Annotated in this window: 205 protein-coding genes, 1 tRNA gene, 3 rRNA genes and 3 pseudogenes; 134 read left to right on the top strand and 78 right to left on the bottom strand. The window is 71.0% G+C overall.

Annotated features, from left to right (window positions below; all coding sequences use genetic code 11):
• Positions 1 to 279 precede the first annotated feature (279 nt).
• The 3 genes from CP978_RS08725 (at position 280) to moaA (ending at position 3,904) form a co-directional block, all read left to right on the top strand.
• Complete coding sequence (locus tag CP978_RS08725; protein ID WP_043439117.1) at positions 280 to 636, top strand: DUF485 domain-containing protein; 357 nt, start codon at positions 280 to 282, stop codon at positions 634 to 636.
• Positions 633 to 2,252, top strand: a complete 1,620-nt coding sequence (locus tag CP978_RS08720) for a solute symporter family protein (RefSeq protein ID WP_043439115.1) — start codon at positions 633 to 635, stop codon at positions 2,250 to 2,252. Before CP978_RS08725 ends, CP978_RS08720 begins: the two co-directional genes overlap by 4 nt.
• A gap of 662 nt (positions 2,253 to 2,914) precedes the next feature.
• Positions 2,915 to 3,904, top strand: coding sequence for a GTP 3',8-cyclase MoaA (moaA, locus tag CP978_RS08715; RefSeq protein ID WP_043448294.1), 990 nt, complete (start codon positions 2,915 to 2,917; stop codon positions 3,902 to 3,904).
• 1 nt (position 3,905) lies between these two features.
• Here moaA and CP978_RS08710 read toward each other — a convergent pair whose 3' ends face one another.
• Together CP978_RS08710 and CP978_RS08705 are read right to left on the bottom strand one after the other, a co-directional pair.
• Positions 3,906 to 4,145, bottom strand: a complete 240-nt coding sequence (locus CP978_RS08710) for a hypothetical protein (protein ID WP_043439113.1) — start codon at positions 4,143 to 4,145, stop codon at positions 3,906 to 3,908.
• Between the two features lie 214 nt (positions 4,146 to 4,359).
• A complete protein-coding gene (locus CP978_RS08705) occupies positions 4,360 to 4,812 on the bottom strand; it encodes a DUF3099 domain-containing protein (protein ID WP_043439112.1) in 453 nt (150 codons plus the stop codon).
• Positions 4,813 to 5,061: 249 nt separating this feature from the next.
• On the opposite strand from CP978_RS08705, the gene CP978_RS08700 reads away from it, so the two are divergent.
• Positions 5,062 to 5,352, top strand: a complete 291-nt coding sequence (locus tag CP978_RS08700; RefSeq protein ID WP_043439109.1) for a GlsB/YeaQ/YmgE family stress response membrane protein — start codon at positions 5,062 to 5,064, stop codon at positions 5,350 to 5,352.
• A 91-nt stretch (positions 5,353 to 5,443) separates the two neighbouring features.
• On the opposite strand, the gene tyrS is transcribed toward CP978_RS08700, so the two are convergent.
• The 5 genes from tyrS to CP978_RS08675 all read right to left on the bottom strand — a co-directional run bounded on the left by tyrS (position 5,444) and on the right by CP978_RS08675 (position 10,867).
• Positions 5,444 to 6,712 (bottom strand): tyrosine--tRNA ligase, encoded by a 1,269-nt coding sequence (gene tyrS, locus CP978_RS08695; RefSeq protein ID WP_150478170.1) that lies wholly within the window; start codon positions 6,710 to 6,712, stop codon positions 5,444 to 5,446.
• A 55-nt stretch (positions 6,713 to 6,767) separates the two neighbouring features.
• On the bottom strand, positions 6,768 to 8,162 hold the full coding sequence (locus CP978_RS08690; RefSeq protein ID WP_043439107.1) for a metallopeptidase TldD-related protein: 1,395 nt from the start codon (positions 8,160 to 8,162) through the stop codon (positions 6,768 to 6,770).
• Positions 8,159 to 9,682 carry a TldD/PmbA family protein gene (locus tag CP978_RS08685; RefSeq protein ID WP_043439105.1) on the bottom strand — a complete coding sequence of 508 codons (1,524 nt, stop codon included), beginning with the start codon at positions 9,680 to 9,682 and terminating at the stop codon, positions 8,159 to 8,161. The genes CP978_RS08690 and CP978_RS08685 overlap by 4 nt, the downstream gene beginning before the upstream one ends.
• 142 nt (positions 9,683 to 9,824) lie before the next feature.
• Complete coding sequence (locus CP978_RS08680; RefSeq protein WP_043439103.1) at positions 9,825 to 10,019, bottom strand: DUF397 domain-containing protein; 195 nt, start codon at positions 10,017 to 10,019, stop codon at positions 9,825 to 9,827.
• Positions 10,016 to 10,867 (bottom strand): helix-turn-helix domain-containing protein, encoded by an 852-nt coding sequence (locus CP978_RS08675; protein WP_043439101.1) that lies wholly within the window; start codon positions 10,865 to 10,867, stop codon positions 10,016 to 10,018. Before CP978_RS08675 ends, CP978_RS08680 begins: the two co-directional genes overlap by 4 nt.
• Positions 10,868 to 11,074: 207 nt before the next feature.
• Between CP978_RS08675 and CP978_RS08670 the strand changes: the two genes are divergently transcribed.
• The 8 genes from CP978_RS08670 (at position 11,075) to CP978_RS08635 (ending at position 16,838) form a co-directional block, all read left to right on the top strand.
• A complete protein-coding gene (locus CP978_RS08670; protein WP_043439100.1) occupies positions 11,075 to 11,500 on the top strand; it encodes an ATP-binding protein in 426 nt (141 codons plus the stop codon).
• Positions 11,501 to 11,724: 224 nt separating this feature from the next.
• Entirely contained in the window at positions 11,725 to 12,651 is a 927-nt protein-coding gene (locus CP978_RS08665) for a helix-turn-helix transcriptional regulator (RefSeq protein ID WP_043439098.1), read from the top strand.
• Positions 12,652 to 12,731: 80 nt separating this feature from the next.
• Entirely contained in the window at positions 12,732 to 13,859 is a 1,128-nt protein-coding gene (locus CP978_RS08660) for an SEC-C domain-containing protein (RefSeq protein WP_052454061.1), read from the top strand.
• Between the two features lie 91 nt (positions 13,860 to 13,950).
• Positions 13,951 to 14,235: a type II toxin-antitoxin system Phd/YefM family antitoxin gene (locus CP978_RS08655; protein ID WP_043439095.1), complete on the top strand. Its 285-nt coding sequence runs from the start codon at positions 13,951 to 13,953 to the stop codon at positions 14,233 to 14,235.
• A complete protein-coding gene (locus CP978_RS08650; RefSeq protein WP_079162061.1) occupies positions 14,232 to 14,627 on the top strand; it encodes a type II toxin-antitoxin system VapC family toxin in 396 nt (131 codons plus the stop codon). Before CP978_RS08655 ends, CP978_RS08650 begins: the two co-directional genes overlap by 4 nt.
• A 150-nt stretch (positions 14,628 to 14,777) precedes the next feature.
• Entirely contained in the window at positions 14,778 to 15,497 is a 720-nt protein-coding gene (gene fabG, locus CP978_RS08645; RefSeq protein ID WP_043439092.1) for a 3-oxoacyl-[acyl-carrier-protein] reductase, read from the top strand.
• Between the two features lie 5 nt (positions 15,498 to 15,502).
• Entirely contained in the window at positions 15,503 to 16,270 is a 768-nt protein-coding gene (fabI, locus tag CP978_RS08640; protein WP_043439090.1) for an enoyl-ACP reductase FabI, read from the top strand.
• 199 nt (positions 16,271 to 16,469) lie between these two features.
• Complete coding sequence (locus CP978_RS08635; RefSeq protein WP_043439088.1) at positions 16,470 to 16,838, top strand: hypothetical protein; 369 nt, start codon at positions 16,470 to 16,472, stop codon at positions 16,836 to 16,838.
• A 7-nt stretch (positions 16,839 to 16,845) separates the two neighbouring features.
• On the opposite strand, the gene CP978_RS08630 is transcribed toward CP978_RS08635, so the two are convergent.
• The gene (locus CP978_RS08630) at positions 16,846 to 17,535 is read right to left on the bottom strand and encodes a FadR/GntR family transcriptional regulator (protein ID WP_043439086.1); all 690 of its coding nucleotides are present in this window, start codon (positions 17,533 to 17,535) and stop codon (positions 16,846 to 16,848) included.
• A 298-nt stretch (positions 17,536 to 17,833) separates the two neighbouring features.
• On the opposite strand from CP978_RS08630, the gene CP978_RS08625 reads away from it, so the two are divergent.
• The 4 genes from CP978_RS08625 (at position 17,834) to CP978_RS08610 (ending at position 20,305) form a co-directional block, all read left to right on the top strand.
• Positions 17,834 to 19,033 (top strand): CynX/NimT family MFS transporter, encoded by a 1,200-nt coding sequence (locus tag CP978_RS08625; protein ID WP_043439083.1) that lies wholly within the window; start codon positions 17,834 to 17,836, stop codon positions 19,031 to 19,033.
• Positions 19,034 to 19,105: 72 nt separating this feature from the next.
• Positions 19,106 to 19,222, top strand: a complete 117-nt coding sequence (locus CP978_RS36080; RefSeq protein ID WP_107070369.1) for an SGM_5486 family transporter-associated protein — start codon at positions 19,106 to 19,108, stop codon at positions 19,220 to 19,222.
• Between the two features lie 175 nt (positions 19,223 to 19,397).
• Positions 19,398 to 19,610 carry a hypothetical protein gene (locus tag CP978_RS08615; RefSeq protein ID WP_043439080.1) on the top strand — a complete coding sequence of 71 codons (213 nt, stop codon included), beginning with the start codon at positions 19,398 to 19,400 and terminating at the stop codon, positions 19,608 to 19,610.
• 176 nt (positions 19,611 to 19,786) lie between these two features.
• A complete protein-coding gene (locus CP978_RS08610; RefSeq protein ID WP_043439077.1) occupies positions 19,787 to 20,305 on the top strand; it encodes a SixA phosphatase family protein in 519 nt (172 codons plus the stop codon).
• A gap of 93 nt (positions 20,306 to 20,398) precedes the next feature.
• Here CP978_RS08610 and serB read toward each other — a convergent pair whose 3' ends face one another.
• The gene (serB, locus tag CP978_RS08605) at positions 20,399 to 21,610 is read right to left on the bottom strand and encodes a phosphoserine phosphatase SerB (RefSeq protein WP_043439076.1); all 1,212 of its coding nucleotides are present in this window, start codon (positions 21,608 to 21,610) and stop codon (positions 20,399 to 20,401) included.
• 471 nt (positions 21,611 to 22,081) lie between these two features.
• On the opposite strand from serB, the gene CP978_RS08600 reads away from it, so the two are divergent.
• A complete protein-coding gene (locus CP978_RS08600) occupies positions 22,082 to 24,598 on the top strand; it encodes an ABC transporter ATP-binding protein/permease (RefSeq protein WP_043439075.1) in 2,517 nt (838 codons plus the stop codon).
• Positions 24,599 to 24,730: 132 nt separating this feature from the next.
• Here CP978_RS08600 and CP978_RS08595 read toward each other — a convergent pair whose 3' ends face one another.
• Positions 24,731 to 25,420 carry a transglycosylase SLT domain-containing protein gene (locus CP978_RS08595; protein ID WP_043439074.1) on the bottom strand — a complete coding sequence of 230 codons (690 nt, stop codon included), beginning with the start codon at positions 25,418 to 25,420 and terminating at the stop codon, positions 24,731 to 24,733.
• Positions 25,421 to 25,868: 448 nt separating this feature from the next.
• Here CP978_RS08595 and CP978_RS08590 point away from each other — a divergent pair, with 448 nt between their 5' ends.
• Both CP978_RS08590 and CP978_RS08585 read left to right on the top strand, forming a co-directional pair.
• Entirely contained in the window at positions 25,869 to 27,014 is a 1,146-nt protein-coding gene (locus tag CP978_RS08590; RefSeq protein WP_043439071.1) for a GAF domain-containing sensor histidine kinase, read from the top strand.
• Entirely contained in the window at positions 27,007 to 27,648 is a 642-nt protein-coding gene (locus CP978_RS08585; protein WP_043439069.1) for a response regulator, read from the top strand. The genes CP978_RS08590 and CP978_RS08585 overlap by 8 nt, the downstream gene beginning before the upstream one ends.
• Positions 27,649 to 28,293: 645 nt before the next feature.
• Here the strand turns inward: CP978_RS08585 and CP978_RS08580 are convergent.
• Complete coding sequence (locus CP978_RS08580; protein ID WP_079162060.1) at positions 28,294 to 29,076, bottom strand: hypothetical protein; 783 nt, start codon at positions 29,074 to 29,076, stop codon at positions 28,294 to 28,296.
• Positions 29,077 to 29,227: 151 nt separating this feature from the next.
• On the opposite strand from CP978_RS08580, the gene CP978_RS08575 reads away from it, so the two are divergent.
• The 3 genes from CP978_RS08575 (at position 29,228) to CP978_RS08565 (ending at position 31,682) form a co-directional block, all read left to right on the top strand.
• Positions 29,228 to 30,025: an ABC transporter ATP-binding protein gene (locus CP978_RS08575; RefSeq protein ID WP_043439066.1), complete on the top strand. Its 798-nt coding sequence runs from the start codon at positions 29,228 to 29,230 to the stop codon at positions 30,023 to 30,025.
• Positions 30,026 to 30,133: 108 nt separating this feature from the next.
• Entirely contained in the window at positions 30,134 to 30,562 is a 429-nt protein-coding gene (locus tag CP978_RS08570; RefSeq protein ID WP_043439065.1) for an NfeD family protein, read from the top strand.
• A gap of 154 nt (positions 30,563 to 30,716) precedes the next feature.
• Entirely contained in the window at positions 30,717 to 31,682 is a 966-nt protein-coding gene (locus CP978_RS08565) for an SPFH domain-containing protein (RefSeq protein WP_043439063.1), read from the top strand.
• Between the two features lie 100 nt (positions 31,683 to 31,782).
• Here the strand turns inward: CP978_RS08565 and CP978_RS08560 are convergent, their stop codons facing one another.
• From CP978_RS08560 to CP978_RS08550, 3 genes are all read right to left on the bottom strand, one after another.
• A complete protein-coding gene (locus CP978_RS08560) occupies positions 31,783 to 32,289 on the bottom strand; it encodes an HNH endonuclease (RefSeq protein ID WP_043439062.1) in 507 nt (168 codons plus the stop codon).
• Between the two features lie 162 nt (positions 32,290 to 32,451).
• Positions 32,452 to 32,991: a YbhB/YbcL family Raf kinase inhibitor-like protein gene (locus CP978_RS08555; RefSeq protein ID WP_043439061.1), complete on the bottom strand. Its 540-nt coding sequence runs from the start codon at positions 32,989 to 32,991 to the stop codon at positions 32,452 to 32,454.
• Between the two features lie 43 nt (positions 32,992 to 33,034).
• A complete protein-coding gene (locus CP978_RS08550; protein ID WP_043439060.1) occupies positions 33,035 to 33,820 on the bottom strand; it encodes a sporulation protein in 786 nt (261 codons plus the stop codon).
• Between the two features lie 191 nt (positions 33,821 to 34,011).
• On the opposite strand from CP978_RS08550, the gene CP978_RS08545 reads away from it, so the two are divergent.
• From CP978_RS08545 to rrf, 4 genes are all read left to right on the top strand, one after another.
• Positions 34,012 to 34,653: a DNA-3-methyladenine glycosylase gene (locus CP978_RS08545; protein WP_043439059.1), complete on the top strand. Its 642-nt coding sequence runs from the start codon at positions 34,012 to 34,014 to the stop codon at positions 34,651 to 34,653.
• A 531-nt stretch (positions 34,654 to 35,184) separates the two neighbouring features.
• Positions 35,185 to 36,709 (top strand): 16S ribosomal RNA (locus CP978_RS08535).
• Positions 36,710 to 37,023: 314 nt separating this feature from the next.
• Positions 37,024 to 40,141, top strand: a 23S ribosomal RNA gene (locus CP978_RS08530).
• Positions 40,142 to 40,245: 104 nt separating this feature from the next.
• Positions 40,246 to 40,362 (top strand): 5S ribosomal RNA (gene rrf / locus CP978_RS08525).
• Together the 16S, 23S and 5S rRNA genes form the textbook arrangement of a ribosomal RNA operon.
• Before the next feature lie 118 nt (positions 40,363 to 40,480).
• Here the strand turns inward: rrf and CP978_RS36365 are convergent.
• A complete protein-coding gene (locus CP978_RS36365) occupies positions 40,481 to 40,972 on the bottom strand; it encodes a hypothetical protein (protein ID WP_158508324.1) in 492 nt (163 codons plus the stop codon).
• A 159-nt stretch (positions 40,973 to 41,131) separates the two neighbouring features.
• Here CP978_RS36365 and CP978_RS36360 point away from each other — a divergent pair.
• Both CP978_RS36360 and CP978_RS35205 read left to right on the top strand, forming a co-directional pair.
• Positions 41,132 to 41,722 (top strand): annotated as a pseudogene (locus tag CP978_RS36360) (hypothetical protein); the annotation flags it as partial.
• A 48-nt stretch (positions 41,723 to 41,770) separates the two neighbouring features.
• On the top strand, positions 41,771 to 42,619 hold the full coding sequence (locus CP978_RS35205; RefSeq protein WP_207312954.1) for a tetratricopeptide repeat protein: 849 nt from the start codon (positions 41,771 to 41,773) through the stop codon (positions 42,617 to 42,619).
• A 129-nt stretch (positions 42,620 to 42,748) separates the two neighbouring features.
• On the opposite strand, the gene CP978_RS08505 is transcribed toward CP978_RS35205, so the two are convergent.
• Positions 42,749 to 44,050 (bottom strand): DUF1015 domain-containing protein, encoded by a 1,302-nt coding sequence (locus CP978_RS08505; protein WP_043439056.1) that lies wholly within the window; start codon positions 44,048 to 44,050, stop codon positions 42,749 to 42,751.
• A gap of 71 nt (positions 44,051 to 44,121) precedes the next feature.
• Between CP978_RS08505 and CP978_RS08500 the strand changes: the two genes are divergently transcribed.
• From CP978_RS08500 to CP978_RS08485, 4 genes are read left to right on the top strand one after another with little or no spacing between them, the layout of a single operon-like run.
• Positions 44,122 to 45,147 carry an HAD-IIA family hydrolase gene (locus CP978_RS08500; RefSeq protein ID WP_043439053.1) on the top strand — a complete coding sequence of 342 codons (1,026 nt, stop codon included), beginning with the start codon at positions 44,122 to 44,124 and terminating at the stop codon, positions 45,145 to 45,147.
• A 55-nt stretch (positions 45,148 to 45,202) separates the two neighbouring features.
• Positions 45,203 to 46,246, top strand: coding sequence for a FecCD family ABC transporter permease (locus tag CP978_RS08495; protein WP_043439049.1), 1,044 nt, complete (start codon positions 45,203 to 45,205; stop codon positions 46,244 to 46,246).
• Complete coding sequence (locus tag CP978_RS08490) at positions 46,243 to 47,280, top strand: FecCD family ABC transporter permease (RefSeq protein ID WP_043439047.1); 1,038 nt, start codon at positions 46,243 to 46,245, stop codon at positions 47,278 to 47,280. The genes CP978_RS08495 and CP978_RS08490 overlap by 4 nt, the downstream gene beginning before the upstream one ends.
• A complete protein-coding gene (locus CP978_RS08485) occupies positions 47,277 to 48,203 on the top strand; it encodes an ABC transporter ATP-binding protein (RefSeq protein WP_079162058.1) in 927 nt (308 codons plus the stop codon). Before CP978_RS08490 ends, CP978_RS08485 begins: the two co-directional genes overlap by 4 nt.
• A 61-nt stretch (positions 48,204 to 48,264) precedes the next feature.
• Here the strand turns inward: CP978_RS08485 and CP978_RS08480 are convergent, their stop codons facing one another.
• Positions 48,265 to 48,612, bottom strand: a complete 348-nt coding sequence (locus tag CP978_RS08480) for an SCP2 sterol-binding domain-containing protein (RefSeq protein ID WP_043439043.1) — start codon at positions 48,610 to 48,612, stop codon at positions 48,265 to 48,267.
• A 42-nt stretch (positions 48,613 to 48,654) separates the two neighbouring features.
• Between CP978_RS08480 and CP978_RS08475 the strand changes: the two genes are divergently transcribed.
• From CP978_RS08475 to CP978_RS08450, 6 genes are all read left to right on the top strand, one after another.
• Complete coding sequence (locus CP978_RS08475) at positions 48,655 to 49,083, top strand: hypothetical protein (protein ID WP_221500873.1); 429 nt, start codon at positions 48,655 to 48,657, stop codon at positions 49,081 to 49,083.
• Positions 49,084 to 49,165: 82 nt separating this feature from the next.
• On the top strand, positions 49,166 to 49,981 hold the full coding sequence (locus tag CP978_RS08470; protein ID WP_043439040.1) for a TlyA family RNA methyltransferase: 816 nt from the start codon (positions 49,166 to 49,168) through the stop codon (positions 49,979 to 49,981).
• Positions 49,978 to 50,883, top strand: coding sequence for an NAD kinase (locus tag CP978_RS08465; RefSeq protein ID WP_043439038.1), 906 nt, complete (start codon positions 49,978 to 49,980; stop codon positions 50,881 to 50,883). Before CP978_RS08470 ends, CP978_RS08465 begins: the two co-directional genes overlap by 4 nt.
• A gap of 137 nt (positions 50,884 to 51,020) precedes the next feature.
• Positions 51,021 to 52,739: a DNA repair protein RecN gene (gene recN / locus CP978_RS08460; protein WP_043439036.1), complete on the top strand. Its 1,719-nt coding sequence runs from the start codon at positions 51,021 to 51,023 to the stop codon at positions 52,737 to 52,739.
• Positions 52,740 to 52,809: 70 nt separating this feature from the next.
• Complete coding sequence (locus CP978_RS08455) at positions 52,810 to 53,583, top strand: hypothetical protein (RefSeq protein WP_043439033.1); 774 nt, start codon at positions 52,810 to 52,812, stop codon at positions 53,581 to 53,583.
• Positions 53,584 to 53,875: 292 nt separating this feature from the next.
• Complete coding sequence (locus CP978_RS08450) at positions 53,876 to 55,012, top strand: glycosyltransferase family 4 protein (RefSeq protein WP_043439027.1); 1,137 nt, start codon at positions 53,876 to 53,878, stop codon at positions 55,010 to 55,012.
• Here CP978_RS08450 and CP978_RS08445 read toward each other — a convergent pair.
• A complete protein-coding gene (locus CP978_RS08445) occupies positions 55,009 to 56,667 on the bottom strand; it encodes a PucR family transcriptional regulator (protein ID WP_043439024.1) in 1,659 nt (552 codons plus the stop codon). The two genes, CP978_RS08450 and CP978_RS08445, sit on opposite strands and share 4 nt — an antisense overlap.
• A 370-nt stretch (positions 56,668 to 57,037) precedes the next feature.
• Complete coding sequence (locus CP978_RS08440; protein WP_043439020.1) at positions 57,038 to 58,840, bottom strand: glycoside hydrolase family 15 protein; 1,803 nt, start codon at positions 58,838 to 58,840, stop codon at positions 57,038 to 57,040.
• Positions 58,841 to 59,311: 471 nt separating this feature from the next.
• Here CP978_RS08440 and pyrG point away from each other — a divergent pair, with 471 nt between their 5' ends.
• From pyrG to der, 16 genes are all read left to right on the top strand, one after another.
• Positions 59,312 to 61,000, top strand: coding sequence for a CTP synthase (pyrG, locus tag CP978_RS08435; protein WP_043439018.1), 1,689 nt, complete (start codon positions 59,312 to 59,314; stop codon positions 60,998 to 61,000).
• 133 nt (positions 61,001 to 61,133) lie between these two features.
• A complete protein-coding gene (locus tag CP978_RS08430) occupies positions 61,134 to 61,760 on the top strand; it encodes an NUDIX domain-containing protein (RefSeq protein WP_043439015.1) in 627 nt (208 codons plus the stop codon).
• A gap of 160 nt (positions 61,761 to 61,920) precedes the next feature.
• A complete protein-coding gene (locus CP978_RS08425; RefSeq protein ID WP_043439013.1) occupies positions 61,921 to 64,011 on the top strand; it encodes a tetratricopeptide repeat protein in 2,091 nt (696 codons plus the stop codon).
• 133 nt (positions 64,012 to 64,144) lie between these two features.
• Positions 64,145 to 65,269, top strand: coding sequence for an alanine dehydrogenase (ald, locus tag CP978_RS08420; protein ID WP_043439011.1), 1,125 nt, complete (start codon positions 64,145 to 64,147; stop codon positions 65,267 to 65,269).
• Positions 65,270 to 65,677: 408 nt separating this feature from the next.
• Positions 65,678 to 66,811: a ParA family protein gene (locus CP978_RS08415; protein ID WP_079162057.1), complete on the top strand. Its 1,134-nt coding sequence runs from the start codon at positions 65,678 to 65,680 to the stop codon at positions 66,809 to 66,811.
• Positions 66,796 to 67,347 carry a hypothetical protein gene (locus tag CP978_RS08410; protein WP_079162056.1) on the top strand — a complete coding sequence of 184 codons (552 nt, stop codon included), beginning with the start codon at positions 66,796 to 66,798 and terminating at the stop codon, positions 67,345 to 67,347. The genes CP978_RS08415 and CP978_RS08410 overlap by 16 nt, the downstream gene beginning before the upstream one ends.
• Before the next feature lie 18 nt (positions 67,348 to 67,365).
• Entirely contained in the window at positions 67,366 to 68,625 is a 1,260-nt protein-coding gene (locus CP978_RS08405; protein ID WP_107070367.1) for a segregation and condensation protein A, read from the top strand.
• 60 nt (positions 68,626 to 68,685) lie between these two features.
• A complete protein-coding gene (gene scpB, locus CP978_RS08400) occupies positions 68,686 to 69,357 on the top strand; it encodes an SMC-Scp complex subunit ScpB (RefSeq protein ID WP_043439004.1) in 672 nt (223 codons plus the stop codon).
• Positions 69,357 to 70,424, top strand: coding sequence for a pseudouridine synthase (locus CP978_RS08395; protein ID WP_043439000.1), 1,068 nt, complete (start codon positions 69,357 to 69,359; stop codon positions 70,422 to 70,424). The genes scpB and CP978_RS08395 overlap by 1 nt, the downstream gene beginning before the upstream one ends.
• A gap of 108 nt (positions 70,425 to 70,532) precedes the next feature.
• Entirely contained in the window at positions 70,533 to 71,261 is a 729-nt protein-coding gene (locus tag CP978_RS08390; protein WP_043438997.1) for an NUDIX hydrolase, read from the top strand.
• Positions 71,258 to 72,277, top strand: a complete 1,020-nt coding sequence (locus CP978_RS08385) for an ADP-ribosylglycohydrolase family protein (RefSeq protein WP_043438994.1) — start codon at positions 71,258 to 71,260, stop codon at positions 72,275 to 72,277. Before CP978_RS08390 ends, CP978_RS08385 begins: the two co-directional genes overlap by 4 nt.
• A 138-nt stretch (positions 72,278 to 72,415) precedes the next feature.
• Positions 72,416 to 72,778, top strand: coding sequence for a chorismate mutase (gene aroH, locus CP978_RS08380; protein ID WP_043438991.1), 363 nt, complete (start codon positions 72,416 to 72,418; stop codon positions 72,776 to 72,778).
• Positions 72,775 to 73,860 (top strand): prephenate dehydrogenase, encoded by a 1,086-nt coding sequence (locus tag CP978_RS08375; protein WP_043438988.1) that lies wholly within the window; start codon positions 72,775 to 72,777, stop codon positions 73,858 to 73,860. The genes aroH and CP978_RS08375 overlap by 4 nt, the downstream gene beginning before the upstream one ends.
• Positions 73,861 to 73,980: 120 nt before the next feature.
• Positions 73,981 to 74,676, top strand: coding sequence for a (d)CMP kinase (gene cmk, locus CP978_RS08370; protein WP_043438985.1), 696 nt, complete (start codon positions 73,981 to 73,983; stop codon positions 74,674 to 74,676).
• Entirely contained in the window at positions 74,673 to 75,320 is a 648-nt protein-coding gene (locus CP978_RS08365; RefSeq protein WP_043438983.1) for a lysophospholipid acyltransferase family protein, read from the top strand. Before cmk ends, CP978_RS08365 begins: the two co-directional genes overlap by 4 nt.
• A gap of 135 nt (positions 75,321 to 75,455) precedes the next feature.
• On the top strand, positions 75,456 to 76,934 hold the full coding sequence (gene der / locus CP978_RS08360) for a ribosome biogenesis GTPase Der (protein WP_043438980.1): 1,479 nt from the start codon (positions 75,456 to 75,458) through the stop codon (positions 76,932 to 76,934).
• A 79-nt stretch (positions 76,935 to 77,013) separates the two neighbouring features.
• Here der and CP978_RS08355 read toward each other — a convergent pair whose 3' ends face one another.
• The 3 genes from CP978_RS08355 to ctaD all read right to left on the bottom strand — a co-directional run bounded on the left by CP978_RS08355 (position 77,014) and on the right by ctaD (position 80,354).
• On the bottom strand, positions 77,014 to 77,406 hold the full coding sequence (locus tag CP978_RS08355) for a hypothetical protein (protein ID WP_043448287.1): 393 nt from the start codon (positions 77,404 to 77,406) through the stop codon (positions 77,014 to 77,016).
• A 109-nt stretch (positions 77,407 to 77,515) separates the two neighbouring features.
• On the bottom strand, positions 77,516 to 78,298 hold the full coding sequence (locus tag CP978_RS08350) for a hypothetical protein (protein WP_043448285.1): 783 nt from the start codon (positions 78,296 to 78,298) through the stop codon (positions 77,516 to 77,518).
• A gap of 367 nt (positions 78,299 to 78,665) precedes the next feature.
• Complete coding sequence (gene ctaD / locus CP978_RS08345) at positions 78,666 to 80,354, bottom strand: aa3-type cytochrome oxidase subunit I (protein ID WP_043438978.1); 1,689 nt, start codon at positions 80,352 to 80,354, stop codon at positions 78,666 to 78,668.
• A 351-nt stretch (positions 80,355 to 80,705) separates the two neighbouring features.
• Here ctaD and CP978_RS08340 point away from each other — a divergent pair, with 351 nt between their 5' ends.
• On the top strand, positions 80,706 to 80,921 hold the full coding sequence (locus CP978_RS08340; RefSeq protein WP_043438976.1) for an I78 family peptidase inhibitor: 216 nt from the start codon (positions 80,706 to 80,708) through the stop codon (positions 80,919 to 80,921).
• Positions 80,922 to 81,071: 150 nt separating this feature from the next.
• On the opposite strand, the gene CP978_RS08335 is transcribed toward CP978_RS08340, so the two are convergent.
• Positions 81,072 to 82,097: a phosphatase PAP2 family protein gene (locus tag CP978_RS08335; protein ID WP_043438974.1), complete on the bottom strand. Its 1,026-nt coding sequence runs from the start codon at positions 82,095 to 82,097 to the stop codon at positions 81,072 to 81,074.
• A gap of 255 nt (positions 82,098 to 82,352) precedes the next feature.
• Positions 82,353 to 83,579: a membrane protein gene (locus CP978_RS08330; RefSeq protein WP_043438971.1), complete on the bottom strand. Its 1,227-nt coding sequence runs from the start codon at positions 83,577 to 83,579 to the stop codon at positions 82,353 to 82,355.
• A gap of 257 nt (positions 83,580 to 83,836) precedes the next feature.
• Here CP978_RS08330 and CP978_RS08325 point away from each other — a divergent pair, with 257 nt between their 5' ends.
• Entirely contained in the window at positions 83,837 to 85,450 is a 1,614-nt protein-coding gene (locus CP978_RS08325) for an MFS transporter (protein ID WP_043438969.1), read from the top strand.
• 101 nt (positions 85,451 to 85,551) lie between these two features.
• On the opposite strand, the gene CP978_RS08320 is transcribed toward CP978_RS08325, so the two are convergent.
• Positions 85,552 to 85,989: a cell division protein SepF gene (locus CP978_RS08320; protein ID WP_043438967.1), complete on the bottom strand. Its 438-nt coding sequence runs from the start codon at positions 85,987 to 85,989 to the stop codon at positions 85,552 to 85,554.
• A gap of 397 nt (positions 85,990 to 86,386) precedes the next feature.
• On the opposite strand from CP978_RS08320, the gene CP978_RS08315 reads away from it, so the two are divergent.
• The 6 genes from CP978_RS08315 to CP978_RS08290 all read left to right on the top strand — a co-directional run bounded on the left by CP978_RS08315 (position 86,387) and on the right by CP978_RS08290 (position 95,655).
• Positions 86,387 to 87,169 (top strand): DUF1684 domain-containing protein, encoded by a 783-nt coding sequence (locus CP978_RS08315; RefSeq protein ID WP_043438964.1) that lies wholly within the window; start codon positions 86,387 to 86,389, stop codon positions 87,167 to 87,169.
• Between the two features lie 236 nt (positions 87,170 to 87,405).
• A complete protein-coding gene (locus tag CP978_RS08310) occupies positions 87,406 to 88,311 on the top strand; it encodes a S1 family peptidase (RefSeq protein WP_043438962.1) in 906 nt (301 codons plus the stop codon).
• A 397-nt stretch (positions 88,312 to 88,708) separates the two neighbouring features.
• Complete coding sequence (locus tag CP978_RS08305) at positions 88,709 to 89,785, top strand: S1 family peptidase (RefSeq protein ID WP_079162055.1); 1,077 nt, start codon at positions 88,709 to 88,711, stop codon at positions 89,783 to 89,785.
• A gap of 226 nt (positions 89,786 to 90,011) precedes the next feature.
• On the top strand, positions 90,012 to 93,503 hold the full coding sequence (locus tag CP978_RS08300; protein WP_043438957.1) for a DNA polymerase III subunit alpha: 3,492 nt from the start codon (positions 90,012 to 90,014) through the stop codon (positions 93,501 to 93,503).
• Positions 93,500 to 94,474: a DNA polymerase Y family protein gene (locus CP978_RS08295; RefSeq protein WP_043438954.1), complete on the top strand. Its 975-nt coding sequence runs from the start codon at positions 93,500 to 93,502 to the stop codon at positions 94,472 to 94,474. The genes CP978_RS08300 and CP978_RS08295 overlap by 4 nt, the downstream gene beginning before the upstream one ends.
• A gap of 323 nt (positions 94,475 to 94,797) precedes the next feature.
• Positions 94,798 to 95,655 carry an esterase/lipase family protein gene (locus CP978_RS08290; protein WP_043438953.1) on the top strand — a complete coding sequence of 286 codons (858 nt, stop codon included), beginning with the start codon at positions 94,798 to 94,800 and terminating at the stop codon, positions 95,653 to 95,655.
• 345 nt (positions 95,656 to 96,000) lie between these two features.
• On the opposite strand, the gene CP978_RS34795 is transcribed toward CP978_RS08290, so the two are convergent.
• Positions 96,001 to 96,138: a hypothetical protein gene (locus CP978_RS34795; RefSeq protein ID WP_167748006.1), complete on the bottom strand. Its 138-nt coding sequence runs from the start codon at positions 96,136 to 96,138 to the stop codon at positions 96,001 to 96,003.
• Positions 96,139 to 96,310: 172 nt separating this feature from the next.
• Here CP978_RS34795 and CP978_RS08285 point away from each other — a divergent pair.
• Positions 96,311 to 96,938, top strand: a pseudogene (locus CP978_RS08285) (class I SAM-dependent methyltransferase).
• Between the two features lie 10 nt (positions 96,939 to 96,948).
• Here the strand turns inward: CP978_RS08285 and CP978_RS08280 are convergent.
• Both CP978_RS08280 and CP978_RS08275 read right to left on the bottom strand, forming a co-directional pair.
• A complete protein-coding gene (locus CP978_RS08280; RefSeq protein WP_043438952.1) occupies positions 96,949 to 97,449 on the bottom strand; it encodes a ribonuclease FAU-1 family protein in 501 nt (166 codons plus the stop codon).
• Positions 97,430 to 98,359, bottom strand: a complete 930-nt coding sequence (locus tag CP978_RS08275; RefSeq protein WP_043448284.1) for a GNAT family N-acetyltransferase — start codon at positions 98,357 to 98,359, stop codon at positions 97,430 to 97,432. The genes CP978_RS08280 and CP978_RS08275 overlap by 20 nt, the downstream gene beginning before the upstream one ends.
• Positions 98,360 to 98,430: 71 nt before the next feature.
• On the opposite strand from CP978_RS08275, the gene CP978_RS08270 reads away from it, so the two are divergent.
• On the top strand, positions 98,431 to 98,799 hold the full coding sequence (locus CP978_RS08270) for a GntR family transcriptional regulator (protein WP_043438951.1): 369 nt from the start codon (positions 98,431 to 98,433) through the stop codon (positions 98,797 to 98,799).
• Between the two features lie 21 nt (positions 98,800 to 98,820).
• Here CP978_RS08270 and CP978_RS08265 read toward each other — a convergent pair whose 3' ends face one another.
• The gene (locus CP978_RS08265; protein ID WP_043438949.1) at positions 98,821 to 99,612 is read right to left on the bottom strand and encodes a DUF72 domain-containing protein; all 792 of its coding nucleotides are present in this window, start codon (positions 99,610 to 99,612) and stop codon (positions 98,821 to 98,823) included.
• Between the two features lie 34 nt (positions 99,613 to 99,646).
• On the bottom strand, positions 99,647 to 100,741 hold the full coding sequence (locus CP978_RS08260; protein WP_043438948.1) for a DUF5925 domain-containing protein: 1,095 nt from the start codon (positions 100,739 to 100,741) through the stop codon (positions 99,647 to 99,649).
• Between the two features lie 166 nt (positions 100,742 to 100,907).
• Here CP978_RS08260 and CP978_RS08255 point away from each other — a divergent pair, with 166 nt between their 5' ends.
• Entirely contained in the window at positions 100,908 to 102,329 is a 1,422-nt protein-coding gene (locus tag CP978_RS08255; RefSeq protein WP_043448282.1) for a GH39 family glycosyl hydrolase, read from the top strand.
• A 42-nt stretch (positions 102,330 to 102,371) separates the two neighbouring features.
• Here CP978_RS08255 and CP978_RS08250 read toward each other — a convergent pair whose 3' ends face one another.
• From CP978_RS08250 to CP978_RS08225, 6 genes are all read right to left on the bottom strand, one after another.
• The gene (locus CP978_RS08250) at positions 102,372 to 105,992 is read right to left on the bottom strand and encodes a lipopolysaccharide biosynthesis protein (RefSeq protein ID WP_043438947.1); all 3,621 of its coding nucleotides are present in this window, start codon (positions 105,990 to 105,992) and stop codon (positions 102,372 to 102,374) included.
• Entirely contained in the window at positions 105,985 to 106,785 is an 801-nt protein-coding gene (locus CP978_RS08245; protein WP_043438944.1) for a polysaccharide deacetylase family protein, read from the bottom strand. The genes CP978_RS08250 and CP978_RS08245 overlap by 8 nt, the downstream gene beginning before the upstream one ends.
• Entirely contained in the window at positions 106,782 to 107,777 is a 996-nt protein-coding gene (locus tag CP978_RS08240; RefSeq protein ID WP_043438941.1) for a glycosyltransferase family 2 protein, read from the bottom strand. Before CP978_RS08240 ends, CP978_RS08245 begins: the two co-directional genes overlap by 4 nt.
• A complete protein-coding gene (locus CP978_RS08235; RefSeq protein ID WP_043438939.1) occupies positions 107,774 to 108,592 on the bottom strand; it encodes a glycosyltransferase family 2 protein in 819 nt (272 codons plus the stop codon). The genes CP978_RS08240 and CP978_RS08235 overlap by 4 nt, the downstream gene beginning before the upstream one ends.
• 366 nt (positions 108,593 to 108,958) lie before the next feature.
• Positions 108,959 to 110,053 (bottom strand): GNAT family N-acetyltransferase, encoded by a 1,095-nt coding sequence (locus CP978_RS08230; protein ID WP_043438937.1) that lies wholly within the window; start codon positions 110,051 to 110,053, stop codon positions 108,959 to 108,961.
• Positions 110,054 to 110,057: 4 nt separating this feature from the next.
• Entirely contained in the window at positions 110,058 to 110,477 is a 420-nt protein-coding gene (locus tag CP978_RS08225) for a hypothetical protein (RefSeq protein WP_043438934.1), read from the bottom strand.
• A gap of 295 nt (positions 110,478 to 110,772) precedes the next feature.
• Between CP978_RS08225 and CP978_RS08220 the strand changes: the two genes are divergently transcribed.
• Both CP978_RS08220 and CP978_RS08215 read left to right on the top strand, forming a co-directional pair.
• The gene (locus CP978_RS08220) at positions 110,773 to 111,579 is read left to right on the top strand and encodes an SGNH/GDSL hydrolase family protein (protein WP_043438932.1); all 807 of its coding nucleotides are present in this window, start codon (positions 110,773 to 110,775) and stop codon (positions 111,577 to 111,579) included.
• A gap of 449 nt (positions 111,580 to 112,028) precedes the next feature.
• The gene (locus CP978_RS08215; protein WP_043438929.1) at positions 112,029 to 112,298 is read left to right on the top strand and encodes a hypothetical protein; all 270 of its coding nucleotides are present in this window, start codon (positions 112,029 to 112,031) and stop codon (positions 112,296 to 112,298) included.
• Positions 112,299 to 112,560: 262 nt separating this feature from the next.
• Here the strand turns inward: CP978_RS08215 and CP978_RS08210 are convergent, their stop codons facing one another.
• Entirely contained in the window at positions 112,561 to 113,382 is an 822-nt protein-coding gene (locus tag CP978_RS08210) for an ABC transporter permease (RefSeq protein ID WP_043438926.1), read from the bottom strand.
• Entirely contained in the window at positions 113,379 to 114,335 is a 957-nt protein-coding gene (locus CP978_RS08205; RefSeq protein WP_043438925.1) for a daunorubicin resistance protein DrrA family ABC transporter ATP-binding protein, read from the bottom strand. Before CP978_RS08205 ends, CP978_RS08210 begins: the two co-directional genes overlap by 4 nt.
• A gap of 63 nt (positions 114,336 to 114,398) precedes the next feature.
• On the opposite strand from CP978_RS08205, the gene CP978_RS08200 reads away from it, so the two are divergent.
• Positions 114,399 to 115,187 (top strand): TetR/AcrR family transcriptional regulator, encoded by a 789-nt coding sequence (locus CP978_RS08200; RefSeq protein ID WP_079162054.1) that lies wholly within the window; start codon positions 114,399 to 114,401, stop codon positions 115,185 to 115,187.
• On the opposite strand, the gene CP978_RS08195 is transcribed toward CP978_RS08200, so the two are convergent.
• The 3 genes from CP978_RS08195 to hmgA are packed head-to-tail and all read right to left on the bottom strand — an operon-like array spanning position 115,184 to position 118,490.
• Entirely contained in the window at positions 115,184 to 116,359 is a 1,176-nt protein-coding gene (locus CP978_RS08195; protein ID WP_107070365.1) for a type ISP restriction/modification enzyme, read from the bottom strand. The two genes, CP978_RS08200 and CP978_RS08195, sit on opposite strands and share 4 nt — an antisense overlap.
• A gap of 13 nt (positions 116,360 to 116,372) precedes the next feature.
• Complete coding sequence (locus tag CP978_RS08190; RefSeq protein WP_043438924.1) at positions 116,373 to 117,122, bottom strand: GntR family transcriptional regulator; 750 nt, start codon at positions 117,120 to 117,122, stop codon at positions 116,373 to 116,375.
• 27 nt (positions 117,123 to 117,149) lie between these two features.
• Positions 117,150 to 118,490, bottom strand: coding sequence for a homogentisate 1,2-dioxygenase (gene hmgA / locus CP978_RS08185; RefSeq protein ID WP_043438923.1), 1,341 nt, complete (start codon positions 118,488 to 118,490; stop codon positions 117,150 to 117,152).
• A 195-nt stretch (positions 118,491 to 118,685) separates the two neighbouring features.
• Between hmgA and CP978_RS08180 the strand changes: the two genes are divergently transcribed.
• The 4 genes from CP978_RS08180 (at position 118,686) to CP978_RS08165 (ending at position 123,096) form a co-directional block, all read left to right on the top strand.
• Complete coding sequence (locus CP978_RS08180; RefSeq protein ID WP_043438922.1) at positions 118,686 to 119,213, top strand: hypothetical protein; 528 nt, start codon at positions 118,686 to 118,688, stop codon at positions 119,211 to 119,213.
• 148 nt (positions 119,214 to 119,361) lie between these two features.
• Entirely contained in the window at positions 119,362 to 119,982 is a 621-nt protein-coding gene (locus CP978_RS08175; RefSeq protein ID WP_043438920.1) for a TetR/AcrR family transcriptional regulator, read from the top strand.
• Positions 119,983 to 120,203: 221 nt separating this feature from the next.
• Positions 120,204 to 121,547: an ABC transporter ATP-binding protein gene (locus tag CP978_RS08170; protein ID WP_043438919.1), complete on the top strand. Its 1,344-nt coding sequence runs from the start codon at positions 120,204 to 120,206 to the stop codon at positions 121,545 to 121,547.
• Between the two features lie 151 nt (positions 121,548 to 121,698).
• Positions 121,699 to 123,096, top strand: coding sequence for an aldehyde dehydrogenase family protein (locus CP978_RS08165; RefSeq protein WP_043438917.1), 1,398 nt, complete (start codon positions 121,699 to 121,701; stop codon positions 123,094 to 123,096).
• A gap of 49 nt (positions 123,097 to 123,145) precedes the next feature.
• Here CP978_RS08165 and CP978_RS08160 read toward each other — a convergent pair whose 3' ends face one another.
• On the bottom strand, positions 123,146 to 124,105 hold the full coding sequence (locus CP978_RS08160) for a DMT family transporter (RefSeq protein ID WP_107070364.1): 960 nt from the start codon (positions 124,103 to 124,105) through the stop codon (positions 123,146 to 123,148).
• A 135-nt stretch (positions 124,106 to 124,240) separates the two neighbouring features.
• Between CP978_RS08160 and CP978_RS08155 the strand changes: the two genes are divergently transcribed.
• Both CP978_RS08155 and CP978_RS08150 read left to right on the top strand, forming a co-directional pair.
• Positions 124,241 to 124,528, top strand: coding sequence for a YiaA/YiaB family inner membrane protein (locus CP978_RS08155; RefSeq protein WP_043438913.1), 288 nt, complete (start codon positions 124,241 to 124,243; stop codon positions 124,526 to 124,528).
• 100 nt (positions 124,529 to 124,628) lie between these two features.
• Positions 124,629 to 125,276, top strand: a complete 648-nt coding sequence (locus CP978_RS08150) for a TetR/AcrR family transcriptional regulator (protein ID WP_043438910.1) — start codon at positions 124,629 to 124,631, stop codon at positions 125,274 to 125,276.
• A 26-nt stretch (positions 125,277 to 125,302) separates the two neighbouring features.
• On the opposite strand, the gene CP978_RS08145 is transcribed toward CP978_RS08150, so the two are convergent.
• Entirely contained in the window at positions 125,303 to 125,764 is a 462-nt protein-coding gene (locus CP978_RS08145) for a MaoC family dehydratase (RefSeq protein ID WP_043438907.1), read from the bottom strand.
• 113 nt (positions 125,765 to 125,877) lie between these two features.
• Between CP978_RS08145 and soxR the strand changes: the two genes are divergently transcribed.
• Positions 125,878 to 126,399 (top strand): redox-sensitive transcriptional activator SoxR, encoded by a 522-nt coding sequence (gene soxR, locus CP978_RS08140; RefSeq protein WP_043438904.1) that lies wholly within the window; start codon positions 125,878 to 125,880, stop codon positions 126,397 to 126,399.
• A 204-nt stretch (positions 126,400 to 126,603) separates the two neighbouring features.
• On the opposite strand, the gene CP978_RS08135 is transcribed toward soxR, so the two are convergent.
• The gene (locus CP978_RS08135; RefSeq protein WP_150478169.1) at positions 126,604 to 127,206 is read right to left on the bottom strand and encodes a hypothetical protein; all 603 of its coding nucleotides are present in this window, start codon (positions 127,204 to 127,206) and stop codon (positions 126,604 to 126,606) included.
• A gap of 315 nt (positions 127,207 to 127,521) precedes the next feature.
• Between CP978_RS08135 and CP978_RS08130 the strand changes: the two genes are divergently transcribed.
• Positions 127,522 to 130,302 carry a penicillin acylase family protein gene (locus CP978_RS08130; RefSeq protein ID WP_043438900.1) on the top strand — a complete coding sequence of 927 codons (2,781 nt, stop codon included), beginning with the start codon at positions 127,522 to 127,524 and terminating at the stop codon, positions 130,300 to 130,302.
• Here CP978_RS08130 and CP978_RS08125 read toward each other — a convergent pair whose 3' ends face one another.
• Complete coding sequence (locus tag CP978_RS08125; protein WP_043438898.1) at positions 130,303 to 131,667, bottom strand: serine/threonine protein kinase; 1,365 nt, start codon at positions 131,665 to 131,667, stop codon at positions 130,303 to 130,305. It lies immediately after the preceding gene.
• A 243-nt stretch (positions 131,668 to 131,910) separates the two neighbouring features.
• Between CP978_RS08125 and CP978_RS08120 the strand changes: the two genes are divergently transcribed.
• The gene (locus CP978_RS08120; RefSeq protein WP_150478168.1) at positions 131,911 to 132,675 is read left to right on the top strand and encodes an SDR family oxidoreductase; all 765 of its coding nucleotides are present in this window, start codon (positions 131,911 to 131,913) and stop codon (positions 132,673 to 132,675) included.
• 136 nt (positions 132,676 to 132,811) lie between these two features.
• On the top strand, positions 132,812 to 133,405 hold the full coding sequence (locus CP978_RS08115; protein WP_043448278.1) for a TetR/AcrR family transcriptional regulator: 594 nt from the start codon (positions 132,812 to 132,814) through the stop codon (positions 133,403 to 133,405).
• 96 nt (positions 133,406 to 133,501) lie between these two features.
• On the opposite strand, the gene CP978_RS08110 is transcribed toward CP978_RS08115, so the two are convergent.
• The 7 genes from CP978_RS08110 to CP978_RS08080 all read right to left on the bottom strand — a co-directional run bounded on the left by CP978_RS08110 (position 133,502) and on the right by CP978_RS08080 (position 138,701).
• Entirely contained in the window at positions 133,502 to 134,716 is a 1,215-nt protein-coding gene (locus CP978_RS08110; protein ID WP_043438895.1) for an acyl-CoA dehydrogenase family protein, read from the bottom strand.
• Between the two features lie 6 nt (positions 134,717 to 134,722).
• Positions 134,723 to 135,745, bottom strand: a complete 1,023-nt coding sequence (locus CP978_RS08105) for a phosphotransferase family protein (RefSeq protein ID WP_043438893.1) — start codon at positions 135,743 to 135,745, stop codon at positions 134,723 to 134,725.
• A gap of 191 nt (positions 135,746 to 135,936) precedes the next feature.
• A complete protein-coding gene (locus CP978_RS08100; protein ID WP_043438891.1) occupies positions 135,937 to 136,233 on the bottom strand; it encodes a hypothetical protein in 297 nt (98 codons plus the stop codon).
• Between the two features lie 185 nt (positions 136,234 to 136,418).
• Positions 136,419 to 136,742: a DUF202 domain-containing protein gene (locus CP978_RS08095; protein ID WP_043438889.1), complete on the bottom strand. Its 324-nt coding sequence runs from the start codon at positions 136,740 to 136,742 to the stop codon at positions 136,419 to 136,421.
• Entirely contained in the window at positions 136,739 to 137,131 is a 393-nt protein-coding gene (locus tag CP978_RS08090) for a YidH family protein (protein ID WP_043438888.1), read from the bottom strand. The genes CP978_RS08095 and CP978_RS08090 overlap by 4 nt, the downstream gene beginning before the upstream one ends.
• A gap of 68 nt (positions 137,132 to 137,199) precedes the next feature.
• Complete coding sequence (locus tag CP978_RS08085; RefSeq protein ID WP_043438887.1) at positions 137,200 to 137,718, bottom strand: NUDIX hydrolase; 519 nt, start codon at positions 137,716 to 137,718, stop codon at positions 137,200 to 137,202.
• Positions 137,719 to 137,807: 89 nt separating this feature from the next.
• Positions 137,808 to 138,701 (bottom strand): DMT family transporter, encoded by an 894-nt coding sequence (locus CP978_RS08080; protein WP_043438886.1) that lies wholly within the window; start codon positions 138,699 to 138,701, stop codon positions 137,808 to 137,810.
• A 246-nt stretch (positions 138,702 to 138,947) separates the two neighbouring features.
• On the opposite strand from CP978_RS08080, the gene CP978_RS08075 reads away from it, so the two are divergent.
• Positions 138,948 to 140,603 (top strand): FAD-binding dehydrogenase, encoded by a 1,656-nt coding sequence (locus CP978_RS08075; RefSeq protein WP_043438885.1) that lies wholly within the window; start codon positions 138,948 to 138,950, stop codon positions 140,601 to 140,603.
• A gap of 120 nt (positions 140,604 to 140,723) precedes the next feature.
• On the opposite strand, the gene CP978_RS08070 is transcribed toward CP978_RS08075, so the two are convergent.
• From CP978_RS08070 to CP978_RS08055, 4 genes are all read right to left on the bottom strand, one after another.
• Positions 140,724 to 141,749: an L-idonate 5-dehydrogenase gene (locus CP978_RS08070; RefSeq protein ID WP_043438882.1), complete on the bottom strand. Its 1,026-nt coding sequence runs from the start codon at positions 141,747 to 141,749 to the stop codon at positions 140,724 to 140,726.
• Between the two features lie 22 nt (positions 141,750 to 141,771).
• A complete protein-coding gene (locus tag CP978_RS08065) occupies positions 141,772 to 142,530 on the bottom strand; it encodes an SDR family oxidoreductase (protein WP_043438880.1) in 759 nt (252 codons plus the stop codon).
• 10 nt (positions 142,531 to 142,540) lie between these two features.
• The gene (locus CP978_RS08060; RefSeq protein WP_043438878.1) at positions 142,541 to 143,938 is read right to left on the bottom strand and encodes a GntT/GntP/DsdX family permease; all 1,398 of its coding nucleotides are present in this window, start codon (positions 143,936 to 143,938) and stop codon (positions 142,541 to 142,543) included.
• Positions 143,939 to 144,080: 142 nt separating this feature from the next.
• Positions 144,081 to 144,605, bottom strand: a complete 525-nt coding sequence (locus tag CP978_RS08055) for a gluconokinase (RefSeq protein ID WP_043438877.1) — start codon at positions 144,603 to 144,605, stop codon at positions 144,081 to 144,083.
• 127 nt (positions 144,606 to 144,732) lie between these two features.
• On the opposite strand from CP978_RS08055, the gene CP978_RS08050 reads away from it, so the two are divergent.
• Positions 144,733 to 145,434: a FadR/GntR family transcriptional regulator gene (locus CP978_RS08050; RefSeq protein WP_043438875.1), complete on the top strand. Its 702-nt coding sequence runs from the start codon at positions 144,733 to 144,735 to the stop codon at positions 145,432 to 145,434.
• A 52-nt stretch (positions 145,435 to 145,486) separates the two neighbouring features.
• Here CP978_RS08050 and CP978_RS08045 read toward each other — a convergent pair whose 3' ends face one another.
• Positions 145,487 to 145,858 (bottom strand): YchJ family protein, encoded by a 372-nt coding sequence (locus CP978_RS08045; RefSeq protein WP_107070363.1) that lies wholly within the window; start codon positions 145,856 to 145,858, stop codon positions 145,487 to 145,489.
• Positions 145,859 to 146,036: 178 nt separating this feature from the next.
• Between CP978_RS08045 and CP978_RS08040 the strand changes: the two genes are divergently transcribed.
• The 3 genes from CP978_RS08040 to CP978_RS08030 all read left to right on the top strand — a co-directional run bounded on the left by CP978_RS08040 (position 146,037) and on the right by CP978_RS08030 (position 148,861).
• Positions 146,037 to 146,348 (top strand): dsRBD fold-containing protein, encoded by a 312-nt coding sequence (locus CP978_RS08040; protein WP_043438871.1) that lies wholly within the window; start codon positions 146,037 to 146,039, stop codon positions 146,346 to 146,348.
• Positions 146,349 to 146,360: 12 nt separating this feature from the next.
• Positions 146,361 to 147,665 (top strand): phosphoribosyltransferase family protein, encoded by a 1,305-nt coding sequence (locus CP978_RS08035; RefSeq protein WP_043438860.1) that lies wholly within the window; start codon positions 146,361 to 146,363, stop codon positions 147,663 to 147,665.
• A 65-nt stretch (positions 147,666 to 147,730) separates the two neighbouring features.
• Positions 147,731 to 148,861 carry a CapA family protein gene (locus tag CP978_RS08030; protein ID WP_043438858.1) on the top strand — a complete coding sequence of 377 codons (1,131 nt, stop codon included), beginning with the start codon at positions 147,731 to 147,733 and terminating at the stop codon, positions 148,859 to 148,861.
• An 8-nt stretch (positions 148,862 to 148,869) separates the two neighbouring features.
• Here the strand turns inward: CP978_RS08030 and polX are convergent, their stop codons facing one another.
• Entirely contained in the window at positions 148,870 to 150,615 is a 1,746-nt protein-coding gene (gene polX, locus CP978_RS08025; protein ID WP_043438856.1) for a DNA polymerase/3'-5' exonuclease PolX, read from the bottom strand.
• 248 nt (positions 150,616 to 150,863) lie between these two features.
• Here polX and CP978_RS08020 point away from each other — a divergent pair, with 248 nt between their 5' ends.
• Together CP978_RS08020 and CP978_RS08015 are read left to right on the top strand one after the other, a co-directional pair.
• Positions 150,864 to 151,421 (top strand): aldehyde dehydrogenase family protein, encoded by a 558-nt coding sequence (locus tag CP978_RS08020; RefSeq protein WP_043438854.1) that lies wholly within the window; start codon positions 150,864 to 150,866, stop codon positions 151,419 to 151,421.
• A gap of 167 nt (positions 151,422 to 151,588) precedes the next feature.
• Positions 151,589 to 151,855 carry a Smr/MutS family protein gene (locus tag CP978_RS08015; RefSeq protein WP_043438851.1) on the top strand — a complete coding sequence of 89 codons (267 nt, stop codon included), beginning with the start codon at positions 151,589 to 151,591 and terminating at the stop codon, positions 151,853 to 151,855.
• A 297-nt stretch (positions 151,856 to 152,152) separates the two neighbouring features.
• Here CP978_RS08015 and CP978_RS08010 read toward each other — a convergent pair whose 3' ends face one another.
• Both CP978_RS08010 and CP978_RS08005 read right to left on the bottom strand, forming a co-directional pair.
• Entirely contained in the window at positions 152,153 to 152,512 is a 360-nt protein-coding gene (locus tag CP978_RS08010; RefSeq protein WP_043438848.1) for a zinc ribbon domain-containing protein YjdM, read from the bottom strand.
• A 224-nt stretch (positions 152,513 to 152,736) separates the two neighbouring features.
• Positions 152,737 to 152,821: transfer RNA gene (locus CP978_RS08005), tRNA-Leu, on the bottom strand.
• A gap of 185 nt (positions 152,822 to 153,006) precedes the next feature.
• Between CP978_RS08005 and CP978_RS08000 the strand changes: the two genes are divergently transcribed.
• The 3 genes from CP978_RS08000 (at position 153,007) to CP978_RS07990 (ending at position 155,844) form a co-directional block, all read left to right on the top strand.
• Positions 153,007 to 154,332, top strand: a complete 1,326-nt coding sequence (locus tag CP978_RS08000; protein WP_043438845.1) for a M20/M25/M40 family metallo-hydrolase — start codon at positions 153,007 to 153,009, stop codon at positions 154,330 to 154,332.
• A 187-nt stretch (positions 154,333 to 154,519) separates the two neighbouring features.
• Positions 154,520 to 154,753, top strand: coding sequence for a chaplin ChpH (chpH, locus tag CP978_RS07995; RefSeq protein WP_043438843.1), 234 nt, complete (start codon positions 154,520 to 154,522; stop codon positions 154,751 to 154,753).
• A gap of 152 nt (positions 154,754 to 154,905) precedes the next feature.
• Positions 154,906 to 155,844, top strand: coding sequence for a chaplin (locus CP978_RS07990; RefSeq protein WP_043438839.1), 939 nt, complete (start codon positions 154,906 to 154,908; stop codon positions 155,842 to 155,844).
• Between the two features lie 121 nt (positions 155,845 to 155,965).
• On the opposite strand, the gene CP978_RS07985 is transcribed toward CP978_RS07990, so the two are convergent.
• Positions 155,966 to 156,154, bottom strand: a complete 189-nt coding sequence (locus tag CP978_RS07985; RefSeq protein ID WP_005485166.1) for a DUF5703 family protein — start codon at positions 156,152 to 156,154, stop codon at positions 155,966 to 155,968.
• Between the two features lie 47 nt (positions 156,155 to 156,201).
• On the opposite strand from CP978_RS07985, the gene CP978_RS07980 reads away from it, so the two are divergent.
• Positions 156,202 to 156,894, top strand: coding sequence for a hypothetical protein (locus tag CP978_RS07980; RefSeq protein WP_043438835.1), 693 nt, complete (start codon positions 156,202 to 156,204; stop codon positions 156,892 to 156,894).
• Between the two features lie 640 nt (positions 156,895 to 157,534).
• Here the strand turns inward: CP978_RS07980 and CP978_RS07975 are convergent.
• Entirely contained in the window at positions 157,535 to 159,760 is a 2,226-nt protein-coding gene (locus tag CP978_RS07975; RefSeq protein ID WP_150478167.1) for an ATP-dependent DNA helicase, read from the bottom strand.
• On the bottom strand, positions 159,757 to 160,737 hold the full coding sequence (locus CP978_RS07970; protein ID WP_043438834.1) for an aldo/keto reductase: 981 nt from the start codon (positions 160,735 to 160,737) through the stop codon (positions 159,757 to 159,759). The genes CP978_RS07975 and CP978_RS07970 overlap by 4 nt, the downstream gene beginning before the upstream one ends.
• A 169-nt stretch (positions 160,738 to 160,906) precedes the next feature.
• Between CP978_RS07970 and CP978_RS07965 the strand changes: the two genes are divergently transcribed.
• The 7 genes from CP978_RS07965 (at position 160,907) to mshC (ending at position 167,861) form a co-directional block, all read left to right on the top strand.
• A complete protein-coding gene (locus CP978_RS07965) occupies positions 160,907 to 161,962 on the top strand; it encodes an LLM class F420-dependent oxidoreductase (RefSeq protein WP_043438832.1) in 1,056 nt (351 codons plus the stop codon).
• Between the two features lie 239 nt (positions 161,963 to 162,201).
• Positions 162,202 to 162,990 (top strand): ferritin family protein, encoded by a 789-nt coding sequence (locus tag CP978_RS07960; RefSeq protein ID WP_043438830.1) that lies wholly within the window; start codon positions 162,202 to 162,204, stop codon positions 162,988 to 162,990.
• Between the two features lie 148 nt (positions 162,991 to 163,138).
• Entirely contained in the window at positions 163,139 to 164,137 is a 999-nt protein-coding gene (gene corA, locus CP978_RS07955; RefSeq protein ID WP_043438828.1) for a magnesium/cobalt transporter CorA, read from the top strand.
• A gap of 188 nt (positions 164,138 to 164,325) precedes the next feature.
• Positions 164,326 to 165,012 carry a histidine phosphatase family protein gene (locus tag CP978_RS07950; protein ID WP_043438826.1) on the top strand — a complete coding sequence of 229 codons (687 nt, stop codon included), beginning with the start codon at positions 164,326 to 164,328 and terminating at the stop codon, positions 165,010 to 165,012.
• Between the two features lie 103 nt (positions 165,013 to 165,115).
• On the top strand, positions 165,116 to 165,706 hold the full coding sequence (locus CP978_RS07945; RefSeq protein ID WP_043438824.1) for a DUF3090 domain-containing protein: 591 nt from the start codon (positions 165,116 to 165,118) through the stop codon (positions 165,704 to 165,706).
• Positions 165,670 to 166,488, top strand: a complete 819-nt coding sequence (locus CP978_RS07940; protein ID WP_079162053.1) for an SCO1664 family protein — start codon at positions 165,670 to 165,672, stop codon at positions 166,486 to 166,488. The genes CP978_RS07945 and CP978_RS07940 overlap by 37 nt, the downstream gene beginning before the upstream one ends.
• A gap of 143 nt (positions 166,489 to 166,631) precedes the next feature.
• The gene (mshC, locus tag CP978_RS07935; protein ID WP_043438819.1) at positions 166,632 to 167,861 is read left to right on the top strand and encodes a cysteine--1-D-myo-inosityl 2-amino-2-deoxy-alpha-D-glucopyranoside ligase; all 1,230 of its coding nucleotides are present in this window, start codon (positions 166,632 to 166,634) and stop codon (positions 167,859 to 167,861) included.
• A 322-nt stretch (positions 167,862 to 168,183) separates the two neighbouring features.
• On the opposite strand, the gene CP978_RS07930 is transcribed toward mshC, so the two are convergent.
• From CP978_RS07930 to CP978_RS07910, 5 genes are all read right to left on the bottom strand, one after another.
• Positions 168,184 to 169,158, bottom strand: a complete 975-nt coding sequence (locus tag CP978_RS07930; RefSeq protein WP_043438815.1) for a PAC2 family protein — start codon at positions 169,156 to 169,158, stop codon at positions 168,184 to 168,186.
• Positions 169,159 to 169,399: 241 nt separating this feature from the next.
• Positions 169,400 to 171,007: a glycerol-3-phosphate dehydrogenase/oxidase gene (locus CP978_RS07925; protein WP_043438814.1), complete on the bottom strand. Its 1,608-nt coding sequence runs from the start codon at positions 171,005 to 171,007 to the stop codon at positions 169,400 to 169,402.
• A 7-nt stretch (positions 171,008 to 171,014) separates the two neighbouring features.
• Positions 171,015 to 172,553, bottom strand: coding sequence for a glycerol kinase GlpK (glpK, locus tag CP978_RS07920; RefSeq protein ID WP_043438812.1), 1,539 nt, complete (start codon positions 172,551 to 172,553; stop codon positions 171,015 to 171,017).
• A gap of 101 nt (positions 172,554 to 172,654) precedes the next feature.
• The gene (locus tag CP978_RS07915; RefSeq protein WP_043438810.1) at positions 172,655 to 173,443 is read right to left on the bottom strand and encodes an MIP/aquaporin family protein; all 789 of its coding nucleotides are present in this window, start codon (positions 173,441 to 173,443) and stop codon (positions 172,655 to 172,657) included.
• Positions 173,444 to 173,867: 424 nt separating this feature from the next.
• Entirely contained in the window at positions 173,868 to 174,632 is a 765-nt protein-coding gene (locus tag CP978_RS07910; protein WP_043438807.1) for an IclR family transcriptional regulator, read from the bottom strand.
• A gap of 272 nt (positions 174,633 to 174,904) precedes the next feature.
• On the opposite strand from CP978_RS07910, the gene metH reads away from it, so the two are divergent.
• The 3 genes from metH (at position 174,905) to CP978_RS07890 (ending at position 181,465) form a co-directional block, all read left to right on the top strand.
• Entirely contained in the window at positions 174,905 to 178,432 is a 3,528-nt protein-coding gene (metH, locus tag CP978_RS07905) for a methionine synthase (RefSeq protein WP_043438804.1), read from the top strand.
• A 303-nt stretch (positions 178,433 to 178,735) separates the two neighbouring features.
• On the top strand, positions 178,736 to 179,437 hold the full coding sequence (locus CP978_RS07900; RefSeq protein WP_043438803.1) for an HAD family hydrolase: 702 nt from the start codon (positions 178,736 to 178,738) through the stop codon (positions 179,435 to 179,437).
• Between the two features lie 423 nt (positions 179,438 to 179,860).
• Positions 179,861 to 181,465, top strand: a complete 1,605-nt coding sequence (locus CP978_RS07890; RefSeq protein ID WP_043438802.1) for an ABC transporter substrate-binding protein — start codon at positions 179,861 to 179,863, stop codon at positions 181,463 to 181,465.
• Positions 181,466 to 181,706: 241 nt separating this feature from the next.
• Here the strand turns inward: CP978_RS07890 and CP978_RS07885 are convergent, their stop codons facing one another.
• Both CP978_RS07885 and CP978_RS07880 read right to left on the bottom strand, forming a co-directional pair.
• Complete coding sequence (locus tag CP978_RS07885; RefSeq protein WP_150478166.1) at positions 181,707 to 182,378, bottom strand: response regulator; 672 nt, start codon at positions 182,376 to 182,378, stop codon at positions 181,707 to 181,709.
• A 14-nt stretch (positions 182,379 to 182,392) separates the two neighbouring features.
• Positions 182,393 to 183,286, bottom strand: a complete 894-nt coding sequence (locus CP978_RS07880) for a RecB family exonuclease (protein WP_043438801.1) — start codon at positions 183,284 to 183,286, stop codon at positions 182,393 to 182,395.
• A 247-nt stretch (positions 183,287 to 183,533) separates the two neighbouring features.
• Between CP978_RS07880 and CP978_RS07875 the strand changes: the two are divergent.
• From CP978_RS07875 to CP978_RS07860, 4 genes and pseudogenes are all read left to right on the top strand, one after another.
• Positions 183,534 to 184,565, top strand: a pseudogene (locus CP978_RS07875) (IS110 family RNA-guided transposase); the annotation flags it as partial.
• Positions 184,566 to 184,972: 407 nt separating this feature from the next.
• Positions 184,973 to 186,526, top strand: coding sequence for a site-2 protease family protein (locus CP978_RS07870; RefSeq protein WP_043438799.1), 1,554 nt, complete (start codon positions 184,973 to 184,975; stop codon positions 186,524 to 186,526).
• 55 nt (positions 186,527 to 186,581) lie between these two features.
• Entirely contained in the window at positions 186,582 to 187,484 is a 903-nt protein-coding gene (locus CP978_RS07865) for a tRNA (adenine-N1)-methyltransferase (RefSeq protein ID WP_043438797.1), read from the top strand.
• A gap of 206 nt (positions 187,485 to 187,690) precedes the next feature.
• Positions 187,691 to 188,263 (top strand): hypothetical protein, encoded by a 573-nt coding sequence (locus CP978_RS07860; protein ID WP_043438796.1) that lies wholly within the window; start codon positions 187,691 to 187,693, stop codon positions 188,261 to 188,263.
• 80 nt (positions 188,264 to 188,343) lie between these two features.
• Here CP978_RS07860 and CP978_RS07855 read toward each other — a convergent pair whose 3' ends face one another.
• Entirely contained in the window at positions 188,344 to 188,646 is a 303-nt protein-coding gene (locus CP978_RS07855) for a ferredoxin (RefSeq protein WP_043448277.1), read from the bottom strand.
• 247 nt (positions 188,647 to 188,893) lie between these two features.
• On the opposite strand from CP978_RS07855, the gene arc reads away from it, so the two are divergent.
• The 6 genes from arc to prcA all read left to right on the top strand — a co-directional run bounded on the left by arc (position 188,894) and on the right by prcA (position 195,061).
• Positions 188,894 to 190,660, top strand: coding sequence for a proteasome ATPase (gene arc / locus CP978_RS07845; protein ID WP_043438794.1), 1,767 nt, complete (start codon positions 188,894 to 188,896; stop codon positions 190,658 to 190,660).
• 234 nt (positions 190,661 to 190,894) lie between these two features.
• Positions 190,895 to 192,406 carry a depupylase/deamidase Dop gene (dop, locus tag CP978_RS07840; RefSeq protein ID WP_341275395.1) on the top strand — a complete coding sequence of 504 codons (1,512 nt, stop codon included), beginning with the start codon at positions 190,895 to 190,897 and terminating at the stop codon, positions 192,404 to 192,406.
• 178 nt (positions 192,407 to 192,584) lie between these two features.
• On the top strand, positions 192,585 to 192,803 hold the full coding sequence (locus CP978_RS07835; protein WP_043438789.1) for a ubiquitin-like protein Pup: 219 nt from the start codon (positions 192,585 to 192,587) through the stop codon (positions 192,801 to 192,803).
• 44 nt (positions 192,804 to 192,847) lie between these two features.
• Complete coding sequence (locus CP978_RS07830) at positions 192,848 to 193,441, top strand: endonuclease VII domain-containing protein (protein WP_107070361.1); 594 nt, start codon at positions 192,848 to 192,850, stop codon at positions 193,439 to 193,441.
• Positions 193,393 to 194,238 (top strand): proteasome subunit beta, encoded by an 846-nt coding sequence (gene prcB, locus CP978_RS07825; RefSeq protein ID WP_043438787.1) that lies wholly within the window; start codon positions 193,393 to 193,395, stop codon positions 194,236 to 194,238. The genes CP978_RS07830 and prcB overlap by 49 nt, the downstream gene beginning before the upstream one ends.
• 61 nt (positions 194,239 to 194,299) lie before the next feature.
• Positions 194,300 to 195,061 (top strand): proteasome subunit alpha, encoded by a 762-nt coding sequence (gene prcA / locus CP978_RS07820; RefSeq protein WP_043438785.1) that lies wholly within the window; start codon positions 194,300 to 194,302, stop codon positions 195,059 to 195,061.
• A 133-nt stretch (positions 195,062 to 195,194) separates the two neighbouring features.
• Here prcA and CP978_RS07815 read toward each other — a convergent pair whose 3' ends face one another.
• Complete coding sequence (locus CP978_RS07815) at positions 195,195 to 196,208, bottom strand: LacI family DNA-binding transcriptional regulator (protein ID WP_043438783.1); 1,014 nt, start codon at positions 196,206 to 196,208, stop codon at positions 195,195 to 195,197.
• Positions 196,209 to 196,314: 106 nt separating this feature from the next.
• On the opposite strand from CP978_RS07815, the gene CP978_RS07810 reads away from it, so the two are divergent.
• The 16 genes from CP978_RS07810 (at position 196,315) to CP978_RS07735 (ending at position 213,023) form a co-directional block, all read left to right on the top strand.
• On the top strand, positions 196,315 to 197,574 hold the full coding sequence (locus CP978_RS07810; RefSeq protein ID WP_043438780.1) for an MFS transporter: 1,260 nt from the start codon (positions 196,315 to 196,317) through the stop codon (positions 197,572 to 197,574).
• Positions 197,575 to 197,583: 9 nt separating this feature from the next.
• The gene (gene pafA, locus CP978_RS07805) at positions 197,584 to 198,945 is read left to right on the top strand and encodes a Pup--protein ligase (protein ID WP_043438777.1); all 1,362 of its coding nucleotides are present in this window, start codon (positions 197,584 to 197,586) and stop codon (positions 198,943 to 198,945) included.
• A 125-nt stretch (positions 198,946 to 199,070) separates the two neighbouring features.
• A complete protein-coding gene (locus CP978_RS07800; RefSeq protein WP_043448274.1) occupies positions 199,071 to 200,075 on the top strand; it encodes an FKBP-type peptidyl-prolyl cis-trans isomerase in 1,005 nt (334 codons plus the stop codon).
• Between the two features lie 71 nt (positions 200,076 to 200,146).
• The gene (locus tag CP978_RS07795) at positions 200,147 to 200,518 is read left to right on the top strand and encodes an FKBP-type peptidyl-prolyl cis-trans isomerase (RefSeq protein WP_043438775.1); all 372 of its coding nucleotides are present in this window, start codon (positions 200,147 to 200,149) and stop codon (positions 200,516 to 200,518) included.
• A 201-nt stretch (positions 200,519 to 200,719) separates the two neighbouring features.
• Positions 200,720 to 201,697 (top strand): helix-turn-helix transcriptional regulator, encoded by a 978-nt coding sequence (locus CP978_RS07790; protein WP_043438772.1) that lies wholly within the window; start codon positions 200,720 to 200,722, stop codon positions 201,695 to 201,697.
• 17 nt (positions 201,698 to 201,714) lie between these two features.
• A complete protein-coding gene (locus tag CP978_RS07785; protein ID WP_043438770.1) occupies positions 201,715 to 202,743 on the top strand; it encodes a helix-turn-helix transcriptional regulator in 1,029 nt (342 codons plus the stop codon).
• Between the two features lie 77 nt (positions 202,744 to 202,820).
• Positions 202,821 to 203,081 carry a CpXC domain-containing protein gene (locus tag CP978_RS07780; protein WP_043448273.1) on the top strand — a complete coding sequence of 87 codons (261 nt, stop codon included), beginning with the start codon at positions 202,821 to 202,823 and terminating at the stop codon, positions 203,079 to 203,081.
• A gap of 10 nt (positions 203,082 to 203,091) precedes the next feature.
• The gene (locus tag CP978_RS07775) at positions 203,092 to 203,304 is read left to right on the top strand and encodes a hypothetical protein (protein WP_043438767.1); all 213 of its coding nucleotides are present in this window, start codon (positions 203,092 to 203,094) and stop codon (positions 203,302 to 203,304) included.
• A gap of 237 nt (positions 203,305 to 203,541) precedes the next feature.
• On the top strand, positions 203,542 to 203,826 hold the full coding sequence (gene tatA, locus CP978_RS07770) for a Sec-independent protein translocase subunit TatA (protein WP_043438765.1): 285 nt from the start codon (positions 203,542 to 203,544) through the stop codon (positions 203,824 to 203,826).
• 49 nt (positions 203,827 to 203,875) lie between these two features.
• Complete coding sequence (gene tatC, locus CP978_RS07765) at positions 203,876 to 204,829, top strand: twin-arginine translocase subunit TatC (protein ID WP_150478165.1); 954 nt, start codon at positions 203,876 to 203,878, stop codon at positions 204,827 to 204,829.
• Positions 204,830 to 204,959: 130 nt separating this feature from the next.
• Positions 204,960 to 207,812, top strand: coding sequence for a DEAD/DEAH box helicase (locus CP978_RS07760; protein ID WP_043438763.1), 2,853 nt, complete (start codon positions 204,960 to 204,962; stop codon positions 207,810 to 207,812).
• A gap of 433 nt (positions 207,813 to 208,245) precedes the next feature.
• On the top strand, positions 208,246 to 209,865 hold the full coding sequence (locus CP978_RS07755; protein WP_043438760.1) for an ATP-binding protein: 1,620 nt from the start codon (positions 208,246 to 208,248) through the stop codon (positions 209,863 to 209,865).
• Complete coding sequence (locus CP978_RS07750; RefSeq protein WP_043438757.1) at positions 209,862 to 210,269, top strand: roadblock/LC7 domain-containing protein; 408 nt, start codon at positions 209,862 to 209,864, stop codon at positions 210,267 to 210,269. Before CP978_RS07755 ends, CP978_RS07750 begins: the two co-directional genes overlap by 4 nt.
• Entirely contained in the window at positions 210,266 to 210,673 is a 408-nt protein-coding gene (locus CP978_RS07745; protein ID WP_043438755.1) for a DUF742 domain-containing protein, read from the top strand. The genes CP978_RS07750 and CP978_RS07745 overlap by 4 nt, the downstream gene beginning before the upstream one ends.
• On the top strand, positions 210,654 to 211,274 hold the full coding sequence (locus CP978_RS07740; RefSeq protein ID WP_043438753.1) for a GTP-binding protein: 621 nt from the start codon (positions 210,654 to 210,656) through the stop codon (positions 211,272 to 211,274). The genes CP978_RS07745 and CP978_RS07740 overlap by 20 nt, the downstream gene beginning before the upstream one ends.
• 144 nt (positions 211,275 to 211,418) lie before the next feature.
• The gene (locus CP978_RS07735) at positions 211,419 to 213,023 is read left to right on the top strand and encodes a cytochrome P450 (RefSeq protein ID WP_242647122.1); all 1,605 of its coding nucleotides are present in this window, start codon (positions 211,419 to 211,421) and stop codon (positions 213,021 to 213,023) included.
• 3 nt (positions 213,024 to 213,026) lie between these two features.
• Here the strand turns inward: CP978_RS07735 and CP978_RS07730 are convergent, their stop codons facing one another.
• Entirely contained in the window at positions 213,027 to 213,968 is a 942-nt protein-coding gene (locus tag CP978_RS07730) for an RluA family pseudouridine synthase (protein ID WP_043438750.1), read from the bottom strand.
• A gap of 81 nt (positions 213,969 to 214,049) precedes the next feature.
• Between CP978_RS07730 and CP978_RS07725 the strand changes: the two genes are divergently transcribed.
• The 4 genes from CP978_RS07725 (at position 214,050) to CP978_RS07710 (ending at position 217,535) form a co-directional block, all read left to right on the top strand.
• Entirely contained in the window at positions 214,050 to 214,655 is a 606-nt protein-coding gene (locus tag CP978_RS07725; protein ID WP_043438749.1) for a GNAT family N-acetyltransferase, read from the top strand.
• A gap of 218 nt (positions 214,656 to 214,873) precedes the next feature.
• Positions 214,874 to 215,524 (top strand): PadR family transcriptional regulator, encoded by a 651-nt coding sequence (locus CP978_RS07720; RefSeq protein ID WP_043438746.1) that lies wholly within the window; start codon positions 214,874 to 214,876, stop codon positions 215,522 to 215,524.
• 224 nt (positions 215,525 to 215,748) lie between these two features.
• Complete coding sequence (locus CP978_RS07715; protein WP_043438744.1) at positions 215,749 to 216,762, top strand: daunorubicin resistance protein DrrA family ABC transporter ATP-binding protein; 1,014 nt, start codon at positions 215,749 to 215,751, stop codon at positions 216,760 to 216,762.
• Positions 216,759 to 217,535: an ABC transporter permease gene (locus CP978_RS07710; RefSeq protein WP_043438743.1), complete on the top strand. Its 777-nt coding sequence runs from the start codon at positions 216,759 to 216,761 to the stop codon at positions 217,533 to 217,535. The genes CP978_RS07715 and CP978_RS07710 overlap by 4 nt, the downstream gene beginning before the upstream one ends.
• 145 nt (positions 217,536 to 217,680) lie before the next feature.
• Here CP978_RS07710 and CP978_RS07705 read toward each other — a convergent pair whose 3' ends face one another.
• Together CP978_RS07705 and CP978_RS07700 are read right to left on the bottom strand one after the other, a co-directional pair.
• The gene (locus CP978_RS07705; RefSeq protein ID WP_043438741.1) at positions 217,681 to 218,523 is read right to left on the bottom strand and encodes a siderophore-interacting protein; all 843 of its coding nucleotides are present in this window, start codon (positions 218,521 to 218,523) and stop codon (positions 217,681 to 217,683) included.
• Between the two features lie 104 nt (positions 218,524 to 218,627).
• Complete coding sequence (locus CP978_RS07700; protein WP_227745614.1) at positions 218,628 to 219,557, bottom strand: 5'-3' exonuclease; 930 nt, start codon at positions 219,555 to 219,557, stop codon at positions 218,628 to 218,630.
• 193 nt (positions 219,558 to 219,750) lie between these two features.
• Between CP978_RS07700 and CP978_RS07695 the strand changes: the two genes are divergently transcribed.
• The 4 genes from CP978_RS07695 (at position 219,751) to CP978_RS07680 (ending at position 225,338) form a co-directional block, all read left to right on the top strand.
• Entirely contained in the window at positions 219,751 to 220,836 is a 1,086-nt protein-coding gene (locus tag CP978_RS07695; protein ID WP_043438737.1) for a quaternary amine ABC transporter ATP-binding protein, read from the top strand.
• A complete protein-coding gene (locus CP978_RS07690) occupies positions 220,829 to 223,447 on the top strand; it encodes an ABC transporter permease/substrate binding protein (RefSeq protein WP_043438734.1) in 2,619 nt (872 codons plus the stop codon). The genes CP978_RS07695 and CP978_RS07690 overlap by 8 nt, the downstream gene beginning before the upstream one ends.
• 361 nt (positions 223,448 to 223,808) lie before the next feature.
• Complete coding sequence (locus CP978_RS07685) at positions 223,809 to 224,393, top strand: helix-turn-helix domain-containing protein (protein WP_043438732.1); 585 nt, start codon at positions 223,809 to 223,811, stop codon at positions 224,391 to 224,393.
• Between the two features lie 222 nt (positions 224,394 to 224,615).
• Complete coding sequence (locus CP978_RS07680) at positions 224,616 to 225,338, top strand: helical backbone metal receptor (protein WP_043438730.1); 723 nt, start codon at positions 224,616 to 224,618, stop codon at positions 225,336 to 225,338.
• Here CP978_RS07680 and CP978_RS07675 read toward each other — a convergent pair.
• Positions 225,307 to 226,425 carry a TDT family transporter gene (locus tag CP978_RS07675; RefSeq protein WP_043438728.1) on the bottom strand — a complete coding sequence of 373 codons (1,119 nt, stop codon included), beginning with the start codon at positions 226,423 to 226,425 and terminating at the stop codon, positions 225,307 to 225,309. The genes CP978_RS07680 and CP978_RS07675 overlap by 32 nt on opposite strands.
• Before the next feature lie 71 nt (positions 226,426 to 226,496).
• Here CP978_RS07675 and CP978_RS07670 point away from each other — a divergent pair, with 71 nt between their 5' ends.
• Entirely contained in the window at positions 226,497 to 227,420 is a 924-nt protein-coding gene (locus CP978_RS07670; protein ID WP_043438726.1) for a LysR family transcriptional regulator, read from the top strand.
• Between the two features lie 60 nt (positions 227,421 to 227,480).
• On the opposite strand, the gene CP978_RS07665 is transcribed toward CP978_RS07670, so the two are convergent.
• Complete coding sequence (locus tag CP978_RS07665) at positions 227,481 to 228,683, bottom strand: acyltransferase family protein (RefSeq protein ID WP_144401438.1); 1,203 nt, start codon at positions 228,681 to 228,683, stop codon at positions 227,481 to 227,483.
• Positions 228,676 to 229,494: a DUF459 domain-containing protein gene (locus tag CP978_RS07660; protein ID WP_107070360.1), complete on the bottom strand. Its 819-nt coding sequence runs from the start codon at positions 229,492 to 229,494 to the stop codon at positions 228,676 to 228,678. Before CP978_RS07660 ends, CP978_RS07665 begins: the two co-directional genes overlap by 8 nt.
• Positions 229,495 to 229,529: the final 35 nt, after the last annotated feature.

Below are 229,529 nucleotides of genomic sequence, written 5' to 3'. Positions count from 1 at the left end.
GCAATGACTTGAGCAAGGACTTTCGCGCGAGACATACGAAAGAAATAAACGAGTTGAACCGGTCCGCGTGCGGCGCCGTGACCTTGTGCAGGAGCCACGAGGACGCTCGGGACCCTGCCGGATCACGCGGCGAAGCGATACCGTCGCGCTCGGTCGTGTGATCTACATCACTGTGCGGCACCGTCATGTCGGCGCCGCACGGTTCCGCCCTGCCCGAGGCGAACCCCCACACGCCGCCGACCGACGCCTTCACCGCAACCCGCAATGCGAGGAGACTCCGTGGCAACCGACGCACCGCCACCCTCGAAGACCGGCCAGAGCCTTCCGTCCACCGAGGAGTTCACCGCGGTCCAGCAGAGCGAGGAGTTCACCGAACTGCGCCGCTCCTACCGCTCGTTCGCCTTTCCGCTGACCGTGGCGTTCATCGCCTGGTACCTGGTCTACGTCCTGCTGTCGAACTACGCCGGCGAGTTCATGGGCACCAAGCTCTTCGGCAACATCAATGTCGCCCTGGTGCTCGGCCTCGCCCAGTTCCTCACCACGTTCCTGATCGCGTGGTGGTACTCGCGGCACGCCGCCACCACCCTCGACCCCAAGGCCGAGGCCATCAAGTCCCGCATGGAGGGCGACGCATGAGCCAGCCACTCGTCCTGGCCGCCGGTGAGGCGAGCGAGCACCGACCGCTGATCATCACCCTGTTCGCGGTGTTCGTCGTCGCGACCCTCGTGATCACCGTCTGGGCCGGCCGCCAGACCCGCAGCGCCGCCGACTTCTACGCCGGCGGCCGCCAGTTCACCGCCTTCCAGAACGGACTCGCGGTCTCCGGCGACTACATGTCCGCGGCGTCCTTCCTCGGCATCGCGGGCGCCATCGCCCTCTTCGGCTACGACGGTTTCCTGTACTCCATCGGCTTCCTGGTCGCCTGGCTGGTGGCCCTGCTCCTGGTCGCCGAGCCGCTGCGCAACTCCGGCCGCTACACCATGGGCGACGTGCTGGCCTACCGGATGCGCCAGCGTCCCGTCCGCACCGCGGCCGGAACCTCCACGATCGTCGTGTCGATCTTCTATCTGCTGGCCCAGATGGCGGGCGCGGGCGTCCTGGTGTCCCTGCTCCTCGGTATCACCAGCGACGGCGGCAAGATCGCCATCGTGGCCCTGGTCGGTGTGCTGATGATCGTGTACGTCACCATCGGCGGGATGAAGGGCACCACCTGGGTGCAGATGGTCAAGGCGGTCCTGCTGATGGCGGGCGCCCTGCTGCTGACCTTCCTGGTGCTGCTGAAGTTCAACTTCAACGTCTCGGACCTGCTCGGCAAGGCGGCCACCAACAGCGGCAAGGGCGCGGCCTTCCTGGAACCGGGCCTGAAGTACGGCGCCACCGGCACCACCAAGCTGGACTTCATCTCCCTGGGCATCGCCCTGGTCCTCGGCACCGCCGGTCTGCCGCACATCCTGATCCGCTTCTACACGGTGCCCACCGCCAAGGCCGCACGGAAGTCCGTGAACTGGGCGATCGGCCTGATCGGCGTCTTCTATCTGATGACCCTCGCCCTCGGCTTCGGCGCCGCCGCGCTGATCAAGCCGGACGAGATCATCGCCTCCAACAAGGCGGGCAACACGGCGGCACCCCTGCTCGCCCTGCACCTGGGCGGGGTCGACTCCAGCTGGGGCGCGATCCTGCTGGCCAGCATCTCGGCGGTCGCCTTCGCCACGATCCTCGCCGTGGTCGCGGGGCTCACCCTGGCCTCCTCCTCGTCGTTCGCGCACGACATCTATGCCAACGTCATCAAGCGGGGCCAGGCCGACGAGAAGCAGGAGGTGAGCGCGGCCCGCTGGGCGACCGTCGGCATCGGCGCCGTCTCCATCGCCCTGGGCGCCCTCGCCCGCGACCTCAATGTGGCGGGCCTGGTCGCCCTCGCCTTCGCGGTCGCCGCCTCCGCCAACCTGCCGACGATCCTCTACAGCCTGTTCTGGAAGCGGTTCACCACCCAGGGCGCACTGTGGTCGATCTACGGCGGCCTGGTCACCGCCGTCGGCCTGGTGCTGTTCTCACCGGTGGTCTCCGGCAAGCCGACGTCGATGTTCCCGGACGTCGACTTCCACTGGTTCCCGCTGGAGAACCCCGGCCTGATCTCCATCCCGGTCGGCTTCCTCCTCGGCTGGCTCGGCACCCTCCTCTCGAAGGAGCAACCGGACGCCGGCAAGTACGCAGAACTGGAGGTCCGCTCCCTGACCGGCACCGGCGCACACTGACCGACCGGTCCGGTACCGACGGTCGCCCCGTGGGTCCCCGCAGACCCGCGGGGACCCGCGCCGGCACGCGCCGGCCGGTCCGTCCACGTCGGCCGCGTCGCGATCCCCGCGACGCGGCGCGAACCGGCTCGTCCCCTACGGACCCTCACCGACGCGCACCGACCCGCGTCGGCGCGCGTCGGCCAGTCCGGCATTCGACGGTCGCCGTCCCGCGGCTCCCTGCGGACTCGCGGGGACCTGCGTCGGCGCGCGTTGGCCGGTCCGGCCGCGTCGGCCACGTCGCGGCGCGAACCGGCTCGTCCCCTGCGGACCCTCGCCGACGCGCGCCGAGCCGCGTCGGCGCGCGTCGGCCGGTCCGGCATTCGACGGTGGCGTCGCGATCCCCGCGACGCGACCGCGCCGGGCTCTTGGGGCGCGGGCCGTGCCGACCTGTTCGGTCCCGTGGGGCCCTGCCCGAAGCGTGCCGCCCCGCGTCGACCCGCGCGGGCCGGCGCCGGCGCGTGTCGGCCGGTCCGGTGGTGATGGTCGCGGCCCGGATACTCGTGCCGCGACCGCGCCGGGCTCGGCCCCGGGCGCGGGCGCGGCGGGGCCGATGTCGGTGGGGTCACGTAGGCTCGCAGGAGACGGTGAACGTCCGTCCGGGCGCCGGGGAGGGGGTCCATATGCTGATCGACACCTACGGCCGGGTGGCCACCGACCTCAGGGTCTCGCTGACCGACCGGTGCAATCTCCGTTGCACCTACTGCATGCCCGAGGAAGGGCTGCGCTGGCTGGCCAGACCCGATCTGCTGACGGACGACGAGATCGTCCGGCTGATCGGCGTCGCGGTCACCTCCCTCGGGATCGAGGAGGTCCGCTTCACCGGAGGCGAGCCCCTGCTGCGCCCTGGTCTCACCGGCATCGTGGAGCGCGTCGCCGCCCTGCGGCCCCGCCCCCGGATGTCCCTCACCACCAACGGCATCGGTCTCGGGCGTACGGCGGCGGCCCTGAAGGCGGCGGGCCTGGACCGGGTGAACGTCTCGCTGGACACCCTGCGCCCCGACGTCTTCAAGACCCTCACCCGCCGGGACCGTCACCGGGACGTCCTCGACGGGCTCCGGGCCGCCCGGGAGGCGGGACTCACCCCGGTCAAGGTCAACTCCGTGCTGATGCCCGGGCTGAACGACGACGAGGCCCCCGACCTGCTCGCCTGGGCCGTAGAGCACGACTACGAGTTGCGCTTCATCGAACAGATGCCCCTGGATGCCCAGCACGGCTGGCGGCGCGAGTCCATGGTCACCGCCGAGGACGTCCTGGAATCCCTGCGCACCCGCTTCGAACTGACCCCCGAGGCCGACGAGGAGCGCGGCTCCGCACCGGCCGAGCGCTGGATCGTCGACGGCGGCCCGCACCGGGTCGGGGTGATCGCCTCGGTCACCCGCCCGTTCTGCGCGGCCTGCGACCGCACCCGGCTCACGGCCGACGGTCAGATACGCACCTGCCTGTTCGCCACCGAGGAGACCGATCTGCGCGGAGCGCTGCGTTCCGGCGCCGCCGACGAGGAGATCGCCCGGATCTGGCGGCACGCCATGTGGGGCAAGAAGGCGGGCTCGGGCCTCGACGACCCCCGGTTCCTCCAGCCGGCGCGGCCCATGTCGGCGATCGGCGGATGAGTCAGCCGGCGGGGGCGCCCGCACCGCCGGGGGACTCCCAGTCCTCCAGCTTCACCACGTCCTTGAGGAAGCCGCGCACCCCCAGGAACGCCGACAGATGCTCACGGTGCTCCTCGCAGGTCAGCCATGTCTTGCGGCGCTCGGGCGTGTGCAGCTTCGGGTTGTTCCAGGCGAGCACCCATACGGCGTCCGCACGGCAGCCCTTGGCGGAACACAGGGGGGAATCGGGGTCAGGTCCCATCACAGGACGACCCTAGCGCGCCCGGCAAAGGCGACGCCGAGCAGCCACGGGGGGAGCTGCCCGGCGTCGGTCCGTCGCTCCGACGGGGGATGCGGAGCGCGTACGAAGTATGTCACGGGTAGCCCGCCGCCCGGCACCGGAACAACAGGATGGATCCCAGCTTTTCCTGGGCTTGGTACACGGCGCGACGGCCCCTTCGAGCCGTTCTCCGTGGTCAGGTTCTCTGGCGCGGCCGGGTCCCGGTGCCCGCCGCGGACGGGGGCGCATCCTCACGGCCGGATTCCGGAGCCGCTTCCGCGGCGGGTTCCGCGGAGTCCCGCTGTTCCTCGGTGCCGCCCGAGCGTGCGGCGGTGTCGTCCGCCGACGGGGCGATCATCGGCCGCGACGGGCTGGTGACAAAGGTGGACGGAAGCGACGGAGCGTTCTCCCGTCCCGCGTTGGCGATGACGACCGCGACATAGGGGAGGGCCGCTCCCAGCACCAGCGCGACGATGGCGACCGGCCGGGACACGTTCCACAGCGTGGCCGCGAGGATCATGGACAGGGTGCGCACACCCATGGAGATGACATAGCGGCGCTGCCGGCCCCGCACATCCTCCGCGAGGCCCTGCCGTGCGCCCGTGATCCGGAACACCTGGCCATGACCGCCACTGCTCAGCTTCCGCATCGCATTCCACCACCCGCCTGCCAGTCTCGGACTCTCCCCGGCCCGTACCCGGTCCGCACCCGGCCGTGGGCCGGGGCCCGGACAATCACCACGTTACGCCGCGCCTCCGGCGCCTTCGAGACCGGGGCGCCCGCCGCCTGGGGGAACGCCCTGCGCAGTACCACGTATGGGTGCACCCGCCATGCGGCGTACGGCGGACGATCGGAGACTGGGCGTACTGCTCACTCGGGCCGTAGGAGGAGGCACACCATGGGCTGGTTGTGGGCGATCATCGTCGGTTTCATCCTGGGTCTGCTGGCCAAGCTCATCCTGCCGGGCAAACAGCACAGTCCCCTCTGGCTGACCACCATCATGGGCATGATCGGCGGCATCATCGGCAACGCCATCGCCCGCTCCATCGGGATCGCGCAGACCCGGGGCATCGACTGGGGCCGTCATGGGCTCCAGCTCGCCGCCGCGGTCGTCCTCGTCTTCCTCGGCGAGATCATCTACAACGCGATGAAGGGCCATCGCAGAGAAGACCGCCGACAACGGGCCTGAGGGCGGGCGGGCGGACCTGACGGCAGGGCGGAGACGACGGAGCGGGAAGGGAGCGCCGCCCCCTTCCCGCTCCGGTGCGGTGCCCGGCTGATCAGGCGCCGGTGACCTCGACCGCGGCCAGGTTCTTCTTGCCGCGGCGCAGCACCAGCCAGCGGCCGTGCAGCAGATCCTCCCGGACGGGGACGGCGTCCTCGGCGGTGACCTTGACGTTGTTCACATAGGCACCGCCCTCCTTCACCGTGCGCCGGGCGGCGGACTTGCTGGCCACCAGGCCGACCTCCGCCAGCAGATCCACGACCTGGCCGAGCTCGGTGACCTCGATGTGCGGCACCTCGGAGAGGGCCGCGGTCAGCGTCCGCTCGTCCAGCTCCGCGAGCTCGCCCTGACCGAAGAGGGCCTTGGACGCGGCGATCACGGCGGCCGTCTGCTCCGCGCCGTGCACCAGCGTGGTCAGCTCCTCGGCCAGCGCGCGCTGGGCGGCGCGGGCCTGGGGGCGCTGCCGGGTCTGCTCCTCCAGCTCCTCCAGCTCCTCGCGGGACTTGAAGGACAGGATCCGCATGTAGGTGGAGATGTCCCGGTCGTCCACGTTCAGCCAGAACTGGTAGAACGCGTAGGGCGTCGTCATCTCCGGGTCCAGCCAGACGGCCCCGCCCTCGGTCTTGCCGAACTTGGTGCCGTCCGCCTTGGTCATCAGCGGGGTGGCGAGCGCATGCACCTCGGCGTGCGGCTCCAGCCGGTGGATCAGGTCGAGCCCGGCCGTGAGGTTGCCCCACTGGTCGCTGCCGCCCTGCTGGAGCGTGCAGCCGTGCCTGCGGTAGAGCTGGAGGAAGTCCATGCCCTGAAGCAGCTGGTAGCTGAACTCCGTGTAGCTGATGCCCTCGGCGGACTCCAGACGCCGGGACACGGAGTCCTTGGTCAGCATCTTGTTGACCCGGAAGTGCTTGCCGATGTCCCGGAGGAACTCGATGGCCGACAGGCCCTCGGTCCAGTCCAGGTTGTTGACCATCACGGCCGCGTTCTCACCCTCGAAGGAGAGGTACGGCTCGATCTGGCCGCGCAGCCGCTCGACCCAGCCGGCCACCGTCTCCGGGTCGTTCAGCGTGCGCTCCGCCGTGGGGCGGGGGTCGCCGATCAGACCCGTCGCGCCGCCCACCAGCGCCAGCGGCCGGTGCCCGGCCTGCTGGAGCCGGCGCACGGTGAGCACCTGCACCAGATGCCCCACATGCAGGGACGGCGCGGTCGGGTCGAAGCCGCAATAGAACGTGACGGGACCGTCCGCGAGCGCCTTGCGCAAGGCGTCCTCGTCGGTGGACAGGGCGAACAGCCCACGCCACTTCAGCTCGTCGACGATGTCCGTCACGGTCTTGATCTCCTTGGATGAACTTCGGGCGGTCGGGTGACCGCCGAGTACGAGGTTATACGCCCTGGCTGACGGAGCTCATATTGAAATCCGGCACCCGCAGCGCCGGCATCGCGGCCCGGGTGAACCAGTCGCCCCACTCCCGGGGCAGGGTCTTCTCCGAGCGTCCCGCCTCGGTGGCCCGGTCCAGCAGATCGACCGGGGACTCGTTGAAGCGGAAGTTGTTGACCTCGCCGATGACCTCGCCGTTCTCGACCAGATACACCCCGTCCCGGGTCAGCCCGGTGAGCAGCAGGGTCGCCGGGTCGACCTCGCGGATGTACCAGAGGCAGGTCAGCAGCAGCCCGCGCCCGGTGTCCGCGACCATCTCCTCCAGCGAGCGGTCCGTGCCGCCGTCCAGGATCAGATTCCCGATCGCCGGCGCGAGCGGAAGGCCGGTCAGGGCCGCGCTGTGCCGGGTCGTCGTCAGATGCCTGAGCTCGCCCCGGTCGATCCACTCGGTGGCGTTCAGCGGCAGCCCGTTGTCGAACACGGACGCGTCGTCGCCGGAGGAGTGCGCGATGGTGAAGGGCGCGCTCTCCAGACCCGGCTCCCGGGGATCGCTGCGCAGCGTCAGCGGCAGCTCGGAGAGCCTGTCGCCCACGCGCGTTCCGCCGCCGGGCCGACTGAAGACCGTACGGCCCTCGGCCGCGTTCCGGGCCGCCGCCGACCACATCTGGTAGATCAGCAGGTCCGCGACCGCGGTCGGCGGCAGCAGCGTCTCATAGCGTCCCGCGGGCAGCTCGATCCGGCGCTCCGCCCAGCCCAGCCGCCGCTCCAGCTCCGCGTCCAGCGCCGCCGGGTCGACGTCCTTGAAGTCCCGGGTGGAACGCCCCGCCCATGCCGAGCGCGTCCGGTCCGGGGACTTGGCGTTCAGCTCCAGCGTCCCGTTCGGCTGGTCGTGCCGCAGCCGCAGCCCCGTCGACGTGCCGAGATAGGTGGAGACCAGCTCATGGTTGGCGAAGCCGTACAGCTCCCGCCCGCCGGCTCGCGCCCGGGCGAACGACTCACCGAGCGCCGGGGCGAAGTCCGCGAACACCGCGGAGGAGGTCTCGGCGGGCGCCTCGGTGAAGTCCGGCGCCTCGCTCACCCCCGTCACCAGCGGCTGGGCGTCCTCGGCGGGCCCCGCGGCCCGTGCGGCGGCCTCCGCTGCCCGCACCAGCGGCTCCAACTCGTCGACGGTGACCGCCGAGCGGGACACCACCCCGGACGCCGTGCCCTCGCTGCCGTCCACGGTCGCGATGACGGTGAGCGTGCGCCCCCGGGTGACCCCGTTCGTCGTCAGCGCATTGCCCGCCCAGCGCAGATTGGCGGTGGAGTGCTCATCCGCGATCACCACACACCCGTCCGCCCGGGACAGTGCGAGGGCACGCTCGACGATCTCGTGCGGCTTGTTCGTACGGGTGCTCATCGGCCGGCCTCCTGGGTGGTGTTGAGGATGGTGACGCCCCGGAAGAGGGCCGAGGGGCAGCCGTGCGAGACGGCCGCGACCTGGCCCGGCTGGGCCTTGCCGCAGTTGAAGGCGCCCCCGAGGACATAGGTCCCCGGACCACCGACGGCCGTCATGGAGCCCCAGAAGTCGGTGGTCGTCGCCTGGTACGCGACATCCCGCAGCTGGCCCGCGATCCGCCCGTTCTCGATCTTGAAGAAGCGTTGCCCGGTGAACTGGAAGTTGTAGCGCTGCATGTCGATGGACCAGGAGCGGTCCCCGACCACATAGATGCCCCGGTCGACTCCCCCGATCAGGTCCTCCGTGGAGAGCCCCGCCGGATCGGGCCGCAGCGACACGTTCGCCATGCGCTGCACCGGCACATGACCGGGCGAGTCGGCGTACGCGCACCCGTTGGACCGCTCGAACCCGGTCAGTTTCGCGATCCGACGGTCCAGCTGATAGCCGACCAGGGTGCCGTCCTTGACCAGGTCCCAGGACTGGCCCGCCACGCCCTCGTCGTCGTACCCGATCGTCGCGAGGCCGTGTTCGGCGGTGCGGTCACCGGTGACGTTCATCAGCTCGGAGCCGTACTTCAGCTTGCCCAGCCGGTCGAAGGTGGCGAAGGAGGTGCCGGCGTAGGCGGCCTCGTAGCCGAGCGCCCGGTCCAGCTCGGTGGCGTGCCCGATGGACTCATGGATGGTCAGCCACAGATTGGACGGGTCGACCACCAGGTCGTACACCCCCGCCTCCACGCTCGGCGCGCGCATCTTCTCGGCCAGCAGCCCGGGGATCTGCTCCAGCTCGCTGTCCCAGTCCCAGCCGGTACCGGTCAGATACTCCCAGCCGCGTCCGACCGGAGGCGCCAGTGTGCGCATCGAGTCGAACTCACCGGTGGACTCGTCCACCGACACCGCGGTGAGCTGCGGATGCAGCCGGACGCGCTGCTGGGTGGTCACGGTCCCGGCGGTGTCGGCATAGAACTTGTTCTCATGGACGGTCAGCAGCGAGGCGTCCACATGGTTGACCCCGTCCGCCGCGAGCAGCCGCCCGCTCCAGTCCGCCAGCAGCCCCGTCTTCTCCTTGTCGGGCACCGTGAAGGGGTCGATCTCGTACGAGGACACCCAGGTCTTCTCGGAGTGCACCGGCTCGTCCGCCAGCTCCACCCGTTCGTCCGACCCTGCGGCCTTGATCACCTGCGCCGACAGCTTGGCCATCGCCACCGCCTGCGAGGCGACCTTGGCGGCGGCGTCCGGGGTCAGATCGACCCCGGAGGCGAACCCCCAGGTCCCGCCGTGCACGACCCGTACGGCATACCCCAGGTCGGTGGTGTCCGAGGACCCGGAGGGCTTGCCGTCACGCAACCGCCAGGCGGCACTGCGCACCCGCTCGAACCGGAAGTCCGCGTGCTCGGCCCCCAGCGACCGGGCACGGGCGAGCGCGGCGTCGGCCAGGGGGCGTAGGGGAAGGGCCAGGAACGACTGATCGATTTCATGGGGCACGGGTGGGATCCCTTCGAGGTTCTCTCCTGGTGGCCGTCCGGGGCAGTGAATCACGACTCGGCGGTCGACTCCGGCGCAGAACGAAGGGCGGGCCCGGGAGCTCGTCCCTTGCCCGCCCATGAACTCCGGGTACGACGCGTACTCAGCCGTCCAGCGACGATCCCGCAGCGAGCGCGGTGAACGCCGCCCAGGCGCCGGGGGTGACGACGAGGGGACGGATCCCCTTGTCCTTGGAATCCCGGATGTGAACGGCCTCGGGACACAGGGCGACCTCGACGCAGTTGTCGTTCTCGCTGCCGCTGTAACTGCTCTTGAACCAGGACAGTTCGGTGCTCATAGCGCTCCTCGCATCTGTTCCAGCAGCTTCACGGTAGCCCTGCAGTCCAGGGCCTGTGAACGCAGCCTGCCATAGCGCTGGAGCAGCGCGCTTACGTCTTTGGGAGCGGAGATCAGGTTGCTCGACCGCTGTCCCTCGGTGTAGCCGATCCACTGGTGGGAGGACGTCTCGGCCAGATACATGGGGCCGTCGATGCCACAGTGGTCCTCCTGGACCGTGGGCATGATCTGGACCTCGATATTTCGCCGTCTACCCACCTCAAGCAAGTGGTCGATGACCTGTCCGGTGACATCGCGCCCTCCCATGCGCCGCTCCAGGACGCTCTGCTCGACGACGAAGCTGAACGCGGTGTTCTGGTTGGTGGAGAGGATCTGTTGCCGGTCCAGCCGGGAAGCGACCTCGCGTTCGATCTGTTCCTCCGAGGCGGGCGGCAGCCGTAGGTCGAACACTGCCCGGACGTAACCCTCCGGCTGCAACAGCCCCGGAACCGCCCGGCATTCATACGCGTACAGCGAGATCGCCTCTTCCTCCACCCCTGCCCACTGCCGAAACCAAGATGCGAGCACTGCCCGCCTCGTCAGGCTCCGGGCCGCCGCCGCGAGGACCTTGAGGCCGACCGGCCCCAGCACCTCCTCCGCCCGTGCGGGCAGATCCCCCGGAGGGAACCGCTTCCCCTGCTCGATCTTCGCCACGTACGCGGCCGAGTACCGTACTCGCCGGGCGAACTCCTCCTGTGTCAGCCCGGATTCCTCCCGCAGCGCCTTCAGGACCGCGCCGAAGGTCTTGAGACTGTCCGAGAGTTCGGGTTCCGTGTGCGCGTTGCCGCCTCCGCCGTGGTCCGTCGTCATCGCCGTGCCCTCCCGTGCTCACGTACTCGCCGGTCTCCGCTCAACCCGCTCAATCCGTCCAGCGTCACGCGGAGTTACCCACCCAGTCCACAGTGTGCACCGATACAAACCGGTCTGTATCGGTGTCGTGCCTGTTGGTGGGGTCGGGGCGGCCAGAACGCTGGGCGCATGCCAGCACCGCATGCCCAAGAGGCCGTTACCGTAAGTGTGTTCGTCCAACGCCTGTCCGCCACCCGGCTCGGGGCCCGGCTCGCGCGCCGCCTGGCCGTGCACCAACTCGACCTGTGGGGCGTGCCGTACGGGAGCCCGGTCTCCGACACCGTCGCCCTGGTGGTCGCCGAACTCAGCGCCAACGCCGTGCTGCACGGGCGGGTTCCCGGACGGGACTTCGCGCTGCGGCTGCGCTGCGACCGCGCCGCCGGTGTCGTACGCGTCGAGGTGTCCGACACCCACCCGAGCCACCCCGAGCCCCCGGCGCCGGCTGCGGACCCCGCGGACCCGGACGGCGGCAGGGGCCTGCTCCTCGTGTCGGCCCTCGCCGAGCGCTGGGGCATCACCGACCGCACCGGACCGGGCAAGACCGTCTGGGCGGAGTGCGCACTCTCCGCCCCTCCATGTCCCCTTCGGGTGTAGTTGATGATCATCTTCCGTAACTGACCCACTGGTGCGGGTCAGTTGCGATTTCGGTGGTTGTCGGTGGTGACGGGTAGGCTTGTCGGCCACTTGGAGTTGACGGTCAACTCTTCGACGGGCGACGGCTTGTGGAGGCGCACGTGGTCGGACGTGAGATCGCTGCGGCGGACCATCCGAGCAAGGAGATCAGGGAGCTACAGGAACCAGGAGCGACAGGCACACGCATGGGGGGCTGGGGCGTCATGGAGTACGAGTTTCATTTCGTCGTGGACGGGATCGACGTGGGCGACGACGAGGCGGTCGGGATCGTCCACGACACCTTCGACGGGGTGCTGACACGCCATCGCGGTCGGCATTTCCTGGACGTCTCCGAAGGCGGGGCCAACGCGATCGACGCCGCCCACCGCATCGTCGTACGGCTGCGGAAATCCCTGCCGGGCCTGCGTCTGCTGCGTACCGACCCCGACCTTGTCGGTGTCTCCGACATCGCGGAGCGTGCCGAACGCACACGGCAGAACGTCCAGCAGTGGGCGAACGGCGAGCGGCGGCAGGACAAGCTGCCCTTCCCGGATCCGGAAGGGATCGCGGGACGATCACCGGTGTGGCGTTGGGGCGACGTCAACGCGTGGCTCGCCCAGTTCGGCGAGGGCGACGGTGTGCACACCCCCACCCGTGACGAGGCGCTGACCATCGATTTCATGCTGCCCAGGTGGCAGCGCACGCTGGACGACGGCCTTCCCCTGGTGCACTTCACCACGGCCGAGTCCGGGGACGACAGGGACCAGGAGCGTGAAACCGTCCAGCGGCTGTTGGAAGGCACTCTGGCCTTCCCCGGTGTGCTGGAGCGGATCGCGGCGATCCCGCGGACGGAGCAGCAGAGGCTCACTGTCGTGTGCGCGGTCCTGCCGGACCGGCTGAGCGGCGTCGTATCCCGGATCGGCCACGACGAGGTCTGGGCGGTGCTTGCCTTCCGGGGAGTGGACGGCGAACTACGCCTCCAGCCCGTCGGTACGGCCAAGGCCCCGGGTGCGGTCCTGGTGTCCAGCCTCGGTCTCGGACGTGACGCGACGGTCGGCGACCTACTGCTCGTCCAGACCAATGGCCCCGACGACACGCCCGTCACGCCGATCACCCCGGTCGGGCTGGACTGAGCCCGTTCATCCGGCGCCCGTACCGCTGATCCCGCGGGCTTGCCCGGCGGTGTCCCGGCGGGGCGCACTACCGTGGAGCCATGTCCAGCAAGCGGCGCGGCGGCCGGGCGGGGACGAGCCGGTCCCTCGGGGCCCCGCCTCCGGTCACCGGTGCGCAGGCGGCGCGGGAGTGTGAGCGGCTGGCGGAGCGGCACCCGGAGGACCGGGAGGAGCTGCTGCTCGAGGCGGCCGAGGCGTGGGGCGAGGCGGGGGAGCACGGCCGGGCGATGGCCGTCTACGAGCGGCTGCTGGACCCGGAGGGGCCGGGCTGTGCGGAGCCGGATCTGGTGGACTCCTTCCGGATCGGCGCGCTGTGGGACGCGGGCCGGGAGGCGGACGCCCGCACCGCGGCAGCCGCGTTCCGCGCCCGGCATCCCCGGCACCCGGCCGCCTGGAACGTCGTCGCCGAGGCATTCGAGGGCGCGGACGAGCCGGCGGTGGCCGCCGAGTGGTTCACGGCGGGCGTCACCCATGCGCTGGGCGCGGGCACCCCGTTGACGGCGGACACCGTGGAGGAGGCCCCGTACGGCTTTGACCTGGAGACCCTGGTCATCGGGCGCCATCGGGTGCGGCGCCTGCGGGGGTTCCCGCACGACGACTGGGACGACGTGGCCGACGAACTGCACGAGCGGCGTGAGTCGGCCTGGCTGGGCGCGGCGCGTCCGCTCGACGAGGTCCATGACCCCCTGCGCCTCAAGCGGCTCAAGGAGGGCGGCGCCGGGGCGCTGCACGCCGAGATCGCGGCGCTGACGGACACCTCGCCCGTGGACCGTACGGACCGGACCGCGCCCGTGGCCCCGCGCCGTGCCTGTGTCCTCTTCTGGCCGCCGGAGGAGTTGGCGCGGCTGCGCTCCCGCAGCCCGGAAGCCGCCGGGGAGTACGGCGCCGACCATGCCGATCACACCCGGAGGGTCGAGCGGACCCTCGGGGAGCTGTCCGAGCGCGGGGTCCCGCACCTGGCGGTCGGCCGTGCCACGGTGGCCGGGCTCCAGGCCCTCGCGGAGCGGATCGACGGGTCCGCCGACACCTCCGACACCCGCTCCGCGTACGCGGACGAACTCGCCCGCACCGGACACACCACCGACTGGCCGCCCCCGCGCAACGGCCCCTGCTGGTGCGGCTCGACGCGCAAGTACAAGAAGTGCTGCGGGAGCCCGTCATCGGCGTGACCGGGCCAGGCGCGACACGCCAACCACGGACCACTTGTGGGTACATTTCTTGCAGTGTAGGTACACGTCCGCCCGGCTGAAGGGGACCTCCATGAGCACCATCTCCGTGCGTGAGTTCTCGTACAACCCCAGCGCCGTCTTCGCCCGTGTGGAGAAGGGGGAGGCGATCCAGGTCACCCGGCATGGCAACGTGATCGCCATACTGTCGCCGGCCGGCGGTCCCATGGAGCGGTACGCGCACTTGGTGGCGCAAGGAAAGATCAAGCTGAAGTCGGCCACCGCTGCCGACCGACACGGCATGCCGCATTACGAGGTACCGGAGGGTGTCGACCCCCTGGCGGTGCTGTTGACGGAGCGCGAGGAAGACGACCGTTGATCTACCTGGACACATCGGCGTTGGTCACATGGATGACCCGCCGCAACCATTGGGCCGAGTTGGACGCCTTCCTCCAGGAGCGAGCCACGGCCCCGCTCGCCACCGGCACGCTCGGCTTCGTGGAGACCGTACGAACCCTGGAACTCGTGGGGCACTTTCCCGAAGCGATAGAGGAATTGGATGCCCGGATCACCGAGATCCTCCTCACCCGTGAGGTGCGTGATGCTGCGGCCGTGCTGGTCGGGCGCCTGCGCACGCTGGATGCGATCCATGTGGCCAGCGCTCTGTCGCTGCGGGACGACCTGACCGCGTTGGTGACGTACGACCGCAGGATGCTCGAGACGGCTCGTGGCGAAGGGTTGCTCGCTCATGCACCGGGCATGGCGGACTGACCGGGGCAGCGGACTGTAGGAACCCGACAGGACCCGGGATGAGCCACTGTCGGTGCCCGAATGCCCGCCGACCTGGTCGGACCGATAGGTTTTCGGTTGAAGGCGCCTGCCTCGGCAGGGGTTCCAGACCGCTATCGAAAGGGTGATCCGTTGAGCCGCTCGGTTCTTGTCACTGGAGGCAACCGGGGCATCGGCCTCGCCATCGCCCGAGCGTTCGCCGAGGCCGGAGACAAGGTCGCGATCACATATCGCTCGGGTGAGCCGCCGGCCGCCCTCAAGGAATTGGGCTGCCTCGCGGTCAGGTGCGACATCACCGACACCGAGCAGGTGGAGCAGGCCTACAAGGAGATCGAGGCCGTGCACGGCCCGGTCGAGGTCCTCGTCGCCAACGCCGGTGTCACCAAGGACCAGCTCCTGATGCGGATGTCCGAGGAGGACTTCACCTCGGTCATCGACACCAACCTCACCGGCGCCTTCCGCGTCGTCAAGCGCGCCAACCGCGGCATGCTGCGCGCCAAGAAGGGCCGCGTGGTGCTGATCTCGTCGGTCGTGGGGCTGCTCGGCCAGGCGGGACAGGCCAACTACGCCGCCTCCAAGGCCGCCCTGGTGGGCTTCGCGCGCTCCCTGGCCCGTGAGCTTGGCTCGCGCAACATCACCTTCAACGTCGTCGCGCCCGGCTTCGTCGACACGGACATGACCAAGGTGCTCTCCGACGAGCAGCGGAAGAACATCGTGTCGCAGGTGCCGCTCGGCCGGTACGCGCAGCCGGAGGAGATCGCCGCCACGGTGCGGTTCCTCGCCTCCGACGACGCTTCGTACATCACTGGAGCCGTCATCCCCGTTGACGGCGGACTGGGAATGGGTCACTGATCACCATGAGCGGAATTCTCGAGGGCAAGCGCGTCCTGATCACCGGCGTGCTGACGGAGTCCTCCATCGCGTTCCACACCGCGAAGCTGGCCCAGGAGCAGGGCGCCGAGATCATCCTGACCGCGTTCCCGCGGCCGACGCTGACCGAGCGCATCGCCAAGAAGCTGCCCAAGCCCACCAAGGTCATCGAGCTGGACGTCACCAACGACGAGCACCTCGGACGCCTGGCCGACGTCGTCGGCGAGGAGCTGGGCGGCCTCGACGGCGTGGTGCACTCCATCGGCTTCGCCCCCCAGGACGCCCTGGGCGGCAACTTCCTCAACACGCCGTTCGAGTCCGTGGCCACCGCCATGCATGTCTCGGCGTTCTCCCTGAAGTCGCTCACCATGGCCTGCCTGCCGCTGATGCAGAACGGCGGCTCGGTGGTCGGCCTCACCTTCGACGCCCAGTACGCCTGGCCGCAGTACGACTGGATGGGCCCCGCCAAGGCGGCCCTGGAGGCCACCAGCCGCTACATGGCGCGCGACCTCGGCAAGCAGAACGTCCGCTGCAACCTCATCTCGGCCGGCCCCCTCGGCTCCATGGCCGCCAAGTCCATCCCGGGCTTCAGCGAGCTGGCCTCCGTGTGGGACCACCGCGCCCCGCTGGAGTGGGACCTCAAGGACCCCGAGCCGGCCGGCCGCGGTGTGGTCGCACTGCTCAGCGACTGGTTCCCGAAGACCACCGGCGAGATCGTCCACGTGGACGGCGGTCTGCACGCCATCGGCGCCTGAGGCAGCCGGAGGGTACGCCGGACACCGGCGCCCGAGAGCATCGGCGCCGAGACAGCCGAAAAGCAACGCCCCGTTCCCCGTACGCACGGGGGGCGGGGCGTCGCCCGTATGGAGCAGCTGACCGGGTCCCCCGGGCCGTGCAGCACGCACGCTGGGAGGGACGACCGCCCCCAAGCCGAACGGCCCAGGAGGTCAGCTTGTGCGCCTGTCCCGCCGGCTCGCCCCGGCCTTCGTCGTCCTCGCCCTGCTGACGGTCCTGCCGTACGAGGCCCTGCCGCACCGGTCCGGCAGGAGCGCGCCGCACGCGGGTGTGAAGACCGGCGGGAAGACCGCGCCGGGGCCCTTCGGGTCCGACTGCCGCGTCGGGGTCACCGGCTCGCACGTCGTCGCGTACTGCCACAACCCCTATCCCGACGCCGATCATGTGAGTCTGCACATCGAATGCGGCCACTGGTGGGACGTGGACACCGACACCGACCCGGTGGAGGCCGGGCCCGCGATGACCGTACGACTGTCCGGGCGGTGCTGGCAGGATGTGCGCGCGGCCTGGATCGGCCATGCCCGATGAGCCGGGATCAGCGCTCGCCGGACCGCGCGTGCCTCGGCCGGCACCCCAGCGGATAGCTCGCCGCCTCGGCGGCCGCGGAGGCCGCGTCACCCGAACGGATCGCGTCCACCAGCGGGGTGTGGTCCATATGCACCTCGGGCGTCAGTTCCTCCCCGACGTCCACCCGCAGCCAGTCCCGCAGCACCTCGCCCAGGTCCGCGTACATCGCCGTCATCGCCTCGTTGTGGGAGGCGGCCACCACCGCCAGATGGAAGGTCGCGTCGGCGGTCACGAACGCCTCCGCGTCCCCCGACGCCCAGGCCTCCTCCCGGCGCACCAGCAGCGCGTCCAGCTGCTTGAGGTCGCGCTCGGTGCGCCGCTCGGCGGCCAGCTGGGCGGCGCCCGACTCCAGGGTGGAGCGCAGTTCCGCGATGTGGTCCGGGTCGGCGTCGGCGAAGCGCCGCTGCATCACACCCGCCAGCTCGCTGGTCGCCGCCACATAGGTGCCCGACCCCTGGCGGATGTCCAGCAGGCCGTTGTGCGCCAGCGCCCGGACCGCCTCACGCACCGTGTTGCGGGCGACCCCGAGCATCTCGACCAGCTCGGGTTCGGTGGGGATACGGGAACCCACCGGCCATTCGCCCGACGTGATCTGGTTCCGCAGCTCGGCGATGATCTGCTCGGACAGCGCGGATCGACGGGGGTGGGTCAGCGACATGACGGTCCTTCGTGCGGGCCAGGGGGTGAGACCTGTGGTTCCGGAGCGTAACGCAGGGAGAGTGGACAGCCAATCATCCCATGATTCTATGATGTCCCTCATGGCATATGAAGAGACCGGTACGACGGCGTCCGCGTCGCCACGCCTGCCCGGCGGAACGGGAGCGGCGGCGGGGAAGGGGACGAAGACCGAGACAGGCATCGAAGCGGCACCCGGAGCGGGCGCGGGGCCCGGCGCGGAGGCGGGGACGGAGGCGCAGACACAGCCCCCGGCCGGAGGAACGCCCCTGCGGCCCTGGATGACGAGGCTGATGGTCGTCGGCATCGCCCTCAGCGCGCTGAATCTGCGGCCCGCCATCACCAGCCTCGGCGCCCTGCTGGAGGAGGTGCGCGACGGGCTCGGGATGAGCGGCAGCGTCGCGGGACTGCTCACCTCCGTACCGTCGCTCTGCTTCGCCGTCTTCGGCGTCATGGCCCCGCGGCTCGCCCGCCGCTTCGGACCGGGGGCGGTGATCTGCGCCGGGATGGTGGCGATCACCGCCGGACTGCTGATCCGCCCCTGGGTGGGAAACACCGCGGGCTTCCTCGCCGCCAGCGCGCTCGCCCTGATGGGCATCGCGGTCAGCAATGTGCTGATGCCGGTGATCGTCAAGCGCTGGTTCCCGGACCGGGTGGGCTCCATGACGGGCGTGTACTCGATGACGCTCGCCCTCGGCACCTCGCTGGCGGCGGCGGTCACCGTCCCCGTGACCGACGCCCTGGGCGGGAGCTGGCAGTCGGGACTGACCGTCTGGGCGGTGCTGCCCGCGGTCGCGATCCTGCCGTGGATCCCGTTCGTACGAGGCCGGACTGCCGGTGCCGGTGCCGCCGACGCGCAGGGCTCTACTGCTCACGACCGTGAGGAGCCCGACGGGCTGCGGATCACCCGGAGCCGTACCGCATGGGCGCTGGCCGTCTTCTTCGGGCTCCAGGCCACGGCCGCCTACGTCACCATGGGCTGGATGGCACAGATCTTCCGCGACGCCGGGGTGTCCGCCGGCACGGCCGGTCTGCTGCTGGCGCTCACCATGGTGATGGGGGTGCCGCTCGCCTTCGTCATCCCCCGGCTGGCCTCACGGCTGCCGCACCAGGGCCCGATGGTGGTCGTCCTCGGCGTGTGCGGTCTCCTCGGGTACGCCGGTCTCTACACCGCCCCGGTGAGCGGCGCCCTGGCCTGGGCACTGCTGCTGGGCATCTCCAACTGCGCCTTCCCGCTGGCGCTCACCATGGTGGGGATGCGGTCCCGGACGGGCGCGGGGGTGGCCAAGCTGTCGGCGTTCGCGCAGAGCGCCGGATATCTGCTGTCGATCCCGGGCCCGCTGCTGGTCGGCGTCCTCTACCAGCGGAGCGGTGGCTGGGGCCTGCCGCTCGCGCTGCTCGCCGGGCTCATGGTGCCGCAGGTGGTGGCGGGCATCCTGGCGGGCCGCGACCGGATCGTGGAGGACGAGGCGGCGCGCTGAGCGGAGCGACGGCCACCGCGTGTCCCCGACCCTGCCGGAACCGGGGCGGGGGAGAGGTGCGAAACTGGCCGTATGCCCGTGCTCGACCCGAACCCCCAGAACGGCCAGCGGAAGATGCTCCTGGTCTTCGGCACGTTCCTCGCCATCTTCGTGATCATCGCCATCGTCGCCACACTTGCCTCCCCCTGATGGCCCCTGGGGACCCCTAAGGGATGGTGGGGCCAGCCCCACCATCCCTTAGGGGGTCAGGGTCAGGGTGAAGTGGGTGGATCACCGGATGGGTCGAGGGCCGCCGGATCCGTACCTTCGAAGATGTGGCCGCGAGAGGCGGGGCCACGACCAACCGAAGACCCCGGAGGCAGTCATGTCGGCCCGCACCCCCACCCGGACCCACCCGGCGACCACGGGCGGCGTCGACATACGGCTTCCCTGGTGGGCCTTCGCCCTGCCGGCGCTGGCCTTCGTGGCCCTGCTGGCCCTGATCCTCAACCCGGCGGACGCGAGCGCCGGGGGCGACCCCGCCCTCAGCCACCTCGTCGGACGCATCCAGCAGACGATGACGCATCACGCACAGTGACACCACTCTTACCGCACGCCGCACGCCGCACACCGCCCCCGACCGGCCGACGGCAACGCCTCCTCACCCCCGGTGCGCACGGTCGAGGGGCCGGTTGAGCCACCCGCGCGCGGGCGCGCACCCGGCGTCGTCAACTCCCTGCGCCCGACGGCCTGTCTCATGCGAAGCTGGGACGCATGAGCTCCGCAGAACCCCGCAGGATCGTCCTCTTCCGGCACGCCAAGGCCGACTGGCCGCAGGTGGCCGACCACGAGCGTCCGCTCGCCGAGCGGGGCCGCATGGACGCGGCCGTCGCCGGACGTCGGCTGGCCGACACCGGTATCCCCTTCGACCTGGCTCTCTGCTCCACCGCGACGCGTACCCGTGAGACCTGGAAACTCGCGGTCCAGGAGCTGCCGCACCGGCCGAGAACCGTCTACGAGGAGCGGCTCTACGAGGCCTCGCCCGGCGAGCTGATCGCCGTGCTCAACGAGACCTCCGGCGAGGCACGGAATCTGATCCTGATCGGCCACAACCCGGGCGTCCAGGGCCTGGCCGAGGTCCTCACCGACGCGGCCGACGACGACGCCCGCGAGCGGATGAGCCGGCACGGCTTCCCGGCCGGGGCCTTCGCCGTCCTCACCTTCGAGGGCTCCTGGAAGTCGCTGGAGCCGGGCACGGCCACCCTGCACGACTACTGGGCGCCGACCGAGTAGCCCTCACGGCGAGCGAGCGGTCCCCGACCCGACGGGCCCGGCGCCGAGCCGGACCCCGTCGACGGGCTGTCCACGCCCTGTCCCGCCTCGGGGTCAGTGCGTGTCCTCCTGGGTGTCCGCCGCCTCGACCTCTTCCCGGGTGACGCCCAGCAGATACAGCACGGTGTCCAGGAAGGGGAAGTTCACCGCGGTGTGCGCGGCCTCCCGCACGACGGGCTTGGCGTTGAAGGCGACGCCAAGCCCGGCCGCGTTCAGCATGTCCAGATCGTTGGCCCCGTCACCGATCGCCACGGTCTGCGCCAGCGGCACCCCCGCCTCGGCGGCGAACCGGCGCAGCAGCCGCGCCTTGCCCGCCCGGTCCACGATCTCCCCGACCACCCGGCCGGTCAGCCGTCCGTCGACGATCTCCAGCGTGTTGGCCTGGGCGAAGTCCAGTCCGAGCCGCTCCTGCAGATCGTCCGTCACCTGGGTGAACCCGCCGGAGACCACCCCCACTTGGAAGCCGAGCCGCTTCAGTGTACGGATCAGGGTGCGGGCGCCCGGAGTGAGCCGGACCTCCGAGCGAACCTTGTCCACCACCGACGCGTCCAGCCCCTTGAGCAGCGCCACCCGCGCGTGCAGCGACTGCTCGAAGTCCAGTTCGCCGCGCATGGCCGCGGCCGTGACCTCGGCGACCTCCGCCTCGCACCCGGCGTGCGCCGCGAACAGTTCGATGACCTCGTCCTGGATGAGCGTGGAGTCCACGTCCATGACCACCAGACGCTGGGCCCGGCGGTGCAGACCGGCCGCGACGACGGCGATATCGACCCCGAGCGCCGAGGCGTCGGTGACCAGGGCGGTGCGCAGCGGCTCCGTCTCCACCCCGGACACGGCGAACTCCACGGCCGTCACCGGGTACTTGGCCAGCCGGAAGATTCGGTCGATGTTGCCGCCCGCATCGGTGATACGGGCGGCGATGGCGGCCGTCGACTCGGCGCTCAGCGGGCTGCCCAGCACGGTGACCAGCGAGCGGCCGAGGCCACGCGGGCGGTTGTCGCCGATGCCGGAGATGATCTCCGCCTGCATCTTCATGGACTCCGCCCAGCTGTGGACGGTGGCCCGCAGATCGCCCTCGATCCCGGACGGGGGCACGGTCACCAGGGCGCACAGCACCATCCGGCCCCGGGTGACGACCTGCTCGATGTCGACGACATCGACGTTGTAGGCGGCCAGAGTGTCGAACAGCCCGGCGGTCAGGCCGGGCCGGTCCTTGCCGAAGATCTTGACAAGGAGAGTGGGGGCGTCGGAGGTCTGCGAAGCGCTCATGGTGCTTCCACCGTATCCGGCACCCCCTGCCCGCGCGTGTCCGGTCCGACCAGCGGACGGGGAACAGTGGGTGACGGACCGATGACGTGCCTCTTGAGCAGCGGTGACGGCACGGATTACCCCTGATCGGCGGTGCGGGGGACGGAGTAAGGGTGTGGCGCGGCCCGGTCCGGCGCCGGCCGGCCGCGCCCCGCGGGACCGATCGGGCGGGGGAGACGATAGGGTCGGCCCTGATCCAAGGAGCCGGAGTCCGCGGGTTCCCCCGCGCGGGGACCGGGAGGGCGGTTCGGCCGACCGGGCCGACGTGGGGAACCCTGGAACACCCTCCGCGTCCGGTGCCTGTGCGCATTCCTCTCAAGGACCGGCTTCCGGTCGGAGGGCCGGTCCTGTCATAGTTCCCCACGATGTTCGACACATCCCTGGACTCCCCAAAACGGGGGCAACTCGGGGGACAGATCAGTGGGGCATGGAGTGCCTGAACTCGTACTCGAATTGAACGGACGCACCTGGACCCTCGACGGGTCCGGGCCATACACCCTCGGACGAGATCCGCAGGGGGACATCGTGCTCGAGGACGCCAGGGTTTCCTGGCGCCACGCCACGATCAGCTGGAACGGCGGCAGTTGGGTGGTCGAGGACCTCGGCAGCACCAACGGCACCTTTGTGCACGGCCGACGGGTCCAGCAGCTGGACATCGGTCCGAGCACGGCCGTCTATCTGGGCAACCCGACCGACGGGCCGCGCCTGAACCTGTCCGGTTCCGCGGCCGCCGTGCCCGCCGGGCAGGTCCAGCCGCAGCAGCCGTACGCGGCCCAGGGCGCCGACGCCGGCTGGGGCGGGCAGGTGCCGCACCAGCCGGCCGTCGCACAGGACCCGCAGCAGCAGGCCCCGCAGCAGGCCGCCGTGGAGATCCCGCAGCAGCAGGGCCCCGGTGGTGGCGCGGGGGCGCCATCGGTCCACAGCGACCGCAGCCCGACCTCCTTCCACGAGTTCTCCCTGGGCCGGGTGATGCGCATCGGCCGTGCACTGGAGAACGACCTGGTCGTCTCCGACCTCCAGGTCTCGCGCCACCACGCGGAGTTCCACGCCACACCCGACGGCCGCTTCGAGATCCGCGACCTGGGCTCGCACAACGGCACGTTCATCAACGGCATGCCGATCGGCAAGGGCGGCACCGCGCTGCTCGACCCGCACGACATCGTCGGCGTCGGCCACTCGACGTTCCGTCTGGTCGGCGACCGCCTCGAGGAGTTCGTCGACACCGGCGAGGTCTCCTTCTCCGCACGCCACCTCACCGTCACGGTCGACAGCGGCAAGCAGATCCTCCGGGACGTCTCCTTCGGAGTCCCGGAGAAGTCGCTGGTCGGCGTGATCGGCCCGTCCGGTTCCGGCAAGTCGACCCTGCTGAAGGCGCTCACCGGCTACCGCCCCGCCGACCAGGGCGACGTCCTCTACGACAACCGGAACCTGTACAAGCAGTTCGCCCAGCTGCGGCAGCGCATCGGCCTGGTCCCGCAGGACGACATCCTGCACAAGGAACTGACGGTCAAGAAGGCCCTCAAGTACGCGGCCAAGCTGCGTTTCCCCGCCGACACCACGGCCGGCGAGCGCGACAAGCGCATCGACGAGGTGCTGCGCGAGCTGAAGCTGGACATCCACCGGGACAAGAAGGTCACCTCGCTCTCCGGCGGTCAGCGCAAGCGCGTCTCGGTGGCCCTCGAACTGCTCACCAAGCCGTCGCTGATCTTCCTGGACGAGCCCACCTCCGGTCTGGACCCGGGCATGGACCGCGATGTGATGCAGCTGCTGCGCGGCCTCGCCGACGACGGCCGTACGGTCCTCGTCGTCACCCACTCGGTGGCCGAGCTGGCCCTGTGCGACAAGCTGCTGGTGATGGCGCCCGGCGGTGCCGTCGCCTACTACGGCCCGCCCGAGGAGGCGCTGAACTTCTTCGGCTACGAGACCTGGGCCGATGTCTTCTCCGCCTTCGAGAACTACCGCGACTACGACTGGGCGGGCCGCTGGAAGGGCTCGCAGCACTACCAGATCTACGCCGCGGACATCGACGCCGTCGAGCCGCAGTCGGCCCCGGTGCCGGCGGCGCAGGCGATGAAGCCGCCCAAGCCGCAGGGCTGGTTCTCCCAGCTCGGCACCCTGATCCGGCGGTATGTCTCGGTCATCGCCTCCGACAAGGGTTTCCTGCTGCTGAGCGTGATCCTGCCGGCGGTGATCGGCGCGGTGAGCCTGCTCATCAACCATGAGCGGGGCCTGCTGGCCAACCCGGTCAACCCGAAGACCGGGATACCCGTCCCCAACGGCACCGCCACCACGGTCCTGCTGATCCTCGCGGTCGGCGCCTGTTTCGCGGGCGCCGCCAACTCCGTCCGCGAGCTGATCAAGGAACGGGTCATCTACGAACGGGAGCGCGCCACGGGCCTGTCCCGCTCCGCGTATCTGATGTCGAAGGTGATCGTCCTCGGCGTCGTCACCATGCTCCAGGGCCTCATGGTCGGCATGATCGGCTTCGCCAGCCGGGAGGTCCCCGAGACGGGCCTCGTGCTGGGCCACGCCACCCTGATCGAGCTGTGCCTGCCGATCATGGCACTGGGCTTCACCTCGATGATGTTCGGCCTGGTCATCTCCGCCCTGGTGAAGACCTCCGAGAAGACCATGCCGCTGCTGGTCATGTTCGCGATCATCCAGGTCGTCTTCACCGGCTGTCTGTTCACGCTGCACGGCACGCTCGGCGTCAACGAGTTCTCGTATCTGATGCCGTCCCGCTGGGCGGTCGCCGCGGCCGGCACCACGCTGGACTTCAACAAGATCGCCCCCAATACGGACGACCCCACCAGCACGGACCCCTTGTGGGACCACACGGCGGGGGCCTGGACGCTGGACATGGTGGCGCTGATCGCCCTCGGCGCGCTCTGCGGCTTCCTGGTGGCCCGCTTCCTGCGCCGCCATGAGCCGGAGGTCATGCGCAAGTAACCGCCGTCGCACCACGCCGAAGGGCGGCACCCCGTATGGGTGCCGCCCTTCGGCGTGTGGGCCCGTGGCCGCTACGGCGTGGCACGCCTGCGGTCCGCACGGATGTCCGCGCCGGACACCCGGCGTCCGGCGTCAGTACGCGCTGTTGACGTTGTCGATCGAGCCGTACCGGTGCGCCGCGTAGTTGGCGGCGGCGGTGATGTTGGCGACCGGGTCGTAGATGTTCGCCGAGGTGCCGTGCACGTGGTAGGTGCTGAAGGTCGGCGGGATGACCTGGAGCAGACCCTTGGACGGGATGCCGTTACGGGCGTTGATGTCCCAGTTGTTGATGGCCATCGGGTTGCCCGAGGACTCCCGCATGATGTTGCGGTGCAGGCCGTTGTACGAGCCCGGGATGCCCTTCTTCGCCATGATGTCGAGGGACTGGCGGATCCAGCCGTCGAGGTTGTTGGCGTAGCTCTTGGCCTTGGGCGCGGCCGGCTTGACCGCGGGGCGCTGGGCGGACCGGTCGGCGGCCTGCTGGGTCGCGTGCTGCTGCGCCGCCTTCTTCAGGGAGGCCGCCTTCGCCTTGGTGGCGATGGCCTCGGCCTTCAGCAGGGAGGGCGCCATCTGGTCGGTGACGCTGGCCTTGATTCCCTTGGGCGCCTGGTTGCCGAGGGCCACCGGGGCGGAGGCCACCGAGGTCTGAGCGGTGGGTGCGGCCTCGCTCGGAGCGGCGGTGAAGGCGAGGGTGGCGGCACCGAGGGTGGCCACACAGGCGGCGGAAATCTTGTGGGTCTTGGTCAGCGCGTTGGCACGACGTATGACGGTGTTCTTGAGCATGCGGGGGACCTCTCGTATAGCGGGAGGTCGCTCCGGGTGCCGGGGACGTCAGGTGTTTCCAGCACAAGCGCCGCGGGTACAACCCCGCAGCGCCGAGCGACTGGAGCAATTCTTAGCGGCCGCAAAAACTCCAGGCAAAGGTGTGACGTACTATCCCGGATAGGGGACACAGGCACGGCGAAACGGGACAAAATGCCTAATCCATCCCGTTCGTGAGGGGCCTGTCCGTCTCCTATGTCCCCTAGTACGTGATCTGGGTCCTATGCGCGGCCTCACATCCGGCACCCCTCGATCTCACAGGGAGTTGCTGGAGCAATCCGTTGCGTCGCTGGATTTCCGGAGCCCGGCCGCCGGGAACGGGGCCGCCCTCGGGACTAGGTCTTTCGGCCCGGGTGCGGCCGTCCGGCGTCGGATACGCACCGTCACACCCCACCGGTACGGTGAGGCCATGAGCCATCTACCCAGGTCGGGCCTGTACGCGGTCAGCTCCGCGCTGCTGGCCATGAGCAGGCATCTGGAGGTGCGCGACGTCCTCAAGACGATCGTGGCCTCCGCCCGTGAGCTGCTCGACGCGGAGTACGCGGCCCTGGGCGTCCCGGACGACCACGGGGGCTTCGCCCAGTTCGTGGTGGACGGCGTCAGCGACGAACAGTGGAAGGCCATCGGCCCGCTCCCGCGCCAGCACGGCATCCTGGCCTCGATGCTGCACGGCGCGAAGCCCGAGCGGATCGCCGACGTCCGCGAGGACCCCCGCTTCGAGGGCTGGCCGGAAGCCCACCCCGATATGTCCGACTTCCTGGGCCTGCCCGTCCGCGACGGCGACGAGACCATCGCGGCGCTGTTCCTCGCCAACAAGAGGTGCCCCAGGCCGCAGGGCGGCTGCGGCTTCACCGAGGAGGACGAGGAACTGCTCTCGATCCTCGCCCAGCACGCCGCGATCGCCCTCACCAACGCCCGCCTCTATGAGCGCAGCCGGGAGCTGACCATCGCCGAGGAGCGCTCCCGGCTTGCCCATGAGCTGCATGACGCGGTCAGCCAGAAGCTCTTCTCCCTCCGGCTCACCGCCCAGGCGGCGGCCGCCCTGATCGACCGCGCTCCGGGGCGGGCCAAGGAGGAGCTCCAGCAGGTGGCCGCGCTCGCCGCGGAGGCCACCGACGAGCTGCGGGCCGCCGTGGTCGAGCTGCGGCCCGCCGCCCTCGACGAGGACGGCCTGGTCGCCACCCTGCGCACCCAGATCCAGGTCCTCGACCGTGCCCACAGCGCGCGGGTGGCCTTCAGCAGCTTCGGGGTCCGCGCGCTGCCGGCCGCCCAGGAGGAGGCGCTGCTGCGCGTCGCCCAGGAGGCCCTGCACAACGCCCTGCGGCACTCCGGTGCCCGGCGCGTCGAGGTGACGCTGCACCGGCGCGGCCCGCGCGCCGTGCTGCGGGTCGCGGACGACGGCAGCGGATTCGACCCCGGGGAGACCCGCCGTGCGGGCCGCCACCTCGGCCTGGTCTCGATGCGTGACCGGGCGAGCGGGGTCGGCGGCTCGCTGACCGTGGAGTCGGCGCCCGGCAAGGGCACCACGATCGAGATGGAGGTACCCGGTGGCTGACCCGATCAAGGTGCTGCTTGTCGACGACCACCAGGTGGTCCGCCGTGGTCTGCGGACCTTCCTGGAGGTGCAGGACGACATCGAGGTCGTCGGAGAGGCGTCCGACGGCGCCGAGGGGGTGGCCCGCGCGGAGGAGCTGAGACCCGATGTCGTCCTCATGGACGTCAAGATGCCGGGCATGGACGGCATCGAGGCGCTGCGCAGGCTCCGCGAGCTGGACAACCCCGCGCGTGTGCTGATCGTGACCAGCTTCACCGAACAGCGCACGGTGGTCCCCGCCCTGCGCGCCGGCGCCGCCGGATATGTGTACAAGGACGTGGACCCCGACGCGCTCGCCGGCGCCATCCGCTCGGTGCACGCGGGCCATGTCCTGCTCCAGCCGGAGGTCGCGGAGGCGCTGCTGTCCCAGGAGGAGGCCCCGTCGGGCCAGGGCAGGGCCGGCTCGCTCACCGAACGGGAGCAGGAGGTGCTGGGGCTGATCGCGGACGGTCGCTCCAACCGGGAGATCGCCCGGGCGCTGGTGCTGTCGGAGAAGACGGTGAAGACCCATGTCTCCAACATCCTGATGAAGCTCGACCTGGCGGACCGCACCCAGGCCGCCCTCTGGGCCGTACGCCACGGCGTCGACCGCTGACCACCCCTGCCGGCCGCCGGGCACGACGCCTCTCCGCCGTACGACGTGAGCCCCGGGCCCGGCACTCCGGATACGGAGAGCGGCGTCCCCGTCGCCGTCGCGTTCTGCCGGGGGTCCACTGAGCCCCTTCGGGGCGCCCCTCGGCAGTCACCGCCTCTCCTTCCGGGGGCAGGACTGGGCGGAGCCCGGGTTCCGGAGTACACGCTCCGTGTACAGAGGACGGCGCCCCGCTTACCGTGGCGCGCCGCCGGCGGTCAGCGCTGACGCCCCTCGGGGCGCCCCCGACGCCTCGGCGGTCACCGCCTCCTTCTCCGGACGGCAGGGACGGGGCGAGGCCCGGCGCCCGGAGCACAGGCCTCGGATATGGAGGACGGCGTCCCCGCCGCCGTGGCATCCCGCCGGAGGTCTGCGCACTTCGGGGCGCCCCTCGGCAGTCACCGCCCCTCCGGGACCCGAGACCCGGGGCCCGGGCCCCGGAGCACACGCTCCGTGTACGGAGGACGGTTTTCCGGTCGCCCTGGCGCGCCGCCGGGGTCAGCACTGACGGCCCCTCGGGGCGCGCCCCCGGCGGTCGCCGCCTCTTCCTCCGCGAGGCAGGGGCGGGGCGGGGCCCGGTCCTCCCGGTGACCGGGGTCACGCACCCGGTCAGCGGATCTCGCGCTGCTCCACGACGGAGTTGTACGCCGCGACCTGCGCGCGGCGGGAGGTTCGTTCCACCGGGCGCAGGGCCTGGGCCCGGGCCGCCATCTCGGAGGCGCTGACCGCACCCCCGTGCCCGTTCTCGTACGCCACCGAGATCAGCAGCCCCACCCGCTGGGCCAGCTCCAGCACCCGTACCGCCCGCGGCGGATATCCCGGTGCCAGTACCTCCCGACCCCGCTCGGCCCGCGCCCGGTACGCGCCGATCGCCGCCTCCGCCACCGGCCCCGAGCCCGCCACATCCAGCCGCGACAGCACCTCCGTCGCCTCGCGCAGCGCCTCCGCCAGCTCCCGCTCGGCCTCCCCGAGCGAGGGCACATCGGCGGGCGGAGCCTCCCGCACCGGAAGACAGTGCCAGACGACCTCGGCATGCACATCGCCCTCCGGACCCGCCTCGTACAGCTCGGGCACCAGACCGAACGCGGCCCCGTGACAGACCACCGCCTCCTCGGCCTCCAGGGCCCGCGCGTTGAACTCCGGCGGACCGCTCAGCCCCAGCGGATGCCCCGGTGCGGGCAGCGCGATCCGCAGACCGGTCACCCCGAGCGTCCGCAGCCGGCCCAGCGCGAACGTGAGACCGACCGGCGCGGACTCGCCCGGCAGACCCCGGACGCGGTGCACCGCATCCTCACCGACGATGGCGGACGCGGCGTCGTCCGGAGGGACAAGTCCGGCCAAAAGAGCATTTCCCCATGCGGCCAGGCGTCCTGAGCGTGGTTCCGAGAGCATGCCCCCACCCTAAGGACCTGACCTATGGAATAGGCGGGGCGACCAGTGGCGTAGATTTCATGGGGGCTGCGCCCATCGGCGTGGCGGACCGCGCCCACAGGCGTACGCGAGAGCCGACACAGGCCACACTGCAAGGGGAGACTACGCGCTCATGAGCGATGTTCTGGAGCTTGAGGACGTATCTGTGGTCCGCGAGGGCCGGGCGCTGGTGGACCAGGTCTCCTGGTCGGTCAAGGAGGGCGAGCGCTGGGTCATCGTCGGTCCCAACGGCGCCGGCAAGACGACCCTCCTCAACGTCGCCTCGAGCTACCTCTACCCCTCCTCCGGCACCGCCACCATCCTCGGTGAGACCCTCGGCAAGCCCGGCACCGACGTCTTCGAGCTGCGCCCGCGCATCGGCATGGCCAGCATCGCCATGGCCGAGAAGCTGCCCAAGAGCCAGACGGTCCTCGGGACCGTGCTGACCGCGGCCTACGGCATGACGGCCGGCTGGCACGAGGAGTACGAGGACGTCGACGAACAGCGCGCCCGTGCCTTCCTCGACCGCCTCGGCATGAGCGACTTCCTCGACCGGAAGTTCGGCACCCTCTCCGAGGGCGAGCGCAAGCGCACCCTCATCGCCCGCGCCCTGATGACCGACCCCGAGCTGCTGCTCCTGGACGAGCCCGCCGCCGGACTCGACCTCGGCGGCCGCGAGGACCTCGTACGCCGTCTCGGCCGTCTCGCCCGGGACCCGATCGCCCCCTCGATGATCATGGTCACCCACCATGTCGAGGAGATCGCCCCCGGCTTCACCCACGTCCTGATGATCCGTCAGGGCAAGGTGCTCACCGCGGGCCCGTTGGAGCTCGAACTCACCTCCCGCAACCTCTCCCTCTGCTTCGGACTCCCGCTCCTCGTGGAGCAGGTCGGCGACCGCTGGACGGCTCGGGGCCTGCCCCTGTCCTGACCCGCCCCGTCCCGATATCACCGAAACCTCGCGAAACGCCCTGAGGGGGTTGGCTCAACCTGCTCTGTGCCCTGTCGGCGAAGGGGCCCTCGGCCCTACCATGACCATGTGAACATCGACACATGGGTGTGGTGGCTGGTCGGTGCGGCGGCGCTCGGCATCGGACTGGTGATCACCACGTTGCCGGAGCTCGGCATGCTCGCGGTGGGCGCTCTCGCGGCCGCCGCGGTCTCCGGGCTCGGAGGCGACGCCGTCATCCAGGTCGTCGTCTTCGCCGTGGTCTCGGTGGCGCTCATCGCCGTGGTCCGGCCCATCGCCGCCCGGCATCGCTCCCAGAACCCCGAACTCGCCACGGGCATCGAGGCGTTGAAGGGGAAGCGGGCCACCGTCCTGGAACGCGTCGACGGCTCCGGCGGCCGGGTCAAACTCGCCGGGGAAGTCTGGTCGGCGCGCGCCCTCGACTCCGAACTCATCTATGAGGTGGGCCAGGAGGTGGACATCGTGGACATCGAGGGAGCCACCGCCGTCGTCATGTGATCCGGCGGGCGCAACCGGGGCGAACTCCCCACACGGCGCACGCGGTTCTGTCAGACTCAAGCCGCAAGATCTTCAACAAGCATAAAATCTGCCACAAAGGGTTCCGAACGTCGCCGAAGGCGCCGAAGCGGAGAAGGGGAACGGGGAATTCACGATGGAACCGATCATCATCGTCCTGATCATTCTGGTGGTGTTGGTCTTCATCGCCCTGATCAAGACGATCCAGGTCATCCCACAGGCGAGCGCCGCCATCGTCGAGCGCTTCGGCCGTTACACCCGGACACTGAACGCGGGCCTGAACATCGTGGTCCCGTTCATCGACACCATCCGCAACCGCATCGACCTGCGTGAACAGGTCGTTCCCTTCCCGCCCCAGCCGGTGATCACCCAGGACAACCTGGTCGTCAACATCGACACGGTCATCTACTACCAGGTGACCGACGCCCGGGCCGCCACCTACGAGGTCGCCAGCTACATCCAGGCCATCGAGCAGCTCACCGTCACCACCCTCCGCAACATCATCGGTGGCATGGACCTGGAGCGCACCCTGACCTCCCGCGAGGAGATCAACGCGGCACTGCGCGGCGTCCTCGACGAGGCCACCGGCAAGTGGGGCATCCGCGTCAACCGCGTCGAGCTGAAGGCCATCGAGCCCCCGACCTCCATCCAGGACTCGATGGAGAAGCAGATGCGCGCCGACCGTGACAAGCGCGCCCAGATCCTCACCGCGGAAGGTACGCGTCAGGCGGCCATCCTCACCGCGGAGGGCGAGAAGCAGTCCCAGATCCTGCGTGCCGAGGGTGACGCCAAGGCCTCCGCCCTGCGCGCCGAGGGTGAGGCCCAGGCCATCCGTACGGTCTTCGAGTCCATCCACGCCGGTGACCCGGACCAGAAGCTGCTCTCCTACCAGTACCTCCAGATGCTCCCGAAGATCGCCGAGGGCGACGCCAACAAGCTCTGGATCGTGCCCAGCGAGATCGGCGACGCCCTGAAGGGCCTCTCCGGTGCGATCGGCAACTTCGGCCCGATGGGCGGGGGTTCGGGCAACAGCGACTCCGGGAAGTCCATCGGCAAGGGCGACGGGGGCGGGGAGCGCCGCGAGCGGCCGTCCATCGACTGACCGACCCTGCACACGACAGCGGGCCCGCCTCCCCACGGAGGCGGGCCCGCTGTCGTACGCGGTCCCCGTGCGGCCCCGGGCACGGATGCCGTCCCCTGGATCAGGCCGCCGACCGCGTCAGCCAGTCCGGCAGCGCCCCCAGATCGTCCCGCCCGAGCGTCAGCAGCATCGCGTCGGCCGGCGTCGGCTCGAACGGCTGTCGCAGCAGCGGCATACCGGCCTGCTCCGGGGTGCGGTCCGCCTTGCGGTGGTTGTCCTCGGCGCACGAGGCGACCGTATTGAGCCAGGTGTCACCACCGCCGTGGGACCGCGGCACCACATGGTCCACGGTCGTCGCCCGCCTCCCGCAGTACGCGCACCGGTGCCCGTCCCGCACCAGCACACCCCGCCTCGACCACGGGGCTTGTCTTCGGAAGGGCACCCGTACATAGCGTCGGAGCCTGATGACCCGGGGCGCCGGTATGTCCACAGCGGCCCCCCGCATACGGAGTTCGGGGTGGGCCTGTTCGACGACGGCCTTGGACTGCAGCACCAGAACGACGGCTCGGTTCAGCGTCACCGTCGACAGCGGCTCGAAGCTCGCGTTCAGCACCAGCGTGTCACGCATCCGGCCCACCTCCTGTGTGCACCTGCCCACCCCCTGGCGGGCTGGATCAACTCTGGCCGGGCACGCCGAGATGGACAACGCAATAAAAAATGCCCGCCTCCGGCCGCTTCGGGACCAGAGACGGGCAAACGTTCGGTGAACGTCAGTCAGCGGGGCACGGTGTCAGCCCGCTGCCGGGTTCTCGTACTCCCCGATGAGCTGGGCGCGCGCCAGCGTGTGGAACCGCAGATTGAAGCCGACCACCGCGGGGGAGGCGTCCGCGTCCGGACCGAGCTTCTCCTGATCGACGGCGTACACCGTGAACACATACCGGTGCGGTCCGTCCCCGGGCGGCGGGGCGGCGCCCCCGAAGTCCTTCGTCCCGTAGTCGTTGCGCGCGTGCACCACACCGGAGGGCAGCCCCTCGAACTTCCCGCCGCCCGCACCGGCCGGGAGCTCGGTCACCGAGGCCGGGATGTCGAACAGCACCCAGTGCCAGAACCCGCTCCCCGTGGGGGCGTCCGGGTCGTAGCAGGTCACGGCGAAGCTCTTGGTCTCGGGCGGGAAGCCCTCCCAGCGCAGTTGCGGCGAGGTGTTCCCGGCCGCGTACACCTGGGCGTCCTTGAGCCCGGCACCCGGCTCGACGTCCTCACTCGTCACCGTGAACGCCGGCACGGGCGGATGGAAGTCATGCGGCAGCGGACGCCTCTTGGACTCGGTCACCTCGGCACCTCCAGGTCAGTGGATCAATGGTTCGGTTCAGAGCCTAGAACCAGCTGCGCCTGCTGCCGACCTCCGACAGCCACTGGTGAAGGTAGGCGGCCCAGTCCGTGTCCTGGAAGTCGTACAGCCCGACCTGGAAGCAGTGGTAGCTGTCGCTGCCCTCGTCGAACAGACCGGGCTTCTTGTCCATCTCCAGGACGACGTCCATCGCCTGCCCGTCCGCCACAAAGCTCAACTCGACCTGGTTCAGGCCGCGATACTGCGGCGGCGGGTAGAACTCGATCTCCTGGTAGAAGGGGAGCTGCTGCCGAGTGCCCCCGATGCGGCCGCTCTCCATGTCCGCGCTCTTGAAATGGAAACCCAGCTGGACGAAGGCGTCCAGAATCGCCTTCTGCGCAGGCATCGGGTGCACCTGGATGGGATCCAGATCACCGGAGTCCACGGCATGCGCGATGTCCAGCTCCGTCGTCACCCCGATGTACATCCCCCGCAACGGCTGCCCGTCGATCATGGTGACGGGCGTCTCCCAGGGAATGTCGAACCCGAACGGCACGATGTGCACGGCCTCCGCCTGGAGCTCGAAGGCGCCCCCGAGCTGAACCCTGGTGAACTCGATGTCCCGCCGGTACTCCGCGTCGTCGTGCCCCTCCACCTCGACCTTGGCCTGCAGACCGAGGCTCAGGCCCTGGATCGACTGGCTGACCGTTCCGCCCTGGATCCGCACCTCGCCCTGGACGACACCGCCCGGTACGACATTGATCTCGGCCAGCTCCGTCTCGACCGACGCCCCGCCGGCACCCAGGCTCGCCAGCAGCCGCTTGAACCCCATGAGTGTTCCCTCCCAGGCGACACCTGTTCCACGGCCCCGCCTCTTGTACGCGTTCTCGACCCTTGATCCCTGGAAACGCGATCCCGCCCGGGGCCGGTTCCGCGCCCTCATGGCTCCGGGGCCTCACCTCTCCCCAGGAGAAGTACCGACCACCCCGGGACACGCACCCGTCTGGACTACGCTCATAAACCATGATCGCGTCCCCCGACCGTACGCCGCTCCCCAGGGACTTCTTCGACCGACCCGTACTGGAGGTCGCCCCCGATCTCCTGGGCCGCCTGATCGTGCGCGCCACCCCGGACGGCCCGATCGAACTGCGTCTGACGGAGGTCGAGGCGTACGACGGTCCGAACGACCCCGGCTCCCACGCCTACCGCGGCCGCACGACCCGCAACGAGGTGATGTTCGGCCCGCCCGGACATGTGTACGTTTACTTCACCTATGGCATGTGGCACTGCATGAATCTGGTGTGCGGGCCGGAGGGCCGGGCCAGTGGCGTACTGCTCCGGGCCGGCGAGATCACCGAGGGGGCCGAGCTAGCCCGCACCCGGCGGCTTTCGGCCCGGAACGACAAGGAACTGGCCAAAGGCCCCGCACGGCTGGCGACCGCCCTGGGTGTGGACCGGGCCCTGGACGGCACGGACGCCTGTGCCCAGGACGAGACCCCCTTGCGCATCCTGACCGGCACCCCGATCCCCTCCGACCAGGTGCGCAACGGTCCCCGCACCGGAGTGGCCGGCGACGGTGGCGTCCACCCATGGCGCTACTGGATCGCCAACGACCCGACGGTCAGTCCCTATCGCGCTCACACACCCCGTCGACGCCGAAGTTGACGCGTCCTTTCGGGGTGCGTAAGGTAGCGCGAGCCGCTTGACACGGGTACGGCAGTCAGCCGACAGCCCGAAGCGGCCAACCCACTACTTCTGTCGCCCCTCATTGAGGGTGAATTCGGCGTGCCTGCACGTCCGAATTCGGACTCGCAGGAACTCGATTATGAGTTGCAGCGGGAATCGGTTAACGTAGTGAATGTCGAAAGGCGAGAGGCGAAAGCCCCGAACCCAAGGCAAATCCCGCCGACAGGGAATCGGATCGAGAAAAGATCTGATAGAGTCGGAAACACCGAAGGGAAGCGCCCGGAGGAAAGCCGAGAGAGAATCTCGGTGAGTACGAAGGAAGCGTCCGTTCCTTGAGAACTCAACAGCGTGCCAAAAGTCAACGCCAGATATGTTGATACCCCGTCTCCGGCCGGTTCGGTCGGGACGAGGTTCCTTTGAAATAACACAGCGAGGACGCTGTGAACCGAGGGGATTATTCCTCCCCTCTGGTTCCGCTCTCGTGGTGTTTACCCCGATCACGGGGAAGCATTCACGGAGAGTTTGATCCTGGCTCAGGACGAACGCTGGCGGCGTGCTTAACACATGCAAGTCGAACGATGAAGCCCTTCGGGGTGGATTAGTGGCGAACGGGTGAGTAACACGTGGGCAATCTGCCCTGCACTCTGGGACAAGCCCTGGAAACGGGGTCTAATACCGGATACGAGCCGGGGAGGCATCTCCCTGGTTGGAAAGCTCCGGCGGTGCAGGATGAGCCCGCGGCCTATCAGCTTGTTGGTGAGGTAACGGCTCACCAAGGCGACGACGGGTAGCCGGCCTGAGAGGGCGACCGGCCACACTGGGACTGAGACACGGCCCAGACTCCTACGGGAGGCAGCAGTGGGGAATATTGCACAATGGGCGAAAGCCTGATGCAGCGACGCCGCGTGAGGGATGACGGCCTTCGGGTTGTAAACCTCTTTCAGCAGGGAAGAAGCGAGAGTGACGGTACCTGCAGAAGAAGCGCCGGCTAACTACGTGCCAGCAGCCGCGGTAATACGTAGGGCGCGAGCGTTGTCCGGAATTATTGGGCGTAAAGAGCTCGTAGGCGGCTTGTCGCGTCGGTTGTGAAAGCCCGGGGCTTAACCCCGGGTCTGCAGTCGATACGGGCAGGCTAGAGTTCGGTAGGGGAGATCGGAATTCCTGGTGTAGCGGTGAAATGCGCAGATATCAGGAGGAACACCGGTGGCGAAGGCGGATCTCTGGGCCGATACTGACGCTGAGGAGCGAAAGCGTGGGGAGCGAACAGGATTAGATACCCTGGTAGTCCACGCCGTAAACGGTGGGCACTAGGTGTGGGCAACATTCCACGTTGTCCGTGCCGCAGCTAACGCATTAAGTGCCCCGCCTGGGGAGTACGGCCGCAAGGCTAAAACTCAAAGGAATTGACGGGGGCCCGCACAAGCGGCGGAGCATGTGGCTTAATTCGACGCAACGCGAAGAACCTTACCAAGGCTTGACATACACCGGAAAGCATTAGAGATAGTGCCCCCCTTGTGGTCGGTGTACAGGTGGTGCATGGCTGTCGTCAGCTCGTGTCGTGAGATGTTGGGTTAAGTCCCGCAACGAGCGCAACCCTTGTCCCGTGTTGCCAGCAGGCCCTTGTGGTGCTGGGGACTCACGGGAGACCGCCGGGGTCAACTCGGAGGAAGGTGGGGACGACGTCAAGTCATCATGCCCCTTATGTCTTGGGCTGCACACGTGCTACAATGGCCGGTACAATGAGCTGCGATACCGTGAGGTGGAGCGAATCTCAAAAAGCCGGTCTCAGTTCGGATTGGGGTCTGCAACTCGACCCCATGAAGTCGGAGTCGCTAGTAATCGCAGATCAGCATTGCTGCGGTGAATACGTTCCCGGGCCTTGTACACACCGCCCGTCACGTCACGAAAGTCGGTAACACCCGAAGCCGGTGGCCCAACCCCTTGTGGGAGGGAGCTGTCGAAGGTGGGACTGGCGATTGGGACGAAGTCGTAACAAGGTAGCCGTACCGGAAGGTGCGGCTGGATCACCTCCTTTCTAAGGAGCACTTCTAGGCCGCCTCGGCGGTCCAGAGGCCAGTACATCGGCGAACGTCCGGTGCTGGTTGCTCATGGGTGGAACGTTGACTACTCGGTCAGGACCTCGGGTCGAAGGCTGCTAGTACTGCTCGTGAGAGCGTGGAACGCATGATCTTCGGACGGGACTTGGCCGGGCACGCTGTTGGGTGTCTGAGGGCGCGGCCGTATGGCTGGGTCTTCGGTGCCGGCCCCAGTAAACTCACTGGATTTTCTGGTGGGGTGATGGGTGGTTGGTCGTTGTTTGAGAACTGCACAGTGAACGCGAGCATCTGTGGCCAAGTTTTTAAGGGCGCACGGTGGATGCCTTGGCACCAGGAACCGATGAAGGACGTGGGAGGCCACGATAGTCCCCGGGGAGTCGTCAACCAGGCTTTGATCCGGGGGTTTCCGAATGGGGAAACCCGGCAGTCGTCATGGGCTGTCACCCGCTGCTGAACACATAGGCAGTGTGGAGGGAACGCGGGGAAGTGAAACATCTCAGTACCCGCAGGAAGAGAAAACAACCGTGATTCCGGGAGTAGTGGCGAGCGAAACCGGATGAGGCTAAACCTATGGCGTGTGAGACCCGGCAGGGGTTGCGTTGTGGGGGTTGTGGGATCTCTCTTCTGTCGTCTGCCGGCGACAGGACGAGTCAGAAACCGTTGATGTAGACGAAGGACATGCGAAAGGTCCGGCGTAGAGGGTAAGACCCCCGTAGTCGAAACGTCAGCGGCTCGTTGGAGAGACACCCAAGTAGCACGGGGCCCGAGAAATCCCGTGTGAATCTGGCGGGACCACCCGCTAAGCCTAAATATTCCCTGGTGACCGATAGCGGATAGTACCGTGAGGGAATGGTGAAAAGTACCCCGGGAGGGGAGTGAAATAGTACCTGAAACCGTGTGCCTACAAGCCGTGGGAGCGTCGGAATGTGCTTGCACATTCTCGTGACTGCGTGCCTTTTGAAGAATGAGCCTGCGAGTTTGCGGTGTGTTGCGAGGTTAACCCGGGTGGGGTAGCCGTAGCGAAAGCGAGTCCGAACAGGGCGTTTGAGTAGCATGCCCAAGACCCGAAGCGGAGTGATCTAGCCATGGGCAGGTTGAAGCGGAGGTAAGACTTCGTGGAGGACCGAACCCACCAGGGTTGAAAACCTGGGGGATGACCTGTGGTTAGGGGTGAAAGGCCAATCAAACTCCGTGATAGCTGGTTCTCCCCGAAATGCATTTAGGTGCAGCGTCGTGTGTTTCTTGCCGGAGGTAGAGCACTGGATAGGCGATGGGCCCTACCGGGTTACTGACCTTAGCCAAACTCCGAATGCCGGTAAGTGAGAGCGCGGCAGTGAGACTGTGGGGGATAAGCTCCATGGTCGAGAGGGAAACAGCCCAGAGCATCGACTAAGGCCCCTAAGCGTACGCTAAGTGGGAAAGGATGTGGAGTCGCACAGACAACCAGGAGGTTGGCTTAGAAGCAGCCACCCTTGAAAGAGTGCGTAATAGCTCACTGGTCTAGTGATTCCGCGCCGACAATGTAGCGGGGCTCAAGCGTACCGCCGAAGTCGTGTCATTGCAGCATGAGGGCCAACGCCTGCTGTGATGGGTAGGGGAGCGTCGTCTGCCGGGTGAAGCAGCACCGGAAGGTAGTTGTGGACGGTTGACGAGTGAGAATGCAGGCATGAGTAGCGATTCACACGTGGGAAACGTGTGCGCCGATTGACTAAGGGTTCCTGGGTCAAGCTGATCTGCCCAGGGTAAGTCGGGACCTAAGGCGAGGCCGACAGGCGTAGTCGATGGATAACCGGTTGATATTCCGGTACCCGCTGTGGAGCGTCAAACATTGAATCCAGTGATGCTAAGGCCGTGAAGCCGTTCCGGACCCTTCGGGGAAAGGAAAGTGGTGGAGCCGCTGAACCAAGTTGGTAGTAGGTGAGTGATGGGGTGACGCAGGAAGGTAGTCCATCCCGGGCGGTGGTTGTCCCGGGGTAAGGGTGTAGCCCGGTGTGTAGGTAAATCCGCACACCTTGTGGGTGAGACCTGATGCCGAGCCGATTGTGGTGAAGTGGATGATCCTATGCTGTCGAGAAAAGCCTCTAGCGAGTTTCATGGCGGCCCGTACCCTAAACCGACTCAGGTAGTCAGGTAGAGAATACCGAGGCGTTCGGGTGAACTATGGTTAAGGAATTCGGCAAAATGCCCCCGTAACTTCGGGAGAAGGGGGGCCACTTCTGGTGATGATCTATACGGTCTGAGCTGGGGGTGGCCGCAGAGACCAGCGAGAAGCGACTGTTTACTAAAAACACAGGTCCGTGCGAAGCCGTAAGGCGATGTATACGGACTGACGCCTGCCCGGTGCTGGAACGTTAAGGGGACCGGTTAGCTCACTTTCGGGTGGGCGAAGCTGAGAACTTAAGCGCCAGTAAACGGCGGTGGTAACTATAACCATCCTAAGGTAGCGAAATTCCTTGTCGGGTAAGTTCCGACCTGCACGAATGGCGTAACGACTTCTCGACTGTCTCAACCATAGGCCCGGTGAAATTGCACTACGAGTAAAGATGCTCGTTTCGCGCAGCAGGACGGAAAGACCCCGGGACCTTTACTACAGTTTGATATTGGTGTTCGGTTCGGCTTGTGTAGGATAGCTGGGAGACTTTGAAGCGGCCACGCCAGTGGTTGTGGAGTCGTCGTTGAAATACCAGTCTGGTCGTGCTGGATGTCTAACCCGGGTCCGTGATCCGGATCGGGGACAGTGTCTGATGGGTAGTTTAACTGGGGCGGTTGCCTCCTAAAGGGTAACGGAGGCGCCCAAAGGTTCCCTCAGCCTGGTTGGCAATCAGGTGTTGAGTGTAAGTGCACAAGGGAGCTTGACTGTGAGACCGACGGGTCGAGCAGGGACGAAAGTCGGGACTAGTGATCCGGCGGTGGCTTGTGGAAGCGCCGTCGCTCAACGGATAAAAGGTACCCCGGGGATAACAGGCTGATCTTCCCCAAGAGTCCATATCGACGGGATGGTTTGGCACCTCGATGTCGGCTCGTCGCATCCTGGGGCTGGAGTCGGTCCCAAGGGTTGGGCTGTTCGCCCATTAAAGCGGTACGCGAGCTGGGTTTAGAACGTCGTGAGACAGTTCGGTCCCTATCCGCTGTGCGCGTAGGAGTCTTGAGAAGGGCTGTCCCTAGTACGAGAGGACCGGGACGGACGAACCTCTGGTGTGCCAGTTGTTCTGCCAAGGGCATGGCTGGTTGGCTACGTTCGGGAGGGATAACCGCTGAAAGCATCTAAGCGGGAAGCCTGCTTCGAGATGAGGACTCCCACCCACTTGATGGGGTAAGGCTCCCAGTAGACGACTGGGTTGATAGGCCAGATCTGGAAGCATCGTGAGGTGTGGAGGTGACTGGTACTAATAGGCCGAGGGCTTGTCCTCAGTTGCTCGCGTTCACTGTGTTGGTTCTGAGACAACGATCCGTTGTCGGTTCAGAGCAGAACATCAACTGAAGAGTGTGCTTGTTCGCTCGAAACCATTAGGGTTTCGGTGGTCATAGCATGAGGGAAACGCCCGGTTACATTCCGAACCCGGAAGCTAAGCCTCATAGCGCCGATGGTACTGCAGGGGGGACCCTGTGGGAGAGTAGGACGCCGCCGAACAATCTTTGGAGGACCCTTGGTCCCAGCGACTTGCTGGGACCAAGGGTCCTTTTTTGTTTTTCCGGAGCGCGGCGGATACTCGGCTGCGTGAGCATACTTGCGGTAACGAAGACAGGAGTCACCCATGTCCACCAACTCTCCCGACGAGCGTCCTGAGCGCGACCAGCGCCGCCGGGACAGTGGTGACCGTGGCGGCTACCGCGGAGCAGCGGGCCGGAGTGACGACCGCGGCGGTTACGGAGACCGTGGTGGGTTCGGCCGGCGTGACGACCGCCGAGGCGATGACCGTGGCGACCGCGGTGGCTTCCGCCGCGACGAGCGTCGCGACGACCGCCGTGACGAACGTCGCGATGACCGTGGCGGTTACGGGGACCGTGGTGGCTACGGCCGACGCGAGGAGCGTCGTGACGACCACCGTGGCGACCGCGGGGGCTTCCGTGGACGCGACGACCGTGGTGGCCAGGGAGACCGCGGCGCACGTCCGTCCTTCCGCCGTGACGATCGCCCGGGCGCCCCGCGCCGTGACGACCGCGACCGCGGCTTCCGCCGGGACGGCGACCGCCCCGCCCACGGGCGCGACGACGACCGTGGGGGCTACGGCCGCCGTCACGACGACCGCGGTGGCTCCGTGCGCCGCGAGGACGGCCGCGGTGAACGCCGTGACGACCGCCGTGACGACCGCGACCGGGGCTTCCGTCGCGACGACCGCGGCGGCTATGGGGACCGTGGTGGGTTCGGCCGGCGTGACGACCGCCGGAGCGATGACCGTGGCGACCGCGGTGGTTTCCGCCGTGACGACCGCCGTGACGACCGCCGTGATGAGCGTCGTGACGACCACCGTGGAGACCGCGCCGGCTACGGCCGCCGTGACGACCGTGGTGGCTTCCGCCGTGACGACCGTCGCGACGACCGCCGTGATGACCAGCGTCGTGACGACCACCGCGGTGACCGTGGCGGTTTCCGCCGTGAGGATCACCGCGATGACCGCGGTGGCTTCCGTCGTGACGACCACCGTGGTGACCGGGGTGGCTTCCGTCGCGATGACCACCGCGATGACCGCGGTGGCTTCCGTGGACGTGAGGATCACCGCGATGACCGTGGTGGTTTCCGCCGTGACGACCGTCGCGACGACCACCGTGGCGACCGGGGTGGCTTCCGTCGCGACGAGCGCCGTGATGACCGTCGCGACGACCGCCGAGGCGACGAGCGCGGTGACCGTGGTGGCTTCCGCGGACGTGACGACCGTGGTGCCCGTGGTCCGCGCCGCGACGACCGTGGGGACCGCGGCGGTCGCCCCGGCGGCTTCCGTGGACGCGACGACCGGCGTGACGACCGGCGTGACGACCGCCGCGGCGGCGGTGGCCGGTTCCGTGACGAGCGGGACCGCGACCGCGAGCCCATCAAGCGGCTGCCGATCCCCGAGGACGTCACCGGCGAGGAGATCGACAAGGACGTACGTCAGGAGCTGCAGAGCCTGCCGAAGACGCTCGCCGAGGATGTCGCCAAGAACCTGGTGATGGTCGCCCGGCTCATCGACGAGGACCCCGAGGGCGCCTACGGGTACTCCAAGGTGGCCCAGCGTCTGGCCTCCCGAGTCGCCGCCGTCCGTGAGGCGGCCGGCTTCGCCGCGTATGCGAACCAGAAGTACGGGGAGGCGCTCGCCGAGTTCCGGGCGGCCCGGCGGATGACCGGGAACCTCGAGCTGTGGCCCCTCATGGCCGACTGCGAGCGTGGTCTCGGCCGTCCCGAGAAGGCGCTGGACATGGCGGGCGCACCCGAGGTGCACAAGCTCGACAAGGCCGGTCAGGTCGAGATGCGGCTCGTCGCGGCCGGTGCGCGGCGTGACATGGGGCAGCTCGACGCCGCCATCGTGACGCTGCAGAGTCCGGAGCTGGCCTCCCACTCGGTGCAGCCGTGGACCGCGCGCCTGCGGTACGCGTATGCCGACGCCCTCCTCGCCGCCGGGCGGGAGAGCGAGGCGCGGGAGTGGTTCGCCAAGGCCGTCGAGGCCGACAAGGACGGCAGCACCGATGCCTCCGACCGGCTCGCCGAGCTGGACGGGGTGGAGTTCGTCGACGTGCTCGACGACGAGGCGGCCGACGAGGGAGAGAAGGGCGAGTCCGCCCCGGCCGAGGACGTGACCGAGGACGGCGAGAACGCCCGGGTTGTCGAGGACACCAGGGTCGTCGACGAAGCCCAGGACACCCAGGGCGACGAAGGCACGCAGAACGGCGGCACCGAGCCCCGCGAGCACTGACAGCCGTTCCACCACGACAGGGGGCGGGATCCCAAGGCCTCGGCCGGGATCCCGCCCCCTGTCATGTCCCGCGGACGGCGACCGGTGTCATGCCGTGGGACGGCGACCGGACGGACCGGTTCTCGGTTCTCAGAACTCCTCGGGAGACGTCAGCGCCCGCAGCACCAGCCCCGACGCCGGCTTGGGCCCGAACGACGTCGACTTGCGCGGCATGGTGACGCCCTGCCGGGCAAGTTCCCGTACGACCTCCTCGCGCACCGGGTGCATCAGCACGGCCGTACCCCCGTCGCGCTCGGCCTTCTCGACCGTCGCGGCGGTGTCGTGGATATAGCCGATGTGCTCCGGGGAATCCTCGGGGATGCGCCAGACGGCGTCGAGGAGCGTGGCGTGCAGAACCGTCGCGTCCAGGGTGCGCCAGGCCTCCGGGTGGTCCGAAGGCACCGTACGGGCCAGCAGTTCGGGCGACGGCCGGTCGACCAGGTGGAAGGCGCCGTCACCCGCCAGCAGAAAGGCGTTACCGGCGCCGGCCGCCTCCGCCAGTGACTCCAGGCCCTCGGACAGCGGGACACGCAGGGTGCGGACCCGGAAGAGGCCCGTGAGCGCGGACAGTGCCTCGGCCACCGGGAGGCGGTGCAGCAGCCGGTGGATCGCGCGCACCCGGAGCGGATGGCGGGCGGTGTCCACCAGCAGGACGAGGCCGAAGTCCCAGGGGCTCGGGGACGGGTGCTCCGCGCGCAGCCGCAGACAGGTCGCCCAGCGATGGTGGCCGTCGGCGATCAGGGCCTGGTGCCCGGCCAGGTCCGACTGGATCTCGGCGAGGTCGGCCGGGTCCGTGACCGCCCAGAGGCGATGACTGAACCCGTCCTCGGTGGTGGTGCACAGCAGCGGTCGGCGCTCGGCGGTGCGTTCGATGACGGCCGTGGCGCCCACCTCGGAGCCGGTGCCGCGGTAGGTGAGCAGCAGCGGTTCCAGGTTGGCGGAGGTCGCGCGCATCAGGGCCGCACGGTCCTCGACCACATGCGGCATCACGTCCTCATGGGGGAGCACCACACCCTCGGACGGCTCCGACAGGCGCAGGGCGCCGATGACACCGCGTTGCAGCAGACCGTCCCCGCGCTGCTCGTAGACATAGAGGCCCGGGTCGGCGTCGGCCCTGAGCACGCCCTCGGCCAGCCAGCGGCGCAGGGTGTCCGCGGCCTGCTTGTTGCGTGCCGCGGGGGTGGACGCCTGGGGCAGAATCAGACGGACGATGTTGTGCGGATCGGCCGATTCGAGGTGCAGCAGCCCGTCCGGCCGTACCACGACGTCGTACGGCGGTGAGGTGACCGCGGCGAGGCTGCCGACGTGGTCGGGGTCGTAGCGCACGCCCCTGAAGGGGGTCAGCTCGAGACCCGTGTGCGCCGGTACGTCCGCGGGACCTGCAGTGTTCATTAATGCATCGTAAGTGCGCCGGTGCGATGCGCGATGATCGGGGAATGCGAGCGAACGAGGAGCGATGTGCAATGAGCGGGACCGTCAGGACGCGGCCCGAGGGCAGTGCCCGGCCCCTGAGCGAGGCGTATGACACGGCGCTGCTCGACCTGGACGGGGTGGTGTACGCGGGCGGAGAGGCGATCGCGCACGCCGTGGAGTCGCTCGGCAGCGCCCGCGCGGGCGGCATGCACCTGGCGTATGTGACCAATAACGCCCTGCGTACGCCGGAGGCGGTGGCCGCGCACCTCACGGAGCTGGGGATACCGGCGGAGGCCGCGGATGTCATCACCTCGGCGCAGGCGGTGGCGCGGCTGATCGCCGAGCAGGTGCCCGCCGGGTCGCGGGTGCTGGTCGTCGGCGGGGAGGGGCTGCGGGTGGCGCTGCGGGAGCGCGGTCTGGTGCCCGTGGAGTCGGCCGACGACGACCCGGTGGCCGTGGTGCAGGGCTACGGCGGCCCTGAGCTGCCCTGGGCGCGTTTCGCGGAGGCCTCGTACGCCGTGGCGCGTGGGGTGCCGTGGTTCGCGTCCAACACGGATCTGACGATTCCGAGCGCCCGGGGCATCGCACCGGGGAACGGGGCGGCGGTGGAGGTCGTGCGGATCGCGACCGGTGCCGAGCCGCAGGTGGCGGGCAAGCCGCTGCCGCCGATGCACCGGGAGACGATCCTGCGGACGGGCGCCGAGCGGCCGCTGGTGGTCGGTGACCGGCTCGACACGGACATCGAGGGCGCCTTCAACGGCGGGGTCGACTCGCTGCTCGTCCTGACGGGCGTGACGGACGGCGCCCAGCTGCTGGCCGCGCCGCCGCACCACCGGCCGACCTATGTCGACGCGGACCTGCGGGGGTTGCTGGGCGGCCAGCCAGAGGTCGTCGCGACGGACGACGGCTATGGCTGCGGCGGCTGGACGGCCAGGGCGAAGGAGCGGCTGGAGCTGGAGGGCGAGGGGGAGACCCTGGACGGGCTGCGGGCGCTGTGCGCGGCGGCCTGGACGGCGGCCGGGGACGGCGTGTGCGCGCTGGACGCGGGGAAGGCTCTGGCACGGCTGGGGCTGTGAGAGCCGGAGGGGGCGGCCCCGCGGATGAGTAGCGAGGATAGGCTAACCTAACCTCGTGTTGGTCGACAGTCCTCCCGAACCGCGCGCGGAAACCGCCCCCGCGCCCCCGAGCCGCCGGGCGATACGGTCCCTCGGTCTCCTTCTCTCGCTCGTGGTGCTGGCGCTCGTCGCGCTGGCGAGCATCGCGATCGGTGCGAAGGGGCTGTCCCCGGCCCAGGTCTGGCACGGACTGTTCCATGACTCGGGGACCTACGCCGATGTCGTGGTCGGCGACCGGATCTCGCGCACCATTCTCGGGCTGCTCGCCGGTGCCGCGCTCGGACTGTCCGGCGCCGTCCTCCAGGCGCTCACCCGCAACCCCCTGGCCGACCCGGGACTGCTCGGCATCAACGCCGGTGCCTCCGCGGCGGTCGTCACCGCCATCACCTTCTTCGGCGTCACCGGCCTGAGCGGCTATGTGTGGTTCGCCTTCGTCGGCGCGGCCGGCGTCGGGGCCCTGGTGTGGTTCCTCGGCGGCAGCCGCAGCGCCACACCGGTGCGGCTGGTGCTCGCCGGCACCGCGATCAGCGCCGCGCTCTACGGCTATCTCCAGGCCGTGATGATCATGGACAATGCCGCGCTCGGCAAGATGCGCTTCTGGACGGTCGGCTCGCTGGCCTCGGCCACCGACGGGACGGTCGTCCAGGTGCTGCCGTTCTTCGCCGTCGGCACGGTGCTCGCCCTGGCCCTGGCCCGCCCGCTGAACGCGATGGCGATGGGCGACGACACCGCCCGCGCCCTCGGGGCGAACCTCAACCGCACCCGGGCCCTGTCGATGGTGGCCGCCACCGTGCTGTGCGGGGCCGCGACCGCCGCCTGCGGCCCGATCGTGTTCGTCGGGCTGATGGTCCCGCATGTCGTACGGTCCTTCACCGGCCCCGACCTGCGCTGGATCCTGCCGTACGCCACGGTCCTGTCGCCCGTGCTGCTGCTCGGCGCCGACGTCGTCGGCCGTATCGTCGCCCGGCCCGCCGAACTCCAGGTCGGCATCGTGACCGCGGTCCTCGGCGGCCCGGTCTTCATCTTCCTCGTACGACGGCGGAGGACGGCCCAGCTGTGAAGACCACCCGCACTCTCCGCGCTCCGGGCGGGCTCTCCGTGCGCTTCGACCTCCGGGCCTTCACCGTCGTCGTCCTGCTGCTGGCCGCCGCGCTCGCCGCGAGCGTCGTCCTGATCGGCACCGGCGACTTCCCGATCCCGGCCGGGGACGTGGTCAGGACCCTGCTCGGCAAGGGCGACCCCGGCCAGGAGTTCATCGTCACCGAGCTGCGGCTGCCGCGTGTGCTCGTGGGTCTGCTGGTCGGCGCCTCGCTCGGGCTGGGCGGCGCGCTGTTCCAGTCGGTCTCGCGCAACCCCCTGGGCAGCCCGGATGTGCTCGGCCTCGGGCAGGGCGCGACCGCCGGGGCGCTCGTGATGATCGTGCTGTTCTCCGGGAGCGCCGCCCAGGTCGCCCTCGGCGCGCTCGCCGGCGGCCTGGTGACCGGACTCGCCATCTATCTGCTCGCCTGGAAGCGGGGCGTGCACGGCTATCGGCTGGTGCTGGTCGGCATCGGAGTCTCCGCGGTCGTCACGGCGGTCAACGGCTATCTGCTCACCAAGGCCGACATCGTCGACGCGGCCCGCGCGGTGTTCTGGATGACCGGCTCCCTCAACGGCCGCGACTGGGAGCAGGTCCTGCCCCTGCTGGTGCTGTGTGCGGTGCTGGTACCGCTCGTCCTCTGCAACGCCCGGGGCCTGCGGATGATGGAGATGGGCGACGACGTCTCCTACGCCCTCGGGGTGCGCGCCGAGCGCGTACGGCTGCTGCTGATGGTGTCCGCGGTGCTGCTCACCGCCGGTGCCACCGCCGCCGCGGGCCCGGTCGGGTTCGTGGCGCTGACCGCACCGCAGCTCGCCCGCCGGCTGACCCGCTCGCCCGGTCCCAACCTGGTGGCCTCCATGGTCATGGGCGCGACCCTGCTGGTCGTCGCGGACTGGGCCTCACAGCGGCTCTTCGGCGCGGACCAGCTGCCCGTGGGCGTGGTGACCGGGGTCCTCGGCGGCGTCTATCTGCTGTGGCTGCTGGTGACCGAGCGCAGGGCGGGACGCATATGAGCGCCGGGAGCGGGCCGGGCACCAACGACCGGGACCAGCGGGACAGCAACCCCCACAGGAACCCCCACAGGGACCCGCACGACCAGAGGAGCACTGTGAACCGTCTCTCCGCCGACAAGGTCACCCTCGCCTATGACCGGCGGGTGATCGCCGAGCAGTTGTCCGTGGAGATTCCCGACCACTCCTTCACCGTGATCGTCGGCCCCAACGCCTGCGGCAAGTCGACCTTGCTGCGCGCCCTGTCCAGAATGCTCAGGCCCGCCCAGGGCCGGGTGCTGCTGGACGGGCAGGTCATCCAGTCGATGCCGGCGAGGAAGGTGGCGCGGACCCTCGGTCTGCTGCCCCAGTCCTCCGTCGCGCCCGACGGGATCACCGTGGGCGACCTGGTGGGCCGCGGCCGCTATCCGCATCAGGGGCTGCTGCGCCAGTGGTCGGACGACGACGAGCGGGTCGTCCGGGAGTCGATGGAGCGCACCGGCGTGGCGGAGCTCGCCGACCGCTATGTCGACGAACTCTCCGGCGGCCAGCGGCAGCGCGTGTGGATCGCCATGGCGCTGGCCCAGCAGACCCCGCTGCTGCTGCTCGACGAGCCGACCACCTATCTGGACATCCAGCACCAGATCGATGTGCTGGACCTCTGTGCCGAGCTGCACGAGGAGCAGGGGCGCACCCTGGTCGCTGTGCTGCACGACCTCAACCACGCCGCCCGGTACGCCACCCATCTCATCGCCCTGCGCGGCGGAAGGGTGATCGCCGAGGGCGCGCCGCACGAGATCGTCACGGCCGGGCTGGTCGAGGAGGTGTTCGGCCTGCGCTGCCAGGTCATCGACGACCCGGAGACGGGCACCCCGCTGGTGGTGCCGGCGGCACGCACGGCACGCACCCGGGTCGCGGCCGACGCGGCGGCCGGGAAGGCCTCCTGAGACGGGTGGCTCTTTCCGGGGCCGCCGGTCCGCCGGGGAACCTGCAGAAGCCGCCGGAGACCTACAGAAGCTTCCTGAGGCGGAAGAGGTCGAGCAGGGCCGCCTCCAGCCGTACCCGGCCCGAGCCCCAGGCCCTGCCGAAGTTCAGCCGGCCGTCGACCATCGCCACCAGGTCGTCCCCGGTCATGGTCAGCCGGATCTGGGCCTTCTCGGCCGGTGGTCCCTGGAGCGTGTCGAGCACCTTGATCCGGCCGTCCTCGAGGCGCCCGACGAAGGTGATGTCCAGGTCGGTGATGCGGCAGCTGAGCGAGCGGTCCATGCCCGCCGCAGCGCGCACGTCCCCGTCGGCGCCCGCCAGGTTGTCCGAGAGCTTGTCGAGTGCGCTGCGGCACTCATCGATCGTCGCCATCGTGAGCGACGGTACCCCAGTGCTTCGGGGTAGCGTCGGGGCATGACCCACTCTGTGTCCGGGGCCGAGGTGCCGGCGGAGCCGGCGGTACCGGAATCGGACCCTTCGGCCGAAAATGTGTTCGAGGTGAAATCCGGGCAGCGGCCCGGGCCGGACCAGGTGCCGGAGCGCGGGCCCGAGCATGATCCTCGGGAGGTCCCGGAGAGCGACGCGGAGTACGATCCCTCCGCCCCCGCCCCGCTGGAGGTGGCCCGCACCCCCACCGGCAACCCGGATGTCGACGCCCGGCTGGAACGGCTGGCCGACGCGGACCACCTCACCACGGACGGACATCCGGAGGTGTACGAGGATGTACACCAAGGGCTGCGCGACGCGCTCACCGCGCTCGACAGCCGCCCGGGACCCCCGGCACCCGCCTTCCCCCGGCCGCCGTCGGGCGGTGCCCCCGCCCCGGCCGGCACCCCCCGATGAGACCCCTCGGGTCGCATCCTCCGACGACGGACGACACAGACAGACGACATGACGACATACGGGAACAGGAGCTGAACCGAACGTGGCAGGAGTCGCACGCCGCCGACTGGACGCGGAGCTGGTCCGCCGCAAGCTGGCGCGCTCGCGCGAACACGCGGCCCAGCTGATCGCCGCGGGCCGGGTCTCCGTCGGCAAGACCGTCGCGACCAAGCCCGCCACCCAGGTGGAGACCGCGGCGGCCGTCGTCGTCGCACAGGACGGCAGCGACCCCGACTATGTGTCGCGCGGCGGCCACAAGCTCGCCGGTGCCCTCGAGGCCTTCGTTCCCCGGGGCCTGAAGGTCGAGGGGCGCCGGGCACTGGACGCGGGCGCGTCCACCGGGGGCTTCACCGACGTCCTGCTGCGCGCGGGCGCCGCCCATGTCGTCGCCGTCGACGTCGGATACGGACAACTCGCCTGGTCTCTCCAGAACGATGAACGCGTCACCGTCAAGGACCGTACGAACGTACGCGAGTTGACGCTTGAAGCGATCGATGGGGAACCTGTGGATCTTGTTGTGGGAGATCTGTCCTTCATCCCGCTCGGACTGGTGCTGCCCGCCCTGGTGCGGTGCGCGCGGCCGGACGCCGATCTGGTGATGATGGTCAAGCCGCAGTTCGAGGTGGGCAAGGAACGCCTCGGCAGCGGCGGAGTCGTCCGCAGCCCGGAGCTGCGCGCCGAGGCCGTGTGCCAGGTGGCCGGACGGGCCGCGGAACTGGGGCTCGGAGTGAACGGCGTGACGGCCAGTCCGCTGCCCGGACCGTCGGGCAATGTCGAGTACTTTCTGTGGCTGCGAGCCGGGGCTCCCGCACTGGACCCGGCCGACGTCGACCGTGCAGTGGCGGAGGGGCCGCGTTGACACAGAACCGAGCTCGTACAGTTTTCCTGCTGGCCCACACCGGACGGCCGGCCGCCATCCGCAGCGCCGAGCTGGTGGTCAAGGGCCTGCTGCTCAGCGGGATCGGGGTGCGCGTCCTGGCGGCCGAGGCGGCCGACCTGCCGCTGCCGGACGAGGTGGAACTCGTCAAGGAGGCCACCGCGCAGTGTCTCGACGGGTGCGAGCTGCTCATCGTGCTCGGCGGCGACGGCACCCTGCTGCGCGGCGCCGAGTTCGCCCGCGCCTCCGGGGTCCCCATGCTCGGCGTCAACCTCGGCCGGGTCGGCTTCCTCGCGGAGGCCGAGCGCGACGACCTCGACCGGGTCGTCCACCGGGTGGTGACGAGGGCGTACGAGGTCGAGGAGCGCATGACCGTCGATGTCGTGGTGCACAAGAACGGCGACATCGTGCACACCGACTGGGCGCTGAACGAGGCCGCGGTGCAGAAGGTCTCCGCCGAGAAGCTGCTCGAGGTCGTACTGGAGATCGACGGGCGGCCGGTGACCGGCTTCGGCTGCGACGGCATCGTGTGCGCCACCCCCACCGGCTCGACCGCCTACGCCTTCTCCGCGGGCGGACCCGTGGTGTGGCCGGAGGTGGAGGCGCTGCTCATGGTGCCGATCAGCGCGCACGCGCTGTTCGCCAAGCCGCTGGTGACCTCGCCTGACTCCGTACTGGCCGTGGAAGTGCAGCCGGACACACCGCACGGTGTGCTGTGGTGCGACGGGCGCCGGATGGTGGAACTGCCGCAGGGGGCGCGGGTGGAGGTGCGCCGGGGAGCGGTGCCGGTGCGACTGGCCCGGCTGCACCACGCGTCCTTCACGGACCGCCTGGTCGCCAAGTTCGCCCTGCCGGTCTCGGGGTGGCGAGGCGCTCCCCAGTAGGCCGGGCCACGGGGCGGGGACGGCGGGCAACGAGCGAGCCGACGGCAGGTAACGTCCCGGGGCCGTCCCCGGTCGGGTGGGGGTGGCGTCGCGCCGGGCGGGCAAAACCTCGTAAGGTCGGGGTCGTGTTGGAGGAGATGCGGATACGGGCACTGGGGGTCATCGACGACGCGGTCGTCGAGCTGTCGCCCGGTTTCACGGCCGTGACCGGTGAGACGGGCGCGGGCAAGACCATGGTCGTCACCAGCCTCGGCCTGCTGCTGGGCGGTCGCGCCGACCCCGCTCTGGTGCGGATCGGCGCGAAGAACGCGGTCGTGGAGGGACGGATCGCCCTGCCCGAGGGCGCCTCCGCCGCCGTACGGGCCGAGGAGGCCGGGGCCGAGCTCGACGACGGGGCGCTGCTGGTCAGCCGCACCGTCTCCGCCGAGGGACGCTCACGAGCCCATCTGGGCGGGCGCTCCGTGCCGGTCGGGATGCTCGCGGAACTGGCCGACGAACTGATCGCGGTGCACGGGCAGACCGACCAGCAGGGACTGCTCAAGCTGTCCCGGCAGCGACAGGCCCTGGACCGCTACGCCGGAGAGGCCGTCGCGGTGCCGCTCGCCGCGTACGGGGAGGCGTACCGGCGGCTGCGGGCCGTCACGGCCGATCTTGAGGAGATCACCACACGCGCTCGCGAGCGGGCCCAGGAAGCCGACCTGCTGCGCTTCGGGCTGGACGAGATCGCGGCCGTGGAGCCACGGGCGGGCGAGGACCTGGAGCTGGCCGAGGAGGCGGAGCGGCTCGGCCACGCGGAGGCGCTGGCCTCGGCGGCGACCGCCGCGCACGCGGCCCTTGCCGGCGACCCGGAGGACCCCGAGGGCGTCGACGCGGCCACCCTGGTCGCGGGAGCGCACCGGGTCCTGGAGGCGGTGCGGTCGCACGATCCGGTGCTGTCCGGGCTCGCCGACCGGATCGGCGAGATCGGGATCCTGCTCGGCGATGTGGCCGGTGAACTCGCCGGGTACGCCGACGACCTGGACGCGGACCCGCTGCGGCTGGCCGCCGTGGAGGAACGGCGGGCCGCCCTCACCGCGCTGACCCGGAAGTACGGCGAGGACATCGGCGCCGTCCTGGCCTGGGCCGAGCAGAGCGCCGCGCGGCTGGCCGAGCTCGACGGCGACGACGACCGCATCGGGGAACTGACCGAGGAGCGGGACGCGCTGCGGACCGAGCTGGGCGCGCTCGCCCAGGCGTTGACCGACGCGCGCACCGAGGCCGCCGAGCGGTTCGCCGCCGCGGTCACCGCCGAGCTGGCCTCGCTCGCCATGCCGCACGCGCGGGTCTCGTTCGCGATCCGGCAGACGGAGGACCCCGAGGGTGTCGAGGTCGGCGGACGCACCGTCGGCTACGGTCCGGCGGGCGTCGACGAGGTGGAGCTGCTGCTGGCACCCCACCCCGGTGCGCCGCCCCGGCCCATCGCCAAGGGCGCTTCGGGCGGTGAGCTCTCCCGGGTGATGCTCGCCGTGGAGGTCGTCTTCGCGGGCACGGACCCCGTGCCGACCTATCTCTTCGACGAGGTCGACGCGGGCGTCGGCGGAAAGGCCGCGGTCGAGATCGGCCGCCGGCTGGCCAAGCTGGCGAAGACCGCGCAGGTCGTGGTCGTCACCCATCTGCCCCAGGTGGCGGCGTTCGCCGACCGGCAGCTACTGGTGGAGAAGACCAACGACGGGTCGGTGACCCGCTCCGGGGTCAAGGTCCTGGAGGGCGAGGACCGCGTCCGCGAGCTGTCCCGGATGCTGGCCGGCCAGGAGGACTCGGAGACGGCCCGCGCCCACGCGGAGGAACTGCTCGCGACGGCGCGGGCGGACGCGTAGGCGGGGGTCGGGCGCATATGCGGGGGCGGGCACGGACGGCACCGTCCGGCGGCTCCCGTAGGGTGTCGGGATGATCGCACGGACCGCACGGATGCCCAGGACCGCCTCGTTCGGACTCGCCGCGGCCGTCACCCGCATCGCGACGACCCTCCTGCGCGTCGCGGCCCCGGGCGGCCGGGACCGCTGGGAACGGAAGAACCACGCCGGGCGCACCGTGGAGTGGTGCGCGGGACCTGCCTCGGCCGCGGCCGGCGCCCTCGCGGCCGGGCGGATCCGTCCCGCCGCCGGAGCGGCGGTGCTCGTCGCCGGTGCCTGCGGCGCCTACGACGACTTCGCCGGCGCCGGGGACCCCCGGCGCGGCTTCCGGGCGCATCTCGGCGCGCCGAGGGACGGCGAAGTCACCGGCGGCGCGGTGAAGTTGTCCGGGATCTCGGCCGCGGCGCCGGTCGCGGGGGCGATGTTCAAGGAACGGCCTTTGGACAAGGTGCCGGCCGGTGTCGTGATCGCGGGCACCGCGCACTTGGTCAACCTCGTGGACGTGCAGCCGGGGCGGGGCGCCGGAGCCGTCCTCGCGCCGGCCGCCCCGGGCCTGCTGCGGAAGGGGCCCGCCGGGGAGCCGGCCGCCGCCACGATGGGCGCTGCGGCCGCCGTCGTCCCCGATGACCTGGGCGAACGCGCGATGCTCCGGGACACGGGGGCGCACGCCCTCGGTGCCGCGCTCGGGGCGGCCGTGGCCGCGGGGAACGGCCGGGCCGGACTGGTCGCTCATGCGGCGGCGCCGGTGGCCGCAGCGGCCTGCGGGGAGAAGGTGAGCGCGGCGGTGGAGTCCTGGGGCGGAGGGTGACTCCGGGGCACCAGGCGACGCGTGATCCCCGAGCAGCGGGTGGCCGGTAACCCACGGTCACCGTGGAGGGGGCCACTCGAACTCGGTACGCTCCTCACCCGAGTGAGTGACCGTACCCCTTTCCTGTCGCCCCGTCCGCCGCCGTCGCGCGCGCCCGATGGTGCCGCAACGCCCCCGCGCCCTGGCATCCTTGAGCCATCCGCGGAGCCCGTCGCGCGGTCCGACCCGGCCACGCGATCCTTCTGTACGTTTCTTCGTGACCGCAGAACGCCGAATCAGGAGCCCCGGCCACGTGAGCCTTGTGAGCAGCCCTGCACCGCACGGCCGGTCGCCGCTGCACACCGTGCAGGTGCTCGGTGGAGGCAGCGCGGGCAGCAGCGCGCATGTACGCACGCTGACCTCGGGCCTGGCCGCCCGGGGCGTGCGAGTGAGCGTGTGCGCCCCCGTCGAGGCCGAACGCACCTATGACTTCGCCGGCGCCGGAGGGCTTCATGTGCCGGTGCCCCGCAGCGCGGAACCGGCCGCGCTGGCCGCGCTCCGCCTCGCCTGTGCCGACGCCGATCTGGTGCATGCCCACGGGCTGCACGCGGGCCTGCGCGCCGCGCTGGCGCTCAGCGGTCACCGCGTCCCGCTCGTCGTCACCTGGCACACCCGGGCGCACGTCGAGGGGGTGCGCGCCCCTCTGCTGCGCCTCATCGAACGGCGCGTGGTCAGGGCCGCCTCCGTGGTGCTGGGCACCTCGACCGACCTCGTCGACCGGGCCCGCACCCGGGGTGCCCGGGACGCCCGGCTCGCCGCCGTCGCCCTGCCGGGGCGGCGGAAGCCGGCCGGGCACGACGACCCCGACCGGCTGCTGCCCAAGGTCCGTGCCGAACTCGGCGCCACCGGCCGGCCGTTGCTGATGGCCGTCGGCGCCCTCGAGCGGCACCGCGGCTATGACGTGCTGCTCGACGCCGCACGCGTCTGGCGCCGCCTCGACCCGGCGCCCCTGGTCGTGATCGCGGGGGAGGGTCCGCTGCGGGCCGAGCTCCAGCGGCGTATCGAGGACGAGCACCTGCCGGTGCGGCTGCTCGGGCGGCGCGAGGACATCGGTGAACTGCTCGGCGCCGCCGACCTCGCACTGCTGCCGAGCAGTTGGGAGTCCCGCTCCGTCCTCGCCCAGGAGGCCCTGTACGCCGGGGTGCCGCTGGTCGCCACCGATGCCGGCGGCACCCGCGAACTCGTCGGCGAGGCGGCCCGGCTCGTCCCGTACGGGGATGCCGAGGCGCTCGCCGACGTGGTCGTGGAGCTGCTGGAACACCCCGAACACCGCGAGCTGCTGCGCGGGAAGGGCACCCGGCAGACCGCCGGCTGGCCGACCGAGGACGAGACCGTGGCCCAGGTCCTCAGCATCTACGACGAGTTGACGCAGTCTCCGCTGTACATCTAGCGCGCGGGCCTCGGCCAGGACACATGCCGGCGTGCCCGCAGGGCCAGGCTCAACGCCAGGACCGTCTGCGGGTCGTCGAGGTCCGTGCCCAGCAACTCCCCGATGCGGGCCAGCCGGTTGTAGAGCGTCTGCCGGTTCAGATGCAGTTCGCGCGCCGTCTCCGCCTTGCGGCCCGCATGCGCCAGATAGGTCTCCAGCGTGGGCAGCAGCGGCGGCTTGGAGCGGAGGTCGTGATCGCGCAGCGGACCGACCGCGCGGTCCACGAAGGACGCCAGGTCCGGATGGTCGCGCAGCCGCCACAGCAGCAGATCGATGTCGAGGCGGCGGGCGTCGTACCAGGGGCGTTCCGGCAGCCCCTGAGCGGCCGCAGCCGTCTCCGCCGCGTGCCGCAGCCCGGCCGACACCGCCGCCCAGCCGCCCGGGACCCCGACCACCACCACCGGCGGACGGCCGCCCGGCCGCTGCATCCCGGCCCGTTCCACCCCCGCCCGCAGGGCCGCGGCCACCCGGCCGGCGACCGCCGAGCGCTCCGAGTCCGTGCGCAGTCCGAGCAGCAACGGCACCCGGCCCTCCACCGGTCGCACCCCCAGCAGCACCGGTACGCCCACCGAGGCGAGCTCCTCGGCGACCGCGCGCGCCAGCACCGCCCAGCCCCCGCCGCCCGGCGAGAGACCGTCGGCGAGCCGCATCACCACGGGCAGCAGCGGTCCCCCGCCCGGTTTGAAGCCCAGCACCCGGGCCTGCGCGGGGGCGTCCTCGGCGGTGATCCGGCCCTCGGCGAGATCGGTGAGGAAGTCGCCGCGCCCGCGCGCCGCCAGCTCCTCCTCCTGCCGGGCCTGCATCAGGACCACGGCGAGGATCCCGGCGGCCCGTTCGGCGGCCATACGGTGCACCGGGGCCGGCGGAGCGCTCACCGGCAGCAGCACCAGCCGGGCCCGTACGTGCCCGGTGCCGGGACCGCCGCCGGGCACGTCCACCAGGGTCGTCCCGGCCGGGGGCGCGTCCTTGTGCTGCCCGCGCAGGCCCTCCCACACCTGGAGCGGGTCCGTGTCCGCGGGCCCGGTCCCGGCCGCGTAGAGCAGCTGTCCGTCGGCGGTCTCCAGGAACACCGGGTTGCCGCTGAAGTCGGCCAGCACGGACAGCACCTGGGGCACTCCGCCCCCGCCGAGCAGCGCCTCGGTGCAGCGGCGGTGCACCTCCTCGGCCCGCTGGAGCAGCGTGTAGTGACCGTTGACGATCTCGGTGTGGATCTCCTCGGTGACCGACACGAAGGGCACCTCGCGGTGCAGCTGGACGAGCGGCAGCCCGGCCGCGCGGGCCGTCTCGACCATGGTGGCTGGCAGCCTGGTGAAGCGCGGACCCAGCTCCACCACCAGGGCCGCGATGCCCCGCTCGGCCAGCGTGCGGACGAAGGCGCGCTGCTCGGCGGGGCGGGTGCCGAACCCGTAGCCCGTCGTCAGCAGCAGTTCGCCGCCCTTGAGCAGCGAGGCGATGTTCGGGACCTCGCCCGCGTGCACCCAGCGCACCGTGCGGTGCAGCCGGTCCGCGCCGGCCAGCACCTCCGGCAGCCCACTGCGCAGTCCGGGCAGCTCCAGTGCGCGCTGCACGGTGATTCCGGTGTCCTGCGGGCCCTGGGGGTCGAAACGGCTGTCCATGCGGCGACGCTACCTGCGCCGATGCCCCGAGCGCACCGCCCGGCCCCTGCCCTCGTCCCCGATGAGGCGCACAGGGAGCGGTCCGCGTGCGTCAGACCGGACCTCGGCGCACCGGGCCGCAGCCCACGCCAGGACCCGGGCCCGCCCAGGCGCCGCAGGGGAGCGCGGCCCAGGGCGCGTCCCGGCAGGCGACGGGGCGGTCGGCGGGCCCGGAGACGACCGCGCCGCCCCGGGGAACCGGCACCTGCCGACAGGACGTGGCCGGCGGCAGCGAGGCGGCACGGCCCGGGCGGACGACATCGGCCTCGGCCCCGCACCGGGAGATCACGGCGGGGGCCGGCCGTCGGACTGCCCGCCCCCGGGCGACCCCTCAGCCGCCGTACGCGCCGGACGCCGTCAGCCGCAGTGCGGTGTCGATCAGCGGGACATGGCTGAAGGCCTGCGGGAAGTTCCCGACCTGGCGCTTGAGGCGCGGGTCCCATTCCTCGGCGAGCAGGCCCAGGTCGTTGCGCAGGGCGAGCAGCTTCTCGAAGAGCTTGCGGGCCTCGTCCACCCGGCCGATCATCGCCAGGTCGTCGGCCAGCCAGAACGAGCAGGCGAGGAACGCGCCCTCGTCGCCCGGCAGGCCGTCCACGCCCTCCTCGTCGCCGGAGGTCGGGTAGCGCAGGATGAAGCCGTCGGGCGTGGACAGCTCCCGCTGGATCGCCTCGATCGTGCCGATCACCCGCTTGTCGTCCGGCGGCAGGAAGCCCATCTGCGGGATCAGCAGCAGCGAGGCGTCCAGCTCCTTGGAGCCGTACGACTGGGTGAAGGTGTTGCGCTCCTTGTCGTAACCCTTCTCACACACATCCCGGTGGATGTCGTCGCGCAGCTCACGCAGCCGCTCCAGCGGGCCGTCGGCGTCGCCGGACTCGATCAGCTTGATGGTGCGGTCCACCGCGACCCAGGCCATGACCTTGGAGTGCACGAAGTGACGGCGCGGGCCGCGCACCTCCCAGATGCCCTCGTCCGGCTCGTCCCAGTGCTGCTCCAGATAGCGGATCAGCTTCAGCTGGAGCAGGGAGGCGTAGTCGTTGCGCGCCAGGCCCGTCATATGGGCCAGATGCAGGGCCTCGGTGACCTCGCCGTAGACGTCCAGCTGCAACTGGTGCGCGGCGCCGTTGCCCACCCGCACCGGAGCCGAGTTCTCGTAGCCGGGCAGCCAGTCCAGCTCGGCCTCGCCCAGTTCCCGCTCGCCCGCGATGCCGTACATGATCTGCAGGTTCTCGGGGTCGCCCGCCACGGCCCGCAGCAGCCACTCGCGCCAGGCGCGGGCCTCCTCGCGGTAGCCGGTGCGCAGCAGCGAGGACAGGGTGATCGCCGCGTCCCGCAGCCAGGTGTAGCGGTAGTCCCAGTTGCGCACGCCGCCGATCTCCTCCGGCAGGGAGGTCGTGGGCGCGGCCACGATGCCGCCGGTCGGCGCGTAGGTCAGGGCCTTGAGCGTGATCAGGGATCGGACCACGGCCTCGCGGTACGGACCGTGGTACGTACAGTGCTCCACCCATTCGCGCCAGAAGTCCTCGGTCGCCTCCAGCGACTGCTCGGGTTCCGGCAGCGGCGGCGGCTCCTTGTGGGACGGCTGCCAGGAGATGGTGAAGGCGATCCGGTCACCGGGAGCGACCGTGAAGTCCGCATAGGTGGTGAGACCTTCGCCATAGGTGTCGGCCTGTGTGTCGAACCACACGGAGTCCGGGCCGGCGACGGCCACCGTACGGCCCTCGTGCTTGTGCACCCAGGGCACCACTCGTCCGTACGAGAACCGCATGCGCAGCGCGGACCGCATCGGCACCCGGCCGCTGACGCCCTCCACGATCCGGATCAGCTGGGGGGCGCCGTCACGGGGCGGCATGAAGTCGATGACCCGGACCGTGCCGCGCGGGGTGTCCCACTCGGACTCGAGGATCAGCGACTCGCCCCGGTAGGAGCGCCGGGTCGCGGCGGGCGGCTCGGCATCGGCCGGATGGGCGGGGCCCAGGCGCCAGAAGCCGTGTTCCTCCGTGCCGAGCAGCCCAGCGAAGACGGCATGGGAGTCGAAGCGGGGCAGGCACGCCCAGTCCACGGTGCCGTCCCGGCAGACCAGCGCCGCGGTCTGCATGTCTCCGATGAGTGCGTAGTCTTCGATGCGCCCGGCCAATGCAACTCCAGTCGAACGGCCACGTCGCCCTTGAGGGGCGTTCGCTCTTGCGGTCATGGGATCAATGAGAAAAAAGACGTCGTTCACCGACTCATTCGGAAAAGAAGCAGTCGATGTTCAACGAACCGACGAGCCCTTGTGGTTCCGGTGACGGCCGGGGGTGGTGCCGCTTTCCGGGAGCGCTCGGCAGCGAGTGTCCGAGCAGGATACGACGCAGTTTCATGATCCGCTTGCCGCTCCCGGCAACGCGAGTGCGCCGATCGGGTGGGCGAGCGGTGAAGATCGCGCGTCCGTGGTGACACGTGTGCGGAGCGTGGCCGGGAGCAGCCCCGTCCGGGCGCTGTTACGCTGGTAGCCCGTGGACCGGTGGGCACGAAACCCCCGAACCGCAGCGACGGTACCCCCGGAAATCCTTCGGAGGATCTGCCGTACCGCACCCCAGACCGCGACCACGGGAGCCCCCTCTTGGCCATGCCGCACGCTGCTTTTCGCAACAGCACAGCCACGACGACCAAGCACATCTTTGTGACCGGGGGTGTCGCCTCCTCGCTGGGCAAGGGGCTCACCGCCTCCAGCCTCGGCATGCTTCTCAAAGCGCGGGGCCTGCGCGTCGTCATGCAGAAGCTCGACCCGTATCTGAACGTGGATCCGGGCACGATGAACCCCTTCCAGCACGGTGAGGTGTTCGTCACCAACGACGGCGCCGAGACCGACCTGGACATCGGCCACTACGAGCGTTTCCTCGACCGTGACCTGGACGGCTCCGCCAATGTCACGACCGGCCAGGTCTATTCGACGGTGATCGCCAAGGAGCGGCGCGGCGAGTACCTGGGTGACACGGTCCAGGTCATCCCGCACATCACCAATGAGATCAAGCATCGCATCCGGCGCATGGCCACCGACGAGGTGGACGTCGTGATCACGGAGGTCGGCGGCACGGTCGGCGACATCGAGTCGCTGCCGTTCCTGGAGACCGTCCGCCAGGTCCGCCACGAGGTCGGCCGGGACAACGTGTTCGTGGTGCACATCTCACTCTTGCCGTACATCGGCCCTTCCGGCGAGCTGAAGACCAAGCCGACCCAGCACTCGGTCGCCGCCCTGCGCAACATCGGCATCCAGCCGGACGCCATCGTGCTGCGCTGCGACCGCGAGGTCCCCACCGCGATCAAGCGCAAGATCTCCCTGATGTGCGACGTGGACGAGGCGGCCGTGGTGGCCTGCCCCGACGCCCGCTCGATCTACGACATCCCGAAGGTCGTGCACACCGAGGGCCTGGACGCCTATGTCGTCCGCAAGCTGGATCTGCCCTTCCGTGACGTGGACTGGACGACCTGGGACGATCTGCTCGACCGCGTCCACAACCCCCACCACGAGATCACTCTCGCCCTGGTCGGCAAGTACATCGACCTGCCTGACGCCTATCTGTCGGTGACCGAGGCGCTGCGCGCCGGCGGCTTCGCCAACAAGGCCCGGGTGAAGATCAAGTGGGTCGCGTCCGACGACTGCAAGACCCCGGCGGGCGCCGAGCGGCAGCTGTCCGACGTGGACGGGATCTGTGTGCCCGGCGGATTCGGCGACCGCGGTGTCTCCGGAAAGGTCGGCGCCATCCAGTACGCGCGGGAGAACAAGGTCCCGCTGCTCGGCCTCTGCCTGGGCCTGCAGTGCATCGTGATCGAGGCCGCGCGCAACCTCGCCGGCATCGCCGACGCCAACTCCACCGAGTTCGACGCGGCCACCGCCCACCCCGTGATCTCCACCATGGCGGAGCAGCTGGACATCGTGGCGGGCGAGGGCGACCTGGGCGGCACCATGCGGCTGGGCATGTACCCGGCCAAGCTGGCCGAGGGCTCCATCGTGCGTGAGGTGTACGACGGCAAGGAGTACGTCGAGGAGCGCCACCGCCACCGCTACGAGGTGAACAACGCCTACCGCGCGGAGCTGGAGAAGAAGGCGGGCATCGTCTTCTCCGGCACCTCTCCGGACGGCAAGCTCGTGGAGTACGTGGAATACCCGCGCGACGCGCACCCCTACCTGGTGGCGACGCAGGCGCACCCCGAGCTGCGCTCCCGTCCGACCCGGCCGCACCCGCTGTTCGCGGGCCTGGTGAAGGCCGCCGTGCAGCGGCAGCAGCAGCCGGCGGCACGGAAGAACAAGAACTAGCCCCGCACCAGGCCGTTCGCCCGTCGCCACGGGGCGAACGGCGCCGGAACGGGAGCTGTACGGTGGCCGGGGCGCGTCTTCGCACGGGGACGCACCCCGGTCTGGCACGAGGGCGCGGAGGGAACAGGGCGATATGACGATCAAGGACACCCCCGAGGAGTGGGAGGTCAGGGCGAGCGAGACCCCGTTCGTCGGCAACAAGACCTCCGTCCGCGCTGAGGACGTGGTCATGCCCGGCGGCTCGGTCGCCCGCCGCGACTACCAGGTCCACCCCGGTTCCGTGGCCGTCCTCGCCCTCGACGACGAGGACCGGGTGCTGGTCATCCGCCAGTACCGGCACCCCGTGCGCCACAAGCTGTGGGAGATCCCGGCCGGCCTCCTCGACGTCCCCGGCGAGAACCCGCTGCATGCCGCCCAGCGCGAGCTGTACGAGGAGGCGCACGTCAAGGCCGAGGACTGGCGGGTGCTGACCGATGTCTACACCACCCCCGGCGGCTGCGACGAGGCGGTGCGCGTCTTCCTCGCCCGGGGGCTGTCCGAGGCCGACGGCCGGCGCTTCGAGGTGGAGGACGAGGAGGCCGATCTGGAGCTGGCCCGGGTGCCGGTGGCGGACCTCGTACGGGGCGTGCTGGCGGGCGAACTCCACAACAACTGCCTGGTCGTGGGCGTCCTCTCGCTGGTCGCCGCGCGGAACGGCGCCGGGCTGGACGCCCTGCGCCCGGCCGAGGCGCCGTGGCCGGCCCGGCCGTTCGAGGTCTGACCGCCGGTCCGGACCTGCCGGTCCTACCATCGGCTGATCCGATCGAGGGATGCACCCGTGATGCTCCGCAGCGATCGTCGCAGAGCGTGAACTAGGCTCTGACCACGACCCGCCCAAGGCCCGGCGGGCCCGTGTGCGCAGTGGGACGGGAGCGTGGCCCGTGACGGATCAGGCGGTGGACACAGTCGGTGTCGAGGCGGCGGGGGACGACCGCGCTCCCGCCGCCAAGGACCATCAGTTCCTCGGGCGCACACGGGAGTTGAAGGAACTCCGGCTGGACATCGAACGCGCGGGCCTGGACACCCTGGCCGGCCGCAAGGTGCCCCGCGCCCGGGTGCTGCTCATCGCCGGGCGGCCCGGGTTCGGCCGTACCGCACTCGCCGAGGAACTGGTGCGCCAGATCGCGCACCGCTACCGGGACGGGGTGCTGCGCGCCCGCCTCAGCGAACCCGACGGCACCCCCGTACCCACCGAGCGCACCGCCCGCGCGCTGCTGACCGCCCTCGACCTGCCCGCCCCGGCCGGTGCGGACGAGGACGAGCTGGGGCAGACGGTGCGCGAGGGTCTGACGGGACGTCGCTCGCTGCTGCTGCTCGACGATGTGGTGGCCGCCGAACAGGTCGACGCGCTGCTGCCGGACACCGCGGACTGTCTCGTCGTCGCCGTCTCCCAGGGACCGCTGACCGGTATCGCGGACGTACGCCCCTGCACCCTCGGCGGCCTCGACACCACCTCCGCCCTGGAACTGATCACCCGCTACGCGGGATCCGTGCGGATCACCGTGGACCCGCGCGCCGCCGAGGCGCTCGTCATGGAGTGCGCCGGTCACCCCGGGGGCCTCGTCCTGGCCGGCGGCTGGCTGGCCTCCCGCCCCAAGGCCGCTGTCGCCGACCTCGCCAAACAGCTGCGTGCCGGGGGCGAGGACGGACCGGCCCTGGCCCGGGTCTTCCGGCTCGCCTACACGGGGGTGCCGGACGCCCCCCGGCGGATGCTGCGGCTGCTCTCGCTCGCCCCGGCCGGCCTCGTCGACCCGCATATCGCCTCCGCGCTGGCCGGCTGCTCGGTGGAGGACGCCCGCCGTGCCCTCGACGACTTCGTCGCCCTCGGATTCCTGCGGCGCGTCCCCTCACCCCTGCCGCAGTACGAGGTCCCCGGCTGTCTGCTGCCCCTGCTGCGCGCCCGCACCGAGAGCGAGGACCGCCCGGCCGAGCTGCAACTGGCCCGCGCCCGGATGCTGGAGCGGACCGTACGGCTGCTCCAGTCCTGCCGGGCGATCACCGAGACCGACAGTCTCCAGTCCCGCGAGAAGCTCGCCGCACTGCCCGGTACCCTGCGCTTCCCCAGCCCCCGGGCCGCCGAGGACTGGCTGCGCATCCGGCAGCCCGCCCTGCTGGCCGCGGCCCGGCTCGCGGCCGCCGACGGCGAGCTGGACACCCTGGCCCGTCGGCTGATGGCCGCGCTGGTGAGGGCCCTGGTCGCACACTTCGGCACCCGGGCCGCGGCGCCCGAGCTCTACGGCATCCACCAGTTGGTCCTCGCGGTCGCCGAGCGCCGCGACCTGCCCAGGGAGGAGGCGGCGGCCCTGCTGAACCTCGCCGACCTGGACGCCGGGACCGGCCGTATCACGGAGGCGCTGGTGCGCTACCGGGCCGCACTGGACGCCGGGCGACGGGGAAACGACGCGTTCGCGACGGGGCGCGCGACGGAATCCGTAGGAGGCGCGCACCAGGAGCTGGGCGACCACGACCGGGCCGCGGACTGGTACGGGCGGGCGCTCGCCCAGCGGCTCGCCCGCGACGAGCACGCGGACGCCGCCCGTCTCTACGGCCGCATCGCCTCGGCGCACACCGGCGCCGGCCGCTACGGCGAGGCGCAGCGCAACTGGCGGGCGGCCGTCGCGGGCCACCGCAGGACGGGCGATGTCGCCGCCCACGCACGCGCGTTGAGCGAACTGGCCCGTGTCCAGGAGTACGCCGGGCGGCCCGAGGAGGCGCTGCGCACCTGCGAGGAAGCGGTCGAGTGGGCGCGACGCGCACAGGACACCAGGCTGCGGGCCGAGTTGCAGCTCAGGCTGGCCGACACCCTGGAGCACCTCGGGGACCCGGCCGCGGCCCGACTGCACCGCGCGGCGGCCGAGCGGATGCCCGGTGAGGAGTACGAGGAGTACGCGGAGGACGCCGGAGAGAACACAGTGGAGGCGAAATCGGACGGTGATCCCTACGAAATCCGCAGTGCGCTCATCGCAGATTGATGTAATGGAAGGCTAGACAGCGGGAACACCTTCATTAGAATGGCTCTGCCGCACGTTCTCCTGCGGTTCTCCTGATGTATCCCGCTGTGCGGGTATGTCATTTCCATGCCCCACATTCTCTGAGCCAAGGACCGTGATCGACGTGAAGGTCGGCATCCCCCGCGAAGTCAAGAACAACGAGTTCCGGGTGGCCATCACCCCCGCCGGCGTGCATGAGCTGGTGCGCCACGGCCACCAGGTCGTCGTCGAGCGGAACGCCGGCGCCGGCTCCTCGATCCCGGACGAGGAGTACATCGCCGCCGGAGCGGAGATCCTGGACACCGCGGACGAGGTCTGGGCCGCCGCCGACCTGCTGCTGAAGGTCAAGGAGCCCATCGCCGAGGAGTACCACCGCCTCCGCAAGGACCAGATCCTCTTCACCTATCTGCACCTGGCCGCCTCCAAGGAGTGCACGGACGCCCTGCTGGAGTCCGGCACCACGGCGATCGCCTATGAGACGGTCGAGCTGCCCAGCCGCGCGCTCCCGCTGCTCGCCCCGATGTCCGAGGTCGCCGGCCGGCTGGCCCCGCAGGTCGGCGCCTACCACCTGATGCGCGCGGCCGGCGGCCGTGGTGTGCTGCCCGGTGGTGTCCCCGGTGTGCTGGCCGCCAAGGCCGTGGTCATCGGCGCCGGTGTGTCCGGCTGGAACGCGGCGCAGATCGCGATGGGCATGGGCTTCCACGTCACCCTGCTCGACAAGGACATCAACAAGCTGAAGGAGGCGGACAAGATCTTCGGCACGAAGATCCAGACCGTCGTCTCCAACTCCTTCGAGCTGGAGAAGGCCTGCCTCGACGCCGACCTCGTCGTCGGTGCGGTCCTCGTCCCGGGCGCCAAGGCCCCGAAGCTGGTCTCCAACGAGCTGGTCTCCCGGATGAAGGCGGGAAGTGTCCTTGTCGACATCGCGATCGACCAGGGCGGCTGCTTCGAGGACTCCCACCCCACCACGCACGCCGAGCCGACCTTCCCGGTGCACGACGCGGTCTTCTACTGCGTCGCCAACATGCCCGGCGCCGTCCCCAACACCTCCACCTACGCCCTGACGAACGCCACGCTGCCCTACATCGTGGAGCTCGCCAACCGCGGCTGGGTCGAGGCGCTGCGCCGCGACCCCGCGCTGGCCAAGGGCCTCAACACCCATGACGGCAAGGTGGTGTACAAGGAGGTCGCCGAGGCGCACGGCCTGGAGCACGTCGAGCTGAACTCGCTGCTCGGCTAGTCGCTCCACGACCGGCCCCGAACTCCCGGAGCCGGCAGACGACAAGTCAACTTGTCTCGTCAACACCCGGCATCCGGCCGGACCTTGTCCGACAAGGTCCGGCCGGATGTGTGTATGGTCACTTTGCGACACTCGTTCAACTCGCGTCGAACGCAACCCTTCCACCGTTTCGTGCATCGGTGAAACCCGGCGAACGGTGTCCGGACGCTCTTGACAGCGGGATGTTTCATTGCCGACACATCGGGCCGGGTCCGGCGGATTGTGTTGCTGCGGACCGCCGACACGCCATAGAGTCGCCAACCGTCGGCATGGTGCCACGCTGACCTATCTAGAAGTTTCCTGGTCACCAAGGAGGTAAGACGACTTGTGAATGAGTCGACATTTACTCCCGGGGGTGGTCAACCAGGGATGCCTGGGCGGGGCGCGGTCCCCACGGGGCTGGAGGCTGTCGGCTCCGTCGCTGTCCGTACCTTCGCAGTCCACCAGAGCCCGAGCCCCTTTCTGGCTCGGACAGCACACCAGAGCTTGGATGGCCTACACGTGAACGCCATGGCCGGCGACGGAAGTGGCGGGGTCCACAACCACCTCGCCGACTTCGACGAACTGCCCGACGGGCATTTCTACGACCCCGACGCCGAATACGAGCCCGATCCCGAGTACGCGGCCACTCTCGCACCCGACGCGGCACGCCAGCGCCGTGAACGCATCGGCCCCACCGGCCGTCCGCTGCCGTACTTCCCGATCCCGGGACCGCTGACCGACCACGGGCCCGCGAAGATCATCGCGATGTGCAACCAGAAAGGCGGCGTCGGCAAGACGACGTCGACCATCAACCTGGGCGCCGCACTGGCGGAGTACGGACGCCGGGTGCTGCTCGTCGACTTCGACCCCCAGGGCGCGCTGTCCGTGGGCCTCGGCGTCAACCCCATGGAGCTCGACCTCACCGTCTACAACCTGCTCATGGAACGGGGCATGTCCGCGGACGAGGTCCTGCTGAAGACCGCGGTCCCGAACATGGATCTGCTGCCGAGCAACATCGACCTGTCGGCGGCCGAGGTCCAGCTGGTCTCGGAGGTCGCGCGCGAGTCCACGCTCCAGCGGGCGCTTAAGCCGCTGATGCCCGACTACGACTACATCGTGATCGACTGTCAGCCCTCGCTCGGTCTGCTCACGGTGAACGCGCTCACCGCGGCGCACAAGGTGATCGTGCCGCTGGAGTGCGAGTTCTTCGCGCTGCGCGGGGTGGCGCTGCTCACCGAGACCATCGAGAAGGTGCAGGAGCGGCTCAACCCCGAGCTGGAGCTCGACGGCATCCTGGCCACGATGTACGACTCCAGAACCGTGCACAGCCGCGAGGTGCTGGCGCGGGTCGTCGAGGCGTTCGACGATCACGTCTACCACACGGTGATCGGCCGGACCGTGCGCTTCCCGGAGACCACGGTCGCCGGTGAGCCGATCACCACCTACGCCTCCAACTCCGTCGGCGCCGCCGCCTACCGTCAGCTCGCCAGGGAGGTGCTCGCCCGGTGTCACGCCGAGTGAGTCTGCCGGGGGCCGACGAACTGTTCCGTACCACCGGGGGAACGGCGCTCCAGGCGTCCACCCCCAGGCGCCAGGCCAACGGCGAGGCCCGGGTGCCGGCCCCCGCGGGGGAGAGCGACGCGACCGCGGCTCAGGACGCACCGCCGTCGGTGCCCGTGCAGGGCGGCGACGGGGAGGGCGACGAACATGTCGCGGCGGACACGGAGGCCGGAGAGTCCCGCACTCGTTCCGCCGGGGAGCGGTCCGCGCGACGCCCGACGGCGCAGGAGGACGCTGCCGCGGCGGAACCGCGCAAGCGGGGGCGCCCGGCCGGACGGCGGCCCAGCGGGCGGGAACGGCACGACGAGAAGATCACCGTGTATGTGTCCGCCGAGGAACTGATGGATCTGGAGCATGCGCGCCTGGTGCTCCGTGGTGAGCACGGGCTCGCGGTCGACCGCGGTCGGATCGTGCGGGAGGCCGTCGCGGTGGTGCTGGCAGATCTGGAGTCCCGCGGGGACGCGAGCATTCTGGTGCGCCGGCTCCGGGGACGGTAGGAGGTAGCCTGCGACGGCATGACGTCGCACGCACCCTCCGGCCCCGCCGGACGCCGCCGTGCGCTGGGACTCGGCCCCGGGGCCACGCCCCGGCGGGCCGCTCCCACGGAGGAGAGCACGCCCCCGGCCGCCCCCGGCGACCGCCCGCCGCCGCCCGCTTCCACCCCCGTCCCGCCTCCGGCCTCCCCACCTGAGGACGACGACTCCCCGGCCGAACGCGCGCCCGCACCGCCGACCGACCCGACCGCGATCTCGGGGGCTGAGGATCCGGCTTCCCCGCCGGGAGGCGCCGCTTCGCCCGGCGCGGCTCCCGGGGCCGAGGCCGTGGCTTCCCTGCCTGGTGGTGTGGGTTCGCGCGGTGGTTCCTCGGGGGAGAGCGTGCCCGGCCCGGTGGCCGGGGCGACGGGCGCTGCGGGTGGTGTCTTCACCGTTCGGCTGGAGAACTTCGAGGGGCCCTTCGATCTGCTGCTCCAGCTGATCTCGAAGCACAAGCTCGATGTCACCGAGGTCGCGCTGTCCAAGGTGACCGACGAGTTCATGGCGCACATCCGGGCCATGGGGCCGGACTGGGACCTGGACCGGACCACAGAGTTCCTGGTGGTCGCCGCGACCCTGCTCGACCTCAAGGCGGCACGGCTGCTGCCCGCCGCCGAGGTCGAGGACGAGGCCGACCTCGCGCTGCTCGAGGCCCGGGACCTGCTGTTCGCCCGGCTCCTCCAGTACCGCGCGTACAAGCAGATCGCCGAGATCTTCCACCGCCGCGGCGCGGACGAGGCCCGGCGTCACCCCCGTACCGTCGGCCTGGAACCCCAGCACGCCGAGCTGCTGCCCGAGGTCGTCATCAGCATCGGCCTCGAGGGGTTCGCCCGGCTCGCGGTCAAGGCGATGCAGCCCAGGCCCGAGCCCCAGGTGTACGTGGACCACATCCACGCCCCGCTGGTGTCCGTGCGGGAGCAGGCCCGGGTCCTGGTCGCCCGGCTGCGGGAGCTCGGCGAGGCCGGCTTCCGGGCGCTGGTGGCGGACACCGACGACACCCTCACGGTGGTCGCGCGCTTCCTCGCCCTGCTGGAGCTCTACCGGGAGAAGGCCGTGGCCCTGGAGCAGGAGACGGCCCTCGGTGAGCTGACGGTGCGCTGGACGGGCGGGGACGGGGACCTGGCCCCGACGGTCACGGACGAGTTCGACCGGCCGCACGAGGCGTCCGGGAACAATGGCACGAAGCCCGGCAAGGAGGGTACAAAGGCGGAGGCCCCCGGCAAGGCGGGCGCAAAGGGGTAGCCTCCCCGCCGAGGACCCCGCCGCGGCGGGGAAGCCGGGGAAGAGGACGGAGGAGAGCGCGTGAGCGAGGAGACCGCCGAGACCCCGCCCGGCCCGGACACCGTGGCCGGGCTCGACCTCAGGCCCGCCCTGGAGGCCGTCCTGATGGTCGTGGACGAACCCGCCACCGAGGAGCATCTCGCCAGGATCCTGGAGCGGCCCCGACGGCAGATCGCCGACGCCCTGCACGAGCTGGCCGACGAGTACACCGTCCAGGGACGCGGCTTCGAGCTGCGCTTCGTGGCGGGCGGCTGGCGCTTCTACACCCGGGCCGCCTACGCCCCCGCCGTGGAGCGCTTCGTCCTGGACGGGCAGCAGGCCCGGCTCACCCAGGCCGCCCTGGAGACCCTCGCGGTGGTCGCGTACCGCCAGCCGGTCAGCCGCAGCCGGGTCTCGGCGGTCCGCGGAGTGAACTGCGACGGGGTCATGCGCACCCTCCTCCAACGGGGGCTGGTCGACGAGGCGGGCACGGAACCCGAATCAGGTGCGATCCTGTACAGGACGACGAACTACTTCCTGGAGCGGATGGGCCTGCGCGGCCTGGACGAACTTCCGGAGCTCGCGCCCTTCCTCCCGGAGGCGGAGGCGATCGAGGCGGAGACCCAGGAGGGCGTACCGTCGTTCGACCCGGATGCTCCCGATGCTCCGGACGCAGACGACGATCACACGACGAAGACGACGACGGAACATTGATGCGAAGCAGCGGCAGCGACAGGAACGGCGGGCGCGGCAACTACCGCGGTGCCGGCAACAACAGGGACGACAGGCAGGGTCAGGGCCGTCCCCGCAAGCCCCGCCCCGAGGAGCGCCGCTACGACGTGGGCCCCGGCGCCACCCAGGACGGCCCCAAGTCCGGGCGCGGCTCGAGCGCCCGCGGCGGCGCCAAGGGCAGCCCCAAGCAGGCCCAGCAGCAGGGGCGCGGACGGACCGCCCCGGCGCGCTCCCGGGAGTACGAGGCGCGCGCCGAGGAGCGCAACCGCGAGCGGTACGCGGGCAAGAAGGACATCAAGCCGCCCAAGACCTTCCCGGGCGCCGAGCAGGAGGGCGAGCGGCTGCAGAAGGTGCTGGCACGCGCCGGCTACGGGTCCCGCCGGGCCTGCGAGGAGCTGATCGACGAGGCCCGGGTCGAGGTCAACGGGGAGATCGTCACCGAGCAGGGGCTGCGGGTCGACCCGGAGAAGGACGAGATCAAGGTCGACGGGCTGACCGTGGCCACGCAGTCGTACCAGTTCTTCTCGCTGAACAAGCCGGCCGGTGTCGTCGCCACCATGGAGGACCCGGAGGGGCGTCAGTGCCTCGGCGACTATGTCACCAACCGTGAGACCCGGCTGTTCCACGTGGGACGTCTGGACACCGAGACCGAGGGTGTCATCCTGCTCACCAACCACGGCGAGCTGGCGCACCGGCTGACGCATCCGAAGTACGGGGTGCGCAAGACCTATCTCGCGCACATCGTGGGCCCGATCCCGCGTGACCTGGGCAAGCGCCTGAAGGACGGCGTCCCGCTGGAGGACGGCTATGCGCGCGCGGACCACTTCCGGGTGGTCGAGCAGACCGGCAAGAACTATCTCGTCGAGGTGACGCTGCACGAGGGCCGCAAGCACATCGTGCGCCGCATGCTCGCCGAGGCGGGCTTCCCGGTCGACAAGCTGGTGCGCACCGCCTTCGGCCCGATCACGCTCGGCGACCAGAAGTCGGGCTGGCTGCGCCGTCTGTCGAACACCGAGGTCGGCATGCTGATGAAGGAGGTCGACCTCTAAGCGCGCCGGACGTGTGCGGAGCGGCCGGTTCCCGTCGGTACGGGAACCGGCCGCTCTCTTGTGCGCCCTTTGCGCCCTCGTTTATAGTCGTCGTGACCATTAAGGGGGGTGGGGGTCGTGCAGGGCTACGACAAGTACGCCTTCGAACCCTTCGCCGTCACCGTGGACCTCGCCGTCCTCACCGTCCGGTCCGGAGCCCTCCAGGTGCTGCTGGTCGAGCGCGGTCAGGAGCCCTATGCGGGACGCTGGGCGCTCCCCGGCGGCTTTGTGCGGCCCGACGAGTCCGCGGAGGACGCGGCCCTGCGGGAACTCGCCGAGGAGACCGGTCTGACGGATGTCTCCGGTCTCCATCTGGAACAGCTGGGCACCTACAGCGACCCCGGCCGCGACCCCCGGATGCGGGTCGTCTCCGTCGCCTTCGCCGCGCTGCTCCCCGACCCGCCCGAACCGCAGGGCGGCGGCGACGCGGCACAGGCGCGCTGGGTGCCGTACGACAGCGCCGGACCGCTCGCCTTCGACCACGACCGGATGCTCGCCGACGCCCATCGGCGCCTCGGCGCCGAGCTGGAACACACCTGTGTCGCCGCGGCCTTCTGCCCGCCCGAGTTCACCCTGGGCGAGTTGCAGCAGGTCTACGAGACCGTGTGGGGCACCACGCTCGACCGGCCCAACTTCCGGCGCAAGGTCCTCGCCACCCCTGACTTCGTCGCACCGGTCCCGGGCGCCGCCCGGCTCACCGGCGGCCGCGGCAAGCCCGCCGCGCTCTACCGCTCCGGCGGCGCCACCGCGCTGCACCCGCCCTTGCTCCGCCCTGCCACGGAAGGACGGTCCCGATGACCGCCAGGACCCCCGCCAAGAGCGCCGCCACCGGATCCCTGATCGGACTCGCCCTCGGCGACGCGCTCGGGTTCCCGACCGAGTTCAACGACGTGCCCTCGATCCTCGCCAAGTGCGGACCCTGGCGGGAGATGGAGCTGCCCAGGCCGGCGATCGTCACCGACGACACCCAGATGACGCTGGCGCTCGCCCGCGGCCTGCGGACCGCCATGGGCAGCGGGGTCCTCGCGCCGAAGCGGATGGAACGGCCGGTGCGCGAGGAGTTCGTCGACTGGTACCACTCCCCGGACAACAACCGGGCCCCCGGCCGCACCTGCCTCATCGCCTGCAACCTCCTGGACGGCGACCGTCCCTGGCAGGAGGCCAGCCAGACCGGCTCCAAGGGCTGCGGGGCCAACATGCGGGTGGCGCCGGTCGGCCTGGTACCGGGGCTGAGCGACGAACAGCGGGCCGGGGCCGCCCAGTTGCAGGCCGCGCTCACCCATGGCCACCCCACCGCGCTCGCCGCCTCCGACCTGACCGCCCGTGCCGTACGCCTGCTCGTCCAGGGAGCCGAGCCCGCCGGTCTGGTGGAGCTGCTGCGGTCGTACGCCCGGCAGAACCGCAGCCGCTACCACACGCAGTGGCTCGGCGACCTGTGGCAGCGTGCCGGGGCCGCCACGCCGGAGCAGTTCATCGCGCGCGGCTGGGACGAGTGCCTGGAGATCCTCGAACGCCTCGGGTCGGCCGCGCGGACCGTGTCACCGGAGAGCGACCCCTGTCTCGCGACCGGCGAGGGATGGATCGCGGAGGAGGCGCTCGCCACCGGGCTGCTCTGCTTCCTGCTCTTCCCCGACGAGCCCCTGACCGCCCTGCGCCGGGCCGCCTGCACCTCGGGCGACTCCGACTCGATCGCCTGTCTCACGGGAGCCTTCGCGGGCGCCCGTCTGGGCGCCGGGGTCTGGCCGCGGGAGTGGGCGGACCGGATCGAGCACGGGAGCGAGCTGGGGACCCTCGGGGCGCTCTGGGACGCCTGAGCGGCCCCTCGGCCGGGAGTGTTTCCCGGAGAGAAGCGGGACGGCGCCGTCTCGGCAGGCGGGCGACGCGGTGCCGACCGTCCCCGTCTGACTACGCTGGTGACCAGACGTATGCGCACATCAGCGAGGAGCATCACCGTGGCGGTACGAGCGGTCCGCGGCGCCGTCCAGCTCGAACGGGACGAGGCCGGACATATGGACGAGCAGGTCAGCGCCCTGCTCACCGCCGTCCTGGAACGGAACGGCCTGAGCACCGACGATCTGATCAGCATCTGGTTCACCGCCACGCCCGATCTGCACAGCGACTTCCCCGCGGCTGCCGCCCGCAAGCTCGGGATCGTCGACGTACCGCTGATCTGCGCCCAGGAGCTGGACGTCGAGGGCGCGATGCCCCGGGTCGTCCGGGTCCTGGCCCATATCGAGTCCGCCACGCCGCGCGCCGACCTGGTGCATGTCTACCTCGGTGCCGCGTCCGCCCTCCGCAAGGACATCGCCCAGTGAAGTCCGCACTTGTCATCGGCACCGGTCTGATCGGCACCTCGGCGGCCCTCGCGCTCGCCTCCCGAGGCGTCCTGGTGCACCTGGCCGACCAGGACCCCGACCAGGCCCGCACGGCGGCGGTGCTCGGCGCCGGCACCGAGGAGCCGCCCGAGGAGCCCGTCGACCTGGTGATCGTCGCGGCCCCGCCGGCGCATGTGGCCGCCGCCCTCGCCGACGCCATGCGGCGTGGCCTGGGACGCGGCTACCTCGATGTGGCCAGCGTCAAGGGCGGTCCGCGTCGCGAGCTGGAGGCGCTCGGTCTCGACCTGACCGCCTATATCGGCACCCATCCCATGTCGGGCCGTGAGAGGTCCGGGCCCCTGGCCGCCACCAGCGATCTCTTCGAGGGCCGTCCCTGGGTGCTCACCCCGGCCCGGGACACCGACACCGAGGTGCTGAACCTCGCCCTCGAGCTGGTCTCGCACTGCCGCGGAGTGCCGGTGGTGATGGACGCCGACGCCCACGACCGGGCCGTGGCGCTGGTCTCGCACATGCCCCATCTGGTCTCCAGCCTGGTGGCCGCGCGCCTGGAGCACGCCGAGGACACCGCGGTACGGCTGTGCGGGCAGGGCATCCGGGACGTGACCCGGATCGCGGCGTCCGACCCCCGGATGTGGATCGACATCCTGTCCGCCAACCCCGGTCCCGTCGCCGACCTGCTCTCCGAGGTCGCCGACGACCTCGACGAGACCGTGCGGGCCCTGCGCGCCCTCCAGTCCCCCGACGAGGCCAAGCGGCGCAAGGGCACCGACGGGATCCACGAGGTGCTGCGCCGCGGCAACGCCGGCCAGGTCCGGGTGCCCGGCAAGCACGGCAGCGCCCCGCGGGTGTACGAGACCGTGGCCCTCCTCATCGACGACCAGCCCGGCCAGCTGGCCCGCATCTTCGCGGACGCGGACATGGCGGGGGTCAACATCGAGGACGTCCGTATCGAGCATGCGACCGGTCAGCAGGCGGGCCTGGTCCAGTTGATGGTGGAGCAGAAGGCGGCCCCGGGGCTGAGCGCGGCGCTGCGCGAGCGGGGCTGGACGATCCGCCAGTAGGGCGACGGGACGGCCCCGCCGCCGCCCGTCATACCGGGCCCGGGCGAGCCAGTAACCTTGTGCGGGGCGCTCGTGCGTCCCGCACGATCCCGCCCCCTGCACCAGGAAGGTGTCCTCACCGTGGAAAACGGCGCCGCCCGGACCGTCCCGGCAGTGATTGTCGCCATCGACGGCCCCTCCGGCACGGGCAAGTCGAGCACCTCGAAGGCCGTGGCCGCACAGCTCGGACTGAGCTATCTGGACACCGGGGCGCAGTACCGGGCGATCACCTGGTGGATGGTGAGCAACGGGATCGACATCGGCGACCCGACGGCGGTCGCGGCGGTGGCGGGCAAGCCGGAGATCGTCTCCGGCACCGACCCGTCGGCGCCCACCATCACGGTGGACGGCACGGACGTCTCCGGTCCGATCCGCAGCCAGGAGGTCACCTCCAAGGTCAGCGCGGTCAGCGCGGTGCCCGAGGTGCGGACCCGGATCACCGAGCTGCAGCGCTCCTACGCCGCCGCCGCGGAGACCGGCATAGTCGTCGAAGGCCGCGACATCGGCACCACCGTGCTGCCCGACGCCGACCTGAAGATCTTCCTCACCGCCTCCCCGGAGGCCCGCGCCGCCCGCCGCAGCGGGGAACTCAAGGGCGCGGACGTCCAGGCCACCCGCGAGGCCCTGATCAAGCGGGACGCGGCCGACTCCGGCCGTAAGGCGTCCCCGCTGGCCAAGGCGGACGACGCGGTCGAGGTGGACACCACCGACCTCACCCTCCAGCAGGTCATCGAATGCGTGGTCACCCTCGTCGAGGAGAAGCGGGCCGCCGGATGAACGATGCGCCGTCCGCCAGGAGCGCCGAGGTGGGGCGGCGCATCGGCGTCCCCCTGATGTACGGGCTGTGGAGGCCGCGCGTCCTGGGCGCCTGGAAGGTCCCCGCGACCGGTCCGGCGATCCTCGCGGTCAACCACTCCCACAACGTCGACGGCCCCATGGTCATGGGGGTGGCGCCCCGGCCCACCCACTTCCTGATCAAGAAAGAGGCCTTCGTCGGCCCGCTCGACCCGTTTCTGCGGGGGATCGGCCAGCTGAAGGTGGACCGCACGACCGCCGACCGCACGGCCGTCACCCGGGCGCTGGGCGTGCTCGCGGACGGGGGAGTCCTGGGTATCTTTCCCGAGGGCACCCGGGGCGAGGGAGACTTCGCCGCGCTGCGCGCCGGGCTCGCCTACTTCGCGGTCCGCGGCCGGGCGCCGATCGTGCCGGTCGCGGTGCTGGGAAGTTCCGAGCGGCGCGGTCGGTTGATCAAAGGGCTGCCTCCGCTGCGCAGCCGTATCGACGTCGTCTTCGGCGACCCGTTCCAGGCGGACGACGGCAGCGGGCGGCGGACGCGGAAGGCGCTGGACGAGGCCACCGCACGCATCCAGAAGCAGCTCGCCGCGCATCTGGAGAACGCCAGGCGTCTCACCGGACGCTAGGCGCAGGGGCCCTTCTGCCCCGGTGGTCCGCCTCCCACGGCGATCCGCCGGAAGGACCCTGGGCGACACTTGAGTAGTGGAGCACCGTGGACGCGGTGCTCCACCGATCACCACGATGAACGAGGTACGGACTTCATGAACGACCAGATCCAGCCCGACGGCCCGGCCGAGCCCGGGCACGAGCACGGGGCGCTCGGCGACGCCGAGTACGCGGAGTTCATGGAGCTCGCCGCGGAGGAGGGTTTCGACCTCCAGGACGTCGAGGGCGCCATCGAGGAGGCCGGACACGGTCCGCTGCCCGTACTCGCCGTGGTCGGCCGCCCCAATGTCGGCAAGTCGACCCTGGTGAACCGGATCATCGGCCGCCGTGAGGCGGTCGTCGAGGACAAGCCCGGCGTCACCCGCGACCGTGTCACCTACGAGGCGGAGTGGGCTGGCCGCCGCTTCAAGGTCGTCGACACCGGCGGCTGGGAGCAGGACGTCCTCGGCATCGACGCCTCCGTGGCCTCCCAGGCCGAGTACGCGATCGAGGCGTCCGACGCGGTCGTCTTCGTCGTGGACGCCAAGGTCGGCGCGACCGACACCGACGAGGCCGTCGTCCGGCTGCTGCGCAAGGCCGGCAAGCCCGTGGTGCTGTGCGCCAACAAGGTCGACGGCCAGAGCGGCGAGGCCGACGCGGCGTATCTGTGGAACCTCGGTCTCGGCGAGCCCCATCCCGTCTCCGCCCTCCACGGCCGCGGCACCGGCGACATGCTGGACGCCGTCCTGGAGGCCCTGCCCGAGGCGCCCTCCCAGACCTTCGGCTCGGCGATCGGCGGGCCGCGCCGCATCGCCCTGATCGGCCGCCCGAACGTCGGCAAGTCCTCCCTGCTGAACAAGGTCGCGGGCGAGGAGCGCGTCGTCGTCAACGAACTCGCCGGCACCACCCGGGACCCCGTCGACGAGCTGATCGAACTCGGCGGCAAGACCTGGAAGTTCGTCGACACGGCCGGTATCCGCAAGCGGGTGCACCTCCAGCAGGGCGCGGACTACTACGCCTCGCTGCGCACCGCGGCCGCCGTGGAGAAGGCCGAGGTCGCGGTGGTGCTGATCGACGCCTCCGAGAACATCTCGGTCCAGGACCAGCGCATCGTCACCATGGCGGTGGAGGCGGGCCGGGCGCTCGTCCTCGCCTACAACAAGTGGGACACCCTCGACGAGGAGCGCCGCTACTACCTGGAGCGGGAGATCGAGACCGAGCTCGCCCAGGTCGCCTGGGCGCCGCGGGTGAACATCTCGGCGTCCACCGGGCGGCACACCGAGAAGCTGGTCCCGGCGATCGAGACCGCCCTCGCGGGCTGGGAGACCCGGGTGCCCACGGGCCGCCTGAACGCCTTCCTCGGCGAGCTGGTCGCCGCGCATCCGCACCCGGTCCGCGGCGGCAAGCAGCCGCGCATCCTCTTCGGCACCCAGGCGGGCACCAAGCCCCCGCGGTTCGTGCTCTTCGCCTCCGGTTTCATCGAGGCGGGCTACCGGCGCTTCATCGAGCGGCGGCTGCGCGAGGAGTTCGGCTTCGACGGGGCGCCCGTCCATATCTCCGTGCGGGTGCGCGAGAAGCGCGGCAAGAAGAAGTGAACTGAGCGACACCGTGTGAACGGTGTGAGGTGACAGGGAAGGGGCGGCCCCGGGTGGGGCCGCCCCTTCCCTGTCGTGCTCAGAGCCCCCTGCGGGGCGCGGGGGGCAGTGCCGCCACGGGGTGCATCCCCGTGGTGTGCTGTGCCACCAGCTGCCAGCCGTTGCCCGCCAAGTGCGTATGACCGTGCTGGGCCGTCAGATGCCCGGTGCCGTGCGGGGGAGCACCATGGCGAGTGCCATAGCCACCGACGCCGTACGAGCCCGTGTCGTGCGCGGTGAGGGCGAAGGCGGTGAAGCCCATGTCCTCCTCGCCGCTGCGGTCGCCCGGGCACGTCCGGAAGGCTTTGACGTACTCGGTGTAGAGCGCGTCGTAGATCGGCGTGGGAGAAGAGCCGCCCGAAGGGGCATGGCCCGCTCGCCCCGAGGGGATCGGCTGGTAGGACTGGCGGCGGGGTACGTCATATGCGTGCACGTAGGTGCCAACGACCCCGCCGCCCAAGGGATGCGGTCGGCCGGGGTCCTTCTCAGGGACCTTCCGCGGGGCGGAGGGCCGACCGCCGTACCCGGTGCGGAGCCGAGGCTCAGGTCCCCGCCAGCGGGAGGGCCGCGGCGACGAGCTGCCCGTTCGCCGCCGCCTTGTCCAGCGCGTCGCGCAGCAGATCCTCCCTGGGCTGCCGGCCGATGGAACCCACCGGCGCCGCGAACAGCAGGACCTGCTGGTGCTTGTTGGCAGCCGTCCGCCAGCCGTCGGTCACCTGGAGCGGCTGGTGCGCCTGCCACCAGGCGACCTGGGTGCCGTTGGCACCGGGCTGCAGCACGGCGTGCAGCTGGCCCATGGCGAGCAGGACCGACCAGCCGTGCAGTACGGGCGGCACCGACTCGATCATGGTCAGCGGCATGAAGCCCTGCTCGATCAGCAGGGGCAGGAAGTCGTCGCCGAAGCCGTACGAGCCAGGGCGCACGATGGGCGCCGTCGGCTCCACGACGAGCGCCGGGTGCAACTCGCCGGAGATCAGGACGAGTCCGCTGGTGACGCCCAGCACCGCCTGCTGGGGCGCGGCCTGGGCGGAGGCCTGGGCGAACTGCTCCTCGCCGGTGATGGAACGCACGGCGCCCTGCAACTGCTCCTCGGTGACCTGGACGACCTGGGAGGGCAGGCAGGTGGCATGGGCGAAGGCGAGGACGGCGGTCTCCTCTCCGACGAACAGCACGGTGCTGGTGCGCTCCTGCTCGGAGTCACCGGGGGTGCGGCAGGAGGTGCAGTCGTAACTGCCCGGGGCGTTGACTCCGGCGAGCAGCCGGTCGGCTTCTTCGTCGCCGATCTCGGCGCGTACGGCGTCGCTGACGTCGAGCATGCGCGGCACGGGTGGCTCCCTCGGGATGCGGTACGTGGCGGTGCCGGGTGGCTCCCGGCCCATGAGCCCGGGGGTTCCCGGCTCATGAAGAAGACAACGGGCGATCCGCGGCCGGAGTCACGCTCGGGAGCGCACCGAATCGAACCGTCCGGGGCACCGGGCGACCCTGCCCCCGGAGCGCGTCGTTCCGAGCCAACTTCCCTGGTGGAGAAGAAGGTTGGCGTGGCGAGACAGCTCCTGTGCAGCCCGGTTCACCGGCCGACAAATCCGGAAATCGGGGAATGAAGCGGGTGACCGAAAAGAGGGCGCGCCGGGCCTCTCCGGGCGCCTGCGTCACCGTCCCCGGGACCGCGCGAGCCGGCCAGGACGGAGGAGGTCAGGACGGCGCGGGACCGGCCGTCCCCGGCTCCGGGGCGGGGCGTTCCGTCGCGGCGTACGCCGGGTGGTGCAGATCGAACGCCGGGGACTCGGAGCGGACCCGGGGGAGCGTGACGAAGTTGTGCCGCGGCGGCGGGCAGGAGGTCGCCCACTCCAGGGAGCGCCCGTAGCCCCAGGGGTCGTCGACCTCGACCCTGGCCCCGTACCGGGCGGTCCTCCATACGTTGTGCAGGAAGGGCAGGGTGGAGACGCCGAGCAGGAACGCGCCGATCGTCGACACGGTGTTGAGGGCGGTGAAGCCGTCGGCGGCCAGATAGTCCGCGTAGCGGCGCGGCATGCCCTCGGCGCCCAGCCAGTGCTGCACCAGGAAGGTGGTGTGGAAGCCGACGAACAGCGTCCAGAAGTGGATCTTGCCCAGGCGCTCGTCGAGCATCTTCCCGGTGAACTTGGGCCACCAGAAGTAGAAGCCGCCGAAGGTCGCGAAGACGACGGTGCCGAAGACCACATAGTGGAAGTGGGCCACCACGAAGTACGAGTCGGTGACATGGAAGTCCAGCGGCGGCGAGGCCAGGATCACCCCGGTCAGCCCGCCGAACAGGAACGACACCAGGAAGCCGGTCGCCCACAGCATCGGGGTCTCGAAGGACAGCGCCCCCCTGAGCATCGTGCCGGACCAGTTGAAGAACTTCACCCCGGTCGGCACCGCGATCAGGAACGACGTGAAGGAGAAGAACGGCAGCAGCACCGCGCCCGTGGCGAACATGTGGTGCGCCCAGACGACCACCGACAGACCCGTGATCGCCATGGTCGCGCCGACCAGCGTCAGATAGCCGAAGATCGGCTTCCGGCTGAAGACCGGGATGATCTCCGTGATGATCCCGAAGAACGGCAGGGCGATGATGTACACCTCGGGATGGCCGAAGAACCAGAACAGGTGCTGCCACAGCAGCGCCCCGCCGTTGGCGGCCTCGAACACCTGCGAGCCGAACCGCCGGTCCGCCTCCAGGACCAGCAGCGCCGCCGCGAGCGGCGGGAAGGCCATCAGCACCAGGATCGAGGTGAACAGGATGTTCCAGGTGAAGATCGGCATCCGGAACATCGTCATCCCCGGCGCCCGCATCCCCAGGATCGTGGTCAGGAAGTTCACCGCCCCGAGGATCGTGCCGAAGCCGGCCAGGGCCAGTCCCATGATCCACAGGTCGGGGCCGAGGCCGGGCGAGTGCTGTCGGCTGTTGAGCGGGGCGTAGGCGAACCAGCCGTAGTCGGCCGCACCGCTCGGCACCGCGAGCGAGCCCAGCACGATCAGCCCGCCGAACAGGAACAGCCAGTAGGACAGCATGTTCAGCCGGGGGAACGCCACATCGGGGGAGCCGATCTGCAGCGGCATGATCTCGTTGGCGAAGCCCGCGAAGGTCGGCGTCGCGAACAGCAGCAGCATGATCGTGCCGTGCAGGGTGAACAGCTGGTTGTACTGGGTCTCGCTCATGAGCTGCAGCCCCGGCCGGGCCAGCTCGGCGCGCATCAGCAGGGCCATGACCCCGCCGGCCAGGAAGAACGCGAACGACGTGATCAGGTAGAGGTGCCCGATCTTCTTGTGGTCGGTGGTGGTCAGCCAGTCGACGACCAGCCGCCCCGGCGACCTCGTCTCCAGAGGCTCCCCGACCGCCCGTGCCGTGTCCGTCCCCATCGCCTGCCCCCCTCGCCCGTGGGTACGGGGATTCTGTGCCGAAGCCGTGTATTTCTTATGTGGAGTCAGGTGGCGGGATGCCACCGGAAAAAGGATCGCAAAGAGCCGCGCGCGAACTGCGCACGGCGCTTTCCTTCGGTTTATCGGGAGTCCGTTCCGACGATGATCGAAGCGGCTCCGAAATTCGTTCGGGGTGCTACGTGTCGCCTACGGAACCGCTCGTTCGTGTGACCCCGTTGGGGCGAAACGGGTGTCGTGATTCTGTGACAGAAGCGTGACCGGGGAGGGGTGTGAGACGCGAGTGGCCGTTGCGGACTTCCACGGCGGGGCGGCTCGGCCTAACGTGGCGGCATGGCACCCATTCCCTCTTCCGGCAAGGAACCCGACGACTCCCCGGACGGCTATGTAGGTCTGGAGGCGGGCCGTGCCGAGCGGCTCGCCCGGGAGCGCGGCTGGAGCCCGGTCCGCTCGCTGCCGCCGGGGGCGATCATCACCCTGGAGTACCGCGTCGGGCGGCTGAACTTCGAGGTCGCGGACGGCAGGGTCAGACGCTGCTGGAAGGGCTGACCGGCCAGGCTCCGCGGTGCGCCGGCCGACCGGGCCGGAGAGCGCGGCCCGGCGCCCTGTGGCGTCCATGACGAAGGCCCCGGCTCGCACCGAGCCGGGGCCTGCACCGTGCGGGGAGGTCGTGCGTACCGGTCCCCGCGAGCGTCGTCGTCAGCTGCCCGCGCCCGCCACCGGCCGGGCCGAGGGGGTGCCGCGCGCCACCCGGTCCGAGTGCGACGGGCGACGGCTGCCCACCGGGGTGACCGGGGAGCGTTCGGCACGGCTGGTGTGCGGGCCGGGCGCCATGTAGACCGGTGCGCGGGAGGTCCGGGTGACCCCCACCGGCTCGCGGGCCGGGGCCTCCTCCTTGGCCGTCGTACGCGGTGTGACGACCAGCGAGGGCGCGCCGACCGGGGCCGGAGCGGGCATCGGCAGGGCGCGGCGGCCGCGCAGGCGGTCCCGCAGCGCGAGGATGGCCGTCTCGGCGCGGGCGATCGGCGGCTCGACCCAGGGCAGGGCGAGCAGGATCAGCAGCCCCGCGGCCCAGCCGAGGAGCACATCGCTCAGCCAGTGCGTACCGAGGTAGACCGTGGTCAGGCCGACGCCCAGGGAGACCACCGCGGAGAGCGCGGACAGCCAGCGCCTGGCCCGCGGGGTGGAGGCCAGATAGGCCAGGATCCCCCAGGTGACCACGGCGTTCGCGGTGTGGCCCGAAGGGAATATATCGCCGCCGCGCCACATCTCGTTCGATCCGATGACGGTCGCGTAGTGCGGTCCCAGCCGGCCCATCCCGTACTTGGCCGCGCCCACCGTGATGTTGAGCAGCAGCAGCGCGGCGCCGAGCGTGAGCAGCGGGCGCAGGGTGTGCTGCCGCCAGGACCGCCAGCCCAGCCAGGCGGCGACCATCACCGCGGTGGGGCCGCGCTGGCCCAGCACCACGTAGTAGTCGAGGAACGCGTGGATCTGCGGCCACTGCTGGTACGGCCGGAAGAACATGACCTGCCAGTCGAGCCGGACCAGCCATGAGGAGACGACGACGGCCCACACGATCGCCGTGTAGAAGGCCAGAGTTGCCGAGAAGAGGACCACTCGGTGCCGGCTCATCCTGGGCACGTCGATGTGGGCCGGCCGTTCCGGCTCACGGTCCAACCGGGCGAAGACCCGGTCCAGACGACTCAGCTTTCGTTCGGTACGCACTCAATCGACGTTACAGCGAGTGAGGTCCGTACCCGCCCGAATCAACGGGTTTGTGATGACGATGTGATGTGGGATTGCTCTCAACAGGGCGTTTATTTCTGTGGATTACCTAATCCGGTCGCACGCGCCCGCAATTCCATTGATCAACGGCGGTCTTGTTTTATGGTCATTGCCTCTTTGTTCACCGAATGCTGGGGTGGAATTACCCGGCCGCTCACCGGCTGCCCGGGAAGTGATCACGCGCCGGGCAAGTGATCATGGCGGGCCGGAGCCGTTCAGCCAGAAGGCCCCATAGACGGCGGACGCCACCGCCACACCCCCGAGGACCGCCGCCGCCCTCGGCGGACGGGCCCGGGAGAGTGTCCGGGCGAGGGGCAGCAGCAAGGGGAAGGCGGGCAGCAGCAGCCGCGGTTTGGAGCCGAAGTAGCTCGATGCGCACAGGGCCAGTGCGGTGACGACCCCCGCGTACACCAGCAACGGCAGCGGCTGGCCCTGGCGCACGCACACCATGTACAGCCACAGGAGCAGCGCCACCCCGAGGATCAGCCCGACGCCGGCCGCGGCCGAGGGGGGCGAGGTGAACTTGTCGGCGATGAAGCGGGCGAAGGCGAGGCCCCCGTCGAAGCCGTTGCGCCAGCCCGCCTGGACGTCGAGATAACCGAGGGGACCCCCGCCGGTGCGACGGCCGACCCACAGCACATAGCCGGCCGCGCCGAGGGGGGCGAGGAGCATGCCGAGGGCCCGGCGCGGCCACGGGGCGCCCGCCGCCGGGAGCGCCCGCCGCTCCCGCACCCAGGAGACGAGGGCCGCCGCCCACACGGCCGCGACCACCGCAAGACCCACCGGCCGGGTCAGCCCCGCCAGCGAGGCCAGCACCCCCGCCGTCACCCAGCGGCGGGTCAGGACCGCGTACAGGGACCAGGCGGCCAGCGCCGTGAACAGGGACTCGCTGTACGCCATCGACTGCACGATCCCGACCGGCAGCGCCGCCCACAGCACCACCGCGTAGACGCCGGTCCGCCCGTGCCCCGCGCCCTCGCCCCGCAGGGCCTGCGGGCCTTCCTCCGTGCCGTACACATGGTCGACGACGGAGAAGATCCCCCAGGCCGCGGCGAGCGAGGCGAGCGCCGAGACCAGCAGACCCGTATCGGCGTACGACAGCGGGGTCAGTGTCGCGCCGAGCCGCTCGAGCCAGGGCAGCAGGGGGAAGAACGCCAGGTCGGAGTGGACGTCGCCGTTCGGGAGGCGGATCTCGTAGCCGTATCCCAGGGAGGCGACCCGGGTGTACCAGAGCGAGTCCCAGCGGGCCGAGAGCAGGGTGTGCGGGCTGCTGCCGCGCGCCGCGCTCCACAGGGAGAGCACGACCAGGCCCAGGGCGCGCACGGCCGCGTACGCCGCCAGAGCGGGGACGGCCCGGTGCAGGGCGCCGGTGTACCGGGAGCCGGGACGGGGCGGCGCCGTGCGTGTGTCGAGGTCGGTCACGCGCTCGATTATCGGCGCCGTGCGCCGCCGGGGGCGCACGGCCGCCCGCGCGGGACGATGCCGAGGTGGCGTACGCCACACCCGCTCCCGGGGAAACGTGGGAGGTCCACCACGCGACCGCCGAGGGAACTCGCGTACGCTGGCGACTCACTCGCTTTGTCGTGTGGCCCCCGGGAGTCCGCTCCTCCCGACCGCGGCCGCGGGGACGTCCCTACCCCGTGGCACCGCCGAAGCGAGACCACCTGGGAGGTACGTACATGTCCGGGACGACCACGGCGGCCTTCGGGCTGCGCCGTCGGGCGACCGGGTTCCGGGCCAACCGCTGGATCGTTCTCGTCGTCCTCTGTATGAGCCTGCTGCTGGTCGCCGTCGACGCCACCGTGCTTCATGTCGCGATGCCCGCCGTCACCGAGGACCTCAGACCCGGCGCCATCGAACTGCTCTGGATCGTCGACATCTATCCGCTGGTCTGCGCCTCGCTGCTGATCCTCTTCGGCACGCTGGGCGACCGGGTCGGGCGCAGACGGGTCCTGCTGCTGGGATACGGCCTCTTCGGTGTCGCCTCCGCGGTGGCGGCCCTGGCCCATGACGCACACCTGTTGATCGCCGCGCGGGCGCTGCTCGGCGTCGGCGGCGCGATGATCATGCCGGCGACCCTGTCCATCCTCCGCCAGGTCTTCCCCGACCGGCGCGAGCGGGCGCTGGCGATCGGCGTCTGGAGCGCGGTGGCCGCGGTGGGGGCGGCGGTCGGACCGCTGGTCGGGGGCTTTCTGCTGGAGCACTTCTGGTGGGGCTCGGTCTTTCTGATCAACATCCCGCTGATGGTGGTCAGCCTGCCGGTCGGACGGCTGCTGCTGCCGGAGTCCAAGGGGGACCGCGACGGCCCCTGGGACGTGGTCGGCGCGCTGATGGCGGCGGCCGGCCTGTTCGGGCTCGTCCTGGGCGTCAAGCGGCTCGGCGGCGGGGAACGGCTGCTGACCCCGTACACCCTGCTGCCGCTGCTCCTGGGGGCGGCCCTGGTGATCGGCTTCGTCCGCCGGCAGCGGCGCCGTGAGCATCCCCTCGTGGATCTGCGGCTTTTCGCGCGCCCGGCGTTCAGCACGTCCGTCGGCTGCATCGTGCTGGCGATGCTCGCGCTGGTCGGCCTCGAGCTGATCGCGGCCCAGTACCTCCAGCTGGTGCTGCATCTCTCGCCGCTGCGGACGGGGCTGCGGCTGCTTCCCCTGACGTTCGCGGCGATGGCGGCGGGTCTGGTCGGCTCGAACATGCTGCGCCGGCTCGGCCCCCGGCGCATGGTCGTCCTGGGCTTCTGTCTCACGGCGGCGGCGGTGATCGCGCTGACCGCGATGGGCGGACGGGACAACCCGGCGCTGCTGCTGTCCGGCTTCGTGCTGCTCGGCTTCGGCCTGGAGACGACGCTCTTCGGGGCGTACGAGTCGATGCTCAACGAGGCCCCGCAGGCGCAGTCCGGCGGTGCGGCGGCGATCGGCGAGACGTCGTACCAGCTGGGGGCGGGGATCGGGATAGCGCTGCTGGGCAGCGTGATGAACGCGGCGTATGCGCCGGGTCTGTCGTCGGTGCCGGGGGTTCCGGCCTCGGCCTCCGAGGCCGCCGGTCATTCGCTGGGAGAGGCCTATGAGGTGGCGGGCCGGCTGGGCGGCGCGCGGGGTGCGGCCCTGCGGGACGCGGCGCGCGATTCCTTCGTCCACGGCCTGCATATGACGCTGCTGGTCAGTGCGGGGCTGTTGCTGCTGGGCGCGGTGATGGCGCTGAGGCTGCCGCGGCTCATGAACTGCGAGGCGCCGCCCGCGGCGGGCTCGGCCGCGGTTCCCGCACCGCGGGGTGCCGCGGACTCCCGTATCTCGGCGTGACGGCTCGGGACGTGCCGACCGGTGCCGGCAGGGCGCTCACCGGACTCGATGTCTTCCGGTGACCCGGCCCGGGGCGGGCAGGGCCGGTGAGCGGCCCTGCCTCAGCTCTGGTTGAAGAAGCCGTCGGTGCTCCGGCTCGCGGCGTCACCGCTGACGATCTCCGTGTTGGCGGGGGTCAGCAGAAAGACACGGTTGGAGACCCGGTCGATGGAGCCGCGCAGGCCGAAGATCAGACCGGCCGCGAAGTCGACCACACGCTTGGCGTCGGAGGCGTCCATGCTCGTGAGGTTCATGATCACCGGGACGCCGTCCCGGAACAGCTCGCCGATGGCGCGGGCGTCCCGGAAGCTGTCCGGGGTGACCGTGCCGATCCGGCGGCCCTTCTGCTCCGCGGTGCCGGAGGCGACCTGTACCCGCGGGTCGGTCACCCAGGCATCGCGGGGCTCCTGGTTCTCGGCGTAGTCGTCGTCGTAGTAACGCTCGTCCTCGTTGTCGTCGACGAGGCCGAGCCAGGCACTCGCCTTGCGTACCGATCCCATGGACGCCTCCTCTCACAGCGGTCTTTCAAGCTTTCCGCGGTCCATGGTCGTCCATGATGCGGATGTAGCGCCAAGTGGACAGACGCCGCGCGGGGGTTTCGTGACGGTACTGGTGCACGGCGCGTACGTCGAGAGCCTTGGTATCCCAAGGGTCTTACCGCATACGACTGCTGACTGTGAGTGAAATATTATGTTCGGCGGCGTTCGAGTGGCGGGTCGTGCGTACGGGTGAACGAAGGGGCAGTTGTGACGCCGCAGCTCAACGCCGGCACCGGACGGACCATGGCCCGTAGTCCCGCCCTCTTTTGACAGGGGTTCAGGCCGGGTGGCGGAACACAGGAGAACCGCGGTGTCTCGGCGCATCGGGCCGGCGGATCCCTGTGGAAGGGTTGCGTCCATGACGACGGACGCATCCGACAAGTGGAAGCAGTGGCACGAGCACCGCACCGCACGGGTGTCGGAGCCCTATGGACCGCTCGCGCTCACCGGCACCTACTGGCTGGAGGATTATCCGGAGGGGCGAATTCCAGCCATCCCCGGGCGTTGGGTGGCCGAGGAGGACGCGGTGATGCTGACGGCCGGCCGGGACGACGGTCTGACCGTCGACGACAAGCCCTTCACCGGTGAGATCCGGCTGGGCGCCGACCCGGGACCGGTGGCCGAGGCCCGGGTCTCGGCCGGTGAGCGCCGCCTGGTCGTCCTGGTGCGCGAGGGCGTCTGGGGTGTACGCGACTACGATCCCGGGGCTCCGGCGCGCCGGGCCTTCCAGGGCATCGACGCCACGCCCCACGATCCGCGCTGGTCGGTCGAGGGGCACTTCACCCCGTACGGGGAGGGCCGCACCGTACGCGTCGAGAACGCCGACGGACGCCACCGCGGGCTGGGCCTCGGCGGGGTGCTCGCCTTCACGCTCGACGGGCAGGACCTCACGCTCCAGGTGTCGGTCGAGGGCGACGGCTCGCTGTGGGCCGTCTTCGCCGACGCCACCAGCGGGAACGGCAGTTATCGCTTCCGGTTCCTGAGGCCTCCGGCACCCGACGCGGAGGGGCGCACCACGGTGGACTTCAACCGGGCGCTGCTTCCCCCGTGCGCCTTCGCGGACCACTTCGTCTGCCCCCTCCCGCCGCCCGGCAACACCCTGGGTCCTGCGATCGAGGCGGGGGAGCGCGTCCTGCGGTAGGCGGTCGCCGTCCTCGCCGTGGTGAGGGCCCGTCAGGTCCACCGGGAGGGTCCGTGGGGTGAGAGTCGTCGCGCGGCTGAAAGACGCCCTTGTGTCGATCGGTCGTGCAGCCGAATACTCCCCCAGAGCGATTGTCAGGGACACGGCATATCCGAAAAACGGACAGCTCCCCCTGGCTGCGCCTCACGGGCCCCAACCCCACGCGGGCCCCCGACTTCCCTTGGAGGGAACGAAAAGTGAGGATCAAGCGCACCACCCCCACCGGCGGCATCGCGAAGCGCACCCGGCTGATCGCCGTGGTCACCGGATTCGTGGCCGCTGCTGCGTTCGCCGCCCCCACCGCGAGCGCGAGCGCGAGTGATGCACGGACCTTCAGCACCAACCAGCTCACCGGCGTCAGCACCTCGGTGCTCAAGTCGGATGTCGCGGGCACCGCCTGGGCCGTCGACCCCGAGACCAACCGTGTCGTCGTCACCGTCGACAGCACGGTCTCCGAGTCCGAGATCGCGAAGATCAAGCAGCAGGCCGGCGGCAACGCCGACGCCATCACCATCAAGCACACCCCGGGCACGTTCAACAAGCTGATCTCCGGCGGCGACGCCATCTACGGCGGCGGGTACCGCTGCTCGCTCGGCTTCAACGTGCACAGCGGGAGCACCTACTACTTCCTGACCGCCGGCCACTGCGCCGAGGTCGCCTCCACCTGGTACTCCGACTCCGGCCAGAGCACGGTGCTGGGCAAGAACGCCGGCTACACCTTCCCGGGCAACGACTACGCGCTGGTGCAGTACACCAACTCGTCGGTCGCGCACCCGAGCACGGTCGGCAGCCAGACCATCACCAGCGCGGCCACCCCGAGCGTCGGTACGACCGTCACCCGGCGCGGCTCCACCACCGGCACCCACAGCGGCAAGGTCACCGCGCTGAACGCCACCGTCAACTACGGCGGCGGTGACATCGTCTCCGGCCTCATCCAGACCACGGTCTGCGCCGAGGGCGGCGACAGCGGCGGTCCCCTCTACTCCGGAACCGTGGCCTACGGTCTGACCTCCGGCGGCAGCGGCAACTGCACCTCCGGCGGCACGACCTTCTTCCAGCCGGTGACCGCGGCCCTCAGCCGCTACGGCGTGAGCATCGGCTGACCCGACCGGGATCCGCAGTACGGCTCAACGGTGAACGGGCCCCCGCGCGAGATGACGCGCGGGGGCCCGCCCTTGTGCACGAACCCCGCCGCCGTCCCGCCCCACCCGGTCGAGCGGCTGCGGTTCCGGGGGTGAATTCCAGCCAGAGCCAGGGCTCGTGGGGCGGCGCCGGTCGCCCGCCCCTGGTGTTTGCATGTGAATGTTGCGTGAACGCTCCCCCGCCGATCTCCACGCGCAGGCCCATACGCAGGGAGAGTCCGCCGATTGACGTACGCACGTCCGGAGTTCGACCTTGTGTGCCCCCGGGGGCATCGGAATAGTGGGCGCCGTTCAACCGCCTTCCGGCTCGTCGGGCCCCCACTGCCTGCCGGGCCGATCCCCCACAGGAGGACGTCAGTTGAAGCATCGACGCATACCCGGACGCCGTGCGGCCGTGGCGGGAGCGGGCGTCGCCGCCCTGCTCGTCGCGGGATTCACCTTCCAGAATGCGAACGCCAGTGAACCCGCCAAGGCCCCCGAGGCCCGGACCCTTTCGTCCGCGGCGGCCGGAAAGCTCGCCTCGACGCTCATGCGGGACCTCGGCGCCGACGCCGCGGGCACGTACTACGACGCCACGACCAAGAACCTCGTGGTGAACGTGCTCGACCCGAGCGCCGCCGAAACCGTCGAGCGGGCGGGCGCCAAGGCGAGAGTCGTCCGGAACTCCCTCGCCGAACTGACCGGCGCCCGCACCACGCTGGAGAAGGACGCGGCCATCCCCGGCACCTCGTGGGCGACGGACCCCGTGACCAACAAGGTCGTCGTCACCGCCGACAGCACGGTCTCCGGAGCCGAGTGGAACAAGCTGAGCAAGGTCGTCGACGGGCTCGGCGAGAAGGCCGAACTCAAGCGGTCCGAGGGGGAGTTCAAGCCCTTCGTCGCGGGCGGTGACGCGATCACCGGCTCCGGCGGCCGCTGCTCGCTCGGCTTCAACGTGGTCAAGGGCGGCCAGCCGTACTTCCTCACCGCGGGCCACTGCACGGAGGCGATCTCCACCTGGTCGGCCGGTGGCACGGTGATCGGCCAGAACGAGCAGTCCAGCTTCCCGGGCAACGACTTCGGTCTGGTCCGGTACACCGCGAGCGTCGACCACCCGAGCGTGGTGAACCTCTACAACGGCTCGACGCAGACGATCACCCGGGCGGGCGACGCCACCGTCGGCGAGAGGGTGACCCGCAGCGGCTCGACGAGCCAGGTGCACAGCGGCACGGTCACCGGTCTGAACGCCACCGTGAACTACGCCGAGGGCACGGTCAGCGGTCTGATCCAGACCGATGTGTGCGCCGAGCCCGGTGACAGCGGCGGTTCCCTGTTCGACGGCGACACCGCGATCGGTCTCACCTCCGGTGGCAGCGGCGACTGCACCTCGGGCGGTGTGACCTTCTTCCAGCCGGTCACCGAGGCGCTCTCAGCGACCGGCACCCAGATCGGCTGATCCAGGCCCTTCTGCTCGCGGTCCGCGAAAGCCCCGACCTCACGAGGCCGGGGCTTTTCGCTGTGGCCGCCCCGGGCCCTCGCGCTCCGGGCGCCGGACGTTTGCGCAGGTGGGAACCGCTCGAACGGATCTCGCACAGACGTTCGGAAATTGGTTTATGGTGGGGGTGGGAGAGATGGGAACGGATGTTCGAGAGCGGTGATGCTCGCGAGTGCGGGAGGTGCGGATGCCGGACTTCACGCATCTGCATACCGCCTCCGGGTTCTCCCTGCGCTACGGCGCCTCGCACCCGGAGCGGCTGGCGGAGCGCGCCGGTGAGCAGGGCCTGGACGCCCTCGCGCTCACCGACCGGGACACCGTCGCGGGCGCGGTCCGGTTCACCAGGGCCTGCGCGGCGGCGGGCGTCCGGCCGCTGTTCGGGGCGGAGCTCGCGGTGGTGGGCGCCGAACCGGTACGGCGGGAGCGGCGCCGTACCCCCGTGCGCGGGGGTGCCTTCATCGACGAGTCGACTCCCCGGGTGACCTTCCTCGCCCGGGACGGCGCCCGCGGCTGGGCCGATCTGTGCCGGCTCGTCACCGCCGCCCACACGGCGGCGGGCGCCCCGCTGCTGTCCTGGGCCGACAACCACGCCGACGGGCTGACCGTCCTGCTCGGCCCCGACTCCGATGTGGGCCGGGCCCTCGCCGCGGGGCGGCCGGACCGTGCGGCGCGGCTGCTCGCCTCCTGGCGCGAGGTCTACGGTGACGCCCTGCGCCTGGAGACCGTCTGGCACGGCCGCACGGGCACCGGCCCCGGTTCGCTGCGGCTGGCCGCCCGCACCCTCGGCTTCGCCGCAGAGCAGGGCGTACGGCCGGTGCTCAGCAACGCCGTGCGCTACGCCGACCCGGGCCTCGGTCCGGTCGCCGACGTCCTGGACGCCGCCCGGCGCCTGGTGCCGATCGACCCCGCCAAGGAACTGGACTCCACCGAGGCCTGGCTCAAGGACGCGGACGCCATGCTCACGATCGCCGAGCGGGTCGTCGAGGCCGCGGGCTACCGCCGGGACACCGCCCACCGGCTGCTGGAGCAGACCCGGGACACCGCCGCCGAGTGCCTGGTCGACCCCGAGGACGACCTCGGCATCGGCACGGTCCACTTCCCCGAGCCGCATCTCGTCGGCGCCGGCCGCCGCACCGCCCTGCGCACGCTCGCCTCCCGGGCCGCGGCGGGCATGATGCTGCGCGGCTACGACACCCGGCGCGCCTACTGGGAGCGGATGCACGAGGAACTGGACATCATCGCCCACCACGGCTTCGCGTCCTACTTCCTCACGGTCGCCCAAGTGGTCGACGACATACGGGGGATGGGCATCCGGGTCGCCGCACGGGGCTCCGGTGCCGGCTCCCTCGTCAACCACCTCCTGGGCATCGCACACGCCGACCCGGTCGCCCACGGCCTGCTGATGGAGCGCTTTCTGTCCAAACGCCGCCTGGCCCTGCCCGACATCGACATCGATGTGGAGTCCGCGCGCCGGCTCGAGGTCTACCGGGCGATCATCGGCCGCTTCGGCACCGAACGGGTCGCGACGGTCGCGATGCCGGAGACCTACCGCGTCCGCCATGCGATCCGCGATGTGGGCGCGGCCCTGTCCATGGATCCGGCCGACATCGACCGGATCGCCAAGTCCTTCCCGCACATCCGGGCCCGCGACGCCCGTGCGGCCCTGGACGAGCTGCCCGAGCTCAGGCCCCTGGCCGGGGAACGGGAGAGATACGGGAACTTCTGGGAGCTGGTCGAGGCCCTCGACGCCCTCCCGCGCGGAGTCGCCATGCACCCGTGCGGGGTGCTGCTCTCCGACGCCTCCCTGCTCTCCCGTACACCGGTCGTGCCGACCAGCGGCGAGGGCTTCCCCATGGCGCAGTTCGACAAGGACGACGTCGAGGAGCTGGGGCTGCTCAAGCTCGATGTGCTCGGGGTGCGGATGCAGTCCGCGATGGCGCACGCGGTCGCGGAGGTGGCACGGACGGCGGGGGAGCGGATCGACCTGGACTCCCTGGCGCCGGGCGACCCGGCGACCTACCGCCTCATCCGCTCCGCCGAGACGCTGGGCTGCTTCCAGATCGAGTCGCCGGGCCAGCGGGACCTGGTCGGGCGGCTCCAGCCGGCCGGCTTCCACGATCTCGTCGTCGACATCTCGCTGTTCCGGCCCGGACCGGTCGCGGCCGACATGGTGCGGCCGTTCATCGAGGCACGGCACGGACGGGCGCCGGTCCGCTTTCCGCACCCCGATCTGGAGGGGCCGCTGAAGGAGACGTACGGCGTCGTCGTCTTCCACGAGCAGATCATCCACATCCTGGACATCATGACCGGCTGCGGGCGCGGCGAGGCGGACCGGGTGCGGCGCGGGCTGTCCGACCCGGAGTCGCAGGGGCGGATCCGGTTCTGGTTCGCGCAACAGGCGGCGGCGCGCGGCTACGATGCAGAAACGATTCAGCGCACCTGGGAGATCATCGAGGCCTTCGGCTCCTACGGCTTCTGCAAGGCGCACGCGGTCGCCTTCGCCGTGCCCACCTATCAGTCGGCGTGGCTGAAGGCCCATCATCCGGCCGCCTTCTACGCGGGGTTGCTCACCCATGACCCCGGGATGTACCCGAAGCGGCTGCTGCTGGCGGACGCGCGGCGCCGGGGGGTGCCGATCCTGCCGCTGGACGTGAACAAGTCGGGGGCCACCCATCGGATCGAACTGGTGTCTGAGTCGGCGGGTTCCGCCGGTCGCTGGGGGCTCCGGCTCGCCCTGTGCGATGTGTACGGCATCAGCGCGGCCGAGGCCGGCCGGATCGAGGCCGGGCAGCCGTACGCTTCGCTGCTCGACTTCTGGGAACGGGCACGGCCGAGCCGGCCCCTGGCCGGGCGGCTCGCCCAGGTCGGCGCGCTGGACGCGTTCGGCGCCAACCGCCGCGATCTCCAGCTGCATCTGACCGAACTGCACCGGGGGGCCCGGGGCGCGGCCGGGGGACAGCTCCCTCCTCCGCTGCTCGACCTGGGGGAGGTGCCCCGGGCCGGAGAACGCAGGACGGGCCCGGCCGGACTGCCCGACCTCACCGAGGCGGAGCGGCTCAGCGCCGAACTGGGTGTGCTCTCCATGGACGTCTCCCACAACCTGATGGACGACCACCGCGCCTTCCTCGACGAGCTGGGCGCGGTGCCGGCACGCCGGCTGCGCGAGGCGCGGCACGGTGAGACGGTGCTGGTCGCGGGCGCCAAGGTGGCCACCCAGACCCCACCGATCCGCTCCGGCAAGCGGGTCATCTTCACCACCCTCGACGACGGCACGGGCCTGGTCGACCTCGCCTTCTTCGACGACTCCCACGACGCCTGCGCCCACACCGTCTTCCACTCCTGGCTGCTGCTGGTGCGCGGGGTGGTGCAGCGGCGCGGCCCGCGCAGCCTCAGCGTGGTGGGTGCCGCCGCCTGGAACCTCGCCGAACTGGCCGGACTGCGCGCCGAGGGCGGCCTCGAGGAGGTGGCGGCACGGCTGGCGGAGCCCGGGACACGGCAGCCGGACGGCGAGAACGGCGACGGCGGCGACGACGGCGACGGCGGCGACGCGGCGAACGGCCGGCGCATCCGGATGCCCACGGGGTACGAGATGAACCCCTGGGCCGATCTGCGCCCCGCGGGCGACGGTCCGGCCGCTGGACGGAAGCTGTGGCACCAGAGCCCGGGGAGTGCGGGATGACCATCCTCTGCGTATGTTTCCAGCTGCCCGCGACGGACGAGGCGGCCCTGCCGGCACTGCTCGGGCTCCTGAAGGAGTTCACCCCCGTCGTCCAGGCGCTGCCGCCCGACGGGGCACTGGCCGATCTGCGGGGCGCCGTACGGTACTTCGGACGGGACGCCGTCGAACTGGCCGCACTGATCCGGGTACGGGCCCTGGCCCATCACGGGGTCGACTGCGCGATCGGCGCCGGGCCCGGACCGATGCTGGCCCGTATGGCGCTGCGGCAGGCGGCGCCCGGCGCGGTCCGGGTGGTGCCCGAGGACCCGGACGCCGTCCGGGAGTTCCTGTCCGGTCTGCCGGTCCGGGCGCTGCCCGGGGTCGGCGGGGTCACCGCCCGCACCCTGTGCGAGTACGGGCTCGACACCGTCGGCAAGGTCGCCGTCGCGCCCCCGTCGACGGTGCAGCGGCTGGTCGGGGCCCGGGCCGGCCGTGAACTGCGCGAGCGGGCGAACGGCATCGACCGCGGCCGGGTGGTGCCGAACGCCGCCTCGAACTCCCTGGCCGCCGAACGGTCCTTCCCCCGCGACGAGCTGGACCCCGGACGGCACCGGCGCGCCCTGCTGTCGGCCGCCGAGGAACTGGGCGTCCGGCTGCGCGCCCGGAACCAGGTGTGCCGCACGCTCACCCTCACCGTGCGCTACGCCGACCGCTCCTCGACGACCCGCAGCCGCACCCTCGCCGAGCCGACCGCGCACTCGGCGGCGCTCACCGCCGAGGCGTACCGCGGCTATGAGGCGCTCGGACTGCAGCGGGCCCGGGTGCGGGTGCTCGCCCTGCGCGCCGAGGGGCTGGGCTCCGCCGAGCACGCGGCCCATCAGCTCACCTTCGATCCGGTGGACGAGAAGATCCGCCGGATCGAGGAGGTCGCGGACCGCGCCCGGGCGAAGTTCGGACCGCGAGCGGTGATGCCGGGGTCGCTGGCCGCGTAGCCCCTTGCGGGTCGGCGCGCCCACGGGGGAGCGGTCCGGGTGCCGTCGGCCGGCTCCGCCTCCAGTCCGAGGGAGGCGGTTCAGTCGCTGTGGATCGCGCCTTATGGGCCGGTCCGCCCTTCCTGGTGACGGTACGTCACCTTCGGGTGGGGCTTTATCAGGGTTCCCGGTCGGCTTCGGCCGGCACGGGAATTTTTTACTGACGCGTAACTTCCCAGCGGGCCCTACTCGTCCGTAACTTGACGGTTGAACAGCATCCTCGTGATCCGGATCACAGAGGCGCAAGCCCTCACGCCTCCCTCGAGCCGCAAGGAGATCACCCGATGCTGCCCTGGAAACGCCTGCTCAGGCCGCTGGTCGCGGCACTGCTGACGGCCGCGGTCGTCCTCGTCCCCGCCGCCACCGCCGAGGCCGCCGCGCCGAGCTCGGGGTGGAACGACTACTCCTGCAAACCGTCCTCCGCCCACCCCCGTCCCGTCGTCCTGGTCCATGGCACCCTGGCCAACTCCGTCGACAACTGGCTGACCTTCGCGCCCTACCTCCAGAGCCGTGGCTACTGCGTCTTCTCGCTCGACTACGGCCAACTGCCGGGCGTCCCGGTGTTCTACGGGCTCGGCCCCATCGCCACGTCCGCGGAGCAGCTCGGGACCTTCGTCGACAAGGTGATCGCCGCGACCGGTGCCCCCGAGGTCGACCTCGTCGGCCACTCGCAGGGCGGCATGATGCCCCGCTACTACCTCAAGTTCCTCGGTGGCGCCGCCAAGGTGAACTCCCTCGTCGGCATCGCGCCCGACAACCACGGCACCACCCTGAGCGGTCTCACCAACCTGCTGCCCTACTTCCCCGGCGCCCAGGACCTGATCTCCCGATCCACACCGGGGCTCGCCGACCAGGTGGCCGGATCGGCCTTCCTGGCCAAGCTCAACGAGGGCGGCGACACCGTGCCCGGCGTCCACTACACGGTCATCGCCACCAAGTACGACGAGGTGGTCACGCCGTACACGTCGCAGTTCCTGAGCGGATCCGACGTCCGTAACGTCCTGCTGCAGAACCTGTGCGCCGTGGACCTCTCCGAGCATGTGGTGATCGGGCTGTTCGACCGGATCGCCTTCCATGAGGTGGCCAACGCCCTGGACCCGGCGCACGCCACCCCGACCACCTGTGCCTCCGCGTTCAGCTGACCCCGGATCACCGCCGGGGGCCTCCGCAGCCGACCCCAGCCGCTGCGTGGGACGCCGGGGCCTGTCCGGCCTGAGCCGCCGGACAGGCCCCGGGGGATCCCTCGGCACAGCGCGGGACGGGGTCCCGCGGGCGGATCCCGTGGGGGCGATCAGCAAGCTAGCCCCAAGCGGGAGTGAAATCCCCTGACTCGGGTGGGCGGGGCAGATTCTTATGGTGCCGTTAAGGGAGCGCTGAGGCTGCGCTCAGGCAATCACCGTGCGCCCATGGCGCAGGTCCCCGCGAACGCGGGTGCGAACCCGGGCATGAATCCAGGCGGATATGCGAAGTGCCGTCATCGCCCGGGCTCAGGCGTTCGGCCACCACAGGCGGGCGATGTCCTTGCGCACCTCGGGGCGATCGACGGGGCGCTCGTCGGACTCGTCCCGCGACCGGCGGGAGAGGGCGGCCTTCTTCAGGGGCTTGTGCACGGTCATTCGGCGCATGGCTGCCTCCTTGTGCCTACCGGGTTTCGCGTTTGCGCGGAGATAGGCCCTTTTGGTGAGGGTTCCTCATCGATCCCGGTCTGTCTGTGGCGGCTGTCACGAATCGGTTGTCAGTGGCGGCTGTCACCCTGGTGACATGACCAGGAATGTGACCAGGTACATGACCAGGAACATGGCCAGGAACCGGGCGGCCGAAACCTCGACGGGCGGGGGCGGGGGTGTCGACTGGGAGGCCGCGGCCGCCGCCTTCGACGACGAGCCGGACCACGGGCTGCGCGACCGGGGCAGTGCGTGCGGCCTGGGCCGGCCGGCTGGAGCGATGGCTGCCGCCGGAGCCCGGTGACGTCCTGGACCTGGGCTGCGGCACGGGCAGCCTGTCACTCCTCGCGTCCGAGCAGGGGCATCGGGTGACGGGCGTGGACCTGTCCCCCGCCATGCTCGACCGGGCCCGCGCCAAGCTCGCCGGCCGGGAGGCCGTGTTCCGGGTGGGTGACGCGGCGGCGCCGCCGGTCGGCGGGCAGCTCTTCGACGCCGTCCTCGTCCGCCATGTGCTGTGGACCCTGCCGGAGCCGGACCGGGTGCTGCGGCACTGGCGGGGGCTGCTGCGGCCGGAGGGGCGCCTGGTGCTGGTCGAGGGGGTGTGGGGGACGGCGAGCCCGATCGGCATCCCCGCCGACCGGCTGACCGCCCTGCTCGCCCCCCTCGCCCGGCAGGTCCACGTCGAACGTCTGTCGGACGACGCCCGGCTGTGGGGGAAGAAGGTCGACGACGAGCGGTATGCGGTGGTGGCCGTGCCCTGACCGGCCGGGATCAGTCCAGCAGCGCCCCGAAACCGCCCTCACGGGCGAGGAGTTCCAGGGAATCCAGGGCCCGTACGGCGGCCGTGGCGGCCTCGGGGTCACTCGCCCCGAGCCCGCTCGCCGCGAACTCGTCCTCGTCGAGGCGGAGCACGGTCGCGCCGTCCGCCGAACGCCACAGGTCCAGGTCGAGGTCCTCCACGACCAGTTCGCCGTCGGAGACCTCGGCCGGTCGGGTGATGTCGCAGTACCAGCCCTTCAGGACGCCCCGCCCGTCGCGGACCTCCTTGACCGCGTACCAGCGGTCGCGCCAGTAGTACTCGGTGAAGACATCACCGGGCTCGAACCGTACGAAGCCGAAGTCCCGGACGCCCTCGCCCGCCCAGAGCGCGCGTACGGCGATCCGGGTGCCGTCGTCATGGAGCAGTTCGGCGGGATAACGGATCTTCGTACGACCCGCCTTGACCAGGACGACCTCCCACCGGGCCGCGGTGTCAGCCGAGTTCGCGGACATACCGCACCTCCGTCTCGCAGACCTCGTAGCCGAACCACTTGTTGATCGCGATCATCGGGTCGTTGCCGGTGTCGTTGCCCGTGAACGCCTCCGTGCACCCGGCGGCGCGGGCCCGGTGCAGGGAGTCGTTCTTGGCCAGCTTGGCGAGACCGCGGCCCCGGTGGGCGCGGGCGGTCCCGGTCATCGCGGAGCCGTAGCGGGTGGCGCCGTCGGTGCGGGCCGCGCTGAAGGCGGCGGGGCGGCCGTCGACCAGCGCCACCGAGGTCAGCTCGGGGCTGAACAGCGGGTGCCGCCAGGTCTCTGCCAGCCAGGCCTCGTAGTCGGTGAGTTCGGCGCCGATGTCGCCCGGCTCGTCGGACGTGACCTCCGCGTCCAGTTCGAACAGGGGGCGCGGATCGTCGGCGAAGTCCGCGCCCGTGCACAGCCGGACGCCCGACGGCGGGTCCTGGAGCGGCGGCAGGGTGCCCCCGGCCAGGTCCAGCCGGAGGAAGTGGGCGGAGCGGCTCGCGCGATAGCCGTGCCGCTCGGCGAAGGCGCGGTTGCCGGGCTCGTCCAGGACCCAGGCGAAGAGCGCGGTCGCGCCCACGGACACCAGATGCTCCTCGGCGGCCCGGACGAGCAGCGACCCGGCGCCGCGGCGCGTCCGCCCGGGGTGCACATACACATTGAGGTACCCCCGGCCGGGCTCCGGGCTCTCATGGGCGAGGCCCACCGCGGCCGTGCCCACGATCTCGCCGTCCTCCTCCGCCAGCAGCACCCGGTAGCGGGCGTCGGGGTGGACATGGGCGACGTCGTGGGCGATGGACTCCGGGGTGTACAGGACGAAGGGCAGGGCGAGCCGCCGGACCCGGGCGAAGCCCTCGGTGTCGGCCGGGACGTCGGGGCGGAGTTCGCGCACGATCACGGTCATGAGGGCGCACGGTACGCGGGGCGGGTGCACGGTGCCTCTCATTTTCCGGCGGGTGCGGGACAATCGGCCCCGTGACCTTGAAGATCCATATCGATGAGGGCGCACCGCCCTATGAGCAGGTGCGGGCGCAGATCTCCGAACAGGCCCGCTCGGGGGTGCTGCCGGTGGGATACCGGCTGCCCACCGTGCGCGGGCTGGCCGAGTCCCTCGGCCTCGCGGCGAACACGGTCGCCAAGGCCTACCGGGCGCTGGAGACGGACGGGGTGATCGAGACGCGCGGGCGCAACGGCACCTTTGTGGCGGCCGCCGGCTCGGCCGCCGAGCGCGAGGCGGCGAGTGCCGCGCAGGCCTACGCGGACCGGGCACACCGCCTCGGCCTCGGCGAGGAGGAGGCGCTGGCGGCGGTCCGGGACGCCCTGCGGGCTGCCTACGGGGACTGAGACCGGCCCGGGTGCTGCTGCTCAGCGCCGTGCCGTGCCCGCAGTCGCGGTCGGTAGACGGTGCGGTGTGCGGGAGACCGCCAGGCCCGCCGACCTCGCCAGGCGGGCGAACGCCATGGCGTCCAGGACCGCCGCCGCCTGCGGGTCGTTGTTGAAGTAGGCGTGGACGTCCCGGTCGTCGGGCCAGGCCGCCGCCAGGCGCCGCACCCAGGAGGCCAGCGACCGGCGGCCGTAGTGCGGCCAGGGCCGGGCGCGCCCCGCGTGGAAGCGGACATAGCCCCAGTCGGCGGTCCGCCACAGCGGGGTGACCGGGCGGGACAGCACATCGGCCCAGCACAGCGCCGCGCCCCGCGCCTCCAGCACCCCGCGCACCCGGGGCGTCCACCAGGAGTCGTGGCGCGGTTCCACCGCGACCCGGGTGCCGGAGGGGAAGCAGGCCAGGCAGTCGTCGAGGAGCGCCGGGTCGCAGCGCAGGGTGGGCGGAAGTTGGAGCAGCACGGGGCCGAGCCGGTCGCCGAGGCCCGCCGCATGGCTCATCAGCCGGTGCACCGGCTCCTCGGGGTCCTTCAGGCGTTTGATGTGCGTCAGATAGCGGCTCGCCTTCACCGCGACCACGAAGTCCCCCGGCACCCGCTCGCGCCAGCTCTCGAAGCTCTCCCGGGACGGCAGCCGGTAGAACGCGTTGTTGATCTCGACGGTGGCGAACCGTGCCGCGTACTCCTCCAGCCACAGCCGCATGGGCACCTCGGCCGGGTACAGGACGTCCCGCCAGTCCTTGTACTGCCACCCCGAGGTGCCGACGTACAGGGTCATACCCCCATCAAAGCACCCGGCCGGCTCCGGGCGGCTACAGATACAGCCCCGAGTCCGCGCCCGCCCGCTGGTCCGGCACCGAGGCCGGTGAGGTGCCCCGCCGCAGCGCGTACAGCTCCGCCAGGGTCGCCCCGTCGCGGCCCACGCCCTCCTCCTGGCCCAGCCAGCTCACGGCCTCGGGGCGGGTCAGCGGGCCGACCTCGATACGGGCCAGACAGCGGCCGGGGCGGACCACGGCCGGATGGAGACGCTCCAGGTCCTCATTGGTGGTGATGCCCACCAGAACGTTCCTGCCCTGGCCCAGCAGCCCGTCCGTCAGATTCAGCAGCCGGGACAGCGCCTGGCCCGCCGTGTGCTTGGCCTCCCCGCGGATCAGTTCGTCGCAGTCCTCCAGGAGCAGCAGCCGCCAGCGGCCCTTGCCCGTGCCGTCCTCCTCGCCGATCGCGATGTCCATGAGATAACCGACGTCGGAGAACAGCCGCTCGGGGTCGAGGACGCAGTCCACCTGGCACCAGTCCCGCCACGAACGGGCCAGGGTGCGCAGCGCCGAGGTCTTGCCGGTGCCCGGCGGACCGTGGAGCAGCAGCAGACGGCCCGCGATGTCCTCCGGTGTCGTCTTCATCAGGTGGTCCATGGCGTCCGCGACCGGCGCCGTGTAGTTGGGGCGGACCTCCTCCCAGGTGCCCGCCGCGATCCGCCGCGTCGTGCGGTACGGGCCACGCCTCGGCGACACGTACCAGAACCCCATCGTCACGTTCTCCGGCTGCGGTTCCGGCTCGTCGGTCGCGCCGTCGACCGCCTGGTTCAGCACCCGTTCGGCCAGCTCGGCGGTGGTCGCGGTGACCGTGACGTCCGCGCCGCGGTTCCAGCGGGAGACCAGCAGCGTCCAGCCGTCGCCCTCCGCGAGCGTCGCGCTGCGGTCGTCGTCGCGGGCCAGCCGCAGCACCCGGGCGCCCGGCGGCAGCAGGGTGGCCCCGGACCGTACGCGGTCGATGTTCGCCGCGTGCGAGTACGGCTGCTCGCCCGCCGCGAAGCGGCCGAGGAACAACGCGTCGACGACATCGGACGGCGAGTCGCTGTCGTCGACGGTGAGCCGGATCGGCAGAGCGTCGTATGGGTTCGCGGACATGCCGACATGATCTGTCACGGGGCCGTCCCATGCACCCGGTTTCCCGTGGTGCGCCGGGTGTGTCGGCTGTGCCCCGCCCTCCCGGTCCATCCGGTACGTCCCGTCATCGGGCTGTCGTACGACGGAATCTGTCCCGGGACGTCCACGGCCGTTAGGGTTGCCCCTGATGCGACGTCATGGGTGGGATCCGGGGGCACGGCGGTGGCGCCTCACCGCACTGCTCGGCGTGGGCGCGGCCGCTCTGGCCCTGGTGGTGACCCTGATCCAGCTAGTGCCCGGCAGTCCACCGAGCACCAGGGGCACCTCGCCCGACGGCGACAAGGTGCACGGCACACCGGCCACCCCGCCCCGCACGACACGACCGGACGTCGGCTGGGGCTTCACCCATACGCAGTACAGCGCCGACGAGGGCCCCGGCAGCGCCACCGGGCGGGTGGAGCGGCTGCTGTCCGGGACCGGGCTGCCGCAGAACCAGCACATCATGGGCTGGGGCGCGGGCAATCCGGAGCCGGTCGAGGGGCGTTACGACTTCGAGGAGATGGACCGCCGCATCGACTTCGTCCGGGCGTCCGGCGGGACCCCGGTGGTCACCCTGTGCTGCGCCCCGGACTGGATGAAGGGCGGCAGGGCGGGCGCCGGCACCACCGACTGGAGCCAGTCCTTCCTGGAGACCGCCCCGACCCGCGCCCACTACAAGGACTTCGCGGCCCTCGCCGCGACCGTCGCCCGGCGCTATCCGGATGTGCGCCACTTCATCGTCTGGAACGAGTTCAAGGGCTTCTGGAACAACTCCGAGGGCCGCTGGGACTACGAGGGCTACACCGAGCTGTACAACCTGGTCCACCGGGCGCTCAAACAGGTCGACCCGCAGATCAAGGTGGGCGGCCCCTATCTCGTCATGGACAGCCTCGGCCCGCGGCGGAAGGAGAACGCCTCCACGGCGTTGCGCGGCAGTTGGGGCGCCATGGACCAGCGGGTCCTGGACGCCTTCGACTACTGGAACACCCACAAGGCGGGCGCCGACTTCGTCGTGGTGGACGGCTCCAGCTACACCAAGGACGACGAACTGCTGCCCGACGAGTTCGCCGCCACCGACAAGCTGACCGCGGTGGGCGAGTGGGTCCGCCGGCGGACCGGTGATCTTCCGCTGTGGTGGGCCGAGTACTACGTCGAGCCCGCCGACGGCAATGACGACCGCAAGGACTGGAGCGAGAAGCACCGCGTCGCCGTGCAGGCCGCCGGGATGATCGCCATGGCCAAGGGCGGCGCCTCCTCCGGTTTCTACTGGAACCCCGAGAACAAGACGGGACCGGACTGCCCGGGCTGCCTGTGGACGCCGACCGACACCTCCGGCGGCGGCCGGGCGCTTCCCCTGTACGACCTGGTGTCCCGCTTCGCCCGGGAGTTCCCGCCGGGCACGACGTATGCGACGGTGCGGGTCGCCGAGGACGACGTCCCCAACGTCCGTGTCCTCGCCACCGGCAGGACCGTCCTCGTGGTGAACACCCTCGACCGGCCGATCAGCGCCCTGGTCGACGGCAGACGGTTCACCATGAAGGGGTACGAGGTGAAGTGGCTGCGGCGCTGAGCCGCGCCGCCGCCGCACCCCACCTCCTGCCCCGGTGGGGACTCAGCCGTTGCCCAGCGTCAGGAACCGTTGCACCAGCGAGGCCAGCAGCACCGCCATCAGCGGCAGGGAGAACCAGAGGCCGGACTGAAGCAACCGCAGCTGACGCACGCTCGGCCGCATCGCGACCCGCACCACCTCACGCGCCGTGAGCAACAGCACCAGGGCCACCGCGGAGAGCCCGCCGACGACCGACCACGGCGTCCAGGTCACCCGGGGGCCGATCGGCCCCGGATCAGGTCCGGCCACCCGTCCGGTGGGCTGCGCGCGCAGCGCATACAGCGTCACATCGTCGTTGACCAGGACCTTCTCCAGCTCCTGATGTTCGTCCAGATGCCTGATCAGCCGTGACTCCCAGGTCGCCGAGTAGCCGACGTCCATCCGGAGATAGGTCACCTGACTCGCATTGATCATCAGATACGAGTTCGGGCCCGCGTCCTGGAGCGAGGTGACCAGCCCCGACACCAGCACCGGATCGACGGGGGCGAGCGTCGGTACGTACTGGACCTTCTCCATGTCCCTGGCGCCCCACGGCATCGCCGGAGTGACGTTCTCGACGGGGTCGCTGCTCAGCCACAGCAGCTGTACGGTCGGGTCGTCATGGGCGTACACGAAGTCCATGGCGGCCACCTCGCCGGGGCGGATCCGCTCGAAGGGCTCATTGCCCCAGCGGGCCACCAGAAAGCCGCCCATCAGCAGCAGGCCCGCCAGCAGCGCCGCGAGCGGGGCGAGGCTCGTCCGGTCCTTGCCGCGCTCCTCCTCCGTCACCCCGGTACGGGGGAAGAGAGCGAGTCCGGCCAGCAGCGCCGCGCCCGGCAGGGCGAACATGAAGACCCGCAGGGCCATCTCACCGCCGTACGACTGCATGCCGAAGCCCAGGAACGGCACGAAGGTGAGCACGAGCAGCGACCGCTCGCGGTATCCGTGCTCGCGCCGCCGCCACCAGCCCCAGCAGGCCAGGCCCAGCACCGTGCCGGCGAGCAGCACCCGTGCGTAGAGCACCAGCTGGTGCGTGGAGTCGCCGCCCTGGATGCGGCCGGAGACGGAGGTCGACACATTGCTGCCGACGCCGCCGACCCCGCCGAAGAGCTCGTCGAAGTGCCCGGACCAGTACGGCTCGGCCATGAAACCGACCCAGAACGCGACCAGCACCGCGAACAGCAGCGGCAGCCCGCGCAGTTCGGAGCGGCCCACCAGCACGAGCACCGCGAGCACACCCAGCATCACGAACGGGGTGAGCTGATGGGCGGGCACGCTCGCCGCATACAGGCCGATCAGCACCAGCAGCAGCACGGCCCGCTGACCGCGCCCGGCCGGCTCCACCTCGGCCTCGCCGGGGCGCGCCTTCGTCCAGATGACATGGGGCGCCCGGAACCAGACCAGCAGGATCGCCACGAACACCAGATAGAAGAGATAAGTGAAGCCCTGCGGGGAGAAGTAGTCCTGGCCGACCCAGCTCCCGAGGACGAAGATCCATAGCCCGGTCCACTTGGCGCGCCAGCTCGCCCGCAGCGATCGCAGCAGCAGGAACATCGGTGCCAGATAGAGGAGTTGGATGGTCAGCGGCCACCAGCGGATGACCTCGGTGAGATCGGTGACCCCACAGGCCTTCGCCATGAACGCGGCCGCCGCGAAGAAGCCCGGCCAGCTCCAGCGGGCGTCCAGGTCGGGTACGGCCGACCCGGTGCGGTCGATGTAGTCCAGGAAGCCGAGGTGCTGCCAGGCCGTGGGGAACCGCGGTTCGGTCTCGATCACCGCGGGCAGCGCATGCAGGGAGACGACGGTGGCCAGCAGGGTGACCAGCAGCAGCCCCCGGGACTCCCGGACCCGCCCCAGCAGCGTCGCGAAGACCACGACCAGCAGTGCCGCCCCCGCCAGGGTCGGCAGCGGAAGCACCGAGATCAGGCCCAGTCCGCCCATCCGGGTGAGGGAGCCGTCGTCGAGCCTCAGCGCGGGCACCCAGTACAACAGCAGCGCGGTGGCCAGCAGACCGCCGAGCAGCAGCCCGACGCGCGTGGGCCGCAGCCGCTCCCGCAGGGAGGGTGCGGCGGAACACACCGCCTCTGCCGCGCCCGCCCCGGCCTGCTCCTCCGTGACGCTCTCCGCCTCCGCGCCCTCCATGCCGACCGCTGCCGCCGGGTTTCCCGTGCTCGGGCGGGTGCCGAGCGCGAGTGTCTCGGCGTCGGGCTTCCTCGCCCAGGACGGGCCGCTCCTCGGCGCCGGCACCTCGGCCGGCCCCAGGTCGGCGAGGTCCCCGTCCGGTGCGGTGTCCTCGGGCACGGCGTCCGCCGGGGCGGCGCGCATCACGGTGTACAGCCGGGGAGCGGCGATCGCCACGATCACCGCGAGGCTGGAGATCTCCGCGACCCCCGCTCCGGTCAGCCCCATGCGGGGGAGCAGCAGCAGGGTGAGTCCGAGCACCAGAACGCAGAGCAGACCCTGGAGATAGGCGAGTCCCGAGGTGCGGCTCTGCGCCCGCAGCACCGCGAAGTAGGTCTCCATGACCACCCTCAGCAGCGCGCCGACCGCGAACCAGCGCAGCAGCGGGGTCGCCGCGTCGGCGTATCCCTGGCCGAACACCCTCAGGATGAAGGGCGCGCCGACGAACAGCAGCCCGCTCACCGGCAGCATGATCCGGGCCATGCGTCGGAGCGCGGCCCGGGTGTTGGCGGCGAGCCGCGCCGGATCGTGGGAGCCCTCGACGGTGAGCGAGGCGCCCATGTTGATGGCGAGCAGATTGGTCGTGCCGCCGATGGTGGTGGTGATGTAGAAGTACGCGTTGTCCGCGGAGCCCACCTGCGCGGCCACGATCACCGGGACGAGATAGACCACGGCGAGCGAGAACAGCGAGCCGGTGTAGTCGCCGGCCAGGAACCGCCCGATCTCCTTGGGCGACGGGGGTCTGGCGCGGTCCTCGGTCGCCTTGACGTGCCGGGGCACCAGGCGCCGGAACACCAGCCAGCCGAGCGGTATCACGGAGGTGGCGATGGCCGCGACCCAGGAGACGAAGACACCGGTCGTCGGGATGGCCACGGCGAGCCCGATGAGCAGTGCCAGCTTCACCGCCGAGAACACCGTGTTGCCCACCGGCACCCACAGTGCGCTGCGCAGCCCGGTCAGCACCCCGTCCTGGAGGGTGAGCAGACTCCAGGCGACGACGGCCACGACGAACCCGAGCCCGTTGAGGGGCCCGTGCAGAAAGCGGTACGAGGGCCCCCAGACGTCCAGGGTCAGCAGGAAGACGCCCGCCGCGAGCGCCACCACCACCGAACTGCCCGCGTACGTACGGAAGATCAGCCGGCCGGTGGCCCGGCCCGCGACCGGGATGAAGCGGGCCAGGGCGCCGGTCAGCGTCACCGCGGTGAGCCCGGCGAGGAGCTTCATCGCGGCGATCGCGGCCGAGCCCTGGCCGACCGCGGAGTCGGAGTAGTACCGGGCGGCCACCAGCCAGTAGCCGAGGCCGAGCACCGCGGAGACACCGGTGTTCAGCATCAGCGCATAGGCGTTGCGGAACAGCTGGTTGCCGCCGCCCCCGCCGGTGGGCAGGCGCAGACGGCGGCGGGACCGCTCTGGTACCTCGGGTGCGGCCTGGTCGTCCTGGGCTGTGGTCGTCGTGTCAGACACGGGAACGGATGGCCTTCCCCCGGACCTGTCGTGCTCTTCGGACCATGGCGTACCCCTTGGTCAGGGCGCGGTCCCCGGCGAAGCGGAGAGCGATACCCCGGCCCCGGAGCAGCCGCTCGAACTCCTCGGCCCCGGTGCTGCGGCGCACGGTGACCCGCCGCAGCGCATAGGGGCCTTGCCGGCGGCGGGCGAGACCGTTGCCGACGGCGAGGGACTGGCGGTAGCCCGTCTCGCGCACCATGCGCCGCACCCGGCGGCTGGAGTAGCCGTACGGGTAGGCGAACGAGACCGGGAAGCCGCCCAGTTCATCGGCGATGATCTCCCGGCAGTGCACCAGCTCGGACCGGAGCGTCTCGTCGTCGAGCTGGTCCAGCTGCGGATGGGTGTGGCTGTGCCCGCCGATCTCGGCCCCCGCCTCCGCGAGGGCGCGGATCTGGTCCCAGTCGAGCATGGTGTCCAGGCCGCCCCCGGTGTCGTGGGCGCCCCGGATCCACCCCGTCGAGACGAACAGCGTGGAGACGAAACCGTGCCGGGCGAGCACCGGCAGGGCGTGCCGGTGCACCCCCTCGTAGCCGTCGTCGAAGGTGATCAGGACGGGCCGTTCGGGCAGCGGTGCGCCCTCCCGCCAACTGCGCGCCAGCTCGGCGGTGGTGACAGGAGTGCGGCCCGTCTCCACGATCCGCTCCATCTGCCGGGCGAAGGCCTCCGGGGCCACCGACAGGGCGCGCGTCGCCCGGCTGGGCTCCGCCGCGACCGAGTGGTACATGAGAATCGGCACGCGCTGGTCGCTCATGCGGCGTCCCCCTCGCCGTCCGGGATCCGTACCACGGAGAACGCCGTGCCGCCCCTGCGGGCCCGCACACTCCCGAGCACATACCCCCCGGCGGCCGTGAGCACTCCGGTGACGATCGCGCCCGCCCGGCCCGCCCCGCCGGGACGGGCCAGCACGGCGTCCCGCAGCCCCCGGACCACCCCGGCGGGCAGCACCCGGGTGGTGTAGCGGCGCTCCGACTCCAGGCCCTTGCCGGCGCCGACGCTGCGCGCCACCAGCGCTTTGGAGAGGCCCTCGGCGTAGGTGCGGGTGCGGAAGTAGGCGAACTGCTCGCGGGGTGCCGGCACCCGGTGGTGGATCACGGCGCGGTCGTCGATCAGCAGGATCGCGTCGGGCCTGGCCCGGGCGAGACGGATGCACAGTTCGGTCTCCTCGCAGCCCAGCGGACGCCGGTCGCCGTCGCGCCCGATGCCCGTGGCGAAGCCGCCCGCGGCCTCGAACGCCGCGCGGCGGAAGGAGGCGTTGCCGCCGAGCACATTGCGCACCCGGACCCGGCCGGGCGGCAGCCCCCGGTAGGTGCAGCCCACCACCCAGTCGAACTCCTCCGGGAACCAGGCCGGCCGGCGTCCCGACGCCCAGATCGGCATGGTCCGGCCGCCGACGGCCATGACACGGGGATCCTCGTACCCCTCGGCGAAGTGCCTCAGCCAGTCGCGCTCGGCCACGGCGTCGTCGTCGAGGAAGGCGATGACCTCGCCGCGGGAGGCGGCGACCCCGGTGTTGCGGCCCGCGGACAGACCGCGGGGGCCCGCGTTGGCGAGCACCCGGACGTCCCCGGCCTCCTTGTACTCCCCGGCCAGCCGTTCCCGCAGGATGTCGTTGTGGTCGACGACCAGCAGCGTCTCGCGCGCCGGCCGGGACTGCGCCCGCACCGAGGCGACCGCCGCGAGGATGTCCTCCCAGCGGTCCTCGGTGTAGACGCAGATCACCACGGAGATGTCCGGGTCTCTCAAGACAGCTCTCCCCGGACCGTGTCGAGCGCCACCGCCCGCGGACGCCGGCGCAGCGCACGCCGGTTGGAGCGCTCCTGGAGGATCACTCTCAGCACCCGGAACCCGTCGCGCACCGCCCGCAGATTGCTGGCGCCGTGGATGCGCAGATACTCGTGGCTGGGGATCTCCTGGACCTTGAGCCCGGCCTTGACCACCCGGATGTTCATCAGGGTCTCGACCTCGAAGCCGGTGCAGTCCAGATCGATCTTGTCCAGGCAGTGCCGCCAGAACGCGTTGTACCCGTAGCACAGATCGGTGTAGCGGGCGCCGAACTTGGCGTTGACGATCGCGCAGAGCACCCGGTTGCCCAGCTTGCGGATCGGTGTCATGTCGGAGGTCCCGCCGCCGTTGGCGAACCGCGAGCCCTTGGCGAAGTCCGCGCCGGACACCAGCGCGGAGACATAGCTGACGATCTCCTGGCCGTCCGCGGAGCCGTCCGCGTCGACCATCACGATGATGTCGCCGGTGCAGGCCGCGAAGCCGGTGATCAGGGCGTCGCCCTTGCCCTTGCCGCGCTGCCCGACGACCTTCACCCCGGGCCACATCGCACGCGCGACCTCCACGGTGTCATCCGTGGAGTTGCCGTCGACCAGGACCACTTCATGGATCCAGTCGGGAAGGGTCTTGAAGACATAGGGGAGGTTCTCCGCCTCGTTCATGGCGGGGATCACCACGCTCACCGGCGGTGCGATCGCCATATGGGAGGAGACGGGCCGGTACTTCCCCTGGGCGGAAGGATCTCGGTCGGAAGCCGCAGGGCGCAGAACAGAACTCATGGTCGTGTCCCTCTCGTCCGGTGGACCGTCCGCCCCTGGACGGTCCGGTGTCGTGTCCGGTTCGAAAGGGGGGTTCTCACCCGTGGCATGCCGACATCGAACTCTGTGCAGGCCGGGTGAGCTGGCATTGCTGACCGGCTGCCGGAAAACGGCAGCCGGTTGCGCGGCACGGCTCGAACGACCGTGGTCGCCGAGCTCGGCACCCCCCTACCGCGCCCCGCGCCGGCACCATCGCGGACCCTGAGCCCTCCCCCTGGAATCGCGTGATGATGGACCGATGCGGGTTGATGTATGACGGTATTGACGATTGAGTCGTTATGGCAAGGCCTGGAACGTGTCTCGCGTTTTTGTTGGTATGGCCGTAACTCAACGCCTCGAGCGGATTTTTCCCATCCGCTTGAGGATCCGGTCGGCCGGTTCGAAGAGCTCCGGCCGGGACAGCACCGCATTGCGCAGCGCCCGGACCGGGGCGCGGCGCGCCCGGTGCCCCAGCGCGACCGGGTGACGCCGGGTCACCCACCCCTCGGACACGAAGAGTTCCCGTGTCTTCAGGGAGTCCTTGTACTCCTTCTGGCCCCGCCCCAGATCCAGATAGGCGATGCCGTCGGCGGCGGCCGCCTCGGCCATCCGCAGATGCAGGACCAGCCCGGGCGAATATCTGGCGAACGCCGGGTCGTACGCCGGGAACCAGCAGGCCAGCACCCTCTCGGTGCGCAGTCCGAAGTGTGCGGCGACCGGGCGTCCGTCGGCGTAGAGCATCGACAGGACCCCCGCGAACGGCTGGGAACGGGTGTGGTGGAGCTGGTGCACCAGCTGGTTGATCCAGGGGTGTGCGAAGCGGTCGCTGCGCCCGGTTCTGCGGTACTGGGCGGACTTCCATCTCATCAGCGTGTGCAGGGCGGCGGGATCGCGCTCGTCGTGGACATAGCGCACCTCCCCGGCGTCCCGCCCGAGCCTGCGCTCCTTGGCCAGCGTCGTACGGGTGAACTTCGGCGACTGCCCGCGCAGTTGCCGAAGATAGGTGTCGTACCCCTGGTCGACGTCCATGACCGGGGACGGGAAGGTGCCGGAGGCGCCCGCCTCGAACGGCGCCTGGCCCTCCACCAGATGGTCGAACTCCCAGACGGCGAGCCCGCAGGCCCGCAGCAGGTCCTGTGCGTCCCAGGCGAAGCCCGGCCGGTGCACCAGGCCCTGGCAGTCCGACACGCCGAGTCCCACGGCCCGTCCCACGCCGGCGGCCGTTCGCTGGAACGGGAAGAACGCGGCCGGCTCCCCCTCCTCGCGCACCACCGCGATCCGTACGCCGCGTCTGGTCCGGCCCACGGCGAGCGCGAACTCGGGCGACAGGAACGGGTTCGCCAGCTCGGGTGAGCCGTTCAGATGGGCCTTGGACTGCAAAGCCGTCCATGCCGCCCGGTCGGCGGAGCTGAGTTCGCCGGGACGGTACACGCTGATGTCCACGTCTTCAGGCCTGTCTTCTCGCCGTACGGCGCCGTCGCCGTACCGGAACCAGCAGGAGAACGAGGGAACTGAGCACGGCCACGGCGACGATCCCGCCGCCCACCGACCAACGGTGCACCGCCAACATGCCCTGGGCGACCAGAAGATCGGCCGCGATCGCTCCCGCGACGGAGACCACCGTGCGGGCGAAGGGGTCCAGGCCCCGCAGGGCGGCTCCGAGGGCCGTGGCCGGCGCGGCGAGCAGGAAGAACAGCGTGAACGGGCCGCGCAGCGGTGAGTCGGCGTCGCTGAGCGCGAGGATCGCACCGACCCCCGCGACGGCGACGGCCGCACCGGCGAACAGGGGAAACAGGTCCCTCCCCGGATCCTGTCCCGACCGCCCGTCACCGCCTGATGAAGGTGGCTTGATACGTATGGTCTGCATGGGCGACTTTGCCCCCTGAAGCGCCGGATGCCGGGCTTCAATGTCGCGCAGCGGGCGGGGGGCCGTCAAGACGCGGAAGCGGGACGTATCGGTTCCGGGGGCGCTTCAAACCTGCGTTCCGGCGTGGGCGTGCGCCGGTGCGAGCCGCCGTCGGGAGCCGTCGTCCGCATGTCGAGGGGCATAACGAGGCGTCAGTGATCGGTGAATATTGAAACAGATTTGGCATGGACACTTCCAGTCAACACGCGTAGCTGCTACCACAGTTGTCGCAGAGATCCTGCTCAAGGGAGGTTCCATGAGACGTAACCGACTCGCGGCGTACCTGACTTCGCTCTTCCTTGCCGTCGGCATGGCCCTCACCGGGGCTGCCGCGGCGCACGCGTCCTCCGCCGCGGTCACCGGCTATGTGGCGCTCGGTGACTCCTATTCCTCCGGCGTCGGCGCCGGCAGCTACATCAGCTCCAGCGGCTCCTGCAACCGCAGCACCAAGGCCTACCCGTATCTGTGGCAGGCCGCCAAGGCCCCCGCCTCGTTCAGCTTCATGGCCTGCTCGGGCGCGATCACCACCGACGTGATCAACAACCAGCTCGGTGCCCTCAACTCCTCCACGAGCCTCGTCTCCATCAGCGTCGGCGGCAACGACGCCGGCTTCTCCGACGTCATGACGTCCTGTGTGCTGGACTCCGACAGCACCTGTCTGTCGCGGATCGCGACGGCCAGGGCGTTCATCGACTCGACCCTGCCCGGCCGGCTCGACGCCGTCTACTCGGCGATCAGGTCCAAGGCTCCCTCGGCCCGTGTGGTCGTCCTCGGCTACCCCCGCTTCTACAAGCTCGGCACCACGCTCTGCCTCGGCCTGTCCGAGACCAAGCGGTCGGCCATCAACGGCGCCGCCGACTACATGGACGCCGCCATCGCCAAGCGCGCCGCCGACCACGGCTTCACCTTCGGTGACGTGCGCACCACCTTCACCGGCCATGAGCTGTGCTCCGGGGACGCCTGGCTGCACAGTGTCAACCTGCTGAACATCACCGAGTCCTACCACCCGACCGCGGCCGGCCAGTCCGGCGGCTATCTGCCGGTCCTGACCAACGCGGCCTGACGGCCGCCGGTGCGCGAGGAGGCCCCGTCGCCGGGGCCTCCGTCCTTCCCGGTGGCGGAGAAGTCCCGTCCGGACCGGCGGGGTGCGCCGTCGACACCGCCGGTGGACCGGTGCACGGCCCGGCGGGCGCGTGCACCGGCTCCGGCTCATGCGCCCCCCTGTGCCCCCGTGCTCCCGTGGAACCCTCTCCGGGAGAACGGCCCTGGTCGCGAACGATCCGCACATCTGCGTGACATCACGCGCCGTAACCGTCGAGCGCGGCGTCGGCCCGGTGCACCCCGCCGACCAGCCGGTTGTCCAACTCGCCCTGCAATCCGACGGTTTCGGACCGTAGTCGTCAACCCCCTTATGGGGCAGGTGAATCCTGTCGCTGCGATACACGACTGCCATGAGGGGGCGATAGGGTTACTCTGCCCGGGCTGGGTGGACTCGTACGGGTGGGGAGTGACATGGAACAGATAACGGTGCACAGCAGGGCCAGGGTCCCTGCGATCATCTGTGGGAGCAGTGCGACCAGCAGGCGTCTGGACCGCCATCTCTCGGTGCTGGCGGGACCTGCCGTCCCGCAGCGTGAGGCGGCGGAGGCGACCTCGCTGATGCGCGAACTGATCGCACGCGACACCGCGCACGACGCCACCGGCAGGGGTGCCCGTATGCGCAAGGTCTCGCTCTTCGCGCCGCTGCGGCGGCTGCGCCGCTCGCTGTTCGGCGGGCGCTGAGCACCGGCGTTCCCCACGGCGCCCGCGACGCGGGCGTTCGGTCAGGACCCCGCGCTCTGACGCCACACCGCCCCGACGCGGCGCTGCGACCTCCTCACCCGTCACCCCCCTGGCACGCAGCACACACCGCAGCACTCCGGTGCGGCCCCCGAGCGCGGGCACATCCCCATCCCTGCCCCGTCCCCGTTCGGGGGCAAGGGGGCACCCTCCACCACCGATGCCCGGTCCCGCGCCGCTCGACGAGCGTGGTGCGGTGCCGCGTTCAGCGTCCGTCATGGGCGTACCGGCGCACGGCGAGCGGCAGGAACACCGCGAGCAGTGCCACGCTCCACAGCAGCGACCCGGCGACCGGATGGGCCACCGGCCAGGCGGCTCCCTCCGGCACTCCGGTGACGGGTGCGTCCCCCCGCGCGAGCGACGGCGAAGGCCCGGCGGCGAACAGCTCCCGCAGAGCCGTGGTCACCGCGCTGATCGGATTCCACTCGGCGACCGTGCGCAGCCACCCCGGCAGATTCTCCGTGGGGATGTAGGCATTGGACAGCAGCGGCAGGACGAAGGTCGCGCCGCCCAGCTGTCCTGCGGCCTCCTCACTGCGGGTGAGCAGCCCGAGGAAGATCCCGATCCAGGTGCAGGCGAACCGGAACAGCAGCAGCAGACCCACCGCGCCCAGCGCCCGGGGCACCGTCCCCTCGACCCGCCAGCCCATCGCGAGCCCCACCAGCAGCAAGGGGACCGTGCCCGCGGCCGTGACGACGAGATCGGCCACCGCCTGCCCCAGCGGTACGGCCGCCCGGCTCATCGGAAGCGTACGGAAGCGGTCCGTCACGCCCCGGTGGGAGTCCTGGGCCGACTGGAACATCCCGGTCATGATCCCGCCCGCGGCCGTCGCCGCCAGCAGCCCCGGCACCAGGAAGCTCCGGTACTCCTCGCCGGGCATGGCGACCGCGCTGCCGAAGACATAGCCGAAGAACAGCAGCATCGTCACCGGCATGGTCTGGCTGAGGACGGCGAGCCCGGGATTGTTGAGGATCCGGCGGAGATGGCGGCCGAACATCGCCGTGCCGTCGTACACCCATGCGCTCATGCCGCCGCCTCCCTGCTGTCGGTGAGGTCGCCCGTCAGTCTCAGGAACACCTCGTCGAGCGTGGCCGGCCGCAGGCTCGCGTCGAGCAACGGCACGCCCGCGGCGTCCAGTTCGCGGACCAGGCGCGGGAGGGTGAGGGTGGGGTCGGTGGTGACCGCGCCGACGGCGTTCCGCTCCCGGTCGAAGGACGGCTCGGTGCCGGTGAGCCGGTCCAGGACCGCCGCCGCGGCCATCATCGCGTCCGGGTGGGCGACGACGGCCTCGGCATGCCGGCCGATGAGCGCCTTCAGCTCGGCCGGCGACCCGCTGTGGGCCACCCGCCCCCGGTCGACGAGGACGATGTCGTCGGCGAGCCGGTCGGCCTCCTCCAGATACTGCGTGGTGAGCAGCACGGTCGTGCCCTGCTCCCGGACGGCGCGCACGGTGTCCCAGATCCGGTTGCGGCTCGCCGGGTCGAGCCCGGTGGTGGGCTCGTCCAGGAACAGCACGGCGGGGCGGCGGATCAGGCTCGCCGCGAGGTCGAGCCGGCGCCGCATCCCGCCCGAGTAGGTGGACACGGGCCGGTCGGCGGCCTCGGCCAGGTCCAGGTGGTCCAGCAGCTCGCCGGCCCGTGCCGCCGTGTCCCGGACCCGGTGCAGCCGCGCGAACAGCCGCAGATTCTGACGTCCGGTGAGGTCGTCGTCGACCGAGGAGCTCTGCCCGGTGACGCCGATCCCGGCGCGTACGGCATGGGGCTCCCGCAGCAGATCGTGCCCCGCGATCCGCGCCGAGCCCGCGTCCGGCCGCAGCAGCGTCGTCAGCAACCGCACCGCGGTGGTCTTGCCCGCGCCGTTCGGCCCGAGCACCCCGCAGACCGTGCCCTCGGCCACCGCGAGATCCAGCCCCCGGACGGCATGCACCGCGCCGAAACGCTTCTCCAGTCCCTCACTGAGTACAGCGTACGTAGAAGTCATGGGGTGACCATAGCGCACTGCGTACGGCGTACGTAACTACGATGGTGATCGAGGTGATGACCGATGGCGGGCCGGGCGACCGAACCCGAAGTGATCTGGAGCCGGCCCGAGCGCGCGGGCCGGGGGCCGAGACCGGCGTACAGCCGTGCCGACATCGCCGCCGCCGCGGTGCGGATCGCCGACGCGGAGGGGCTCGACGCGGTCTCGATGCGGCGGGTGGCGGCCGAGCTGGGCTGCGGCACCATGTCGCTCTACAACTACGTCCCCCGCAAGGAGGACCTGCTGGAGCTGATGGTGGACGCCGTCGGCGGGGAGCACGAGCTGTGGGAGCCCTCCGGCGACTGGCGTGCCGACATGGTCCGGGTCGCCCACCAGACCAGGGATCTGATGCGCCGCCACCCCTGGCTGCCGCGTCTGATGTCCGGGCTGCACGGCTTCAGCCCCCGTGCGCTCCGCTATCTGGAGCACTGTCTGGTCTGCCTCGACCCGCTCGACGCGGCCCCCGGTACCAAGCTGGAGCTGGTGGCGATGCTCAACGGCGTGGTCACCATGTATGTGGCCAACGAGCTGGCCGTCGCGGAGCGTGTCCGGTCGCTGCCCTGGTCGGAGGAGCAGGAGAACGCCGTCCGGTTCGCCTATCTGGCGGGCCGGATCGCCACGGGCGCATACCCCCGGATGGCGGCGGCCCTCGCGCAGGACTCGGGACCGGTCGATCTCGAAGCGGCGTTCGGGCGGACGCTGGGGCGGTTGCTGGACGGGTTCGAACCCCGGGGCCGCAACGACGCGGCGAACGGCGGCGCCGGGCCGGTAGGTCGGGATCGGCCCCACCCCGACCCGGACGAAGGAGCCTAGAGCAGCGCGAACTGGCCCTCGGGGCCCTCCTCATGGTGGTCGAGGACCGAGGCCGGGCGGCGCATCGCCGCAGGCGGGGGAAGGATCCCCGCGGTGTGCAGCTCGGCGGCCGTGACGGGGGCGGTCATCTCCAACGCCTCCTGCCGCGGGCGCACTTCCGCGAGCAGGGCGAGGACCGTGATCAGCTCCAGCAGCTCGGACGTCCAGGACTGCGGCCAGGCGGCCGGGCGGATCGCCTCCAGGGTGCCGGCGGCGGCCTCGGCGGTCCGGGCGGTGAACCACTCCTCGAGGACCCGGGCCCCGCTCACCTCGAAGTCCCAGGCCAGGGGCGGCACCGGGGAGATCCGGCCCTCGTCGAGGTGGAGGGTCTCCTCGGCACGGTCGTAGTGGAGGGCGCGGGGGCGTGCGGGCACCGGGGCGCGGACATAGGGGCGCCGTCCGCCGGGGAGCTTGGGGCGCTCGCCGTCGCGGCGCATCAGCCGGAGCAGCCGGCGGCCCATTTCGACTCCGTGCGCCCAGAGCCCGGCGTCCCCGGTGAGCGGGCCGGCGAGTCCGCCGGGCCCGGGGCGGGCCGCGGCCAGGCTCCAGGCGAGGACGTCCAAGGGTGTGACGGCCAGGCCCAGCCGGGCGCCCAGATGCTCCGGCAGGCCCGGTGCCAGATTGGGTTCGGCGCCGCCGGGGCGGCGGTACAGCGGGCGGATCCGGCCGGTCCTCAGCAGGGGCGGCAGCGACGACACCAGCAGCGGCGGGCCCGAGGAGCCGGGTGCGGCGGCCGTCTCCACCACGAAGACCTGCTGCCCGTCCGCCACCCGCCACAACTCCGGTCGGGCCACATCGATCAGCCGGTGATCGGGGATCAGCCACCGCTCGTCGAACGGCGCGTACAGCACCCGTACCGGCTCCGCGCAGGGGCCCGGGGCGCGGACCAGCTTCCCGGTGCCGCCGGACCGGCCGGGCAGCTGCCCGACTGCCGAGTGCAGGGTGCGGGAGCGCGTCGGCTCGAACAGCGCCTCCCGCTCCGGCCCCTCCGCCGTCACTAGGGCGTCCCAGCGTGCCCTGAGCGAGGCCGCGTCGGGCGCCGACGGCCAGGCCCGGCCCGGCCGCAGGGGTGCGACGGACCACGGCATGAGGTCCGCGAGCAGCGGAGCGTCGTCCTGCGTCACGCCGGGCATCGTACTGACGCGGTCAGGTGGCTTCGAGGGTGACGGTGAAGGAGAACCGGTCCCCGCGATAGTGGATCACCGCCACGTCGAGCGGCCGCCCCTCGGTGTCATAGGTGATGCCCGTGTAGTGCAGGATCGGGCTGAGCAGCGGGACTTCGAGCAGCCGCGCCGTCTCCGGGTCCGCGAGCCGTGCCTGCACCGTGTCGGTGATACGACTGATCTCCACCCCCACCACGTCCCGCAGCACCTTGGTCATCGGCCACCGCACCAGATCCTCCTGGTCGAAGCGCTCGGCCAGCTCCGGACGGACGTAGTTGCGGGCGTGGTTGGTCGGCTCGCCGGTCTTCTCGTCGCTGCGCAGCCGGTGGTACGCCGCGACCTCGGCGAGATCCGGGAAGTACTCGGCGAGATCGGACGGCACCGGCACCCTGCCGTGGTCCAGCAGCTCGGTCGTCATCCCGGACTGCTGGGCCACGATGGCGTCCACCGAGCCCAGCAGCCGTACCGGGGCACCCCTGCGCACCCCCGGCTCGATGAAGGTGCCGCGCCGGCGGTGGCGTGAGATGAGCCCCTCGCCCTCCAGCTCCTTCAGCGCCTGCCGCATGGTCAGCACGCTCACCCCGTAGTGCCCCGCCAGCTGCTCCTCGGTGGGCAGACGCAGCGGATCCCGCGGCGAGCGGCCCAGTATCGAGGCGCGCAGAGACTGGGACACCTGGTACCAGAGCGGCAGCTTGCGGTTCAGGACGATCGAGTCGGGGGCAAAGGAGGTCACGGGGCTATCCGTACCGGTCGGGACGGCTCAACGCAACGGGCGGAAGTGACGTTCCAGGCCCTGCCACACCCCGTCGTACCCGCGTTGCAGATGTTCCGCGCCCGCCGCGTGCGGTGTCAGGGTCACCGGCCAGCGGGTCTCGAACATGAACGCGAGCCCGTCGTCCACCTTCTGCGGCGCGAGCTCCGCGGCGCTCGCCCGGTCGAAGGTCTCCCGGTCCGGGCCGTGCGCCGACATCATGTTGTGCAGCGAACCCCCGCCCGGCACGAAGCCCTCCGCCTTGGCGTCGTAGGCGCCCTCGACGAGACCCATGTACTCGCTCATCACATTGCGGTGGAAGTACGGCGGCCGGAAGGTGTCCTCGCCCACCAGCCAGCGCGGCGCGAACACCACGAAGTCGATGCCCGCCAGTCCGGGGGTGTCGCTCGGCGAGGTCAGCACCGTGAAGATCGACGGGTCCGGGTGGTCGTAGCTGATGGTGCCGATCACATTGAAGCGCCGGAGGTCATAGACATAGGGCACATGGTTGCCGTGCCAGGCGACCACATCCAGCGGGGAGTGGTCGTAGGTCGCCGTCCAGAGGTTGCCGCAGAACTTGTTGACCACCTCGACGGGGCCCTCGACGTCCTGGTACGCGGCGACCGGCGCCCGGAAGTCACGGGCGTGGGCCAGCCCGTTGGCGCCGATCGGGCCGAGGTCGGGCAGCCGGAAGGGGGCGCCGTAGTTCTCGCAGACATAACCGCGGGCGGCCGGCGCCCGGCCGCCGTCGTCGGCGGAGTCCAGGAGCTCGACGCGGAAGCGGACCCCGCGCGGGATCAGCGCCACCTCCGAGGGCGCCACGCGCAGCAGCCCGAACTCGGTGTGCAGCAGCAGCGCGCCGCGCTCGGGCACGATCAGCAGTTCGCCGTCGGCATTGCTGAAGACCCGCTCCATGGAGGTGTCGGCGTGGTACAGATGCACCGCCATACCGGTGCGCTGGGCCGCGTCGCCGTTGCCGCCGAGGGTCCACAGGCCCCCGAGGAAGTCCGTCCCGGCCGGGGGCTCGGGCAGCGGGTTCCAGCGCAGCCGGTTGGGGTCGGGCACCGTCTCCGTGAACGGCGCCGTGCGGATCGCGCCGTTGTCCGTACGGGTGAACGCCGGGTGGGCGGCCGAGGGGCGGATGCGGTAGAGCCAGGAGCGCCGGTTGTGGGCCCTCGGCTCGGTGAACGCCGTACCGCTCAGCTGCTCCGCGTACAGCCCGAGCGGCGCGCGCTGCGGTGAGTTCCGGCCCTCGGGCAGCGCGCCCGGCACCGCTTCCGAGCTGTGCTCGTTGCCGAAACCGGAGAGATACGACAACCCCTCCGCTGTCTTCCTCGCGTCCCCGCTCATCACCGCTCCCTGGTCGCCGATTCCTATGGGTCACCGTAGGATTCGGGGATCGGCTGCGCAAGGGGGAGATCAGCCAGGAAGGGGGCGCGGGGGAGCGGACACCTCCACGCGTAGGCGGCAAGGGGGACGGACGGACGGCGAGAACCAGCCTTGAGGGGGATTCGGCCGACGCAAGGGTGCCCTACGCTCCCAGGCATGTCGTGGATGCGCGGACTGCTCGCCGTGCTCGTGGCGGGCGCCCTGCTCGGCGGCTCGACGGGCTGCGGCTCCGGCGGTGGGCACGAGCAGCGGGGCGGGGTGACGGCCTCGCCGGTGGGCAAGGTGCTGGCCGGCACGGACGAGGAGGGGCGGCACTACCGTGAGGTGGACAGGAAGGACGCGCCCGAGGTGGCGGTGGAGGTCCAGCCGGGCGCCCGGGACGACTGGCAGGTGCGGCTGACCGTCCGCAACTTCCGCCTCTCGCCCGCCGGTACACCCCCGGCGGCCGTGACCGGCCACGGCGTCGTACGGCTCTTCCTCGACGGCCGCCCCCTCATCTGGCTGCGGACCACCGAGTACCGGCTTCCCGGGGAGCTGATCCCGCGGGGCACCCACCAGCTGACGGCCCGGCTCCATGCGGACGACCGGACGGTGTGGGCGGTACAGGGCAAGCCGGTCGAGAGCACCGCGGACATCACGGCCTCGGCGGCGGAGGGCACGGCGAACCCGGGCGGGACGGGCTGAGCCGGGGGCCGACACGGGCCGGCGACCGGGCTCGGAGGCGCTGGCCCGCCTGAGGGCGGGCCGGTCCCGTCGGCCGGGCGATGAGTGCTGGGGCCTCCGGCTTCCGTATAGGTGAGGGAAGTTCACCGTCCCCCCGGCGGAAGGCGTCATGAAACCCGTGCACCACGCGACAACGCTGCGCCGCGCGCCCGTCCAGCGCCGCAGCGCCGAACGACTGACCAGGATCCTGGACGCCTGCGCCGACCTGCTCGACGAGATCGGCTACGACGCCCTGAGCACCCGGGACGTGGCCCAGCGCGCCGGAGTGCCCATCGGCTCCGTGTACCGCTTCTTCGGCAACAAGAGGGCGATGGCCGACGCCCTCGCCGAACGCAATCTGGAGCGCTATCTCGAGCGCGTCGGCCGCCGGCTTGCGGACACCGGGCGCGAGGGCGGCTGGCGCGCGGCCACCGACGCGATGCTCGACGAGTACCTGGACATGAAGCGCACGGCACCCGGCTTCTCCCTCATCGACTTCGGCAACCAGATCCCGGTCGGCGCCCGCCGCGCCGAACCCAACCACCGGGTCGCCGCCCGTCTGACGGACCTGCTGTCCGGGTATCTCGACCGGGAGCCGGACGACGATCTGCGCCGCCGGTTCCTGATCGCGGTGGAAACCGCCGACACCCTGGTCCACCTGGCCTTCCGGATGGACCCGGCCGGGGACGAGAAGATCGTCGGGGAGACGCGGGGCCTGCTGCGGACCTATCTGGAGAGCGCCCTCGACTGAGGACGACCGGAGCTCCCCGGCGCCCGCGCGGGACACCGGACCGGTGCAGAATCGGAGCGTCCGTTTTCTCATCGGTCGAGACCGGACGTCCGATCCCGTCACTTCTCTTCCCCCAAGGGTGTGACGTCCGTTAACTTCCGTGACTCAGCGTCCCGTACGACCCGCACGGGACCAGTCGACCACGGGGCACCGGTGGGTCCCGTGCGTCCCCGGGGGCAGTCATGACGCGCACCATCTCGCTGAATCAGGTCAGCAAGTCGTACACCCGCGGTGTGCGCGTGGTGGAGCGGCTTTCACTGGACATCCGGCCCGGCGAGTTCCTCGTCCTCCTCGGCCCCTCGGGCTGCGGAAAGTCGACCGTCCTCAGGATGATCGCCGGGCTCGAGGACGTGACCGAGGGAGAGATCCGCCTCGACGGGGAGTACGCCAACGATCTGCCGCCCTCCGCCCGGGACATGGCCATGGTCTTCCAGAACTTCGCCCTGTACCCGAACATGACCAGCCGCGACAACATCGGCTTCCCCCTGCGCATCGAGAACCCCGGCGGGGACCCCCGCCCCCGGGTGGACGCGACGGCCCGCAGACTCGGCATCGAGGACCTGCTGGGCCGCTTCCCCGCCCAGCTCTCCGGCGGCGAACGGCAGCGCGTCGCCATGGGACGCGCGATCGCCCGCCACCCCTCGGCCTTTCTGATGGACGAGCCGTTGTCCAACCTCGACGCCAAGCTCCGCAACCATCTGCGGGCGGAGATCTCCAGCCTCACCCGGGACCTCGGCGTCACCACCGTGTATGTCACCCACGACCAGTCCGAGGCCATGTCGCTCGGCGACCGGGTCGCCGTGCTGCGCGGCGGGGTGCTCCAGCAGCTCGCCGGTCCCCGCGCGGTCTACCGGCTGCCGGAGAACGTCTTCGTCGCCGCCTTCATCGGCACCCCGCGCATCAATCTGCTGCGCGGGACGGTCCGCGCCCCGCTCGACGGAGCGATGTCGATCAGCCTGGGCCGCCAGTATCTGCGACTGCCCGAACCCCTTTCCTCGGACCACCAGTTGCTCCGCGTGCAGCAGGGCCGCGAAGTGATCGTCGGGCTGCGCTCGGAGGCGGTGCGCATCGCCTCGCCCGCCGCGGCACGGCCCCGGGAGGTGGCGATCAGCGGCCTGGTCGCGCATGTGGAGTTCCAGGGGCACGAGGTCCTGGTCCACTTCAACACGGGCTCGCGGCCCGCGGTCGTACCGGAGCTGGAGGCGCCGCGCCCGGCCAGGCCCGTCCGTCGCCGCCGCCGCGACGGCGGCGTCCTGGACCGGCTGCGGGAGCGCACCGGCACCCTGCGGGCCGGGCCGGTCGTGGTCCTGGAGCATCCCACGGACGAGGGCCCCGACCCTGAAGAACCCAGGTCCGAGGCGCCCCGGCTTCCCGGTGATCTCGTCGTCCGTACGACCCCGGACATGGCGCTGCGCCCGGGCATGCATGTCCCGCTCCTGGTCGACCTCGCCCATCTCTTCGTCTTCGACCGGAGCGGTCAGCGCGTCTGCCCGGCGCCGCAGTATCTGCCCGGACTGGACGAATGAGCGGGAGCAGGGCGTTCCCGGTCCTCTGGCGCCCCACAACCGACCTCGCTAGTTTGGGAAGTGATCGCCGGGAATCACGTGATCACCAGAAATCAGGGGGGGTGACCGCCTGACGGGCGCGCACCACGCCGCCCGGGCTCGGAGGACGACCATGAAGGCACATGACGGCATGTACATCGACGGCGCCTGGCGCCCCGCGGCCGGGCCGGACACCATCGAGGTGGTGAACCCCGCCGACGAAGAGGTCGTCGGCCGGGTCCCGGCGGGCACCGCCGAGGACGTCGACGCCGCCGTCCGCGCCGCTCGGGCCGCCCTCCCGGGCTGGGCCGCCACCCCGCCCGCGGAACGGGCCGTCCGGCTCACCGCCCTGCGGGACGTGCTGGTCGCCCGCAAGGACGAGATCGCCGAGATCATCACGGCCGAGCTGGGTGCCCCGCCGGCGTTCTCCCAGGCGGTCCAGGTGGGCATGCCGATCCTGGTGGCGGGCTCGTACGCCCGGCTGGCCGAGACGCACCCCTTCCAGGAGCGGGTCGGCAACTCCACCGTCTACCAGGAGCCCGTCGGAGTGGTGGGCGCGATCACCCCCTGGAACTATCCGCTCCACCAGATCGTCGCCAAGGTCGCCCCGGCCCTGGCGGCGGGCTGCACCGTCGTCCTCAAGCCCGCCGAGGACACCCCGCTGACCGCCCAGCTCTTCGCGGAGGCCGTCGACGAGGCGGGCGTACCGGCCGGGGTGTTCAACCTCGTCACCGGACTCGGCCCGGTGGCGGGCCAGGCGCTCGCCGAACACCACGGGGTCGACCTGGTCTCCTTCACCGGCTCCACGGCGGTGGGCCGGCAGATCGGCGCCACGGCGGGCGCGGCCGTGAAGCGGGTCGCCCTGGAGCTGGGGGGCAAGTCCGCCAATGTCATCCTGCCCGGCGCCGACCTGGCCGAGGCGGTCAAGGTGGGCGTCGCCAACGTGATGGCCAACTCCGGCCAGACGTGCAGCGCATGGACGCGGATGCTGGTGCACCGGGACCACTACGAGGAGGCGGTCGGCCTCGCCGCCGAGGCCGCGGCCGCATACGGCGACCGCATCGGCCCGCTGGTGAACGCCAAGCAGCGGACCCGGGTGAAGGGCTATATCGACAAGGGCCTGGCGGAGGGCGCGCGCCTGGTCGAGGGCGGCCCCGAAGCACCCCGCGAGAAGGGCTACTTCGTGCGGCCCACCGTCTTCGCCGAGGTGACCCCGGAGATGACGATCGCCCAGGAGGAGATCTTCGGCCCGGTGCTCTCCGTCCTGCGGTACGAGGACGAGGAGGACGCCCTGCGCATCGCCAACGGCACAGTGTACGGACTGGCCGGCGCCGTCTGGGCGGCCGACGACGCGGAGGCCGTCGCGTTCGCGCGGAGACTGGACACCGGACAGGTCGACATCAACGGCGGACGCTTCAACCCGTTCGCCCCGTTCGGCGGTTACAAGCAGTCCGGGGTGGGCCGCGAGCTCGGGGCGCACGGGCTGGCCGAGTATCTGCAGACCAAGTCCCTCCAGTTCCAGGAGAGCTGAGCGCGCGGTCGTCGTACCCCCCTCCGCCGGAGACCACCGGCAACGGTCTTCAGTCCGAGGCCGGCTCGGGCTCCGGCTCGGGGCGCACGACGGCCGCCCCGCGCGGCGGCGAGAGACGCGGCCGGGACCGCGAGACCGCCACACCCGCCAGGCACAGCACGCCGCCCCCGAGCGTCACCAGGCCCGGTACCTCGCCGAGGAACAGCCATGACATCAGGACGACCAGCGCGGGCACGGCGTAGGTCGTGGCGCCCATCCGGCTCGCGGTCGTACGGGCCAGCGCGTACGCCCAGGTCGTGAAGGCCAGCGCGGTCGGGAAGACCCCCAGATAGACCATGTTGAGCGTCGCGGTCACCGGGGCGTCGGCCGCGTCCTGGACCAGCCGTCCGGCGAACGGCAGACAGGCGACCGCCCCGATCAGACAGCCGAACGTCGTTACCTGGAGCGCGCTCGCGGTGGCCAGCGCGGGCTTCTGCGCGACGACCCCGCCCGCGTACGCACCCGCGGCCAGCAGACAGAGCACCACCCCGAGCACGGACGAGCCGCCCCCGCCCGACATCGACAGCCCGACCGCCACCGCCCCCGCGAAGGACACCGCCATTCCCGCGAGCAGCCGCGGCGGCATGGCGTCGCCGAGCAGCCGGGAACCCAGCAGCGCGATCAGGATCGGTCCTATGTTGACGACCAGCGCCGCGGTCCCGGCGTCCACCTGCTGCTCGCCCCAGTTGAGGACCACCATGTACACCCCGAACCACAGCACCCCGGACACCGCGATCCCGCGCCAGGCGGCACGCGGCGGAAGCCCCTCCCGCCGCACGGCCCACAGGACCCCGAGCGCCAGCGCCCCCGTGAGCAGCCGTCCGAGCGCCAGCGCACCCGGCGAGTAAGCGGCCCCCGCGCTGCGGATCGAGACAAAGGCGGAGGCCCACAGCACCACGGTGACCGTGACCGCGCCCGCGGCCTGCCAGGGGGCGCGGTGACCCGGACGGGACGGCGAGTCGTTCATCATGCTCCAGAGGTCGGAAGTGCCTCCAGGATGCGGCATGAAGGTTTCGGCGCCCGCCCGGGGCGGTGCGCGTCTGAGTACCCGGCTGAGTAGCGCGACGGATGCGGCCCGCGCCCCCCGACCCGGACCCTGGACCCCATGAACGAGACTCCGGTCAGACAGCAGAACACGGCCGCCTACTACGGCCAGGCCGTCGCGTCCTTCGCCGTCGCCCTGGTGGCCACCGCCGTCGGGATCCTCCGGCTGGAGGCCGACACCTGGGTGCGGGCCTTCCTGGGGATCGCCGTCCTCTACCTGGTGACCTCCGCCTTCACCCTGGCCAAGGTGGTCCGGGACCGGCAGGAGGCCGGTCAGCTGGTCAGCCGCGTCGACCAGGCGCGGCTGGAGAAGCTGCTCGCCGAACACGACCCCTTCGAGAAGCTCTGATTCGAGAGGCTCTGAAGGGAAGCGGGCACTCCAAGCCGCTCTAAGCGCTCGCTCACCGTCGGAGGTATGGTGTGCGTCCTGGCGGTGGAAGGGGCGAGCGATGAGTACGGCGGAGGAGACGGCCGACGGCGGAACGCAGCCGTGGGCGGAGGTCACCCCCGAGGCGGCCCGGCGGCTGTTGCTCGCCGCCGTGGAGGCCTTCGCCGAACGCGGCTACCACGCCACGACGACGCGCGACATCGCGGGCCGCGCCGGTATGAGCCCGGCCGCGCTCTACATCCACTACAAGACCAAGGAAGAGCTGCTCCACCGCATCAGCAGGATCGGGCACGAGAAGGCGCTCGACGTCCTGCGCACGGCGGCCCGGGGCGAGGGCACCGCCGCCGAGCGGCTCGCCGACGCGGTGTCCTCCTTCGTCCGCTGGCACGCCGGGCAGCACACCGTGGCGCGGGTCGTGCAGTACGAGCTGGACGCGCTCGGTCCCGAGTCGCGCGCTGAGATCGTCGCACTGCGCCGGCAGGTCGACGCCGAGGTGCGCGGGATCATCGAGGACGGGGTGGCGGCGGGCGAGTTCGATGTGCCCGATGTGCGCGGGACCACCCTCGCCGTGCTCTCCCTGTGCATCGATGTGGCCCGCTGGTTCAGGGCCGAAGGCCCCCGTACGCCGGACGAGGTGGGCGCGCTCTACGCCGGCCTCGTGCTGCGGATGGTGGAGGCCCGTACCGAGGCCCCGGGTGCTGTCGGCTGACCCGACTCCCGAGGGCGCCCCGGCGCTCAGAGGTAGTAGCGCGCCACCGACTCGGCCACACACACCGGCTTGTCGCCGCCCTCGCGCTCCACGGTGAAGGCGACCGCCAGCTGCACCCCGCCCGGCACGTCCTCGACGCCGGTGATCACCGCGGTGGCGCGCAGCCGGGAGCCCACCGGGACGGGCGCGGGGAAACGCACCTTGTTCGTCCCGTAGTTGAGGCCCATCCGCACGTTCTCGACCTTGATCAGCTGCGGCCCGAAGAGCGGCAGCAAGGACAGGGTGAGATAGCCGTGCGCGACGGTCCTGCCGAAGGGGCCCGAGGCCGCCTTCCCTGGGTCCACATGGATCCACTGGTGGTCGCCGGTGGCGTCCGCGAACAGATCGATCCGCTTCTGGTCGATCTCCACCCAGTCGGTGTACCCCAACTGCTCGCCCACCGCCGCCCTCAGCTCGTCGACGGAGGTGAAGATCCTCGGCTCTGCCATGGTCCCGGCCTTTCGCATCACGAAGCCAGCGTTCTAAGCGACTGCTTAGCATGGTCGGATCCGGGTCCCCTGTCAACGGACCCGGCCGGAACGCGGTGGGTAGGCTCTGAGGGGTGCCCCAGATCCCCGAGACGATCCATGAGCTCTCCGTCGGTCAGCTGTCCGCCCGCAGCGGAGCCGCCGTCTCCGCCCTGCACTTCTACGAGTCCAAGGGGCTGATCAGCAGCCGCCGCACCTCGGGCAACCAGCGCCGCTATCAGCGTGACGCACTGCGCCGGGTCGCCTTTGTGCGCGCCGCGCAGCGGGTCGGCATCCCACTGGCCGTGATCCGCGAGGCGCTCGCCGAACTCCCCGAGGAACGGACCCCGACCCGGGCGGACTGGGCCCGGCTCTCCGAGGCCTGGCGCTCCGAACTCGACGAGCGCATCACCCAGCTGAGCCGGCTCCGGGACCATCTCACGGACTGCATCGGCTGCGGCTGTCTCTCCCTGGAGACCTGTGTGCTCTCCAACCCCGACGACGTCTTCGGCGAACGCCACTCGGGTTCGCGCCTGATGGTGGAGCGGGGGAGCAACCGGACGGCGGACGGTTCCGGCGGCCGGACGCAGGAGCGGAAACCGGAGGGGTGCTGCTAGTGCTGTGGCAGGCGCGGCTGTCGTACGGCCCCGCGTAGCGCCGTGCGTCCGGCCGCGGGGTCGGCGGGTGACGGGCCCGCGGGCTCGGGCGTGCCGGGTCACCGCGCCCCGCCGCCGCTCCCGGCGGCCGTGGCGGGCACCGCCGCCGACGGGGGCGCGGCAGCCTCGGCGCACCCCCGGGCCCCGGGCCTCCGGGCCCGGTCGTCAGGCGGACACCAGCATCCGCGCCCGCCGGGCCCCGGCCAGGGCCGCGGGGGTCAGCGCCGGCGTCGGCACCACGATGCCGCAGCCCGTGCAGACCGGGCCCGAGGAGGGTGCGTGGGCCAGGTCGCACCGCCACACCAGGCGCTCGTCGGCGCACACCGGGCAGGCCGAGCCGGGCTCGCGCTCCAGCGCGGCGATGAGCCGGCGCAGCACCTCCGCCAGCGGCTGGTCGGGGTGGAGGCGCGGGTCGTCGCACCAGACCACCCCGAACCCGCCCCAGGTCAGCCGGCGCCAGTCGTCCACACTGCCCGGCCTGCGCAGCCCGTCGTGCTTCTCCCTCCTGCGGCGCTGAGTGAACACGGCCTCGTGCGCCAGCCAGACGGACCGGGCCTCCTCCAGTTCGTCCAGTGCGGCCACGAGCCGCGCCGGGTCGGGGGAGCGGTCCTCGGGACCGAAACCGGCCCGGGAGCACAGATGGTCCCAGGTCGCCCGGTGCCCATAAGGGGCGAACTTTTCCAGACACTTGCGCAGTGAATAGCGGCGCAGCGCCAGATCGCACCTGGGATCGCGCACCTGTCTCGCCAGACTCCGGAAACCGGCCATCGCCCTGCACCTCCGTCACACCTGCACCTGTACTGCGGTCACTTCGGCGTCGTCGTAGGGACCTCGCCGAATAGACGTATCGACAAGCGATTCGGCTCCATCCGTTGTCCGATGACCTCCATTTGTCACCTCCGAACGGTTCTTTGCCGTCTCCTTCATGCCGTCGGTCGCCCGTCGAGAGCCCCACGTCGGCGCAGTGGCCCCGCCTGCCCCTCGGGAATCCCCGGCGGCCCCCCGGAAGTTGACTCACGCTTATGTTCAATCCGGGGAATACCGGCGGTAACATCCCGCCCATCATCGTCCGGAGGAGCAGCCATGCCACGGCGCACCCCACGCAGCACCCTCGACAGACTGAGAACTCCCGGCAGATTCCCCAAGTTCCTCAAGACCGCGGCGATATGCGCGCTCGTCGCCGGTCTGCTGTCCCCGACGGCCGCGGGCACCGCCCAGGCGGCCACGCCCGACGACCACTGCGGCGGCCGGTGTTCGGACATCCTCCCGCCCGGCGAGAACGGCAACGCCACCCTCGCCGAGATCCTCCTCAACCAGCTCTTCGGCACCCAGCCCGCCCACGCCGAGGATCAGCTCGGCCCCTACGCCGACCTCGCCGGCGGGTACTCCGCGCTCACCGACGCGAAGATCAACAACTTCTTCGACGACGCGTCGTTCGGGGTCCCTTCCGGCCAGGTGGCCTCCACCGAGAAACCCGCGGGCCGGGGCGATGTGACCATCGTCCGGGACAAGAAGAGGGGGGTGCCGCACATCACCGGCACCACCCGCTACGGAACCGAGTTCGGAGCCGGTTACGCCGCCGCCGAGGACCGGCTGTGGCTGATGGACGTCTTCCGGCACGTAGGACGCGGCGGGCTCACCCCCTTCGCGGGCGGAGCCGCCGCCAACCAGGGCCTGGAGCAGGAGTTCTGGCGCAACGCGCCCTACACCGAGGCCGATCTCCAGGCCCAGATCGACCATGTCGCGGCCGGCGCGGGTGACCGGGGCCGGCAGGCCCTGGACGATGTGAACGCCTATCTGGACGGCATCAACGCCTATATCGACGCCTCCGACCGCGGCCGCTACTTCCCCGGCGAGTACGTCCTGACCGGCCACAAGGACTCCATCACCAACGCCGGCACCATCGACCACTTCAAGGTCACCGACCTGGTGGCGCTCGCCTCGGTCGTCGGCTCCCTCTTCGGCTCGGGCGGCGGCGGAGAGGTCGAGAACGCGGTCTCCCTGCTCGCCGCCCAGTCGAAGTACGGAGTGGCGGAGGGCACCGAGGTCTGGGAGTCCTTCCGGGAGCGCAACGACCCGGAGGCGGTGCTCACCGTCCACGACGGCGAGAGCTTCCCCTACGCGTCCAGGCCCGACGACCCGAAGGGCGCCGCGCTGCCCGACGCCGGTTCGGTCACCCGGGAACCACTGGTGTACGACCGCACCGGCAGCGCCACCGCCTCCGCCGCCACCGCCGCCTCCGCCACGGCCGCGACGACGGCCCTCGGCTCGGCCCGGCGGGGCATGTCCAACGCCCTGGTGGTCAGCGGGAAGCACACCGCGAGCGGCCATCCGATCGCCGTCTTCGGGCCGCAGACCGGCTACTTCGCGCCCCAGCTGCTGATGCTCCAGGAGATCCAGGGGCCCGGCATCAGCGCCCGTGGCGCCTCCTTCGCGGGCCTGAGCATGTATGTCGAACTGGGCCGCGGCCAGGACTACTCATGGAGCGCCACCACCTCCGGCCAGGACATCATCGACACCTATGCGGTCGAGCTGTGCCAGGACGACCACCACTACCTTCTCCACGGCACCTGCACCGCGATGGAGAAGGTCGAACAGAAGAACTCCTGGACGCCGAGCGTCGCCGACGGCACCGCGGCCGGCTCCTACACCATGCGGGCCTGGCGCACCGCGTACGGGCCGGTGGAGTACCGCGCCACGGTCGGCGGCACCAAGGTCGCCTACACCACCCTGCGCTCGTCCTATCTGCACGAGGCCGACTCGATCGTCGGCTTCCAGATGCTGAACGACCCCGACTACGTCAAGGGGCCCGAGGACTTCCAGAGCGCGGCCCAGCACATCAACTTCACCTTCAACTGGTTCTACGCCGACTCCCGGCACACCGCGTACTACAACAGCGGCGACAACCCGGTGCGCGCGAGCGGCGTCGACGCCGAGTTCCCGGTGTGGGCGCGGCCGGCGTACGAGTGGAGGAACTGGGACCCGGCGACCAATACCGCCGACTACACCCCGGCCTCCCAGCACCCGAACTCCCTCGACCAGGACTACTACATCTCCTGGAACAACAAGCAGGCCAAGGACTACACCACCGCGTCCTGGGGCGACGGTTCGGTCCATCGCGGCGATCTGCTGGAGGACCGGGTGAAGAGACTGGTGACGGCCGGCGGGGTGACCAGGTCGGCGCTGGTGAAGGCCATGGCGGACGCGGCCCTCGCCGATCTGCGGGCCGAGGACGTGCTGCCGAAGCTGCTGAAGGTCGTCACCAGCTCGCCGGTCACGGACTCCACGGCCGCGGCGGCGGTGAGCAAGCTGTCCGCCTGGGTGTCGGCGGGCGCCAGGCGCACCGAGACCTCGGCCGGTTCGAAGAAGTACGCCGACGCCGACGCGATCCGCATCCTGGACGCCTGGTGGCCGCTGCTGGTGAAGGCAGAGTTCCAACCCGGTCTGGGCGGCGACCTGTACACGGCGTTCACCGCGAACCTCCCGGTCGACGAATCCCCCTCGGCCGGACACGGGCCGACCGGATCGCACGCCGGAAGCTCCTTCCAGTACGGCTGGTGGAGCTATGTCGACAAGGACATCCGGGCGGTGCTGGGTGAGCCGGTGCAGGGCCCCCTGGCCCGGACCTACTGCGGCGGAGGGAACCTCGCCTCCTGCCGGGACATCCTGATCGGCACGCTGAAGCAGGCCGCCGGCGCCACCGCGTCCCAGGTCTACCCCGGCGACGACCAGTGCTCGGCGGGTGACCAGTGGTGCGCCGACTCGATCGTCCAGCGCACCCTGGGAGGCATCAAGCACGGCAAGATCGGCTGGCAGAACCGGCCGACGTACCAGCAGGTGGTGGAGTACACCTCACACCGGTAGTCAACCGCCCGCGGCGGCGGGCCGGTCCACCCGGCCCGCCGTCAGCACCAGCTGTGCCAGCTCCCGGTGGAGGATGTCGCTGTGGGCGCCGGCGGGCGGGCCGCCGCGGCGGACCACGGCGGAGGCGTCGACGTTCACACAGCCCGACGCCGGCAGCCCCGCGCTCAGCGCGTCGGCGAGGGTGACCTCCCGGGTGCCGTCCACCGCCTGCACCCCGTCGTGCCCCAGCGCGCCCCAGCGCGGCCCCAGGAGGAGGCCGACGCCCACGTCCTCCGCGCGGCCGGGAAGCTCCCCGGCCACCGACCGGTCGTCCCCCACCACCCTCGACGCCAGCGGATACAGCGTGCCGAGCGCCGAGTCGAAACGGGAGTGGCAGCACACCAGGGGGCCGTCGACGCGCCGCTGCCGCCCGGCGAGAACGCCGCCCGCACCCGGGTCCCGGGGCAGCCGGGCCGCGAACGCGTAGTGCGAGAAGGCACCCTGGAGCAGCGTCACGGACTTCACCGTGCGCACTCCGTCCGGCAGCCCGCGCAGCGCGAAGGACACCAGCCGCGCGCCGAAGCTGTGGCCCACCAGATGCACCCGCACCCCGGGAGCGGCCTGCGCCAGCCGACCGAGCACCGGCCCCAGCCCCCGCTCCCCGACGGCCCCCGCGCGCCGTTTCATGGCGTAGTACGTGGCCTGCCGCAGCAGTTCGCGTGCCCCGTCCCACAGTCCCTTCGGGGTGAGCGAGAACTCCTCCGTGCCCCTTCCCGCCACCTGCTCCAGGGCCCCCGCGAAGTCCCGGCACACCCGGGCCGTCTCCCCGCGGAGCATCTCGGGGCCGGTGGCCGCCGCACCCGGCACCCGGGTGTCCTCGGTGCACCGGGCCTGCGGCCCCCGCACGGGCACCTCCACCAACTCCCGCACCAGCCGCCCGAACTCCTCCAGCGAGGCGCCGTCGTCCGGCTGCCGTTCCAGCAGCCGGGCGATCCGGTCCAGCACGGTCGCGCGGTCCGGGAACACCCGGAGCAGGGCCTGCCGGCTGCTGTCGTCCAGCCGTGGGGACGCCGGGGCGCCGGCCGCGAGTGACGGGGGGAAGTCGGGGATCGGCTCGTCCGCGAACATCATCGACGGCCAGATCACGCCCGCGTAACCCAGTTGTGCCGCCGGGGCCAGCGAGGGGACCGGCGCGAAGAAGCGGTCGTAGAGCAGGGTCGCGCCGGAGCGGTCGTCGTTCCAGCCATGGGCGAAGAGCAGCAGGTCCCGTACCCCTCGTCGGCTCACCTCCGTGAGCAGCCGGTCCCGTTCGGGGCCGTCCACGTCCCCGTCCGCGTCGAAGGTCAGCTCCCAGTAGGGACTCACGCTGATCGCCGGTACCGCCATGACGGGCCCCCTTCGCCCGGGGAACGAGTGCGCCGTGGGCGTATCGTCCTGCTCATGGCGAAGGTTGGCCATACGTCATGACACGTCCGTCCGCAGAAGCGGGCGCGCGTGCTCCGCGAGCGGGGCGGTCGGGGCCGTGCGGGACGCCGGACAGATCCTTCCCCCGCCACATACCGACCGGTTAGTCTGCGGTGTCAGCGGAGCCGGGAAAGCGTCATGCCGACATCGAAGGGGACAGGGCCGATGGTGGAAGCCGTGCAGGGTGCCGGAGTGGTCGTCACCGGAGCGGGAGGCGGCATCGGGGCGGCGCTGGCCCGCCGCTTCGCCGCCGAGGGAGCCCGGGTCGTCGTCAACGACCTGGACGCCGGCCGGGCCCGGGCCGTGGCCGACGAGATCGGCGGCATCCCCGTCCCCGGCGACGCCTCCACGACCGTGACCGAGGCGCGGGACGCCCTCGGCGGCACGGTCGACATCTACTGCGCCAACGCGGGCATCGGCTCCGCCGGCACCGAGGCCGCCGACGAGGAGGTGTGGGAGCGGACCTGGGACGTGAATGTGATGGCGCATGTCCGCGCCGCCCGCGCCCTGCTGCCCGACTGGCTGGAACGCGGCGCGGGCCGTTTCGTCTCCACCGTCTCCGCCGCCGGACTGCTCACCATGATCGGCGCCGCCCCCTACAGCGTCACCAAGCACGGGGCCTACGCCTTCGCCGAATGGCTCTCCCTGACCTACCGGCACCGCGGGCTGAAGGTCCATGCGATCTGCCCCCAGGGCGTCCGCACCGATCTGCTGACCGCCTCCGGAAGCGCCGGCGAACTGGTGCTGGTACCGACCGCGATCGAGCCCGAGGACGTCGCCGACGCGCTCTTCAAGGGCATCGAGGAGGACCGGTTCCTGATCCTGCCGCACCCCGAGGTCGCCGCGTACTACCGGGCACGCGCCGGTGAGCCGGACCGCTGGCTGACGACCATGAACCAGATCCAGCGCAGCTGGGAGGCCGGCCGGTGACCCCTCCCACGGCGCCCGCCCGGTCCGCCGGGGACGGCGAGTGGGAGGATCCTGCGTCGGGGAACGCGTTCCCGGCCGGCGGACGAGCCGGTGGACCTCATCGCCGGCGGACCTCGAGGAAAGGCAGGTGGCGGCAGTGCCCAGAACGACGGACGGGGACGGTACGCCCGTCCCGCAGCGGCTGCTGGCCGCCGCCACCCGGCTCTTCGCCGACCGGGGGTACGACCGCACCTCCGTGCAGGAGATCGTGGAGGCGGCCGGCGTCACCAAGGGGGCGCTGTACCACTACTTCGGCTCCAAGGACGATCTGCTGCACGAGGTGTACGCGCGGGTGCTGCGCGTCCAGCAGGAACGTCTGGACGCCTTCGCGGACGCCGACGAGCCGGTGGAGAAGCGACTGCGGGACGCCGCCGCGGACGTCGTCGTCACCACGATCGAGAACCTCGACGATGCCATGATCTTCTTCCGGTCCATGCACCATCTCGGCCCGGAGAAGAGCAAGCAGGTACGCGCCGCCCGGCGGCACTACCACGAACGGTTCCGCGCCCTGATCGAGGAGGGCCAGGAGGCGGGGGTGTTCTCCACCGCCACCCCCGCCGACCTGGTCGTCGACTACCACTTCGGCTCGGTGCACCATCTGTCGACCTGGTACCGCCCCGACGGCACGCTCAGCCCCCAGCAGGTCGCCGACCATCTCGCGGACCTGCTGCTGAGGGCGCTGCGGCCCTAGCGCCCCCGACGGCCACCGGGGCAGGGCGGGACCGGCCGGGGGCGACCCCTCTCCGCGGTCGCCCCCCGGCCATGGCTCACCGGTATGGCCCCGGTGTCACCGGTACTTCCTCAGCTCCCGCCGCGCCAGCGACCGCTGGTGCACCTCGTCCGGACCGTCCGCGAGCCTCAACGTCCGGGCCGCCGCCCAGAGTTCGGCCAGCGGGAAGTCCTGGCCCACCCCGCCCGCGCCGTGCAACTGCACCGCCTTGTCGATGATGTCGACGACCGTGCGCGGAGTGGCGATCTTGATCGCCTGGATCTCGGTGTGCGCGCCCTTGTTCCCGACCGTGTCCATCAGCCACGCCGTCTTCAGCACCAGCAGCCGCAGCTGCTCCACGGCGACCCGCGCGTCCGCGATCCAGTTGTGCACGACGCCCTGCTGGGCCAGGGGCTTGCCGAACGCCGTCCGGGCCACCGCCCGCTCACACATCAGCTCGATCGCCCGCTCCGCCATACCGATCAGCCGCATGCAGTGATGGATACGGCCGGGACCCAGCCGGGCCTGGGCGATGGCGAAGCCGCCGCCCTCCTCGCCGATCAGATGGGACACCGGCACCCGCGCCCGGTCGAAGACCACCTCGGCGTGGCCGCCGTGCCAGTGGTCCTCGTAGCCGTAGACCTGCATGGCGCGGCGGACCCGGACGCCCGGGGTGTCACGCGGGACCAGCACCATGGACTGCTGACGGCGGATGTCGGGCCCGTCCGGGTCCGTCTTGCCCATCACGATGAAGATCCGGCAGTCCGGGTTCATCGCCCCGGAGATGTACCACTTGCGGCCGGTGACGACATAGTCGTCGCCGTCGCGCTCGATACGGGTGGTGATGTTGGTGGCGTCCGAGGAGGCCACCTCGGGCTCGGTCATCGCGAACGCCGAGCGGATCTCCCCGGCGAGCAGCGGTTCCAGCCACTGCTTCTGCTGCCGCTCGTCCCCGAACTGCGCCAGCACCTCCATGTTGCCCGTGTCGGGCGCCGCGCAGTTCAGCGCGGTCGGCGCCAGCTGCGGGGAGCGGCCGGTGATCTCGGCGAGCGGGGCGTACTGGAGGTTGGTGAGCCCGGCACCGTACACGGAGTCCGGCAGGAAGAGGTTCCACAGACCCTGCCGGCGTGCCTCGGCCTTCAGCTCCTCCACCACCGCGGGGGTGTCCCACGGCGAGGCCAGCCGTGCCCGCTGCTCCCGGGCGAGGGCCTCCGCCGGGTGGACGTAGTCGTCCATGAAGGCCAGCAGCCGGGCGCGCAGTTCCTCGGTGCGCGCGTCGAAAGCGAAGTCCATGGCGGATCAGCCCTCCTCGAGGGTGGTCAGTCCGTGCTCGATGAAGACCGGCACCAGATCGCCGATGCGGTCGAAACCGGCACCGACCGTCCGGCCGAGTGTGTAGCGGTAGTGGATGCCCTCGAGGATCACGGCGAGCTTGAACCAGGCGAAGGCCGTGTACCAGGAGACGGCGCTCAGATCGCGCCCCGAGCGGGCGGCGTACCGCTCCAGCAGCTCGGTGACGTCCGGGTGCCCCGGGGCCGAGGCCGTGGTGGAGACGGGGGAGTCCGGCAGGGCGAGCGGCACGCTGTACATCGCCAGCAGCCCCACATCGGTGAGCGGGTCGCCGAGCGTGGACATCTCCCAGTCCAGGACGGCGTTGATCCGGTCGTCGTCGCCGAGCAGCACATTGTCCAGGCGGTAGTCGCCGTGGACGACGGTCGGCTGCGGGGAGGCGGGGAGCATCCGGCCGAGCGCCGCGTGCAACTCGTCCACGCCGGGCAGTTCACGGCTGCGGGAGGCGTCCAGCTGTTTGCCCCAGCGGCGCAGCTGGCGGTCGAGGAAGCCCTCGGGGCGGCCGAAGCCGGCGAGGCCCAGCCCGGCGGGGTCGGCCGCGTGCAGCTCGACCAGGGTGTCCACCAGAGCGAGCACCGCCTCCCGGGTGCGCCCCGGGCCGAGCGCGGCCAGCTGCTCGGCGGTGCGGTAGGGGGTGCCCTCGACGAAGTCCATCACATAGAAGGGGGCGCCCAGGACCGACTCGTCCTCGCACAGCAGGATCGGGCGGGGCACCGGCACGGCCGTCGGGTGCAGCGCGCTGATCACCCGGTGTTCGCGCCTCATGTCGTGCGCGGTGGCCAGGACATGCCCGAGCGGGGGACGGCGCACGACCCACCGCGCGGTGCCGTCCGACACGGCGTAGGTGAGGTTGGACCTCCCGCCCTCGATCAGCCGGCCCGTCAGGGGACCGGTGACCAGTCCGGGCCGCTCGGCGTCCAGCAGGCCGTGCAGCCGGTCGAGGTCGAGACCCGGTGGGTGGTCTGGGCTCATCGTTTCTCCTCCACGCATGGACACCTGACCCGCGTCGGCGGGACGGACCCGCCTCATGATGCCGACCGGTCGGTATGTAGTCCAGTGCGGAGAGCGAACGGGAAGCGAACGTGATCGGTGCCACGGTGGCCGGGGCACGGCAGTGGGCCACCGGCCGGTGGCCCACGCACAGTTCTCGCCGGGGACGCCCGTCAGTGGTCGTCCCAGTGCCCCTCGTGCTCGGCGTGCCGGTGACCGTCGTGCAGATAGTCGACGTGGTCGCCGTGCCGGACCCCGCGGTGGCCGCAGCTCTCGCCGTGCCGGTGGTCATGGCCCGCATGGGTGACGTGCGCGCCGGGCTCGCACTCGTCCCAGTGGTCGGTGTGCTGGCGATGCAGATGGCCGTCGTGCGCGTAGTCGACATGGTCCCCGTGGGGCACCGCGTCATGGCCGCAGGCCGGGCCGTGGGTGTGGGAGTGCGCGGGATGTTCCTGGTGGACGGTGTTCATGGCGCTCACCTTCAAGGCGTCGTGAAGTGACGGCTCAGGCTAACGGGATGAAGTGGGGCATTCCGGTTCATCCGGCATGTGTGCCCTCAGGATGCCCCGAGTGCGACCGGAAAGCGCGGCGGGAAGGGCGGTCGGGCGACCGGGGTGGCGGGGTGGGTGTGGTGGAGCGGCGGGTGGGACGGGGGTCAGAGGACCAGCACCGCGGCACACACCGCGAGGGCCACCGTGCACAGGGCCGCGGCGGCGGCATGGCGGGGTGCCAGGCGCGGCGGAGGTCCGGCGTCCGCCGCCGTCAGCAGGCGGATGCGCAGATGGGCGAGGGCCAGGAAGCCGAGCCACAGCAGACAGCACAGGGAGACCACGGCGAGACCCGCCGCCGTCCCGGTGCGCAGCGCCGCCCGCGCCGCGAGCACGGCGGCCACGGTGTTCGACAGCGTGGTGCGCCGCCAGGCGAGCCGGGTGCGCTCCGGCTGGAGCCCCGGGTCGCGCGGCGGGACCGGGGTGCTCATCGCTCCCAGCCGATGAAGACCACCACGACCATGGCGACGGCCACCACGGCGACGACGATGCTCAGCAGCGCCGGGAACCGGGACGCGGGAAGGTCCTCGCCGCGGCGCATCGCCCGCTCGCAGCGCACCCAGTGGTTGACGGCGCGCAGCGAGCACAGCACGCCCGCGGCGAGCAGCCCCAGAGCGAGCCCGACACGCCAGGCCCAGGGCAGATCGGGCAGGAACTGGTCCACGGCGAAGCCGCCGCCGATGAGCGCCAGTGCGGTGCGCAGCCAGGCGAGAAAGGTGCGCTCATTGGCCAGCGAGAAGCGATAGTCGGGCGTACGGCCTTCTTCCCGGATCTCCTGGGGCGCGAACCACAGCCGGACGTTCCGTACGAATGCGATCACGTCACAGGACCCTACCGGGCCCCGGTGCGGAGCCCGTCCGGGGCACCGGGGCGGGGGCGGGCCGGCGGTCAGCGGGCGGCGCGGCGCTGCTCGGTGAGCCGCCGGTAGGCGGCGAGGCCGTCCGGGACCCACTCCCAGTCGGGCAGCCGGCGCTCCAGTTCGTCCTCCGGCAGGAAGTCGTGCCAGGCCACCTCCTCGGCCTGGGGGTCCACGGGCAGTTCGCAGCGCACCTGGTAGACCGAGGACCACCAGGACCGGCCGACGGCGTCGTCGTACCGGAACTTGAACAGCAGTTCGGGCCGGGGCAGTCCGCTGACGCCCAGTTCCTCCTCGGCCTCCCGCAGGGCCGCGTCGTCATAGGTCTCCCCGGCGCCGACGACCCCGCCGACGAACATGTCGTACATGGACGGGAAGACCAGCTTGGTCGGGGTGCGGCGATGGACGAAGATCCGGCCCTCGGGGTCCCGCGCCTCGATGAACACACATCGGTGGCGCAACCGGCGGGCATAGGCCTCACCACGGGGCGACTGCCCGATGACCTTGTCGTTCTCGTCCACGATGTCGAGGAGTTCGTCGGCGGCACTCATGGCCCCATCCAAGCAGCCCCCGGCCCCGCGGCCCACCGGCGGACGGTCCTCGGCTCCGCCGTACCCACGCCCGGGCCTCCCCATCTCGCTCATCTCGGCTGCAGATCCCTCTCCCGCTGCGGTTCCCCCAGGCCCCGGGGCATGGCCGGGTGCAGCCCCAGCAGCACGATGCCGCAGACGATCGCCGCCAGCCCCCAGGCCTCCCACGCCAGCGCGCCGGTGTCGGTGCGCAGCCGGTCACCCAGGAAGCCCACCCCGCAGAGGATCCCGGCCAGCGGCTGGGCCGCGGTGAGCGCGGGCAGGGACATCCGCAGCGGTGCCGTCTCGAAGGCGCTCTGCACCAGGACCAGGCCCGTCACCCCCAGCACCAGCACGGCGTACGGCTGCCAGCCGATGACGAACTCGCTCCACCCGCCCGCCGCGAAGCGCTGACCGCTGACCCGGGTGAGCGCGTCCTGCACCCCGTACAGCAGTCCCGCCGCCAGCCCGAGAAGTACCGGTCCGATGATCAGACGCGACTTCTTGGCGCAGGTCGTCAGCAGCAGCGCCAGACCCACCGTCAACCCGATGATCAGCCAGTGCCGGAGGGGATCGGTGACCGCATCGCCTCCCCGGGGCCGGCCCGCGACGATGAAGGCGGTGACCCCGCCGGCGAGCAGCGCCAGACCGGCCCAGCCCTGGCGGCCCACGGACTGTCTGGTCTGCCGGCGGGACTCGGCCAGCGCGAACAGCAGATTGGTGGCGACCAGCGGCTCGACCAGGGAGATCTCGCCGTGGGCCAGTGCGACGGCGCTGAGACCCATGCCGGCCACCATCAGAGCGAGGCCGCCGAGCCAGCGCGGCATCCGCATCAGGTCCAGCAGCAGCCGAAAGGAGAGGAAGTCGCTCAGCGGTGCCTGCTGGGCGGCGTTCTGCTGCAGCACGAATCCGGTGCCCAGACAGAAAGCCGCGCTCAAGGAGAGAGCCAGAACCAGTACGGACACGCTGTACCTCGATGATTCAGCGGAGTCACGGGATGCGTATCACGCCGACTGTAGCGCCCCCCGCCGGGCCCCGCCCCTGCTTGACGGCTTCTCCGCGAGCCCCGTCCCGGACGGGGCGGGGCCGGAAATCGCGGGCCGCCCGGGTGCACCGGGAGAGGGCGGTTGACGCGCTCACTCCCCGTGCCCAAGGATCTGACCCGTCGGTAACAACGGGAGGACCGGCAGCCACCGTGAGAGGACGGGCGCATGGCCTACGACGCTGATGTCATCGTGATCGGGGCGGGCCTGGCCGGGCTCACGGCGACCGCGGAACTGGTGGACGCCGGCCGCAAGGTGATCCTCCTGGACCAGGAACCCGAACAGTCGCTGGGCGGCCAGGCGTTCTGGTCCCTCGGCGGACTGTTCCTCGTCGACTCACCGGAACAGCGCCGGCTGCGGATCAGGGACAGCCATGCCCTCGCCCTCCAGGACTGGATGGGCACGGCCGCCTTCGACCGCCCCGAGGACCACTGGCCGCGCCGCTGGGCCGAGGCCTACGTCGACTTCGCGGCCGGCGAGAAGCGGGCCTGGCTGCACCGGCAGGGCATACGTTTCTTCCCGGTGGTCGGCTGGGCCGAGCGCGGCGGCTACGACGCCACCGGGCACGGCAACTCCGTCCCCCGCTTCCACATCACCTGGGGGACCGGCCCCGGGGTGCTCGCCCCGTTCCTGCGACGGGTACGGGCCGGGGTCGCGCGCGGACTCGTCCAGCTGAGGTTCCGTCACCGCGTCACGGGCCTTGCGCGCAGCGCGGGTGCCGTGGACACCGTCACCGGGGAGATCCTGGAGCCGTCCGCCGAGCCGCGCGGCCGGGCCGGCGGGCGCGCGGTCGTCGGCGCCTTCGAGCTCAGGGCGCAGGCGGTGATCGTCACCAGCGGCGGCATCGGCGGCAACCACAGGCTGGTGCGCGCCCACTGGCCCGAGCGCCTGGGCAGCCCGCCCGAGCGGATGGTCTCCGGCGTCCCCGCCCATGTCGACGGGAAGATGCTGGGGGTCGCCGAGGAGGCCGGCGCCCGTCTGATCAACCGCGACCGCATGTGGCACTACACCGAGGGCATCCACAACTGGAGCCCCATCTGGGAGAACCACGGCATCCGTATCCTGCCGGGCCCGTCCTCCCTCTGGCTGGACGCCCGCGGCCGGCGGCTGCCCGTCCCGCTCTTCCCGGGCTTCGACACCCTCGGCACCCTCGAACACATCATGAGGACCGGGTACCACTACACCTGGTTCGTGCTCGACCGGAAGATCATCGGCAAGGAGTTCGCGCTCTCCGGCTCCGAGCAGAACCCCGATCTGACCGGCAAGTCGGTGCGCGATGTGATCGGGCGGGCGCGCGCGGACGTACCGGCACCGGTCAAGGCGTTCATGGACCACGGTGTCGACTTCGTCGTCGAGAAGGACCTGGGTGCACTGGTGCGCGGCATGAACGCGCTCAGCGGGGAACCGCTCATCGACGAGGCCGAACTGCGCCGCGAGATCGTCGCCCGAGACCGGGAGATCCTCAACCCCTTCACCAAGGACCTCCAGGTGACGGCGATCCGCGGTGCCCGCAGATTCCTGGGCGACCGGCTGGTCCGCACCGCCGCCCCGCACCGCATCCTCGACCCCGCGGCGGGCCCGCTCATCGCGGTGCGCCTGAACATCCTCACCCGCAAGACGCTCGGCGGCCTGGAGACCGACCTGTCCTCGAGGGTGCTGACCGAGGGCGGCGATCCGCTGGCCGGGGTGTACGCGGCCGGGGAGGCGGCCGGCTTCGGCGGCGGCGGGGTCCATGGCTACCGCGCCCTGGAGGGCACCTTCCTCGGCGGCTGCCTCTTCTCGGGCCGCACCGCAGGACGCGCGGCGGCGAGGGCGGTGGGATAGCCCGGGCGGGCCGGGGCTTCGCCGGTGGGGTGCCAGCGGTACGGGTGCCAGCGGTACCGGAGTCCGCGACACGGGTGGTCGCGACACGGGTGGTCGCGACACCCCGCCGCGGCAAGGCCGTCAGGCCCCGAAGTCCAGCAGCACCTTGCAGGACCTGCTGCGGTCCGCGGCGAGGGCGAACGCCGACTCCGCCTCCCGGACCGGCACCACCGCGCTCACCAGCGCGTCGAAACCCGGCTCCGAGGCGAGCAGTTCCAGCGCCTCGTCGAACTCGGTGTCGAAGCGGAACGCCCCGCGCACCTCGATCTCCCGGCTCACCACCAGGTTCCCCGCGAAGGGGCTCTGCCCCGGCGGCAGCATGCCCAGCTGCACCACGGTCCCGCCCCGCCGCACCAGCCGTACACAGGTGTCGAGGCCCGCGGCGACCCCCGACGCCTCGATTGCCGTGTCGACCTCGGTGGGCCACCCCGGGTCGTCCGGCTCGTCCGCCCGTACGAGGGTGTCGGCGCCCGCCGCCGCGGCGAAGTCCAGTGCCCGGGGCAGCAGGTCCGTCACCGTGACCGATGCCGCGCCCGCCGCCTTCGCGGCCGCCACCACCAGACAGCCGATCGGCCCGGCGCCCGTCACCAGCAGATGCCGCCCCGCGACCGGTCCGGCCCGCCGCACCGCGTGCAGTGCCACCGCGAGCGGTTCGGCCAGCGCCGCCCGGCGCAGTGCGAGGCCCGCCGGGACGGCCCTGAGCTGGCCGGCGGGGACCGTCACCCGGGCCGCGAAACCGCCCTGGACATGCGGGAACCGGGCCGCGCTGCCGAGATAGCGGGTGTCCCGGCACACATTGCGCCGCCCCTTCGCGCACTCCGGGCAGACCCCGCAGGGCGTGGCCGGGTGCACGGCGACGGCCGTGCCGACGGCGGGACCCGACGCCCCCGCCCCGTACGAGACGACCGTGCCCACCACCTCGTGCCCGAGCACCATCGGCTCCCGGAGCCGGAAGTCCCCGACCCCGCCGTGCCGCCAGTAGTGCAGGTCAGAACCGCACACCCCGCCGTAGCGGACGGCGACCACCGCCTGTCCGGGCCCGGGCTCCGGGACCGGCAGCTCGTCGACCCGCAGGTCGCCCTGACCGTGGATCACACATCCCAGCATCGCCGGGCTCCCTTCCGCGTTCCTACAGCACGCTCGTCATGCCCCCGTCGACGTACAGCACCTGCCCGCCGACGAAGTCCGCCGCGGGGGAGGCGAGGAACAGCAGCCCGCCGACCAGGTCCTCGGTGCGCCCCCAGCGCCCGGCCGGAGTGCGCTGCCGTACCCAGGAGCTGAACTCCTCGTCCGCCACCAGCGGCCGGGTCAGTTCGGTCTCGATATAGCCGGGGCCGAGCGCGTTGACCTGCACGCCGTACGGCCCCCAGTCCGCGCACATGCCCTTGGTGAGCATCTTCAGCGCGCCCTTGGTCGCCGCATAGGGCGCGATACCGGGGCGGACGACCTCGCTCTGCAGCGAGCAGATGTTGATGATCTTCCCGTGGCCGCGTGCCGTCATCCGCCGGGCCGCCTCGCGGCCGACCAGGAAGGCGCTGGTGAGGTTGGTGTCCAGGATCCGGTGCCAGTCGGCGTCGGCGAACTCCAGGAGCGGGGCCCGCAGTTGCATCCCCGCGTTGTTGACCAGGATGTCGAGCGGGCCCACCCGCTCCTCGACGTCCGCGACACCGGCGGCGACCGCAGCCCCGTCGGTCACGTCGAAGACGGCCGTACGGACGTCCCCGGGCAGCTCCGTCGCGGCCTCCTTCAGCCGTCCGGCGTCCCGTCCGTTGAGGACCACCGTGCAGCCGGCCTCCAGCAGGCCCCGGGCCAGCGCGAGCCCGATGCCCCGGCTGGAACCGGTGACCAGTGCCCTGCGGCCGGCGATGTCGAAGAGCGGGTGACCCATGCCAGGACTCCTAGATGACGAGCGACAGCAGCAGGACCAGGCCCCCGGCGACCACGGAGATGATGCACTCCATGACGGACCAGGTCTTCAGGTTCTGGCCGACGCTGAGCCCGAAGTACTCCTTGACCAGCCAGAACCCCGCGTCGTTGACATGGCTCAGGAACAGCGAGCCGGCGCCGATGGCCAGCACCAGCAGGGCGGCGTGGGTGGTCGACATGTCGGCCGCGAGCGGTGCGACCAGACCGGCGGCGGAGACCGTCGCCACCGTCGCCGAACCGGTGGCCAGCCGGATCGCCACCGCGATCAGCCAGGCCAGCAGCAGCGCGGGTATCGACCAGCTCTTGGAGACGTCGAGGACCATCTGGCCCACACCGGCGTCGATCAGCGTCTGCTTGAAGCCGCCGCCGGCGCCGACGATCAGCAGGATGCCGGCGATCGGCATCAGGCTCTTCTCCACGATCCCGGAGAGCTGCTGCTTGCTGAAACCGGCCGGGCGGCCCAGCGTGAAGATGCCCACGATCACCGAGACGAGCAGGGCGATCATCGGAGAGCCGATCACATCGAAGACGCGCTGCACCGTGTGCGCGGGATCGTCCACCACGATGTCCACCAGGGCCTTGGACAGCATCAGGACGACCGGCAGCAGCACCGTGGCCAGCGTGACACCGAAGCCGGGGCGCTTCTCCAGATCCTCGGAAGGACGCGGCGGGACCATCCGCTCGGGGACCGGGACGTCCACCCAGCGGGCGGCGACCTTGGAGAACAGCGGACCGGCGATGATCACCGTGGGGACGGCGACCAGCACACCCAGCGCCAGCGTCACACCGAGGTTGGCCTGCACGGCGTCGATGGCGACCAGCGGACCGGGGTGCGGCGGGACCAGACCGTGCATCACGGACAGACCCGCGAGCGCCGGGATGCCGATGCGCATCAGCGAGTAGTTGCCGCGCTTGGCGACCATCAGCACCACCGGGATCAGCAGCACGATGCCGACCTCGAAGAACAGCGGAAGACCGATCAGCGAGGCGATCAGCACCATCGCCCAGGGCATCGCCCGTCCACCGGCCCTGGCCAGGATCGTGTCCACGATCCGGTCCGCGCCGCCGGAGTCGGAGAGCAGCTTGCCGAGGATCGAGCCGAGGGCGATCAGGACGCCCACGCCGGCGACGGTCGACCCGAGCCCGGCGGTGAAGCTGGCGATGGCCTTGTCCAGCGGCGCCCCGGCGAACGCGCCGAGTGCGAGCGAGCCGATGGTGAGGGCCAGGAAGGCGTGGAGCTTGAACTTGGTGATGAGCAGCACGATGAGGGCGATGCCCGCCAGTACCGCGATGCCCAGTTGAGCGTGGCCCGCCGAGGTGATCGGCTCGACGGTGTCCGCTGCCAGTATCTCGACGCTGAGTCTGGTCACGGGGGTTCCCTTGGGTGGAGGAGAGGAACTCTCGATTCGGATGGGGGAGATCCCGGCACGACGGTCCCGGGGAGGGGGCCCGCCACAAGGCCGGGGGATGCCGCGAAGGTGGGGGACTGCCGCGGAGGTGCGGTTGCGGGGACTACTGCGGGGCGGCGGACCGCTCCAGATCCCCCAGGGCGTTCAGGGCGCGGGCGGTGATCTCCTCGGGGCTGCCCGAGACATCCACCGCGACCCCCCGCTCGTCCGCCTCCAGCGGCTGGAGCGCGGCGAACTGGGAGTCCAGCAGGGTCGTGGGCATGAAGTGCCCCTGCCGATGCGCCAGTCGCTCCTCGATCAGCGAGCGGTCGCCCGTGAGATGCACGAAGACGACGCCGGGAGCCGCGGCCCGCAACCGGTCGCGGTACGCCCGCTTCAGCGCCGAACTGCTGACCACCCCACCGTGTCCGGCCCGCTCGTGCGCCCAGGCACCGATGGCATCCAGCCAGGGCCGCCGGTCCTCGTCGTCGAGCGGGACCCCGGCCGACATCTTGGCGATGTTGGCCGGGGGGTGGAAGTCGTCGCCCTCGGCGTACGGGACGCCGAGACGGGCCGCGAGCAGGGCACCGATGGTGGTCTTCCCCGTGCCCGAGACGCCCATGACCACGACGACGTGGGGGGTACTCATCGCTTCCTCGCTGTCTTCGTCGACTGCTGTCGAGGTCACTGAAACCCATTAGGTACGACTAATTCAAGCCCCTGTGACATATAAGTCTGACTTTTTTGGGGCGTGATCCGCCTCGTACTCTGAGTCCATGACCACACCGGGCCGGGGGTTGCACGGCCATGTACTGGACACCCTCGGGCCCGCGATCACCGCGGGGGAGTACCCGGCGGGCAGTGTGCTGCGCACCGACGAACTCGCCCAGCACTTCGAGGTGTCGCGCTCCGTGATGCGCGAGGCGGTGCGCGTCCTGGAGTCGATGCACCTGGTGGAGTCCCGCCGCCGGGTGGGGGTCACGGTCCGCCCCGACACCGAGTGGAACGTCTACGACCCCCAGGTCATCCGATGGCGTCTGGCCGGCGCCGACCGCCCGCGGCAGCTGCGCTCACTGACCGTGCTGCGCTCCGCGGTCGAACCGGTGGCCGCGCGACTGGCCGCGCGCCACGCCACGGCCGAGCAGTGCGCCCGGCTCACCGAATGCGCGCTGGGCATGGTCGCCAATGCGCGCGGCCATCAGCTGGAGGCCTATCTGATCCATGACGTGGCCTTCCACCGGGTCGTCCTGGACGCGTCCGGCAACGAGATGTTCGCCCGGCTGGGAGACGTGGTCGCCGAGGTCCTGTCCGGCCGCACCCACCACGACGTCATGTTCGAGGACCCCGACCCGGCCGCCGTCACCCTGCATGTGCGGGTCGCCGAGGCGGTACGGGAGGGTGACGCGGACCGCGCGGAGCGGCTCACCCGCGAGATCACGGTCGGCGCGCTGCACGAACTGGACATCCTGGCGCCGTAGCGACGCCCGCCCCGCCGCCCGACAGCCCCTCTAGGGGAAGGCCCCGGACGCCTCAGCCGAGGTCCCCGTCGACGTACACCCAGGCCCCGTCGACCCGTTCGAACCGGCTGTGCTCCCGCAGGACACCGCCCCGGTAGGAGGCCTGGAAGGTCACCGTCCCCGTGGTGTGGAAGGCGGAACCGTCCGTGCTGTCCAGGACCTCAAGCCCCGTCCAGCGCATCCCGGGATCGAGGTCGAGGCGCGCGGGGCGGGTGCCCGGATGCCAGGTCCGCAGCAGATAGCCCGCCTCCCCCTTCACGAACGCGCTGTACCGCGACCGCATCAGCGCCTCGGCGGTCGGCGCGGTGGCGGCACCCGTGTGGAAACGGCCGCAGCAGCTCTCGTACTCCCCGGGCAGCCCGCAGGGGCAGGAACGCGTGGTCATGGCCCCCATTCTGCCCGCCACGGCGACGCGTCCCCGCGGGCACCGTGCGCCGGGCGGCACGCACCATGCATCGCGCGCCCGACGGAGTCACAGTGGAAGAGGGCCGTACGCCCCGTGCCCGCGGTGCCCGTCGCCCCGCACCGGCGTGCGGGCCGTACGGATGTGAGGAGGACGGACGATGACCGGAGCCGACGGGAGCCCGCCTCCGTCCGCCAAGGAGTGGAGGCTCAACCTCTACCTGTCCGAACGCGACCCGGCCACCAAGGCCCGGATCGTCCTGGACACCGGTGACCATGTGCTGGAGAGCTGTGCGGAGGCCCACCGGAACCCCGACGACACGGCGGTGCCCGGGATCGGCGACGAACTCGCCGCCGGACGGGCACTGATCTCGCTGGGCCGGCAGCTGCTGCGCGCCGCCGCGGGCGACCTGTCGACGGCCGGGGTGCCCGAGGACACCCCTCCCGCTCCGCTCTGGGCTCCACGGGAGTGAGGAGGCCGCATCGTGGTCTTCATGGATCGTCTCGAAGCCGGCCGGCTGCTGGGCGAACGCCTGTGCCACCTCAGGGACGAGGACGTCGTGGTGCTGGGGCTGCCCAGGGGAGGAGTGCCGGTCGCCGCGGAGGTGGCCGAGGCGCTCGGCGCGCCTCTGGACGTATGCCTGGTCCGGAAGCTGGGGGTGCCCTACCAGCCGGAGCTGGGCATGGGAGCACTCGGCGAGGACGGCGTGCGGGTGATCAACGACGCGGTGGTGCGCGAGGCCCGCGTGACCCCGGAGGAGCTGGCCCGGGTCGAGCGGAACGAGCGCGAGGTGCTGGAACGACGGGGCAGGCGCTATCGGGGCGGACGTGCCCCGGTCCGCGTCGACGGGCGGACCGTGGTGGTGATCGACGACGGGGTGGCCACCGGCTCGACCGCGCGGGCGGCCTGCCGGATCGCCCGGGCCCGTGGCGCGGCGCGGATCGTGCTGGCGGTGCCCGTCGCACCGCACGACTGGACCGAACGGCTGGGCGGGGAGGCCGATGAACTGGTCGCCCTGGACACCCCGCTGGACTTCTACGCGGTCGGCCAGTTCTACATCGACTTCGCCCAGGTCGACGACCGGGAGGTCGCCGTCTGCCTGGAGCGCACCGCGGGCCGCCCGCACGGCTTTGCCGGGGCAGGGCCCCGGGACCAGGAGGTGGAGATGGCCGTCGGCGCCGTACGGCTGCGGGGCCGGCTGACCGTGCCCGAGGACGCGGCCGGGATCGTGGTCTTCGCCCACGGCAGCGGCAGCAGCCGGCACAGCCCCCGCAACCAGTTCGTGGCCGCAGAACTGAACCGGGCCGGGCTCGGCACCCTGCTCTTCGACCTGCTCACCGAGGAGGAGGAACGCGACCGGGCCCATGTGTTCGACACCGGTCTGCTGGCCGCACGGCTCACCGAGACCACCCGGTCACTGCTCGAACGGCCCGGCACCGAGGGGCTCGCCCTCGGCTACTTCGGCGCCAGCACCGGGGCGGCCGCCGCCCTGTGGGCCGCCGCGGAGCCGGAACCGCGTATCGCCGCGGTCGTCTCCCGGGGCGGCAGACCCGACCTCGCCGGGCCCCGGCTGCCCGAGGTGACCGCCCCCACCCTGCTCATCGTGGGCGGCGCCGACCCGGTCGTGCTCGACCTCAACCGGCAGGCACAGGCCCGGCTGCGCTGCGAGAGCCGGCTCGCGGTCGTCCCCGGCGCCACCCACCTGTTCGAGGAGCCCGGCGCGCTGCGGACGGTGGCCGAACTGGCCCGTGACTGGTTCACCGACCATATGGCCCCCGCGCATGTGTAGACCCTCGCACCCCCGCCCATGTGCAGACCCTCGCACCGCGTCCGCGACGGATTTAGCGTGGAAGGGTGCAGGACGGCCTGGTCACCCTGTTCCTCGGCGGTGACGTGATGCTCGGCCGGGGCGTCGACCAGATCCTTCCGCACCCCGGGAACCCGGCGCTGCGGGAGACCTACATCCATGACGCCCGGGCCTATGTCGGCCTGGCCGAGGCGGCGAACGGCCCGATACCCCGGCCGGTCCCCTTCGACTGGCCGTGGGGCGAGGCACCGGCGGTACTGGACGAGGCCGCCCCCGATGTACGGGTGATCAATCTGGAGACCTCCGTCACCGGGGACGGGGAGTTCGCCCCCGGCAAGGGCGTCCACTACCGGATGAGCCCGGCCAATCTGCCGTGCCTGGCCACGATCCGCCCGGACGTCAGCGTCCTGGCCAACAACCATGTCCTCGACTTCGGCCGGAACGGCCTGACGGAGACGCTCGCCGCCCTGGCGGAGGCGGGACTGCGGACCGCGGGGGCGGGCCGCGACGCCCTCGACGCGGGCCGGCCCGCGGCGGTCCCCCTGGACGGGGGCGGCCGGGTGCTGGTGTTCTCCTTCGGGATGCCGTCCAGCGGGATCCCGGAGGACTGGGCCGCCACCGGGGACCGGCCCGGTGTGGAACTCGTCGCGGGACCCTCGGAGGCGGCCGCGGCCGTGTGCGCCGAGCGACTGCGGCAGCTGAGGCGCCCGGGCGACATCGTGGTCGCCTCGGTCCACTGGGGCCCCAACTGGGGCTACGCCGTCTGCCGCGCCGAGGTCCGCTTCGCCCATGCGCTCGTCGACGCGGGCGTGGACATCGTGCACGGGCACTCCTCGCACCACCCGCGCCCGCTGGAGGCGTACCGGGGCCGACTCGTCCTCTACGGCTGCGGCGACCTGATCGACGACTACGAGGGCATCGGCGGCTACGAGCGGTACCGGGACGACCTGCGGCCGCTGTATCTGGTCTCGGTGGAACGGGACACCGGGCGGTTCGCCGGGGTGCGGATCGTTCCCCTCCAGGCACGCCGGATGCGCCTGGAACACGCCACGGCCGACGACACCCGCTGGCTGTGCGCCCAACTCGACCGGCACAGCCGGGACTTCGGCACCCGCGTGGAGCCCGGCCCCGACGGCACCCTCACCCTGCGCTCCCTGCGGTCGTGCCGGCACACCTAGGGCCTTGTTCATCCAGCCGCACCCTTCCTGCTCCTCCCGCCCTTCGACAGGAAGCGGCGCAGGCTGCGCAGCGGCCAGGTGTTGATCACGTCGTCCCGGGTGAGCCAGCCGCGTTGGGCGGTGCCGACGCCGTAGCGCAGATAGCCGAGGTGCAGCACCGAGTGGGCGTCGGTGTCCACGGCGAACTTCACGCCGTGCTCCTTGGCACGCAGGATCTCCTCGTCGCACAGATCGAGCCGGTCGGGCTGGGCGTTGATCTCCAGCGCGGTGCCGGCGCGCGCACAGACGGCGAACACCTCGTCCCAGTCGGCGTCGACCCCGGGCCGTCTGCCGATCAGCCGGGTCGTCGGATGGCCGAGGACATGGACGTACGGGTTCTCGCAGGCCCGCACCAGCCGCCGGGTCATCTCCTTGCGGCCCAGGTCGAAATGGGAGTGCAGGGAGGCCACACAGAGGTCGAAGCCGGCCAGGAACTCGTCGGGCCAGTCCACCTCCCCCTCGGGACCGATGTTGAGCTCGGTCCCGTGCAGCAGCCGCATCCCGTGATGGACGCCGTCCAGCTCCCGCACCCGCTCCCGCTGGGCGAGGATCTTCTCGTCGGTCATCCGCTGCATATACAGACGGGGCGCGTGATCGGTGACCGCGTAGTACGCCAGGCCCCGCTCGGCGGCTGCCGCCACCATCTCCTCCAGCGGGGCGAGCCCGTCGGTGAGATCCGTATGGGTATGGAGATCACCGCGGATGTCCCGCTCGGTCACGATCTCCGGCAGCTCACCGCGCAGCGCCGCCTGGATCTCCCCCCGGTCCTCCCGCAGCGTGGGCGGTATCCAGGGCAGCCCGAGCCGGGCGTACACCTCCTCCTCGCTGCGGGAGGCCAGCGACTGCCTGCTCTCCACCTCGAACAGACCGTACTCGGACAGCTTCAGCCCGTGCCGCACGGCGATGGTGCGGGTGCGGATGTTGTGCGCCTTGGACCCGGTGAAGTACTGGAGTCCGGCACCCCATGACTCCGGCGGCAGGACCCGCAGATCCACCTGGACACCCTTGCCCGTCCGGATCGACGTCTTCTTCGAACCGTGGGCGATCACCTCGGCGGTGGACGGCAGCGCGGCCAGCGCGTCCATGAAGGGGGCGGACCGCCGGGCGGCGACCAGCACATCGATGTCGCCGACGGTCTCCCGCATCCGGCGCAGCGAACCGGCGTAGGCGCAGCGCTTGCAGCCGGTCAACCCGGACAGCTCGGAGACGATCTCCTCCGCGGTCTCCAGGGCCAGATGCAGCGGGATACGGCCGCCCGCCTGCTGCATCAGCGTGATGCCGTGCAGGATGTTCTCCTGCGTCCTGGGGCCGAAACCCTTCAGATCGTGCAGGGCGTCCGCCTCGATGGCGGCGGCCAGCTCGTTCACCGAGGAGATGTGCAGGTCCTGATAGAGCCGCAGGGCCTTCTTGGGGCCGAGCGTGGGGATCGCGATCAGCTCCCGCACCCCGGCGGGGATGTTCGCCCGGCGCTCCTCGACCGCCGCGACGGTGCCGGTGTGCAGATATTCGAGCACCTTGTCGGCGATCGACCGGCCCACATTCGGGATGTCCCGCAGACCCTCGGCGTCCAGCCGGGAGACATCGGCGGGATGACCGCCGATCGCGCGCGCGGCCTTCTCATAGGCGCGCGCCTTGAAGGCGTCGCCTCCCGTGATGGCGATGAGGTCCGCGTACTCCTGGAGGAGCGCCTCGACCTCGTCGTTGGCCCGGGCCACACCCCAAGTCTAGAAACGGCCCCGCCGCCCAGGCCAACCGAGCGCCGTTCTGAGCGGACCGACGGCTGCTGCGTCCGTCAAATGACGCATGTGCGGCCTCCTCGTGGCGTGATCCCATGCAGCCATGAGTCAGCTGCGCCGAGGCGACAAGCTCGCCGGCGAGGTGATGCCGACCCCGCAGCGCGAGCTCGCGCTCGTCACACGGGAGCCGCTCGGAGTCCGGCGTATGCGTCCGGCGTCTCGCGCGGTTGCGCGAGACGCCGGACGTGCGGGTCGTCGGCGCCGGCTCTGCCGGTGCGCTGGATGCTCCCGCCCCGCAGGTGGTCGAAGCCTCCGGCGAGGTCTTCGACCGTCCGGGCTCGCCGCTGCGTGACGATGTCTTCGGCGCTGCCGGCGTGATCGTCCGCTACCGCTCGACCGACGAACTCCTGCCGCGCATCGAGCGGCTCGAGGGCCGGCTCACCGCCACCGTCCACGCGACCGACGCGGACCACGACGCGGCCCGCCGCCTGCTGCCCCTGCTGGAGACCAAGGCCGGCCGGGTCCTCTGCAACGGCTGGCCGACCGGCGTTGAGGTCGGCCATGCGATGGTGCACGGCGGATCCTTCCCCGCGACCAGCGACCCCCGCTCGACCTCGGTCGGCAGCCTCGCGATCGAACGCTTCCAGCGCCCGGTCTGCTACCAGGACGTCCCCGACGCCCTGCTGCCTCAGCCGGCGCAGCGGGCCAACCCGTGGGCGCTGCCGCGCCATGTCGACGGTGTACCGACAGTGCCGGGGGAGACGGCTTGTCGAGGTCCTCTGTAGCCTCCTCCGCATCACCGTCACGTACGACAAAACAACAAGGACCGCGACCGTCAGGTCGAGGCCGTTGTCTGCGTATCGTTATGAGCGAGCGTCCGAGGGGTGAGTTGACGGCTGACGATACGGTCGCCGTCGCGCAAGGAGGGCTCTGGTGAACGAGGAGTTGTTGCGTGCTCAGTCTGGATTTGCATCCGATCTTCCGGAACAACCGCGACATCGAACTCGCCCTGCGCCAGTTCCTCTTCGCGGCCGCCCACTCCGGGGATCCGGTCGCCGAAATCATCCCGGGGAAGGGGTCGGGACAACTGCACGGACGCGTCCTGGCGTTCCTCGACCAGAAGCACATCAGGAAGCTGTACGTGCGCCGGGAGACCGATCCGGGCAACACCGGCCGCGTGCTCGTGTACTTCGACGGAGGGCCGTCCCGCAACGGCTGATCTTGGTGTCATGATCTTGCCACGCCTGGTCCGATCACGTCGTCGGAACCATCCCGGGCAGCCCCGTTCATCGGCCTGAACCCACGGCACCGGATCCTGCTCGTAGCGGCTTACCACCCGTACGAACACCGTGCCGATCGTCGACGGTACCCCAGTGCCCATGCGGGACGGCGGCCACAGGAGCACCGGGAAGGCAGCTGTCTGCCTCCCCGGCTCGGAGAACGCTCAGTCGATACAGAATTCGTTGCCCTCGATGTCTGGCATCGGGATGCGCGAAATTTTGCACGGGTCGGTGGATCAGGCTTTCTTCACCACGCTCGACTTCAGCTGCATCGCCCCGAACCCGTCGACCTTGCAGTCGATGTCATGCCCGTCGATCCCGTCGACCAGCCGGATGCTGCGCACCTTGGTCCCGGCCTTGATCCCCGACGGGCTGCCCTTGACCTTCAGTGCCTTCACGACCACCACGGAGTCGCCGTCCTGCAGCACATTGCCGACGGAGTCCCTGACGACACGCGCTCCGGCGGGGTCGCCGCCTTCGGCACCGGTCTCGGCAGGCACCCATTCATGGCCGCACTCGGGACACACCACCAGGGCGTTCATCTCGTAGGTGTACTCACACGAGCACTTCGGGCAGGGAGGAAGATTCTCGATCACGCCGTCAGCGTATCCGGCCCCACGCCTCGGACCTTGTGGGGCTCGTGACGTTATCGCCGCAGGTCAGGTCCACTCCGTGGGCGTGCAGTTCCTCGGGCCACGCCGCCGCCCCAGACAAGAAGGGTCCGCTCCACGAAGCCCTGGGCATCACTATCAGTTACGAACACGCAACGAGGACCGCGACCGTAAGGTCGAGGTCCTCGTTGCCGTATCGTCATTCGTTGTGTCCGAGGGGGGACTTGAACCCCCACGCCCGATAAAGGGCACTAGCACCTCAAGCTAGCGCGTCTGCCATTCCGCCACCCGGACAGGGTGTCTGTCGTGCGGGTTCTCCCCGCCGCGACGAAGGAAACACTACCAGGCTTTCGGGGGCGTTCGATCACGCCCTGTTCCGGTGTGAACGGGGCGTGACGTGCTGTGCACCCCCTTGGGGAGCGGTGGGGGTCGGAGGGAGGATGAGGGGGACCACCAGCAGTGAACCGGGAGGAAGCAGCGTGACCGAGACGGGCACGACCAGGGGCGTCACCGGCGAGGACGAGGTCGTGGACCTCTGCCGTGAGCTGATCCGGATCGACACCAGCAACTACGGCGACCACTCCGGACCCGGTGAGCGGACGGCCGCCGAGTATGTCGCCGAGAAGCTCGCCGAAGTGGGGCTCGAGCCGCAGATCTTCGAGTCGCACCGGGGGCGGGCCTCCACCGTGGCCCGTATAGAGGGTGAGGACCCCTCGCGGCCGGCGCTGCTGATCCACGGCCACACCGATGTCGTCCCGGCCAACGCGGGGGACTGGACGCACCATCCGTTCTCCGGGGAGATCGCCGACGGATGCGTGTGGGGGCGCGGCGCGGTCGACATGAAGGACATGGACGCCATGACCCTGGCGGTCGTCCGTGACCGGCTGCGCAGCGGGCGCAGGCCGCCGCGCGACATCGTCCTCGCCTTCCTCGCGGACGAGGAGGCCGGCGGCACCTACGGCGCCCGCCACCTCGTCGACAAGCATCCCGAGCTCTTCGAGGGCGTCACCGAGGCGATCAGCGAGGTGGGCGGATTCTCGTTCACCGTGAACGAGCAGCGGCGGCTGTATCTGATCCAGACGGCCGAGAAGGGCATGCACTGGATGAAGCTGACCGTGGCCGGCACGGCGGGCCACGGGTCGATGATCCACCGGGACAACGCGATCACCGAGCTCTCCGAGGCCGTCGCGCGGCTCGGGCGGCACCGGTTCCCGGTGCGGGTCACCAAGACCACGCGCGCCTTCCTCGACGAGCTCGGCGACGCGCTCGGCACCGAGCTGGACCCGGAGGACATGGAGGCGACCCTGGCCACGCTCGGGGGCATCGCCAAACTCATCGGCGCGACCCTGAGCAACACCGCCAACCCCACGCAGCTGAACGCCGGTTACAAGGTGAACGTCATCCCCTCGGAGGCGACGGCCTATGTCGACGGGCGTTTCCTGCCCGGCTTCGAGGAGGAGTTCCTGGCCGACCTGGACCGGATCCTCGGCCCCCGGGTGCGGCGCGAGGACGTGCACGCGGACAAGGCCGTCGAGACGACCTTCGACGGGGCGCTGGTGGAGGCGATGCAGTCCGCGCTCCGGGCCGAGGACCCGGCCGCCAAGGCCATCCCCTACATGCTCTCCGGCGGGACGGACGCCAAGTCCTTCGACGACCTGGGGATCAGGGGCTTCGGCTTCGCGCCGCTGAAGCTTCCCCCGGAGCTGGACTTCGCGGGCATGTTCCACGGCGTCGACGAGCGGGTTCCGGTGGACGCGCTCCGGTTCGGGGTGCGGGTCCTGGACCGGTTCATCGACGCGTCCTGACCGGCCGCCCGACGCTCCGCGGTCCGTCCCGGTGCCCACGCCGAGACGAGCCCGCGCTATTCGCCTGTACGTACGGGAAACTGCTGGAAAGGGTGAAGGCGACCATAAGCTCGTAGCTCCATTACTCCCTCCTCGTTACACGGGGTGCGGTCCGAGGCTTGGACCGCATTGCCAACGAGGAGGAATGATGATCAAGAAGGTCGTCGCTGCTGCGGCTGCCACCGGTGGACTGGTTCTCGCGGGTGCGGGTCTGGCTGCCGCCGACTCGGGCGCCCAGGGTGCCGCCGTGCACTCCCCGGGAGTTCTGTCCGGCAATGTCGTCCAGGTCCCGGTGCACGTCCCGGTGAACGTCTGCGGCAACACGATCTCGGTGATCGGGCTGCTGAACCCCGCCTTCGGCAACACCTGCGTCAACAGCTGACGTTGTGCCTCATCCCATGAGGGTCTGAGTCCGCCGGCCTCGGAGTGCGTGACCTGCGCTCCGGGGCCGAGCGGTTGCTCCGCGTCCGTGACACATCGCGTGCGGACGCGTTCTAGAAGGTCCACAACAAGGTCGAAGACAGGGAAACAGCAATGCGACAGGCTACCCGCAAGGGCCTGATGACCGTGGCGGCCGCGACCGGTGTCCTCGCCGTCACCGGCGGCTATGCGCACGCCGACTCGAGCGCCCAGGGAGCGGCCAGCGGCTCGCCAGGCGTGCTGTCCGGCAACTCGGTGCAGGTGCCCGTACACATCCCGGTGAATGTGTGCGGCAACACCGTGAATGTGATCGGAGTGCTCAACCCGGCGGCAGGCAACGCCTGCGGCAACACGGGCGGTGACCACACCGGCGGCGGTTCGCACACCGGCAGGGGCGCGCACGCCGGCGGCCGCACCGGTGGCTCGCCCGGCGTCGGCTCCGGCAACCATGTGCAGGTGCCGGTGGACGTCCCGGTGAACCTCTGCGGCAACTCGGTGGATGTGATCGGTCTCGGCGACGGCGCGACCGGCAACGACTGCTCCGGCGCCCCGCACGGCGGCCACCGGGTGACCCCGCCGCACAGGGGCCACGGGGTGACCCCTCCGCACGGTGGACACCGCGTGACCCCGCCCCACTGCGACTGCGGTCACCACTCGACGCCTCCCGGTGGCTGGGACGACACCACCCCGCCCGGTGGCTGGCACCACACGACGCCCCCCGGCGGCTGGGACGACACGACCCCGCCCGGCGGCTGGGACGACACGACCCCGCCCGGCGGCGACACGACGCCTCCCGGTGGTGGCGGCAGTGAGACGCCCGCGAACCCGGGACAGCCTGCTCAGCCGAGCCACCCCGGCACGCCCCAGCAGCCGACGGCCGACACCCCCCGGCAGATCAGCCACTCCGGGACGCAGTCCGTCACCCCGACCGTGGACGCCCCGCAGCTCGCCCACACCGGCAGTGAGCTGCCGCTCGGCGTGCTGGCGTCGGTGAGCGCGGGCACGCTGCTCGGGGGCGCACTGCTCTACCGGCGGGCGCGCGTGAGCAGGTAACCACGGTCGGACACCCCATACGCCTCCCAGGGGCGGATGTGGCGCAAGTGTCCCGTGTGGTCGGTGAAACGGATCGGGCCCCCTTGCCGATGGGGGCCCGATCCGTTTCAGCCGTCTTCGCTTACCATGTGGCGCGCACCTGGCGGATGATCCGCCGACGCAACCGCACCCTGCGGCTGCCGTCACGCAGGAGACTCAGGCGGTCCAACTCCCAGTGTCCGTACTCGGCATGGTCCGTGAGCAGGCGTGTGGCGTCCTTGCGGGAGACCCCGCGAGGTACATACACATCGACAAATTCGTATTCCGGCATCGCATCTATTGTGCGGGCTGGTGCCCGGTACGGATAGCGTCTGCACTATGTCTGATGCTGCGCAGCCCACAGCTGCCGAGGTACGCGCCGCCGCCGAGGCGGTCAAGACCGCGCTCGACCGCCATCTGGCCGCGGTGGAGCGCAGGACGGGCGAGGACGACCCGGCCGTCTACGAGGCGTTCAACGAGCTGGCCGCGGCGGCCGAGGAGTACGACGAACTGCTGTATGACCGCTATGACGAGGTCACTCCCTTCGAGATCCCCGGTGCGGAGGAGTCGCTGCCGCCGTACCTGGGACCCGAGGAACCGAACGCCCTCAGCGTGCTGATCCGCCGGGACTACGCGGTGGCGGAGCCCCAGCGGCTGCTGGCGCAGGCACAGCGGGTGGAGGCCGCGGACGAGGAGCTCGCAGCCGGCTCCTCGGCCGACACCGTGCACGGGGCGCTGGGCGTGCTCTTCGGCGAGTTCGAACCGGACGAGATCGCCTCCAGGCACACGGAGTTCGGCCTGGAGGAGGGCGACTCCACACTGTGGGTGACGGCCGCGGACGAACCGGCGGAGCCGGGCGAATGGCTGGAGGCGCCCTTCGAGCAGGTCGATCCCCAGCGGGTCGTCTGCCGCTTCGACGTCAGCGCGGTCTTCGACGACGAGCCGGACGACGACGGCCTCGAGGACGACGACTTCGAGCCCGGCCCGGAGCTGGAGGACGACGACCTGGAACCACTGGACGCGGACCGCTAGCCCACGACCGTCCGCGCAAGGGCTGCCCCGCCCCGCCGGGGCACGTACGACCGGGACGCGGACCGATGGACGCCGGATCGGCGGGCGCCGCTGGATCGGCGGACACCGGACCGCCGACGACGACCGGTTCGAACCGCGCCGCGTCGCCCGCCTGGGGCTTGTCCCCGCTCGGGTCCTGTGCCCGCCGGGTTCGGTGTCCGGCGGGGCGTGTATGGCCGGGACGCGGATCGTTGGACGGCAGGCTGTCGACGGCTACCGGTCCGGACCGCGCCCGTCGCACGCCCCGGACCTGTCCCCGCCTGGGTCCTGTGTCCGCCGGGTTGGGTGTCCGGCAGGGCGCGTATGACCGGGACGCGGACCGTCGGACGCCGGATCGGTGGACGACGCTGGATCGGTGGACGCCGGACCGCCGACGGCGACCGCTCCGAACCGTGCCCGTCGCCCGCCCGGGTCCTGTCCCCGCCCGGAACCTGTGCCCGGCGGCTCCCGTGCCCGGCAGGCCCCGGGCTCGGCGAGGCGGCAAGGCCCCGTGCCCGATGTGGCGTCAGGGGCTGGGGCTGCCGCTTGCGGCTTCTGCTTCGAGGGCTCGTCGGAAAGGCGCCGCGCGGCCCTAGGGCGGGGCGGCGTCTCCCCCACGGGATCAAGAGCTCGCACCCCCTGGCGCCGGGAACTGCGTGCTCAGCAGGACGGGCAGACGGGTGGTCCGGGGCTTGGCCGGGATCTCGGCCACGGCCCGGGGCAACGCCTGCTCCACCCCGTGCACCACGGACAGATGGCGGTCCGCGAGCCCGAAGGCCGTGTACACCCAGGGGCGGGTGAGCGACTGCGCCGCGTCACCGGGCAGCACCACGACCACCGCGGGCCACCGCTGCCCCACCGCCTGGTGCGCGGTCAGCGCCCATCCGTGCCGTAGGGACCGCTCCACCTGCTCCTTCGGCACCACGAGGGGCTCTCCCGCGCAGTCCAGGTGCAGCCCCTCGGCGTCCGCCCGCACCACCTGCCCCGGCAGCGTACGGCCCGGGGCGGGGGAGTAGGCGATCCGGTCGCCGGGGTCGAAGCCCCCGAAGCGGCCGGGACCGGGATTGAGCCGCTCCTTGAGCGCCGCGTTCAGCGCGCGGGTCCCCGCCGCGCCACCGTGGCCCGGCGTGATCACCTGCGTCTGCTCGGGGGGCACCCCGATCGCCCGGGGCACCGAGTCCGCGACCAGCTGCACCGTGCGGTGCACCGCCTCCGCGGCCTCCCGTACCGGCACGATCACGACCTCCTTGCCGGGCGCCTCGACCTGGGGGAGCTCACCGACGCCGGTCGCGGAGACCAGCTCGCCGATCGGACCGGGGTCGGGGGTCCGCGAGGCGATCTGGGGGCAGACCCGGGCGGTGAGCAGATCGGCGAACACCCGCCCGGGACCCACCGACCACAGCACCCCCGGGTCGCCGCTCAGCACCAGCCGGGCACCGTCCGGCAGCGACTCGACCAGCAGCGCCGCAGTCTCCACGTCCAGCCGGGGCGCGTCCAGCACGATCAGCAGATCCAGGTCCAGGGTGCCGTCCGCGTCCCGGCCCGGGCCCTCGGCGCCGGACAGCAGGCCCGCCACCGTGGCCACCGACGGGGGCGCCCCCTGGGCGGAGGCGCCCGACGGGTCGAGGCGGCCGAGCAGCGCGGCGAACGCGTCCCGCCCGGCCGGGCTGTGCGGCGCGGCCCAGGCGCGCAGCCCGAGCCCGCGCGCCCCGGAGACCAGGGCCGCCGTCTCGGCGTGCGCGGCCTGCCCGCCGGTGTGCAGCACCAGACCGTGGGCCGCCACCGCACGGATCAGCTCCCCGCCCGAGCCGGGCAGCGACCGGGCCGCCCGCTCCCACTCCTCGGCCGGACCGCCCTCCTTCGGCACCGAGCCGATCAGCCGCGCCAGTCCGTCGGCGAGGCTCTCCTCCGCGAGCGCGTACCGCTCGAGGCCGATCAGCACACGGACCGGCCGGCTCTCCTCCTCGTCCTCCTCACCCCCCGGCGCGGAGGGCTCGAGGGCGTCCTGGAAGACCAGCACCTCGCCCTCGGCGATGGCGCTCCGCACGGCCGCGTCGGGATCCGGCACCGAGTGCTGGGCGAGCGCGGCCTCGACGGCCGGGACCTCCAGCGCGGTGTGCCCGGCCAGGGCCGCCTGCTCCAGCAGCCAGACGGTGGTCGCGCGGGCCCGCCGCTCGTCGTCCGGGCCGCACTGCGGTCCGAGCAGCGCCCGGGCGAAACCGTCCGCCTGATCGGGCCGCACCCCGGTGATCCGCAACAGCTGCCAGGGGTCGTCCCGCAGCCGTGCGTCCGCTCCCTCGCCGAGGGCCGCGGCGACCCGGGGCGCGAGGGAGCCGGGGGCGCCGCCCTCGGCCAGCACCGCACCCACCGCCTCGACCACCTCCGCGGCGGGGGCCGCCGGGGCCGCCATCGGCTCGGCGGGCCGGGCGGGCCGCACCGGCTCGGCGGCGGCGCGGCGCGGGGCGGGCGCCGGTTCGCTGAAGGCGCTCGGCACCGGCCGGTCGCCGCTCTCCACGGCCCGCACCGCGGCGAGCAGATCGGCGGCCGGTCCGCTGAGCCTCCCGCCGGCCTGGATCGGCCCCTTCCGCTCGGCCTTGCGCCGCTCGATCCGCTCCCGTTCGATCCGCTGGGCGGCCAGCTCCGCCTGGGCCTCGGTCTGCTGGGGATCGCCGCCGTCACCGGACCGCTCACCGCTGTCCCCGCCGGTGCCGGGGTGCGCCGCCGACTCCTCGCCCGAGTCGCCCTCGCCGCCCGGAACCACCGATTCCGCGGTTCCGTCCGTGCCGGTCCCGGCCTCCGGCTCCTCCGGCCGGCCGGCCGTCCCCGTGCTCTCCGGGTCCGTGGTCACAGCGTGCTCCAGTCATGATCGGGATAGCGGTGCACCGGGGCCGACACATCGTCCAGCGCCCGGCAGATCTCGTCAGGAAGACTAAGGGCCTCCACCGACAACGCCGCGGTGAGCTGCTGCACGGTGCGCGCGCCGACGATCGGGGCCACCACCCCCGGCCGGTCGCGGACCCAGGCCAGCGCCACCTGGAGCGGAGTGGTCGCGAGCCCGTCGGCGGCGGTCTGCACCGCGTCGACGATGCCGTTCGCGGTGTCGTCCAGATAGGGCGCGACGAACAGGGCCATGTGATCCGATCCCCCACGGGAGTCGGCCGGTGTCGCCTGGCGGTACTTGCCGGTGAGCACCCCGCGGCCCAGCGGCGAGGACGGCAGCAGACCGACCCCCAGGTCCAGCGCCGCGGGCAGCACCTCCCGCTCCACGCCCCGCTGCAACAGCGAGTACTCCATCTGGGTACTGGCGATTCGGGTCCGGATGCCCGGCGCCGCGAGCTGCCAGGTCGCCGCCTTCGCGAACTGCCAGCCGCAGAAGTTGGACACGCCCGCATACCGCGCGCGCCCGCTGGCGACCGCCAGGTCGAGTGCCTGAAGGGTCTCCTCCAGCGGGGTGTGGGGGTCGAAGGCATGGAGGTGCCACAGATCGACATAGTCCGTGCCGAGACGGGCGAGCGACCCGTCGAGCGCGGCGAGCAGATGACCGCGGGAACCGTCGAAGCGGCGGTCGGGGTCCGGCACGCTTCCCGCCTTCGTCGAGACGACCAGGTCACGGCGCGCGACCCGGTCCAGAAGCCGCCCGAGCACATGCTCGGCCTTCCCGTCCCCATAGACGTCCGCCGTGTCGACGAGGGTCCCGCCCGCTTCCCAGAACACCTTCAACTGCTCCGCGGCGTCGTGCTCGTCCGTGTCGCGCCCCCAGGTCAGGGTGCCGAGTCCGATCCGGGACACACGAAGGCCGGTACGGCCGAGATGCCTCTGCTCCATGAGCGCCGACATTACGGCCTGAGCAGGGCCCGTGGGGTGCCTGTGGACAACCGATTCCCCATGAGTCGCCCTCCCATGCACCGCCCGGTGAGCTGCCCTCCCGTCCCCGGCCGCCACCGCGCTATGGTCTGCGGAAAGAGACGTTACTGACGGGTAAGGGGAATGGGTCATGCAGCTCGGGATCAATCTCGGCTACTGGGGCGCCGGAATGGACGCGGACAACCTTGCCGTGGCCCAGGAGGCCGACCGGCTCGGGTACGCGGTGTGCTGGGCCGCCGAGGCATACGGCTCGGACGCGGCCACCGTGCTCTCCTGGGTCGCCTCCCGGACCGAACGCATCGACGTCGGCTCCGCCATCTTCCAGATCCCGGCCCGCCAGCCGGCGATGACCGCGATGACCGCCGCCACCCTCGACTCGCTCTCCGGCGGCCGCTTCCGCCTCGGCCTGGGCGTCTCCGGGCCGCAGGTCTCCGAGGGCTGGTACGGCGTCAAGTTCGACAAGCCGCTGGCCCGCACCCGGGAGTACGTGGAGATCGTACGGAAGGCGATGAGCCGTGAGCGGCTGTCGCACGAGGGCGAGCACTGGACCCTCCCGCTGCCCGGCGGCCCCGGCAAGCCGCTGCGGCTGACCGTGCACCCCGAGCGCGAGCACATCCCGCTGTACATCGCCGCGATCGGCCCCAAGAACCTGGAACAGACCGGTGAGATCGCCGACGGGGCCCTGCTCATCTTCCCCTCGGCCGAGCACCTCGAGGAGACCGCGGTCAGTCATCTGCGAGCGGGGCGGGAGAAGGCCGGCAAGACCCTCGACGGCTTCGACATCTGTCCCACGCTCCCGCTCGCGCTCGGCGAGGACAAGGACGTGGCCGCGCTGGCCGACACCTTCCGCCCCTACACCGCCCTGTACGTCGGCGGCATGGGCAGCCGGAAGCAGAACTTCTACAACCGGCTCGCCGGGCGCATGGGATACGAGAAGGAGGCCGCCGAGATCCAGGACAAGTATCTGTCCGGCGACAAGCAGGGCGCCGCGGCGGCCGTCCCGCACGAGCTGATCGACCGGACCACCCTGCTGGGCTCCGTGGACCGCATCGCCGACCGGATGAAGGCCTATGCCGCGGCCGGCGTCACCACCCTCACCCTCGCGCCAGCGGGCTTCACCTTGGAGGAGCGGATCGCCTCGCTCCGGGCCGGCTCGGAGGCCCTGGAGCGGGCCGGACTGGCCTGACCGGACAGGAGCGGCCCGCCCGGCGGGCGACGAAAGCTCACTACGGCCGTGGTGGGGGCTCGGGGGTCTTCCCCGCCACGGCCGTCACGGGGAACAACGCGCCGGGCCCCACAAGGGTTACGCGCCGGCCCGAACGGGGACGTCCTCCGTTCGGCGGAGCGGCCCGGCACAGCTGTTGCAGCACCCCGGGGGCGCCCTTTGACTCGTTCTCTGTGGAGTCCTGCAGAGAGGTGCCCACGATGCTGTCGGCCAGAGGCCTGTTCCAGGAGATCCTCGACAACGACGAGTCCTTCCGGCTGTTCTGCTCCATCGCGGCCAGCGGGGAAGCGCAGGGCGGCTGGGAGAACGGGCGGATCGCCGCGCTCGTCCCGGAGAGCGAGCGCGCCCTCGCCCCGAAGATCGCCCGCCATGGCGCGGACGAGGACAAGCACGGGCGGATCTTCGAGGCACTGATGCGGAAGCGTGGTCTGAAACCCGCCCCGGTCCCCGCCGAGACCGACTACACCATGCTCCTGGAACGCCGGGGCATCGGCCTGGCCCACGCGAAACTCAGGTCCGACCAGCCGCTCGCCGTACGGGACGTCGTGACCTATCTGGCACACAGCAGGGTCACCGAACAGCGCGCCGCCGAACAGATGCTGATGCTCCGCAGACGCTTCGCGGACCACCCGGAGATCGGCCGGGCGGTCCGTATGATCTCCGTCGACGAGGAGAACCACCTCGCCTACTGCCACGAGGAACTGCTGCGCTTCACGGCCTCGGGACACGGCCGGTTCATCCGGCGGACGCTGCGCGAGTGCGCGTTCGCCGAGATCCGCGTCCACCGTGACGTCAGCCTCGCGGTCATGGCCCGTATGGGGCGCATCCTCGGCTGGTCCGAGGCCAGGTCGAAGGCGCTCGCGGCGGGCATCCGCGCGGTGTACGCCTATGAGCGGCTGGCGGGCTGGCGGCGGATGACCACCCTGAGGATGCCGGAGCGGCGCGACGCACTCGGAGGTCCCCCCGCCCCGGCGGCCGAGTTCGCCTGAACCGGCCCCCGGCGGTGGTCACCGGCCATGCACTTCGGGCGGGCGCCGAAGGACCGGCGGGCGCCGAAGGACCGGCGGGCGACGAAGAACCGACGGCACGGAAGACCCGGGGTGACATGGAGGGCCTCCGGGCGGGAAAATACGCTGCGTGATCATCGACTGCGCCATTTACCGCGACGGGCGGCGCACGGCGGGTCCCGAGGACCTCTCCGACGCCCTGGCCGAGGCGCGCGCCTCGTCGGACGCGTTCCTGTGGATCGGTCTGCACGAGCCGACCAGGGACGAGTTCGGCCGGGTCACCGAGGAGTTCGGGCTCCATCCGCTGGCCGTCGAGGACGCCCTGAAGGCGCACCAGCGGCCCAAGCTGGAGGTGTACAACGACTCCCTGTTCGTGGTCCTCAAACCGGTGTCGTACGAGCCGCACAGCGACACCGTCTCCACCGGAGAACTGATGATATTCCTCGGTGACTCCTTCGTGGTCACCGTGCGCCATGGCTCGGATGTGCCGCTCGGGCCCGTCCGGAGCCACCTCGAGGAACAGCCGGAGACGCTGCGCCACGGCCCGACGGGGGTGCTCTACTCGGTCGCGGACTCGGTCGTCGACCACTACCTCGATGTCGCCACCGAACTCCAGACGGACCTGGAGGAGCTGGAGGCGGAGGTCTTCTCGCCCTCCGGCGGCGGGTCGCGGCACACGGCCTCCCGGATCTACAGCTTCAAGCGGCAGGTCCTGGAGTTCCGGCGGGCGACCGGCCCGCTGGCGGCGCCCCTGGCCCGGCTGGCGGGACAGGGGACGTACGGGGCGACGGTGCCGTTCGTCCAGGAGCGCTCGCGCCCCTTCTTCCGTGATGTCACCGACCATCTGGCCCGGGTGAACGAGTCCGTGGAGGCCCTGGACCGGCTGGTCTCGGACATCCTGTCCGCGCATCTGGCGCAGATGAGCGTGCGGCAGAACGACGACATGCGGAAGATCTCGGCCTGGGCGGCGATGGCCGCGGTCCCCACCATGATCGCGGGAATCTACGGGATGAACTTCGCCCACATGCCGGAGCTGCACTGGCTCTGGTCGTACCCCGTGGTGATCGTGGTGATGGCGATGCTGGAGGTCCTGCTGTACCGGCTGTTCAAGCGGCGGGGCTGGATGTAGGCCCCGGACCGGCCGCCGCCCCGGCCCACGCGCCGCCCCGGCCCACGCGCAGCCCCGGTCGGCGAGCGTCGTCCCGCATCGTCCGGGAGATCCGCGCACCGGCCCTGTGACCTGCCCCACCCCGGCCCCGGCCGGTGCGGTCCGTGAGGGCGGTCCGGTGTGCCGGGGCGCCCCGTAGGCTGGGCGTCATGCCCACGTTGATCCTCGTCCGGCACGGACGCTCCACCGCCAACACCGCGGGACTCCTCGCCGGCTGGACGCCCGGCGTCACCCTCGACGAGCGCGGCACCACGCAGGCCGCCGCCCTGCCCGGGCGGCTCGACGGGCTTCCGCTCGCCGAGGTCGTCACCAGCCCCCTCGAACGTTGCCAGGAGACCGTCCGGCCGCTGCTGGACTCCCGCCCCGGACTGCCCGTCCACACCGACGAGCGGATCGGCGAGTGCCACTACGGCGACTGGTCCGGCCGCAAGCTCGCCGAACTGAAGGACGAGCCGCTGATGGAGGTCGTCCAGGCCCACCCCTCGACGGCCGCGTTCCCCGGCGGTGAGTCGATGCGGGCCATGCAGACCCGCGCGGCGGAGGCGGTACGGGAGTGGAACGCGCGCGTGGAGCGCGACCACGGACCCGACGCGGTGTATCTGATGTGCTCGCACGGCGACATCATCAAGTCACTCGTCGCGGACGCGCTCGGACTCCATCTCGACCTGTTCCAGCGGATCTCCGTGGAGCCCTGCTCCGTCACCGTGATCCGCTACACCCGGCTGCGGCCGTTCCTCGTCCGCCTCGGGGACACCGGCGACTTCACCTCCCTCGTGCCCCGTGCGGAGCCCCCCGGTTCGGACGCCACGGTCGGGGGCGGTGCGGGCGCACCGTGATCGTCGGCCGCAGTAGGGTGAAGCGGTCGCACCAGCGCAGCAGTTGTCAGCAACCGGCGCGGACCGGCGCGGTCGGCCGGTCCCGATCCAATGGAGACAGGACGTGTCCCGTCAGGTGTTCCTCTACGACCCCCCGGACCGCTTCGTGGCCGGCACGGTCGGGCTGCCCGGGCGCCGTACCTTCTTCCTACAGGCCTCGGCCGGACACCGGGTGACCAGCGTGGCCCTGGAGAAGACCCAGGTCGCGGCGCTCGCCGAACGCATGGACGAGCTTCTCGACGAGGTCGTGCGCCGCAGTGGCGGCAGCGCGGCGGTGCCCGCCGTGGCCCCCACGGAGGTCGCGGACACGGCCCCGCTGGACGCCCCCATCGAGGAGGAGTTCCGCGTCGGCACCATGGCTCTGGCCTGGGACGGCGAGGAGCAGCGCATGATCGTCGAGGCTCAGGCCCTCGTCGAACTGGACGCCGAGTCCGAGGAGGACCTCGCCGAGGCCGAGGAGCGGCTGCTCCAGGACGAGGAGAACGGTCCGCCGATGCTCCGGGTCCGGCTCACCGGTGCCCAGGCCAGGGCCTTCGCCAAACGCGCCCTCGACGTCGTCAACGCCGGGCGGCCGCCGTGCCCCCTGTGCAGTCTCCCGCTCGACCCGGAAGGACACGTATGTCCGCGCCAGAACGGATACCGCCGCGGAGCGTGAGCACGGCCCAACTGCTCGCCACCGGCGAGCTGACCGTGGTCGGACGCATCCGTGAGGCGTCCAACGCGGCGCTGTACTGCACGATCTCCCTCGACGGCCGGGAGGCCGCCTGCATCTACAAGCCGATCGCCGGTGAGCGGCCCCTGTGGGACTTCCCGGACGGCACGCTGGCCGAGCGTGAGGTCGCCGCCTACGAGGTCTCCGAGGCGACCGGCTGGGGGCTGGTGCCGCCCACCGTGCTGCGGGACGGACCGTACGGCCGGGGCATGTGCCAGCTGTGGATCGAGGGGCAGCCGGGAGCCGAACTGCTCGCCCTGGTGGACGCCGAGGAACCGGAGGACGGCTGGCGCGCCGTCGCACCCGCCGACCTCGGCGACGGCAGGACGGCCCTGCTGGTGCACGCCGACGACGTCCGGCTGCGACGGCTCGCCGTGCTCGACGCGGTCATCAACAACGCCGACCGCAAGGGCGGCCATCTGCTGCCCTCCGACGACGGGCACCTCTACGGCATCGACCACGGGGTCACCTTCCACACCGAGAACAAGCTGCGCACCCTGCTGTGGGGCTGGGCGGGGGACGCCCTGACGGGGGAGGCGGTCGAGGTGCTCAAGGCCCTGAGGGACGCCCTCGCCGACGGCGGCGCCCTGGCCGCCCGGCTGGCACCGCTGATCACCCCCGTCGAACTCGACGCCACCCGCGGCCGGGTCGACGCCCTCCTGGAGTCGGGCACCCATCCGCAACCGACCGAGGAATGGCCGGCCATCCCCTGGCCCCCGGTATGACCCGCCCCGCCCACCGAGGCGGGCCCCGTTCGAGCGTGCTGCGTCCGGCAGGCATATCGGCAGCCATCTCTCAAGAGGGCCTTCCCGGCCATCCGGCCCGGTCCGGTTCGTATACGGAACTTCCGTCCGGTTAGGCTCAGGGCATGCATGCCTGGCCCGCTTCCGAGGTCCCCGCCCTGCCAGGTCAGGGCCGCGATCTGAGGATCCACGACACCGCGACCGGGGGTCTCGTCACCCTCGACCCCGGTCCCGTCGCCCGTATCTACGTCTGCGGCATCACCCCGTACGACGCGACCCACCTGGGGCACGCGGCGACCTACAACGCGTTCGACCTCGTCCAGCGCGTCTGGCTGGACACCAAGCGGCAGGTTCACTACGTCCAGAACGTGACCGACGTCGACGATCCGCTCCTGGAGCGGGCCGAGCGCGACGGCGTCGACTGGGTCGCCCTCGCCCAGCAGGAGACCACCCTCTTCCGCGAGGACATGACCGCCCTGCGGATGCTGCCACCGCAGCACTACATCGGCGCGGTGGAGGCGATACCCGGGATCGTCCCGCTGGTGGAGCGGCTCCGCGACCAGGGCGCCGCCTATGAACTCGACGGCGACATCTACTTCTCCGTCGAGTCCGACCCCGACTTCGGCAGGGTGTCGAACCTGGACGCCGCCGCCATGCGGCTGCTCTCCGCCGAGCGCGGCGGCGACCCGGACCGCCCCGGCAAGAAGAACCCCCTCGACCCGATGCTCTGGATGGCCGCCCGCGAGGGCGAACCCAGCTGGGACGGCGGCTCGCTGGGCCGCGGCCGGCCGGGCTGGCACATCGAGTGCGTGGCCATCGCCCTGGACCACCTGGGCATGGGCTTCGACGTGCAGGGCGGCGGCTCCGACCTCGCCTTCCCGCACCATGAGATGGGCGCCTCACACGCGCAGGTGCTGACCGGCGAGTACCCGATGGCCAAGGCGTACGTCCACGCCGGCATGGTGGCGCTGCACGGCGAGAAGATGTCCAAGTCCAAGGGCAATCTCGTCTTCGTCTCCCGGCTCCGGCACGACGGCGTCGATCCGGCCGCCATCCGGCTCGCGCTGCTCGCCCACCACTACCGCTCCGACTGGGAGTGGACCGATCAGGTCCTCCAGGACGCCGTGGCACGGCTGGGCCGCTGGCGCGCCGCCGTCTCCCGGCCGGACGGCCCGCCCGCCGAGGCCCTCGTCGAGGAGATCCGTGACGCCCTCGCGAACGACCTGGACGCACCGGCCGCGCTCGCCGCGGTCGACCGCTGGGTGACGCTCCAGGAGGAGAGCGGCGGTACGGACACGGGCGCACCCGGTGTGGTGTCGCGTGCCGTGGACGCGCTGCTCGGTGTGGCCCTCTGACCTCACCACTCGACACGGCACCAGCACGGCGGCGCCGGACGGTGACACCACCACCGTCCGGCGCCGCCGCGTCGTATGACAGCGGCTCAGGCACCACGACGGCCCCGCACGGGTGCCCGCCGCCGAGCACCGGCCCGTGACCCTCCGACAGAAACCGTCGGCCACAGGGCGCAAGAACCACAGAGCGCAAGAACCACAGAGCACGAGAACCACAGAGCACGAGAACCACACGACGCGAGCGAGGGCGGTGCGCCCGCGCGTACCGCCCTCGTCCGTCCGCACCGCGGCGCCATCGCGCCGGCGGTCCGGTCAGTCCTCCCGGTCAGTCCTCCGAGGAGTCCTCGTCCTCGCCGCCCGGCCGCGGCGGCTTCGGCGGGCGGGTACGGCCCCCGGGGCCCTCCCGCCGGTAGGAGCCGCCGTCACCGCCGTCCGCGGTGGCGTGACCGCCCGGCGGACCGACGTCCCGGCGCCGCAGATACCGTTCGAACTCGCGGGCGATCGCCTCGCCCGAGGCCTCCGGCAGCTCGGCGGTGTCCCGGGCCTCCTCCAGCGTCTGGACGTACTCCGCGACCTCGCTGTCCTCGGCGGCCAGCTGGTCCACACCGAGCTGCCAGGCGCGCGCGTCCTCCGGCAGCTCACCGAGCGGGACCCGCAGATCGAGGAGATCCTCCAGCCGGTTCAGCAGGGCCAGCGTGGCCTTGGGGTTCGGAGGCTGCGACACATAGTGCGGGACCGCCGCCCACAGCGAGACCGCCGGGACGCCCGCGTGCGTGCACGCCTCCTGGAGGACCCCCACGATGCCCGTGGGGCCCTCGTACTTGGTCTCCTCCAGATCCATCCGGCGGGCCAGGTCCGGATCGGACGTGGTCCCGCTGATGGGTACCGGACGTGTGTGCGGGGTGTCGCCGAGCAGAGCGCCGAGGATCACCACCAGTTCCACGCCCAGTTCATGGGCGAAGCCCAGCAACTCGTTGCAGAACGAGCGCCAGCGCATCGACGGTTCGATCCCGCGGACCAGCACCAGGTCGCGGGGCTTGTCCCCGCCGATGCGGACCACCGAGAGCCGGGTCGTGGGCCAGGTGATCCTGCGGACCCCGGCCTCCATGAACACGGTGGGGCGGTTGACCTGGAAGTCGTAGTAGTCCTCGGCGTCCAGCGCCGCGAACACCTCGCCCTTCCATTCCCTGTCCAGATGCGCGACCGCGGTGGAGGCGGCGTCGCCGGCATCGTTCCAGCCCTCGAACGCGGCCACCATGACCGGGTCGATCAGCTCGGGTACCCCCTCGAGCTCGATCACCCAGCGCCTCCTTCCGACGTGCCCTCGCGTACGTCCCAACCTTACGGCGTGCGACCGGGTCGCCCGCAGCCCCCTTGCACGGGGGAGTGAACGGATGACTGCCCCGTCCGACCCCCTCGAACACCCGAGGTCGCCGCCCCGGGCGCGCCGTCGGCGGGCGTCGGACACCTCCCGCCGGCGGCGCGCACGACGGGGGGCGGCTCCGCTCCTCGAAGCCGCCCCCTCGGTGCTTCCGCCGTCCCTACCGCCGGTCGAGCAGGTCCTGGACCGTGCCGCGCACCTCGCCCGTGGCCAGCCCCCGGACGGTCAGCGTGGTACGGCGCCGCAGCACGTCGTCCACGGTCTCGGCCCACTCGTGGTCCCGGGCATAGACCACCTGCGCCAGGATCTCCGGGGCGTCCGGGTGGATCCGCGCGGCCAGCTCCGGGTTCTCATTGGCCAGCCGTGCGATGTCGAAGGCCAGCGAACCGTAGTGGGTGGCCAGATGCCGCGCGGTGTCGGGCGCCATCCGCGGGCCGGGCGCCGGACCGTCGGCGACCAGCCGGTGGGCGACCGCGCGGGGATTGGCGATGCCCGGCAGCGGCAGCCGCTTCGGCAGCGCGGAGACCGGCTCGAAGTCCTGGCCCAGCGGGCGCCCCGGCAGAGACTCCAGCTTCTTCATCACCGTACGGCCGATGTGCCGGAAGGTGGTCCACTTGCCGCCCGCCACGGACAGCATCCCGCCCCTGCCCTCGGTCACCACCGTCTCCCGCTTGGCCTTCGCGGTGTCGCCGGGACCACCCGGCAGCACCCGCAGACCGGCGAAGGCATAGGTGATCAGATCCCGCTTCAGCTGCTGGTCGCGCACGGAGAAGGCGGCCTCGTCGAGGATCTGGGCGATGTCCTTCTCGGCCGGCGTGACCTCGGCCGGATCGCCCTCGTACACCTCGTCGGTGGTGCCGAGCAGCAGCATGTCCTCCCAGGGCAGGGCGAAGGTGATGCGGTACTTGTCGATCGGCGTCGCCAGCGCCGCCCGCCAGGGAGAGGTCCGCCTGAGGACCAGATGCACCCCCTTGGACAGCCGTATGGACGGCGCCGCGGCGGCATCCTCGAGGCGGCGCAGATGGTCGACCCAGGGGCCGGTCGCGTTCAGCACCAGCCGCGCGTCCACCCCGAACTCGTCACCGGTCAGCCCGTCCTCGACCTCGGCACCGGTGACCCGCCCCCGGGTGAACCGCAGCCCGGTGACCCGGGCGTGGTTGAGGACCACGGCCCCCGCGTCCACGGCCGCGCGGACCGTCATCAGCGCCATCCGCGCGTCGTTCATCTGGTCGTCGCCGTACACCGCGACGGCCTTCAGATTCTCGGTGCGCAGCTCCGGCACGTCCTGCCGCGCCCGGGCCGGCGAGAGCAGATGGCCGACCCCGTCACCGAACGCCGACAGCGCGGAGTAGGCGAGGACGCCCGCCCCGAGCTTCGCCGCGCCGTGCGGCCCGCCCTTGTACACGGGGAGGTAGAAGGTGAGCGGATGCGCCAGATGGGGAGCCACCTGGCGGGAGACCGCACGGCGTTCGAAGTGGTTCTCCGCGACCAGCTTCACCGCGCCGGTCTGCAGATAGCGCAGCCCGCCGTGCAGCAGCTTGGAGGAGGCGGAGGAGGTGGCGCCGGCGAAGTCGCCGGCGTCCACCAGGGCCACCCGCAGGCCCGACTGCGCGGCATGCCAGGCCGTGGAGATGCCCAGGATCCCGCCGCCGATCACCAGGAGGTCGTATGTCGCCTTGGACAGTTGCTCCCGGGTCTCGGCACGGCTCGGGCCGGCGCCGTACGCCGGGTGCGTCCCGAGAGCCGGGACATGCTGCAGGGTGGTCATCGCTGAATTACTCCTCGTGCTCGATCCAGCCCATGGTCCGCTCGACGGCCTTGAGCCAGCTCTTGTACTCACGGTCGCGGGTCTCCGCGTCCATGTGGGGGGTCCACTCGGCGGCCCGGCGCCAGTTGGCGCGCAGATCGTCGGTGCTGGTCCAGAAGCCGACGGCGAGACCGGCGGCGTAGGCGGCGCCGAGGCAGGTGGTCTCGGCGACCATCGGGCGCACCACCGGCGCGTCCAGGACGTCCGCGAGTGTCTGCATCAGCAGATTGTTGGAGGTCATACCGCCGTCCACCTTGAGCGTCGCCAGCTCCACGCCCGAGTCCTTGGTCATGGCGTCGGCGATCTCGCGGGTCTGCCAGGCGGTGGCCTCCAGCACGGCACGCGCGAGGTGCGCCTTGGTGACGTACCGGGTCAGTCCGGCGATCACGCCGCGGGCGTCGGAACGCCAGTAGGGGGCGAACAGACCGGAGAAGGCCGGCACGAAGTAGGCGCCGCCGTTGTCCTCGACCGTGAGCGCGAGGGTCTCGATCTCGGCGGCGGTCTTGATCAGGCCCATCTGGTCGCGCATCCACTGCACCAGGGACCCGGTGACGGCGATGGAGCCCTCCAGGGCGTAGACCGGCTTCTGCTCGCCGATCTGATAGCCGACCGTGGTCAGCAGGCCCGAGTAGGAGTTGATGATCTTGTCGCCGGTGTTCATCACCATGAAGGTGCCGGTGCCGTAGGTGGACTTGGTCTCGCCCTCGGAGAAACAGGTCTGGCCGAACAGGGCCGCCTGCTGGTCACCGAGCGCGGAGGCGACGGGGATGCCGCCGAGCAGTTCGCCGAGCCGGCCGCCGGTGATCTCGCCGTACACCTCGGCGGAGGAACGGATCTGAGGCAGCATCGACTTCGGGACGCCGACGGACTCGCAGATCCTGTCGTCCCACTCCATGGTGTGCAGGTTCATCAGCAGGGTGCGGGAGGCGTTGGTGACGTCGGTGACGTGCCGGCCGCCGTCGACACCGCCGGTCAGGTTCCAGATGACCCAGGTGTCCATGGTGCCGAAGAGGATGTCCCCGGCCTCGGCGCGCTCCCGCAGGCCCTCGACGTTGTCGAGCAGCCAGCGGGCCTTGGGACCGGCGAAGTAGGAGGCCAGCGGCAGCCCGGTCTCGCGGCGGAACCGGTCCTGGCCGACGTTGCGGCCGAGTTCCTTGCAGAGCGCGTCGGTACGGGTGTCCTGCCAGACGATGGCGTTGTGGACGGGCTCCCCGGTGTTCCTGTCCCACAGGACCGTGGTCTCACGCTGGTTGGTGATGCCGATGGCCTTGATGTCGTCCCGGGTGATGCCGGCCTTCTCGACGGCTCCGGCGACGACCTCCTGGACGTTGGTCCAGATCTCGGTGGCGTCGTGCTCGACCCAGCCCGGCTTCGGGAAGATCTGCTCGTGCTCCTTCTGGTCGACGGAGACGATACGGCCGTCTCGGTCGAAGACGATGCAGCGCGAGGACGTGGTGCCCTGGTCGATGGCGGCGATGAAGGGGCCGGCGGTGTGTGCGTCGGTCACGAGTACTCCTGGAGTTCCGTGGATACGAGGGGCGGGCGGTTGCGGCGCCGCGCGGTGCGGACGGGTGGTGCCGGGAAGGACGGGTCTCTCGACCCGTTCTCTCAGGCGAAGGCGACGTTGTATATGCCCGCGGCGACCGCCCCGCCGATCAGCGGACCGACGACCGGTATCCAGGCGTAGCTCCAGTCGGAGCCGCCCTTGTTGGGCAGCGGGAGCAGTGCGTGCACGATGCGCGGGCCGAGGTCGCGCGCGGGGTTGATCGCATAGCCGGTCGGGCCGCCGAGCGACAGACCGACGGCCACCACCACCAGCGCGGTGATCAGGGCGCCCAGGGTGCCGAGACCGTTGCCCTGGTCGTTCAGACCCTGGGTGAGCACGGCGAGGACCAGCACCACCGTGCCGATGACCTCCGTGGCGAGGTTCATCACCGCGTGACGGATCTCGGGACCGGTGGAGAAGATGCCGAGCACCGGCCCGGCCTGGGCCTCCCGGGCCTCGGCCGCCTTGGTGTCCTGTGCGCCGGGACCTCCGACGATCTCACTGTCGGTGAGATGGGCGTGGAACTGCCCGTAGTAGGCGACCCAGACCAGGGTCGCACCGATCATGGCGCCGAGCAGCTGTCCGCCCCAGTAGACCGGGACATCGCTCCAGCCGCCGTCCTTGAGGGCGAGCGCGAGCGTCACCGCCGGGTTGAGATGTGCACCCGAGAGCGGCGCCGAGGTGTAGACCGCCGTGAGGACGGCGAAGCCCCAACCGAACGCGATGGCGAGCCAACCGGCGTTACGGGCCTTGGATGCCTTCAGTGTCACCGCGGCGCAGACGCCGCCGCCGAGCAGGATGAGTATGGCGGTACCGATGGTCTCGCCGATGAAGATGTCGGAGCTGGACACCCGCGACTCCTTGTCCTTCGTCCAGGGGAAGGGGAACCTCCGGGTCCCACCGGTGGTCCGCGCCCTCGGGAGTGAGAGCAGTGCCGGCCCTTGGCGTTGCCACTCTAGCGCGCGTTTACCGATAGCTGTTCGACAATGCCGACCGATGGACGCGAGTCTCGCTCCGGGTTCGTCGGGTCGTCAAGAGTTTGACCACCGGGACGGCATCGAAAACGGGATCGTTATTGATCGTCCGGACTCATCGGCCCGCGGAGGATGTCCACCGTGCGCGATCGGGTGGGTGCTGTGCGCGAGAACGTCGCTGTTCGACAAACGCGACGGCCATGTCCATATGCATGCCAAGCGTCTGCGTCGCGATGCAGCAGGCGGGCCCCGGCTCCAGGGGGCGTCGTCCCGGTCGTCGCCCGGGTCGAAATCGCCCGGGTCAGAACCGCCCGGCGCCCAGGTCCCGCGACACCGCGCGGGCGCAGTCGCGGACCGCCGCGATCAGCTCGGGGCGCAGCTCCCCGTCCCGGCACACCCGCTCCACGGCGCCGGTGACGCCGACCGCGCCCACCGGCATCCGCCGCCGGTCGTGAATGGGCGCGGCCAGCGAGGCGACACCGGTCCAGGTCTCCTCGACGTCGGCCGCGTAGCCACGCGCCCGCGTCAGGTCGAGGACGTCCTCGAACTCTTCCTGCGCGCAGACGGTCCGGTCCGTGAACGCCTTCAGCTCCGTCTCCAGCACCTCGCTGTGCGCGACCGGGTCGTACGCCGTCAGCACCTTGCCCAGGGCCGTGGAGTGCAACGGCTGCATCGCCCCGATCTCCAGGACCTGCCGGCTGTCGTCGGGCCGGAACACATGGTGGACGATCAGCACGCCCCGCTGATGCAGCACCCCCAGATAGACGCTCTCCCCGCTGGAGCGGGCCAGGTCGTCCGTCCACACCAGGGCGCGCGCCCGCAGCTCGTGCACATCGAGATAGGTGGTGCCGAGGCGCAGCAGCTCGGCCCCCAGCTGATAGCGGCCCGAGGTCGCGTCCTGCTCGACGAAACCCTCGTGCTGGAGCGTGCGGAGTATGCCGTGGGCCGTGCCCTTGGCCAGGCCCAGCGACGAGGCGATGTCCGACAGGCCCAGCCGCCGCTCGCCGCCCGCGAGCAGCCGCAGCATCGCGGCCGCCCGTTCGAGCGACTGGATGTTCCGTGCCATGGCCGTCCTGCCTTCGTCCGCTCTCCATCGTCGGCCGCATGCGCGCCCCACCGACGTTCGGCAATGCCGAACACTACCGTTCATCGCCGACCTCCCGCCAACGGGACACCGTCGGCCGTTCGGCCCATCTGCCCCACGGGTCACATGCGGCCACGCCCGTCCGTCCCGTGGACGCCCCTGACCGTACGCCCTGCTCCGGGCTACCCTGGCCGCGTGCGTCCTCCGCAGGAGGCGCAAAGCCGACAGCCGTCGCACTCCAGGGAGCATCTTCCATGGCCTCGTCGCCACACCTGTCCGTTTCGTCCGCCTCCGTCGACAGCCGGACCCGCGTGTCCGCCCTCCGCGAGGCACTCGCCACCCGAGTAGTGGTCGCCGACGGGGCGATGGGCACCATGCTCCAGGCCCAGGAGCCCTCGCTGGAGGACTTCCAGCAGCTCGAAGGGTGCAACGAGGTCCTCAACGTCACCCGCCCCGACATCGTCGGCTCGGTTCACTCCGCCTACTTCGACGCCGGAGTGGACTGCGTGGAGACCAACACCTTCGGCGCCAACCTGACCGCCCTGGGCGAGTACGACATCGCCCACCGGATCACCGAACTCTCCGAGGCGGGCGCCCGGATCGCCCGCGAGACGGCGGACGCCTTCACCGCCCGGGACGGCCGGCTCCGCTGGGTCCTCGGCTCCATGGGTCCCGGCACCAAGCTGCCCACCCTCGGGCACACCACCTTCGCCGCCCTCCGCGACGCCTACCGGCTGAGTGCCGAGGGCCTGCTCGCCGGGGGCGCCGACGCGCTGCTGGTGGAGACCACCCAGGACCTGCTCCAGACCAAGGCGTCGGTCATCGCCGCCCGCCGGGCCATGGAGACCGCCGGATACCAAGTCCCGCTGATCGTGTCGGTGACGGTGGAGACCACCGGCACCATGCTGCTCGGCTCGGAGATCGGCGCCGCGCTCACCGCGCTGGAACCTCTCGGCGTCGACATGATCGGACTGAACTGCGCGACCGGCCCCGCCGAGATGAGCGAGCACCTGCGCCATCTGTCCCGGCACTCCCGCATTCCGCTGTCGTGCATGCCAAACGCGGGCCTGCCCGTGCTCACCAAGGACGGCGCGCACTATCCGCTGACCGCGCCGGAGCTGGCCGACGCCCAGGAGAACTTCGTCCGCGACTACGGCCTCTCCCTGATCGGCGGCTGCTGCGGCACCACCCCCGAGCATCTGCGCCAGGTCGTCGAACGCGTCCGCGAACTCACCCCGGCCGAACGCGACCCGCGGCCCGAGCCGGGTGCCGCCTCCCTCTACCAGAGCGTTCCGTTCCGTCAGGACACCGCGTACCTGGCGATCGGTGAACGGACGAACGCCAACGGGTCGAAGAAGTTCCGTGAGGCGATGCTGGAGGGCCGTTGGGACGACTGTGTGGAGACCGCCCGGGAGCAGATCCGGGAGGGCGCCCACATGCTCGACCTGTGCGTCGACTATGTGGGCCGCGACGGCGTCGCCGACATGAAGGAGCTGGCCGGCCGCTTCGCCACGGCCTCCACCCTGCCGATCGTCCTGGACTCCACCGAGGTCGACGTCATCGAGGCCGGACTGGAGAAGCTCGGTGGCCGGGCCGTCATCAACTCCGTCAACTACGAGGACGGTGACGGGCCCGAGTCCCGGTTCGGGAAGGTGACCCGGCTCGCGGGTGAACACGGCGCCGCGCTGATCGCGCTGACCATCGACGAGGAGGGCCAGGCCCGCACCCCCGAGAAGAAGGTCCAGATCGCCGAGCGGCTGATCGCCGACCTCACCGGGAACTGGGGCATCCGTGAGGAGGACATCCTCGTCGACTGTCTGACCTTCACCATCTGCACCGGACAGGAGGAGTCACGGGGGGACGGCGTCGCCACCATCGAGGCGATCCGCGAGCTGAAGCGCCGTCACCCGAAGGTGCAGACCACGCTGGGCCTGTCGAACATCTCCTTCGGCCTCAACCCGGCCGCCCGCATTCTGCTCAACTCCGTCTTCCTGGACGAGTGCGTCAAGGCGGGACTCGACTCCGCGATCGTCCACGCCAGCAAGATCCTGCCGATCGCGCGCTTCGACGAGGAACAGGTCACCACGGCCCTCGACCTGATCCACGACCGCCGCACCGAGGGCTACGACCCGCTGCAGAAGCTGATGGCGCTGTTCGAGGGCGCCACCGCCAAGTCGCTGAAGGCCGGCAAGGCCGAGGAACTGGCCGCGCTGCCGCTGGAGGAGCGCCTCAAGCGGCGGATCATCGACGGCGAGAAGAACGGTCTGGAGGCCGACCTCGACGAGGCCCTGACGACCCGCCCGGCCCTCGACATCGTCAACGACACCCTGCTGGACGGCATGAAGGTGGTCGGTGAACTGTTCGGATCCGGCCAGATGCAGCTGCCGTTCGTCCTGCAGTCCGCCGAGGTCATGAAGACCGCCGTCGCCCACCTCGAACCCCATATGGAGAGGTCCGACGAGGCCGGCAAGGGCACCATCGTGCTGGCCACCGTCCGCGGCGACGTCCATGACATCGGCAAGAACCTCGTGGACATCATCCTGTCCAACAACGGCTACAACGTCGTCAACCTCGGTATCAAGCAGCCGGTCTCCGCGATCCTGGAGGCCGCCGAGGAACACCGTGCCGATGTCATCGGCATGTCAGGACTGCTGGTCAAATCCACGGTGATCATGAAGGAGAACCTGGAGGAGCTCAACCAGCGGGGCCTGGCCGCCACCTACCCCGTCATCCTCGGCGGCGCCGCACTGACCCGGGCCTATGTCGAACAGGACCTGTACGAGCTGTACGGGGGCGAGGTCCGCTATGCCCGCGACGCGTTCGAGGGACTGCGCCTGATGGACGCGCTGATCGGCGTCAAGCGCGGCGTGCCGGGTGTGACCCTGCCCGAGCTCAGGCAGCGCCGGGTGCGGCCCGTCACCACCGTCGAGACCGAGGAGCGGCCCGAGGAGGGCCATGTCCGCTCCGACGTCGCCACCGACAACCCCGTGCCCGCCCCGCCCTTCTGGGGCACCCGCGTCAGCAAGGGCATCCCGCTCAAGGAGTACGCCTCCTGGCTCGACGAGGACGCCCTGTTCAAGGGCCAGTGGGGCCTGAAGCAGACACGCACCGGCGAGGGACCGGACTACCGGGAACTGGTCGAGAACGAGGGCCGGCCCCGGCTGCGCGGCCTGCTCGACCGGCTCCACACCGACAACCTCCTGGAAGCGGCCGTCGTGCACGGCTACTTCCCCTGTGTGTCCAAGGACGACGACCTGATCGTCCTGGACGAGGCGGGCCACGAGCGCACCCGGTTCACCTTCCCCCGTCAGCGCCGCGGCCGCCGGCTCTGCCTGGCCGACTTCTTCCGCCCCGAGGAGTCCGGCGAGGTGGACGTGGTCGGCTTCCAGGTCGTCACCGTCGGCCCCCGGATCGGCGAGGCCACCGCCGAACTGTTCGCCTCCAACGCCTACCGCGACTACCTCGAACTGCACGGACTCTCCGTCCAACTGGCCGAGGCCCTCGCCGAGTACTGGCACGCCAGGGTCCGCTCCGAACTGGGCTTCGCGGGCGAGGACCCTTCGGCGATGGAGGACATGTTCGCCCTGAAGTACCGGGGCGCCCGCTTCTCCCTCGGCTACGGCGCCTGCCCGAATCTGGAGGACCGCGCCAAGATCGCCGACCTGCTGGAGCCCGAGCGGATCGGCGTCCGTCTCTCCGAGGAGTTCCAGCTCCACCCCGAACAGTCCACGGACGCGATCGTCATCCACCACCCCGAGGCCAAGTACTTCAACGCCCGCTGAACCCCTCGCGGGGTCCGTCGGCCGGTCCATGGGCAGCCCGTCCATGGGCAGCCCCGGGCCCCGCGGGCGCGGCGACGGCCTGCGGGGCGACGCGACCACACGCGGGGCAGGGGCGCCTCCGGTGGGGCCCCTGCCGGTGCCCCTTCCCCACCCGGGCCGGAGCACCGCCCCCACACCCGTACGGCGCGGCACTCCCGCGTCGAGCGGCACGGCCGTTCCGTGCGACGTACACTGGCAGGTCCACCGCAGGCCGGTTCCCTCCGTGGGAACCGGCCTGGTCGTCCCTGCAAGGAGGTACGTCGGATGACCACCACGGTCCCCGCCCTCGGAACCCTTACGGCCGAAGGCTCCACACTGCAGGCCGTACTCCTCGACATGGACGGCACCCTGGTGGACACCGAGGGGTTCTGGTGGGACGTCGAGGTCGACGTCTTCGCCTCCCTCGGACACGCGCTCGACGAGTCCTGGCGTCATGTCGTCGTCGGCGGCCCCATGACCCGCAGCGCGGGCTTCCTGATCGAGGCCACCGGCGCCGACATCACCCTCGACGAGCTCGCCGTGCTGCTGAACGACCGGTTCGAGGACCGCATCGCCCACCGGCTCCCCCTGATGCCGGGCGCCGCCCGCCTGCTGGGCGAACTGGCGTCCCATGAGATCCCCACCGCCCTGGTCTCCGCCTCGCACCGGCGCATCATCGACCGCGTCCTGACCTCCATCGGCGCCCATCACTTCACGCTGACCGTCGCGGGCGACGAGGTCGAGCGCACCAAGCCGTTCCCCGACCCCTATCTGCTGGCGGCCACGAGCCTCCGGGTCGACCCCGCCCGGTGCGCCGTGGTCGAGGACACGGCCACCGGGGTCGCCGCCGCCGAGGCCGCCGGCTGCCGGGTGGTCGCGGTCCCGTCGGTCGCCCCCATCGCGCCCGCCGCCCGCCGCACCGTCGTGACCTCGCTCGAAGAGGTCGACCTGCCATTTCTGCGCGGTTTGATGACGGATAACCGCTGAACCCTTCACCCAGCGTGCATCTCAAATGGCGGGAATCCCGTCCACGGTACGAACCATGGAATTGGCGCCGACGCGGACAGCCGAATTCCACTCCTGACTCCCTCAGTTGAGGGTGTGATGTTCCTCACCTGCCGGGGGGTCGACAAGGGATCCCACGTGTGCTGTTCCGCCCGGTTCGCGCGCTCCTGGCGCGCCCTTGTGTCCCGATTGGTGAGACACTGCACGAATCCTTCCCCGAGTGGTTTTCCGGTGCGTCCACGGCCGGTTCCACTGCGTGATGGGAACTCAACTCCGGTAGTTGTGAGCCTTCCTGCGGGCGCGGACTAATCTCGTCGCGAGTACATCGCCACAACACCCGTGTTCCGTTGCGCCGCCCGATGCATGCCGGGTACACGGACTCGACAGCTCTGGAGAAACTCGAGCATGAACCGTAAGACTTTGGTGCTGCCGGCCGTCGCTGGTCTGCTCACCCCTGTTCTCGCTGCCTGCGGCGGGTCCGACAGTGGGAGCAAGAGCAGCGACGCCATCGTCGTCGGCACCACCGACCGGTTCACGGCCTCCAAGGAGATCCCGGCACCGATCGACCCGGCGTACGCGTACGACGTGGGCACCTGGAACATCCTCAGGCAGACGGTGCAGACCCTGATGGTCCAGCCCCGTGGAGACGGTGAGCCCGAGCCCGAGGCCGCGGAGAGCTGCGGCTTCACCGACACCGGCAACGAGCGCTACGCCTGCACGCTGCGCAGCGGCCTGAAGTTCGCCGACGGTGACCCGGTGACCGCGGCCGATGTGAAGTACTCCATCGACCGCGCCCGCGGAATCAAGGCCGACAGTTCCGTCTTCTCGCTGCTGTCCACCATCGACACCGTCGAGACGCGGGGTGACAGCGAGGTCATCTTCCACCTCAAGACCGCGGACGCCACCTTCCCGTTCAAGCTGTCCACTCCGGTCGCCGGCATCGTCAACCCCAAGAACTACGACAAGGACAAGCTGCGCGACGGCTTCGCCGTCGACGGCTCCGGCCCGTACACGATGCAGGCCCAGGTCCAGGGCGACCAGTTGATGAAGGCCACCTTCACCAAGAACCCCAACTACAAGGGCATGCTGACCCCGAAGAACGACAAGGTGGTCCTGCAGGCCTTCGACGACGCGGAGACCATGGGAGCCGCCCTGGAGAAGGGCGACATCGATGTGATGACCCGCTCCATGTCGCCGGATCAGATCCACAAGCTCCAGAACGAATCGGGCGGCAAGGTCCGGCTGGTCGAGATGCCGGGCCTGGAGATCCGCTACCTGGCCTTCAACACCGACGCCGCCTCCATGAAGAGCAAGGCCGTCCGTGAGGCCATGGCGCAGGTCATCGACCGCGGCGAACTGGTCTCCAAGGTGTACGGCACCCAGGCCCAGCCCCTTTTCTCGCTCGTCCCGGCCACCATCACCGGCCACTCCAACTCGTTCTTCAACAAGTACGGCGACCCCAGCGTCAGCAAGGCCCGCACGCAGCTCGAGAAGGCGGGCATCACCGCCCCGGTGCGGGTGACGCTGCACTACACGACCGACCACTACGGTTCGGCCACCGCCAAGGAGTTCGAGGTGCTGAAGAAGCAGCTCAACGACAGCGGGCTGTTCGACGTCAGCATCGAGGGTCACGCCTGGAAGGAGTTCGTCCCCGCCGAGCGCAAGGGCGACTACGACGTCTGGGGCATGGGCTGGTTCCCCGACTTCCCGGACGCCGACAACTATGTCTCGCCGTTCCTCGACAAGGACAACTTCCTCAAGTCGCCCTACTCCAACCCGGACATCATCAACAACCTCATCCCGCAGTCCCGGCGTGAGGCCGACCGGCTCACCGCGTCGAAGAACATCAACGACATCCAGGACATCGTCGCCGACGACGTACCGCTCCTCCCGATCTGGCAGGGCAAGCAGTACCTCGCCACCCGCGACGACATCACCGGCGGCGAGTACGCGATGAACTCCTCGTCCACCCTGCAGCTGTGGGAGCTCGGCCGCGGCATCAGCGGCTGACCCACCCCAGGCGAAAAGGTCCCCGGGCATCGAAGGATCCCGGGGACCTCTGCCTGTCCCGGCACGGCCCCGAGGACCTGACAGCGCAACACCCTCCGGCCGCCGAAGCGGTGAACCGGCCGGGACCGAGCGGACCCCACCACGACGACGGGGCGCCCCCTCCACCGGAGGGGGCGCCCCGTCGTCGTGGAGAGCCATGAAAAAGCCCGGGCGGTGCGGCACACCCCCGGGCCGGGGCGGCCTACTGCGCGCCGGGGCGCACCAGCCCGCTCTCGTACGCATACACCGCCGCCTGCACCCGGTCCCGCAGCCCCAGCTTGGTCAGCACATGACCCACATGCGTCTTGACCGTCGTCTCACTGACGAACAGATCGGCGGCGATCTCCGCATTGGACAAGCCGCGCGCCACCAGCTTCAACACCTCCACCTCACGCTCCGTGAGGGTGCCCAGGGTGTCCGGAACCGGCTCCTCCCCGGACGGCAGATGCCCCGCGTACTTGTCGAGCAGCCGGCGCGTGATGCTCGGAGCGAGCATCGCCTCGCCCGCCGCGACCACCCGTATCGCCTGCACCAGCTCATGAGCCGGAGCATCCTTCAGCAGAAAACCACTGGCCCCCGCACGCAGCGCCTCCACCACATACTCGTCCAGATCGAACGTGGTCAGCACCAGCACCTTCGCCGGGCCGTCCCGCCCCGGGCCGGTGATCTGCCGGGTCGCCTCCACCCCGTCCATCCGCGGCATACGGATGTCCATGAGCACCACATCGGGCTGCAGGGCACGCACCTGGTCGAGCGACTGAAGGCCGTCACCGGCCTCACCGACGACCGCGATGTCCTGCTCGGCCTCCAGAATCATCCGGAAGCCCGTACGCAGCAGCGGCTGGTCGTCGACCAGTAGGACGCGGATGGCCACGTGAGTCTCCTTCGCTAGTCCGCGCCCATTCTGCCCTGCTCGCCGACACTCGATTCCGGCGCCCCGACCGGCAGCGGATACGGCGGGGGAGTGCCACCGAATTCCGGACAGACCGCCTGGTGATCGCACCAGCCGCACAGCTTCGTCGGCCGCGGCCGCCAGTCCCCCGTCCGCGTCGCCAGCTCGATCGCCTCCCACAGCGCCAGCAGCTTGCGCTCCACCCGCTCCAGATCCGCGAGCACCGGGTCGTACGTCACCACATCACCGCTGCCGAGATACACCAGCTGCAGCCGCCGCGGCAGCACCCCCTTCAGCCGCCACACCACCAGGGCGTAGAACTTCATCTGGAACAGCGCGCCCTCCGCGTACTCGGGCCGGGGCGCCTTGCCCGTCTTGTAGTCGACGATCCGCACCTCACCCGTGGCCGCCACATCGACCCGGTCGATGATCCCGCGCAGCGTCAGCCCCGACTCCAGCCGCGCCTCCACGAACAGCTCACGCTCGGCCGGCTCCAGCCGCGCCGGATCCTCCAGCGTGAACCAGCGCTCCACCAGCAGCTCCGCCTCACCGAGCCAGCGCGCCAACCGCTCCCCGCCCGGGTCGTCCGCGAACAGCTCCCCGACCTCAGGACGGCTCTCCCGCAACCGGTCCCACTGCCCCGGCACCAACGACCTGGCCCGCGGCGCGGTCCGCTCCCCGGCAGGCGCGTCGAAGAGCCGCTCCAGCACCGCATGCACCAAGGTGCCCCTGGTCGCCGCCTCACTCGGCTTCTCGGGCAGCTTGTCGATCACTCGGAAGCGATAGAGCAGCGGACACTGCATGAAGTCACTGGCACGCGAGGGCGACAGCGACCCCGGAGGCACGGCGGGCACGGAGGACGGCCCGGCGCCGTCGGTGCTGGTTTCCATGACCACAGACCATACGGCCCACCACTGACATCGATGCTGATACTCAGGTTCCGGTGGTCGTGGCTCTGCCACTGACTGACGCCCTGCTGGGCTGTCTTCCCACTGTTCTGTCCGGCCGCCGGGACCTGTTCTCATGGCTCCGGCCGGGCGGAACATGACCTGATAGGAGCTTGGTCAGAAGCCCCCTCGATGTCCTGTCTGCGCCACCCGGCCGGCGCCCACCTTCGGCTGGGAAGGCATCATCAGCATGACATCAGCGGTCGTAGACGACACGGCGGACCAGGATGTGTTCGGCGGGGTCGACTCCCATGCCGACACCATCCACGTCGCGGTCATCAGCGACAACGGCGGTCACCTCGCCGACGCCGAGTTCACCACCACCGGCGCCGGATACGCCGCGGCCCTGGCCTTTGTGGCCGCCCACGGCCACGTGATCGCGATCGGGGTGGAAGGCACCGCCTCCTACGGCGCCGGCTTCACCCGCGCCGCGCGCTCGCACGGCCACCAGGTCGTCGAGGTCAACCGGCCCGACCGGGCCGAACGCCGCCGCATCGGCAAGTCCGATCCCATCGACGCCTACGCCGCGGCCCGCGCCGCCCTGTCCGGACGGGCCTCCAGCGCCCCCAAGGACGACACCGTCGCCGGCATACGCGCCCTGCACAACGCCGCCCGCTCCGCCGTCAAGGCCCGCACCGCAGCCCTGAACCAGATCGGCCACATCCTCATCACCGCCCCCGACACCGTCCGCGCCAAGTACGGGCAGCTCAAAGGAACGGACCGCACCGACGCCCTGGCCCGACTGCGGCCCTGCGGGGACGCCGTCCACACCGCGGTCCTCACCGCGCTCAGGAGCCTCGCCCGGCGCGTCAAAGAACTGACCGCCGAGCACGAAGCCCTGACCAAGGCCCTGGACAGCGAGGTCACCGTCCACAACCCCGGACTGCGGGCCTCCTACGGAGTCGGCCCCGACACCGCCGCCCAGCTCCTGCTCACGGCGGGAGGCAACCCCGAACGCATGCGGACCGAGGCGGCCTTCGCGGCCCTCTGCGGAGTCGCACCCGTCCCCGCCTCCAGCGGCCGGACGAACCGGCACCGCCTCTCACGAGGCGGCGACCGGGCCGCCAACGCGGCCCTCTACCGCATCGCTCTCGTCCGTATGTCCCACGACTTGCGCACCCGCGAGTACGTGACACGACAGACCACCGCCGGCCGGACGAAGAAGGAAATCATCCGGTTGCTGAAACGGGCCATCGCCCGGGAGATGTTCCGTTGCCTGACCACCACGGTCGCCGTCCCCGGCATCGCCGACCTGCGGCCTCTGCGGCAGTCCAGGAACATCACGCTCACCGCCGCAGCGAAGCACTTCGGCGTCTGGCCGGCCACCATCTCCACCCTCGAACGCGGAATCCGCCGAGACGACGACCTCGCCCACGCCTACCGCAACTGGCTCCAAGCCGCTTGACAGCAATAGGAGCATCAGTGACCCCGCCGCACCCGGTCGAAGCGGTCCGGACCCGGCCCGCGCACCGCACACACGCCACAGAACCACGGCGCACACCCGCGGCGAAGGGGACAACAGAAGGGGTGCCGGGGCGGAACACCGAGCGACGGCCGCATACCATCGACCCGGGACCCGCCCACCCGGCACGACCGGGAGCGGGAGGACGCTTCGATCAAGGGGACATCGTGGACGAGAGCGGCGGGAGCGGACAGCCGCGCCCCGGCAACGAGGGGGCCGGCCCCGAGGCACCCCCCACGGCACGCACCACCGACCCCGCACACCCCGAGCAGCAGCAGCGGGACCGCACCACCCGTGCGACGCCCCCCGAGGGCACCACGGACGCACCGGCACCCGGCGACCCGGACACCCCCCGCCAGGACCCGGCCTCACCCCCGCGGGAACCCGCCGCCCCCCATGAGACGCCGGGAGCCCCCACTCACGAGGACCACCCGGACACCGACACCTCCGCCTCCCCCCAGCACCTCACCCCCGCCCCGCCCCCGCCGCCCGGACCCCCCGCCGTCCCCGCCCGCAGCCACGCCCGATCCGGCCCCGACAGCCAGGGACGCTCCCCGCACCGCACCCAGGAACCCGGCGGCGGCATCCTCATGGGACGGCCCTTCGGCGTCCCCGTCTACGTCGCCCCCAGCTGGTTCCTCGTCGCCGCCCTGATCACCTGGGTCTTCGGCGGCCAGCTCGACCGCGTCCTGCCCGAACTCGGCGCCGCCCGCTACCTCGTCTCCCTCTTCTTCGCCGTCGCCTTCTACGCCTCCGTGCTCATCCACGAACTGGCCCACACCGTCGCGGCCCTCCGCTTCAAACTCCCGGTGCGCCGCATCCAGCTCCAGTTCTTCGGCGGCGTCTCCGAGATCGAAAAAGAAGCCGAGACCCCCGGCCGGGAATTCACCCTCGCCTTCGTCGGACCCCTGCTCTCCCTCGTCCTCGCCGGAATCTTCTACCTCGCCCTGCAGACCGTCCGCCCCGGCACCGTCCCCGGCGTCCTCCTCGCCGGCCTGATGATCTCCAACCTCATCGTGGCCGTCTTCAACCTGCTCCCCGGCCTCCCCCTCGACGGCGGCCGCATGCTCCGCGCCGTCGTCTGGAAGATCACCGGCAGACCCATGAGCGGCACCGTCGCCGCCGCCTGGGTCGGCCGCGCCCTCGCCGTCACCGTCCTCATCGGCCTGCCCCTGCTCACCCAGTCCGGTGCCCTCGGCTCCTCCGCCGAGGACAACGTCGGCATGGACACCGTCACCGACGCCCTGCTCGCCGCCATCCTCGCCGCGATCATCTGGACCGGCGCCGGCAACAGCCTCCGCATGGCACGCCTGCGCGAACACCTCCCCGAACTCCGCGCCCGCGCCCTCACCCGCCGAGCCGTCCCCGTCGAGAGCGACACCCCCCTGTCCGAAGCCCTGCGCCGCGCCAACAGCGTCGGAGCCCGCGCCCTCGTCGTCGTCGACGCCCACGGCGCGCCCCTCTCCCTCGTCCGCGAGGCCGCCATCGTCGGCGTACCCGAACACCGCCGCCCCTGGGTCGCCGTCAGCGGCCTCGCCCAGGAACTCACCGACGGCATGCGCATCTCCGCGGAACTCGCCGGCGAGGACCTCCTCGACGCCCTGCGCGCCGCCCCCGCCACCGAATACCTCGTCGTCGAGGAGACCGGCGAGATCTACGGCGTCCTCTCCGCCGCCGACGTCGAACGCGCCTTCGTCAAAGCCATGGCCCGCCCCAGCTGACCCCCGCCCCCCACAGCTGGTCGGCGACCCCCGCCACGACCGGTAGTCTGGTCACATGTCCGAACCGACCGGTGCCGCCCGCCGTCGCGGGCCCTTCAAGGTCGGGGACCAGGTACAGCTGACCGACCCCAAGGGCCGCCACTACACGTTCACGCTCGAAGCCGGGAAGAACTTCCACACCCACAAGGGTTCCTTCCCGCACGACGAACTGATCGGCGCACCCGAGGGCAGCGTTGTCCGCACCACCGGGAACGTCGCCTACCTCGCGCTGCGCCCCCTGCTCCCCGACTACGTCCTGTCCATGCCACGCGGCGCAGCCGTCGTCTACCCCAAGGACGCGGGGCAGATCCTCGCCTTCGCCGACATCTTCCCCGGCGCACGCGTCGTGGAAGCCGGCGTCGGCTCCGGCTCCCTCAGCAGCTTCCTGCTGCGCGCCATCGGCGACCAGGGCATGCTCCACAGCTACGAGCGCCGCGCCGACTTCGCAGAGATCGCCCAGGCCAACGTGGAACGCTACTTCGGCGGCCCCCACCCCGCCTGGCAGCTCACCGTCGGCGACCTCCAGGACAACCTGAGCGACACCGACGTCGACCGCGTCATCCTCGACATGCTCGCCCCCTGGGAATGCCTCGAAGCCGTCTCCAAGGCACTCGTCCCCGGCGGCATCCTCTGCTGCTACGTGGCCACCACCACCCAGCTCGCCCGGACCGTCGAATCCATCCGCGAGATCGGCTGCTTCAACGAGCCGACCGCCTGGGAGACGATGATCCGCAACTGGCACATCGAAGGCCTCGCCGTCCGCCCCGACCACCGGATGATCGGACACACCGGCTTCCTCCTCACCGCCCGCCGCCTCGCCGACGGCGTCGAACCCCCGATGCGCCGCCGCAGGCCCGCCAAGGGCGCCTACGGCGAGGACTACGCAGGCCCCAACGCCGACGCGGGCAACACCCGCTGACACCACCCCTGAACGGCCAACCCACGAGCGCCGTGGCCGAGTTCCCCGCAACACCGCGGAACTCCGCCACGGCGCTCGCCCGTTGAGCCACCCACCGAGAGCCGGCCGCCCACCCGAGCGCGCCCCCGCCGTTCCCCCACGCTGTGACGTGTGGCACGATGCGGGACACCCCCACCGGCACAGCTCTCACAGGAGACACTTCTCACGTGCAGCAATCCGTTGTCCCGGAACTCGCTCACACCGCCCCCCGACCCATCCACTGGGTCGGCACGGCCACCGCCATCGCCGGTGTGATCGCCCTGTCCTCCCTGCTGCAGCCCGGCCCCGCCACCGCGGCCCAGCACCACACCGAGGACCGTACGGCCCCCGCCGCCACACCCCCCGACCCCGCCCGAGCCCACTTCCCCCTCGACTGCGGCCCCGACGAACCCCTCGTCGAGAAGAAAGCCACCGGAGACCTCGACGGCGACCACCGCCCCGAGACCATCGCCCTGGTCCACTGCGACGCCGGCATGGGCACCCCGCCCGACGCCCTCTACGTCCTCGCCCAGGCCGCCGGAGCCGGCGAACCCCACGTGGTCGCCACCCTCGTCGACCCCGAGGACCGCCTCACCGTCACCGACTTCGCCGTCCAGGACGGCGCCGTCACCGCCACCCTCCTCGGCTACTCCTCACCCGACGTGCCCAGTTGCTGCCCCGACACCAGAACCCCCGCCGAATGGCGATGGAACGGCCATGCGTTCATCCGCTCCACCCCCGGCGGCACCCGGACCGTATGACCCCACCCCAGTCACCGGCGCACACGCCCCGCCGCCCGGCGTGAGCGAACCGACAGAAGCCACGCGGAGTGGTCGTACCATCACTCCGCGTCCGGCCCGTACACCTCCACCCCGTCCGAAAGTCGCCGTACATGGATGCACTCACCCGGACACTCCCGCGCCGAGTCCACCACATCCGTGAGAAGCGGCAGCGGAACGGGCGTTGCCGCCCCCCTGGCCTGCAAAAGCTCCTCCTCCGGGCCCTTCACATAAGCCAGACCGTCGATGTCCAGCTCGAAAACCTCCGGCGCGTACTGGGCACAGATGCCGTCACCGGTACAGAGATCCTGATCGATCCAGACCTCCAGCTCCTCGCCGCCCACTGCGGCCTGCTGCACGGTCATCTCCCCTGCCATTTCCTGCGTAAGGGCCGCCCCGGGAATCCGGCCAGCCCTGACGGGTGTTGAACAGTCCGACCCTACCTTCGGCCGCTTCCCAATCATGTTCGGTGGGTATTCCCCTGGCGTGAGGGAGAGCGCAAGGGTGAAGATCGGACACACCTCGACAGTCTTTGTGATCTAGGGGTTTCAATCGACACCCACCCAGGTAGGGTCTGGAAGCGTCCAGCTCCCCTTGGAGGAGGTGAGGACCGTGGCAGCCCACGACGACGACATGAACCGCGGCATCCGCCCGGGGCGAGGGTCCGACGACCCTGCCGGGCAGATCGCCTACCTTGAGCAGGAGATCGCCGTCCTGCGCCGCAAGCTCGCCGACTCTCCGCGACACACGAGGATTCTCGAAGAGCGGATCGTCGAGCTGCAGACCAACCTGGCCGGCGTCTCCGCACAGAACGAACGCCTCGCCAACACACTCCGTGAAGCCCGCGACCAGATCGTGGCCCTCAAGGAAGAGGTCGACCGGCTCGCCCAGCCGCCGGCCGGCTTCGGAGTCTTCCTGCAGGCGAACGAGGACGGCACCGCCGACATCTTCACCGGCGGCCGCAAACTCCGCGTGAACGTCAGCCCCGGCGTGGAACTCGACGAGCTCCGCCGCGGCCAGGAAGTCATGCTCAACGAAGCGCTCAACGTGGTCGAGGCCATGACATTCGAGCGCGTCGGGGACATCGTCACCCTCAAGGAGATCCTCGAGGACGGCGAGCGCGCCCTGGTGCTCGGGCACACCGACGAGGAACGGGTGGTACGGCTCGCCGAGCCGCTGCTGGACGTCACCATCCGCCCCGGCGACGCCCTCCTGCTCGAACCCCGCTCCGGCTACGTCTACGAAGTCGTACCGAAGAGCGAGGTCGAAGAACTCGTCCTCGAAGAAGTCCCCGACATCGGCTACGAGCAGATCGGCGGCCTCGCCGGCCAGATCGAAGCCATCCGCGACGCGGTCGAGCTCCCCTACCTCTACCCCGACCTGTTCAAGGAGCACGAACTGCGCCCGCCCAAGGGCGTCCTGCTCTACGGACCCCCCGGGTGCGGAAAGACCCTCATCGCCAAGGCCGTGGCCAACTCACTGGCCAAAAAGGTCGCCGAAGTCACCGGCCAGGCCGCGGGCAAGAGCTTCTTCCTCAACATCAAGGGCCCCGAGCTGCTGAACAAGTACGTCGGCGAGACCGAACGGCAGATCCGCCTCGTCTTCCAGCGCGCCCGGGAGAAGGCCAGCGAGGGCACCCCCGTCATCGTCTTCTTCGACGAGATGGAATCCCTCTTCCGCACCCGCGGCTCCGGCGTCAGCTCGGACGTGGAGAACACCATCGTCCCCCAGCTGCTCGCCGAGATCGACGGCGTGGAAGGCCTCCAGAACGTGGTCGTGATCGGCGCCTCCAACCGTGAGGACATGATCGACCCGGCCATCCTGCGCCCCGGCCGCCTCGATGTGAAGATCAAGATCGAGCGCCCCGACGCCGAAGCGGCCAAGGACATCTTCGGGAAGTACCTCACCCAGAGGCTCCCCCTGCACGCCGACGACGTCAGTGAACACGGCGGGGACAAGGGATCCACCGTCCACGGCATGATCCAGACCGCCGTGGAACAGATGTACGCCGAATCCGACGAGAACCGCTTCCTCGAGGTCACCTACGCCAACGGCGACAAGGAAGTCCTCTATTTCAAGGACTTCAATTCCGGCGCCATGATCGAGAACATCGTCGGCCGCGCCAAGAAAATGGCCATCAAGGACTTCCTCGAACACAACCAGAAGGGCCTCAGGGTCTCCCACCTCCTCCAGGCATGCGTGGACGAGTTCAAGGAGAACGAGGACCTTCCCAACACCACCAACCCGGACGACTGGGCCAGGATCTCCGGAAAGAAGGGCGAACGGATCGTATACATCCGCACCCTCATCACCGGAAAGCAAGGCGCGGACACCGGACGCTCCATCGACACGGTGGCAAACACCGGTCAGTACCTGTAAAACGCGGGGCGGCTGCGGGTGCCCTCACCGGGTATCCGCAGCCGACCGCGTTTTTGGCACAGCCGGAGCACAAGCAATGACTCAAATGATCTCCCCACCAGCGCAAAGGCGTTCTAGGCTCTTTCGTACCGCCGCGTCGCGCCGTGCGGGGACGGGCACCGCACGCGCACCGGAGCACCAGCGGTACTTGAGCGCCGCCCCCGACCGAGGGCGCCGCCGGGCAAGGAGGGCCGCATGACCGTACGGCGAGTAATGGGCATCGAGACGGAGTACGGCATCTCCGTCCCCGGCCACCCCAACGCCAATGCCATGCTCACCTCATCCCAGATCGTCAACGCCTACGCGGCGGCGATGCACCGGGCCCGCCGGGCCCGCTGGGACTTCGAGGAGGAGAACCCGCTGCGGGACGCGCGAGGCTTCGACCTCGCCCGCGAGGCCGCCGACGCCAGCCAGCTCACCGACGAGGACATCGGCCTCGCCAATGTGATCCTCACCAACGGCGCACGGCTCTACGTCGACCACGCCCACCCCGAATACAGCGCCCCCGAGGTCACCAACCCGCGCGACGCGGTCCTCTGGGACAAGGCAGGCGAACGGATCATGGCCGAGGCCGCGGAACGGGCCGCCCAGCTGCCCGGCGCCCAGCCGATCCATCTCTACAAGAACAACACCGACAACAAGGGCGCCTCCTACGGCACGCACGAGAACTACCTGATGAAGCGGGAGACCCCCTTCTCGGACATCGTGCGCCACCTCACGCCCTTCTTCGTCTCCCGCCCGGTCTTCGCCGGGGCCGGCCGCGTCGGCATCGGCCAGGACGGCCATGAACACGGCTTCCAGCTCAGCCAGCGCGCCGACTACTTCGAGGTCGAGGTCGGCCTGGAGACCACACTCAAGCGGCCCATCATCAACACCCGGGACGAACCCCACGCCGACGCCGAGAAATACCGCCGGCTCCATGTGATCATCGGCGACGCCAACCTCTCGGAGATCTCGACCTATCTGAAGCTCGGCACCACGGCCCTCGTGCTGTCCATGATCGAGGACGGCTTCATCGCCGTCGACCTGGCCGTCGAACAGCCCGTGCGCACCCTCCACCAGGTCTCCCACGACCCCACCCTCAAGCGCCTCGTCACCCTCCGCAGCGGCCGCACACTCACCGCGGTCCAGCTCCAGATGGAGTACTACGAGCTGTCGCGCAAATACGTGGAGGACCGCTTCGGAGCCGACGCCGACGACCAGACCAAGGACGTCCTGACCCGCTGGGAGGACACCCTCAACCGCCTGGAGAGGGATCCCATGAGCCTGGCCGGCGAGCTGGACTGGGTCGCCAAACGGGAACTCATGGAGGGCTACCGGCGCCGCGACGACCTCGACTGGGACGCCGCCCGGCTGCACCTCGTCGATCTCCAGTACGCCGACGTACGCGCCGAGAAGGGCCTCTACAACCGTCTGGTGGCCCGCGGCCGCATGAAGCGCCTGCTGGGCGAGGACGACGTCGAGCAGGCCCGTACGAAGCCGCCGGAGGACACCCGCGCCTACTTCCGGGGCCGCTGCCTGGAACAGTACGCGGACGACGTCGCGGCCGCTTCCTGGGACTCGGTGATCTTCGACCTCCCGGGCCGGGACTCGCTCCAGCGGGTCCCCACCCTGGAGCCGCTTCGCGGCACGCGTAATCACGTCAAGGAACTCCTGGACCGCTGCCGCACGGCGGAGGACCTGGTGAGGGTGCTGTCCGGCGGCTGACCGGGCGCACGGGCCGGCCGGCCGCGGGGTGTAAAGCCCGGCGGCCGGGAATCATCGAGGTGGCCCCCGTACGTTGGAGTAACTGCGGGGCCGATGTCGGACCGGGCTTGTAGGGTCTGATCATCACCGATCGGCAGAAATGCCGACCATGTCGGGCGAACTGAGCGGGGTGAGGGTTATGGCGACCAAGGACACCGACGGCGGACAGCAGAAGGCGACGCGTTCCACCGAGGAGGTCGAGGAGCAGACGCAGGACGCGCAGGCCTCCGAGGACCTCAAGGAGCGGCACGAGAAGCTGAGCGACGACGTGGACTCCGTGCTGGACGAGATCGATGATGTCCTCGAGGAGAATGCCGAGGACTTCGTGCGCTCATTCGTTCAGAAGGGCGGGCAGTAGGCGCATTTTTCCTTCGAATTCAAGGTTCGAGGGTGGGGGTGCGAGTGGGTGGAGGGTTGGCGGTGAAGCGTTGCTCGCGGTGCAAGGAGTCCAAGCCGCGAGCAGCCTTCGCCAGCAACAAGGCGGCCCGTGACGGGTTGCAGGCCTACTGCCGGGAGTGCTGGGCGACGTACCACCAGGCCCGGCAGCTGGCGAAGGGAAAGAACGTGAGACCACGGGTGGAGACGCCCGAGGGACACAAGTTCTGTCGGAGTTGCGGCGAGGTCAAGCCGCACAGTGAATGGCATCGCAACGCCACGGCTTCCGACGGCCTCTCGACGAGCTGCAAAGTCTGCCGTGCGGCCAAGGGCAGGGCAGGGCACCTGAAACGTCAGTACGGCATGACCGAGGCCGAGCGTGACGAGATGATCGCTTCCCAGGGCGGCGTCTGCTGCGTCTGTCTGTCGGCTCCTGCCACTCAGGTGGATCACTGCCATGAGACGGGTAGGGTCCGTGGCGTACTGTGCTTCAACTGCAATTCGGCCATCGGCAAGTTGGGAGACGACCCCGGCGCTGCTCGGCGGGTGGCCGACTACCTGGAAGGAAACGTGTGGAAGCCAACACTCGTAGCACCGGGCGTCTACCAGCTGCCTTCCTGACGCCCGGGTCCTCTTCGTTCATGGATTTTCTCTCCCACCACCAGCCCCAGCTGTTGCCCGGCAACCGGCAGCTGCCTCCGACGCAGGGCGTGATCGAGGCCCCGCACGGCACCACGATCGTGGCCACGACGTTCCCGGGGGGCGTCGTGCTCGCGGGTGACCGGCGGGCCACGATGGGCAATGTGATCGCGCAGCGGGACATCGAAAAGGTGTTCCCGGCGGACGAGTACTCGGCGGTGGGCATCGCCGGTACCGCCGGTCTGGCCGTGGAGATGGTGAAGCTGTTCCAGCTGGAGCTGGAGCACTTCGAGAAGGTCGAGGGGGCGCAGCTGTCCCTGGAGGGCAAGGCGAACCGTCTGTCCACCATGATCCGTTCCAACCTCGGCATGGCCATGCAGGGTCTGGCGGTGGTGCCGCTCTTCGCCGGTTATGACGTGGACCGTGACCGGGGCCGTATCTTCTCCTACGACGTCACGGGCGGCCGTTCCGAGGAGCACGGTTTCGCGGCCACGGGCTCCGGTTCGATCTTCGCGCGTGGCGCCATGAAGAAGCTCTTCCGGGAGGATCTGACCGAGGAGCAGGCGACGACCCTGGTGGTGCAGGCCCTGTACGACGCGGCAGACGACGACTCGGCGACCGGTGGTCCCGATGTCGCCCGCCGGATCTATCCGATCGTCACCGTGATCAATGAGGACGGTTTCCGCCGGCTGACCGAGGACGAGGCGGCCGGTGTCGCCCGTTCGGTGCTGGAGCGGCGTCTGGAGCAGCCCGACGGTCCGAGGGCCGCTCTGCTCTGAGGCCGGGTGCGGTTCTTTCCAAGGTGATCCAGTGACTTCGACAGAAAGGGATGGGTAACCGGTGTCGACGCCGTTCTATGTCTCCCCCCAGCAGGCCATGGCCGACCGGGCGGAGTACGCCCGTAAGGGCATCGCGCGCGGCCGCAGTCTGGTCGTGATGCAGTATGCCGACGGCATCGTGTTCGTCGGTGAGAACCCGTCCCGTGCGTTGCACAAGTTCAGCGAGATCTATGACCGGATCGGTTTTGCGGCGGCCGGTAAGTACAACGAGTACGAGAATCTCCGGATCGGTGGTGTGCGCTACGCGGATCTGCGGGGTTACACCTATGACCGTGATGATGTGACGGCTCGGGGTCTGGCGAACGTGTATGCGCAGACGCTGGGCACGATCTTCTCGAGTGCGGCGGAGAAGCCGTACGAGGTGGAGCTGGTGGTCGCCGAGGTGGGGGTGACCCCTGACGGCGATCAGATCTACCGTCTGCCGCATGACGGATCGATCGTGGACGAGCACGGTTCGGTGGCGGTCGGTGGTAATGCCGAGCAGATCAGCGGTTTCCTGGATCAGCGTCATCGTGACGGGATGAGTCTGGCGGAGGCGCTGAAGTTGGCGGTGCAGGCGCTGTCCCGTGACACCAACGGCAGTGAGCGGGAGATTCCGGCGGAGCGCCTCGAGGTGGCGGTGCTGGACCGTACGCGTCCGCAGAAGCGGAAGTTCAAGCGGATCGTGGGGCGTCAGTTGTCCCGTCTGCTGGCGGCGGACGGTGCGGTGACGGCTGCGGAGGCGGAGGACGAGGAGGGCGAGGGGTCCGAGGACAAGGAGTGACCGTTCGTCCGGCCGTTCGTGCCGTGGGGCGAGGCGCGCGTCGCCTTGTCCCGGTGTCGTCCGGTCCGCAGTGCTGTTGTGCTGGGTGCGCCCCGACCGCTTGTGGTCGGGGCGCGCTGTGTTGTGCGGGTGTTCAGGTGCCGGGGGGTGCCGTGGAGCCTCGTACGACGAGTTCCACGGGGATGTCGCCCTGTTCGGGTGTCCGGCCTTCCAGGACGGCGAGGAGGGCGTGCATGCCGCGTTCGCCGAAGAGTTCCGCGTCGAGGCGGACGGTGGTGAGTTCGGGGTCGAGGGCGGTGGCGAGGGCGAGGTCGTCGAGGCCGGTGATGGAGAGGTCCTCGGGGATGCGGAGTCCGAGGCGTCGGGCGGCTTTGTAGGCGCCGGCGGCGAGTTTGTCGTCGTCGCAGATCACGGCGGTGGGGCGGGGTCCTGGGGCGCGGAGGGCGGTTTCGGTGGCGGTGCGGGCGTCGTCGATGGAGATGGGGGCGTGGGCGGTGCTCAGGGTGGTGTCGGGGAGGGCGCCGATGTGGGTGGCGAGTTCCTGGGCGCGGACCCGGAAGGTCCAGGAGGGGATGTCGGCGGCGAGGTGGAGGAGGTGGCGGTGGCCGAGGGCGAGCAGGTGGTGGGCGACCTGTCGGGCGCCGTCGGCGATGTCGAGGTTGACGGTGGCGGCGCCGAGGCTGCCGTGGGGGTCGCTGTCGAGCATGACGAGGGGGAGTTGGTCGCCGCGGATGGCGGTGAGGGCGTCGGCGGCCATGGAGGAGGCGATGACGCCGTCGAGGGCGGCCCGGGCGGAGTGGAAGGGGTCCTTGGCGGGGCCGACGCCTTCGGGGGAGGGGTAGAGGACGACGCCGAAGCCGTGGGCGGCGGCGATGCGGGCGGCGCCGGTGTAGACGCCGGCGAAGAATTCGGTGGTGAGGGCGGGGACGACGAGGAGGACGGTGCGGGTGCGTCCCAGGCGTAGGTTGCGTGCGGCGAGGTTGGGGCGGTAGCCGAGTTCCTGTGCGGCCCGGCGGACGCGTTCGGCGGTGGTGGGGGAGACGCGGCCGCGCCATTTGTCGCCGAGGACCAGGGAGACGGCGGCCTGGGAGACGCCGGCGGTGCGGGCGACGTCGCGGCTGGTGGGTCGCGTGCTGCCTGGTGCCACGGTCGCCTGCTCCTTCGTCTGGACTCGCGGTCAGCGCACATGGTACGTATGACCCCGGACGTTATACGTAAAACCCCGGTGGTCGGGGTCATGGAAAAGGTGGGGCATGGCCGCGGGATACGTGGAGATCCTCAGGACGAGACATGCCGCGCGCCTGCTCGCCGGGACGCTGGTGGGGCGGCTGCCGAACGCCACGGCGGCGATCGCCGTGGTGCTGTTCGTACGGGCGGAGGGCGGCTCCTACAGCCTGGCCGGTGTGCTGGCCGCGGTGTACGGGGTGGCCAATGCGGTGGGTCAGCCGCTGCTGGGCCGGCTGGTGGATCTCTACGGTCAGCCGAGGGTCCAGTTGCCTGCGGCGCTGGTGTCAGCGTTGGCCATGACGGTGTTCGCGCTGACGGGCGTGGAGGTGTTCGCCGGGGCCTGTGCCGCCGTGGTGGTGGCGGGGCTGTTCACGCCGCCGCTGGAGGGCGGTCTGCGGGCCCTGTGGCCCTCGGTGCTGCGCCGGGAGGAGCAGGTGCAGACGGCGTATGCGATGGACGCGGTGGCGCAGGAGGTGATGTTCACCCTGGGCCCGCTGCTGGTGACGTTGTGCGTGTCGCTGTGGTCGGCCGGGGCCGCGCTGGTCGTGGTCAATGTCCTCGGTGTGCTGGGCGCGCTGTCCGTGGTCGTCTCGCCGCCGTCGCGGGCGTGGCGTTCGGCGCCGCGGGAGGCGCACTGGCTGGGTGCGCTGCGTTCGCCGGGGCTGCTGGCGTTGCTGGGGGCGTTTCTGTTCGTGGGGGTGGCGCTGGGCTCGATCACGGTCGCGGCGGTGTCGTATGCGGACGGCCATGGCGGTGACGCGGTGTACGGCCGGCTGATGGCGGCGCTGGGTCTGGGGGCGCTGGTCGGTGGGTCGGTGTACGGGGCGCGGCGGTGGCCGGGCGCGCCGGAGCGGCGACTGCGGATGCTGGTGGGGTTTCTGGCGGTGTGTTATGTGCCGTTGACGCTGGTGCCGGGTGCGGTGGCCATGACGGTGCTGACGGGGGTCGCGGGGGTGTTTCTGGCGCCGTGTATCGCGGTCGCGTTCGTGCTGGTGGACCGGCATGCGCCGGGCGGTACGGTCACGGAGGCGTTCTCCTGGCTGGTGACGACGTTCACGGTGGGGGCGTCGGTGGGTACGGGGCTTGCGGGTCCGGTGGTCCAGGCGGGCGGTGCCCGGTGGGGTTTCGGTGTGCCGGGTGCCGCGGCGGTGGTGTCTTTGCTGGTGTTGCTGGCGACGGGACGGGTCCTGGCGGCTCCTGTGGGGCGCGGGCGGGTGGCCGTGTCGTCGGAAAATGATCCGAACCGGGCTGTCGAACCCCGTTTCAGCTCGGGGGATCGGGCGTAATGTTCAGTCATGGACCGCCGCATTTTCGGGCTGGAGAACGAGTACGGCGTCACGTGCACGTTCAGGGGACAGCGCCGTCTGTCGCCTGACGAGGTGGCGCGGTACCTCTTCCGCCGTGTCGTGTCATGGGGCCGCAGCAGCAATGTCTTTCTGCGGAACGGTGCTCGTCTGTATCTCGACGTGGGCTCACATCCGGAATATGCAACACCCGAGTGTGACAATGTGATCGAACTGGTCACCCACGACAAGGCCGGCGAGCGTATTCTCGAGGGTCTCCTCGTCGATGCCGAGCGCCGTCTGCATGAGGAGGGGATCGCGGGTGATGTCTATCTGTTCAAGAACAACACCGATTCGGCGGGAAATTCCTACGGCTGCCACGAGAACTATCTGGTGGCGCGGCACGGGGAGTTCTCCCGGCTCGCGGACATCCTGATCCCGTTCCTGGTGACCCGGCAGCTGCTGTGCGGTGCCGGCAAGGTGCTGCAGACCCCGCGTGGTGCGGTGTACTGCGTGAGTCAGCGTGCCGAGCACATCTGGGAGGGTGTCAGCTCGGCGACGACGCGGTCCCGGCCGATCATCAACACCAGGGACGAGCCGCACGCGGACGCCGAGCGGTACCGCCGGCTGCATGTCATCGTCGGCGATTCGAACATGTCCGAGACCACGATGCTGCTCAAGGTCGGGGCCACGGATCTGGTGCTGCGCATGATCGAGGCGGGCACGGTGATGCGTGATCTGACCCTGGAGAACCCGATCCGGGCGATCCGTGAGGTCAGCCATGACATCACGGGCCGGCGCCGGGTGCGTCTGGCGAGCGGTCGTGAGGCCTCCGCTCTGGAGGTGCAGCGGGAGTACTACGAGAAGGCCGTGGACTTCTGCGAGCGCCGTGGGATCCGTACGGGCACCGTGGAGCGGGTCCTGGAGCTGTGGGGCCGCACGCTGGACGCGATCGAGGCGGAGGATCTGGACCGGATCGGCACCGAGATCGACTGGGTGATGAAGTACCAGCTCATCGAGCGGTACCGGGCCAAGCACAACATGACGATGTCGCATCCGCGGGTCGCGCAGATAGATCTCGCGTACCACGACATCCATCGTCGTCGTGGTCTCTACTACCTGCTGGAGAAGAAGGGGCAAGCCACCCGGGTCTGTGACGACTTGAAGATTTTCGAGGGCAAGTCGGTTCCGCCGCAGACCACTCGGGCCCGGTTGCGGGGTGATTTCATCCGGCGGGCGCAGGAGCAGCGCCGTGATTTCACGGTCGACTGGGTGCATCTGAAGCTGAACGACCAGGCGCAGCGCACGGTGTTGTGCAAGGACCCGTTCCGATCGGTCGATGACCGGGTGGAGAAGCTGATCGCCGGAATGTGAGCAGGTGTTCCCGTTCTGTGCGGGAGCGCAACGCGGGCGCCGTACGTTTCCGTACGGCGCCCTCCTCACGCCGTAGAGTTGCGCGCACGCCATCAGTGAAGATCGACCGATACGAGGCCCCCACCGTGCGCCGACGCTCCCTTCTCTTTGCCGCTCTGCCCGCCGGGCTGGTCACGATCGCCGGATGCGGCGACGGCGGGTCCAGCTCGGGCGGGGCCACCAAGACTCCTTCCCCGCCCGCCTCGGCTCCCTCCGCCGCTCCGTCGCCGAAGATCGTGGAGGGGCCGTTGCCGGCCATCACCGCGGGCACCAAGTTCGGTGAGAAGCCGACCGTGGCCAAGGGCTCGGGTACTCCGTCGAAGGACCTGGCGGTCAAGACGGTGATCGCGGGCGGTGGCCGCACGGTGGCGGAGAACGACTTCGTGCAGGCGCACTATCTGGGTCAGGTCTGGGGCACGGGGAAGGTGTTCGACAATTCCTACGACCGGAAGACGCCGCTGCTGATCCAGCTGTCCCAGGGCAGCATCATCGACGGCTGGCGGTATGCCCTGCCGGGGAAGAAGGTGGGCAGCCGGCTGTTGATGGCGGTGCCTCCGACCTGGGGTTACGGCCCGCAGGGCAACTCGCGGGCGGGTATCAAGGGCACCGACACGCTGGTGTTCGTGGTGGATGTCGAGAACACGTTCAACGCGAAGAGTTCCGCCGAGGGCAAGGCGGTCGCGCAGAACGACGCGGCGCTGCCGAAGGTGGGCACCGAGACCGGTGCGAAGGCTCCGTCGATCGATGTGCCGCACGGCAAGCCTCCGGCGGGTCTGGTGGCGAACTATGTGATCGAGGGCAACGGTCCGAAGGTCGCGGCGGACAACACGGTGCTGGTGCAGTACAAGGGTGTGCTGTGGGACACCGGCAAGGAGTTCGACTCCACCTATGGCCGGGGTCAGCTCGCCTCGTTCTCCTTGCAGCAGGTCGTCAAGGGCTGGGCGCAGGGGCTGACGGGCAAGAAGGTGGGCAGCCGGGTGCTGGTCGTGGTGCCGCCGAAGCTGGGGTACGGCGACAACCCGCCCGCGGGCAGCATCATCAAGAAGGACTCCACACTGGTCTTCTCGGTGGACATCCTGGCGAAGATGTGAGGCCGTGCGGATATGGGAGAGTGTTCTGAGTTGTCGCACAGGCATCGACAGGAACAGCAGGAGCTTTTGACGTGAGCATCGAGAAGCCGGAGATCGACTTCCCGGGCGGCGAGCCGCCGGCCGACCTTGAGATCAAGGACATCTGGGAGGGGGACGGCCCGGAGGCCAAGGCGGGCGACGTGGTGTCCGTCCACTATGTGGGGGTGGCCTTCTCCACGGGTGAGGAGTTCGACGCCTCCTGGAACCGTGGCACGCCGCTGCGGTTCCCGCTGGGCGCGGGCCAGGTCATCCAGGGCTGGGACCAGGGTGTGCAGGGCATGAAGGTCGGTGGCCGCCGCCAGCTGACCATTCCGCCGCACCTCGCCTACGGCGACCGTGGCGCGGGCGGCCGGATCAAGCCCGGCGAGACGCTGATCTTCGTCTGCGACCTGGTCGCGGTCTGATCGTCTCCCGGTGGCGGGTCCGGTTCCGGGGTGACCCGGGACCGTCCGAGGGCGGTGTCGTCCGAGGGTGACCAGGGATCCGATCGGAAACGATCGGCCGGGGCCCATGCCTGTGCGGGCATGGGCCCTCCGCTTTTGTCCCGGCTGCCGTGAGGGGTACGGTCGTCGATCGTAAGCACCATGGGGAGGCGAAGGGCGTCGATGGCCATTGCCAAGGCCGAGCGGCTGATGAATCTGGCGCTGTGTCTGCTCGGGACGCGGCGGCCGCTCAGCAAGCGTGAGCTGCGCGAGTCCATCGAGGCGTACCGGGAGGCCTTCGGGTCGGACCGGGGCGCGGCGGGCGCCGATGACTCCTTCAACCGTATGTTCGAGCGCGACAAGGACGATCTGCGCGAGCTGGGTCTGGTCATCGAGACCGTGGAGAACATGGACGGCGAGATCGGCTATCTCGCCCGCCGTGACAGCAACCGTCTTCCGCCGATCACCCTGGACGCCGAGGAGGCCGCCGCGCTGGGTCTGGCGGCCAAGGTGTGGCAGCAGGCCCGGCTCGCCGGTGCCGCGAGCGGTGCCCTGCAGAAGCTGCGGGCCGCCGGGCTGCCCGAGGACGTGGACCCGTACGGGGCCCATGGCGCCCTGGAGCCGCGCATTCCGGTCCATGAGGCGGCCTTCGAGCCGCTGATGCTGGCCTGCCGTGACCGCCGTCCCGTGGTGTTCGACTACCGCAAGGCCAATGCGGCGCATCCCGGGCCGCGTCATGTGGAGCCCTGGGCGCTGGAGTGCTGGCGCGGCCACTGGTATCTGGCGGGCTGGGACCGTGACCGAAAGGCCGAGCGGGTCTTCCGGCTGTCCCGGATCACCGGCAAGGTGCGCGGCCGTGGCGGCGGCTTCACCGCCGAGGTGCCCGATGTGGTCACCGTCCGTGAGACCGTGGCGAGCTGGGCGGGGGAGAGCGCCGACCGTTCGGCGCGGATCCGGTTGCGTACGGGCGCGGGGTACCCCCTTCGGGCGAAGGCCACCGCGGTGCGGGAACTCGGTGGCGGGTGGGACGAGTTGGAGATTCCGTACGGGCGGGGCCTCGACGCCTGGCTGGTCGAGTTCGGGCCCGATGTCGTGGTCCTGGAGCCGGCGGAGCTGCGGGCCGATGTGGTGGACCGGCTGCGTGCCGTGGCCAAGGGCTGAGGGGGAGGGGCACGACAGTGGCAGGCAAGGCGGTCAGGCCGGCGAACGCCATCGACCAGACCCGGCGGATGCTCTCCCTGGTGACCTATCTGCGGGAGCGGCCCGGTGCCCGGATCGAGGACGTCGCCCGGGCCTTCGGGATCACCGAGGACGAACTGGTCTCGGACCTCGATGTGCTGCCCATGTGCGGCACCAGTTTCCGCGGCGGCGATCTGCTGGACATCGACACCGACGGTGAGCGCATCTGGTGGCACAATCCGGCCGCCCTCGGTGCGGAGGCGGCCGAGCCGCTGCGGCTCGCCGCGGACGAGGCGACGGCGCTGCTGGTGGCCGCGCGGGCGGTGGCCACCCTGCCGGGTCTGCGGGAGAGCGACCGGCAGGCGCTGCTGCGGGCCACCGCCAAGGTGGAGACCGCGGCCGGGGAGGCCGCGGGTGCCAGCTCCCGGCTCTCGGTGACCTTCGAGTCCGAGGGCGGGGTCTTCGCGGATGTCGACCGGGCCATCTCCGAGCGCCGCCGGCTGTGGATCCGCTACTACTCGCCGGCCCGTGACGAGGTCACCGAGCGCGAGATCGACCCGATCCGGCTGGTGAGCGTGGGCCACACCTATGTGGAGGCCTGGTGCCGCCGCTCCGAGGCGCGCCGCACCTTCCGGCTGGACCGGGTCGCCGAGATCCGGATCCTGGACGAGGCGTCGGCGCCGCCCGAGGTCGAGCTGCGGGACCTGTCCGAGGCGCTGGTGCAGCCGGCCGCGGAGGACCCGGAGGTGGTCGTGGAGGTCGCTCCCGGGGGCCGCTGGGTCGCCGAGTACTACCCGCACGACAGTGCGATTGAGTTGCCGGACGGTGGGCTGCGTATCACCTTGCGGACCCCTGATCCGGCGTCGCTGCGACGGCTGGCGCTGCGACTGGGGGGCGACGGCCGGATCGTGTCGCCGAGTGACCTGGCGGACAGCGCCCGCCGGGCGGCTGCCGAGGCGCTCGCGGCGTACGACGCTCCGGACGGGGTTCTGGACGGGCTGTACGACAGGACGGAGCAAGGGTTGTGAGCACGTCGGTGTTGCCCGGTGCGGTGGAGCGGCCGGATGTCCCGGCCGGTGCGCCGCAGACGCCCGGGGCCGGGGAGATGTCGGTGCGGACCGCGTTCGCCGGCATGAGACGGGTGGCCGATGTGGTGTTCAGGGCGGGCTGCCCGGACTGCAGGGCCCGCTTCGAGCTGGGCGCGCCGGCGCTGCGGCTGGCCATCGGCGCCTCCAGCAGGACGACGTTCTACTCCTTCACCTGCCCCGAGTGCGGTGCGGCCGTGCGCAAGCCGGCGGGGGAGCGCATCGTCGAGCTGCTGACCGGGGGCGGGGTGCGGACCCTGCGCCTGCACTCGACCCTCTAGGCTCGGCGTCATGCTGTGGCCGATGCTTGCGATCGCCCTGGGGTTTGTGGGGATCGCCGTTCTGGGGGTGTGCGCGGTGCGGGTCTTCGTGGAGGCGGAGCGTCTGGGGCGGCAGGTCTCCGAGTCCACCCGCCGTATCAGCCGTGCCGCGGAGGACCTGGAGCGGGCGGCCACGAGCGCGGCGGGCGCGGTGGGTGCCTCGGCCGCGGCGGACCGGATATGACCGGGGAGGCCGCGGGGGCGCGTGCGGCGTTGCGGTGACCTGTCTCCCCGGCACCATGGACGGGTACCCTCTGATCGCGGCCCGGAGAACGAGGCGCGGACCGCAGAGCGGGAGTACGTACAGGGATTGCCGCGTGTTCACCCCTGAGCGTTACGATCGCTGAACGGCGGTCGGGCACGTGTCCGACTGATCGGGCAGCACCCCCACCCATGCCGCCTCGGTGAGAAGGTAAAGCTTATGTTCGGAAGGCTCGGAGCCCCCGAGATCATTCTCATTCTCGTCGTCGTCGTGCTGTTGTTCGGTGCGAAGAAGCTTCCGGACATGGCGCGCTCGCTGGGCAAGTCCGCCCGCATCCTCAAGAGCGAGGCGAAGGCGATGAAGGAGGACGGAGGCAGTGCGGCCTCCGCCCAGGCGTCCGGCGCCGACGAGCAGGCCGCCGCGCAGCGCACCATCCAGGCCGCTCCCGGCGATGTCGCCAGCTCCCGCCCGGTGAGCGAGCCGACGGACACCACCAAGCGCTGACGCACGGCCGGAGCGCTCCGGCCTGCCGTACGAGATGTGAGGACGTGGGTTGCTCAAGCCTGCCCGCAACAAGGAGAAGGACCCCGAGGGGCGGATGCCGCTCGCGGAGCACCTGCGAGAGCTTCGCAACCGGCTGGCGAAGGCCGTCCTGGCCATTGTGCTCGGCGCGATCGTGGCCGCCTTCTACTACCGGGACATCATCAATCTCCTCACCCACCCGGTTCAACAGTCGGTGGGGTGCTCCAAATCCTTCATGGAGCTGGCCGGTCAGAACGAGGGTGCCTGCGGCAACATCACCGTCGAGGGTCTGCTGGGCCCCTTCACCCTGATGATCAAGGTGGCGTTGACCGCCGGTGTGGTCATCGCCAGTCCTGTGTGGCTGTACCAGCTCTGGGCGTTCATCGCGCCGGGCCTGCACAAGCACGAGAAGCGCTACTCGATGGCGTTCGTCGCGGCCGGTTTCCCCCTGTTCCTGGCGGGTGCCTGGTTCTCGTACCACGTACTTCCCGCGGCGGCCAGTGTCCTGATCGACTTCACTCCCGAGGGCGCGGTCAACCTGCTGCCCCTGGACGATCTGCTGAACCTGGTCACCCGCATGGTGATCGTCTTCGGTCTCTCCTTCGAGCTGCCGCTGCTGCTGGTGATGCTGAACCTCACGGGCATGGTCAGCGGGCGCCGGATGCTCGGCTGGTGGCGGGGCATGATCCTGGGCGTCACCATCTTCGCCGCGTTCGCCACTCCCACCGTCGACCCGATCTCGATGCTCTCGCTGGCGGCGCCGATCGTGCTGCTGTACTTCCTCGCCACGGGCTTCGCGCTGATGAACGACAAGCGACGGCGGCAGCGGGCGGCCGAGGGCCCCGGTGACGACGAGGCGTCCGTGCTGGACCTCACGCCCGAGGACGTCGGCGAGGCCGAGCCGGTGCCGGCGCCGTCCGCCCCGACGGAGCAGAGCGACAGCGCGTCCCGCGACCGGGTCAACGGGTACGACGACGTGACCTGATCCCGGACACCCGGTCCCGGACACCCCCGGGACGCCGGTACACGGCCGTGGGCCCCCCGATCCGTCGGTGGGGCCCACCGGTGCGAAGGGGCCCAGGAAGGCGCCGGGGGCGGCGGAGACGATCCGGATAATGATCGTCCTGTTGTCGGTGGGGCCCGGTACGCTCGAAAGCACGATGACAGAGGATCTCTCACCGGCCGAGCGGTACGCGGCAGCGCGCAGGCGAGCCGCCGAGCAGGCCACCGCTCTCGCGGAATTCCGCGAGATGTACGACTTCGGCCTCGACCCCTTCCAGATCGAGGCCTGCCAGGCACTCGAAGCGGGCAAGGGTGTGCTGGTGGCCGCGCCCACCGGCTCCGGCAAGACGATCGTCGGCGAGTTCGCCGTCCACCTCGCCCTGAGGCAGGGCAAGAAGTGCTTCTACACGACGCCCATCAAGGCCCTGTCGAACCAGAAGTACGCCGATCTGTGCCGCCGCTACGGCCCCGACAGGGTCGGCCTGCTCACCGGTGACAACAGCGTCAACTCGGACGCACCCGTCGTGGTGATGACCACCGAGGTCCTGCGGAACATGCTGTACGCGGGCTCTCAGACCCTGCTGGGCCTCGGTCATGTCGTCATGGACGAGGTGCACTACCTCTCCGACCGCTTCCGCGGCGCGGTCTGGGAGGAAGTGATCATCCATCTGCCCGAGTCGGTGACGCTGGTCTCGCTGTCGGCGACCGTGTCGAACGCGGAGGAGTTCGGCGACTGGCTGGACACCGTCCGCGGTGACACCGAGGTGATCGTCTCCGAGCACCGGCCCGTGCCGCTGTTCCAGCACGTACTGGCCGGGCGCCGCATGTACGACCTGTTCGAGGAGGGGGAGGGCAGCAAGAAGGCCGTCAACCCCGATCTCACGCGGCTGGCCCGGATGGAGGCCAGCCGCCCGTCGTACCAGGACCGCAGGCGCGGCCGTGCGATGCGCGAGGCCGACCGGGAGCGGGAGCGCCGGCAGCGCTCCCGGGTGTGGACGCCGGGCCGCCCGGAGGTCATAGAACGGCTCGACGCCGAGGGCCTGCTGCCAGCGATCACCTTCATCTTCAGCCGCGCCGCCTGCGAGGCCGCCGTCCAGCAGTGTCTGTACGCGGGGCTGCGGCTCAACGACGAGGAGGCACGGGACCGGGTGCGCGCCCTCGTCGAGGAGCGCACCTCCTCCATCCCGCCCGAGGATCTGCATGTCCTCGGCTACTACGAGTGGCTGGAGGGCCTGGAGCGCGGTATCGCCGCCCACCACGCGGGCATGCTGCCGACGTTCAAGGAGGTCGTCGAGGAACTCTTCGTCCGCGGCCTGGTGAAGGCCGTGTTCGCGACCGAGACCCTCGCCCTGGGCATCAACATGCCCGCCCGCTCGGTGGTGCTGGAGAAGCTCGTCAAGTGGAACGGCGAGCAGCACGCCGACATCACCCCCGGCGAGTACACCCAGCTGACCGGCCGGGCCGGCCGCCGCGGCATCGACGTCGAGGGTCATGCGGTCGTGCTGTGGCAGCGCGGCATGAGCCCCGAGCATCTGGCCGGACTCGCGGGCACCCGCACCTATCCGCTGCGCTCCAGCTTCAAGCCGTCGTACAACATGGCGGTGAACCTGGTCGACCAGTTCGGCCGGCACCGCTCCCGTGAACTGCTCGAGACGTCCTTCGCGCAGTTCCAGGCCGACAAGTCGGTCGTCGGCATCTCCCGCCAGGTCCAGCGCAACGAGGAGGGCCTGTCCGGCTATCGGGACGCCATGACCTGCCATCTGGGCGACTTCACCGAGTACGCCCGGCTGCGCCGCGAACTCAAGGACCGCGAGACCGAGTTGGCCCGGCACGGCGCCGCGCAGCGCCGCGCCGAGGCGGCCGTCGCCCTGGAGCGGCTGAAGCCCGGTGACGTCATCTATGTGCCCACCGGCAAGTACGCCGGGCTGGCCCTGGTGCTGGACCCCGGTCTGCCGGCCGGCCGGTCCAACGGCCACCGTGACTTCGAGCATCACGACGGCCCCCGGCCCCTGGTGCTGACCGCCGAGCGGCAGGTCAAGCGGCTGGCCTCCATCGACTTCCCGGTGCCCGTGGAGCCGCTGGAGCGGATGCGCATCCCCAAGTCGTTCAACCCGCGCTCCCCGCAGTCCCGGCGCGACCTCGCCTCCGCCCTGCGCACCAAGGCCGGGCACATCCCGCCCGAGCGGCACCGCAAGAAGCGGTCCCAGGCAGCCGACGACCGTGAGATCGCCCGGCTGCGCGCTGCCCTGCGCGCCCACCCGTGCCACGGGTGCAACGACCGGGAGGACCACGCCCGCTGGGCCGAGCGCCACCACCGGCTGCTGAGGGACACCTCGCAGCTGGAGCGCCGTATCGAGGGCCGTACCAACACCATCGCCCGCACCTTCGACCGGATCGTCGCGCTGCTGACCGAGCTGGACTATCTGCGCGGCGACGCGGTGACGGAGCACGGAAAGCGCCTGGCCCGGCTCTACGGCGAACTGGACCTGCTGGCCAGCGAATGTCTGCGCGAGGGCGTCTGGGAAGGGCTCGACCCTGCCGAACTGGCCGCGTGCGTCTCGGCGTTGGTGTACGAGGCCCGGGCGGGTGACGATGCGATGGCGCCCAAGCTGCCCTCCGGCAGGGCCAAGGCCGCGCTCGGTGAGATGGTGCGCATCTGGGGCCGCCTGGACGGTCTTGAGGAGGAGTTCCGGATCACCCAGAGCGAGGGGGTCGGCCAGCGCGAACCGGATCTGGGCTTCGCCTGGGCCGCGTACATGTGGGCGAGCGGCAAGGGACTCGACGAGGTGCTGCGCGAGGCGGAGATGCCGGCCGGTGACTTCGTCCGCTGGTGCAAGCAGGTCATCGATGTCCTCGGCCAGATCGGGGCCGCCTCGCCCGCCGAGGGCTCCACGGTCCCGAAGAACGCCCGCAAGGCGGTCGACGCGCTGTTGCGCGGGGTGGTGGCCTACTCCTCGGTGGGGTGAGCCCGTCGTCGTCGGCGGGGCCGCCTGTTGTGGCCCGCCGGACCGTACGATCACTCGGCCCGCGTCCCTTCCGGGACGCGGGCCGCTGTGCTGTCCGGCTGCGCACCTCGGAGGCGGCCCGGAGGCGCCCGGTCGGGTTCGCACTCCTGTGTGCCATGACGCACCGTGTTCGAGGCGCCTCGCAGCGTGTAAATAATTCGAGCGTACTCCGGCCCCTGAGGGCATTTCAGGTGCTTCCCGAATATGACACGACGGTGATCCGGCCGGATTAGGCTCGCCCGCGGCGCACCGAGTTGAGACACATGCGTGCGTTTGATCGCGAACATCCTGAAGATCACGGTTCTTTCACCCCCGTTCGATCCGGTACGTCCCCCGCATTCCCTGTCGGGGCACCAGCACCCCCGATCCCGCCGATTCTCCTCAGAGGGCATACATGGTGAGTCTTCAATCGCCTCCCGGTGGCCGTGAACGTCTCTACGCGCACGAGTGGTTGCTGCCCGCACTGCTGATGGGCGCGGTGACGGGGACCGCCGTCACGGTGGGCCCGGAGCAGGCCCGGATCACCGTCGGCTGGTGCGGAGCCGTCGCCACGGTCCTGGTGGCCGCCGTCGCCTCCGTGGCGGCGCGCCGCGGGCGCACCCTGCGCGCCGAGCGTGCCGACTTCACGCGCCGCCGCGACCGCCTGGAACAGCGCATCGCCGCCCAGGACGACGACATCGAGTTCTTCCGCACCGAGGTGCTCTCCAGGGCGCTGATCCTGCTGCGCGGCGGGGTCTCCCCGGCGCAGGTGATCAGCACGGTCGTCGACGACAGCCCCCGTCTGCGGGGGCTTCCGCCCTCCCAGCGGGCGTTGCTGCGCACCCTGCTGGGGATCGTCGACCATGAGCTCGCGATGCGTGACTCCGCGCAGCGCGCCGTCGTCAACATCGCCCGACGCGTCCAGGCCATCGTCCATCAGCAGGCCAAGGAGCTGCGGGAGATGGAGGAGGACCACGGCCGCAACCCCGAGGTCTTCGACGATCTGCTCCGTATCGACCACGGCAATGCGCTGATCGGCCGTCTCGCCGACTCCATCGCGGTCATCGGCGGCGGCCGGCCCGGACGGCGGTGGCCGGGCCCCGTCCCGCTGTACAGCGTGCTGCGCGGCGCGATGTCCCGGATCCTGGAGTACCGCCGTATCGATCTGGACTCCATCGCCAAGGTCAACGTCAAGGGCGTCTCCGTCGAGCCGGTCATCCACGCCGCGGCCGAACTGCTCGACAACGCCACCCGCTATTCGCCGCCCCAGACCAGGGTGCATGTCACCGCCACCGAGGTGCAGAGCGGTATCGCCCTCGAGATCGAGGACGGCGGCATCAGCCTCAGCGAGGAGAACCGCGCCAAGGTCGAGAAGATGCTCGCCGACGCCCGGGCCGGTGCGGACGTCCAGGACGCCGGGGCGGCCCCGCAGCTGGGGCTCGCCGTGGTGGGGCGCCTGTCGGCGATGTTCGACATGCAGGTCTCGCTGCGGAGGTCGGCGTACGGCGGGGTCCGCGCCGTCCTCGTCGTCCCGAACACCATGCTGACCACCGAGCCCGCCCCCGGATTCGCCCATGGCATCGGCGCCACCTCCGTGCCGGCCCTGGACAACGAGGGGGTGGAGGGCCCCGGCCGTGCCCGGAAGAAGCGTCATCCGACCACCGGGCCGCGCATCCCCGAGCGGTTCACCGTGGAGGACGCCGCCCCCGCGGTCACCGAGCGGACGGCGAACGGCCTGCCCCAGCGGCGCAGCCGGGCCAGGATCCCGCTGAGCCGGCGGCTGACGGAGACGGCCGCGGCCCAGGAGGCGGCGGGGGCCGTCGAGGCCGCGGCCCTCGACCCATGGGCGCCCGGGCCGGGCCCGGAGAAGGAGGAGACCGCGCCCGGACTGTGGGTCGGCGCGTTCATGAACGGCCTCAAGGCCGCCCCGGACCCGGACGCCTTCTCCTCCGGGCCCCCGTCCGCCGACCCGCATGCACACACCGACGACGAACCGGCCCCTGCCTGGGCCGACGACGAGGGGGACCTCAAGTGATCCAGCAGCGAGGCAACTTCGACTGGTTGCTGAAGGAACTCGCCGACGGCGTACCGGGGATCCATCAGATCGTGGTGCTCTCCGCCGACGGTCTGCGTATCGCCCGCTACGGCGGCGACCCGGACGGGGCCGACCGGGTCGCCGCGGCCTGCGCCGGACTGCAGAGCCTGGCCGGGGCGGTGGCCGCCGAGATCCCCGGCAGCGACGGACGGATGCACATGGTCGTCATCGAGATCGACGGCGGCTACTTCTATCTGATGGCGGCCGGGCCCAACGCCTATCTCGCGGTGCTCGCGGACACGGTCGCGGAGGCCGGTCTGATGAGCAACCGGATGCGTGACCTGGTCCTGCGCATCGGCTCCCATCTGACGAGTCCGCCGCGGCGTGACGGGCAGACCGTATGACTCCTCCCCGGCGCCGTCGACGCCACCCAGGAAAGGAGTACCCGCCGGAGCCCGCCGCGGCGGACGGCGGCCAGGAGCAGAACCCCGAGCGGCTGTACATCCTCACCGGCGCGGGGGGCGGGGGCGAGCGGGCCCCGATCGACCTGGTCACCCTGATCGTGGCGGACGGCGAGCCGCTGCCCACCGTGACGCCGGAGCAGTCGGCACTGCTCCGGCTGTGCCGGACACCCCTGTCGGTGGCGGAGATCTCGGCCTACCTCGAGCTGCCGGCCAGCGTGGTGACCGTCCTGCTCACCGATCTGCTGGCGGCCGGGCTGGTCCAGGCACGCGCCCCGATCGTCCGGCAGGAGATGCCCGACCGTTCCCTCCTCGAAGCGGTGATGCATGGACTACAACAGCTCTGACACCGTCCCGGGTCCACGCGCCGAGGACCATCTGCCGCACACGGCACAGGCCGCGGCCAAGATCGTGATCGTGGGCGGTTTCGGTGTCGGCAAGACGACCATGGTGGGTTCCGTCAGCGAGATCAGACCGCTGACGACCGAGGAGACCATGACACAGGCGGGCATCGGGGTCGACGACGACTACGGCTCCGACAGCAAGACCGCCACCACCGTGGCCATGGACTTCGGACGGATCAGCGTCACCGAGCAGCTGGTGCTGTATCTGTTCGGCACCCCGGGCCAGGAACGCTTCTGGTTTCTGTGGAACGGCCTGTTCGAGGGCGCGCTGGGCGCGGTCGTGCTGCTGGACACCCGCCGGCTGGAGGTCAGCTTCGATGTCATCGGCCGGCTGGAGGAGCGCGGTGTGCCCTTCGTGGTCGCGGTCAACTCCTTCCCCGACGCGCCCCGTCACCCGGTGGAGGAGCTCCGTGCGGCCCTCGATCTGTCCCCGGAGATCCCGATCGTCGAGTGTGACGCGCGCCGACGGGCCTCCAGCCGGGACGTGCTGATGACGCTGATGCGCTTTCTGTACGCGCTGACGGTGCGCGGGGCGACCGTCTGACCCGGGCACACCGCGCCGCGCGCCGGCGCCCTTCCCTCCTCTCGCCGTGCGGCTCGTGGCCTGTCGCCCCGGCCCGCTCATGTCCCGTCCCCCTTCCCACCCCATCCCGGACACCGGATCCCCCTCAGCCTCGGAGCGACCAACGTGACGCCTGAATCCCACTCCCTGACCGGCAGGGACCTCAGCGGTACGGACGACGACCCGCTGGACGGCCCCACCCCGGTCCCGCCGCCGGGCTGCCCGGCCCACCGCCGCGGCCCCGGCGGAGCGCGCCGGCTGTACGGTCCCGAGGCGGAGGACCTGGGGGCCCTGTACGAGGAACTCCGTGCCGAACACGGGGCCGTGGCCCCCGCGCTGCTCCATGACGATGTGCCGATCTGGGTGGTGCTCGGGCACGCCGAGAACCTGCACATGCTGCGTTCCCCCGCGCACTTCACCCGGGACAGCCGCATCTGGGCCCCGCTGCTGTCCGGCCGGGTCAGGCCCGACCATCCGCTGACGCCGCACTTCGCCTGGCAGCCCATCTGCTCGTTCGCCGAGGGCGCGGAGCATCAGCGGCTGCGCGGCGCGGTCACCGCGGCCATGTCGACGATCGACCACCGGGGCCTGCGCCGCTTCATCGACCGCGCCACACAGTCCCTGGTCGACCGGTTCTGCGAGGACGGCCGGGCCGACCTGGTCGGCGGCTTCGCCGACCATCTGCCGATGGCGGTGATGTGCGAGGTCCTCGGCATGCCCGAGGAGTACGGCGACCGGATCGTGCACGCCGCCCGGGACATGCTCAAGGGCACCGAGACCGCGATCGCCAGCAACCGGTACATCGTGGACGCCCTCAGCCGGCTCACCGCCCGCCGCCGTGCCCGGCCCGAGGACGACTTCACCAGCCGTCTGATCAGCCACCCGGCGGGGCTCACCGACGACGAGATCAGGGAGCATCTGCGCCTGGTCCTGATCGCCGCCTACGAGGCCACGGCCAATCTCCTCGCCAATGTGCTGCGGGTGGTGCTCACCGATCCCCGGTTCAGGGCCCAGCTCAACGGCGGGCAGATGACGGTGCCCGAGGCGGTGGAGCAGTCCCTGTGGGACGAGCCGCCCTTCAGCAGCATCCTCGGCTATTTCGCCAAGCAGGACACCGAGTTGGGCGGCCGGCGCATCCGCAGGGGGGACGGGCTGCTGCTGGGCATCGCGCCCGGCAATGTCGACCCCCGGGTGCGGCCCGACCTCTCCGTCCCGCTGCAGGGCAACCGTTCGCATCTCGCCTTCAGCGGTGGCCCCCATGAATGCCCGGGCCAGGACATCGGCCGTGCCATCGCGGACATCGGTGTGGACGCGCTGCTGATGCGGCTGCCGGACATCCGGCTGGACTGCGCCGAGGACGAACTGCGCCGGACCGGGTTCCTCGCCTCCCGGACCCTGGTGGAACTGCCGGTCCGGTTCGAACCGAGGCCACGGCAGGGGGCGGCACCGCCGCCGGACCTGCACCCGGTGTCGCAGTGCCCCGGCCGGCTGCTCACGACGCCCGGGACCGAGTCCGCCGCGGCGGCGGCGTCGCGCGGTGCCGTCCGGCCGGACACACCGCAGCCGGGTGCCGCGCGGGCGGTGGAGACGGAACCCGGGGGCGCACGGCCCGGCGCGCCGGAACGGGGGAGCGCGCAGCCGGCCGGCCCTGAGCCGGGCGGCCGGCCGTGGTCGCCCGGTCCGGCTCGGGGGTTCTGGCAGCGGATGCTGCGCCGGTGGCGGGGGAGGTGAGCGCTACCCGGCCCAGGTGTCGTACGCCGACCAGGCGTCCAGCGTCCGCCCGCTGACGAAGCGGTGCCTGCGCCCCGTGACCGGATCGGGGAACTCCAGTACCCGTGCCAGCAGTTGGAGCGGGCGCCGGAAGTCGTCGGCCGGTTCCGGGCCGGTCACCTCCGGATAGAGGCGGTCGCCGAGGATGGGCAGCCCCAACGCGTTCATATGCACGCGGAGTTGATGGGTCTGGCCGGTGCGTGGCAGCAGACGGTAGCGGCCGAGGCCGGCGCGGTGCTCCAGCAGTTCCACCAGGCTGATGGCGTTGGGCTCGCCCGCCACCTCCCGGGCCGTCAGCACCCCGCGTTCCTTGACGATCCGGCTGTGCAGTGTGCGCGGCAGGGCCACGGCGGGGTCGTACGGGGCGACGGCCTCGTACTCCTTGTGGACCCGGCGGTCCCGGAACAGCGACTGGTAGGCGCCGCGCTCCTCGGGCCGCACGGTGAACAGCACCAGCCCGGCGGTGAGCCGGTCCAGCCGGTGCGCGGCGGTCAGCGCCGGGAGGTCCAGATCGCGCCGCAGCCGGGCGAGCGCGGTCTCGGCGACATGGCTGCCGCGCGGGGTGGTGGCGAGGAAGTGCGGCTTGTCGGCGACCACGATGTGCTCGTCGCGGTACACCACCTCGACCGGGTGCGGCACGCGCACCTCGTCGGGCAGGTCGCGGTGGAACCATACGTACAGGCCCGGCACATACGGCGCGTCGGGGGTGACAGCCCGCCCGTCCGCCCCGAAGATCAGCCCCGCGTCGAGCATTGCGTCGATCACCCCGTCCCCGGCGGAGAGCCGGGCCACGAGATGGTCCCGCACGGTGGCCCACCCCTCCTGGAACGGCAGCCGCACCCGCACCGGATCGACCCCGTCGCGCTGCGGCAGGGGAGAGGGCGGGATACGGGTACGGCGTCTCATCGCGCTCCAGCGTACGAGGCCCGGTGCGGTGTTCGGAAAAGCCCTGGGCGGGATCGCGGCGCTGTTGGCAGGATGCCGACCATGCCCTATCTCGTCAGCGATGTGCTGCCCGCCGGTACCCTCGCCCATGTCCCCCAGCCCACCATCCCCGGTGACCGACTGGTCCTGCGTCCCTGGACGTTCGACGACGCGCCCGCGGTCCATGCGGCCTTCCAGGATCCGCTCCTGCAGCAGTGGCACGCCCGCGCCGCGGACTCCGAGGACGAGGTGCGCGGCTGGATCGAGGAGTGGCGGACGGCATGGGGCGAGGAGCGCGCCGCCCAGTGGGCGGTCGCCGACGCGGACACCGGCCGGCTGCTGGGGCGGGCGGCGCTGCGGCAGATCGTGCTCGCCGACGGCACCGGTGAGGTCGCCTACTGGACGGTTCCGGCGGCCCGGGGGCAGGGGGTGGCCGCGCGGGCCACCCGGGCCCTGGCCCGGTGGGCGCTGGACGAGATCGGCTTCCACCGCCTCGAACTCCTGCACGCCCTCGGCAACGAGGCGTCCTGCCGGGTCGCCGTCAGGACCGGTTTCCCGCTGGAGGGCACCAAGCGCAGTGCCCTCCTCCACCCGGACGGCTGGCACGACATGCATCTGCACGCCCGGGTTCGGGAGGACCACACCGAGGCGGTCTCCGCCACCTCCTGAACGGCGGCCCTTCGCGTCCGGCCCCCGATGCTTCGCTGCGGCGAGGCGCCGGGGGCGTTTCCATGTCTCGACCCGTACGGGGCCTCTGCCTCGAGGGCCCTGGACTTGCCTGTCGGTCGCGATACGCGATACATCGTGTGTCTTGACGGCATCCTCGGGGACGCGATATGTTCGTCCACGGATATTCGGTGACGAATTAGTTGGGCGAGGTGAACCCCATGGCGGCGAAGCGCCGGAAGCTCGGCAATCCGCTGGCGCTGGCGGTCATGGTGCTGCTCACCGAGAAGCCCATGCATCCGTACGAGATCGCCCAGACCCTGCGCCGTCGCGGCAAGGATTCCAGTCTGAAGATCAACTACGGCTCGCTCTACACCGTCGTCCAGAACCTGGAGAAACACGGTTTCGTCGAGGTCGCGGAGGTGCAGCGGGAGGGAAACCGCCCCGAGCGCACGCTCTACGGCATCACGGACGCCGGGCGCGAGGAGGCCGTCCAGTGGCTGTCGGACCTGCTCGCCGTACCGGCACAGGAGTTCCCCATCTTCGAGGCGGCGCTCTCGCTGATGGGGGTGCTCGCTCCCGACGAGGTGGCCCGGCTGCTCCAGGAGCGGCTGGACACCCTTCAGGTGCGGGCCGCGAGCGCCCGCGGGGGCCTGGAGAAGCTCTATGAGAAGCTCCCCCGGCTCTTTCTGATCGAGACCGAGTACCAGCTCCACATGATCGAGGCGGAGGCCGCGTGGGTGCGCGACTTCCTCCTGGAGATCACCGAGGGCACCTTGCCCGGCCTGGTGGAATGGCGCGCCTTCCATGAGACGGGGGAGGTTCCCGAGGAGTATCTGAAGCTGGCCGGCGGCACGTTCGAGAAACCGTAGCCGCCGAGAAAAAAGACCCCGGCAGGACTGTTGCAGCAGTCCCGCCAGGGTCTCGAACCCCGAACTGAATCCGCCGTGAGGCACATCCAGGCGATCGAGGTGCGGCACACCCAGGATAGCCCGGTGCTCTTCACGCGGATCAGTCGTCATCCGCCGACCAGGGGGCGGCCCGTCCGCACACCGCGGACCCGTCGTCGTCCGCTGCCCACAGGAGAGCAGTCGTCATGACCACCCGTGCGCCCGCCGTCGAGGCGCGCCAACTGATCAAGACCTATCCGCCGGACGTCAGGGCCTTGAACGGCCTGGACATCACCGTCGAGCCGGGCACCGTCTTCGGACTCCTCGGCCCGAACGGCGCGGGAAAGTCCACCACCGTCAAGATCCTCACCACCCTGGCCCGCCCCGACTCGGGGTCGGCCGGCGTCGCCGGCCACGACGTACTGCGCCACCCCGACCGGGTGCGCCGCGCGATCGGCGTGGTCGCCCAGAACTCCGGCGCCGACCCGGTCGCCACCGGCCGCGAGAACCTCCAGCTCCAGGGCAGGCTCTACGGGCTGAAGGGCGCGGAGCTGAACCGGCGGGTGGCGGAGCTGCTCGACCGCTTCACCCTGACCGACGCCGCGGAGCGCCAGGTCAAGGGCTACTCCGGAGGGATGCGCCGGCGTCTGGACGTGGCGCTCGGGCTGGTGCACCGGCCCCAGGTGCTCTTCCTCGACGAGCCCACCACCGGCCTCGACCCGGAGGCCCGCACCGCCATGTGGGAGGAGATCGGCCGGCTCGCCGGGGAGGAGGGCCTGACCATCCTGCTCACCACGCACTATCTGGAGGAGGCCGACCGGCTCGCCGAGCGCATCGCCATCGTCGACCGCGGCCGGGTCGTGGTGGAGGGCACCCCGGACTCCCTCAAGGGCGAACTCCGCGGTGACGCCGTCCATGTGGAGCTGGGCGAAGCGATCGGTGAGGCCGGTCGTACGCTGCTGACGGGCTCGCTGGCCGGGCTGCCGGGCGTGCACGAGGTGCACCTCGACGGACGCCGGGTCAGTGTCCGCGCCGACGACGGGGCCGCGGCGATGCCCGTCCTGCTGGGAGCGCTGGAGCGCGAGGGAGTGGCGGTGGCCTCCGCGACCGTCGCCCGCCCCTCGCTCGACGACGTCTATCTGCGCTACGCGGGCCGCCGCTATGCCGAGGCCGAGGCCGAGGGTTCCGCCCCGCTCGCCCTCGCCGGAGGTGCCCGATGAGCACCGCACTCGTCCAGACCTGGTACATGACCCGGCGTCAGCTGATGGTGTTCGCACGGCAGCCGGCGTATGCGGTCATCACCCTGATCCAGCCGGTGATCTGGCTGTTCCTGTTCGGCAACCTCTTCAAGAAGGTCGTGGAGCTCGGCGGCTTCGGCAGCGGATCCTATCTCGACTATCTCGTCCCGGGCGTCGTGGTGATGAGCGCGCTCAGCTCCAACATGTGGGCCGGGATGGGCACCCTGGAGGAGATCCAGCGGGGCACGCTCGACCGGTTCCTGACCACCCCGGTCAGCCGGGCCGCGCTGATGAACGGCAATGTCGTCAACAACGGTCTGATCACCGCCCTCCAGTCGGTGATCATCGTGCTCCTCGGACTGCTGGGCGGCGCCGACTACCCGGGCGGCATCGGCGGGGTGGCGATCCTGGTCATCGCCTCCGTGCTGCTGGGCACGATCTTCGGGGCGCTGTCCAATGCGCTGGGCATGCTGGTGCAGGAGCGGGAATCCATCATCGGCATCAACACCTTCCTGCTGCTCCCGCTCACCTTCCTGTCCACGGCCTTCATGGCGCCCTCCCAGATGCCCGGGTGGATGAGACACATCGCCTCCTTCAACCCGCTCGACTGGGCCATGGTCGCGGGCCGCTCGGCACTCTCGGAGCACCCGGACTGGGGTGCGGTGCTCGGCCGGGGCGGGGCGCTGCTGGGGCTGGCGGTCGTCGCGGTGCTGCTGTCCATCAGGACGTTCCGCTCCTACCAGCGGTCGGTGTGAACACCGGGACACGGAGGGCAGCGGTGCCCGGCCTGCCGTGAGCGTGACCGGGGTGAGCTGCTGACCCGGGTGAGCTGAGGAGAAAACGGGGAGGCGGCGGCACACTTCGGTGCCGCCGCCTCCCGGGATGCGTCGTCGCGGACCGCTATGCGGCGGACGCGCCCTCCTGCTCCGCCTCGATGCGCGCGTTCCACTCCCGCTTGGAGGCCTGCCAGCCGTCCTCGTTGTGGCCCAGGCGCCAGTAGCCGGAGATCGACAGGTCCTCGCGGGGGAGCTGAAGCTCCACCCGCAGCAGCCGGCGCAGCTCCTTCACCGAGCCCGCCTCGCCGTGCACGAACGCCTGCACCCGGCCCCAGGGGAACTCCAGCTCGCGGACCGCCCGGACGAGGGCCTCGCCGACCGGCCGGTCCCCGCGGTGCAGCCAGACCACCTCCACAGCGGTGTCGATCTTCTGCTCCTCCTCGGGGCCCGAGACCTCCACGAAGGCGTAGGCCTCGGCGCCCTCGGGCAGCGCCTCCAGGGCGGCCGCGATCGCGGGCAGCGCGCTCTCGTCCCCCGCGAGCAGATGCCAGTCGGCGTCCGCGTCGGGGGCGTAGGCGCCACCGGGGCCCAGGAAGCGCACGGTCTCGCCCGGCTGGACGCGCAGCGCCCACGGCCCGGCCAGACCCTCGTCGCCGTGGATCACGAAGTCCAGGGTCAGCTCGCGGTGCTCGGGGTCCCAGGCACGCACGGTGTAGGTCCGTGTCACCGGCCACTGCTCGCGCGGGAACTCCTCGCGGATGCGCTGCAAGTCGAAGGGCTCGGGATAGTCGGCGCCCCCGGCGGGGAAGAGGAGTTTCACATAGTGGTCGGTGCAGGCTCCGGCCGTGAAGCCGGCCAGTCCCTCACCGCCGAGCACCACACGCTGCATATGCGGGCTCAGCCGCTGTGTGCGGATGACCTGCGCGCAGTGGACCGTGCGGCCCCTGGCTGCCGGGCGCTCTGCCATGACGGCCTCCCACCTCCCTGGGTTAGGTTCACCTAACCTAGCACTTCGCCGGGGTCGGTTCCTCCTATGACGGGCACCTGCCCGGGCAGGCGCCGCCGGAACCGTCACCTCCGGAGCGTGCCGAGCAGACGCTCCAGCGATCCGCCCAGGCCCCAGCGGGCCGTCAGGGCGTCCAGGGCGGCCGGATCGCGCGGGGCCCGCGGCAGCGCCGGGTCCACCACCGGCAGCGGTACATCGGCGGCGACCCGGACGACCCGGGGCGCGATGGCGACATAGGGCCGCGCAGCGTCGAGCCGCTTGCGCTGCGCCGGGGAGAGCCGAGACGCCGGATCGTCGACCGCGGCCATGATCCCGGCCAGGTCACCGAACTCGGCCAGCAGCTTGGCGGCCGTCTTCTCCCCGATGCCCGGCACCCCCGGCAGCCCGTCGCTGGGATCGCCGCGCAGCAGTGCGAGATCCGCGTAACCCGGGCCGTCGACGCCGTACTTCTCCCGCAGGAACGCCTCGTCGGTGAGCTGGAGCGTGCCCACGCCCCTGAGCGGATACAGCACCCGCACCCCGCGGGCGTCGTCGACCAGCTGATACAGATCACGGTCCCCGGTGACGATGTCGACCGGGCCCCGGGCACGGGTCGTGAAGGTGCCGATCACATCGTCCGCCTCGTACCCGTCGACTCCCACACGGGCGATGCCGAGTGCGTCCAGCACCTCCTCGATCACCGGCACCTGCGGGGAGAGCGTGTCCGGGACCTCCTCCTCGTCGGGGCCCGCGGCGTGCTCCTCGGCCACGCGGTGCGCCTTGTAGGAGGGGATCAGCTCGACCCGCCAGTGCGGGCGCCAGTCGGCGTCCATACAGGCGACCAGGTCGTCCGGGTGATGGTCCTTGACCAGGCGGTCGATGAAGTCGAGCAGCCCCCGCACGGCGTTCACCGGGGTGCCGTCCGGGGCCTTCACGGAGTCCGGGACGCCGAAGTAGGCGCGGAAGTAGAGCGAGGCGGTGTCGAGGAGCATCAGGCGTCGGGTCACCTTCCGCATCATGCCGCACGGCACCGACAGGGCCCCCTCGGCGCCGTCCACGGACCCTGCACGACGGTTGTGAACGAGATGTGAAGAGGGTCACTTGTGCGTTTGCGCTGCATAAGCCAGGGCAGGCGCGCGTCGGAGCGATGCCGGTTGCAGATTTCAACCATATGCGGCGGGCTCGAAGGCTTCGAGACGAGAGGTACCTGTGTCATCCAGGCTAGAAGCCGAGCATCTGTACAAGGTGTTCGGGAGACGACCGGACGAGGCGGTGGAGCGGCTTCGGCAGGGGGCCGGCCGTGAGGAACTGCGTGCCGAGGGCACCACGGCGGCTGTGATCGACGCCTCCTTCACCGTGGAGCCGGGGAAGATCTTCGTCGTCATGGGCCTGTCAGGCTCGGGGAAGTCCACGCTGCTGCGCATGCTCAACGGTCTGCTGGAGCCGACCGCCGGGCAGGTGCGCTTCGACGGTCAGGACCTCACCGCACTCGGCTCACGGGAACTGCGCCAGGTCCGCTCGCGGAAGATCAGCATGGTGTTCCAGCACTTCGCGCTCTTCCCGCACCGCAGTGTGCGGGAGAACGCCGCCTACGGTCTGGAAGTGCAGGGCGTGCCCCGCGCCGAGCGCGTCGCGCGCGCCGACGAGGCGCTCGCCCTGTGCGGCCTGGCCGGCTGGGAGAAGTCCTGGCCCGACGAGTTGTCCGGCGGTATGCAGCAGCGCGTCGGTCTGGCCAGGGCCCTGGCCACGGACGCCGATCTGCTGCTCATGGACGAGTCCTTCAGCGCGCTCGACCCGCTGATCCGCCGCGATATGCAGGATCAGCTGCTGGAGCTGCAGAAGTCCCTGAAGAAGACCATCGTCTTCATCACCCATGACCTCAACGAGGCCATGCGTCTCGGCGACAGCATCGCCGTGATGCGGGACGGCCGCATCGTGCAGATCGGCACCGCGGAGGACATCCTGGTGCGCCCGGCCGACGACTATGTGGCCTCCTTCACCCAGGACGTCGACCGCTCCCGGGTGCTCACCGCGAGTTCCGTCATGGACACCTCCGTCACCGGACACGAGGCGGACTGCGACTGTCCCACCGCGACGCCCGACACCCCGTTCGTGATCCTGTGCGCCATCAGCGCCCGGGTCACCCATCCCGTCGCGGTGGTGGACCCCCGGCACGGAGTGGTGGGCGTCGTACCGAAGCAGCGCCTCGTCGGCTTCATGGGCGACCAGGCAGGTGAACCGTCGCCCTGTGTCTCCCGGCGAGAGCGGGGAGAGAAGGTGATCGCCCGTGCCTAGACTCCCCTTCGGTGACTGGGTCAATTCCGTGGTGGACTGGCTGCTGCACCACATGAACTGGCTGTTCGACTTCTGCAAGACCGTCTTCCTGGGCACCTTCGACGGCATCAACGCCGTGCTCCAGGCCCCCGAGCCGCTGCTGCTCGCCGGGATCTTCGCCGTGATCGCCTTCTGGCTGCGCGGTACGTCCGCCGGTGTCCTCGCCTTCGTGGGATTCGCCTTCATCGACTCCCTCGGGCTGTGGGAGGACGCGATGGTGACCCTGTCGCTGGTCCTGGTGGCGACCCTGATCGCGCTGGTGATCTCGGTGCCGGTGGGCATCTGGGCCGCCCGCTCCAGCCGGGTCAGCGGACTGGTGCGCCCGGTGCTCGACTTCATGCAGACGCTGCCCGCGATGATCTACCTCATCCCGGCGATCCTGTTCTTCGGCACCGGCGCCCCCGCGGGCATCGTGGCCACCCTGATCTTCGCGCTGGCGCCCGGCGTCCGCATGACCGAGCTGGGCATCCGCCAGGTCGACAAGGAACTGGTCGAGGCCGCCGACGCCTTCGGCACCACCCCGCGCGACACCCTGCTGCGTGTCCAGCTCCCGCTCGCCCTGCCCACCGTGATGGCGGGCGTCAACCAGGTGATCATGCTCGGCCTGTCCATGGCGGCCATCGCGGGCATGGTCGGCACCGGCGGCCTCGGCGGCGATGTGAACGAGGCGATCGGCCAGCTCAACGTGGGTCTCGGTTCCGAGGCCGGGGTCGCCATCGTCATCCTGGCCATCTATCTGGACCGGATGACCAGCTCCCTGGGCACCCAGGTCTCCCCGCTGGGCCGGCGCGCCGCCGCCCGGCTGCGGGCCGCACAGGGCCTGAAGATCTGGTCGTACCGCCCCCGGCCCGCCGTGGCCGTGGTCGGTGTGGTCGTGCTCGCGCTCGTCGCGGGCGGCATGGGCCTCTTCGCCGGCGGGGACAAGACCGCCACCGCCGCCGACGCGCAGGACGTCGGCCGGGGCAAGAAGATCACCATCGGCTACATCCCCTGGGACGAGGGCGTCGCCTCCACCTTCCTGTGGCAGGAGATCCTGGAACAGCGCGGCTTCCAGGTCGACGTCAAACAGTTCGACGCCGGACCGCTCTACACCTCGCTCGCCCAGGGCGACGTGGACTTCGAGACCGACTCCTGGCTGCCCGTGACCCATGAGCAGTACTGGAAGAAGTACGGCAGCCGCCTCGACGACCTCGGGTCCTGGTACGGTCCGACGTCGCTGGAGCTGAGCGTGCCCTCGTACATGAAGGGCATCGACTCCCTGGAGGACCTCAAGGGGAAGGCCGCCACCTTCGGCGGGAAGATCACCGGCATCGAGTCCAGCGCCGGGATGATGAACCTGCTGAAGACCAAGGTGCTGCCCGAGTACGGCCTGGACAAGCAGTACAAGGTCGTCGACAGCTCCACCCCCGCGATGCTCGCCGAGCTCAAGCGCGCCTACGCCAAGCAGGAGCCGATCGTCGTCACGCTCTGGTCCCCGCACTGGGCGTACAGCGACTACGACCTGAAGAAGCTCAAGGACCCCAAGGGCGCCTGGGGCACCGGTGACGGGGTGCACACGCTGGCCCGCAAGGGCTTCGCGCAGGACAACCCGGTCGTCGGCGACTGGCTGAAGAACTTCACGATGGACGAGAAGCAGCTCACCGGCCTCGAGGCGGAGATCAACAAGGCCGGGAAGGGCAAGCAGCAGGACGCCGTGCGCGCCTGGCTGAAGAAGAACCCCGGTGTCGTCGACACGCTCGCCCCGGTCAAGGGGGCGTCCGCCTCGGCCGCTCCGGCCGAGGCCGCCAGGACGCTGAACGTCGCCTGGTTCCCCTGGGACGAGGACGTGGCCGTCACCTATCTGTGGAAGAACGTCCTGGAGCGGCGCGGCTACAAGCTGAATCTGAAGCAGATGGACGTCGGCCCCGTCTACACCGGCCTGGCGGGCGGTGATCTCGACCTCAACTTCGACGCCTGGCTGCCGTACGCACAGCAGAACTACTGGGACAAGAACAAGAACCGTCTGCGGGACCTCGGCACCTGGTATCAGCCGACCTCGCTGGAGGTCGCCGTCCCCTCGTACGTCAAGGACGTGAAGTCCCTCGAGGACCTCAAGGGCAAGGCGAAGACCTTCGGCGGACGGATCATCGGCATCGAGCCGGGCACCGGGGAGATGACCCTGCTGAAGACGAAGGTGCTGCCCGGTTACGGCCTGGACAAGGAGTACAAGGTCGTCGACGGCTCCACCCCCGCGATGCTCGCCGAGCTCAAGCGCGCCTACGCCAAGAAGCAGCCGGTCGCCGTCGTCCTCTGGTCGCCGCACTGGGCCTACAGCGAGTACGGGCTCACCAAGCTGAAGGACGACAAGAAGCTCTTCGGCGAGGGCAACACGATCCGCACCATCTCCAGCCGGACGTTCCCGGAGCAGTATCCGCAGCTCACAAAGTGGATCAAGGGCTTCACCATGAGCGAGGACGAACTGGGCAGCCTGGAGAACGAGATCAAGACCACGGGCAAGGGGCACGAGGAGGCCGCCGTGGCCGCCTGGCTGAAGCAGCACCCGGACATCGTGGACCGGATGACTCCGCAGTAGTCCCGGTGGCCGGCGGGCCGTGACGGCCCGTGGAGGGTTTTGGACAACCGCCCCGCCGGTTCTTATGCCCTGACACCCGGGGGCGTCGAACACTATTTCGACGCCCCCGGGTGTCGTTGTCGCTGGTCCGGGCCCCGGGGAGGGGCGCACCGGGAGGCGGGGCGGCTCGTCCGGTGGCGCGAAGAGTGACGCTCACCACCCTTGTATGTGACACCGATGTGACGGGCGCATGAAACGGTTTGCCGAACATGCGTAGGGTGCAGACAACTCGACAGAAGCGGCGCACCCGGCGAACCATGGGACGGCGGCACATCCGCCGCACAGAGCGACGGACCGACGAGCGAGGGAGGGAGCCGGAGCGATGGGCGACCACAAAGAACAGCCTCTTCGGGTGGGCGCGGCCGTCCGGCGGCGGCGCCGGACGCTGGAGCTCACCCTCGCCGTCGTGGCCGGACGCAGCGGTCTGTCCGTCCCCTTCCTGAGCCAGGTCGAGAACGAGCGGGCCCGTCCGAGCCGGCCCTCCCTGGAACGGATCGCCGACGCCCTGGGCACCACCGCGGCCGAACTGCTCGCGGCGGCCGACCCGGCGTGCAGTGTGGAGGTGCTGCGCGCCGACGACGCCGACCACACCGACGTCCCGCCGGGACCGCCCCGGGTGCGCCCCCTGGTGCGGGGCCACCATCAGCTGCATGCGATGGAGTTCATCGGCGATCACGACGAGGGGCGTGAATTCCAGCACCGCAACGACGAGTTGATGTACGTCGTGGACGGCGCCGTCGAGGTCGAGGCGGAGGGCAGGGCGTACCGGCTCGGGCGCGGCGACACGCTGTATCTCAGCGGGGGAGTGCGCCATCGCTGGCGGGCGACCGTGCCCGAGACCCGGGTCCTGGTGGTCGCGGTCGCGGATCACATCGAGGCGCTCGAGGAGCGGGCCCGCCGGCGCTGACCCCGGGCACCCGGCGCCGTCGTGCGGGGGCCGGTTCGGTGCGGTGACGTCCCGGCCGGAGGACGTCCGTCGGGACTGCCGTGCCGGAAGGCCCTGCTGGAATACTGGGCGCATGCCCGATGCCCCCTGCTGGTCCGGCCACCCGGTCCGCGTGTCTCTGCTGCCGCCGTACCCGTCCGAGCGGCGGCCGACGGTCCCCGGCCCGAGGGCGGAGCGCAGGCCATGACGCGTGTCGTCTCGCTGGTGCCGTCGCTGACCGAGGCCGTGGCCGCGTCCGTGCCCGGGGCCCTGGTCGGCGCGACCGACTGGTGCAGTCATCCTGCGGACCTCGACGTCGTCCGGATCGGCGGCACCAAGAACCCGAAGGTGGAGCGGATCGTGGGGCTGGCCCCCGATCTGGTGCTCGCCAACGAGGAGGAGAACCGCGGGCCGGACCTCGCCGCGCTGCGCGAGGCGGGCCTGGAGGTCCTGGTCACCGAGGTGCGGGACGTACCCCAGGCCTTCACCGAACTGGAGCGGGTGGTCACCGCGTGCGGGGCGCCCGGCTCGCCGCGCTGGCTGGACCGGGCCCGCGCTGCCTGGGCGGACCTTCCGGTGCCCGCGGCCCGCACCACCGCCGTGGTCCCCGTCTGGCGGCGGCCCTGGATGGTGCTGGGCCGGGACACCTTCGCCGGGGACGTCCTGGCCCGGCTCGGTGTCGACCATCTCTACGCCACACACCAGGAGCGCTATCCCCGCATCCCTCTTCAGGAGCTGCGGGCGGCGGCACCCGACCTGGTGGTGCTGCCCGACGAGCCCTACCGCTTCACGGCCGAGGACGGCCCGGAGGCGTTCGAGGGGACGCCGTGCGCGCTGGTCAGCGGGCGCCATCTCACCTGGTACGGTCCCTCGCTCGCGGAGGCCCCCCGCATGATCAGCGAGGCGCTGCGAGCAGCTTGCCGCTGACGACTCCCCGGCCGGTGCCCACGGCGGCCGCGGCCCAGGCCGAGACCAGCAGCAGATACAGGACGACCGCGAGCCCGTCGAGGACCACGAGCCCGGTGCGCCGGGCCAGCGCCTCCACGCCCGTGACACAGGTGCCGACCGGGAAGGTGAACGCCCACCAGGTCATCGCGAACCCCATGCCGCGCCGCCGGGCCCGCACCACCAGCGCGACGGCCAGCGCCAGCCACATCAGGGCGAAGCCCAGCGTCGGGATCCCGTAGAGCACGGCGAACACCCCGAAGCCCCGGTCGAAGGGGGCCGGGACCACTCCCGGCGCGGCGTTCGCGGCCGCTGCCACGGCGGTCGTGGACTGACCCAGCGGGCCGAGCACCAGGAACAGCGTCGGGGTCAGGGGCAGCGGCAGCGGGCCCGTGGTGATCAGCCGGGCGAGGATCAGCGGCAGCATCGCCAGGGTGGCCAGCAGGCTCAGCCCGAACATCGCGAAGCCGGCGAACAGCAGGGTCTCGCGGGCCTGTCCTGCGGGCAGATGCGGGACCAGCAGCGGGGCCTGGGCCGCGGAGACCATGGGGGCGACCAGCGGCAGCAGCCAGACGGGGGCGGCCTGGCCCGGCTCGATGCGATGCCGGGCGACCATCAGATACGGCACGGCGACGGCGGCGGCGAGACCGATCACGGTGCCCGCCGTGAACAGGACGGTGTCCAGGGCGAGGGCCGGGCCCGCACCGATCCAGTCCCGGCCGACGGTCAGGGCGCCGCCGCCCACGGCGAGCAGGGCCATGGCCAGACAGCCGTAGAAGGGGGCCATGGCAGGGTCCAGGAGATGGGCGCGCGCCTGGTCGCGGTGGTGGATCCAGTGCAGGGCGCGGGCGCCGAGGAGCACCGCGAGCAGGACGAGGGAGAGCGCCCAGACAGCCGCGCAGAGGGGCCGTTGCCCGGGAAAGCCCATGGACTCGGGCAGTCCGGCACCGGCCGTCGCCACGATCGCGGTGCCCATCACGGAGGCGTACCAGTTCGGACCCAGGTACCGGACCGGGGCGGCGCGCCGGGTACGGAGAGGGGCAGGACGGGGCGGGGCTGCGGTGACCATGCCTTGTACGGTCCCCCAGGAAGGCGCCCCTCACCAGGGAGTACGTGTCTATGGGGGCATAAGCTGGGCTGATGAGCTACGGCGATGGCAAGGGGTTCCCGGCGGTCGGACTGGCGCACCGGGTGCCGGATCTGGGCGCGCTGGAGCTGCTGCTCGCCGTGGCGCGGCTGGGCAGCCTGGGGCGGGCCGCCCGGGAGCTGGGGATCACCCAGCCCGCGGCCAGCAGCCGTATCCGGTCGATGGAGCGGCAGTTGGGCATGGCCCTGGTGGACCGCTCGCCCCGGGGCTCGCGGCTGACCGCGGCCGGGGCGCTGGTCACCGACTGGGCGCGGCGGATCATGGAGGCGGCGGAGGCGTTCGACGCGGGGGCGCAGGCGCTGCGGGGCCGACGGGACTCCCGGCTGCGGGTGGCGGCGAGCATGACGATCGCGGAGTATCTGCTGCCCGGCTGGCTGATCGCGCTGCGCGCCCGGCGGCCGGACACCGCGGTGACGCTGCTGGCCGGGAACTCCGCCGCGGTCGCGGAACGCCTGCTCGCCGACGAGGCCGACCTGGGTTTCGTCGAGGGACTCACGGTGCCCGCCGGTCTGGACACGGCGGTCGTCGCCCGTGACCGGCTGATCGTGGTGACGGCGCCGGGACACCCCTGGGCGCGGCGCCGTACTCCGCTGTCGGCCGGGGAACTGGCCTCGGCCCCCCTCATCCTCCGGGAGGAGGGCTCGGGCACCCGCCAGGTCCTGGACGCCGCGCTGGGCGGACTGGCCCGACCGCTGCTGGAACTGTCCTCGACCACCGCCGTCAAGGCATCCGCGGTGAGCGGCGCGGGCCCGGCGGTCCTGAGTGAACTGGTCGTGGGTGAGGAGCTCGCAGCCCGCCGCCTGGTGAGCGTCCCGGTCGCGGACGTGCGACTGGACCGCTCGCTGAGGGCGGTGTGGCGCACCGGCCACCGCCCGGCGGGACCGGGCCGGGACCTGCTGGGGCTGACGCGGGGGTAGCGCCGTTCCTCCAGCTCGTGCGGGGCTCGCGGGCCCCGGTCACGAGCTGTCGCACCCTCGTCAGGGTGCGTTCGGGCCGGTGACGATCGGGCCGTTGCGGCGGGCGTCGACCGGAGCGGCGACGGGGGCCGTGGTGACCAGGGCCAGCGTGGCACAGCAGACGGCCAGCACGGGAAGGAGCACCCGGGGGCGCCACGGCGAGGTGCGCACGGGACGCTCGACCAGTCGGTAGCCGATCGCGGAGAGCAGGACGGACATGCAGAGGGCCATGGACGCCTTCGCTCCCTGGCTCCATTCCGGGCGGTTGACGACGAGGTAGATCCATACGGGCCAGTGCCACAGATAGAGCCCGTAGCTGCGGTGCCCGAGCCAGAGGAGCGGGCGGCACGACAGCGCCTTCCGGAACCGCTCTCCATGGGCGACGGCATCGATCAACGCGGCTGCCGCAAGCCCCGCCAGCGGCAGCTGCCAGGAGTAGAAGGCGGCCGAGCCGATGTCCGCGGTGCACCACAGCCAGCCGAGGACCGCCACCGCCGGCCAGCAGAACCGGGAGAACAGACCCGGGCGGAACGCGATGGCGGCGCCCAGCAGCAGCGCCCCGGCCCGGGTGTCGGTGCCCAGATAGGCGCGATCGGGGTCGCCGGGCAGATAGAGAAGGTACGCCAGCAGATAGCAGACCGCGGCAGCCGCGAGAAGAAGCAGCTGGGGGCGGCGGATCCGTCCGGTGCCCCAGGTGGTGAGCGCGAACAGCAGAAGAGGCCAGACGAGATAGAACTGTTCCTCGACGGCCAGCGACCACAGATGGTTCAGCGGGGCCTGCTCCTGGGTCACGTCCCAGTAGCCGACGTGTCCGAGGACCGCGTACCAGTTGGATGTGTAGGTCAGGGCCGCCAGCGTCTGGGCGTTCACGGTGTGACGCAGTCCCACCGGACGCTGGAGAAGCATCCACACCTGGACGGCTGCGACCACGAGCAGGACGGCGGGCAGGAGCCGTCTGACCCGCCGGAACCAGAAGCTCCCCAGCGAGGGGCGTGGGGTTCGGGCTCGTTCGGTCAGCAGCAACCGGGTGATGACGAACCCCGAGATGACGAAGAACAGATCGACGCCGAGGAATCCGCCGCCCAGCCCGGTCCCGTAGTGGAACGCCATGACCGCGGCGACGGCGACGGCCCGCAGTCCGTCGATCGAATCGATTCTCTTGGGGGCGGGCTCTCCTCGGGCGGTGACCGGACGCTGTTCGAGGGCCAGCGACACCTCAGGCACCGTCCTTGGTGAACATCGCGTTCAGAGCCCAGTTGGCCAGCCGTGCGCGGGCGGGTTTGGTGGGGTGCTCGGTGGGGTCGTAGACCTGTGTCCCCGCGAGGACCTGGGGACAGCCGTCGTCGTTGCACAACTGGCCGCGCAGATCCAGAAGCCGCACACCGGGATGTTTCGCCGAGGCTTCCCGGAGGACCCGGTTCATCACCAGAGCGGAGGAACGGTACTTCGGATGACCGGCCTGCTGCGACGTCATCAGATACAACGGGGTGTTCCGCTCGGTCAGAAGGGAGATCGCCTGGTTCAGCCGGTCCCGGAAGGCCGTCTCGTGGGCGGGCGAGGTGAGATCGTGGGCCTCCTTGTCGCCTGCCAGCCGCTGCGGGGTGACATCCCAGAAGCCGACGGTCAACAAGATGGCATCGGGCTTGTACTTCTGCAGATACGAGGGCCACCGGGTGGGCCACTTGCGACATGCCTCCGGCGTCTCCTTGCCCACGGGCAGCAGGATTCCGCAGCCGCCGAGTCCCGCGTTCACGACGGTGTTGCGAGAGGCCCCGACCTCGCTCATGCCCTGACCGATACTGGCGGACCAGGAGTCCCCCACCACCAGTACGGTCTTCCCGGTCACCGCGGGGGAGAGCGAACCGGAGCCGAGACGGGGAACCGCTGCCCCGTAGTGGGGTTCACCGGCAGGGCCCGGGGCGGCCTCGGAACGACTCGTCGTCGTGTGCCGCTCCCCGTGCTGCGCAGCGCAACCGCACGCCAGCACCGTGATCACTCCGGCGACGCCGAGACGGCGAATTCTTCCTCGCACCATGATTACCCACCTGGATTCTCGGGAGTCCGTCGTCG

It is taken from the genome of Streptomyces nodosus (genome assembly GCF_008704995.1).
GTDB lineage: Bacteria > Actinomycetota > Actinomycetes > Streptomycetales > Streptomycetaceae > Streptomyces > Streptomyces nodosus.
This window is presented reverse-complemented; position numbering and strand designations above follow the sequence as displayed.

What these genes read in the sequence shown, in the direction of transcription:
- CP978_RS08720 (WP_043439115.1), top strand. Translation starts at nt 633, where the DNA reads ATGAGCCAGCCACTCGTCCTGGCCGCCGGTGAGGCGAGCGAGCACCGA.
- moaA (WP_043448294.1), top strand. Translation starts at nt 2,915, where the DNA reads ATGCTGATCGACACCTACGGCCGGGTGGCCACCGACCTCAGGGTCTCG.
- CP978_RS08710 (WP_043439113.1), bottom strand. Translation starts at nt 4,145, where the DNA reads ATGGGACCTGACCCCGATTCCCCCCTGTGTTCCGCCAAGGGCTGCCGT.
- CP978_RS08705 (WP_043439112.1), bottom strand. Translation starts at nt 4,812, where the DNA reads ATGCGGAAGCTGAGCAGTGGCGGTCATGGCCAGGTGTTCCGGATCACG.
- CP978_RS08700 (WP_043439109.1), top strand. Translation starts at nt 5,062, where the DNA reads ATGGGCTGGTTGTGGGCGATCATCGTCGGTTTCATCCTGGGTCTGCTG.
- CP978_RS08690 (WP_043439107.1), bottom strand. Translation starts at nt 8,162, where the DNA reads ATGAGCACCCGTACGAACAAGCCGCACGAGATCGTCGAGCGTGCCCTC.
- CP978_RS08680 (WP_043439103.1), bottom strand. Translation starts at nt 10,019, where the DNA reads ATGAGCACCGAACTGTCCTGGTTCAAGAGCAGTTACAGCGGCAGCGAG.
- CP978_RS08675 (WP_043439101.1), bottom strand. Translation starts at nt 10,867, where the DNA reads ATGACGACGGACCACGGCGGAGGCGGCAACGCGCACACGGAACCCGAA.
- CP978_RS08665 (WP_043439098.1), top strand. Translation starts at nt 11,725, where the DNA reads ATGGGGGGCTGGGGCGTCATGGAGTACGAGTTTCATTTCGTCGTGGAC.
- CP978_RS08660 (WP_052454061.1), top strand. Translation starts at nt 12,732, where the DNA reads ATGTCCAGCAAGCGGCGCGGCGGCCGGGCGGGGACGAGCCGGTCCCTC.
- CP978_RS08655 (WP_043439095.1), top strand. Translation starts at nt 13,951, where the DNA reads ATGAGCACCATCTCCGTGCGTGAGTTCTCGTACAACCCCAGCGCCGTC.
- fabI (WP_043439090.1), top strand. Translation starts at nt 15,503, where the DNA reads ATGAGCGGAATTCTCGAGGGCAAGCGCGTCCTGATCACCGGCGTGCTG.
- CP978_RS08630 (WP_043439086.1), bottom strand. Translation starts at nt 17,535, where the DNA reads ATGTCGCTGACCCACCCCCGTCGATCCGCGCTGTCCGAGCAGATCATC.
- CP978_RS08625 (WP_043439083.1), top strand. Translation starts at nt 17,834, where the DNA reads ATGACGAGGCTGATGGTCGTCGGCATCGCCCTCAGCGCGCTGAATCTG.
- CP978_RS36080 (WP_107070369.1), top strand. Translation starts at nt 19,106, where the DNA reads ATGCCCGTGCTCGACCCGAACCCCCAGAACGGCCAGCGGAAGATGCTC.
- CP978_RS08615 (WP_043439080.1), top strand. Translation starts at nt 19,398, where the DNA reads ATGTCGGCCCGCACCCCCACCCGGACCCACCCGGCGACCACGGGCGGC.
- CP978_RS08610 (WP_043439077.1), top strand. Translation starts at nt 19,787, where the DNA reads ATGAGCTCCGCAGAACCCCGCAGGATCGTCCTCTTCCGGCACGCCAAG.
- serB (WP_043439076.1), bottom strand. Translation starts at nt 21,610, where the DNA reads ATGAGCGCTTCGCAGACCTCCGACGCCCCCACTCTCCTTGTCAAGATC.
- CP978_RS08595 (WP_043439074.1), bottom strand. Translation starts at nt 25,420, where the DNA reads ATGCTCAAGAACACCGTCATACGTCGTGCCAACGCGCTGACCAAGACC.
- CP978_RS08590 (WP_043439071.1), top strand. Translation starts at nt 25,869, where the DNA reads ATGAGCCATCTACCCAGGTCGGGCCTGTACGCGGTCAGCTCCGCGCTG.
- CP978_RS08580 (WP_079162060.1), bottom strand. Translation starts at nt 29,076, where the DNA reads ATGCTCTCGGAACCACGCTCAGGACGCCTGGCCGCATGGGGAAATGCT.
- CP978_RS08575 (WP_043439066.1), top strand. Translation starts at nt 29,228, where the DNA reads ATGAGCGATGTTCTGGAGCTTGAGGACGTATCTGTGGTCCGCGAGGGC.
- CP978_RS08565 (WP_043439063.1), top strand. Translation starts at nt 30,717, where the DNA reads ATGGAACCGATCATCATCGTCCTGATCATTCTGGTGGTGTTGGTCTTC.
- CP978_RS08560 (WP_043439062.1), bottom strand. Translation starts at nt 32,289, where the DNA reads ATGCGTGACACGCTGGTGCTGAACGCGAGCTTCGAGCCGCTGTCGACG.
- CP978_RS08550 (WP_043439060.1), bottom strand. Translation starts at nt 33,820, where the DNA reads ATGGGGTTCAAGCGGCTGCTGGCGAGCCTGGGTGCCGGCGGGGCGTCG.
- CP978_RS08545 (WP_043439059.1), top strand. Translation starts at nt 34,012, where the DNA reads ATGATCGCGTCCCCCGACCGTACGCCGCTCCCCAGGGACTTCTTCGAC.
- CP978_RS08505 (WP_043439056.1), bottom strand. Translation starts at nt 44,050, where the DNA reads ATGAACACTGCAGGTCCCGCGGACGTACCGGCGCACACGGGTCTCGAG.
- CP978_RS08500 (WP_043439053.1), top strand. Translation starts at nt 44,122, where the DNA reads ATGAGCGGGACCGTCAGGACGCGGCCCGAGGGCAGTGCCCGGCCCCTG.
- CP978_RS08485 (WP_079162058.1), top strand. Translation starts at nt 47,277, where the DNA reads ATGAGCGCCGGGAGCGGGCCGGGCACCAACGACCGGGACCAGCGGGAC.
- CP978_RS08480 (WP_043439043.1), bottom strand. Translation starts at nt 48,612, where the DNA reads ATGGCGACGATCGATGAGTGCCGCAGCGCACTCGACAAGCTCTCGGAC.
- CP978_RS08475 (WP_221500873.1), top strand. Translation starts at nt 48,655, where the DNA reads ATGACCCACTCTGTGTCCGGGGCCGAGGTGCCGGCGGAGCCGGCGGTA.
- recN (WP_043439036.1), top strand. Translation starts at nt 51,021, where the DNA reads ATGCGGATACGGGCACTGGGGGTCATCGACGACGCGGTCGTCGAGCTG.
- CP978_RS08455 (WP_043439033.1), top strand. Translation starts at nt 52,810, where the DNA reads ATGATCGCACGGACCGCACGGATGCCCAGGACCGCCTCGTTCGGACTC.
- CP978_RS08445 (WP_043439024.1), bottom strand. Translation starts at nt 56,667, where the DNA reads ATGGACAGCCGTTTCGACCCCCAGGGCCCGCAGGACACCGGAATCACC.
- pyrG (WP_043439018.1), top strand. Translation starts at nt 59,312, where the DNA reads ATGCCGCACGCTGCTTTTCGCAACAGCACAGCCACGACGACCAAGCAC.
- CP978_RS08430 (WP_043439015.1), top strand. Translation starts at nt 61,134, where the DNA reads ATGACGATCAAGGACACCCCCGAGGAGTGGGAGGTCAGGGCGAGCGAG.
- CP978_RS08415 (WP_079162057.1), top strand. Translation starts at nt 65,678, where the DNA reads ATGCCTGGGCGGGGCGCGGTCCCCACGGGGCTGGAGGCTGTCGGCTCC.
- CP978_RS08405 (WP_107070367.1), top strand. Translation starts at nt 67,366, where the DNA reads ATGACGTCGCACGCACCCTCCGGCCCCGCCGGACGCCGCCGTGCGCTG.
- CP978_RS08395 (WP_043439000.1), top strand. Translation starts at nt 69,357, where the DNA reads ATGCGAAGCAGCGGCAGCGACAGGAACGGCGGGCGCGGCAACTACCGC.
- CP978_RS08385 (WP_043438994.1), top strand. Translation starts at nt 71,258, where the DNA reads ATGACCGCCAGGACCCCCGCCAAGAGCGCCGCCACCGGATCCCTGATC.
- CP978_RS08365 (WP_043438983.1), top strand. Translation starts at nt 74,673, where the DNA reads ATGAACGATGCGCCGTCCGCCAGGAGCGCCGAGGTGGGGCGGCGCATC.
- der (WP_043438980.1), top strand. Translation starts at nt 75,456, where the DNA reads ATGAACGACCAGATCCAGCCCGACGGCCCGGCCGAGCCCGGGCACGAG.
- ctaD (WP_043438978.1), bottom strand. Translation starts at nt 80,354, where the DNA reads ATGGGGACGGACACGGCACGGGCGGTCGGGGAGCCTCTGGAGACGAGG.
- CP978_RS08340 (WP_043438976.1), top strand. Translation starts at nt 80,706, where the DNA reads ATGGCACCCATTCCCTCTTCCGGCAAGGAACCCGACGACTCCCCGGAC.
- CP978_RS08325 (WP_043438969.1), top strand. Translation starts at nt 83,837, where the DNA reads ATGTCCGGGACGACCACGGCGGCCTTCGGGCTGCGCCGTCGGGCGACC.
- CP978_RS08320 (WP_043438967.1), bottom strand. Translation starts at nt 85,989, where the DNA reads ATGGGATCGGTACGCAAGGCGAGTGCCTGGCTCGGCCTCGTCGACGAC.
- CP978_RS08315 (WP_043438964.1), top strand. Translation starts at nt 86,387, where the DNA reads ATGACGACGGACGCATCCGACAAGTGGAAGCAGTGGCACGAGCACCGC.
- CP978_RS08300 (WP_043438957.1), top strand. Translation starts at nt 90,012, where the DNA reads ATGCCGGACTTCACGCATCTGCATACCGCCTCCGGGTTCTCCCTGCGC.
- CP978_RS08295 (WP_043438954.1), top strand. Translation starts at nt 93,500, where the DNA reads ATGACCATCCTCTGCGTATGTTTCCAGCTGCCCGCGACGGACGAGGCG.
- CP978_RS08290 (WP_043438953.1), top strand. Translation starts at nt 94,798, where the DNA reads ATGCTGCCCTGGAAACGCCTGCTCAGGCCGCTGGTCGCGGCACTGCTG.
- CP978_RS34795 (WP_167748006.1), bottom strand. Translation starts at nt 96,138, where the DNA reads ATGCGCCGAATGACCGTGCACAAGCCCCTGAAGAAGGCCGCCCTCTCC.
- CP978_RS08280 (WP_043438952.1), bottom strand. Translation starts at nt 97,449, where the DNA reads ATGTCCGCGAACTCGGCTGACACCGCGGCCCGGTGGGAGGTCGTCCTG.
- CP978_RS08275 (WP_043448284.1), bottom strand. Translation starts at nt 98,359, where the DNA reads ATGACCGTGATCGTGCGCGAACTCCGCCCCGACGTCCCGGCCGACACC.
- CP978_RS08265 (WP_043438949.1), bottom strand. Translation starts at nt 99,612, where the DNA reads ATGACCCTGTACGTCGGCACCTCGGGGTGGCAGTACAAGGACTGGCGG.
- CP978_RS08260 (WP_043438948.1), bottom strand. Translation starts at nt 100,741, where the DNA reads ATGTCCGCGAACCCATACGACGCTCTGCCGATCCGGCTCACCGTCGAC.
- CP978_RS08255 (WP_043448282.1), top strand. Translation starts at nt 100,908, where the DNA reads ATGCGACGTCATGGGTGGGATCCGGGGGCACGGCGGTGGCGCCTCACC.
- CP978_RS08245 (WP_043438944.1), bottom strand. Translation starts at nt 106,785, where the DNA reads ATGAGCGACCAGCGCGTGCCGATTCTCATGTACCACTCGGTCGCGGCG.
- CP978_RS08235 (WP_043438939.1), bottom strand. Translation starts at nt 108,592, where the DNA reads ATGAGTTCTGTTCTGCGCCCTGCGGCTTCCGACCGAGATCCTTCCGCC.
- CP978_RS08225 (WP_043438934.1), bottom strand. Translation starts at nt 110,477, where the DNA reads ATGCAGACCATACGTATCAAGCCACCTTCATCAGGCGGTGACGGGCGG.
- CP978_RS08220 (WP_043438932.1), top strand. Translation starts at nt 110,773, where the DNA reads ATGAGACGTAACCGACTCGCGGCGTACCTGACTTCGCTCTTCCTTGCC.
- CP978_RS08215 (WP_043438929.1), top strand. Translation starts at nt 112,029, where the DNA reads ATGGAACAGATAACGGTGCACAGCAGGGCCAGGGTCCCTGCGATCATC.
- CP978_RS08210 (WP_043438926.1), bottom strand. Translation starts at nt 113,382, where the DNA reads ATGAGCGCATGGGTGTACGACGGCACGGCGATGTTCGGCCGCCATCTC.
- CP978_RS08205 (WP_043438925.1), bottom strand. Translation starts at nt 114,335, where the DNA reads ATGACTTCTACGTACGCTGTACTCAGTGAGGGACTGGAGAAGCGTTTC.
- CP978_RS08200 (WP_079162054.1), top strand. Translation starts at nt 114,399, where the DNA reads ATGGCGGGCCGGGCGACCGAACCCGAAGTGATCTGGAGCCGGCCCGAG.
- CP978_RS08195 (WP_107070365.1), bottom strand. Translation starts at nt 116,359, where the DNA reads ATGCCCGGCGTGACGCAGGACGACGCTCCGCTGCTCGCGGACCTCATG.
- hmgA (WP_043438923.1), bottom strand. Translation starts at nt 118,490, where the DNA reads ATGAGCGGGGACGCGAGGAAGACAGCGGAGGGGTTGTCGTATCTCTCC.
- CP978_RS08180 (WP_043438922.1), top strand. Translation starts at nt 118,686, where the DNA reads ATGTCGTGGATGCGCGGACTGCTCGCCGTGCTCGTGGCGGGCGCCCTG.
- CP978_RS08175 (WP_043438920.1), top strand. Translation starts at nt 119,362, where the DNA reads ATGAAACCCGTGCACCACGCGACAACGCTGCGCCGCGCGCCCGTCCAG.
- CP978_RS08170 (WP_043438919.1), top strand. Translation starts at nt 120,204, where the DNA reads ATGACGCGCACCATCTCGCTGAATCAGGTCAGCAAGTCGTACACCCGC.
- CP978_RS08165 (WP_043438917.1), top strand. Translation starts at nt 121,699, where the DNA reads ATGAAGGCACATGACGGCATGTACATCGACGGCGCCTGGCGCCCCGCG.
- CP978_RS08160 (WP_107070364.1), bottom strand. Translation starts at nt 124,105, where the DNA reads ATGATGAACGACTCGCCGTCCCGTCCGGGTCACCGCGCCCCCTGGCAG.
- CP978_RS08155 (WP_043438913.1), top strand. Translation starts at nt 124,241, where the DNA reads ATGAACGAGACTCCGGTCAGACAGCAGAACACGGCCGCCTACTACGGC.
- CP978_RS08150 (WP_043438910.1), top strand. Translation starts at nt 124,629, where the DNA reads ATGAGTACGGCGGAGGAGACGGCCGACGGCGGAACGCAGCCGTGGGCG.
- CP978_RS08145 (WP_043438907.1), bottom strand. Translation starts at nt 125,764, where the DNA reads ATGGCAGAGCCGAGGATCTTCACCTCCGTCGACGAGCTGAGGGCGGCG.
- CP978_RS08135 (WP_150478169.1), bottom strand. Translation starts at nt 127,206, where the DNA reads ATGGCCGGTTTCCGGAGTCTGGCGAGACAGGTGCGCGATCCCAGGTGC.
- CP978_RS08130 (WP_043438900.1), top strand. Translation starts at nt 127,522, where the DNA reads ATGCCACGGCGCACCCCACGCAGCACCCTCGACAGACTGAGAACTCCC.
- CP978_RS08125 (WP_043438898.1), bottom strand. Translation starts at nt 131,667, where the DNA reads ATGGCGGTACCGGCGATCAGCGTGAGTCCCTACTGGGAGCTGACCTTC.
- CP978_RS08120 (WP_150478168.1), top strand. Translation starts at nt 131,911, where the DNA reads ATGGTGGAAGCCGTGCAGGGTGCCGGAGTGGTCGTCACCGGAGCGGGA.
- CP978_RS08110 (WP_043438895.1), bottom strand. Translation starts at nt 134,716, where the DNA reads ATGGACTTCGCTTTCGACGCGCGCACCGAGGAACTGCGCGCCCGGCTG.
- CP978_RS08105 (WP_043438893.1), bottom strand. Translation starts at nt 135,745, where the DNA reads ATGAGCCCAGACCACCCACCGGGTCTCGACCTCGACCGGCTGCACGGC.
- CP978_RS08100 (WP_043438891.1), bottom strand. Translation starts at nt 136,233, where the DNA reads ATGAACACCGTCCACCAGGAACATCCCGCGCACTCCCACACCCACGGC.
- CP978_RS08095 (WP_043438889.1), bottom strand. Translation starts at nt 136,742, where the DNA reads ATGAGCACCCCGGTCCCGCCGCGCGACCCGGGGCTCCAGCCGGAGCGC.
- CP978_RS08085 (WP_043438887.1), bottom strand. Translation starts at nt 137,718, where the DNA reads ATGAGTGCCGCCGACGAACTCCTCGACATCGTGGACGAGAACGACAAG.
- CP978_RS08075 (WP_043438885.1), top strand. Translation starts at nt 138,948, where the DNA reads ATGGCCTACGACGCTGATGTCATCGTGATCGGGGCGGGCCTGGCCGGG.
- CP978_RS08070 (WP_043438882.1), bottom strand. Translation starts at nt 141,749, where the DNA reads ATGCTGGGATGTGTGATCCACGGTCAGGGCGACCTGCGGGTCGACGAG.
- CP978_RS08065 (WP_043438880.1), bottom strand. Translation starts at nt 142,530, where the DNA reads ATGGGTCACCCGCTCTTCGACATCGCCGGCCGCAGGGCACTGGTCACC.
- CP978_RS08055 (WP_043438877.1), bottom strand. Translation starts at nt 144,605, where the DNA reads ATGAGTACCCCCCACGTCGTCGTGGTCATGGGCGTCTCGGGCACGGGG.
- CP978_RS08050 (WP_043438875.1), top strand. Translation starts at nt 144,733, where the DNA reads ATGACCACACCGGGCCGGGGGTTGCACGGCCATGTACTGGACACCCTC.
- CP978_RS08045 (WP_107070363.1), bottom strand. Translation starts at nt 145,858, where the DNA reads ATGACCACGCGTTCCTGCCCCTGCGGGCTGCCCGGGGAGTACGAGAGC.
- CP978_RS08040 (WP_043438871.1), top strand. Translation starts at nt 146,037, where the DNA reads ATGACCGGAGCCGACGGGAGCCCGCCTCCGTCCGCCAAGGAGTGGAGG.
- chpH (WP_043438843.1), top strand. Translation starts at nt 154,520, where the DNA reads ATGATCAAGAAGGTCGTCGCTGCTGCGGCTGCCACCGGTGGACTGGTT.
- CP978_RS07990 (WP_043438839.1), top strand. Translation starts at nt 154,906, where the DNA reads ATGCGACAGGCTACCCGCAAGGGCCTGATGACCGTGGCGGCCGCGACC.
- CP978_RS07985 (WP_005485166.1), bottom strand. Translation starts at nt 156,154, where the DNA reads ATGCCGGAATACGAATTTGTCGATGTGTATGTACCTCGCGGGGTCTCC.
- CP978_RS07980 (WP_043438835.1), top strand. Translation starts at nt 156,202, where the DNA reads ATGTCTGATGCTGCGCAGCCCACAGCTGCCGAGGTACGCGCCGCCGCC.
- CP978_RS07970 (WP_043438834.1), bottom strand. Translation starts at nt 160,737, where the DNA reads ATGGAGCAGAGGCATCTCGGCCGTACCGGCCTTCGTGTGTCCCGGATC.
- CP978_RS07965 (WP_043438832.1), top strand. Translation starts at nt 160,907, where the DNA reads ATGCAGCTCGGGATCAATCTCGGCTACTGGGGCGCCGGAATGGACGCG.
- CP978_RS07960 (WP_043438830.1), top strand. Translation starts at nt 162,202, where the DNA reads ATGCTGTCGGCCAGAGGCCTGTTCCAGGAGATCCTCGACAACGACGAG.
- CP978_RS07950 (WP_043438826.1), top strand. Translation starts at nt 164,326, where the DNA reads ATGCCCACGTTGATCCTCGTCCGGCACGGACGCTCCACCGCCAACACC.
- CP978_RS07940 (WP_079162053.1), top strand. Translation starts at nt 165,670, where the DNA reads ATGTCCGCGCCAGAACGGATACCGCCGCGGAGCGTGAGCACGGCCCAA.
- mshC (WP_043438819.1), top strand. Translation starts at nt 166,632, where the DNA reads ATGCATGCCTGGCCCGCTTCCGAGGTCCCCGCCCTGCCAGGTCAGGGC.
- CP978_RS07925 (WP_043438814.1), bottom strand. Translation starts at nt 171,007, where the DNA reads ATGACCACCCTGCAGCATGTCCCGGCTCTCGGGACGCACCCGGCGTAC.
- CP978_RS07910 (WP_043438807.1), bottom strand. Translation starts at nt 174,632, where the DNA reads ATGGCACGGAACATCCAGTCGCTCGAACGGGCGGCCGCGATGCTGCGG.
- metH (WP_043438804.1), top strand. Translation starts at nt 174,905, where the DNA reads ATGGCCTCGTCGCCACACCTGTCCGTTTCGTCCGCCTCCGTCGACAGC.
- CP978_RS07900 (WP_043438803.1), top strand. Translation starts at nt 178,736, where the DNA reads ATGACCACCACGGTCCCCGCCCTCGGAACCCTTACGGCCGAAGGCTCC.
- CP978_RS07890 (WP_043438802.1), top strand. Translation starts at nt 179,861, where the DNA reads ATGAACCGTAAGACTTTGGTGCTGCCGGCCGTCGCTGGTCTGCTCACC.
- CP978_RS07880 (WP_043438801.1), bottom strand. Translation starts at nt 183,286, where the DNA reads ATGGAAACCAGCACCGACGGCGCCGGGCCGTCCTCCGTGCCCGCCGTG.
- CP978_RS07865 (WP_043438797.1), top strand. Translation starts at nt 186,582, where the DNA reads ATGTCCGAACCGACCGGTGCCGCCCGCCGTCGCGGGCCCTTCAAGGTC.
- CP978_RS07855 (WP_043448277.1), bottom strand. Translation starts at nt 188,646, where the DNA reads ATGACCGTGCAGCAGGCCGCAGTGGGCGGCGAGGAGCTGGAGGTCTGG.
- dop (WP_341275395.1), top strand. Translation starts at nt 190,895, where the DNA reads ATGACCGTACGGCGAGTAATGGGCATCGAGACGGAGTACGGCATCTCC.
- CP978_RS07835 (WP_043438789.1), top strand. Translation starts at nt 192,585, where the DNA reads ATGGCGACCAAGGACACCGACGGCGGACAGCAGAAGGCGACGCGTTCC.
- CP978_RS07810 (WP_043438780.1), top strand. Translation starts at nt 196,315, where the DNA reads ATGGCCGCGGGATACGTGGAGATCCTCAGGACGAGACATGCCGCGCGC.
- pafA (WP_043438777.1), top strand. Translation starts at nt 197,584, where the DNA reads ATGGACCGCCGCATTTTCGGGCTGGAGAACGAGTACGGCGTCACGTGC.
- CP978_RS07790 (WP_043438772.1), top strand. Translation starts at nt 200,720, where the DNA reads ATGGCCATTGCCAAGGCCGAGCGGCTGATGAATCTGGCGCTGTGTCTG.
- CP978_RS07780 (WP_043448273.1), top strand. Translation starts at nt 202,821, where the DNA reads ATGTCGGTGCGGACCGCGTTCGCCGGCATGAGACGGGTGGCCGATGTG.
- CP978_RS07775 (WP_043438767.1), top strand. Translation starts at nt 203,092, where the DNA reads ATGCTGTGGCCGATGCTTGCGATCGCCCTGGGGTTTGTGGGGATCGCC.
- tatA (WP_043438765.1), top strand. Translation starts at nt 203,542, where the DNA reads ATGTTCGGAAGGCTCGGAGCCCCCGAGATCATTCTCATTCTCGTCGTC.
- CP978_RS07760 (WP_043438763.1), top strand. Translation starts at nt 204,960, where the DNA reads ATGATCGTCCTGTTGTCGGTGGGGCCCGGTACGCTCGAAAGCACGATG.
- CP978_RS07755 (WP_043438760.1), top strand. Translation starts at nt 208,246, where the DNA reads ATGGTGAGTCTTCAATCGCCTCCCGGTGGCCGTGAACGTCTCTACGCG.
- CP978_RS07745 (WP_043438755.1), top strand. Translation starts at nt 210,266, where the DNA reads ATGACTCCTCCCCGGCGCCGTCGACGCCACCCAGGAAAGGAGTACCCG.
- CP978_RS07740 (WP_043438753.1), top strand. Translation starts at nt 210,654, where the DNA reads ATGGACTACAACAGCTCTGACACCGTCCCGGGTCCACGCGCCGAGGAC.
- CP978_RS07730 (WP_043438750.1), bottom strand. Translation starts at nt 213,968, where the DNA reads ATGAGACGCCGTACCCGTATCCCGCCCTCTCCCCTGCCGCAGCGCGAC.
- CP978_RS07725 (WP_043438749.1), top strand. Translation starts at nt 214,050, where the DNA reads ATGCCCTATCTCGTCAGCGATGTGCTGCCCGCCGGTACCCTCGCCCAT.
- CP978_RS07720 (WP_043438746.1), top strand. Translation starts at nt 214,874, where the DNA reads ATGGCGGCGAAGCGCCGGAAGCTCGGCAATCCGCTGGCGCTGGCGGTC.
- CP978_RS07715 (WP_043438744.1), top strand. Translation starts at nt 215,749, where the DNA reads ATGACCACCCGTGCGCCCGCCGTCGAGGCGCGCCAACTGATCAAGACC.
- CP978_RS07710 (WP_043438743.1), top strand. Translation starts at nt 216,759, where the DNA reads ATGAGCACCGCACTCGTCCAGACCTGGTACATGACCCGGCGTCAGCTG.
- CP978_RS07705 (WP_043438741.1), bottom strand. Translation starts at nt 218,523, where the DNA reads ATGGCAGAGCGCCCGGCAGCCAGGGGCCGCACGGTCCACTGCGCGCAG.
- CP978_RS07700 (WP_227745614.1), bottom strand. Translation starts at nt 219,557, where the DNA reads ATGCGGAAGGTGACCCGACGCCTGATGCTCCTCGACACCGCCTCGCTC.
- CP978_RS07685 (WP_043438732.1), top strand. Translation starts at nt 223,809, where the DNA reads ATGGGCGACCACAAAGAACAGCCTCTTCGGGTGGGCGCGGCCGTCCGG.
- CP978_RS07680 (WP_043438730.1), top strand. Translation starts at nt 224,616, where the DNA reads ATGACGCGTGTCGTCTCGCTGGTGCCGTCGCTGACCGAGGCCGTGGCC.
- CP978_RS07675 (WP_043438728.1), bottom strand. Translation starts at nt 226,425, where the DNA reads ATGGTCACCGCAGCCCCGCCCCGTCCTGCCCCTCTCCGTACCCGGCGC.
- CP978_RS07670 (WP_043438726.1), top strand. Translation starts at nt 226,497, where the DNA reads ATGAGCTACGGCGATGGCAAGGGGTTCCCGGCGGTCGGACTGGCGCAC.
- CP978_RS07660 (WP_107070360.1), bottom strand. Translation starts at nt 229,494, where the DNA reads ATGGTGCGAGGAAGAATTCGCCGTCTCGGCGTCGCCGGAGTGATCACG.